Source organism: Cohnella abietis, from assembly GCF_004295585.1.
GTDB lineage: Bacteria > Bacillota > Bacilli > Paenibacillales > Paenibacillaceae > Cohnella > Cohnella abietis.
Genome location: NZ_AP019400.1, coordinates 1,106,543 through 1,337,228 on the forward strand (window position 1 = coordinate 1,106,543; position 230,686 = coordinate 1,337,228).

Consider the following 230,686-nt stretch of genomic DNA (forward strand, 5'->3'; position numbering starts at 1 on the left):
TTCTCGCTACTCATGTTATGGACGAAATTCGGCGATTGGCTGATTACATCCTGTTCCTCTATCGTGGTCGAGTTCTTGGTTTATACGAGAAGGATCGTTTAGTGGACGATTGGCGAACGATAGTCATTCAGCAGCCTGCTGCGAATTCTGGTCTTGAGCTGCTGCAGCGGACACCTGGTCTGCAGGGCTTGACTGAAGCGGGTCCTGGCGTATACCGACTTGAGGTTAATGAACCCGAGCAAGGAGAAGCATATTGTCGTTCTTGTGGGCTTCAGGTGCTGGCTGTCCAGCGTATGGAGCTAGAAGATATATTGAGCTGTTTAATTCGGAAGGAGGAAGCTAGAAGATGAATTCTCTTAAAGTAGACCACATTATTAAAAATTATGGTGAAAAAACGGCAGTAAACAGCCTTAGCTTCGACGTTTCGGAGGGTGAGATTTACGGATTGCTGGGAGCTAATGGTGCCGGCAAAACGACGACAATGCGTATGATATTGGGACTTATTTATCCGGATAAGGGTGATATTCGCTACCTTGGTAAGCCTTACAGTCATGAGCAGCTCAGTATGCTAGGTTATTTGCCCGAGGAAAGAGGCATGTATCCCAAGATTAAAGTGAGTGACCAGATCATCTATCTAGCCCAGCTGCGCGGGATGTCTCGCAAGGACGCCGACCGGAATTTAAAGGTATGGCTGGATAAGTTCCAAGTACCCGAATATTACAACAAGAAGGTTGAAGAGCTTTCTAAAGGGAATCAACAGAAAATCCAGTTTATCGCAGCCGTTATTCATAACCCACGTATTTTGATTCTTGATGAAGCGTTCAGCGGACTAGATCCGGTTAACGTGGAATTGCTGAAATCGACAGTTAAAGAGCTTCGCGATGGGGGCACTAGCATTGTGTTCTCCACTCATCGTATGGAGCACGTTGAAGAGCTTTGCCGCAATATAACAATCATGCATAAGTCTAATCCGGTGCTGCAAGGACCGATAAAGGATATTAAGAAGAAATTCCCGCAGGAGAGAGTTGTCGTTGCGGCGGATGGAGCTATTGCGGGATTGGAATCGTTAGCAGGAGTAAGACAGGTCATTCGGCATGAGCATGGTGGTTACGAGCTGAAGGTTAGCACACCGGAAGCGGGTCAACTGATCCTTCAGCATGCTTTATCACAAGGACCGATTACTCGATTCGAAGTAATGGAACCGACATTGAACGAAATCTTCATTAAGACGGTAGGTGAGAGCAATGAATAATAGCTTATGGACAGTAATGGCGTTTACAATACGCAACAAGATTCGCAGCAAATCCTTCATCATTATGACGGTTGTTTTAGCGATATTACTTATCGTGGTTGGAAATCTTCCCTACTTAATCGAAAAGCTTGGCGGCAGTGACAAGGCGACTCGTGTTGGTTACGCTGAAGGCCAGCAGCCGGAAATCGTGCAAGGGATCAAGGACTACTATAAGCTACTTCCTGAACCAGCAGTTGAGCTCGTGTCCATTGATTCAAGTGAGCAATTAAAGGCAGCTTTGGAAAAAGGGGATATTGGAGGCTTTCTCACCTTCACAGACGACTCAGCGAAAGGGTTCCCTAAAGTCACCTACAATGCGAAGAGCGCCTTCTCAGGAGGAACCTCATCCTCTTTAACTGCAGCACTTCAGTCTGTGAAGATAGATAAAATTATTAAGGATGCCGGAATGTCCGATGAACAGAAGAGGCAGCTTTCGGAGCCGATATTGCTCGATACTCAGAAGGTCAGCTTTTCGAATGAGAAGGGCAAAACAGAGGAAGAGCAAGGAATGGCTATCGGTCTGACTTATGCAATGATTATTCTACTGTTCATGGCTGTTATGATTAGCGGACAATTGATCGCTACCGAGATCACGGCCGAGAAAAGCTCTCGTGTCATGGAAATCATCGTGACGAGCGTATCTCCACTTAAGCAGATGTGGGGTAAAATAATCGGTACATTCGTTGTAGCCATCGTCCAGATTGTTGTTCTTGTTGGAGCACTCGTTGTTAATTTATTGTCGCCTCAGAATTCGGAGCCCTTAAGCAAGCTTGGTATTGATTTGAAATCTGTTGCTCCCGAACTTCTTATCTATGCGATATTATTCTATCTAGCAGGATTCTTCCTATACGCAACATTATTCGCAGCAGTTGGTTCCATCGTTAGCCGTACAGAGGATCTCGGTCAAGCTTTACTACCGGTTACAATGCTTACTCTTGTCGGTTTCTATATTGCGATGTTCGGACTCAACCAACCTGACCATATTTTAATTCAAGTGTGCCAATATATTCCGTTCTTCTCTCCATTCCTTATGTTCTTGAGAATCGGATTGGCTGAACCGGCATGGTGGGAAATTGTAATCTCCATCGGTATCCTGTTCGCTTCTATCATCGGAATCGGCTGGCTCTCCGCCAAAATCTATCGCGTAGGCGTACTCATGTACGGCAAACGCCCATCTGTTAAAGAAATTATTAAAGCTATGCGAGCTTATAAGGTTTAGAAAAAAGGTCAACTCTTGTGGGTAATGTCTATAAACGAGTTATTAAGACTTGAGATTTTTATATCATCTACCTGTGACAAACATAATGAACCAGTAGGATCAAAGCTCTTGATCTTACTGGTTTTTTTATTTTGACTGTAAAATACAGAGGTAACATAAAAGGATCTGAAGAATGAAAAAATCAAGTATATCAAAATATAGTTAAAGGAAGGAAATATTTTTTGAATTAGAATCAAGAAAGAAGCTTAATATTCGATATAGCAATCGACCATAAGAATGACTATTAAATTATTAATTATGATACTTAACGACTATTACCGAAAGTTAATGACATACAAAATCTGGTACAATATTACTAAAGTCGAGTCGTACTTGGGGGTTTTTTAGTTGAAAGTAGTTATGCCTACAGAAGCTCAGATGCAAGCACTATTATCGGGTAAATCTTCGAGCATGAACGTCAGATTGGAACTTCAGTCTCAGGAAATTCGTCTCCAAAAAGGATTTGATCGTTTAGTATGTCTTTCGGAAATAGAAATAGAACCACGCCCATGGCAAACTGATGCAGCATTGAAAGTATTGCGTGATATGCAAGGGAGCGCGATATTAGCTGACGAGGTCGGTCTAGGAAAAACAATAGAAGCAGGATTAATTATAAAAGAACTTTACACTAGAGGGCTCATTAAGTCCGTATTAATACTTGTACCTGCCCCACTTGTGGAACAATGGAAAGAAGAATTAAATGAGAAATTTAATATTGAACTTAAAGACAGCAGAGAGTTAGGATGGGAGACATCTAACTTTATTATTACATCCATTCCTGGGCTTGTGCGTTCTGAGGAAAGAAAACGAAAAATCAGTGAACGTACTTTTGATCTCCTTGTTGTGGATGAAGCACACTGTCTTAAAAATCACACTACAGCTACATACAAGTTCATTTATAGCATAAGTAAGATAAACACCTTGCTCATGTCTGCTACACCTATCCAAAACGACATTAGAGAATTATATAATCTAGTGAACATACTAAAACCAGGGTATTTAAGTAGTCGAAAATTATTTAGAGAAGAGTATATTATTAACCGTTATACACCCAAAAACATTCAAAACCTAAAAGAACTTCTTAATAATGTAATGATTAGAAATCGAAGAGCTAATACATTAGTGGAGTTACCAAGACGACATGTTTATAGCATGGAGATCGAGCTGTCTGATATCGAAAGAGAGTTTCATAATCAGGTGATAGATTTCTGTAGAAATATTTATCGTAAGTACGTCGATGGTCAAATTCCTATTGGCTGGGATAAAACGGAAATCAATTTAATTGTTCTCATTCTAATGATGCTTCTAAAGCAAAATTGCAGCAGCCCACAATCAACTTTGAGGACCCTTAAGAATCGAATGCTTCCGCGGTTATCAGGACTAGATGATCAGAAAATATGTGAAGATCTTATTGGTTTCGGTGAAAGTATCAGTGTTCCTACAAAAACATTAGAACTATTGAAAATTATAAAAGCCAATAACAATCAGGTCATCGTATATTCTGAATATCTTCCAACCATCGAAATGTTAAAGTCTGTGTTTACTGAGCAAGGTGTGACATTTACAACTTATCAGGGAGGTCTCTCCTCGAGTGAAAAGCAAATGGCTATTGAACGATTTCGTAATGGAGAATGCCAGGTTTTTATATCAACAGAATCAGGTGGACAAGGTCTCAATCTACAATTCTGTCATCGATTGATCAATTATGACCTTCCGTGGAACCCGATGAGAATCGAACAACGGATTGGAAGAGTGCATCGCTTTGGACAAGTAAATGATGTTGAGATATTTACGATGCCAACTAAAGGAACAATTGATGAGTACCTACTGTATATTCTAACCTCGAAAGTTAATTTATTCGAAATTGTCATTGGGGAGCTAGATACGATCCTCTCCTATATGAAAGTTGAAGACGATTCACTCGAAGTTAGAATAGGCAAGATCATTTTAGAATCTGCCAATGCATCCGAAATTGAACATAAACTAAGAGCGATCGGTGAAGATATGCTTAAAGCCAAACAAGAGTTGGAAGGGGATATTGATCAGACAACAAAAATATTAGATCATATCGGAGTAGGTGCCTAAATTGGAATTTTTCAAACTTGAAGATTATATAAAAGAAAGTTGTTTATTTTTGGGAATTGATGTAGTAACGATTTCCGAGCATCTGATGCATATTATGATCCCTCAACATCTTAAGAATGAGTTCTCAGGTGTTGGAGAATATCAGATAAGTTTTATTCAGACGGCAAACCCAAAGCAAACATATATTACGTTCGAATCGTTCTTCACACAGAGGTTAGCCAAATTAGTTGCTGAGCAAAATCATGGGGTAGGGCATCTGCTATTGCAGCACTCAAATGAGCGATTAGTAGATGAAATTACAACAAAATTCCCAAACTGTAAACTTGATTTAATAAATGAGGACAGTATCAAGTCGGACAAGCTGTATGTTTGGTGTAAAACAACAGTACAAGGACAATTAATAGAGGAGTACCTTAAAGGATTTCAGGTTGATATCGAGACAGGAGCAGTAATCCCTCTACTTGAAAGTTTGGAACAGATTTTACTTGAAGGTACAACTGCTCCGGTAGAAGGACTCACAAGAGAAAAACTAGATTTAGCTCTTACTAATGCATTGAATGAGGCTTCTAAAGACGCTGATCAGTTTGTTGATAAAATTAAAAAACAAACAAATAACCAACTACTAAATGAGATAAACCGGATAAATGACTATTACGATACCCTCATTGCAGATAACCAAGTTGGGGAAACATCAAAAGGAAATGAGCCCAAGACGGAAATTGATTTACTACTTAAAGAGCGTGTAGCACTAATTCATCAGCAAGAAATAAAATTCTCGATGTCAGATAGCGAAGTAATGATTGAACCTGTAGCTATATTGGTGGTAAGAAATATTGTTGAGCATGCGACTGTACGAATCAATAGCAAGGCTGGGTATACTCTTCTCAAAATTCAAGGCGATAAACCAATAAACGTTCAATGTCCAATTAGTGGTTCTACAGAAGGCCCGTTTACAATCTCTAGTGATCATGTTTTAGTTACAGAAACACATACGTTTGTATGTACGACATGCAAAAAGCTTTTTGATGATCGAAAGTTGAATAAATGCAAGGTTTGTACGGATCCCATTTGTCTTTCGTGTATGACGCTATCAAGTGTAACCAAGTTGCCATTATGTAACTCACATTATATCAATTGCAACATCTGCTTACAGGCTTGTGCTGAAGAAGACCAGCATCTTTGCACTAATTGTAACCAATTCTATTGTCGTAATTGCAATCCAGATAACCTTTGTCCTCTCTGTAAGTCCATAGCTCCTATAAGCGTAATAACACCTATAATTCAACGAGTATTAAAGGCTATTCCAACTCCAATTAAGTCAAAGAGATTCGAGTATGCTGAGAAGGGAAACCGGATTGTCCTACTGGGAAAAGGTCTTTTATTTAAAGAGTTTTTAGTCATTTATGATAAAAAAGAACATTGTATTGTGGAGATTCAAGAATTTGGAATGTTTAATAAGAAGAAATAGAGGTAGTCTAGTACTAACCTGTGAACAGATTTATGTTCAATAATACCCTAAAAGAGCTGTCCCATAAGTGAATTTTAAGATCACTTCAGGAATAGTTCACTTTGAAACGAAAAGGTGTTGGTACAAGAGGTTATTCCTGTGCCAACACCTTTCGTTTTTGATCAACTGCTGCTTGCTTGAGCAGATTATGCGTAAGCGAAAGCCAACCCACCTTTAGGCTTACCTTTGGTCCATGGTAATTAAATGTATAAAGAAACCTTGTCTCTTAAATGGTTAATCGACACTTCCATTTGACTAAAGGGAGGTTTCTTTTTGTATTCTTACTTACCGTAATCGATGATAAAAAGAGGGGAAGTATCTCCTGTAGGAGCGAAGCGTTTGTCTTTGAGATCGTGAAATCTCCTTGTTACGAGTTTACCCATTCAGATTTCACGATCTCAATCAACAACCGGAAGGAGAAACTTCCCCGCAAAAACTATAATCGATAGAAATCTCAACCCCAATCTAAATAGCTTTTTCCAACAAGAAACTGTAAAACCTCATTGGTAAGATTTGCAACATAAGTTAAGATGAAATCACAACTTAAAATGCCAGAGGTCTGGAAATATATAGTTGGGGGGATGAACATGTATAAGTTGTTGTTCGTAGATGACGAGGTCCTCGTAAGAGAAGCCATAAGATATCAAATGAACTGGGCGGAATATGGCTTCGAGTGCATAGGTGTCAGTCAGGACGGCATCGAGGCTTTAGAATTTGTTGAGAATAATAGACCCGACGTCGTGCTAACCGATATCGGCATGCCATTTATGGATGGATTAGAATTAACGAGAGAGCTAGCTGAGAGGTACCCCTCAATTAAAGTTATTATTTTAACAGGATATGACGATTTCGAATACGCACAGCAAGCGATCAAGCTGAATGCAGTTGATTATATTCTAAAGCCGGTTACACCTGAAGAAATAGGTGGAGTTCTAGGCAAGCTGAAGAGTGAACTCGACCTATCAATGAGAGAGAGACAAGATTATGAGCATTTGAAGCGTCATTTAACGGAAAGCTGGCCACTCTTAAGAGAACGGTTTTTAGAGCGGATGATGACGTCCCAAATGTCGGAAAAGGAGAAGGGCGAAGGCTGGGACTATTTCCAAATGAATTGGAAAGGCTCACATGTGGTAGAACTGGTCATGGTTGTGGAGGATTTTCTGTGGAGTCAACCAGTAACGACCTCTGACCAACAGCTCATCTGGTTTGCCGTCTATAATGTAACACAGGAAATCGTGAGCAAGCACACCGGGGCGGTTGTGTTTCGTGATCGAGACAACCGTGTATTAACGCTGTTATCCCATGCTGACCCTATCGAGTTACAAGAGGAAGCGTTACGTCTAGCTGAAGAAATTCACCAGGTCGTTACCTCGATCCTTCCAGCAAAGGTTTCAATCGGAATCGGAGATGTGGCCGAGCTGGGAAGCAACGTCTCGAACGCTCATCAAACCGCATTATGGGCGCTCGAATATCGTTTCGTCATTGGGCCGAATTCGATCATACGTTTATCCGATATGGTGCAACGGCACCGTCATGAAGTGTTTCCCATCATAACATGGGAGAGTGAATTGATTACAAAGCTGAAGACCGGAACGAAGGAAGAGATGGAGGTATGGGTTACCCGACTTTTTGCTGCTCTTCGCGATCAATTGTATCCTGGAGATGTTTGTCATATCTACCTTCAAAGGCTCGTTCTCACTCTCATGCACACGCTCTATGAAGTGAATAATAATCATGTACAATCTCCGCAGCATGCAGAAAATCCAATACAAAAAATCGCGAAATTTTCGACGCTGCTTGATACGGAGGAGTGGATGAGAAACCTTTGCGTAGAAGCCTTGTTGGAAATAAAGAGCATGAGGCAAGATTATAACCTGCTACAAATCGCTAAAGCTATCGCATTTTTTAAAGCAAATTTTAATGATCCGGAATTGTCTATTAAATCGGTAAGCAGTCATATATCGATGAGCACAAGCTACTTCAGTATGCTATTCAAGCAAAATAAAGGAAAAACCTTTATTGAATTTGTAACTCATGAGCGGATGGAGAAGGCCAAAGAGCTGCTAAATCTTACTTCGATGAAAAGCTATGAAATTGCTTACGAGGTTGGTTATAGTGATCCTCATTATTTCAGTGGAGCCTTCAAAAAGCATACAGGGGACTCTCCAACGGATTACCGTCTTAAAATGACAACAGAGAAAGCGTGATAAGGTTGAATCTATTTAATAGATTTCGAAGCTTTCGTACGAATATCGTGCTTGCTTTCGTTTTGGTTATACTGATGACGATTTTTATTATGATCGTGACCTCTTATTATTTGTCTAGAGGGTCAGTCAAGGCCAACGCGCAGGAGTATACGTTAGAGCTGGTCAAACAAGTTAATCAAAACATAAAATCATACGTCAACGGGATGAAATACATGTCGGATCTCGTGGCTAACAATCGCAGTGTTCAGCAGTATTTATCTACAGAAACCTTTGAAAGCTTGGGAGAAGAGAAGAAACAGAAGGAAACGATATCCAACTTTCTCGAGTCTATGTACATGTCGCGTTCAGACATTGCATCTATCAATGTTTTCGGCAATGATGATAGATTTATTTCGGGAAGAAAGGATTTCGAGCTAAATCCGTTTATGGATATAAAAAGCATGAAATGGTATCAGGATGCTATCACTGCAAATGGGGCAGATGTGGTATCCTCTTCGCATGTACAGCCCATCATTAAAGGACATTATCCATGGGTCGTATCGCTTAGCCGCGAACTCATCAGCCGTGATGGAACACAGAAGCTAGGCGTTTTCTTAGTCGACTTAAACTTCAATGTTTTGAGCGATATGCTGAAGGATATTAAATTAGGTGTCAGAGGATATGTGTTTATTATCGATAGTGAAGGGAAAATTGTCTATCACCCTCAGCAGCAGCTCATCTACAGTGATCTCAAAACAGAATTAATCGACAAAGTGCTCACCAACCAAAGTGACTCTTTTACGAGCAAAGAAGGCAGTAATAGCCGAATTTATTCTATACAGGACTCGGATTTTGGATGGAAAATTGTTGGCGTATCTTACGTGAACGAATTAGTCGCAAACCAGAAGAATACTCTCTTATCTTTTATCCTTTTGGGGCTTATATGTATAGTCATTGCAGTTATGGTTTCGGTATTTTTGACGCAGCGGATTAGTCAGCCCATTAAAATACTAGAAAATCATATGAAAGAAGTGGAGAAGGGCAATTTCGATATTCACGTGCCAGTATCGAGAACGATTGAACTCGGTAGGCTAGCAAGAACGTTTAATATAATGGTTAGTAAAATCAAAGAATTGATGACACAGGCAATTGCCGATCAGGAACAGAAACGGGTCAGTGAAATCAAAGCGTTGCAAGCACAAATCAATCCGCACTTTCTTTACAACACGCTTGACTCCATCATTTGGATGGCTCAAAGTAACAAAGTGAAAGAAATTACGATCATGACGTCAGCTCTGTCTAAGTTATTTCGTTCATCGATTAGTAAAGGTGAGGAACTAGTTCCAATCAGCACAGAAGTGGAGCACATTACTAACTATTTGAAAATTCAACAGATGCGTTATAGTGATAAGCTGGATTATTTAATTGAAATAAGTGACTCTCTACAGGATTACTTGTCGATAAAGCTAATTCTTCAGCCGATAGTCGAAAATGCGATTTATCATGGTATCAAGAAGAAGCGTGGCTCTGGCTGGATCAAGATTAGGTCGGAGGAAACGGAATCCGATATTTTACTAATCGTAGAAGACAACGGAATCGGCATGACTAATGAAAAATGTAAATCGTGCTTGTATCCCACGACGAAGCATACAGGCAGTCGCGGCGTAGGAATACGGAATGTACACGAGCGGCTTCAACTCTATTTCGGTACACAGTATGGACTTAGCTACACAAGTGAGATAGGAGTCGGGACCGTTGTTACGATTCGTTTTCCTAAGGTTCTGTAGCACAATACTAATGAGGTGAAGAACGATGCGGTGGACTTTCAGGCGCTTCATCTGGATATTAGTTGCGGCGCTGATGCTTGTGGCTATCATGAGCTTCTGGTTTACTCGGAACGCGAAGGATGACATGATAGAAATACGGGTCATCATCAAATCTACCGACGACTCTATCGAGTTCTGGCAAGTCATGAAGGACGGAATCAATATAGCGGCAAAAGAGTTCGGTGCTAACGTTATTGTAAGAGGCGCCAAAACAGAGTCAGACATCGATGAGCAAATCGCACTTGTTGAAGAAGCAATTGCAGAACAGCCGGACGCTATTATACTGGCTGCGAATGATTACGATCGGCTCGTTTCCGTATCGGAGAAGGTAATAAAGAGTGGAATCAAGCTATTTATTGTAGATTCGGGTATTAAAGCAGACATTGCAGAGAGCACGATCGCGACGGATAATTATAAGGCAGGAGTAAAAGCGGGAATGGAAATGAGAAAGCAGCTTGGAAACCGCCCCGCTCAAGTAGCGATTATTAAATACGTTCTTGCGTCAGCTTCTGTGAGCGATCGGGAGGACGGCGTGCGCGAGGTGCTTGGTCAAGACTCGAACATCGAAATATTCGATACCTACTACGCAAGAGGGCTTGAAGAGAATGCCTACGAACAGATGAAACTAATTATGAGTGAGCATCCTGATGTCGATGGTATCATCTGCCTGAACGAAATGGTGAGCGTAGGAGGAGGGCGAGCATTCCGGGAGTTGAACCTTAAGGATAAGGTTGTCATGATCGGATTTGACAGCCCAATTCCAGTAATCAATCTTCTGGAAGAAGATGTCATTAGGGCAACTATCGTTCAAAAGCCATTCCAGATGGGGTATTTGAGTATAAAAACAGCTGTCGATGCCATTCATGGGAAAAAGGTGCCGAAGACGATCGATACTGGCTCAGTCGTTATTACGAAACAAAACATGTACGAGGAAAAAAACCAAAAACTCTTGTTCCCATTTTACGGTAAGTAATAAACAACGGCATTCTTGGACGAGCAAATAAAGTCCTAGGCTGCCGTTTTTTATTAGGTCATCGCTAGGTATTCCGATCATATTTCTGTACTTATAACCGGGTTTTGTTCCGGTTATTTTGTTTTTTATTGGTGTTTTTTCGACTATTGCAATAGAAAATCACATGTAAGCCTAAAAACAAAGTGTGTATAGTTAAAATCATCGACAGGATACAGAAGATGGGAAGTGATAGAGCGATGCGCGAGCATGTCGTTGTCATGAAGGGGATAGAAAAGCATTTTTCCGGCGTGCATGCCCTTAATAATTGTCAATTCGATCTGCTGCCTGGTGAAGTTCATGCACTTGTGGGTGAGAATGGAGCCGGCAAATCGACGATGATGAAGATTTTGACGGGAGTGTATCAGAAGGACGGGGGCGAGATTATTCTGCGAGGGAAATCCGTCCAGCTTCCAGATACGAAAGCATCCCAAAAATTAGGAATTAGTATGATTCATCAGGAATTGAACCTGGCTCCCGATCTAACGGTTGCACAAAATATTTTTATTGGTCGCGAACCCCGGAAAGCAATCCGGATATTTCTGGATGATAAAGAGATGAATAAGCAAGCTGCTGTTCTTCTACGGCAGATGAATCTGGACATTGAGCCCACAACGCTTGTGTCGGAGTTAACCGTAGCCAAACAACAGATGGTCGAAATTGTAAAAGCGATTTCTTATGATTCGCAGGTGCTCATTATGGATGAGCCAACGGCTGCGCTAAGTGATTCGGAAATCGAAGAGTTGTTTACGGCAATCACAAAGCTTCGTTCGCAAGGTGTAGGAATCGTTTATATCTCTCACCGAATGGATGAACTAGAGCGGATAAGTGATCGAATTACAGTTATGCGGGATGGCAGTTATATCGATACGGTTATGACGGAAGAAACAACGATTGATCGAATTATCGCCTTGATGGTCGGTAGAGAAATTTACCATTCCACTAGTCCAGTGGATCACCGAAAGAATGTGGAGGTTGTATTGGAAGCGAAAGAAATAAATCGTGGAAGAGCGATCAAGGATGTTAGCTTCCAGCTTCGAAAAGGTGAAATATTAGGCATTGCGGGCTTGGTGGGTTCGGGGCGAACGGAAGTGGCAAGGGCATTGTTTGGCGCAGATGAAATCGATACGGGTGAAATATTCATTCATGGTAAGAAGGTCAAAATCACTAGCCCTCATCACGCAGTAGACCATGGGCTCGGGTATTTATCAGAAGATCGTAAAAGATACGGTTGCGTGCTCGATATGGATGTGAAGTCCAACGTAGCAGTTGCATCATATAAAAATTTCTCCCGATTTGGATGGATGTCAGATTCCCGAATTGCTCATAGAGCCGAAAAAATCGTTGATAGCCTTAAAGTTAAAACACCAAGCATTAGTCAACAATTACGTAATCTATCAGGTGGAAATCAGCAGAAGGTGATCATCGGTAAATGGCTGACCAAAAATTGTGATATTTTGATTTTCGATGAACCGACACGTGGCATAGATATTGGAGCGAAAAGTGAGATCTATAAGCTTTTAGACGGATTAGTTCATGAGGGGAAATCAATAATTGTCATCAGCTCGGAGCTCCCAGAAGTACTAAGAGTCAGCCACCGCATTCTAGTCATGTGTGAAGGGCGCATTACCGGGGATATCGTCAATGATGGCAACGTCTCGCAAGAAATGATCATGCATTATGCAACGCAAAGATTCGAAGCCGTTTAATTGGAGGAGAAATAGATGAATAGGACATTGGCAACTCAGAAAACCAAACGTTACCCAGTAGCCTTAAACTCTGGAATTTTGCAGCAGCTCCTCGCTTTTGGAAGCCTAATCATTCTGGTGTTAGTGTTCTCGTTAGCATCGGACAACTTCTTTCAGTTTTCTAATATCGTAGGCGTTCTGCTATCAACAGCAGTTGTCGGGGTACTGGCACTTGGTGCGACCTTCGTCATCATTACGGGAGGAATTGATCTTTCGGTTGGTACGGTAATGACTTTAACTGCAGTCATGACCGGTGTCAGCATTACCTATTGGGGATGGCCGGTCTGGGCCGGGCTCCTTGTTGGTTTGGCAACAGGGGCATTATGCGGTTTCGTCTCCGGAGTAGCGGTAGCGAAGATGAAAATCCCGTCTTTCATTGCAACGCTGGCGGTCATGATGATTGCAAAAGGGCTGGCGCTCGTTATTTCGGGAACCAGACCGGTATACTTTCCTACTCCTGAAAAAGGCTTCAAATATTCGGATATATCGCTCGATTCAATACTTGACAAAATTATACCTGGTTTCAAAATTCCGAATGCTGTCCTCATCTTCTTCTGTGTCGCTGTTATAGGCAGTATTGTCCTAAGCCGGACAATTATCGGTCGTTATAATTTCGCGATTGGTAGCAATGAAGAGGCAACTAGGCTTTCCGGAGTGAACGTGAATTTTTGGAAAATCGTGATTTATACGATTACCGGTTTATTTACTGCAGTAGCAGGTATTTTGATTTCCTCACGACTGAACTCTGCTCAACCAGCTCTTGGAATGGGCTACGAGTTAGAAGCAATCGCGGCAGTTGTAATTGGAGGCACATCGCTGAGTGGAGGCAAAGGTTCAATACTCGGAACGGTCATTGGGGCACTCATAATGAGTGTGTTGACTAACGGACTCCGAATTATGTCTGTCCCACAAGAATGGCAAACAGTCGTCGTAGGGTTCGTCATCTTCCTTGCCGTGTACGCCGACATTCTCAGACGCAAAAAAGCGTCCTAACTATGTTATGGTCTTCGTTCTCGAAGATTATATAAATTCAACCAATCCACTGAAGGGGAGAATTACAATGAAAAAGAGCTTTAGAAGTTGGTCTATGGCCACATTATTGTTGGCTGGAATCGTAACTGTTACTGCTTGTGGAAAAAATGCAAACGAGAACAGCAGCCCATCTCAAGAAGCAAGTAAGAAGCCAACTGCTTCGCAAGCTGCAGTGTCAGAGAAGCTGTACATTCCGATTATTTGTAAGGGCTTCCAGCATCAATTCTGGCAATCGGTTAAGATTGGGGCTGAGAAAGCAGCTTCGGAATTCGGTGCAGAAATTTCATTCGAAGGACCGGAAACAGAAGAGCAAGTCGATAAGCAATTAGAAATGTTACAGGCTGCACTAGGTAAGAAGCCTTCAGCAATCGGCTTCGCGGCTCTAGACAGCAAAGCTTCTATTCCGCTTCTGCAGCAAGCGAAAGATAAAAATATTCCGATTATCGCATTCGACTCCGGTGTGGACAGCGACATTCCAGTGACAACAGCTTCAACGGACAACAAAAAAGCTGCAGCTCTAGCAGCTGACAAGATGGCCGAATTAATTGGTGGCAAAGGCGAAATCGCCATGGTCGTCCATGACCAAACGAGCCGCACAGGTGTAGACCGTAGAGATGGATTCAAAGAGCAAATCGAATCGAAGTATCCCGAAATTAAGATTGTCGATCTTCAGTATAGCGGCGACCCGTTGAAGGCAACGGATCTTACGAAAGCCATCCTCCAGTCGCACCCGAACCTCAAAGGGATCTTCGGATCCAATGAAGGCGCGGCGATCGGCGTAGCTAACGGCGTCAAGGAATCCAATAAGACCGGTAAAATAATTGCTATCGGATTCGACTCCGGTAAAGCGCAACTAGATGCGATTCGTGGAGGCGTTCTCTCCGGTTCGATCACGCAGAACCCGATCGGCATTGGTTATGAAACTGTTAAAGCTGCTGTAGCCGCAATCAAAGGCGAAAAGGTAGAAAAGAATGTTGACACCGGCTTCTTCTGGTATGACAAAAACAATATCGATAGCGAAGAAATCAAAGCTGTTATTTACGAATAAGGTGTTGCAGGAAAGCCAGCCGGAGTAATTCCGGATGGCTTTCCTATACAAAGTAATGAAGGAGAGAATTTATTAAAAAGCATAATGAATACGCTTACTTACTTGATGAGAATCTCAGAAGGAATTCAAAATTTTGAAAAAAATTGAGGAGGAGTTCATGAATGATTCGTAATCAGAATTGGAAGACACGTGTTGCGACGTTGTCAGCAGTAGGCAGCTTGATGGCTGCATGCTTGTTTGTAGGTCCGGCAGGAGCAAGCCCAACTTCACATTCGTTCGATACGAGTGGGGGTAAGCTGAATGTTGATTATGCATCATACTTGTCAAAAAACGATCTCGTTTATAATTCGCCCGTTACTAATTCCAAAAGCGGAATGACTGTCGGCAACGGTCATGTAGGTGCTCAAGTGTGGAACACGGCAGGTGGCCTAACAATGCAACTGCAAGGTGTAGATTCTTCACAGCATGGCTGGGCTTCGGGAGGGCTAGTCAACCTATATTCCAACCCTGGCTTTGATTCCGGCTATTCAAGTTATCAGCAGCGGTTATCTTTATATGATGGTATTTCAACAACGAAGTATGACAATAATCGAACGATTACCATTATGGGCTCTCCGAACTCTGAAGTGATGGGGATCCACGTGGAAGATACGCGCACTGGCATATCAAACGTAACACTAGATTTAAGTTTGTGGGACGTTAGCACCCTTAGTAATGGCGGTGACGTGCCAGATCTAAATACTTGGAAGACGGTGACGACCTTTGTGGATCCAACCGTTGTGGGCTTTAGCCGTGGACAGACCGATGCGAGCAAATTCGGCTATACGATGGCTGCAACAGTGGAAGGAGCAAGCTTCACAACGCAATCGGTAGGGGGGAGTCAAGTTCGATTAAACATTACTCCAACCTCCAGCTACACGATTTGGATTTCTGTTGCAAGCAGGCTCAATGCACCAGGCAACGATTCAGTTACACAAGCCAAAAGCTTGCTTAACAGTGTGAAGAGCACGGGGTATGCAACGACGCTTAATAACTTTAAGAATTGGTGGCACGATTTTTGGAATAAATCTTTTGTGCAATACTCTAACGCATCGGGTGACGCCGACTATCTCGAGAACTTCTACTATTTATCTACTTACATGATTGCAGCGGGAAGCTATGCGAATTATCCGAGTCATTTTATTAACGGTACCTTCAGCGGCGTGAAGGACGACGATGCAGGCAAATGGGGATATGCCTATTGGTATTGGAACCAACGAGATCTCTATCATTCGTTCCTGGCATCAAATCATGCGGAGATCGTAAATACGTTTAACAACTTGTACGCTAGAAACTTCAGTACTCTGAAATCGTATACAATGACCCGATTTGGGATTGACGGTATTTGGCTGCCCGAGACGATGGGGTGGGACGGCAATGCAAGACATACGATAAATAGTGATTATACAAAGGAAATTATGTCAACCAGCGCAGAAGCTGCGTTAAATATGTATGCACAATATAAGTACACCAACGACGCCAGTTATTTGAGCAATACGGCGTATCCATTCCTGAGAGAAGCAGCAAAGTTTTATTCAGCTAAGCTAAGCTACAATAGCGGGACTGGCAAATACTATATGGCTTTGTCTAATTCGCACGAACAGCATTGGAACGTACCGAATGCGATTGTTGACTTAGTAGCCGTAAGAGCGCTATTCCCAGTCGCAATTCAAGTCAGTCAACAGCTCGGTCTAGACAGTACTTTACGCACACAATGGCAGAATATCGTAAATAATTTAATTGCATATCCTATAGATCCAAGTGATTCAACGAAGTATTTTCCGCATTCTCCACCCATTTCGCCAAATCGGAATAATGAAAATGTAGTCCTCGAGCTTGCTTGGCCATATTCCGTTACTGGAATTGGATATTCAGATCAGCAGATGCTCATCAATAACTATAACAGTAGACCGAATCCTTATGGGATAAACAACATTTGGGATCCAGCTCCGATTCAGGCTGCAAGATTAGGTCTTGGCGACGAATCGTATTTGGGTATGAAAATGATGATCCAACGCTATCAAGATCTTACTAACGGACGCACGATGAATACGAATGGTGAATTTGAGTATATGGGTGTGAATTTGATCGCGATGAATGAGTCATTGCTTCAAAGCTATGACGATAAGATTCGTGTTTTCCCAGGATTGCCGAGTGACGCGACGATGAATGCCAAGTTCACTTTGCTTGCAAGCGGAGGATTCTTAGTCAGTTCAGAGAAGGAAGCCGGCGAAATCAAATATGTAGGTATTAGGAGCCAATATGGCAACTCAACCACGGTCATTAATCCATGGGGCACACAGCAGGTTCAGGTTAGAAGGCTATCGGACAATACGATCATACAGACAACTAATAGCAGTCAGTTCAATATTTCGACGTCGGCGAATACGAATTACATTTTAGAAAGAACAGCTAAACCTCTTGGGAGCTACAGCTTCGTACAATTGAGCGCTACGGCAAATCAAGGGGCTAAGACAATCACGATAAACGGAGCTCAAAGGTCGCTTGGTAACGGCATAGGTACGAGTGGAGTACCTATTGGACAGACGATTACCTTTAAGGCAACTATTAATGGGAAATTCGTTTGTGCGGACTCTGCAGGCGCAAGTCCTCTTATTGCTAATGCACCTGCTGGAGGCGGCTGGGAACAGTTCGTTGTTGTTGACGCGGGAGGTGGGGCGGTCGCGTTCAGGGCAGTCAACAATATGTATGTGACGGCCTCATCTTCTGCAAGCTTGATAGCAAATTCTTCAACGATCGGAACGGCACAGAAATTTTTGTGGATTAATAATAGCGACGGTACATTCTCTCTTCGAGCTGTCGTGAATAATCAATACGTTTGTGCAGAAAACGCAGGCGTAGGAGCATTAATCGCCAATAGGGCCGCCATTGGCCCATGGGAGAAATTCCAAATGTAGTTGAAGAAATTAAAAGAGAAGCGGTTATCACGCCCACCATGGGTGCGATAACCGCTTAAGTTATTGATCGATTATTTCGAGCTGAGCTTCTCTAAGTTTACTTATATATCCGGCGGTATCGGCTTGGCCATCGGTAATTACGTAATCGATGTCACTTATCGGAGCGATTTGAACTAAATCCTTAACCCCCAGCTTACTGCTGTCCACGAGAAAATAGACAAGGTCTGCGATTTCGATCATTCGCTGCTTTACAGAGGCGTGTGCCTCGTTCGAATCACTAAAGCCTCTTTCGATGTGCAGTCCAGTGCAAGACAAAAATGCTTTATTCACGTGATATTCCTTAAGGATTCGTTCAGTAAGAGCTCCGTGAAAGGAATAGGATTTACGAAGCAAATTACCGCCAACAGTAATAAGGTTTATATTCTCGCGGTTGCTTAGCTCAAACACTACCTTCATGGAATTAGTCAGTATGGTCAACGGGATATCGGGAATGATTTTGGCCAAATAGAAGACCGACGTACTTCCATCTATCGCGATTGTGTCATGAGGTTGAATATGCTTCAACGCCATTTCGGCGATAGCAATCTTGTGCTCAACGTTGGTGAACTCTCTTTCTAAATGCGGTGTAAGTGAATGGGGCTCAGATATCGATATAGCGCCTCCATGCGTCCGTTGTAGCTTGCCTTCTTGGCTCAATAGATCAAGATCTTTCCGAATGGTCTCGTCCGAAACACCGAACAGGGGGCTTAGCTCCGCAATACGTATAATTCCGTGCTGTTTTAGCTGGAGTAATATTTTTCTTTTTCGGTCGTGAACGGACACGTGTTGCTCACCTCTAATTGGAATTTTTCTTATATTAAACGATGAAATAGCTTGGGTTTGGTTGGGTTTTTCAAAAGAATGTCCAAAGTATACAACTGTAAGATAAACGATTTATTCAAGAAAATCAACAAGTGTGGTCATATTGGTTGGGGTATATTCGTCTTTAAAGGTTAGAAACACATTGATTTTCGTGGTTTTAATTTGATTTTTCGTTGATTTATTTTACTTAAATGAAAATAATAATAGACAAATACCAATAAAACACCAATAATAAGGTGGTATAAAACCAATTAGATGGGATGATGAAGCAAATGGGCGATAGGACACCACGAAGCGAAATTGCGGGGCAAGATCCCAAATTGCATTTGGTCGTTGATAACTGTTTTGCCTCAAAGCGATGGACAAAACCTGTGGAATGGATGAGCCTATTACAATCTATGGGTATTACTCAAGTTGAAGCAAGTGCAGACAACGAATGCGATCCGCTTTACATGAGCAAGGAATACTTGGAAAAGTGGGTTAGCGAGGTTAATTCACAAAGCGAAAAAACCGGAGTAAAGGTCGCGAATATGTATTCGGGACATGGAACGTATACAACGCTTGGCTTGGCCCATCATGATAAGTCGATTCGTGATCGAATTCAGCACGAGTGGATTAAACCAATGGCGGACATCGCTGCAAGTGTGGGTGCAGGCTTAGGATTCTATTGTCATGCATTTGCCGATTCCACCCTGCAGATTCCAAGTGCTTACAGAGAGAGAGAAGAGGATTTGTATGCTAGACTAGCTGATATTTCTGTATATTGCCAAGAGGTGGGCATTCATGCACCGAGCGTCGAGCAAATGTACACGCCTCATCAAATTCCGTGGACGATCGAAGGCTCTAGGAAATTGTTGAAGGAAGTATTCAAGAGGTCAGCCGCCCCGTTCTATTTGACGCTTGATACAGGTCATCAGAGCGGTCAGCATAAATTTCGTAGGCCAGAAGCTGGGGAAATCCAACAGGCAGCAGAACGTAGCAGAAGGGAAGGCATATTAAATTCGCTTTGGGTAGGCCCTTATGCAGCCCACGAAATGTTAGTGGAGATGTGCGTATCACCGATTCAAGAGCAATCTTCTTATATAAGTCGCATCGAACAATTAATGGATGACTACCCGTATCTATTCGCTGATGCATGCGATAGCGATACATACCGGTGGCTAGAAGAGTTAGGGGCATATTCGCCTATCATTCACTTGCAGCAGACTACAGGAACTTCATCTGCCCATCAGCCTTTTACAGAAGCAAGCAACAAGAATGGAATCATTTTCGGGGAACCGTTATTAAGGGCGTTGGAGAAAGCTTACAAGAAACCTGAAGATACAGGGCTCCCGCCTAGATGTGAGGATATTTACTTAACTCTTGAAATTTTCTCTGGAACTAGCGAATCCAACAACGATGTATTGCGGAAGATGGAGGCGTCGATCAAGTACTGGCGACAATACATCCCGCGAGACGGGTTGAGGTTAAGTGAGGCGTTAGAAATTTTAGGAGAGAGATGAGGGTAATGGGATGAGTAGGCAAACGGCTGTACTCGCATTTGATCTTGGCGCGGGCAGTGGGCGTGCCTTCATTGGTGAATGGATTAAAGATGAAGGCACACCTCCGAAGCTCGAGATGCAAGAAATACATCGGTTCCCCAATCAGGCTATCCATGTGGGTGATCATTTGCATTGGGACATTCTGCGTCTACTGCATGAGGTTAAAACAGGGATTCGTTATGCTTACCATGCTGGCTATCAACCGGAATCGATTGGAATTGATACTTGGGGGGTCGACTTTGGTTTATTGGACGTGAACGGTGAATTACTAGGTAATCCTTATCACTACCGAGATCGGCAAACCGAAGGTAAGATCGAAGAAGTAACCGAGCGTATTGGAGCGGTTGAGTTATATCAGCAAACTGGACTACAGAATATGCCGTTTAATACAATCTATCAGCTCTATGCGATGAGTCAATCAAGGTCAGTGCAGCTTGGTGTCGCAAGGCATTTGCTGATGATCTCCGATCTGCTCGCGTATCTGCTGACGGGGCGTCGAGCGATTGAATATACGATGGCGACGACAACGCAATTGTTTCATCCATCTAAACGTGTATGGAATACGAGCCTTATGGACGCTCTCTCTATTCCATCCCGGTTATTCTCGGAGCCGATTCAACCCGGAGACACAATAGGTCCTTTGACGGCGAATGTCTGCGAGGAGCTAGGTGTTGCTCCCATCGATGTCATTGCAGCAGCTCATGACACGGCCTTAGCGGTAGTAGCTGTTCCGGCAGGTGACGAGCCTTTCGCTTATCTGGTGTGCGGTACTTGGAACGTGTTGGGAACGGAGCTTGCTGAGCCCTTAATAAATGCAGACACTGCGAGATTGGCATTTTCCAATGAAGGAGGAGCCTTCGGAACCATTCAGCTACTTAAAACACTCATGGGTTTATGGATCATTCAGGAATGCAAGCGCGAATGGGAGGAGGGTGGAAATGCAATCAGTTATGCAGAGCTTGCTCTTCAAGCTCGCAAAGCTCCGGCATTCGTAAGCTTTATCAATCCAGACGATCTACGATTCTATCCTCCACATGGCATGGTCGGAAGAATTCAAGCTTTCTGTCAAGAGACCGGACAGCATGTTCCTGTGAGTGAAGGCGAAGTGATGCGCTGCGTGATAGAAAGCTTGGCACTGCGATACCGATACACCCTTGAGGAATTGGAACTGGTGACAGGTTCTAGATTTGGTGGTTTACATATGGTTGGGGGTGGCATTCAGAATGAGCTGCTCTGCCAATTGACTGCAAGTGCCATCGGACGTCCCGTATGGGTAGGGCCGACCGAAGCAAGTGTAATAGGTAATATGCTCACGCAGCTTATCGCGTCGGGTAAGTGCCAGAATCTTGCTGATGCACGTAGGCTCGTTAAGGGATCTTTTCCGGTGACTGTCTATGAGCCTCAAATCGATGTGCCATGGGAAGAAGCTTACGAACGATTCATACTACTACTTGGAGAGGTGTAATTCGTGAATACAAAAGCACGCTTGAAACGGATGTTCAGCGAAGAAGGCAAATGCTTTGATGTCGCCATTGACCATGGCTTTTTTAACGAGTATTCATTCTTGTCTTCTATTGAAGATATGAAGCAGGCAGTTGAGACGGTTGTTCAAGCGAATCCAGATTGTATCCAATTAAGCGTAGGGCAGGCCAAACACCTGCAAAATATTCCAGGAAAGCTTAAGCCAGGTCTTGTCCTGCGTACAGATGCTGCGAATATTTATGGTGCACAGTTACCGAAATTTCTGTTCAGCGAAATCATCGACAATGCCATCGAGCATGCCGTTCAATTAGATGCAGTAGCCGTATGTGTTAACCTGTTGCTTTTACCCGAACAGCCAGAGCTACATCATCAATGTGTAAAAAATATAATGAAGCTTAAGAGCGATGCCGAGCGGTACGGAATGGTTCTGATGGTTGAACCACTTGTCATGTTACCGAATGAGGTCAAAGGTGGATATATGGTAGATGGGGATATCAACAAAATTATGCCACTTGTTCGTCAAGCCGTAGAGCTAGGTGCAGATGTCATTAAAGCCGACCCAAGTGACAATGTTGAAGAATATCATCGTGTAATTGAAGTGGCTTCAGGAGTACCGGTTCTCGTACGCGGGGGCGGACGTGCTTCGGATGAAGAAATTGTAAACCGTACAGCTCGTCTGATGGGACAAGGTGCTTCGGGCATTGTCTATGGACGGAATGTGATTCAGCATCCGACTCCTGGACGTATGACGAAAGCGCTCATGCAAATCGTTCATAAAGGTGCTTCAGCTGAGATGGCATTAGCAATTCTGAATAGAGAAGGTGTTTAATGTGGCTGAAGATAAGGTGAAAAATAAGGTTATCCGCTTCGGGGTCATCGGATGTGGATTGATGGGCAAGGAATTTGCTAGCGCCGTGGCGCGCTGGTGCCATCTTACCGACGTGAATTTTGAACCTCAGATTATCGCGATATGTGACGCCAATTCGGCTGCATCGGCATGGTTTGTTCGTGCTGTCCCAAGTGTGAAATACGTGTATGTCGACTATAAGGATATGCTCGCCAATACGGAGGTGGATGCGATTTATTGCGCAGTTCCGCATAATCTGCACGAGCAAATATATATAGATATTATTAGCGCAGGCAAGCATCTACTAGGCGAAAAGCCGTTCGGCATAGACAAGGAAGCGAATGAACGAATTTTACAGACGATTGCGGACCATCCGCAGGTCATTGTTCGTTGCTCATCGGAGTTTCCATTCTACCCTGGCGCGATGCACATCACGAAATGGGTTAAAGAAGGGCGGTTTGGCCGCATAATTGAGGTGGAAGCAGGCTTCTGGCATTCTAGCGATCTTGATCCGAGTAAGCCAATAAACTGGAAAAGACGGATAGCTACGAACGGCGAGTATGGTTGTATGGGGGATCTTGGGCTACATGTTTTGCACCTGCCATTAAGATTTGGGTGGCAACCGCAAAGTGTCAGGGCGCTACTCAACAAGATCGTAGAGGAACGTCCCGATGGGCAAGGGGGGATGGCACCTTGCGAAACATGGGATAACGCGATTCTTGCTTGTGATGTGCTTACGGAAACGCAGCAATTTCCAATGATCCTTTCTACGAAACGAATTGCACCCGGCCATGCCAATACATGGTTTATTCGAATACAAGGCACCGAATTTTCTGCAGAATTTACGACCAAAAATCCCAAACAGGTCGCATCTCTTCCATATGTACCCGGAGGAACTCAAGCTTGGCACGTTGCTGATGTCCCCTATCATTCGGCATATGGCACGATAACTGGGGGAATATTCGAATTCGGTTTTTCAGACTCCATTCTGCAAATGTGGGCGGCTTTCTGCGACGAGCTAGTAAATGGTAGAGAAGGAATGCTGCAGCCGTTTCAATGCGCTCTTCCGGAGGAAGCGGCTGGCAGCCATGATTTGTTTACAGCGGCGCTGGAATCGAACCGTTCGGGGGATACGATTAGGTTATATTAATTTTTCTTTACTTGACAAATAGTATTGTTTATACTGTTTATAACAGATCTCGCCCGCGCCTCTGCTTGCATGCGTAACTAGGGCGAGCCATTTTTTTATATAGGGGCAATTCACTTGAATATACCTAATAATAAATTGAAACCGGCGATAACATATGAAGATCAAGTTGAACTTTTACGAAGCCGTGGTCTTATAATTGAAGATAGTAAGAAGGCTGTAGATACTCTAAAAAGAATAAATTATTATAGGTTAACTGCGTATACATTATCTTTTAAGAGGGATAATGTTTTTTTTGAGGGTACTACATTCAATACAATTCTAAGACATTATGAGTTTGATTCGAAGCTAAGAAATATATTGATGGAAATTATCGAGCATGTGGAGATAGCATTTAGAACCCATATTGCATATCTCATTGGTCATAAATATCACCCATTAGGGTATCAAGACTATACAATTTTTAGGTCCGAAGAGCATCATAAAGATTTTATTGCGGAATTAGAAAAAGGACTTAGTTTATCGAAGGATCCCTTTGTGACTCATCACCATGAGAACAAGGAAGGCATTTTCCCAGTATGGGTTGCATTTGAAGTGTTAATGTTCTCTGGTCTTTCGAAGCTATTTAAGAATTTACAGGTTCCTGATCAGCGTGCAATTGCGCAAGAATATTATGGTGTTCATCATGAGGAGATTTCAAGCTGGCTCTACGCACTGACTGTTGTTAGGAATCGTTGCGCTCATTATAATAGATTGTTTAATCAATCACTACCGATTAAGCCGAGATTTAGGCATGTTGATAAAAAACTAGAAATACATGAAAATTCGTTGTTCGCTGTCATTTTTAATCTCAAATATTTAATTACAGATAATACTTATTGGCGTATATGGGTTATTAAGCTTGAGTCATTAATAGGAGAATATAGGGATGTAGATATACGTAGGTTAGGATTTAAAGAAGATTGGTACGCATTGATTACAGTGAAATAATCGTTGCGATAACTTTATTGTAGTTAGGTGGAAGATACCTTGGGATTCAATATTCAAGATAAATTTGTTGTTGCAATAGCTTCTAGTGCTCTATTCGATCTATCTGAATCTGATGAAGTCTTTAGGAATCTAGGAGAAGAAGGATATAGAAAGTACCAACGGGAAAATGAAACCAATACACTCGGTAAAGGAGTCGCTTTCCCCCTTATTAAGAGATTGCTTAAGGTGAATGGTTCTACTCCTGAGGACCAACCCGTTGAGGTTGTATTATTATCGAGAAATGATCCGGATACGGGATTACGAGTGTTAAAATCAATAGAATCTTACAGGCTCCCAATTAGTCGTGCTGTTTTTGTTACTGGAAATAACCCGTTTTTGTATATGGAAGCTTTTAACGCATCCCTATTTTTATCTGGAAACCCTAATGATGTTAAACAAGCCATAGAGCTTGGGCTGCCTGCAGGCTGTGTCTATCCTACAGATTTTGTAGATGATGAAGAGGATGAAGTGCTTAGATTGGCGTTCGATTTTGATGGCATTATTGCGGATGATTCAGCTGAAGTTGTCTATCAACACGGTGCAATAAAGTTATTTCATCAACATGAGAGATTAAAGGCGGGGGAGCCTTTGCCAGCGGGACCTTTGCTGAGGTTTTTCCTTGAGATTTCTAATCTGACTAAGAGGGAACTGCAGAAAAAACAGGCAGATCCAAATTACATTCCACGAATTCGTATAGCAATTGCAACAGCAAGGAACGCGCCTGCACATGAACGTGTGATTGCTACCCTTAGGAAATTGGATATTATCGTTGATGAGGCTTTTTTCCTGGGTGGTATAGATAAAAATCGAGTTTTGAAAATATTTAAGCCGCATATATTTTTTGATGATCAGGTTGGGCATATTGCAGATGTGGCAAGAATAGCTCCTTCGGTTCATGTGCCATTTGGAGTTACAAATCAGGAACCAAAGAAAACGATTAGGCTTCAGGAAAACTAGATGAAGCCAGTAATGTATTTGTTAAAGAAAGCTCGTAATTTCCCTTATAAGGAATTACGGGTTTTCTTTTTTACTCTTCTGTTTACGCATCACGTTTCAAAATATTAACCATTCCCTTTCTCTACTAGAAACAAAAGGGAATTTATTGCGTAAAAGACTAGGTGCACTGAAAAGTAATATTACGCAATGTATATATTGAGGAGATGAGCATTTCGATGTTGTTTCGCAGGTTGACTCGATCCAGTTTACTTATTCTAGCTTTCCTCATACTTTTACCGCAATCTCAATCCTTTGGCGAATCGTATCGAACTTACTTGAAGCCTTTAACCATTAAATCCACAAAGACGATCAAGCCTACATACGACGTTATTGTAGCTGGCACTGACCCGGAGGGCATTGTAGCAGCGATTTCAGCAGCACGAAACAATTTGAAGGTACTCCTTGTCGATGGTAAGAACCGTAGGAAGCTAGGCGGTCTGATGACATTAGGTTGGCTGAACACTTTGGATTTGAACAAATCACCGGTCGTGAATAAGAAATACCCGTCTCCTTATTTAAATGGGGGGATATTTCAAGAATGGTTTAACTTAATAGAAGGAACATCGTTCGACGTTGAGAGGGCGACGAATGCTTTTCATAATTTGACGCTAAGTGAACCGAACATAGATATATTGATGAACGTCAAGGTGATGCAACCAGTTGTTGCGAATAATGCCGTAACAGGAATGCGGATCGTCAAGGAGGATGGAAAAGAAATCAATGTAAATGCAGTCAGCATCATTGATGCAACACAGGACGCAGATATCGCGGCTGCCGCAGGAGCTCCTTTCACATGGGGATGGAAGGACATTGGTGAACCGAATGCGCAAATGGCCGTTACGCTCGTGTTTAAGCTCAGTGGTGTAACAGATGCGATTTGGCAAGAGCTGTCTCATAAGGTGGGTTCAGATTCGCGGAGCATATGGGGCTACAAGGAAGTTAAGAAATATCAATCGTCCAATCCTACTCGCGTCAAAATGCGAGGGCTGAACATCGGCCGGGAAGACAACGGGACGATCCTAATCAACAGCATGCAAATTTATGGTGTCAATCCATTGGATCCAGCTTCCGTTCAGGAGGGTATGCGAATCGGCGCCAAAGAAGCTCCATTGATCGTCGATTATTTGAAGAAGAATTACAAGGGCTTCAGAAAGCTGAAATATGCGGGTGTTGCTCCCGAGCTTTACATTAGGGAATCTCGTCATATAGAGGGTGAATATCGCCTCACGATGGCAGATTTAATGAATAACCGTGATCAATGGGACGCGATCGCTTATGGGTCCTACGAAGTAGATATTCAAAGTATCGCATATAACATAGGAGGTAGTGTGGTGATGCATCCTATGCAGTACGGTGTGCCATTCCGAAGTATTGTACCAAAAAAAGTGGATGGATTGCTCGTGGTTGGTCGTTCGGCAAGCTTTGATACTTTGCCGCACGGCAGTGCTCGTGTCATTCCGCTTGGAATGGCGACTGGAGAAGCCGCGGGTGTCGCGGCCAAGCTTGCGAAGGAGCGCAAGCTCACGTTCCGGCAGTTGTCCAAGTCGAAGGAAAGCATCGAGGAGCTTCAAAACAGGCTTACGAAGCAAGGAATGGATTTGCGAGTGAGGCCTTTCGAGAAGCCCGAATATATGAAGGGGTCAGCATATCCAGGATTGCTTACTGCGGTAAGCCTTTACGTAGCTACTGGCGGATATGAGAACGCTTGGAAGCTGGACGAGCCAGCGAAAAAAAAGAAGCTAGCGAATATCATAAACCGCTTAAAGAAAATGTATCCCGACAAGTTTCCGAACAAGCAATCATTTGATCATAGTACCAAAGAGGAACCGATCTCACTCGATCTGTTGACTTCTAGAATCACCGAAGTCGCGGGGATGACCCATAAAGGCGGATCGTCGACTGATTTCATGCTAAGGTCGAAATGGCTCAACAAAAAAACGCTCGACGAGATTAAGAACAAGGATCGATTGACTGTTGGAGAACTATATAAGCTAATCCGAGACTTCATGGACTACTATTTGCATGTTACATTTAAGTGAAACGGAAGATACGAAACGGTGCGATTGGTTGGAGATGTATGAATATTTCGAGCAACGAGGTCCGGAAGAAGCGCGATCGGCTGGTGATGTACGAATATTTCGAACAACGAGGTCCGGAAGAGGCACGATTGAGTGGAGATGTTCGAATATTTCGAGTAACGGGTCCGAACGAGGCACGATTGAGAGGTGTTGTTCGAATATTTCGAGCAACGAGGTCCGGAAGAGGCACGATTGAGGTGTTGTTCGAATATTTCGAGCAACGAGGTCCGGAAGAGGCGCGATTGAGAGGTGTTGTTCGAATATTTCGAGTAACGAGGTCCGGAAGAGGCACGATTGAGTGGAGATGTACGAATATTTCGAGTAACGAGGTCCGGAAGAGGCACGATTGAGGGGAGATGTACGATAATTTCGAGCAACGAGGTCCGGAAGAGGCACGATTGAGTGGAGATGTTCGAATATTTCGAGTAACTAGGTCCGGAAGAGGCACGATTGAGTGGTGTTGTTCGAATATTTCGAGCAACGAGGTCCTGACGAGGCACGAATGAGTGGTGATGTACGAAAATTTCGAGTAACGAGGTCCGGAAGAGGCACGATTGAGTGGAGATGTACTAATATTTCGAGCAACGAGGTCCGGATGAGGCACGATTGAGTGGTGTTGTTCGAATATTTCGAGCAACATGGTCCTAACGAGGCACGATTCAGAGGTATTGTTCGAATATATCGAGCAACAAAGACAAAGAAGAGGCTACCCATAAGCTCGCTTATGGGACAGCCCCCTGTCAAAATCAAATCCAATCTAGAATAACGCCAAGCTTGGCTTGCTTGGGATCCAGTATTAAATCCCACGCTTCCTTGGCTTGTTGAACAGGAAAGCGGTGCGTGATTAGTGAAGTAGTTTGCAGCCAGCCTTCTGTAATCCCCTGCAAGGTCGCATCCATGGCGTCTTGACTCCAGCCAGATGGACAGTACAAGGTAGCATTTTTGCTACGAAGCATTTGGATATCAATTTTGCCATCCTCGCCAAGAAATCCAGCAGAAACTAAATGGCAGCCGTGCTGTGCTAATGAAATCAATTCAGTTACCGTTGCAAGAGAGCCTACCGTATCAACAATAATTGAAAATTTATCAGTAACATCCTTCACAGCTTCTTGAATAGAAGATGACTTCACATTCGCTTTCTGAATCCCTTCAGGAAGCAGATCCAAGCGGTCATTATGTCTACCAAGTACAATGACTTGAGCTCCACGATGCAGTAGCGTTTGGGCTGCCCATTGCCCAACCATTCCATCTCCAATAACGATAGCGTAATCGCCTGCATTAACAGGTGGAGCCATTCCGCAGTTATAACCAACCTGAGTCAATACGAGCCCTGAATAAGCAATGGGATCAACCTCAGCTGGCAGCTTCCACACCTGGCTTTCATGGGTGACTGCAGGACTGACATGCCCGCCTGTAGAATAAAACAAATCATTAACCTTACTTATAGTAGCAAAGACTTGATCGCCAATCGTAAAGCCTTGCACATCTTTTCCCAACGAGGTGATTGTGCCAACCTTCTGATACCCTGCTACTTGAGGAAAAGGAAGCGGGTCACCATCTCTGAACGGTGTTTCCCCATCTGTTCTCTCTCCACGGAGAAAAGAGGATTCCGTACCATTGCTAATCCAAGAATGCTCGATGTCTATCATAATCTCATCATCTAGGGGAGTGGGTATGCTGACATCTTGATACGCTACCTTCAATTTTTCGGTAAAAACGACCCCTTTGCCTATCATAGCGATTCACCGGCAACGGATGCTTTCTCAAAGTCCTCTTGTGGGTAAAAATAAACCTTAATCGCTTTTTGCTCTTTAAGTAGCTGCACAGCTTCGTGATATTTAGTAAAGGAACCGTGATGGGTTTGGATGCACTCCATGTTCAAGCCCTTATTCGCCACCAAGTCGATCAACAAATCATGATCTCTTTGAACAAGTCCACGGTATTTGTAAGACTCCAGCTTAAAGCCCTTAAACCACAAATGGTCGGCGTATTTCAATTCCCCTCGCAGCACTCCAAATATAACGACATGCTCCTCTACGAAGTTAAATAGATTTTGCACGGAAGGTGCAGCACCTACACAATCGTAGCCGAGGTCGAATTTTTCATCGGTTAAATCGCTAACGAGCTTGGCTTCCGCAAGACCAAGGTCATTGATGAACTGAACACGCTCTTGGTTTAAGTCTATCCCTACTACACGCGAAGCTCCCCATAATTTAGCCATTTGTACAGCCAGAATACCTGCAGGTCCAAGCCCTGAAATAAGAATGGATTTTCCTTTCAAATCCCCAAGCTGCAGCATTCCGATCATGACGCATTTAAGCAGCTCAAAGGAGACCGCCTGCTTGTAAGAGATCGATTCAGGCAGCTTCAATAAATCCTCTTCTCTAAAGCAAACATATTGCGCATAAGCACCAGGAGCATCACCAATATGTTCAAGCGCGGCAACACGATCGCCAACTTTAAACTTACGGATTCCGCTGCCAATTGCTTTAACTACACCCGCCATCTCATGTCCAGGAAACCCGTATTGTAACGGATATTCGGGAGAAATCGAATAATCGAACATATTAAATCCACCAAGCATATTAATATCCCAGCGTGGACAAGTAGAAACAATTTGAAGCTCCACTAGTATTTCGAAGTCTTTAACATCAGGGATTGCGGTCTCGATAATGGAATACTGATCTTTTCCTACAATTTGCAATGCTTTCATATAAAAGCTCCATTCTGTAGCTGAAGTGTGGATTTCATTCCACCTTCATTGTAAAAAATATATCCTCCAAAGTATTTGTTAAATCTTACTTGGATTCGCGTAAGTAGCAGTTAATTTATACTTGTTCAGCACCTATATAGTATTTTGATTTATATAATATTTCACTCATCTACATAAATTAACTTGAAATAGGTTTACAACTGATTCGCGTTTAACTAATGTTAGGAATAAAGATGCGCAGAAAAGGGAGGTAGGATTAAATGAAGTTAAGAAATTATTGTAACGTTTATCATGATTCTACTGTTTCTGTTACACCTGAATATAAGACGGGCGGCATACACCCTACCTATGAATTACTTTTTCTCGCCTCTGGTTCTTTCCAGCTACATTGGTTAGGTGAACAATACGAGGCTTCTCCGTCTTCTTTATTTATTTTGACGCCCAATACCCCGCATGATTTAATTATCCACTCCAAAAATGCTATCTTCTGGTACATAGAATTAACAGGTGTTGAGGAAGAGCCTTATCTCTCGAAATTACAAAATATTTTATTATGGAATCGACTGCAAGCGGGAACCGATCCCCTTTTCACACTGCCCCCTCTCCTGCAGCTATGTCTTAATGAAGTTAGCCAAATGCTAGATATGAAGATTCAAGATCAGCCCTATGGCGAACAATTACTTCTACTAAATGTGCAAAAAATTCTACTGCTAGTTAGAGGGTCGCTAGAATTATACGGAAAAGATATGAAGCTGAGTAAAAGCAACAACGCACTCTCATCAGGCTATTCTTTAAGCAATGATGTCATCAAAACGCTAGCACGTTACATGGAATCCACTTACAAAAACAAAATCACCTTAAATGACTTAACACATATTAGTAATTTTCAAGCAACCTACTTAATAAAAAGATTCAAAGAGGAAACAGGCTTTACTCCGATTGATTACTTATTGGAGCTGCGTATGGAAGCAGCCAAAACTTATTTATCCACTACGGAAATGCCGATCCAAAAGGTGGCAGAAGAAACGGGATATCCTAATATCCATCATTTTAGTGGAGAGTTCAAACGTAAAACAGGCATGAGTCCAACGAATTGGCGAAAGCTGAAATAATCATTGGAATAGATAATATTCTACAAATACTTCCCGACTCTATTGAGGTAGACTGATCTTAATTTTAGTATTAGACAACTAGGGGAGTGTGCCATTTATGAGTAAACATGAATTTCCACGACTTCATCAACGGTTAAAGGATAAATCAGAAAATCCAGGAGCAAGAACGGTGTTATATGTTGCTATAGGGGATAGTGTCACCCAAGGATGTTTAGGCCCTGATGACATAGAGCATGAACAAGTCTATCATGAGCTTTTGCGCCGTCGAGTGGAAAAACATTACCCTAAAGCTAATTTTAATGTCATTAATTCAGGTGTCGGCGGGGATACAGCGGAGCAATCCAGATCACGTTGGGAGCGAGATGTCCTCTTATACAAGCCAGATTTAGTTACGATTTGCTTCGGACTCAATGATTGTCATAAGGGCGAAGCAGGAATTGAGGAATATATAACGGCTATCGGCGATCTGATTAATCGAATAAGGACAGAGACAGATGCAGAGATTCTTATCCTGACCACGATTATGATGCTAAAAACAGACAATCCCAACGTTCCAGACGTCTACAAATCGTTGGTTCCTGATTTTATCCGTGTATATGAAGAGGGTACTTTATTAAAATACAACAATGCGCTACGTAAATATGCTGCTGATAACGCTGTACCTTTGCTTGATGTACATGCCATCTGGGAGCAGATGGATCAAGCAGGCGTTGATATTCATACACGCTTGTCGAATGGAATCAATCATCCGGACATTGCCTTTCATCATCAGCTGTCTGATGAGCTTGAAGCTAGAATTTGCGACAAGCGGTAAAGTTCAGTTATAAATATTTTTTCGCTTCCCATTTTCCGTAAAATGGAATTATAATGAGGTTGTCGGGCCGACGAAATATTAGGAAAGGGGATGATCGACGTGGTAATAAATTATGAGGTGATTTCCGTTTAATACGGAAATCAGCTATGGACGGAGGAGGCCGCAAGGCCTTCTCTTATTAAAGCAATCAAGCGTAATCAAGCGTAGATTAGAGATTTTCTGTGGAGGATAATTCATCCACAGTTTTTTAGTTTTACGACCAAATACTCGAAAGGAGGCAGTGAAAAAGATGCCGCATATTTCATCTTTTGCGCTAAACGAAGTTAAGTTAAACCTGTATGAGGAGGACGTTTATCGTGATTTACAAAAATGGGAGAGATGTGCTTCCCCCTAGTTTATTAAAGGAACTTCAGAAATACGTGCAAGGTGAATTGGTCTATATCCCCAAGCCGTCTGATAGGCGGGCGAGCTGGGGAGAGGTCAGTGGAACAAGGAAGCTGCTGGCCGAGAGGAACGAAGAGATTTATCGTTTTTTCACGAGCGGATGGACGATTATGGATTTAGAGAAAAAGTACCATTTATCCGGAGAGAGCATCCGCAAGATCATCGTGAAGACGCGTTAACGATCTCATTCGTTGGATGGAGGAAAACATGTCAATTCATAGCACGCTCCCAGAGAAAATTCGGATGCAGTTTTCCGGCGATCCCATTTTCAGCGTGAAAACAGACCTGCTGTTAAGCGGCCATTTCGGGGAACAGTGGGTTACAATTACGGAGCAAGAGGTTGCGATCTGGAGCGCCGATGGCACCCTCTCTTATCGGCTCCCTGTCGGGGAGCTAAAGGAAGCGCGGGCAATGAACGGCGTCGGAGGCGGCACATTGCTTGCGGATACAGATGCAGGACCGGTAGTAATCGCGCGCTATACGGCGGCACTATCATCGTTATTCGGATTTGCCGCGAAGTTGTTAAGCGCAATGGCCAAGCAAGAAGAACGCCCGGTTGTCTCGGAGAGGGAATTTCCGCGATACTGTCCGAGTTGCAATAACCCGCTCTTGGAAGGAACTCAAACGTGTCAGATTTGTAAAAGCAAAGGAAAAGTTTTGTTCCGCATGCTGGGCTACGCAACCCCCTATAAGAGGCAAATGATTGGTGCGGCGCTGCTGCTGATTTTTACCACGATCATTGAACTCATACCGCCTTACTTAACCAAAGTCATGATCGACGATGTCCTTCAGCCGAAAAGCGCAGGATCGACGCTATTGTGGGTAGTGCTCGGTCTTGGCGCAACGGCATTGGTCATGTCGGTCATGCAAACGGTACGCGGATTGATCGGGGTATGGGTCGGTTCCAAGCTGATGGGGGATTTGCGCAACGACATATATCGTTCTTTAATGAGATTGTCGCTTGCCTTCTTTGACCGGAGACAAACCTCGCAATTCATTGGACGGGTCAATAATGATTCGGAAGCGATGCGCCAGTTTATGACGGACGGTATTATTTGGGTTAGCGGTGAGTCGCTGCGGGTCATCGCCATATTCATTATCATGTTCGGGCTCGATTGGAAGCTGACCTTATTCGCATTGATTCCTATGCCTATTTTAATTTTTACATCGTTGAAAATATGGCCCAAAATCGGGCGACGCTGGTACCAGCAGTGGAGATCTATTTTCCGATTGAATGTACTCGTAGGTGATTCGCTTCAAGGGATTCGCGTGGTTAAGGCCTTCGGTCAAGAAAAGACGGAGATGTCTCGTTACACGGAGGCGAACCGCGAGCTGGTGCGCCATAATATTCGGATAGAAGGGCTTTGGCAGTTTATGTTCCCGTTTTTTTCGCTTATTGCGGCCACGGGTACATTGCTCATTTGGTATTTCGGCGGGTTATCGGTGCTACAGGATGAAATTCAATTGGGTGTGCTAATGGCGTTGATCGCTTACTTAGGTATGCTGTTCGGTCCTTTGCAGTGGGTCAGTCAGATGATTAACTGGGCTAGCCACGCGTTGGCCGCCGCCGATCGGGTGTTCGAGATTATGGATACTCCGTCCGACGTGCCGGATTCGCAGGACCCTGTTCCGATTGGAGTGCTTAAGGGCGAAGTCGTTTTTGAAAATGTGACTTACGGTTACGAGAAGCATCACCCTGTCCTGAAGGATATTAATTTGCAGGTTAAGGCTGGAGAAATGATCGGGCTAGTCGGTCATTCAGGTGCGGGTAAGTCGACGTTCATTAATCTGATTTGCAGATTTTATGATACGGATGACGGTCGGATCAGCATGGACGGCATCGATCTGCGCAGCATAAGTCAGTCCGATCTCCGTAAGCAGATCGGCGTGGTGTTGCAGGAAACGTTCTTGTTCGATGGCACGATTGCGGAGAACATCGCTTACTCCAAGATGGATGCAACGCCGGAGGAAATGATGCGGGCGGCGAAAATCGCCAATGCCCATGATTTTATCGTTCAGTTGCCGGATGGCTATGATACCAGAGTCGGGGAACGCGGGCATCGGCTGTCGGGCGGAGAGAAGCAGCGGGTAGCGATTGCCCGCGCGATCATTCACGATCCGCGTATTCTCATCTTGGATGAAGCGACCGCATCGGTGGATACAGAGACGGAAAGGCAAATCCAAGAGGCAATCTCGCGCCTTGTTAAGGGCCGAACAACGTTTGCGATTGCGCATCGGTTGTCTACACTTCGGAATGCAGACCGGCTTGTCGTATTGGATAAGGGGAAAATCGTGGAGGTCGGAACCCACGAAGAGCTACTCGCTCAAGATGGCGGGGCATATCGTAAGCTAGTAGACGCGCAGAAAGAGCTTTCCAAGATCAAGGGGGTTGAAGGCTAATGAAAGACAGCTACGATATTCATATGATTGAGCTGGGCGAAGCCTTCTTCAGCCGAGGTCAAGGGGGCGTCTTTCAAGGCGTCGTTAAAGGAACGGCGTATGAGGAGCTAATCGTTTACCGGACGTTTCCCTTCTTATACACGACTCAGTTCATTTCGATTCGTACGGCCAAGGGCGAAGAGCTGGGCATTGTCCGCGATCTTGCTGAGCTTGACGAGGAAAGTCGGATGGAATTGGGGCATGAGCTGCAATTGCGGTATTTTCTTCCGCGGGTAACCCGGGTAGATAGCGTGAAGCAGAAATCCGATCTATGGCTATGGGAGCTGCAGACGACTCTGGGTCCGACGCGGATCGCCATGCGGAACTTGCATGAGCATATGCAGTTTCCTGGAGGAGGCCGGATCATCCTGACGGACATCTACGGCAAACGCTGCGAAATATTGGATTGGCACGCTTTAGACAGCCATAGCCGGATGCAGCTGACCGATGTTATTTAATCTAATAAATAGTAGCGGTATACCAAAAGCATATGTTGCAGTCGAATATAAGGCGATCCCGTCCATTGGATGAGGATCGTCTTTGCGCGTATCAGGGTTATTTTCCAATTAATTTGTTTCGGAGAATAAGTGGTCAACGGTGATCATATCGTAGTTCTTCTTGTATCTCCCTGGAGACAAACCAACTAGTTCCTTGAATATTTTAGTAAAATACTTTCCATTGTTGTATCCAACTAACTCGGCAATTTTCTCAATCGTATAATTGGATTCAAGCAGCAGTGCTACCGCTTTTTTTACTCTTATTTTTGTTAGGTACTGGACTACGGTTGTTCCTGTATGCTGATGGAACAGTCTAGCCAAGTGATATTTGGAAACCGATACTTGATTAGCTAAATCCTCTAATCCGGCTAGAGTTTGATAGTCACTTTCAATGAGCTGCACCGCTAGTCTAACACAAACAGGCCAATGTCCCACATTGGCCTGTTTTATTTTTGCCTCGCGATAGAGCTCGGTTATGAATTGGTAAGTAGTTCCCGCTGCTTGAAACCCATCGGTAATTCTTTTTTTGGCAATCTCCTGATATATTCTGAACAAATAACGAATGACTGGGGCATCAGCTTCTATGGTAGGTATAACGCCCATTGTCTGTTTGACAAAGGACCAGCAATCTCCTACATGATCACCATGCAGGGCGATATAAAGAAATTCCCAATGGTCACTATCCTGCGGGAAGTAGTATTCATGATCGCTTGGAACTTCAACCAGAAAGGCTTGACCGGCCTTTAATGAATATGTTTGGTCTTCCATTCGAATCATGCCTTGTCCTGAGAGTGTGTATTGGAAAATAAACATTTTATTGCTCCCTCGTTTAAGCCCGTTCCAAATAAACGATGGTGATATCACCTTCATTAGCCCAATTGAATGCAATTGTACGGGGGAATTAGGGGGATACTCCAAGAAATGACACCCATAAGAACCGAAACTGAAATCGGATTCACGATATAGCAATATAGTATACCTCCAAGCAAGATATTGAAATTGTAAAGGGATATAAGCAAATATACAATGGTTTTGTAGCGCATGGACCAACAAATAATAAGCAATAAAGTGGAGGTAATACAGAATGACACTTAAATGGGTTAATAGATTAATGCGAGAAGACCTACCATTAACGCAACGCATCGAGGCAACAAATGGGTTTCACATTGATGGTTACGAGTTTCCCTCCTTTTCGCCGCTAGGTCAAAATGAAATGTCGTCTATTAGTGAGGACGGCGTGCTTAAAGTAATTACATCTATTCAAGCAGTGGGGGACAGCTTTGTTGTTAAGCATACGATTGAAAATTTGTCCGAACAGTTAACTAAGCCGATTTATCAGATTCAACCGTTAAAGCTGATATTTAATATACCAGGAACTCAGTGGAGACATATGTATGCGAACGGGGGTACGTTCGAATTTTATTATCCTCCCAAAGCCTTTCAAATCCAGGAACACTCTCGTTCGGAAGAAACATTCCGTATAGAAAGTCATAAGGGAGGTAGATCCTCGGATTTGCATCTTCCCCTTCTTATGTCAATGGCTTCACAAGACACCAATAGCGATGGGTTGTTTTGTGGTATGGAATGGTCAGGTGGCTGGTACATAGAGCATCAAGGCTTGGTTAAGCCGAAGGAAACGGAATATTCGCTTGCCCACGTAAGTGACCAAAGCCAGCTGACAGTTGGCATTAAAGTGAATGGTATGCAGCTGCAGCCAGGGGAAATATTAAGCCTACCAGCCGTTCAGATCGGTTTTTTCTCCGGTGGGCACCGTGCAGGTACGCAGGTACTTCGCAAGCATTTGCACGAGAATGTTTGTGCGCAGTATCATAATAAACCGATGATTCCGATCGTCAGTTATGATCATTGGTTTGGTATTGATAACGAGCTGAACGAGACACTCATGAGAGAGCAAGCAAAGCGGGCTGCTGAATTGGGAGTGGAGACCTTTGTCGTTGATGCTTCATGGTTTCCGGGTGATTTTCCATATGGAGCTGGAAACTGGGAGCAGGTAGATGAGAAGAAGTTCCCTCAGGGGTTAGATCCTCTTGCCGACTACGTTAGGGAATTAGGGATGGGATTTGGGCTATGGTTTGAGCCGGAGCGAGCCTGTCAGGGATCAATACTGGTAGAACGTAATCCGGAATGGTTCATTGTTAAGGAGGAAGGTAAAAATGAGTTTCTTATGAATTTAGCTTTAAAGGATGTGCAGGACTATTTAATCGAGATGATTGGCGGATGGATTCAACGATTAAAGCTTGTCTGGATCCGTTGGGATTTCAATGTTGAGCCACAGGGGTACTGGGACAAGATAGATCCTACATTGAAATATACATTTCACTACGTGGAAGGATTATACAGAGTACTAGATACCTTAATCGAAAAATACCCAGATTTGATGATCGAGGGATGTGCAGGTGGAGGACGTAGAATCGATCTGGGTACGATCAGAAGATCTCATACCTTGTGGTTTTCTGATCATTCCAAGGACCCATGGATTTGTCGCTATATGCAGGCAAGAGCCAATCGATTCCTGCCGGGTCATTTGTTGAATAGCAGTGTGGCTGTGGGCAGAAGACAAGGGGATGCACAATTTAACGATGTTGCGGTCCTAAGCAGGATGATGGGTAAATTAGCCTTTGATGGAGACATAGCGAGTTGGTCTCCTGAATTAACGATTACGATGGAAAAATGGAGCGCACATTTTAAGAGCATTCGTCACTTGCTCGTTCAGGACTTTTATCAGCTTACATCCATTCCAACAGCTTCGGAAGACGGGGATGCTGTACAGTTTACGAGCTATTCAGGGGATGAAGCGGTAATCTTTATTTTTTCTGGTAGTGATGATATGAAGATGAGCATTCCTTTATATGGGCTTGATAGCGAGCAAAGCTATGAAATACGTTACTTATCATCAGATAAAGTAGAAGAGAAAAGCCTGTATGGTAACGGCTTAGAATGGATGAGAGAGGGACTGAAGGTTGATCTTCCGGCAAATCAAGCTAGTCTGATTCATTGTCGACTTTCGGAACGAACTTGATAGGCTAGGAAAATATAGGTGCAATGTAATGAAGAGAGACTCCGAGGCAACACTTCCTTGGGGTCTCTCAAAAATCAAAAGGCGTTGGAACAGGTATAGCCTTCCTGTCCCAATGCCTTTTCGATAGTTCCTAAGTAAAAAGGAAGTAACTAATCTTTACCGCAGTCAACGTGATGATATAATTAAGCTTTACGTTGGGGAGCAAATCATCGAGACAACCGACAATCATCCGTTCTGGGTGGAAGGTAAGGGATGGATTTTTGCTGATGAACTTCAAGTAGGAGATAAACTTCAAAAGGCTGCGGAAGCAACCTGACGATTGATAAGGTTGAGTTGTTAAGTTAGATGAACCAGTTACGGTTTACAATTTTACGGTTGCTGACTTCCGCACGTATTATGTTACTGATATTGGGATTTGGGTTCATAATACAAATGGATGTCTTCGCCCAGAAGCTAAACACCTCAAATCAGGTAAGCATGGAGTTAATTGGACAGAAGATCCAGCGACTGCTAAAAGTTTGAATAAAAATCAAGGGCAATGGAGCAAAGCAGACTTAGATTTTGCGGGTCCAAAAGTAAGCATACTAGAGGCTGGTAAAAGCGTATGGTTTGATTTACCTACTGGTTCTACTTCAATTGTGCACATGACTGATGGAACAACCGTGAAAGCGACAAAAATCTTTGCTAGAAACAATGGTACCGGTACTTTCCATGGTTACCCGGCACCGTAAAAGGAGATTGCTCTATGAATTTTAGGATACAAGCAAGTTCCCCTAGGTATAATGAAGAATTTGATAACGAGGTAGACACTTTATCAGATGCTATAGAGAGCGTGTTTCCTTTGTGGAGTGAGTCGGCAATTTTAATGTGGAATACTATTCCCATTCCTTTAAGCTATAAATACGATTTAAGTCTAATGATAGATGATATTTTAAACGTATTGGAAAAGCTAAGAATAGAAACATCAGGAGAGTTAGTTATTCATTGGGTGTCGAACACATTTGCTAACATATGGACTTTGACTTGGGATTTAGAAAAACTAAAAATAAATTCTGAGTGGGGGAGTGTAGTAGGAGGAACTGAACAATTACTGATTCTGAGTGGCCCTGTCACTATACCAAAACAATCGTTTTGTGCAGAATGGAAAAGAGTGTTACACAATATCATACAGGCATTGGTGAAATCCGGATATAAAGAAGGGATTTTACCGGGAATGAACCGTCTAACTACTGAGTACAAAGCAATCGAAAAAGAAGGTATCATCTACAACTTATAATATTGTCCTTTATAATTTAAAAGATTCTAAACCCTAGTTCAATATTTATGGAAAAAGATAAGGTTTCAATAATGTTTGAAAGCTTATACAGCAATTTTTTAGAGTACAGTAAAGTTCTCTGCATAGACTTAGCGAGTAATACATTATTGAAAGAGTGGGGAAAATAGTTTTTATTGACCTTGAGGGCGGCAATCTCAAGGTCTTTCTTTTAACCCCATCCATTGCCGAATGAATCGGGCGGCAGTCTCAAATGGGGTTGTACTTTCATCAGACCCATATGAAATTTCTTTAAATGCAGATGTACGTACGCTTTTAAGCTTTATAGTTTGAGCCGGAGCGAGCCTGTCAGGGATCAATACTGGTAGAACGCAATCCGGAATGGTTCATCGTTAAGGAGGAAAATGATATGGAAACCTACATGAAACAAAATAGTATAATATGAAGGGAAAGTTTACGATAACATCCATACAAATGGGATAGAATATCAAAAATGGTGAGACGATTTTCATGCAACCGGGACAAGAACAATAGATAAAAACTCAAGTAGGAGAGATGAATGTGGATAAAGTATACAATTTAGTCCAAAACATAAGGCATCTACCTGAAATCCATCTTGGCAAGAAATCGTTACATTTACTTCAAGCATTTCTGCATGGTTATATAGAATATCACAACGAAATAACTGGTGAATCTAATTATTTCTTTCTTCCTGAATTTCAGAAATATGTCGAACAGCGGTTTAATATTAATACGACACATAGCTGGGCATCCCTCATTACTTTCTACTCTAGCAGCGATGAAGATGCATTCAATAATTTTTATAAAATATTAGATGAATTTTTCTCCGAAAATGCGAATTAACAGGAAATTTCATGTAGAGCAACTAACGATGTTGCCGTCATAAGCAGAATGATGGGTAAGTATAATAATAATGATGAGAGACTCCGAGGCAACAATTCCTTGGGGTCTCTCTTATAATTTATTTACTCTCGACTATTAATAATTCAACTTTTGTTCAGAAAAACAATTAGAAGAAGGTGCTACCATGTTATGTTTAAATGAGAGTGATAAATTTTAGAAAAGCATAGGGAGATAACGGTATGAAAAGGGTTTGGACATGGATACTTAAGCCAATTCAATACATCAAGCGATCCTTTTATAGGAAGATGCTCCTGGCTTTTTTTGCTGTGATTGTGTTAACGGTTACATCTTTAGGTGTGAACTTCTATATTGAAACCTCCGCGAATATTAAGAAAAGTGAAATATCGAATATGGATCGTGCAACTGAGCAAGCAGTTCAAACCTTACAATTACAAATGGGAAACATTAAAAATGATGCTTGGGGTTTCTTTGGGGATGAGGAGCTTCAAATCGCGTATAGAGATATATATGAGAATTTAGAAAAGATAGAGTACTTTAGTTATAAGTTTCTATTCATGCAGAATAGCAATGCGCTAGTTCAAATTATCACGGTAAATGATAAGGAAAATATTACACGTATTAAGGTGATGGCATCGAACAACTATGTCGAAGATCGAGATCTCTTTGAAAGTGAGAAGGCGAGGCTTAATCAGATTGCGTTAAGTAATAATGGCAAGGAGTCTTGGGTACTAACCGATGTCTATGATAAACAGAAAAAACAAATGTTCCAAACGATCGCCTATACACAAGCATTAAAAGATGTATATGCAGATTTTCAGCCCGTTCTGGGCAGCATGATTATTATTCTATCATTCGATAAGCTACAAATTTGGTTGAACGATTTAAAGATTCAAGATCATGGTGAATTCTATTTGGTGAATAAGCAGGATAGCCAAATTATTCTAAGCACGGAGATGGAGAATATCGGATCTCTTTTGTTTCAAGAAGCAAATTTAATGAAATGGAATGATCATAATGATGAGCCTTATGCATACGTAACCGATCAAGGCGGGAAATCCTTGGTCTTCTATCGAAGCGTAGCCAATACAGATTGGATTCTGGTTGGGAAGGTTCCTGTTTCTGTATTATTGGAGGAAGTCAATGCTTTGGCCCAAAGAACCATCATCATTGGATTTGCTTGTTTATTGATCGCGATGCTCTTAGCGAGCTTATTATCTTCACGTGTGCTGGTACCTATCAGACGTTTGAGAGTAGGCATGAGACAGATCCAGCAGGGAAAGTATAAAGTCTCTATACCTGTGGAAACGAATGACGAGATCGGATTTTTTGTCGTTAGCTTTAACAAGATGGCGATGGAAATTGATCAACTCATTAAGAAGGTTTATGAAACGGAGTTGAATAAAAAGGATGCTGAGATCAAAGCACTACAGTCTCAAATAAATCCTCACTTTCTATACAATACATTGGGTACAATTGAAAGCTTAGCAGCCGTTCAAGGGGAGGACAAAAGCATTCAGGAAATTTGTTGTTCTCTGGCGCAAATGATGCGCTATAACGTGAACGGTGGTAGCTTCTCTACTTTTGCTGAGGAAATTCAACAGATTAAGCAATATCTTAAGATTCAGCAGATTCGTTATGGAGCTCGTTTACAGTACGAGATTGAGGTGGAGCCTGAGCTGGAATCTGTGCGGATTCCCAAGCTGTTATTTCAGCCTATTGTTGAAAATAGCATTATTCATGGTATAGAGGGCTTGCGGAGAGGGGGGCAAATCCGGATAAAAGCAGTAGCTCAGAATGAGCTGGATATTGTCATAACGGTTAAGGATAATGGTCTCGGCATGAAAGAGGAGCGACTCGAAAAGTTACAAACCGATCTTGCGGAGGTTTCGATACGTGATTTTTCATTGGACCGTGAACAACGTTCAATTGGTATCGTTAATGCCCATGAACGTCTGAAATTAATATATGGTGAAGTCTATGGTCTAACAATTGAAAGTGAGCTTAGTAAAGGGACGGAAGTTTCAATTCGGTTAATGAAAACCGTTGTCTAAGAAAGGTGAGAGTGGGATGACCCTAAAGGTTCTTATTCTAGATGATGAAATGATTCAACGTAAAGGGATCATCGTCAAGATCCAGTCCTATGCGTTACCGCTTACGATTATAGGTGAAGCGGGTGATGGTGAAGAAGGATTGGAGCTTATTAGACAGGAAATCCCCGATATTGTGATTACAGATGTGCGTATGCCTGAAATGAATGGCTTGGATTTCATTGAGAAAGTACTGGAAATAAATGCGTTGATCTCATTTGTTATTATTAGCGGGTACAGCGATTTCGAATATGCCAAGCGTGCCATTAAATATGGAATATCCGATTATCTATTAAAGCCCATTGATGAGGACGAGCTACAGCTTGTACTGAGCCAACTCATTCATAAAAAAGAATCAGTGAAAAAAAGCCAAGCGGAATTGGATAAGCTAAAACAAGATCATGAAATGAATCGGGAGAGTATTAGGAAGCAGTACTTAACTAGAATAATTCAAACAGGACAAGCATCCCTGCCTATGGAAAATAACTCGAAGCTGGTTACAGATATGGAACACAGCCACCCTTATTTTCTGGCAATCGTGCTAGAGCTAGAGCCTTTTATACTCCCCCATTATTCATTTAGGGCTGGTGAGGAGCATCTGATTTGGTTCGCAGTTGAGAATGTGATGTCAGACCAGATGAAGCTAGCAAACTATGACGGATTTATTTTCCAACATGCGATCCATCAGAATGAAATGGTCTATGTCCTTGGGATAAGTCACATCAATGAGAACATTATGATCAAGGAATGGCTTGCCAATGTTCTCTATGGTATCAACCGTTATTTGAAGCTGGATGTCACGATTGCCATTGGTAGTGTTGTGGATCAGATGAGTTTAATGCAGCAGTCGTATCAATTGGCTAAATTATCGTTACGCAATAAAATGATGCAGGGTGCCAACCAAATCTATGATTATAGCGTAATTCGTGCACAATCGAATTCGAAGCATAATGTTATAAATGATCACGAGGAACGATTGTTGTTCAAGCTGTTATCTGATGGTAATGGAGTAGGACTCATCAATTGGGTGGAGAAACGTGTGCAGTTACTCGTGGATACTCCTATGTCGACTTATGTTCATCTCGAATGGTTTTGTGTAGACATGTATTTGCTTATGAGAAAATACCTAATCGAGAAAACGAAAAATTCAGACTTATTAATTGGTGAGATGGATGATCTACAGTTCTGGCTACAAAATTTAATGAGCTGGAAGGACGCGGTTCAGCATATTAGTAATCAGCTTTCACAGATTACTATATTTATCGCGGCTAAAGAAAATCAACCAGGTAAGGACTTGATGGGTGAAATAAAGCAGTATCTGGATTCAAATCTACAATCGCCGATCTCGCTTCAATTGATAGCAGAACGTTTTTTTATAAATCCGACTTATTTTTCCAGACGGTTTAAGGAGAACTATGGTCAAAGCTACTCCGAATACTTAACAAATTTACGACTCAATAAAGCTTCAGAATGGTTAGTTGGAACGGATCTTAAGATTCAGGAAATTGCAGAATTAGTAGGTTATGAAGGAGCAGCTTACTTTAGTAATGTTTTCAAAAAAGAACGTGGTCTTTCTCCAAATGAATTCCGGCAGGAGCATCGAACTCCTAAATAAGGTTGAATTACTTATAAACGAAAGCAAAATTATTGTATTCAGCACAAAGAGCTCCCATTATACAATTCAATTGTTAATAAAATATGATTTGTGGAGGCATTTGCGTGAAATTAAAAAGTGGGGCATTTAAGTTATTAACCGTATTGCTGACTTCTGCAATTGTACTAACTGCTTGTGGATCATCCAAGAATACTCCTGCAGCAAGCAGCGGGGCAAGCGCTACAACTCCAGCCGTAGAAACAGCATCAGCAACACCGGAGCCTGCAAAGGATGTTGAAATAACGGTTTGGGATCAACCGAATGATGATGATCCGAATAAGAAGGTTCAAGAAGAAATATTCGCAGCCTTTGATGCTGAATATCCGCATATCAAGGTTAAGCGTGAGAAATTAGATGATAAATATCGCGACAAATATTTAGTAGCTATGGCAGGAGGGGTTGGTCCAGATGCTTGGCATTCAGCAGCTTTTCCTGATATTCAGAAATATATTGCTAATGGATTTGTATTAGATTTAACGGATCGTTTGGATGCATGGGCAGATAAAGATAAAATGATGGCTGCCACAATGGAAGCTGGAAAGAAAGATGGTAAGTACTATGGCTTAACTTACGATGCCTACGTAATGACATTTGCCTACAATAAGAAGCTTTTTAAGGAAGCGGGCATCGAAAAACCGCCAGCTACGTGGGATGAATTTAGAGAGGTTGCGAAGAAGCTAACCGATCCTGCTAAGGGTACTTATGGCTTTAATATTCTGGGTTTAGAGTTTGCTGATTGGTTCTTTGAATATTTCCCTTGGCAAGCAGGTGGAGATTTGACTGTGAAAAATGACGATGGAACTGCGACACTAACCTTTACTTCTGAGCCAGTCGTTCAAGCCTTACAATTCTACAAAGATTTGAAATGGACCGATAAAGTGGTGCAGAAAAATGTTGTACAAAGCTTAGTCGACAACCTAAAAGATTTCGCAGCAGGTAAAGTGGGTATGGAGATTGGTAATGTAGATTGGTTTACAGGTAACGGCATGAACATTCAAGATATTGGTTTGATGCCATTTCCAAAGGGACCGGCTGGTAAAAACCCAGGTCAAGTTGGTGGATCCTATTGGACGATAAATGCCAAAACAAGCCCAGAGAAGCAGGATGCAGCATGGACTTATATTACTTATATGGCATCCAAAGAAGTGGCTGAGAAGAAGCTACAATTCTCTGCTGATAATGGAGCATTTCCAGGTTTGCTACAAGTTCGTACAGATGTTGATGTAACTAAATTCTTTGCTAACATCCCTGCCGACCTGACAGCAGTTGTTGCAGAGACTGCCGCTGATCCCCATTTAGAATATTTCCTGAAGGAAAGACTTACCCCTTATGTAGTCGGTGCTGTTCAAAAAATACTGTTGGATGAAAAAGCAGATCCGAAAGCCGAGCTTCAAAAAGCACAAGATTTAGCTCAAAAGGAAGTTGTGGATAAGTACAACGCAGATGTTTTAAGCGCAAAATAACAATTTACCGACTTATAAATGTCGGGACTCCCGCAGAAGGATTCCCGGCATTTTTCTTTGAGATAGTATTATGAAAAATAAACGTAGGAGGCAACTATATGCTTAAAAAGACATTATTACTTTATTTAATTGTAAGCGTTATCTTTACAGGTTTTGGTACAATTCCAGGACTGAATGTTGGGATTGCTGCAGCAGATGAGTTGATCGATCGTGATGTACCAGACTGGCAGATCGGGGGTAATGCACAAGGGGACTATACTCTGGATCGGAGTACGGTTCATTCAGGTACCTATTCCTTACGTCTGAACAACCTGACTCCATACACGGACAATACGTATTATTACGCCGCTCAGTCGGTACAGGTGAAACCAAATACGACCTATGAACTCAGTGTATGGGTCAAAGCGGATAACGCTTTGATAGTATGGTTCGGGGGAGGACCTGGTTGGAATCAGCGAAATTATGTTGCATTATCGGTTGATGTACCTTTATCTTATGATTGGAAAAAGGAAACGCTACAATATACAACAGGTCAGGATGAAACCACCTTTGATTTTAGAATCAATCTTGATAGTACTGTAGAAAATGTTTGGTTCGATGATATTTCGATGGTTGAAGCAGGTACAACAAACAATGTGATCAAGAGCGGTGATTTTGAGAAGAATCGACTGCCGGACGTTACTTCCAGTCAGCAGGTGGGAGAGGTTCTGTCTGGTACGGAGTTACAACTAAACAATGCGGTAGCTGAAACGACCATATATTTTACAACGGACGGGAGTGATCCTCGAACCTCAGAAACAAGTGCAGTTTACACGCAGCCTATTTCTATTACAAAAACGACAACAATAAAAGCGTATGCGACAAAGACAGATTCGTCAGATAGTCAGGTCTCCAGCTTCGACTATTGGATTGTAGATCATGATGTACCAGAATGGGGATTCGGGGGTAATGCACAAGGGGACTATACTCTGGATCGGAGTACGGTTCATTCAGGTACCTATTCCTTACGTCTAAACAACCTGACTCCATATACGGACAATACGTATTATTACGCCGCTCAGTCGGTACAGGTGAAACCAAATACGACCTATGAACTCAGTGCATGGGTCAAAGCGGATAACGCTTTGATAGTATGGTTCGGGGGAGGGCCTGGTTGGAATCAGCGAAATTATGTTGCATTATCAGCTGATGTACCTTTATCTTATGATTGGAAAAAGGAAACGCTACAATATACAACAGGTCAGGATGAAACCACCTTTGATTTTAGAATCCATCTTGATAGTACTGTAGAAAATGTTTGGTTCGATGATATTTCGATGGTTGCAGCAGGTACAACAGTAAATGTGATTAAGAATGGAGATTTTGAGCTGAAGCCTCTACCTGATGTGACTTCTAATCAGCCGTCGGGAAAGGTTGCTCTAGGTACGGAAGTACAATTAACCAACACGGTAGCTGGAGCGGAAATTTATTATACTACGGACGGGAGCGATCCTCGAACCTCAGAAAATCCGTTGGTATATGAGGATCCGATTACGATTACAAAAACGATGACAATAAAAGCGTATGCCACAAAGGTAGATTCGCTCGATAGTCGAGTCACCAGCTTCGATTATTTGATTTTCGATAATTCGTTCATTGATCGTGATATACCAGGCTGGGAGGATATCGGGGGTCCTGCGCAAGGGGAGTATACACTGGATAAGAGTATCGTTCATGGAGGTATCTATTCATTACGTTTGAGTAACAAGTCTTCAGTTGCGCCAAATGTGTATTATGCCGTACCTCAGTTGGTAAAGGTGAAGCCAAATACAAACTATAAAATCAGTTTGTGGGCTAAAGCGGTTAACGCTTCAAATATATGGTTTGGGGGAGGTCCAGGCTGGGGTTTGCGAAAGAGTCTTGCAACGGAGCAGGAAACTTATGACTGGAAAAGGGAAGAGATTTCGTATACAACAGGTCCGGATGAAACCGAATTTGGTTTTAGAATCGCTATTGATGGTAAAACAGAATTTATTTGGCTTGACGATATCTCGATGATTGCAGCAGGTACAACGGACAATCTTATTAAGAATGGAGATTTTGAGCTGAAGTATCTACCTTATGTGACTTCCAATCAGCAGTGGGGAAAGGTACCTCAAGGTACGCAAGTACAATTAACCAACAAGGTAGCTGAAGCAAAAATTTATTATACTACGGACGGGAGCGATCCTCGAACCTCAACAAATAAGACGCTTTATGAGCAGCCCATTTCGATTACTAACTCGATGACAATCAAAGCGTATGCGACAACGTCAGATTCGCTCGAAAGTGAAGTTAGCAGCTTCGAGTATTGGATTGGAACCGGAGCGGATCCAGCAACCATTATTAACGATCCGTTGTCGTCTATGTTGGCATTAAATATGCACGGGCCTGCAAATTCGGTCAGGTTAGATCTAGCAAAAGCAGAAGGTTTTGGTTGGGTGAGAACTGATTTACATTGGGAAGATGTTGAACAAACTATAGGTAACTATAACTGGGCTTATTATGACATCATTGTCAATAGGGCTGCAGCAAGAGGTATGAGAGTATTATTTGTAGTAAGTTATGGAAATGCTATTTATCCTACTGATGTTAATACTAATAATGCGCCAAGCACTCAAGAGGCGGTTGATGGTTTTGCTAAATTTGCTAAAGCGGCTGCAGCGCATTTTAAAGGAACCGGGACCCAATTCGAGATTTACAATGAACCCGAAAATTTTGGTCCCTTAACCCCTGAACAATATGCCTCTCTTTGTGAGGCTGCCAGCGCCGCTATTCACGAGGCTGACCCGTCGGCATTTGTGGTATCCGCTGGAACTGGGATGTTTAACTATGCTTATCTAGACGAAATGCTTAAAGCAGGTCTTGGTGATATTGACGCTGTTGGGGTACACTCCTATTGGATGGACGTCTGGAATCAGGAGGGAGACCGCAACACTTATCCTGAAGCTGTCTTTGACCATACGCATAATTGGCGCGATATGTATCAAAAATATTTACCTTCCATGAACATTGCTTATATGACAGAGCAAGGTGTGAATTTGGATATTGATACCCAAGGTGATCAACACAAAAAGGCTTATTTAATCACGCGTATGTTCCTTGCGCAATGGATGGCCGGTTACAAATTCATTTGTTACTATGCTGATGGAGCTGCCGAGTGGTCGCTATTTGACAATGATGATAACGGGCAAATCCCACGTGCCAATACCGCTATTCAAAAGCTAACTGTGCTGTCAGCCAGTCATGACTTTACCGATTTTTCACTACCTGATGACAGTACCGGTTTTTATACGTTGACCTTAACAGGAAGTAGTACAGTTCAAGCGGTATGGCTAGCTAAAGGGGCATCTAATACTTATCATGTTCCACTGGGGTCAACCGCTACGGATATGTATGGGAATCCTGTCACTCTCACGAATAATGGGATCGACCTTTCGGTAAATATGACTGAGGACAGTGGTGTATATTATTTTACTTTGAACGGTCCAGCACCAACGCCGACACTGCAACCTGTTCTAACTAGCTTGAGTAATGACGATGCTTCAATCACCTACGGCGGAACTTGGTCTCCTAGTAATGGGCATGGTAGTTTCGCTGGTATTTTCAGTGGTCATTACAGTGATAAATATAAATCTTCAAACATTGCAAACAACTATTATGAGGTAAAATTTAGCGGCAACAGAGCCAAAATATTTGGCGAAAGATATGTTAATTACGGCCTGGCCGATGTGTATTTGGACGGTGAACTAAAAACAACTGTAGACCTCTTCCACAATTTTCCGCTGAGACAGACATTATATTTTGATACAGGTAGACTGGACAGCGGCGATCATACGTTGAAAATTGTCGCTAGAGGCGAAAAGGGTGGTTTTTCAAGTGATTACTATATCGGATTAGACAAGGTAGTAATATATAATGACGGTACACCAGTAACTGATAAAACAGCATTAGTAACAGCAATTAATAATGCGAATATATTAATTTCAAGCAAAACAGTGGGAACAGCGGTAGGAAATGTACCTCAAACAGCACATGACGCATTGCAGAGTGCGATCGATGCAGCTTCAGACGTGAATAATAATGCATCAGCAACACAAGCAGAAATAGATGGACAGATCACTATACTTGCATCAGCCACTACAAGCTTCAATGCCGCGATAATAAAATCGTCAAATTCAACGACAACACCAACTGATAATAGTGGTGGCGGTAATCAAGGAAATACAAATGTGGTAACTGTGGAGAACGGTAAAGCAGTAGTCAAGCTCGATAGCAAGCAAACCACGATATCTGTACCGTTAATAGAAATTGGAGACCGTCCACTTCAAGTACAGGCAGGATCGGTGATCGTTAATATTGATCAAGTCTTGCTAAGTGCCTTGAGAAAACAGGCAGGTGTTGAAGCAGGTACAACAATTGAAGTACAGATCAAGCCAGTGAGCGAAACTGGGGGCACGAATGCTTCACCTCAAGGAGCGGCTGCTCACATCAAAGTTGCAGGTCAGGTATATGAAATTAGCATCCTGTTAAAAAAATCAGACGGCAGCACAATTGAGGTTAAACAGGTAAATGGAAGCGTAGAAATTACATTACCTTATGATGCCAAGGGTGTTGATGAAGAGCTTCTTGGCATTTACTACTACAATGAGACGACCAAACAATGGGAGTATGTAGGTGGCCAATTGAACAGTAGTGCGCAAACACTAACTGTAAAGCTACAGCATTTAAGTAAATATGCCGTTCTGGAATTTAACAAGATGTTCAGCGATGTACCGGCTACACACTGGGCTGCAAGAACTTTGCAAGTATTGGCAGCTAAGCACGTTGTAAACGGTGTGAGTGACAGCTTGTTCCAACCTGAAGGGGATACGACACGAGCGGAGTTTGTAGCGCTCTTAGTTCGCGCCTTAAATCTTCCAGCATCTGAAGAGGTGAAGGTATTCAAGGATGTGAAATCAGATGAATGGTATGCAGGAAGTGTGCAGGCAACTGTGAAAGCAGGCATTGTTTCCGGTGTGAGTGTTGACCGCTTTGCTCCGAATGCTCCGATCACGCGTGCGGAGATGGCCGTGCTTATTGCGAGAGCACTTGGATTAAAGGACGACGCAAACGTCAATGCTGGGTTTGCTGATTCGGAGGATATCCCCGTATGGGCGGTGCCAGCAGCGGCAGCACTTAAGCAACTCGGTATCATTCAAGGCAAAGGGCAGAATAGGTTCGATCCGAAAGCTAATGCAACAAGAGCAGAAGCGGCTAAGCTGATTCTGGCAGTCATTAATCACTGAAATAAGAGATAAGGAAGAGGCTCCAGGGCGTAAGTCGCCTTAGGGGCCTCTTTTGCTGCACCTAAATGCAGTTGAATTACTTTTAGCTGAAAGTAAAATTATTCTATTCATCGCTATGAGGTCCTATTATACAATTTATATTAACAAATAAAGATGTCAGGGTTCCGCTAGTGGAATCCCGACATTCGACATTTATCTTCAGCAAAAGGGTGATGAAATGGAATTGATTATGGAAACGAAGCCAGAAAAAAAACAAAAGCGTAAGTTTGTTATCCGCTGGGTGCCTGTTTTATTTTTAACCCCCGCCATTATTTGTTATCTATTGTTCAAATATTATCCAACGCTAAGAATGATCCATATCAGTTTTTTTGACTATAACGTTGGAAATCCCCCTGGTAAATTTGTTGGAGTAGATAATTTTATCCAAACATTAACTTCATCTTCCTTTTGGCATGCATTTGGAATTACTCTCATGTTTGCTTTAATGTATCTTGTCTTAACCTTCTGGATCCCTATTGTCCAGGCTTTATTCCTGAACGAAATTCACCGAGGGAATGTACTATTTCGGTTCATCTATCAAATCCCCGCTATTGCACCGGGTGTTGTTACGGTATTGATATGGAAATATATGTATAATCCTGATTACGGAGTATTGAATTATTATCTAGGTAAGCTTGGATTAGGCCCCTATCTTTGGTTGAATGATCTTAATATGGTTAAATACGCCATTGTTCTACCTTCTGTTTTTGCTAGCTCGGGTATTGCTATTCTTTTATACTATTCAGCCATCCGTGCCGTTTCAACAGAAATATTGGAAGCTGCCAAAATGGATGGATCAGGTCCTTGGCGAAGAATGATTTCGATTATTTTACCTAATATTCAATATATTATCCTGATTCAGTTTATTGCTTTTTTAACAGGTGCACTGTATACATTTGATAATATTTATGTTTTCACACAAGGTGGTCCTGCTAATCAAACAATGGTGGCATCCATACTTGTATATAATGCAGCATTTAATGAATTACGCTTTGGTACAGCGAGTGCAATATCATTTTTATTATTTATCCTGACGGCGGTAATTACATTTATACAACTAAGACAATCGAGGGAATCCGATTAAGGAAGGAGGGAATGTAATGAGTAATAATAACAATCATATTAAAGAAAAAGGTCATCGTACAATGAAGCTTATCGCTTATCTGATAACGCTATTTTTTATTTTAGCGGCGTTGTTTCCATTATTTTGGATGATCTCCTCATCGATGAAGAATGAATTATCCATAACAGCAAATCCACCTAAGTGGTTGCCTTCTATTCCACAAACCATTCAAGTGACATTGGATTATACGGATCAAGCAACAGAAGATGCTGATTTTTATGAGAAGGACGCGATGAAAGCGATCTGGTTTCCTTGGAAAATGAATAGTCGCGATTTGATCGGAGCTGTTGTCATAGAGGGGGTAAAGGATGGCCGACTCCTGTATCGGGCAAAAACAGCAGGTTACTCCTTCCGGTACGCACATAAATTTATTGTTCCCTCCAGTCTCTTTAGTGGAGATGGGATGGATAATAAGCTATCAGATATTAGAAAGCAAAAGTATTCAACGTTTAAGTGGTATGGGGATGCAGGGATATCAAATGAGAAAGCAACAACAAACTCGGATTCTGAGGTTGTTCACCACTTTCAAGAGTTCTATCAGACGACTGAATTTGTGAAGGGTAAGTCGCTAAGCTTGGCGACATCTAGAAACTTTTGGAGTATATTCGACAGTTATCGGACAGTCATTCTAATGGGCCAAGCCCAATCAAGCAACGGTCCGTCCTATCTTCATTACTTTTATAATAGTGCCTTCGTTACCCTTACTTCAATTTTACTTCAGCTTGTTATAGGTTCCCTGGCAGCCTATGCTATTTCCTTTACAATTCGGAGCAAGAAGCTTCAGCTGTGGTTAACCATGTTCTTTCTAGCAACGCTTGCCGTACCTGATATTGTGCTGCTTGTCCCGCTATATTTAACCATGAACCAACTGCATTTAGTGAACTCATTATGGGGTATTATTCTACCGCATACAGCTTGGGGAATCGTTATCTTTTTATTCAAAGGATTTTTCGATCAATTGCCACGTGAGCTTATGCAAGCAGCTGAAGTGGATGGTGCATCAGATATAAGGAAGTTCGCTCAGATTGTCCTTCCGATGTCGATACCCATATTCACTGTGGTTACAGTTATGACTTTCTTACCTGTTTGGAACGAGTTTTTGTGGCCGCTAGTTATTGCGACAGGACAAGATAACTGGACAATTACGGTTGCCTTAAACTCGCTACAATCAACGACTCCAGCGAACATAGTTATGGCAGTAGGTGTTTTAAGTATGATCCCTTTGTTAATCGTATTTGCAACCTGTCAGAAATATATAGAAAAAGGCGCTTCTTTTACAGGCGTAAAAGGGTAAGGGCAAAGGTATTGTCGTAATAAACCTATAATATACCTTTCTGTTTTTTACAATAGAGTTAATTCAACGAATAGGTGGGACATGAACAATGATGACTGCTAATTGGCAAGCCAAGTGGATATGGGGAGATGGAGAGGAAAGTCCTCGTAATGAATGGAGATGCTTCCGTAGAACGTTCGACGTTCCGGCTGCATCGGAGTCTCGCCCAGGGGCTTCCTTACGAATTACGGCTGATTCACGTTATGTTCTTTACATAAATGGAACGAGACTCGGTCGGGGACCGGTTCGCTCATGGCCGTTCGAGCAATCCTATGATACTTACGAAGTCAGCCATCTAATAAAATATGGTGAAGAAAATACAATTGCTGTGCTCGTCCTACATTTCGGATTGTCGACGTTCTACTACGTTCGAGGACGGGGAGGTTTGTTAGCTGAGCTCAACGATTCGGATGGTAATGTTATCGTCGCGACTGACGAGAATTGGCTCAATTCGCGTCATCTTGGACAGCATCCACGTGCACCGCGAACATCTATTCAGCAAGGGTTCTCAGAGTATGTAGACGCTACAGCATGGGATTCATCATGGATCGAGCAAAGCTACAGTAATACGGAGGCATGGTCGAATGCAATCGTTCTTGGATCGGTTGGTATGGAGCCGTGGACAACACTAAAGCCTCGGGACATCCCTATGCTGACGGATGAAACAGTTTACCCTGTTCGCGTTGAGTCGTTGGCGAAGGTGAAATCATTCCACATAACGACAGCGCTTGATGTTCGGAATGCGTTGAATGATGGCAGTGAGGATCATGCTAATGGGATTCATTTTACTGGATTTGTTGTGACTTCGATTCGTGCCAAATATGCGGGTGCAGCAACAATAGGCTTTCTGCAGTCGGGACAATGCCTTCGAACGCTATCCCTAAACGGTGAAGAAATCCCCCTAGACCGGTTTTATGGAACAATGCCAGAGCTGTATACGGACGTTAACCTGAACGAAGGAGATAACATGCTCGTCATCGATGTGTCTGGCAACCTCCATACAGGTAAGATGGATTTGGGAGTTTATGGGGAAGCGTGCGGGGAATTACAATTCGCAGCGCCATTAGAGCAGCTGGCTGCACATTCGCAATCTACCTTTTTCCGGATTGGTCCATTCGACTCTATTATCCCAATCGATCACCAGCCCTATCGAGAGTTGGATTGGACACATCCCGTATACGTTAAATTACTTGGCGAGCTAAAGAGACCAGAGGACTTGGGGCGATACGAAGAATGGTTAAGCCCAATCGATCCGAAGTACGTGTCTGAGGTCGATGTGTTCGCACTAAGTGTTTGGCATAAAGAGAACGTGAAATTTGCGGTTCCTGCGCAGCTTCAGAACGCGATCATTCCAAATACGGATGCAGGTGTTGTGCCAGTGTTCGAAGGCTACGATACTGAAGTGCTGTTCGATCTAGGTAAGGAATATTCCGGGTATCTATCATTCGAAGTGGAAGCAGAAGCGGGAACAGTACTCGATTGGTATGGCTTCGAGTATATGTCCGGAGAATATCGTCAGGATACGTTTGACCTGGATCATACGCTTCGCTACGTATGTCATGGAGGTCGACAGGTGTATGAGACGCCTATTCGCCGTGGCTTCCGTTACTTGGCGTTGACGGTGCGCGGGGCAACAAAACCGGTGCGAATTTACGGCGTGACCTTCATTCAAAGCAACTATCCAATGGCTCAAGTCGGGCGATTCGAATGCTCTGACACGCTGTTGAATGACATTTGGGAAATTAGCCGTCATACGACAAAGCTGTGTATGGAAGACACTTTCGTCGATTGTCCAGCCTATGAACAAACATTCTGGGTAGGAGATAGTCGCAACGAAGCACTCGTAAGCAATTACGTGTATGGGGTTCAGGATATTCTAAAGCGTTGCTTACGACTCGTTCCTGGCTCCAAGCATCAATCGCCGCTCTTTGTAAACCAAGTACCGAGTGGATGGAGCAGTGTCATTCCGAACTGGACGTTCTTCTGGGCAATCGCTTGTGCTGAATATTACGAGCAGACCGGTGATGAAGCGTTCGCGGTAGAGATGTACGACTCTATTCAGTATACGATGGGGCATTATTTACTTAAGATTGATGACAGTGGCTTGTTTAATGTAAAAGGCTGGAACCTGCTAGATTGGTCGCCGATCGACCAGCCGAACGATGGTATCGTCACGCATCAGAATATGTTCTTGGTTAAAACGCTACGCGTTGCTGCACAGATGGGAATCATTGCGAAGGATGAGGAAGGCGCTGCAAAATTTGAACAAGCGGCTAACAATCTTGCAAATGCAATCAATGAGCAACTATGGGATGATGAGAAGAAGGCCTATATCGATTGCATCCATGTAGATGGTCGACGTTCTGACAGCCTAAGCATACATTCGCAGGTCGTTGCTTCACTCACGGGTGTCGTTCAGGGTGAGCGCAAGCAAATTATCGACGCTTATCTGGTTCAACCTCCTAAGGAGTTTGTGCAAATCGGCAGTCCATTTATGTCCTTCTTCTATTATGAGGCACTGGCTAAGCTTGGGGAGGTTCGTCTCATTTTGGACGATATTCGTCATCACTATGGGACGATGATCCGTCATGGTGCAACCACGTGCTGGGAGCAATATCCGAACTTCCTCGAGAATCGGGCCAATCCGGATATGCTAACGCGTAGCCACTGTCATGCGTGGTCGTCTGCTCCGGCTTATTTCTTAGGTCGTGAGGTGCTTGGTGTGAGGAGCTTGACGACGGGCTGGACTGAAGTTGAGATTGCACCTGCACCAAGTGGACTCACATGGGCGAAGGGTAGTGTTCCGCATCCGGCAGGTGGGCGAATTGATGTCTCATGGACCACTGATGAAAGTAATCAGACTATGGAGCTCAATGTGTCTTATCCGGAAGGGATAATTGCTCAAATCCGGTTGCCTGAGGGCTATACGGGCTCGATCGCAGAAACGAAGCTGGGAATCGCATAAGACTAAAAATTCAATAAAAATAAAAAAGAAACCTTCCTTACTAATGGTTGCTCAACACTTCCATTCGTTAGGGAGGTTTTTTTAAATACTTTAGTGAAATAGTGCCGATCCGTATAGCCAGCAATTTCGGGAATTTCTTTGAAACGTCCTTAAGTCCAATAATCAGCGATAGCATTCAGTTTCCATGAGCCATCCTCAAAAATAAAGTAAAATATTTGCTGCTCATTGGTGATATCCTTTCTATCATCAAGCTTTTGTTTGTAGTCGACCACGACAGACTTAATTCCTTCCGGCGGCGTAGGATGTGGTTTGACTGAAAAATCTAATTTGTCCATGCTAACAAAATACTTCTTGAAGCTATCAATCTCCCGATAGTTATCTTTAGACAGGGTCTTATAGAAAGCTTCGTGATCTCTCTCATAGAAAGCTTTCACATACAAATTTAACGTCTTTACGATTCCTAACTCGTCACCTTCATAATTACCTTCTGCAATATATTGAGGTGCAGCGGCTGTTGGATCCGCTTCTTCAGTTTCTATTGGACTCGATCCTTCAGCAATTGAATCGGGTGCATTATTTCCCTTCGAACAACCTGTAAGCACTAGAACCACTATTAAACTAAGCAAAATCATTATTTTTTTCAACTTCATTCCGCCTCCCTAATAAGTGGAAAAAAACACCTATTAATTAGACGACAGCGGGGTAAAAATGTTACGTAATTAGTCCTCTATCCCCTCGTCCTGAAGAAGCTGCTCCTTATAATCGGTCGGGGATTTGCCTGTAACAAGCTTAAATACTTTAGTGAAATAGTGCCGATCCGTATAGCCTGTGATTTCGGAAATTTCTTTGAAAGGCATATCGGGATGAATTCGCATGAGCTCCTTCGCTTTATCAATGCGAAGAGTGGTTAAATATTCGACAAAGGTTTTTCCGAGATGCTTGCGAAATAGCGTTCCTAGATGCGTGCTCGAAATTTGAAATCTATCCATGACATGAGTCATTGCGATTGCTTCGCTTAGATTAGCAGCTAAATAGTCAGTAATTTGTTCAATTAAGTGAAGCCCCTTGTTGCTGTTCGATTCATGCTCTTCAAATCGGAAGACGTTAGACAACAAGCTCCATATGTCCACTACTGCTTTCTGATAGGAGTAGGCGTAGTCGATGATTTCCTCCATCGCTTTCTCCGTAGTAATGCTGGTGAGAGGATCCAATGTGCGAAAATATTTCTCGAGCCACTGTAAAGTTTGTTTACAATTTTTGTGCAAGATGAGGTTCGGGCACGAGTGCTGTTCCCACTGCTCGAACCAATGATTAATGACCTTTTTTAATAGCTTCCAATCCTTTTTGTCGACAGCAATAACGAGCTTCTTCTCATCCGTGCTATTCAGCAGCAGGTTGGATTTCTCTTGCACGAGTGAATGTTCAAAAAGATATATATTTTTCGATTGACCAATAACAAGCTGGTGGTACAGCTCATCATGAAGCTGATGGGCAATCTGATGAAGCTGCGTTATTTCGTTGAAAATAGGGCTAACTGCCATCGAAGGTTTATTTCCGCTTCCCTCAATAATCTGTATGCATTCAGCTGCGATATTTTTAATCCTCTGATAGTCGCATTGAAATAATCCGAGAACAATAAACCCATATTTGGGGTTATTGTTTGAAACAATCCAAGCTCGTTCCTCCTTGAGCAGTAAAGGGTGCTGCGATAATTGTTGTTGTATTTCGTACTCCGTTTGAGGAGGCCGATTTTCCTTATTCAAGCTGGGTGTTTGTTTATTATAATAAAAGACATTATAAGTGGGATAGGAAAAGCATTGCTTCAAGATGGATAGCGTATTTCCCTCTATCTGCTTCTTATCGAGCAACTCATTCAGTAACTGCTGCTGGCGAACATAAGCCTCCTTGTTAATCCGTGCACTAGCTTTGTTTAATATTCCTTCAATGGCATAGCTATCAACGGGTTTGACAAGATAATCATCAACGTTGGCACGAATGGCATCCCGGGCATAATCGAAGGAAGAATAGCCACTCACAATGACAACGATGATATGCGGCCACTTTTCACAAATAAGGGAAGCAAGCTGGATTCCATTCATGGATTGCATTCTGATGTCCGTAAAGATCAAGTCCGGCTGAACCGCAGGAATGGCTTCAATGGCAAGATTAGCACTTATACATTCCGCAACGATAAGGGCTTCTTCCGATGCACTGAAGCTACTATTAACGATGACTTCTTTAAGGTGGTCAATGTAAAAGGGTTCATCATCAACAATCATAATTCTCATGGTAGTCGCCTCCTTAACATTAGCGAATAGCTGTTTGTTCATTGTTTTAAGTAACCTGTGAAACAGACATAAGCTCCGGAATCATCATTATTTCCGAAAGAAAAATGATAGTGCTCCTTAAACATAAGATGGAGTCTGGCAATTGTATTCACTAAGCCCATCCCGCCTATAGAGATCGAGCTTTCCCCAGGCTCGTTATTCTGCAATCGCTCAAGATAATCTTGAATGCGTCCATTTAAAGTTTCTAACGTTTCTGGATCAAAGCCTACACCATTATCGCGTATACAAATTTCCCATTTATTTGAGATTATTTTGCCAGAGATATGAATATCCAACTGCTTGTCGACTTCCGAGAACCCGTGCTGAATGCAGTTTTCAATCAAGGGCTGAATAAAAAGCTTAGGAATAGGAATTTCCAACAGTCGCTCAGGAATATCAAATTCATAATGAAGTCGATGCTGGTAACGAGATTTTAATAGATCTAAATAATGGTTGGCGAATTCAACTTCCTCTTTCAATGTTGTAATGGAAGATCCGGAAGAAATCGAATAGCGTAAAAACTGGGAGAGCTTTCTACTCGTATCTGATACGGCCTTCTGCTGGCCTCTGTCTGATAAGACGGTAATAACCCCTAGCATATTAAATAAAAAGTGGGGATTAATATGAGCTTGAAGAACATCAAACTTAGCTTGCATCTGTAAGGTTCGAAACTGAACAGTCTCCTCAAGGCTTTCTTGTAATCTCTGATTCAAATTCAGGAATGAACGGTTAATAATTTCGATTTCGCCCATATGGAATTTATTTTCGATAAAAGCTTGATTCGTTTCATCAAGATTAATAGAATCAATGGCCTTCTTTAATTTCTTGAGAGGATGGGTCAAAATTCTTGCGAGAATAAAGTAAACAAACACGGAAATCGCAATGAGTATAAATACACTGAATAGGATAACGTTTCGAACGAAATATAACGGTGCGTATAATTGAGATTCTGGTATGGTTAGAAAGACAGTTACTCCGGTTTTGCGAGAAGTCTGGTACATGTAGACATCATTATTCCCATGATCGTTCTTGATAGTTCCGCTCCCTACACTCGAAATACCAGTCTTAATTAAGATATCTGATAGCATTTGAGATGAAGGGGTTAATGCTTCCGGCGAAGAGGAATAAAGAACCTGACCCGCTTGTAGGATCATAACCTGCGCATTTTTCTTCGTATTCAAATCATCCAGATTCAGCATATCGGAGGCCTTAAATTGAACCTCCAAAAAACCAACAGCATGTGAATTCCAATTAATCTGTCGCAGAAACGAAAAGACAGGACCGGAATTACCCGGCAACCACCTATCCTTTTCCGAAAAATCCATAACGGTGGAACCGTTTGCAGCTTGTACCGATTTTAACCAATCATTAGATTGAATCGTATTCAGTACATCAACATCAGTCTTCTGATTTGAAAAGAAGTCTCCCTTAGACGTAAACAAGTTAATTCTGTGGATGTTTTGATAGACCGCTGCATTTAAGTAGAGAAAGTTCTGTATCGCCAATTCAGACTGTAAAATTTCAACTGAGCTCGTACTCTTGGAATAGGCTATGGACTCCAAATATTGTATCGCCGTATAGCTTGAATTGTCGCGATTGATATAAAGCTGGGTGCTTACATTGTTATTAATGGTTGAACCTACATCAAGGGTGTCGGAGTATCCGCTTACAATTTTTTCAACACTCTCTTGAATATTTGTTTCTATGTTTTTCTTAAGATAAAAATACATCGGCGTGCTGATGAGTAATACAAATAGGATCAGAACAAGTGAGTAAGTAATAAACAACCTAGTTTGTAAATTTCTAAACGATAGCATAGATGACCCCCAAAAACAGTATAGCACAATCAAAATGTCAGCCTAGCAGGTGTGAAATATTTCCCCATTCACTTTCAAATTCACCATTTACGGTTAGGAGTAAAAATCATAGCATTGATCCTGTAAGCATTTACATTACAAACTTGGAGGAATGAAAATGAGGGGCAATATCACAAAGAGAACTCTATTAATGAGTGTAATCGTTCTTACAATGATTTTACTCGCAGCTTGTGGAAATTCGAATAAAAACAGTAATTCATCGGCTAGCCCGTCTGAGAGTAGCCCTGCTGCTTCTACAGAGAATGCATCCCCGTCCGCTCCACCAGAGAAGGTTACGTTAAAAGCACTTATGCACACGAGCTGGTTAAAAGGCGGAATGGAAGCTGTATTGAAAGATGCCGCAGAAAAAGAAGGAATCACTCTTCAGATTGAAAAGCTTCCAGAAGGTGTAGATGGAGATAATCTAATCAAAACTCGTTTTGCTACGAATGACAAGCCGGATCTATTGTTCTTCTATTCAGGTATTAATGAGTCAGTAGGACTTGGAAAACCAGAGGAACAGTTCGTTCCGCAGGACGATCAACCTTGGATGGCTAACTTCGACAAGAAGGTGTGGACAGGTGTATTTGATTCTTCCGGGACTTTCTATGCAGCTCCTTACGGGGGATCTAATTTGGCTGTCATGCTGTTTAACAAAAAGGTTTTCGAAAGCTTGAATTTACAAATTCCAACGACGATGGCTGAGTTCTGGGCTGCTTCTGAAGTCATTAGTAAAGCCGGTAAAGTTCCTGTGTTCCTATCTGCCAAAGATGCTTGGACTTTGCAAATAGCAACTCATCAATCCGGTGCAGCGGAGGATCTTCTACAGGAAAAAACAGACAATATCCATACAAATAAAGGGACTGTGTCCGATTATGTTGCTCAAAGACAAGGGATCACTTTCCTTAAAGATGTTGTGGATAAGAAATATGTAAACAAAGATTTCCTATCGGATACGTACGACAATGCACAGAAAGCACTGGCAAATGGGGATGCGGCTATGTATCCAATGGCCACTTGGGTCATGACCGATATTGCAGCGAAATATCCTGACCAAACAAACGACATTGGAGCATTCCTTATTCCTTTTAATGATGGTGCCAAGGAAATTGCGGGTGTCTATCCTCCAAACGCAGTGTATGTCGTTAAAGGAAGTAAAGAAGAAGCGGCGCAAAGATTTATTAACTACTTTGAATCCATTGAGACCCAGAATATTTATTTCGGGGCAGAGGGTGGTATACCCGCAATCAAGGGGGTTACGAATACACTTCTGACACCTGCTGAGCTTGATGCACAGAAATTTGCCGAAGCAGGGAAGGCCGGTCCAATCGCTGTTAGTCCTTCCAAGGGGATTACTGCATATGCAGCTGGGGATTATCCAGCATTTCTTCAGGATTTGGTAGCAGGTGCGAAGACACCAGAGCAGGTCCAGGAAGCTATGCAGAAAGAATTAGTGAAGAACGCGAAAGCCAAGGCTGATCCGAATTTCAAATAAGGCTTACTAGAAATATTCGATTTGATAGGTGATTAAGGGAGAGAGTTTCTGAAGCAAAGAAACTCTCTCTATTATTTGGACTATCAGAAAGTATAAATTTCTATGTCTTTATACTCATCTGATAGCTCGATACAAACGTGTATAGCCGTCCTAAGGACAGCGAAGCCGTTTTACTTGGAGGGAAAGTGTATGCTGAAACGTCAATACTACAGGTATTCTATGCTAGCACCAGGATTGTGCATTTTCCTAGTCTTCTTCGCCTGGCCTGCGATTTCTAATTTTTTCTACGCTTTCACAAACCTAGATTCCACCTTTAAGTACACACGTCTTGTTGGATTTGATAACTTTATTTCTATTTTTGAAGATTCGGGTAGTTCAATAGCTTTTAAGAACACTTTTATATTTACTCTTGTAACTACAATCAGTAAAGTCGGTCTTGGATTTTTGTTAGCTAACTTTGTAAATATAAAGCTTAGAAGCACGAATTTCTTGCGTTCTGCGCTTTTTTTTCCCGTTATATTAAGTCCTATTGCTGTAGCACTGGCATTTACGGCCATTTACCATCCCAGTCGTGGATTTCTCAATGTGCTTTTGCAGAGTGTTCATCTTGACTTTCTGACGCAGCATTGGCTTACGAATAGACATATCGTCATGTACTCCATTTCTTTTGTGGAAACATGGAAGTGGACAGGATTAACCGTCATCTTGTTTCTAGCTGCTCTCCAAACAATCCCTAAGGAGCTTATCGAGGCAGCCAAAATTGATGGAGCTACAAGCTGGCAGCAGAAGAGACATATTATTTTCCCCTTGATTCTTCCTGTGGTTAATACCAACATCATCCTCTCCTTAATTGGTGGATTAAAGGTGTTTGATATCGTATATGCGCTCACAGGTGGAGGGCCGGGAGATGCCTCTAGTGTAATTAATACCATGGTATTCAAGAGTTTCTCGCAAGGAAGAAATGGGGAAGCGACTGCAGCTAGTCTGTTATTGTTTGTGTTCATTCTCATCCTTGTAACGATCACGAATAAATATCTGAATAAAGACAACAGAGGGTGAGTGCAGTGCGGAGCTGGAGAAAAATAATATTGGAAGCTGTTGCTCTATTAATCAGTTGTGTTATTGCCGTCCCGATCTATTTGGTTGTTGTAAATTCGTTTAAGACAGGGGCAGAGGCTTCGGATTTAAGGTTATCCTTACCAACGAAATGGAACATTTGGAATAACTATTCTGACGTGTTTATTAGCGCTAAGATTCCACAGGCCTTATGGAATACAACAATTTTAACTGTAGTGAGTGTCTTCTTTATCATCATTTTCTGTTCTCTGTCTGCTTATTTCATTCAGAGAAGAGATAATCGAGTGAGTAAGCTAATACAAACCATTATTATCGCGGGTTTAATATTGCCATCTTCGATTATTACCACGTATATGCTGATGTTTGATTTACATTTGGTTCGTACGTATTTAGGTGTAATTTTACTCTATATTGCTGGGAATTATGCTTTTCTAACCTATGTCTATATCGGTTTTTTTCATAGCATTCCAAGAGAACTGGATGAAGCCGCAATTATTGATGGGGTCAGACCCTATGGTTTGTTTTGGAAGATCATTTTCCCCTTATTGAAGCCAATTAGCGCCAGTGTTCTCATTATTGCCTTTATGTCGGTTTGGAATGACTTTACAACACCATTCTATTTCTTAAACACAGCAAGTCGGTTTACCTTAAGTTTGACCGTGTACTTTTTCTTCGGGCAGCATTCATCGGATTGGAATCTAGTCTTTGCAGATTTAATCATCGTTTCATTGCCGGTTATTATCTTATATCTTTTCCTACAGAGGTACATTGTTGAAGGCTTAACAGCAGGGGCTGTTAAAAGTTAACTGAAATGGAGGCGTAGCGAACTTATGAAGAGAGAAGAGTGGGTTTGGTTAAAAGGAAAGACGTTGCAGCTTGGATTCAATCCGGCGAACTATTCTTTACGATGGTTTGGAAATGAAGAACGTTCATGGATTGTTACGAATGACCTTCGTGATTTATTATTAGTTCGTTTACGAAATGCTGCAGGAGAGGCTCTAAATTTAGGAAGCTCAAGTGCAAGTAAGATTGAGGTTGAAGCTCGAAATGCCAATGGGACTCCAGAAATGACCATTCACTTTCTAGAATGGGGCGGTACTGCCTTTTCATTGAGCTTAAATATTACGATTCCCGATGAGAGTGAACTGTCTTATTGGAATGTTTCGCTGACTAATGGCACAGGTTTGGTATTGGAGTGGATTGACCTTCCGAATGTTACAGTGCCTAATGATCTGGTTGCCAAGGGCGGAGAGGCAAGGATTGTTTGGCCGGGTGTGGAAGGGGTACTGGTGGAAGATGCATCGCTTAGAGAAAATGGCTGGGTTGCATACAGGGATCCGGGATACCCCAGCAAGGGCTGGGAGGGCATTTATCCGGCAGCAGCGGGAACCCAGTTTATGGCGTACTACAAAGCAGATGGTGGACTCTATTATGGAACACATGATGCTGAGCACCACGTGAAATCCATAGAGTATATGGCAACAGATTTAGGTGTGCGACTGCAATTTCGTATTTTCCCAGGCATTGGAGCGAAAGAGAGCTATGAACTGGGCTTTCCTATTGTACTAGGTAGCTTCGCGGGTGATTGGTATGGAGCAGCAGACATTTATAGAAATTGGCTCAATACCCGTGATAATAACCGCCTGACTCGCCTTGTAGACAACAAGACTTTGCCAGAATGGTTTAATAGCTCTCCCGTTACGGTTACCTACCCTGTTCGGGGTACACATGACGTGGGCAATATGGATCCGAATCTTTATTATCCTTATGTTAATGCACTGCCTTATTTGGAAAGGCTGAAAGAGGAGTTCCAAAGTCCGATAATGGCGTTGTTGATGCATTGGGAGGGAACGGCACCTTGGGCACCGCCTTATGTATGGCCACCCTATGGTGGAGCTGATGCATTGCGAGCTTTTTCGGACAGCTTACACGAGAAGGGCATGTATTTAGGCTTGTACTGTAGTGGAACGGGCTGGACGCAGGAAAGCTTGCTAGATCCAGCATACACGATGCATCAAGAGTTTACGGAGCAGCAGCTTGAGAAAGTCATGTGTACGGCGCCTGATGGCTCACTTCCTTATTCCTTAATCTGTAACGGCTATCAGAGATGGGGCTACGATATGTGTGCCGCCCATCCTTTTACTAGTGATACGATTGTCACGGAAATTCGTAAGATATTAGCATCCGACTGTGATTATATTCAATTCTTTGATCAGAATTTGGGCGGATTATCCTATTTCTGTTACAGTCATGATCACGGACACGTTCCGGTTCCTGGAAAATGGCAGGTTGATGCTATGCTGCAGATTGGCGAACGCATTAATACAATGCTTCAGGAGGAAGCTCCTCATGTCTTATTTGGTTGTGAGACAGCGGCAGCTGAGCCGTTTATGTCACAATTTCAATTTAATGATCTGCGATATAGCATTGCTTTCTTCGCCGGGCAGCCGATTCCTATCTATCAATATCTCTATCATGAATATATTAATAATTTCATGGGCAACCAGAATAATCTGAAGGAAACGATGGATTTAACAGGCTCCCCATGGAACCTCTTATGGCGCACAGCTTATGCCTTCCACTCGGGGGACATGATGACAGTTGTGCTAGGGGACGAGGGCAAGGTGCATTGGGATTGGTGTACAGAGTGGGATGTTCCGGGACCGGATCAATCGCATATTTTACGTCTGATCAGTCAGTTGAATCCTTGGCGAACAGGTACGGGTCAGCCTTATTTGGTCTATGGGCGGATGCTTCGTTCCTTGAAGACTACCTGTGAGGGTGAGGTCGTCGATATCGTCATGAAAGCCGGACATAAACTGCGTATACCCCCTGTAATAACGAGCCGTTGGACAAGTGATGCGGGCGGGGAAGCGCAATTCTTAATCAACTATACGCCTGAAGTGCAGACAGTTACAGTTGAATTGGAAGAGTTTGCGGGCTATTCATGGACCGATTCGCACACTGCGGATGCTACAAGGCATGCTGTAACGGGTAGCGTTATTCGGCTTACCATTCAGCCATTGTCAGCAGTTATGCTCGAACGAAATCAGTAGACGGCCAAGCGTATTCTAAAAGGCTCTAAGGGGGTAATCTCGTCTTAGAGCCTCTTTGGAGTATCTCCTAGCACGAAAAAAGGGTGTGTGAATTTTTCCCCCTGTCACTGTCGAATATGCCATTTACGTTATTTGCGTAAAATCGTAGCATTAATATGTAAGCGCTTAATATATTAGGGGAGGTTTTACTTGTGAGCAACAAAAGGGTTAAGGCACTAAAAAAGAGCTTAACAGGATTTATTGTTCTACTATTACTTTTATCAAGTTTTCCGATTAGTTCATATGGAGAAACTTCAAGTGAAAATGCTATTAATGATGTTTCGGGAGAGGCAGAATCGTATTTATGGACGGAAGGAGAAAATTATGCTGCTGCACAAGGGGGGTATCACACTGCGGGTAACTTGCAGGCAAGCGGAGGAGAATATCTCTTGCTGCAAACGAACACGCCAAATACTTCAGCGACTGCGCAATATCAAGTCGATATCCCTGAGACAGGAGACTATGATATTTGGGTGTTAGCAACGGGAATGAGCCCTTGGATGTCCGCTTGGAGTTGGAAGCTAGACAGTGGTTCCTATACAGCTCCCCCCGTTGTCACGGAAAACTCAATCTTTGGCGCTGAGGGAATGCCTTTTTATTGGCATAAATTAAGTAGCACAGAGTTGACTCAAGGGCAGCATAACTTAGAATTTTTAACCAATGCTCCGCGAGTAGGGGGTGCTGGTGGTACGGATGGATTATATAATCAAGGCATAGATGCAATCACCTTCGTTCCTGTTGGTTGGGGATGGCAGCCAAATGGTTTGAACAAACCAGTAGCTCCAGCTGTTCCAGAAACTCCAGCTGCAGATGCCTACTTATGGACAGAAGGAGAAAATTATCATTCATCACAAGGAGGTTATCGTACTTCAGGTAACTTGCAGGCAAGCGAAGGCACATATCTTCTGCTGCAGACGAATAAGCCAAATACCTCAGCAACTGTGCAGTATCAAGTCACTATTCCGGAGACAGGAAGCTATGATATCTGGGTGCTAGCAACAGGAATGAGTATTTGGATGTCTTCTTGGAGCTGGAAGCTGGACGAAGGCTCTTATTTGGCTCCTCCGGTTGTAACTGAAAACGCTCTCTTCGCTGCTGAGGGCATGCCCTTCTATTGGCATAAATTAAGTAGCACAGAGTTGACTCAAGGGAAGCATAACATTGGATTTTTAACGAACACCCCGCGGCAAGGAGCCCCCGATGGTTTGTATAATCAAGGCATTGATGCAATTGCCGTAGTACCTGTCGGTTGGGGATGGAAGCCGAATGGGATAAGTAAACCGTTTAATAAGGCGGCGGTAAAATTTGAATACGTATCGGGTACGTTAGATAAAACGATTGTAAATAGAGAAGAGCAAGTAAATGTTACGGTTATTAATAAAGCCGTTGAAGAAATTAAGGGCAGCCTCAGCTTCTTCGTTGAGTTAGTATACAATGGCGAAGTGGTATCACGTGCCGCTAGAGAGTTTACTAAAAAATCGTGGGCTGCTGGTGAAGAGTATGCAGAGAGCATCCAGTTAACTGTTCCATTTAATGCTCCCAAAGGAGCGAATGAAATCCGTACGGGTATCGTCGATGTTCAATATAATAATGCTACTAATGGTGAGGGCTCTCTTAAAGTAGACAATATTAATATCGAACAAGAAGAGGAGAACACGAGTAAGCCGGAGCTAAGTGCAGCGATATTCGATCTTCAGGTGCAATCAACCCAGGGAAGTACAAGATCGTTTGAAGGTCATGCGACTTATCAATTAAATCAAGCGGTAGATTTTAATACGACTGGATATTTAAGCTTTTATCAAGGTGATGTGCTCTGGCATGTTGCCGAGCTTACTGCTTTGAATACTTCAACGCTCCAAGCTGGTGTTGCAGCCGAGGTTCAATTTTCCTTTGAGCTTCCTGTAGGTATGCCTGCTGGCAGCTATGCTGTGAAACTAGGGCTTCACAAATTGAATGCTGAGCAGGATTTGCCTAAGCAGGTCACAGTTGCAGCCGCTGTCAATCCGACAAATACAAAATACAAGCCTCTTTCTCATGGTACTTATTTAGACAGAAAGCTGGGGCAATCTCATATGTGGTATGCCAATCAATCGCATACGATGATATGGGATGGTAAGCCATTCGTACCGATTGGTGGCATGTTTACTTCAGACTATTTGCTCTTCTACTCGAAATCGGATCCTGCGGCAAATAAAGCGAATTGGGAAAAGGATGTAGAAGTTCTCCAGTATATGAAGGCACATGGGGCAATGGATATGTATATTAATACGGCTGTAATGGAGGTTCCAGCATGGGCATGGCAGCAAATGCTCGATTATTTAGAAGAGGAAGGCTTTACTTATGGTCTCCAAGTACAAGGAGCCCAGGGGCTGATGCTATCTGCTTACATGCCGAGAGCCTATGATGCAGCAGGCGTATTGAAGGTAGAGAATGTAGTGGGTAGTGGAGAAGTAACCTTAACGGTACCGACCTTTCAAATTCCCGGTTATGTGGATACGATGTCAGCTTTGTATACGGTCATAAATCCGGTAACAGGCGAAGTCATTCAATCCGGTGAAGGAGAGGTCCGCAAAGTGGATGCAGCTACGCTTGAGCTTCATGCAAATGTGAGTCTTCAAGGTACAGGTAGCACGCCCTATACGGTTTATTTTACACCTAAGGTCAAATACTCTGGTCATACTCTAAGGAATATCTGGGATGCAGGAGATTCGATTATCAATAGCATGGTAGATACGCTTAGCAAAGTCAAATTAGGTCCGAATTTCAGATTGTTTGTAGATCCTGTTACTAACGAATCAGGCATATACAATGGAGATGAAGGCTTCCTATTTGATTCGCCAATCTATTCTGTACAGTTTGTTGCATGGTTAAAGAAAAAATATCCAACATTGAATGCGCTAAATCAGGCTTGGAAAATGAGCACTCCAGTTGAATCTTATGAAGTAGCGGCGCGCCTAATCCCTATTGTCCGCGGAGAAGGTACGGCTACTTGGAACAATCAACTGTATTTGGTAGATAAAGAACATCCAGAATCCACTTATACAGCTGATGCTCATCGTGGCATTTTATGGGATGATTTTGTGGACTTCAGAGAAGGATCCTATAACGAGTATCTGATGAAATTTTCAGACGCGATTACAAGTGTCGTCGACGTACCTGTTGTGTTTAAGCATGTTGGAACACCAAGGAAATATTTTGTTAATGATAAACAGAGTGGAGGATTCGCGGGCATTGGAGGAGAGATCTATGGCGACAATGAGTATAGAGTAAGAGAAGTTTCGGGGTATACTTTTTCTCTTGTCGAACAATCGGCACAAACCTTATGGTTTCTAACGACTGAGACTCAGTTGGATGAAAATATGGATCGAAAATACTTATCTGGAGAAAAAGGTTATCCGGATAAAGAAACGATGTTTAATCATTTTGACTTACTTTTGGACACGGGTAGTAAAGGTATATATGATTTTCTATTTAATTGCGATTATTTCACTTCGTGCCAAGAGTCTTATGCTTATTATACGGCTAAGCCGGTGCAGTTCGATTGGTTAAAGGAATACAAGGATGGTATTCTTACGCCTGAATCTATTGACCATATTGAAAGCTATAAACCGGAGCCCTATTACGTTTATCCAGCAGGCGAGTCATGGTGGATGTTAAATAGACGTAATATCGTGCTAGAAGGTGACGATTATCGAGGGACAGCTGTGCTGCAAACCTTTGATAATAAATGGGTTCTCCCAACCTTTGATCCTGGTGCTTCAACGAATGTCATGGTTGTTAACTTGGAGGACGATCCAGCTACGACACTCTATGGTCCAGGTTTACTAGCTCAGGGAAGTCTGAAGGATGGCAAACGAAATATTGTTTATATGGGTTATCGTAAAAACCTTGGGGATTTGCCAGAGATTGATCAATATTTTACGAACGAATATACGGAATTAGAGGATGGAACAAAGGTACAGGTGCTTAATCCGAATGCGACGAGTACAACGAAGGTGCTGTACAGTACAACGGATGGTAAGGCTTGGGGAATAAGAGACGGGAAGCTTTGGATTATTACAGATCCGGATTGGATGATCGAAGCTACTGTCAATGTTCCCAAGAGGCAAATCAAGTATTTAAATGAATTAGACTTTTCAACAGACAGCGGCAATGGTAATGGTAATGAAAACGGGAACGGTAACGGTAATGGTCAAAGCAGTGGGAATACTGCCACAAGCGTGGTCACGGTGGAAAATGGTAAAGCAATAGCGAAGCTAGGTAAGGATCAATCTCTCTTATCGGTTCCATTCGCGTCAATTGGAGAGCTTCCATTGCAGGTACAGGCGGGCTCAGTAATCGTTAATGTTGATCGGGAATTGCTCAAGACTTGGAACAATCAGGTTGGCAATGAAGTAGGTACAGCCATTGAAGTACTGATCAAGCCAGTGAGCGAGGCTGGAGATCGTATTTCTACCCAAGGGGCAGCGACACAGATTACAATAGCAGGTCAGGTATATGAGATAAGCATAAAGCTCAAAAAAGCAGATGGAAGTGCAATTGAAATTACACAGGTAACAGGTGGAGTAGAGATAACTTTACCCTATGATGCCAATGGTGTTGATGCAGAGCTTCTTGGTATTTACTACTACAACGAAAAGACGAAGCTGTGGGAGTATGTAGGTGGGAAGGTGAACAGTCCTGCAAAGACGCTGACTGTTAAGCTTCAGCATTTGAGTAAATATGCCGTAGTGGAGTATAACAAGACATTCAGCGATATGCTGGCGACTCACTGGGCTTCTAGAATTGTGAAGGTGTTGTCTGCCAAACATATAGTGAACGGCGTGAGTGATCAATTATTCCAGCCTGCCGGTGAAACGACACGTGCAGAATTTGTATCCCTCTTGGTTCGTGCCTTGAATCTTGAAGTAACTGTGGATGAACAGATGTTCAAGGATGTGAAATTGGATGCATGGTATGCAGGAAGCGTGCAAGCAGCCTCGAAGGCAGGAATTGTTTCCGGCATTAGTGCTGATCTCTTCGCACCGAATGCTCCAATTACTCGCGCAGAGATGACAGTTCTAGTCGCAAGAGCACTTGCATTGAAGGCTGAAGCAGGCGAAATGGCCGAGTTTGCCGATTCCAAGGATATTCCTGTATGGGCGACATCTTCCGTTGTAGCACTTAAGAAAGCGGGCCTTATTGACGGGAAAGGGAACAATCTGTTCTACCCGCAGGCTAACGCGACAAGAGCGGAAGCGGCTAAGTTTATTCTTGGTGTCATGAATCATCTGTAACGTTATAGCTTGCAAGTAAGGAGTGTAGCCTTGAGGAACCTGATAGCTGGTTCTTCAAGGCTTTTATGCTTTGGCACAGCGTATTAATACGCAAGTTTACGTTCATTAAGATAGCTGATACACTGATTAAAAGAAATGATAATGTCTTTGAGGAGAGCGATACAGGTGGATCGGATGAAAGGTGCAAACAATCGGCGGATCAAAAGCATGAACCTTTCTACGGTTCTTCAATATATTCGAAATCAAGGACAGATTTCCAAAGCGGAGTTAGCGGAGAAGACCCACTTAAGCTTTACGGCAGTAACTAACATTATTGAAAAGCTGCTCTCTTACCAGGTCATCTGCACAAGTGGCTATGACGAATCGTCTGGGGGCAGGAAGCCTCTTCTGTATAAGCTTGATAAAGATCGGTTTTATTCGGTAGGTCTTCACCTAAGCCTTTCTCGGATTCATGTGGCGATATTGGATATAGAAGGAAACGTGTACGCGAAATACGAGACGAAGACGAATGGGGACGCATTGCAGACCAATGCCATTATCGCTCAGTTAATTTCCTGCATTGAAGAAGCGATCATGCAATCGAAGGTGAGTAGAAGTAAAATTCTCGGAATTGGCATGGGAATACCGGGACCTCTGAACCCATTCGAAGGAGTCGTGTTATCACCGCCCAATATGAAGGGGTTAGAGGGAGTCCATCTCAAACAAATCATTTCAGATCATTTCCAGCTGGAGACGTTTATTGAGAAAGACGCTGATTTAATCGCACTTGGGGAATTCTTGAATGGAGCAGGCCAAGGAAACCAAAATGTCTTCTATTTGGACGCGGATATAGGGATTGGTAGCGGTTTGATTGTGAATAGCAAGCTTTACCATGGATTTCCCTACGGCGCTGGCGAAGTTGGACACGGCACGATTAACATTGATGGACCTCGCTGTAATTGTGGCAATTACGGCTGCTTGGAAGCGGTCGCCTCTGGACTTGCGATTGTACGCCGGGCGGGAGAAGAAATACGTCGGGGAGCGGATGCCTCCTTCAGGGACCAATATCTCCAGGACGAGAATTCCGTTACTATATATACGATATTGGATGCTGCCAACGATGGAGACCAACTCTCTATTCAACTGCTCAGGGAATCCGCCAGATATGTCAGCATTGCCATCGGCAATGTGATTAATTTGCTCATGCCGGAAATCGTCATTATCGGTGGAACGCTTACGCATAAATACACTCCATACTTTGATCAGATTAAAGAGATGGCTCTAAGCCGTATCTTTTCTTCCTTCGCGCACAATATCCAGATTAAGAAATCGGAGCTTGAGATGTTCAGTGGTGCGATTGGTGCCGCGATGCATATATTAGAAAACTTTTTCAACAAAGATCTTGAAGAGTGGCCGGAGTCTCTTCAATTGTAGGTTAATAAAGAGTGGATAGACTCTTTATATCTACTTATTAATTTAATATTAATAAGTTTGCGTAAATGTGTTGACAACAACATATATCCACTATAATGTAATGCTTATGAGGTTAACTTATTAAATTGTTATTAAAAAGTTTTGCTTAATTGGAGATAGTGAAAGGAATGACCAGGCATGAATAATCATCTACAAGCTCTCCAAACTAAGTATCCGGAATTGCAGGAATGTCTTCCAGACATTCAACAATCCTTTAGTCTCATGGAAACCTGCTATCGGCATTATGGTAAGGTACTGGTCGCTGGGAATGGGGGAAGCGCAGCGGATAGCGAACATATTGTCGGGGAATTGATGAAAGGCTTTATGCTAACGCGTCCGGTTCCGCAATCTTTCAGGCATCATTTTACACAGCTGTTTCCAGAAGAATCTGAAGAGGTTTGTAATGGATTGCAAGGAGCCTTACCTGCCATTTCACTGGTCAGCCATAGCGCTCTTATGACGGCATACTCTAATGATGTCGATTCCGATATGGTTTTCGCACAGCAGGTGTACGGTTATGGCAAAGAAGATGATGTATTTTTGGGTCTTAGCACCTCAGGAAACTCTCGCAATATCATTCGAGCTCTTCAAATCGCTAAAGCAAAAGGAATGAAAACCGTTGGTTTAACAGGGAGCTCGGGAGGTAAGATGAAGGCGTTATGCGATGTCACGATCACAGTCCCCTACCATCAAACACCGGATGTTCAAGAGCGGCATCTTCCTATCTATCATACTTTGTGCATCATGCTTGAGGAGGTATTTTTCGGACGATGATCACCTATGCCGGAATGGATATTGGCGGAACCAAATGCGCGGTCACGATCGGTCGTTCATCGGAAAATCGCATAGAGGTCATTGATAAGGTGCACTTTCCGACTTCGCCTACGCCGGAAGAAACCATCCAACGAGTGATTGATGAATTAACGCTTTTATTTCTTAAATATCCTGAAGATAGACAACGATTAGAAGCGATTGGAATTAGCTGCGGTGGACCTCTTGATAGTCAGAATGGACTTATTCTATCTCCCCCAAACTTGCCTCATTGGGATAAAGTGGACATCATTGATCCGATCAAACGCCATTTTAACGTCCCGGTCGGGTTACAAAATGATGCCAATGCATGTGCACTCGCTGAATGGCAATGGGGTGCGGGCCAAGGAACCCGTAATATGATCTTCCTCACCTTCGGTACTGGGATGGGTGCGGGACTCATCTTGGATGGACGTTTGTATTCAGGAACGAATGATAATGCGGGCGAAGTCGGGCACATTCGTCTGGAGAAGGAAGGTCCTGTTGGATATAACAAGGTCGGTTCATTCGAGGGCTTCTGTAGCGGGGGAGGGATTGCTCGAGCTGCTCAAGCTTTAGTGAGAGCACGAATAGTCAGCGGAGGTGAGCTGCCTTCGTTCTATCCATCTTCCGAATCTATTGATAAAATCTCAACTAGAGATGTAGCAGAAGCTGCTCAACGAGGTGATCCAGCGGCACTTGGAATTTTCCATGACGTTGGACGTCATTTGGGACGCGGAATAGCTATTCTTATTGATATTATTAATCCACAGAAGCTCATAATCGGCAGTATTTTTGGAAGACAAAGACAGCTAATCGAACCCTATATGATGGAAGAGCTTCATAGAGAGGCGCTACCGAATTCCTTAGCGGTTTGTGACATCGTTCCTGCAGGTCTAGGGGAAGAAGTGGGAGATTATGCAGCTTTGTCTGTTGCCAGAGCGTTACATATCAGACAAGCATCAAATCTCAAATCTATTCAATCAGAAGGGAGTAACTAACTACAATGAATAATAATATAAAGCTTCATATGATTGGTAACGCGCATTTAGATCCGGTATGGCTCTGGCAATGGCAGGAGGGTTATGCGGAGATCAAGGCCACCTTCCGCTCGGCGTTGGATCGAATGATTGAATTTCCCGATTTTGTATTTACTTGCTCAGGTGCCGCTTACTATGAATGGGTAGAGCAGAATGCACCGGAAATGTTCGAAGAAATTCGGCAAAGGGTGCAAGAGGGACGTTGGGTAATCGTCGGGGGGTGGTGGATCCAACCGGACTGTAATCTTCCGTCGGGCGAGTCTTTCGTCCGTCACGGATTGTATAGCCAACGATACTTCCAAGAGAAGTTCAACGTTATGGCTAAGGTAGGTTACAATGTGGATTCTTTCGGACACCACAGCATGATTCCTCAAATTTTGAAAAAAAGTGGTATGGACTCTTACGTATTTATGCGTCCAGATGAGCACGAGAAGCAGATGGAACGCAGCTTATTCTGGTGGGAAAGCAAGGACGGAAGTCGTGTCATGACGTTTCGAATTCCGATTAGCTATAATAATTGGACAGCTAACGACAATGAGGATCCGACTCGCTATAAAGCGCTGAAGGTGTTTGAGCTGGCGGAGAAGCATGAACATGACCTCATGAACTTTTTTGGAGTTGGTAATCACGGAGGCGGACCTACGATCGGGAATATACAATCTATACAACGCCTGCAAGAGGAGTACCGGGCAGATCGATTTAAGATTAGCTCTCCCAATGCATATTTCGAAGAAATGGGAAAAAGAAACCTCGATCTTCCCGTTCATACGGATGACTTGCAGCATCATGCAAGCGGTTGTTACTCCGCTCATTCAGAGACGAAAGCTTTGAATCGTCAAGCGGAGCATCGTCTGCTGACAGCCGAAAAGTTCAGCGCCTTCTCTCATCTAGTAGCTGGATTCAGTTATCCGGCAACCGAGATTCTCCGTGGATGGAAGAACGTCATGTTCAATCATTTTCACGACATTATGGGTGGCTGTTCCATTAAAGAAGCCTATCAGGATTCAAGAGAAGCTTATGGTGAATCACTTAACATCGCTGCGGTCTCTCTGAATGCAGCCTTGCAGAAGATTTCATGGTCTATCGATACGATGAAGGATGAAATCCAATCGTTAAGCAAAGATGTAGATTGGCTAACTTGGGAGCAGAAGGATGCCGGGATACCTGTTGTCGTTTTTAATCCTCACTCATGGGAAGTTCATGCCCCTGTCCATGTCAATAGAATGCTCAAAGGCGTTAGCGACGATCAAGGGGAAGCTGTCGAATACCAGATTGTTCGTGCCTCACGTACGAATATCGAGGATAAATATGATACTGTTTTTATGGGGCGTATTCCAGCAATGGGTTATCGCGTATACTGGATTTATAAGGATAAGAAGCTGCCGCTTACGGCAGTTGGACAACAAGCCTTAGTCTCGGAGCCTTATGCACTGGAAAACCATTGGTATCGACTTGAGATTGAGCCCCATACCGGACATATAAAGAGACTTTATGACAAGCTAAATGGTACTGAAGTGTTGAAGGGTCAAGGTGCGGTTCCGATCGTGATCGATGAGCATCATTGCGATACTTGGTCTCATGGGGTATTCGAATTCCGAAATGAGATCGCCAAGTTCTCGGATGCACAAATCAAATTGATTGAGTCGGGTCCGATTCGTTCGATTCTGCGCGTTACGAATCGATATAACTTTTCGGTACTTCAGCAGGATTTCATTCTTTATCGGGATAAGCCGGGCATTGAAGTGAAAGTGAAGCTCGATTGGCAGGAAAAGCACAAGCTGCTCAAGCTCTCTTTTCCGGTAAATGTTAATGAACCTGAGGCTACTTATGAAATTCCCTACGGATATATTGAAAGACCCGTCAATGGAGAAGAAGAGCCGGGGCAGCAATGGCTGGACGTAACAGGCAATACAGGCGCTGATGACGCACAGCGCTACGGGCTTACGCTACTTAATGACTCGAAGTACAGCTTCGATGTTAAGGATAATGACTTAAGAATGACTGTCGTACGTAGCCCGATGTACGCTGACCATTACGGTGTTCGGGACGAGTTCGGCGAATATATGGATCAAGGTGTGCAACAATTCCGCTACGCTCTCGTTCCCCACGAAGGGGATTGGCGGAATGCCGAAGCTTTCAAAAAAGCCAATGAGCTCAATGTTCCGCCTATTCACATTATTGAAACCTATCATAAAGGCTCACTGCCTCAGATAGCCGAGGGGATTCGGGTGTCTGCCAGCAATGTTATCGTTACCGCATTCAAGAAAGCCGAAGACCTGGATGGCTATATTCTCCGCTGCTATGAAACGGACGGCAAGGATGGAGAGACGACGATCGAAATTCCGGTTCTGAACCGCAAGTGGACGATGCGCTTCGGTAAGTGCGAGATCAAGACGTTATGGATCCCCTCCGATCCAGAGCAAGCGGTTTCGGAAGTTAATATGATCGAGATGCCGGTTTAATTCGTGCTAGTTGCTTACACGATTCCAAGATTAGAGGAAAACCAAATATTGACATAATAATTTTGGAAGATCATAATAAGGGAAAATATTCGGGGAAGCACCCCGTAAAGCGGGACACGATTTGTGTTGCTTTGCGGGGTGTTTGTTTTCGATAAGGGGGCAACATTTTTAAGCTGAAGAGGCTGTGATAGATTATCTTGTATAAAGGATTTTGCTTGTTGAAGAGTCCGTTGGGGGTTGGCAAGCGGTACTAGAATATCGTGCATACCGCTCTGTCGTTCAGCTTGCATTAGAATGGATTGCCAGGCGAGAACTGCGGGTATTGACAAAGTATTAGCTGGTTTTATGTTTGGGTACAGCATATTTATACGCAAGTTTACGTTCATTAAGATAGCTGATACACTGACTAAAAGATCGTGTTTATGAGTCCTGATGAGCATGGCACCCCTAAAAGGCTTCATAATTGCTCAGATGCTTCTCATTTGCCAATATGCTTCATCGGGAGGAAGCGGCTATGTATCAATATAAGCTTTCCGATAACATCAATCCGCAAGAGAATATTAATATATTCCGTTATTCGACTTCGAGTAGCGATTACGAGCATACCCATGAGTTCTTCGAGATCGTGTTCATCGCTTCCGGGAGCGGCGTACACAACGTAGGCGGGGTGAGCTATCCGGTTGAGAGAGGGGATGTGCTGTTTATCGACTTCGATCAGATGCATGCTTTCTCATCGGATACGCAGATGACGATTGTCAATTGCCTGCTCGATCCCGTGTTTATCGGCAAGGAGCTAATGAATGCGGAGAACGCAATAGATATTTTAACACTTTCGGCTTATGTGGAGTTCAGCACGAAAGTCCGTCGTTTTGTACCTAAGGTTATCTTTAGGGGAAAAGAGCTTCTTAAGCTGATCTCGCTGTTCGAGAGCATGCTGGAAGAATTCGAGGAGAAGTCGATCGGTTATAAAACGGCGATTCAAGGGTATTTACAGGTGCTTCTCACGTATATTTTCAGAAGAATGAGGGAAGAGGGCGACGAACGGACAACCCTTCTGCCGCATAAGGTGGCTTCCGATATGCTGAGAGACTTGGAAGCGAGTTTCTTCGGTAAAATTTCGTTGAACGAGCTTGCCGCAAAGTACAGTTACAACGCCTCCTATCTCAGCCGGATCTTTAAGGCATGCTACGGTAAAAGTCCGATGGCGTTCATTCATGAGAAGCGAGTGGACGAAGCGATCCGTCTCCTCCGAGAAACCGACCTGAAGGTCGAGGAGATCGGACGTCAAGTCGGATACGGGGAGAAGAAGCAGTTTTATAAAATATTCAAACAATACACCGGCCTGACGCCGAGTCGGATGAGGGATGCGAGGAACAAAATGACCACTTTAAAGTAAAAAGGAGCTACTGCTTTTCATAAAACGACCTTCTATAATAAGGAAAACATCATTGCAGGGAAGGTCGTAGAATTAATGAAGGTGCAAAATCGCTACTATCGGATGGAACTGGACGATACGTCCGGAGCTTTGCTGGCAATGAACAAAGGAAATAAAGAATTAATCCGAACAGGCGTGAGCAGGCCGTTGTTTACGATCCGATTTCGCGACATCAGCGGTGGAATTCATGATGTCGGGGCTCATGAATCGAAAGCGGTTTCAATTTCCGCAGATGAAGGTTCTGAACGAATCGAAGTGAGCTATTCGGCGTTCGGCGAACTTCCGCTCCGCGTTTTGGTGACGATTCGCTGCCCGAAAGACTCGCCATTTACCTACTGGCGTCTAGATGCCGATCATGCGATGGATTGGATAATCGAATGGATCGATTTTCCGAATGTCGTAGTGCCGAATGACTTGACCGCAACAGGCGGGACGGGCAAGCTGGTCTGGCCGTTTAACGAAGGCGTCCTGATCGAAGATGTGGCCGTGCGCGAATCGTCCTTTCTGCACTACATTGAGCCTAATTATCCGAGCCGTGGTATCTCCGGTATTTATCCAGCTATCGTGCCGTCGCAGTTTATGGCCTACTACGATGATAGCGGCGGGCTCTATTTCGGGGCACACGATCCGGACGGACATGTGAAATGCGTCGAGTTTTACCCGGATGAAGATGGAATTCGCCTGCAGTTTCGGCTGTATCCGGGAGGTGGAGCCTATGACATGTCGTACGATATGGTGCTGGGCGTTTTTGAAGGGGACTGGCATGACGCTGCGGCGATTTATCGGGACTGGTATGAGGAGAACGCCTCTCGCGACGCGGTGCCAGTCGCCGAGAATAATCGGCTTCCCGACTGGTATTCTGACTCCCCGATTGTCGTGACCTACCCGGTACGGGGCAGGCACGATATGGACGTCATGGAGCCGAATAAGCTGTTTCCCTATTTGGAAGCGCTGCCGCATATCGAACGGCTGGCGGAAGCGTTTGGCGGCAAAATTATGGTGCTTTTGATGCACTGGGAAGGTAGCGCGCCTTGGGCGCCGCCGTATGTGTGGCCGCCGTATGGCGGCGAGGAAGCGTTCCGGTCATTAGCGGATCGGCTGCATGCATCAGGACATCTTCTCGGTGTATACTGCAGCGGCATTGGATGGACGGAGCAGAGCAACCTGATTCCGTCGTACAACCGGAAAGAGCAGTTTGACCAGGATAATCTGGCAGACGCGATGTGCCTGTCCCCAGAGGGCGATCTGCCTTATTCCGACATTTGCACCGGTCAGCGTCGCGGTTACGACTTGTGCCCGACTCATCCTTTTACAGTCGAGACGATGGTTTCCGAGGTCAGGCAAATGATCGATGGTGGCGTCGACTATATTCAAGCTTTCGACCAGAACCATGGCGGCACTTCGTATTTCTGCTACAGCAAGACGCATGGCCATCCGCCTGCTCCTGGCAAATGGCAGACTGAAGCGATGCTCGACCTGTTCCGCAAGCTGCAGGAGACAGCCGACAGCGCTGGCAAGAAGGCGCTGTTCGGATGTGAGTCCGCCTCTGCGGAGCCTTATATCCCTGAGCTGTTGTTCAACGACGCCCGGTTCAATCTCAACTATTTTATCGGGACGCCGATTCCGCTGTACGCATTTCTGTATCATCGCTACATCAACAATTTCATGGGCAATCAGGTCACTGCGCATGACGCTTTCGATTACGGGCGCTCCCCGGACAATCTGCTGTACCGGTTCGCGTATTCGTTTCATGCAGGCGATTTGTCAACGGTTGTGTTGACGGAGAACGGCGATATAACGTGGAACTGGGGGGTCGACCCCAATATTGCGCTGCCCGAGAAGGAGCCGATTTTAACGTTTATCCGAAATACGAATTCGTGGCGTACGGGAGCGGGCAAAGCTTACCTGCACCAAGGGCGCATGCTGAAGCCGTTCCCGCTGTCCGGCGTCAGTCTGCAGCGGTTTGCCATGAAGGACGGCCGCGAGCTTGCAGTGCCGGCAGTGTTGACGACACGCTGGGAAGCCGACGACGGCAGCCAGGCTCAATTGTTCGTCAATTATACCCTGGAAGAGCAGGTATTCTACGTAGAGTCAGGCGTGTGCTCCGAGAGGGAGGCTGTTTTGCTGGCGCACCCGGACGGCTCGCAGCCGCTGACGTTGCAGGCCGATGCATCGGGAACGTTACCATGTACGGTAAAGCCGCTAAGTGCTATTCTGATCAAGATTTCAGGGAAATGATCCTATGAGATGTCCGCTCTGCAAGGTACGGGCGGCACATACCGATAAACAACCGCCGTTAGCCCCTTGTTCCGGGTCTGACGGCGTTTTTCCATTAGCGAATCATCACTGATCTCAACTGCACGGATAGCGTGCTCCTTATGACAGGTAACCCGATAACATTTGTCGAATGATCCTAGAAGGCGCTATAAATGGTATCGTGCCCAAGCGATCTGAGGGTTCGATGCTGAGTAAGTTCACGAAAGAGGGACACCGAATGATGACAAAAAGGATTGCCCGATGGCTCACCACTCCTTGGAGTTGGATGCAGCGCAGCTTCAAAGCGAAGGTGATTGTGTCCTTCTTCACCATTGTGAATCTGGCATTGTTAGGCATGGGGACGTTGTACTATTATAAGACGTCCGGCGATATCGAACGGAATACGATCGATAGTCTCGAACAGTTGGTCGACCGCAGCGTTACGATTCTGGACAACCATATGGACAATATCCGTAATGAGGCATGGAGCTATTTCAGCGACAAGGACTTTCAAGTTTTCGTGAGTAATATGTCCAGTGCATATCCGGAGAAAAATAGCTATTACAAGAACAGGCTCGAGACATCTCAACGCAAATTTAACGCCATCGGCATGATCGGCGTTTACGACTTGTATGGAAATGAGTTGGCCAGCGGCCAAAGAAGCATGCTTAATGCGGCGGAGGATAACCACCGCACGAAAAACCAGAAGAAAACACTTATCGAGATGGCGTTGCAGAAGGATGGTTATCCACAATGGCTCGTTACGCACGCTACGGCGATTAATTCAGGAAACCTGAATAATACGATCAGCTTCGTGCAAGCGCTGAAGAAAATTAGCACTTATAGCCAGAAGATGGTCGGGGTGATCCAAATCGAGTTTAACGCGAGCTTGCTGAACCAATCGATACAAGATCTGAATAGCGGTGCAGGCAAGGACTTTGTGATCGTTGATCGGCAGGGAAAGATCGTATTCGCGGAAAACGAGGATGAAATTGGGAAGGAAATCGGCGATGAGCCGTGGTACCGCAGCTTGACGCTCACGGGGAAGATTGGTTATCGGAAGAGTACGATTCAAGGTGAGCGTTACGTTACACTGTACCGTAAGTTCCAACTGAACGACTGGATGCTGGTAGGCAAAATACCGTTGGACAATGTCCTCGGCGGAGTCAAGCAAGCCCGTAAATTCACGCTTGTCATCGGCGTTATAACCCTGTTCATCGCGATGATTCTCGCCTACTTTATAGCGGGCAGCATGACGAAGTCGATCCGCAAATTGCGCGAGCATATGAAGCAGGTAGAACTGGGAAATTTCAAGGTCACCGTTCCTGTCCGATCCTATGACGAGATCGGATCGCTCGGTATGAGCTTCAACCGGATGACGCGGCAAATCGATTATCTCGTGGAGAAAGAATACGAAGCCAGATTGCTGAAGAAGGAAGCGGAAATTGTCGCGCTTCAATCGCAGATCAATCCCCATTTTCTGTACAATGCTCTGGGTACGATCGATGCTCTGGCCTCCATCGAAGGGCAGGAGCAGATCAGCAGGATCAGTCAGTCTCTCGGCAGCATGTTTCGATACAGCATCAAGGGAGGGCAGGTTGCCACATTGAGCGAAGAAGTGCAGCAAGTGAAGCTGTACTTGTCTATTCAGCAGATTCGCTACGAAGACCGGGTTACGTATCAGATCGAAATTGAGCCGGGTTTGGAGGAGCAATTGTTGCCGAAGCTTGTCCTTCAACCGATTGTGGAAAATGCGATCAAACACGGAATCGAACAGATACGCGATGGAGGCTGTGTCACGATACAGGCAAGGTCTATACCGGATGGACGAATGGCGATCCGTGTCCACGACAACGGAGCAGGATGCGATGAGCGGCGCCTGGGCGAAATAAGGAATATGCTGAATAACACGGGATTCGCGTCGAGAATGGCCGATGAAGATAGAAGCTCGATTGGACTGGACAACGTAAATCGCCGTATCAGGTTGTACTATGGGGAACAAGCGGAGCTGACGTTCGACAGCTCAAAGGGAACGGGGACGGAAGTTACATTGCTTCTGCCGATTACACATGCCGGGAGGGATAGCGATGCTTAAGGTGCTTATCGTGGATGATGAACCGATCATGCGCAAGGGGATATTCAGCAAGATCGACTGGGAAGGACTGCGGCTTGAATGTGTCGGTGAAGCGAAGGACGGAACCGATGCACTTGAGCGGATCAGGGAAACGAGACCGAATATCGTGCTTACGGACATCCGCATGCCGGAAATGGATGGGCTCGACTTCATCTCCCGGGCAAAGAACTTTGATCCGGAGCTGCGATTCGTGGTCATAAGCGGATATGATGACTTCCAATATGCGCGAGAAGCAATTCGGTTTGGCGTATCCGATTACTTGTTGAAGCCGGTAACCCGCGACGAGCTGCGGAATTCGCTACTGAAAATCTGCGATGAACTGCTGGCGCAAGGGAATGAGCGCGATTTCCGCACTGTACTGCTGAAGCATTACGAAGCGAATATTACGGCACTGCGGCAGCGCAAATTAACTCGGCTATTGCAAGGAAGTGCGGACGCGGCTGCGATCGCCGATTTCCGCGTTTATTGGGACGGTCTGTCGGAATCCGGATATACGGTTGCCGTCTATCGTTTTGAACCCATCGGCTTCCCGCATATCGGGTTCAGCAGCGATGAAGAGGATTTGATCTGGTACTGCATACAGAATATTGTCGAACAATCGATGAGGGAAATGTCGCAAGGGTGTATCGTCTTCAGGCATGGAACTCTCCCCGACGAACTGATAGCCATTATCGCATGTTCCCAGCCGGGCGGCATGGCGATCCGTCAGACCCAGCACACTCTGGGCTCAATCCGCAAATATTTGCGTCTAGATGCCGTCGTCGGATTAGGTTATCCGGTGAATACGGCAGAGGAGCTTGCAGCTTCCTATGAGCAGGCCGTTACCGCAGCTCGCGGCGCCGTGCTGCACGGAACGGGCAAGGTTTATCCATATAGCTTCCTTGTGTCTCCCGATCACAAGGAACAGGGCGGTACGCCTCGCATAACCGGGGAACAGGAACGCCTTCTGTCGATTCACCTGAGAGAACGGAACGAGGCATGGGTGTGGCACTGGCTCGAACAGCGGTATGAGGAACTGTCGGCTCTTCCGGATGCGACATATATACAGTTCGAGCGGCTGTCGCTGCATATCTATTCGCTGCTTAACAACATTCTGCGAGAATTGACCGGCGACGGAGACGCGATGCTGCCGGAGACCGGCAATTTTGTTTCAAGGCTGTTATCGTTTCGTACATGGAGGGATGCGGTGGAAGCGCTTATGGAGACGTCGAGATCGGTTATGCGCATGATCTCTGAACCGAAGAGCGCAACCGGCGGCGACATCGTCGATGAAGTCAAGCGATATATCGGGGAATTCTTCAACGAGAACATTACGCTATCTTGGGTAGCGGAGAAATATTATATTCATCCGAATTATTTCTCCAAGCTGTTCAAAGTGAAGTGCGGGGAAAATTTCAACGATTATGTAACAAGGATCCGGTTGGAAAAGGCGGTTAACCTGATGGTCAACTCAGAGCTGAAGCTCTCCGAGATTGCCGAAATGGTAGGTTATGACAGTGCGCCTTATTTCAGCAATGTATTTCGTAAAGTGTACGGGATGTCGCCTTCCATGTATCGAGAAAAATTACTCATTTGACATTGCATGATCTTAATTTTGTGCAAGCCCATTGTTAAGATATTGTATTCAGCCGCGTATGTGTCTCAAGTAGAATGAAAGCGTAATGATAATAACACAGGGAGGCACTACGATGAGCAGAAAACGTATGGGATGGAGCAGGTGGGTGGCATTAACACTAGTCCTTGCCTTGTCGGCGATGATCGCGGCTTGCGGCAGCGGAACAAAGAATAACGAAGGGGCATCGGCGGGGAATTCGACTTCACCTTCGGCGGCAAACACAGAAAGCCAGCAGCCCGCCAACGATCCGCAAGTGGAAATCACCATATGGGATCAGGTGAATCCCGACGATATCGGGAAGTTGGTCGGGGAAGAGCTGCAAAAAGGCTTCGAAGAAAAGTATCCGAATATCATAGTGAAGCATGAGCTTCCTCCGAACGGAACAAACGACCGTGAGGTATTCGTGACGGCGATGGCTGGCGGCAACGGACCTGACGCTTACAGCGTAGCGTATTTTCCTGTTATCGGAGATTGGGTGAAGCAGGGGTTCGCTCTTGATCTGAGCGACTACTGGAACGGGTTGGCTGACAAAGACCAGTACTTGAAGTCGGCTATGGAAGGAGCTACGATCGATGGCAAGGTGTACGGTATTCCGAATTTCATGTACGCTACGGGATTATTGTACAATAAGAAGCTGTTTGCGGACGTAGGACTGGATCCGAATAAAGCCCCGGCGAATTGGGACGAGTTCGCCGAATATGCACAGAAGCTGACGAAGCCGGAGAAAAACCAATATGGTTATGCGCTCCTCGGCATGGATTGGGCGGATTGGTGGTTTGAATATTATGTCTGGCAAGCGGGAGGGGACTTGACCACCCGCAATGCAGACGGTACCGTTACGCTTGATTTCAGCAAAGAACCGGCTGTGAAGGCGCTCCAATATTACAAAGACTTGAAGTGGAAGTACAAGGGCGTGCAGAAGAATGTCCTGCAAGGCATTGATGAGAATAAAACGGATTTCTTCCAAGGACGAGCAGCGATGATTTTGTTCGGGTCTGACGGGTTCGCCCAGTTAGTACAGAACGGCATCGATCTGAACGATATCGGCTTCGCTCCGTTCCCGGTAGGTCCTGCAGGCAAAGCTCCTTCGCAAGTGGGAGGCCAGTATTGGATTGTTAATCCGAAAACGTCGAAAGAGAAACAAGATGCGGCATTCAAGTATGTTGAGTACATGACGTCCAAGGAAGCGCTTGAGAAGATGCTAACCTTCCAGAGTGACAATGGCATTATGCCTAACCTTCTGAGTGTGCGTAATGACGTCGATCCGTCTACATTCGTACAGAACGTTCCTGCTGGATTGGTTGCCGGTGTCCGTAAAGCAGCCGAATCGACGCAACTGGAATACTTCCTGAAGGAACGCTTGTCTCCCTATGTAGTCAAGGCAGTGCAGAAAGTTCTTGTCGATGAGAAAGCGGATCCTCTAACCGAATTAAAGGCAGTCGAGGAACTGGCGCAGCGTGAAGTAGCCGATCCGTACAACAAGGAAATCAAGGAGTAATCCCGGAAATTGGAGTTAGCAGGAGAGAATGCTATGTATTCAAGAACGAGGCATCGCAAGCTTAAAATACCGTGGGTTGCTATTCTGTTTATGACGCCGGCTGTTATCGCCTTCATTATGTTTAAGTACTATCCATTGCTCCAGGCGGTTTTCATGAGCTTCTTCGATTACAAGCTGATGGATCCGCCGGGAAAGTGGGTAGGGATTGGCAATTACATGCTATTGTTCAAGTCTTCGCTTTTTTGGACCGCGCTTCGGAATACGTTTGCTTTTGCAGGCTTGTATATTGGCCTGACATTCTGGATTCCGATCATGCAAGCGCTACTGCTCAATGAAATTCGGCGCGGCAACATGGTGCTCAGGTTCCTGTACTTAGTTCCGACGGCGATTCCGAGCGTTGCTGGCTTCGTGCTCTGGAAATGGATCTATAATCCGGATTACGGTCTCTTGAATAGTTTGCTCGGACGAATCGGTCTCGGCCCCTACGGCTGGCTGAACGATCCGTCGACGGCTAAGCTGGCAATCGTCTTTCCTGGCATGTTGGGCGGCGGAATCGCTATTCTGCTATACTTCTCGGCGTTGAGGGGCATTCCGCAAGAAATTGTCGAAGCGGCAAAGATCGACGGGGCCGGACCGTGGCAGCGGATGCGCAAGGTGATTTTTCCCGGACTTCGGTTTATTATCGGGATTCAATTTATTTCTTTCCTGTCAGGAATTTTCCTGACCTTTGATCCGATTTACGTCATGACGGGCGGCGGACCGGTGGACAGCACCCGAGTGTTAAGCATGCTCGTCTACGATAGCGCCTTTAAGGAATACCGTTTCGGTTTGGCGGGAGCCGTGTCGTTAATCATGTTCGCGATCATAGCATTGGTCACTTATGCTCAACTGAAGCTCTCCAATAGTAGCGCACAATAGAGAAGGAGGCTGAGTATTCCGATGAAGTCGGGACGTATTAGCGAGAAAGGGACCGTCAGCCTGAAGCTGACCGCATATGTTTTGACTGTGCTGTTTATCACTGCGAGTCTCATACCAATGGCGTGGATGATCAGTTCATCCATGAAGGACAGCAAATCGATCTATGCGCTGCCGCCCAAATGGATTCCCAAGAAACCGCAGATTGTGATGATTACGCTTGATGTCGGCGCTTTGGCTCAGCAGGATCAGGAGACTTTGGAAATGGAAGCCGCCAAGGCGATATGGTTCACCTGGAAGAAGTACCAGAATGAGTCGATCGGCGAAATGCGCGTCATTGGAATGATCAACGGCAAGCGCCTATTCGAGGCGGTTACTCCCTCCTACATGTTCAGTGCTGGAAGAGCGCAGATTGTACCGGCGCAAGTGTTTACCGACGCGATCATGAAGGTGAAATATCCGATTATCAAGGAAAACGGCTATACAACGTTCCAATGGTTTTCGGACGCTCCTCCTTCCGTTTCGGAAGGAGCGGAAGCTGCCAGACAGGTGCCGGTCCCTGCATCTCTTGACGTAAATTCGCCGGCCGGACAAGTGCAGGCATTCCTCCAGGATGCGAAGTTCATGAAGGCGGCCGTATTATCCGTAGATGAGAAGGGGAATTGGCTGCGTCTATTCGATAACTACACCGTGCTGTTGCTGCTCGGCAAGTTAGGCTTCAACTTCCCGCATTATATGCTAAATAGCGTGGTCGTTGTCGTAGCGTCGATTATGTTCCAATTCTTGGTCGGCGGCTTGGCTGGATATGCGATCTCCCGCCTGATGAGCGGGAAATGGGCAGCCCTCTGGACGCTATTCTTCGTCGCGACGATCATGATTCCGGAAATCGCGATTCTCGTTCCGTTGTATTTGACGATGGAGAAGCTTAATCTGATCGATACGCTGTGGGCAATTATACTGCCACATTCGGCGTGGGGCATCGTGATTTTCCTCTTCAAGGGCTTCTTTGATCAGTTGCCCGGCGAACTGCTGCAAGCGGCACGAATAGATGGATCATCCGAGATTGGTATTTATGCCAGACTTGTCATTCCTCTATCCCTACCGATCTTCACTGTCGTCGGAGTCATGACATTCATTGCGGTGTGGAACGAATTTCTCTGGCCGCTCGTTGCTGCGCGCAAGGAAGCAGTGTGGACGCTGACTGTGGCGCTGAACCGCTTCCAGGGTCTTCAGACCATAAGTACGAACGTGCTTATGTCTAGCCTGACCATCGCTACCGTTCCGATGCTGCTAGTGTTCCTGTTCTGCCAACGGCTCATCGAGCGTGGCGTCACCTGGACCGGGGTGAAGGGTTGACGTAGAACGAGTGTTCGCCTCTACGAAAGCGAGAACTCACACGATCAACAAGACCCGTTTTCAGATTAAGTTCTGGAAGCGGGTCTTGTTGTATCGGTAAAAAGTGCTGTTACAGCAAGCTGGTTACGGCAAATTAAAAAGAGCAATCGCAAGTATCACATTAATATATCGCATTCTTATTGAAAATTGCAGAAGATAGAATGAAAGCGTTAACAAAAAACAAGGAAGTAGCGGGAGGTAAGGGGATGTCATTGATGTGGAGGAAAACGAGTTTTGTATTTCTTACATTCTGTTTAATGCTGTCAGTAGATATGTTTGCACCAGAAGCAGGAATGAATTCAGCTGCGGCAGAGGGCTTGGGGAGCCAGCCGCAGAGCGAACGGCTGCTACACGGCTTTGAAGATTTATCGTCTTGGGGTGTCGACAATTCTATGTCTCTAGCCCAATCGAGCGATTCTTTTACGCAAGGGAGCTACACGGCTGAAGTAACGTATCAGATTAGTGCGGGTACGAATTCCTGGCTGAACTTCCTATGGAACCCCCAGCCGAAGCTTGATTTGTCCAATGCTAATAAGCTGCTGGTTGATGTGTATCCAACTTCACAAACTGAAGAAAGATGGAGTGAACCGCTCGTATTGAAGTTATCAGGCGTATCTCAAGACGGCTCTGGGGCCGACTACAGATACTCCATCTACGAGCAGCAGATTCCGCGGTTAAAGGCGAATGAATGGAATACAGTGGAAATTGATTTGGCTTCCATCGCAGTGCCGAAGGATCAAGTCGAGCAAATCGATTTTTACATGTATACAGGTTTTACCCAAATTGAAGGACGGACGGAAATCACTTACCGGCTGGATAACTTGAGAGTTACGCAGGATTCGGAGGGTTCGGAGGTCGAGTCTGTGACTTCAAATCTGCAGGCAGGGGTCGTAGTGTCCGGCTCGCAGGTTCAACTGGCAAGCGCTACGCCGGATGCGAGCATCTACTATACGGTGGACGGTTCCGATCCAAGAACATCGGATGCAAGAGTACCTTATAGCCAACCGATTGTAATCAACCGAACGATGAAAATGCAGGCATACGCCACCGCAGCGGGCTATCTTGACAGCCCAGTGTCCGTATGGGATTACGAGATTGGTACCGGCGAGCCTGGCGAGACGCTGTATAATTGGCAGGAATTTAGTAACGCTTCTGGCAGCGGCAAATATGCTCCCGTCTTCGCAGCGAACAGCATTACGCTCGACGGCTTGCTGAATGAATGGGACGGCTATGCTGACATTGCATTGCCAGCCGATCCGAGCCGGCAGGTCTTTCTCACCGGATGGGGCGGCAACAGTGACTTGTCTGCGCACGCCCATTTCGCTTATGACCAGGATGCCCTGTATTTGGGTATCGAGGTGAAGGACAATATACACGAAGCAGTTGCCGGTGACGCCATGTGGACGGGAGACAGTATACAGATTGCCTTCAGCCCGGATGGCAGCACCTACGGACCTGAGTATGGATTCGCCAATGTCAATGGAACTCCTCAAGTCTGGCGATGGAGTGCAGGGGCGGCCGTACTCGGTAAAGACTCGGTGCAGCTGGCAACATCGCAGGCCGGCGATGTTACGACTTATGAAGCAAAAATTCCATGGCAGGCTATTTCCGCTCAAGCCGGTCCGCCGCCGGAGGGTAAACTCCCCTTCGCTTTTCTCATCAACGACAACGACGGCAACGGCCGGCGCGGTTGGATCGAATGGACCGGGGGCATCGGCAACGGCAAGGATCCGAAACAGTTTGCCACGCTCGGTCTCGTTCCGCAAGGCGACGAATGGGGGGTGCGGCTCGAAGGAGAAACGGTGCTGAATTCCGGACAAACCGCAGCTTACTCGGTGTATGTGCCGAACTATAGCGACCACGACGTTGAAGTACATTTGACCTCATCTGCATTCGATTTGGATCGAACAGTGACCATTCCTGCAGGGACGATGTTGCGCAAACGGGTGGAAATGACGGCGACAGAGACGGGAACACGCACCTTTACCGTTATGGCAGAGGAGGCGGCAACAAGCCAAAAGAAGCAAGATTCCATAACCGTCCGGATCTACTACAGTCCAGCCGAGTTGAACGCTCGATTCGATCAACTGGCTAACCGCATGCCGGCATTGGAGCAACTGTTCGCCGATGCCGATGCGCAGCGAATCCCGACGGATTACGAACGGGTAAACGAGACGGTTCTGCGCAACTTTATTCCATACGGCAAAGACGACGTTGCTCACAGCCTTCTGGAACGGGCGGAGTACGTGGCGAGTGAACTGGAAAGCTTGTATGACGAAGCGTATACCCGGCTGCAGGGATACTTGAACGGCACTCTTGAAGCATGGAATGTGCCGCGGTATATAACAGGAACGACACGTCCGGACATCAGCAACTATTCCTTTAAGGCCGATACCTACGACTATGCCAGCGATACGACGAAGAAAGGCACCGTCTTCTTCACGGGGTATGGCCATTTCGGTCAAGCGCAGCGGGATGTTCCGCAATTCCAGGATTACGGCGCTAACGTGATTCAGATGGAGATTGGACCGGACAGTGTCATCAAATCACCGTATGCGCCACCCGAATGGGAGATCAACCGCAATGGCGGCGTGCAAGCGGAAGCGAAGGCCGATCTAACCGTTAAACGGTCGGGGGGAGCTTCACTCGTCATCACCAATAGCAGTCCTTTGACACCAAACGTGGGCCTCACCCTCTACCAGGAAGTGTCCGTTAAGCCGAACACAAGTTACACGTTGAAAGTATGGGTAAAAGGCGACAACGTCAATGATGCCTGGTTCCCGGGAGGGGTGGACTGGGCATACCGCACAGCGATTCCGAATGGTACGTACGATTGGCAGGAAGTGTCGTACGTGTATACGACAGGCGCAGACGAGACGTCGTTTGGCTTCCGCATCGGGTCGGATAGTGTAACCGGGCATCTGTGGGTTGATGATATCAGCATGACGGAGGCGGCAGGCGGGCCCAACTTGATCGCCAATCCGGGATTCGACATATCGTTGCAGAATGAGAAGGATTACCTCATAACAGATAAGGCGATCCGAAATGAAATCATTCCGGTGCTGCAAAACGCGAGCGAGCATAATGTGGCTGTCAACCTGCTGTTATCACCGCATTATTTTCCGGCTTGGGCGCTGGAAGAATGGCCGGAGTTGCAAAGCAACAACAATGGCTTTATCCGCTTCAACATCGATGCGCCGAAGGCGAAGGCAATCATAGAAGATTATTTACGTACAATCATTCCGCTGGTTAAGGATTATCCGTCGCTGCATAGCATAACTCTGTCCAACGAATCGGTCTATCAATCGGCCGCCGATCTGCAGAACTTGCCGAGATGGCATGCGTATTTATCCCAACTGTACAACGGCGACATTGTCGAGCTGAATCAGATCTACGGCACATCGTATACCTCCTTCGAGGATGTGGTGATGCCCTCCGATCTTGAGCATCTCGAACGGACGCCGCTCTTCTATGATTGGGTGATATTCAACAACGAGTTGTTCTCCGGATGGCATGAATGGATGGCGAACATTATCCATGACATTGCGCCTGATCTGCCGGTGAATGTCAAAATTATGAACGGCGATTTGAGTGGGGACTACAGTCTGACCTGGGGCGTTGATCCGGAGCAGTTCGCCAATCTAAGCCAGATTAACGGCAACGATAACTGGGGGTTATTGGAGAGTGGTGTAAAAGGCAGGCTTAACGAATTGAGGTTTTACGATTTGCAGTCCTCGCTGAAAGAGGCTCCAATATATAATTCGGAGCAGCATATTTTTGGAGACCGTGACACGAACTATGCCCCGCAGCAGGCGGAACATGCGCGTTCCTCCATTTGGCAAGGGGCCATTCATGGCGTGAGCGCATCGACGATCTGGGTCTGGGAGCGGACGTACGACACGAGTAGCGATTTTTGGGGGAGCATCTTGCAACGTCCCGACGCCGTAGCGGCAGTGGGCAAGACGAGTCTGGACCTGAATCGGTTGGCTGCCGAAGTTACGGCGTTCCAGGAAGATCAGCCCAAAGTCGCCATTCTGTACGCGACTCCGTCGACGGTGTATACCAAGCAATATGTAGATACTGTCGCACAAGCCTACGAGGCTGTGAGCTTCAGCGGGCAAAAAGTCGGATTTGTCACAGAGTCGCAGATCAAGGAAGGCAAACTGAATGATTTAGATCTCCTAATCGTTCCGCAGGCAACGCACGTTAAAGCGGAAACGTTGCAGAAAATCGAGCAATTCTCCAAGGAAGACGAAACCAACGTGGTCATTATAGACAGCGGTTCGCTTCAGTATGACGAGCACAACAAGCCGTTGTCCGCAAGCGTTCGGAACGAATTGTTCGACAAGGCGGTTACGCTGAGTAATATCACATCGGCCGAGCAACTGAGGGAATCGCTTCTGCCCTTGTTCACAGCGCTCGAGCTGGATCATGTCATGCTGATCGATACGGCAACGAATCAACCTGTCTATGATGTCGAATGGCGGAGTGTAAAAGTGGATGGCAAATGGTTGATAAACATTAATAATTATCGGATCAGTCCGAAAACCGTAAAGTTGATCATTAACGGAACACCTGTCGTTGTAGCGAAGGAATTGATTGGCGGCAACGACGTGAATGCCGGGCAGCTTGTGCTTTCGCCGTTGCAGCCGTACCTGCTCTCTGTTGCCAGTCCGGGTGGAGATGGTGGAAGCGACGGCGGTACGGGCAACGGTACAGGAAACGGTACGGGCAATGGTAGATCGAGTGCAACGAATGATGCTGTCGTACAAAAGAATGGGAAAGCGGTCGTGAATCTTCCGGATACCCGTCTTGAAGCCCAAATCTCACTCTCCGATGTTGGCGATTTGCCGCTCACGGTCAGTTGGAGCAACTTCACCGTTGATATCGATCGTAATCTGTTGGATGCACTGAAGAAACAGGTCGAAGATATCCAGGGCGCACAATTGAGAATCACCCAGAAGCCCCTGTCCGACAGCGCGGTTGCCGATGTTCCGGCTGCCGGAGGTGCGGCTCGAATCAAGCTCGCCGGTCAGCCGGTAGACGTGTCGATTGTTCTGGTCACGAAGGATGGCAAGGCGATCAACGTGGAACAGACTGCAGGAGGCGTTACCCTTACCTTCCATTATAAGAGTGGATCAGATTCAGATCTGATCGGCATTTACTATCTCAACGAGAAAACAAGGCAATGGGAATACGTCGGTGGGAAAACGGACAAAGATCAGCAGACGATTGCCACTGCGCTGCAACATTTGAGCACTTATGCCGTGCTGTCCTACGAGAAGTCATTCACGGACGTTCTGGACATCCATTGGGCAAGCCGCGCGATTCGCGTACTGGTAGCCAAACACATGGTAAACGGGATGACGGACAGCCGCTTCGACTTGGAGGGCAAGACCACGCGGGCGCAATTCACTGCTTTGCTGGTCAGGCTGTTGGATCTGAAAGCAGCGGATGGCAATACGCCGTTTGCCGATGTCGATCGCGATGCCTGGTATGCGCAGGAGATTGCCGCTGCTTATGCGGCAGGTATGGTGAACGGGAAAACCGCACATAGCTTTGCGCCGAATGAAACGATCAGCCGCGAACAGATGGCGGCAATGCTGGTCAGAGCTTACGCATTCAAGTATGGAAACTCGAGCCATTCGGGCGGCAACACCGTGACGTTCGCTGACGGAGAGCAAATTGCCGACTGGGCCAAAGCGGAAGTCGCGCAGGCGGCAGCGCTTGGACTCCTCTCCGGCAAGGGCAATCACCAATTCGATCCGAAGAGCGAGGCAACCCGGGCGGAATCGACCCAAGCGATATTCAATTGGCTAGCAACCGATCAATAAGCCGATAACGGATTGTTGGAAGGTACCGTCAGGGCGAAAGTCCTGACGGTCAGTTTTCAGTAACCGCAACGGAAGCGGAACGTGCCGGTATACCAGTTGCTCGGCGGAGCGGTTCTTAATCAGATTCGGATGTACAACGGAGTCGGAGGCATTACGGCAGACGAAGCGTACGCGAGCGCCGCAATTGTTTAACCGGATATGTGAAAAAACGACATTATTGAGGGTGTATCTAGACTAGGGATAGGCCCAAGACCAGACAGGAGACTAACATGCGACTCAACGACATTCATTTGCGGGATCCTTATGTATTGCCGGTGCGTGAGCACGGGACTTATTATTTATACGGGACGACGGGGCGGACCGCTTGGGACGGCCGACCGGAGGGTTTTGACGTCTATACGAGCAAGGATTTGACCGAATGGGAGGGACCGTACCCCGCATTCCGTCCGGACGCTTCGTTCTGGGCTGACCGCGAATATTGGGCGCCGGAGGTGCACGTCTACCGGGGAAAATATTATATGTTCGCGACCTTCAAAGCGGAAGGTCGCTGCCGGGCGGTGCAAATTCTGCGGGCCGATCATCCGCTCGGTCCGTTCGCTCCGAACGGCGAAGGGCCTGTGACGCCGGCGGATTGGGAGTGTCTGGACGGAACGCTGTACGTGGACGAGTCGGGCTTACCCTGGATGGTGTTCTGCCACGAGTGGTTGCAAGTGAAGAACGGCAAAATGTGCGCGGTTCGCCTGACGGAAGAACTGGATGCCGCCATCGGCGATCCGGTCGTTCTGTTCCGAGCGGCCGACGCGTCGTGGGTCGTGCCCGTGGAAGGAGACGATAGGTTCGTGACGGACGGACCGTTCCTCGTGCGCGAAGAGGATGGGCGGTTGCTCATGCTCTGGTCGAGCTGTGGCAAGGACGGCTACGCGATCGGAATTGCCCACTCAGACAGCGGGCAGCTTGCCGGCTCCTGGAGACAGGAACCGACGGCGCTGTTCGGAAAGGACGGAGGGCACGGCATGCTGTTCGCTGACTTCTCGGACCGGCTGCTGCTGTCCATCCATGTGCCCAACGTCCACCCGCAGGAGCGCCCAGCTTTCTTCCCCGTCCGTCAGGACGGCGACAGCTTGCTGATGGTTGACCGCTAAAGATGCTTCATGAAATAAAGTGCCGCTCATTTTCCGAAAACTCGTGATGAAACTTGAAGAATGTTCAGGAATCTTTGATTGGCGTCAAGGCGAATGAATGAATTTCCCGATTGTATATTTACTTGTGTAGGTGCTGCTTACTATGAATGGGTAGAGCATAATGCACCGGAAATGTTCGAAGAGATTCGCAGGCAGATATAAAAAACCAATTATTGACAGAGTATTTTTGATAGATCATAATAAGGGAAAATGTTCGGGGAAGCACCCCGTAAAGCGGGACACGATTCGTGTTGCTTTGCGGGGTGCTTGTTTTTGATAAGGGAGGTATGAAGGATGAGCGGCAATAAGGACGGAAAAGCGAATAAAATTAAAGAGACACACGGCACCTATTTCATTGAAGAAAGATATGAAATCATTGGAGGCGTGCGTTACGATTTTCTCTCCTCTCCGAAATATGTTCACCAGAACGTGCTTGGGAGACTCTATGTGGCGTTTCATTCTTCTTGCGCACAGGATGGGGTGATTCTGCCAGCCCCGATGGATGTCCATTTTGACGAAGAAAATATTTTGCAGCCGGACATTCTTTACATCCGCAAGGAAAACAAGGAAATAATCAGAGACGGTTGCGTGTTCGGAGTTCCCGACCTGATCGTGGAAATTTTGTCGGACAGCACGGCGCGCAGGGACAAAACGATCAAGAAAGCGACATACGAGAGATTCGGAGTCCGAGAATATTGGCTGGCCGATCCCGTTTACCGACTAGTGGATCAATTCGCGCTCGTCGAAGGCGAATACCGGCTCCTCGCGACCTGGACGGAGGAGGACAGGCTCGTTTCCTCAACCGTGCCTTGCCTAGCTATCGATCTTTCGGCCGTTTTCGAGAAAGAGGTTTAGGCGCGCGACATCGATGGCGTATATTGTTACTCCCAAATTCGGCTCAAAAGATGGCCAATCAAACGATCGTCAAGCCCCATTCGTTCATCGATTTAGCAGCGGGTGGGCGTCGAGGTCTTTATTCTAATCCCCTTCCGCGTTCGATTGCCGAGGTGGATTTTTTGCATTCGCCCATGACCAAGACTTCATTCATATTCAAGGCACCCGTACGACTTGGACGGCCTGAATTCCAGGCATTAAGACGACATTGTTCCACAAGGATTATCTATAATAATTTAATAGAATAATGTATTATAGTAAACTAAGGTAAAAAATCCCAAACTAATTTAATAACAACATTTTTAATCCGTTCCTTAATCCTACTTAATTGCGAGGTCTGACAAAAATAATGCCAAAGAGATTGATTTTATTACTAATAATGATATTTTCTATGCTAACAGGCTGTACGAATCAACCCCCAGAGAAGACCGAAGTTGTGAAGCTCAAGGTTCTTGCTTGGAATGAAAAAATCTTCAACGAAAAATACGGCAATTTCTTCCGCGCGACACATGCTAACTACGATCTCCAAGTTATCTCAATAATTGAGCACATAACAGCAGGAGAAGATTTGAATCAGGTCGTTGAAAAACTCATTGTATCGGAAAACCCTGATGTAGTGTCGCTCAACATGGATCATTATGCCTTGCTTAAAGAGCAAAATAAATTATCATCTCTTTCGTTGTTAATGAAAAAAGATAAGTTCAGTACCTCTAGCTATACATCTGCCATCCTCGACTACTTTACAGACAGCCAAGGTCAAATGTATGGATTAACACCTACATTTATTGGCACGTCATTGTATTACAACAAAAAAATGTTCAAAGAACGAGGCATCTCCTTCCCAACGGATTCTATGACCTGGGACGAGGTGTTTCAATTGGCGCAGAAATTTTCAACTTCTGTAGATTCCAACAATCAGCAGTATGGATTGTACGAAAAGCACTTCTCTAACCTTTTCTTGATGGCTCTTTATGTTGGAGAAGGTAATGGCTTGTCATTTTTTAATAACAACAAATTTTTATTTCATTCGGCTTCTTGGGAGAACGTCTTTCAGAAGGTAACGGATTGCTTCAAATCTCGGGTCTGTTATGTGAATGATCAAGCAAGCTCATCCTCCCAATCGACCATTGAATCTGCTGAGAAAATAAACTATCCGTTTCTAAAAGGAAATATAGCGATGGCTGTTAATGATTCTTCGTTGTATAGAATACTAACTTCTAATAATAAACGGTATCATGATCTCGAATGGGGCATCGTTTCTCTTCCGAGAAGCTCTGAACAACCAGATTTAAGTAATGGTGTTGAAATGTCGGAGATATTCTCGATTACAAAAAATGCAAATGTAAACGCTAGTTGGGAATTTATCAAATACGTGTGTGGAGATGATTATGCAAGATTACTACCAACCGTTAATCCGGAAGAATTGCCGGCAAGATTGCCTGCCGAATGGCAGGATGAGCGGCTTAAATCTTTCTATAATATGGAGCGCATTACGAACACTACAATTCAAACGTTGAGATCACTTCCGAGGCCAGTTATAACAACAATAGAAGAAGCTTCAGAAAAATTTATGTTGGACGTCTTGTCCGATAAAGATACTGTGTCAGAGGCTCTTAGAGTATTGGAATTAGAAATACAAACAGCGTTTGATGGAATTGAGAAGTAATTTTAGAAATACTAAAGTGCTCAATGAAACCCTCGTTTCCATGTGATGAAGTGGAACGAGGGTTATTTGCGTTATTAAGTGTAGTAGCTAGAACGCGCACGCGTAAAGTATTCTATTATCTCTTAAGACTACGATATTTCCCGGGAGGTGTCCCCAGAGAGGCGGTAAATACCCTTGTAAAATAGTGAATAGATTCAAAGCCGATTTCAATGGCAATATCTTTGAGTGATTTATTCGTATTAGCGAGGAGCTCCATTGCCAGGTGAAGGCGTTCTGATTTTAAGTATTGGACAAAGGTTTGTGTACCGTGCTCATGAAATAACCGTGAAAGCTGGCGCTCAGAGATATGAAGATAGTGGGCAACATCTTTAAGCTGAAGAGGCTGTGATAGATTATCTTGTATAAAGGATTTTGCTTGTTGAAGAATCCGCTGGGGATTAGAATGGGTTGTTTGATGCTCCGGTATGTCAGGAAATAAGAAGCTGTTAATGAGCGCGATTAGAAATCCGTTGGCAAGTGGCACTAGAATATCGTTCAGACCGTTCTGTCGTTCAGCTTGCATCAGAATGGATTGCCAGGCGAGAACTGAGGGTAACTGAGCTGCATTCCGAATAAAGAAATGATCGACATACTGTAATCGTCTAATATTTTCTAATGCGTGATCATCTGAGATGCTTTCATCCAATTCAAAGCTAATCCAAATCAAATAAAGGGAGCGCCCCTCATATATCCGATGCCACACTTGTGGACGCGATAGGAACAAGTCCCCACTCTTTAGTCTGAATTCCTGATCCCCATCAAGATACAAGCCTTCTCCACCCATAACATAACAAATCTCGAAAAAAGAATGCTTGTGCAATTGATTATCTATGTGCGTGTGGTGAGCACTCCAATTGTGAATAACATAAGATCCGCCCCCGCACTCGAGAAAAGTAACCTGATTCAAATAAGTTGCCATGGAAGAGAGATTATTGATTTTTAACATAGTTAATGTATACACCAACTTTTGATGAGATAAATTGATCATAGCATAATGTTGGCGTAAATTTGCAATAAAAATGGCGAGCAAATGTAAAGTAGTTTTCGGCGAGTAAACCTATAATAACAGGTAGGTAATCAATTTGTTATAGGGGTGAATGATTTATGATAAATCAAGCGGATGTAGATTTTTACAACGAATATGGTTATTTGCTAGTGAAGAATGTTTTCTCAACTGAGGAAGTTCAGGAGATGTTGGGCGGACTAGAGCGTATCATTCAAAAAGCAGCCAAAAGTAAATATGATAATAATGCAACCTGGCAGGGTGATTATATACCGCAAGAGGAACTAAAGAAGCTAGTGCTGAAGGGCTTCCATGATGTGCATTATCAAGAGGCGTCATTTACCAAAGCAGTTATTCATCCCAAAATGGTTGCTATACTGTCCCGCCTAATTGGCCCGAATGTACAATTGCATCACAGTAAGATGCTCGTTAAGCCACCAGAGAAGGGTGCTGCTTTTCCAATGCATCAAGACTATCCATATTTCCCGCATGATAATCACTCGATGCTCGCGGCGAGCGTTCATTTGGACGATTCAGACATTGAGAACGGTTGCTTGCGTGTCATTCCTGGCACTCATAAGCAGGGACCGCTTCCACATGTGGGAGCGCATTATTTGAATCACAAAGAGTATCCGATAGCGATGGGCACTCCATGTGAAGCTAAAGCTGGAGATGTATTGTTTTTCAACTATCTCACGATACACGGATCTGATGTGAACAAAAGTGAAAGACCGCGTCGGAACGTATTATTCCAATATAGAGATCCATCTGATCCTCCGACAAGTAAGGTACACGTTAACTGGGGACAAGGGTTGATGGTTTCTGGCGAGAACCCTATTTACCGGGAATATAAGCCTGATAGAATTCAAGATTATATGTAATTATCAACTTTCAGGAAACTAGTAATAGGGACGGGTTTAAGATTTTTAGTGGATATCACTTAAGAGGAGGGCTTCAGCTCTCCTTTTAATTGATTTTAAATACGGTTAAATGGTGGGAAATCGGGAGTTGATGAGCTTCAAGCCGCTGTGGACGGACTAAATGGAGGAAAAACGAGGTTCGGTGTGCTGCAAGCCGTTATGGGCGTACTAATTGGAGGAAAACCGGGGTTTGGTGTGCTGCAAGCCGCTGAGAACGGACTAAATGGTGGAAAACCGAGGTTCGGTGTGCTTTAAGCCGCTGGGAGCGGACTAAATGGTGGGAAACCGTGTGTTGTTGTACTGCAAGCCGCTGAGGGCGGACTAAATGGAGGAAAACCGTGTGTTGTTGTACTGCAAGCCGCTGAGGGCGGACTAAATGGAGGAAAACCGAGGTTCGGTGTGCTGCAAGCCGTTATGGGCGTACTAATTGGTGGAAAACCGAGGTTCGGTGTGCTTTAAGCCGCTGTGGACGGACTAAATGGTGGAAAACCGTGTGTTGATGAGCTGAGCCGCTGAGAACCGACTAATCTTCCCATTCAAACTGGAGTCTCGTGTTCAGTGGGGGAAACTATAACTAATTGAACCCCTTTATGTCTCAATAAAACTATACAATGTCGCGATAAACCCATAACATATCTTTCTATATTTTTTACAATAGAAGTAATTCAAATGAATAGGTGGGACACAAACAATGATGACTGCTAATTGGCAAGCCAAGTGGATATGGGGAGAAGGAGAGGAAAGCCCTCGGAATGAATGGAGATGCTTCCGTAAAACGTTCGACGTTCCGGCGGCTACCGATTCTCGCCCAGGGGCTTCCTTACGAATTACGGCTGATTCACGTTATGTTCTATATATAAATGGAACGAGACTCGGCCGAGGACCGGTTCGCTCATGGCCGTTCGAGCAATCTTATGATACTTACGAAGTCAGCCATCTTATTAAATATGGGGAAGAAAATACAATTGCTGTGCTCGTCCTACATTTCGGATTGTCGACGTTCTACTACCTTCGGGGACGGGGAGGTTTGTTAGCTGAGCTCAACGATTCGGATGGTAATGTTATCGTCGCGACTGACGACACTTGGCTCAATTCGCGTCATCTTGGACAGCATACACGTGCACCGCGGATGTCTGTTCAGCAAGGATTTTCTGAGTATGTAGACGCTACTGCATGGGATTCATCATGGGTGGAGCAAAGCTACAATAATACGGCGTCATGGTCGAATGCGATTGTTCTCGGCTCAGTCGGTATGGAGCCGTGGACAACACTAAAGCCTCGGGACATCCCTATGCTGACGGATGAAACAGTATACCCTGTTCGCGTTGAGTCGTTGGCGAAGGTGAAATCATTCCACATAACGACAGCGCTTGATGTTCGGAATGCGTTGAATGATGGCAGTGAAGAGCATGCAAATGGGATTCATTTTACTGGATTTGTTGTGACTTCGATTCGTGCCCAATGTGCGGGTGTAGCTACAATAGGCTTTCTGCAGTCGGGACAATGCCTTCGTACGCTATCCCTAAACGGTGAAGAAATCCCCCTAGACCGGTTTTATGGAACAATGCCAGAGCTTTATACGGACGTTAACCTGAACGAAGGAGATAACATGCTCGTCATCGATGTGTCTGGCAACATCCATGCAGGTAAGATGGATTTGGGAGTTTATGGGGAAGCGTGCGGGGAGTTGCAATTCGCAGCGCCATTAGAGCAGCTGGCTGCCCATTCTGAATCTACCTTTTTCCGGATCGGTCCATTCGATTCTATTATCTCAATTGACCACCAGCCCTCCCGAGAGCTTGAATGGGCACATCCCGTGTACGTTAAATTACTTGGCGAGCTTAAGAGACCAGAGGACTTGGGGCGATACGAAGAATGGTTAAGCCCAATCGACCCAAAGTATGTGTCTGAGGCCGATGTGTTCGCACTAAGTGTTTGGCGTAAAGAGAACGTAAAGTTTGCGGTTCCTGCGCAGCTTCAGAACGCAATCATTCCAAATCCGGATGCAGGTGTTGTGCCAGTGTTTGAAGGCTACGATACTGAAGTGCTGTTCGATCTAGGTAAGGAATATTCCGGGTATCTGTCATTCGAAGTGGAAGCAGAAGCGGGAACAGTACTCGATTGGTATGGCTTCGAGTATATGTCCGGAGAATATCGTCAGGATACGTTCGACCTGGATCATACGCTTCGCTACGTATGTCATGGAGGTCGACAGGTGTATGAGACGCCTATCCGCCGTGGCTTCCGCTACTTGGCGTTGACGGTGCGCGGGGCAACAAAACCGGTGCGAATTTACGGCGTGACCTTCATTCAAAGCAACTATCCCATGGCTCAAGTCGGGCGATTCGAATGCTCTGACACACTGATGAATGACATTTGGGAAATTAGCCGTCATACGACAAAGCTTTGTATGGAAGACACTTTCGTCGATTGTCCAGCGTATGAACAAACATTCTGGGTTGGAGATAGTCGCAACGAAGCGCTCGTAAGCAATTACGTGTATGGGGTTCAGGATATTCTAAAGCGTTGCTTACGACTCGTTCCTGGCTCCAAGCATCAATCGCCGCTCTTTGTAAACCAAGTACCGAGTGGATGGAGCAGTGTCATTCCGAACTGGACGTTCTTCTGGGCAATCGCTTGTGCGGAATATTACGAGCAGACTGGGGATGAAGCGTTCGCGGTAGAGATGTACGACTCTATTCAGTATACGATGGGGCATTATTTACTTAAGATTGATGACAGTGGCTTGTTTAATGTAAAAGGCTGGAACCTGCTAGATTGGTCGCCGATCGACCAGCCGAACGATGGTATCGTCACGCATCAGAATATGTTCTTGGTTAAAACGCTACGCGTTGCTGCGCAGATGGGAATCGTTGCAAAGGATAAAGAAGGCGCTGCGAAATTTGAACAAGCGGCTAACAATCTTGCTAACGCAATTAATGAGCAGCTTTGGGATGATGAAAAGAAAGCCTATATCGATTGCATTCATGTAGATGGTCGTCGTTCTGACAGCCTAAGCATACATTCGCAGGTCGTTGCTTCACTCACGGGTGTCGTTGAGGGTGAGCGCAAGCAAATTATCGACGCTTATCTGATTCAACCTCCTAAGGAGTTTGTGCAAATCGGCAGTCCATTTATGTCCTTCTTCTATTATGAGGCACTGGCTAAGCTTGGAGAGGTTCGTCTCATTTTGGACGATATTCGTCATCACTATGGAACGATGATCCGTCATGGCGCAACAACGTGCTGGGAGCAATATCCGAATTTCCTCGAGAATCGGGCTAATCCGGATATGCTAACGCGTAGCCACTGTCATGCTTGGTCGTCTGCTCCGGCTTATTTCTTAGGACGTGAGGTGCTTGGCGTGAGAAGCTTGACGACGGGCTGGACTGAAGTTGAGATCGCACCTGTACCAAGTGGACTCACATGGGCGAAGGGTAGTGTTCCGCATCCGGCAGGTGGGCGAATTGATGTCTCATGGACCACTGATGAAAGTAATCAGACTATGGAGCTCAATGTGTCTTATCCGGAAGGGGTAGTTGCTCAAATCCGGTTGCCTGAGGGCTATACGGGCTCGATCAAAGAAACGAAGCTGGGAATCGTATAAGAATGTGTAAGAGTTTCTTTCAGTAAAAGAATAATAATATCCCCTTTAAGCAGATACTCGGAAAAATCCTTATGTTGTCATGAGGAACGAGTGAGCTTGGAGGGGATTTTTTAGTTAGTCAGTATTTATAAGAAGCGAAAGCTGTTTATACTTATAGCTTAAAGGGATGTGCGCACTAGATGACGGAGTCAGTAAAAAAACCGAATAAATCGTAAGATAGAATGATTGTAAATTGCCCTCCCTTAGTTATCATTGATTAAGAGTATATCTAGCCGTGTTTCATTGTGATTCTAATTTATCCCATCATGGAGTGTGACGAATTACAATGTATAAATTAATAATTGTTGATGATGAGACTGAAGTCCGTGAAGGGCTGGAGAATTTAGATTGGACTGCTCTAGGTATTCAGCTAGTGGGTAGTTTTCGGCATGGCTTAGAAGCATTGGAATATATGATACAGGTTCCAATTGACATTGTATTATCCGATATTCGGATGCCGTTTATGGATGGACTGGAGTTATCTAATAAAATAAGCACTCAATATCCCTTTGTTAAAATTGTTATTTTATCGGGATATGATGACTTTGAATATGCGAGAGCATGCATGCGTAACGGGGTATCTGATTATTTGCTAAAACCTACTAAATTTGACGAATTAGCGATAACCTTTACGAAGGCAGTGGATTTGTTAAATCAAGAAAAGCAACATCAGGAGAAGCTATTAGTTATAGAACGCAGAGCCCATCTATCCGCTTTGAAATTAAGACGTCACTTTCTCAAAGGATTAATGTTTGAAGAGCTATCTGAAGCTGAAATTATGGAAAGTGCATCGGAAGGCGAGGTTCTCTTGAGCGAAACCGGCTATCTTGTTTCGGTTATTCAGCTTGATGCAAAGGTGAAAAATAGACAAAGCTATTTGCCTAATGAATGGAATCTCATTTTATTTGCTCTTGAGAATGTACTTTCTGAATTGTGGGATCGGGTAGGCATTAACTATCATTATGTGGACCCGATCAACGGGAATTGTTATTTGTTAAGCTGTGGCGACATCCATCTAGAGATGATTATCAAGGAGATGGAGCAATTAAATAAAAGCTTAACACGTTTTCGTGGATTGTTTCTTTCGACCCTATCTATCGGTGTCGGACAAGTAGTGGACAAAGTGATATCTGTTCCAGTTTCTAGAAGGAAAGCGGAAAAAATGCTACAAAATGAAAATGAGGGGGATAACGTCTCCTTTGTAGCTTGTTATTCTGAGGAGAATGATAATCAAGGTTCAGATATAGAGCAGGTAGGAAATGAGAAGGCTCAGGATCGAATTCAAGCTGCAAATACAGATAGTGAGATTGAATTGAACTCCAATGACAATATAGTCATTGAAAGTGCGAAGGATTATATTCACCAGAACTACATGCGTTCGATCACGTTAACGGAAGTTGCTGAGAATGTTCATGTTAGCCCCAACTATCTCAGTTTCTTATATAAGAGTGTAACTGGACAGAATTTCTCTCACTATGTAACCCAGTACCGGGTTGATCAAGCCATTAACCTTCTTAAAGACCCAAAGTATAAAATTTATGAAATAAGTGAAATGGTTGGTTACACGAATCCCGGTTACTTCTCCGAAATATTCAAACGTGTTACAGGAAAGCTTCCTAACGACTATCGCCATTAGCGCGAAGGGGCGCACATAGGGGATATTGGATGCCATAAATAAAAGGTGATTAAATCGTGCATGAGATATGGTTGAGTGGTGACAAGCTGCCATTGGTCAGAGATGTTGGAGAATACGGAGTTCCTTTTACCAATTGGGCACACCCTGATCGAATAATGGATTATCATCTCTTTCTTTTTGTACTCGAAGGACAGCTGAAGCTTTATGAGGATGAAGAGGAATATATTCTCGAAAAAGGCCAAGCATTATTCCTCAAAAAGGATATTCGTCATTGGGGGCAGCCCAATAATCATCCGGGATCGCAATGGTTTTACATTCATTTTTATGAGGACCCACGTAGCACTGCCGAACATTTGGAACGCACCCAGCTTTCACTACTTGGCAAAGGGACTAATATGGTTACTTTAGAGGCTTATCAAGCAGTCATGAAATTGCCCAAAAAGATAGATATTTCAAATGACAGTCATTTTGATCGTAAGCTGGCTGAGCTTAATAGAATTAATCGTTCCAAAGATGGTCTGCGCCATGTCTTGCTTAGCATTCATACCTTCGAGTTATTTATGTACCTGCTGCAGAAATCGGAATCCAATAAAGCCTATTCTAAGACAGATATAACTGTATTAAAAATAATCGATATTCTCGAGGCAAACAGCGAAACCAAAATCACAGGTGAACATATTACCTCCGTAATGCAGATGAATTACAATTATTTATGTGAAGTATTTAAGCACAAAACTGGGTTAAGTATTCTTGAGTACCACCTTCGTTTGAGAATTGAGAAATCTACTGAACTACTAAAAAGTGGTAGACTGAATATTTCGCAAGTAGGTGAGAAATTGGGTTTTGTTAATCCATTTTATTTTAGCAGAATGTTTAAGAAGGTAACGGGATATTCGCCAACACAATACCTAAAAAATGATTATATAAACTGAAAATACGATATGTATTCTGTGATTTCCTTCATTCAACTGAGGGCTGTCTTTTGCTAGGATTAGTTTTGTACAAAGGTTTGAAATGATAAAAAGGAGTGAATTTAACGCTTCCGTATATTCAATGAGCAAAGGGTGAGAAGCTATGTTAATCGAACATCTTCAAACGAAATTACAGTATGATAAGAATAAAGGTGATTTCTGGCCAGCAGCTTTTTACGCAAGCACAAGAGAGAGAACAGCAATCCCCCAACATCCTGGTTTTCAATTGGGTGTTGCTGGATATCCCTATGGCACAATGGAGGGGACTCTTTCGGGGTATTCTGAGTTGCCTAAGGAAATGAAGATGATTCGTCAAGAAGATACAGATGAGCATTTATTGTTTGAATATCGCCATGAAGCTATAGGTCTCACAGTAAGTGTTGATATGGAAAAGATCCCGAATGCTTCCATTTTACGCACGGTGACTACCGTTCGCAACGAAAGCGATAAACCAGTTGTATTAACTCATTTATCTTCCGGATGTTTACCGGGTATTGGGGGAGGAGGAATCCGACCTTGGTATAATAAGCATAAAATCAAAGTGCATTATGCAATGCAAACATGGAATGGTGAAGGGCAATGGCGTTGTGAAGAACTGGAGCAGTTAGGGCTTTATCCAACTTCATTGCATTATACAGGTTCATCGATCCATTTCAGTTCTGTAGGAAGCTGGAGTACAAGTCGTCATTTACCTATGTTAGTGGTTGAAGATCTTGAAACCAGTGAAGTCTGGTATGTTCAATTGGAGACTTCTAGTCTTTGGCATCTGGAAATTGGTCATCAAGGAGCAGTAAACGGCGGCGGGGTTTATATTCAGGCAGATGGAGCAAGCGAACGTTTTGGTGGCGGTTGGACTCACCAACTAATGCCTGGAGAGAGCTTTAGCTCTGTGCCTGTCGCAATGGGCTGTTGTAAAGGTGACTTTCAGAATGCAATACGTGAGTTGACTGCTTATCGACGTGGTAGCCTTAAACCTGAGAATGCTTGGGAAGGGGAATGCCCAGTTGTTTATAACGACTATATGAACACATTATGGGCAGATGCCACTATCGAGAAGCTGACTCCATTAATTGATGCTGCTGCCGAAGCAGGCTCAGAAGTATTCTGTATGGATGCTGGATGGTTTACTGGACGCGGTGTTTATTGGGCATCTAGCTTAGGTGATTGGCAGCCGAGTTTGGATCGTTTTGATGAAATAGGCCTACAAGGAATGGCTGCGTATATTCGGAATAAAGGTATGATTCCGGGACTGTGGATTGAGATGGAAGTATGCGGTAGTGATGCTAAACTTGCTAACAAACCTGATGACTGGTTTCTAATGCGCAATGGTGCACGCGTTGGTGGCGGATCGAGATGCTTTCTTGATTTCAGAAACCCGATGGTGATTGCTCATATGATGGGTGTCATCGAACGTTTGCATACAGATGGCTTTGGCTATATTAAGAATGATTATAATGCCTGTATTGGCATTGGGACGGATAACATTAGTGGTTCTGCTGCATCAGGATTATTGGAGCACACTCGTTCATTTTATAATTTTATTGATCAGGTGCGAGCTCGATTTCCGCGGCTTATCTTAGAAAATTGTGGTTCAGGTGGGATGCGACAGGATTATGGAATATTGTCCAGGTTTCATCTGCAAAGTACAAGTGACCAAGAATCCTATGGGAAATATCCGTCCATTGTCACAGGCTCTTTAGCGGCCATTCTTCCTGAGCAAGCAGGTATTTGGGCATACCCTTATCCTTTAACTCATGAAGATAAAAATGCAGAGAATCCAAACTTGATCTATGAATTAAATTATCAAAACAAAATGAGTGATGGCGAACAAACGATCTTTAATTTGGTCAATGGGATGTGCGGCAATCTTTACTTATCGGGTCATCTTAACATTGCTGATGAATTTAACAAAGCCTTAATTCAAGAAGGAGTAGCTCTTTATAAATTGGAAAGGGCCCATATTCGCAATTCTCATCCGATTTGGCCATTAGGATTTAACCCGATTGGTGATGATGATCGCTGGGCAAGTGCAGGTCTTGTATCTCCTGATGAGAAGCGAATTACTTTGGCTGTTTGGCGCTTAGATAGTGCGGATGCCTACCAAGAGCTGCCACTTGCTAGTTACTTTGCGGGAAAAGCAGCAAAGGTCCGCCAGCTTTATCCAGTAAACGATACGCAAACCAAATTTCACTTTAATGAAGTTAAAGGCAGCTTGACAGTTCATTTCCCTAAAAGGTACCAAGCACGGTTTTTTGAGATAATGATATAGATGACTGTACACGCAAACTAGCACACAAACTAGAAGAAAGTCGCGAAAGCGGCTTTTTTTGTTGCTTGCGCTTGTCGATATCAATAACCTTTCTTAATAAGCAATATTATCGAATATCGTAAAAAAACCGAAGAAATCGTTAGATAAAGGATTGTAAATAGGCCACCTCTTCCATATATTAGTTTATGAGTATTTTTGTCCTCTAGTAGGAAATAGGGAACGATTGACTATCGCCATTAACGCAAAGGGGCGCAGAATAACGATGATAAAAAGTATGAGCACACAATGGGGACTACAGTTTCGAGTTATTACGATTGCAGTGCTCTTAAGCATAATTACTCAGTTTATGTTTACGTTAATTGCATACAGAAATTCACAAGAAATCGGCGAGGATATTATACAGCGCACGCAGGATTCAGAGTTCTTAAAGATTTATCAAAGTGTAAATATGGTGATCAACGATATGTATGCGCTATCAACAAGTCTGCAAGGGGCAGATTTTGTTGATTATGTTGTTAATTATTGGGGCCTTAAGGATAGCACTGATGCAAATCAACAACGCAAGAAATTAAATGATAGATTAAATGAAATCATTATTTCAAGTTCGATTATCGATCATGTTTATTTTCTTGGTAAATACAGCTATCAAAAACAGTTTTCTAAAAAAATAGGGGACAAAGAGTGGGAAAATATCTCACTTCCGAATATTGATGAATTGGAAAATTTGGGGGTGTACTCACAGCTTATTAATGACAGCGGTGTTCTTACTTATTATAAAAAGGGGGAGTTAACAGGGAACTTGAATAAGTTAGCAACCCGTCTTCCAAGTAAGCAGTACAATGGGATTAAAAGTTTTGTAGAGGATCGTTTAGAACAGAAATTTATGATTAGCAGTGGTTCATTAGGAGTTGGAAGCGCTGAAGCCAATATTATCATAACCTTACATCCAGATTTTATTAAAAGCATCATTCCAGAAAGCCGAGATTCTGATGGATTCATTACAATGCTAGACCAAAAAGGGAATATGTTATGGACAACCGCGACAGATGCAATGTTAATCAATCAAATTACATTAGAATCTCGTAAAGTGGACTCTGGAACATTTAGTATTCCCGGTCACAGTAGCAATTACTCTAACCGGTCTAAGGAAATGAATCCTTCTAATTTTAAGTTAGTTTACACGACCCATACAATAAGTAATAGTGTTGCGGAACGGCACTTGCTGCAAAACTATGTCATTTTGTCAATTATATCGTTAATTGTTGTCGTGGTGATTACTTATTTCCTTGCGTTTTATACTTTATACCCACTAAAGGCACTATCCAACAGATTAAAGCAACAAACAAAGCTGTTCCCTCTAAAAATCATTCAAAAACAATCAATATCAAAATGGATATTTCCATCTTTGCAAATGCGAGGGAAAATGCTGCTCATATTTTACGTGACCGTGTTTATCCCCGCCATTCTATCTTCCCTATTCTACTCACAATTCATGTACAGTTATTCTGAGCAACGGCTCAGTGAAACATCTAGTAGAGGGATTCAACAAACAATAAAGGGGCTTCAATTAAAGGCGGATTCGTACGAAAAAATGATTAGTTTGCTAGCGGTGAACAGTGGTATTCAGCAGTATTATCATCGATCAGGTGTATTGCCCAGAGAACCCAAAATGCCGGAAACCTATTATTCCTTAAATCGAAAAATAGAGGATATATCCTATTATGTATTGTACAACAATCAAGGGACAGCTTTGTATTCTTCGATATTCGCCAGCAACCCCAATTTACTAAATAAATTACAGCTGGACACCCAACAGTTCAACGAGTTAACGAATCAAACTGTATTTTGGCTACCTAATTCTCTTGATATATTCAAGCGTAAGAATTTGTCATTGGTTAAAAAGGTGCCTCTTATTGAAGGAGATTCAGAGCATCAGGGCGGCAATAGAGGGTATTTACAAATATTTTTTAAAGAATCCGCTTTTGGTTCCTTTATGTTCATGAATAATGTAAATATGATATTAACCGATAAAGCTGGAGATTTATTATTTCAAACTGACATACAGAAGGAATACTACGAAAAGGTAAAAAAAACCAAAGAAGAGAAAATACTTTCAAAAACGACCACTATTACTTCAATGCCTATTCAATTAGTGGAGGATGTACACCAGACTATTCAAAGCGGTTATATGGATGAATTACAGTGGAATTTTTATATATTTCAGCCTGTTGAGGGCATAATTTCAAAAATTCGTGAAATGTCTTATCGGTATCTAGTCGTTGTCGCCGGTCTTGGTGTTCTTATTTTCGTGATTGCTTGGGTATTTGCTTATTATATCCACAAGCCAATGGAACGGCTGCGTAATCGTATGGAAAATTTTCAGCTTTGGTCCAATGATGTGAAATTATCACCAACTGCTAATGACGAAATAGGTCAATTGATAAGAAGCTATAATGAAATGGCTATTCGAATCAATCAATTGGTTACGGAAAATATGAAAGTAATGGAAGAAAATGCGAGCAACAAGCTTCGAGAACAGGAATTGATTGCATTAAAGACTAAAGCAGAGCTGTATATGCTACAGCAGCAAATTAATCCTCACTTTTTATATAACGTGCTTGAGGCGATCAATATGAGATCTGCCCGCTATGGTGCTACAGATGTAAGTACAATGGTTTCAGCTCTGGCAGATATTTTCAGATATTGCACCGATCTTGAAACCGAATTAGTCATTCTGGCTACTGAGATAGGACATGTTAAAAACTACGTAAAAATACAAGAAATTCGTTTCCGAGATCGATTTACAGTTGAATGGTTCGTGGATGAGAGAACACTAGATGCCCCAGTATTGAAATTTATTCTACAACCAATCGTAGAAAATGCTATTCAACATGGCTTTGCGGAATTAAACCGAAGGGGAATTATTCAGGTTTATATTACAATGCAGGAGAAAAGTCTAGTTATAGAGGTTAAGGATAATGGGATAGGGATAGAAAAAGAGCAGCTTAATAAGATAAAGCACTCATGGCAGCAAGGCAATCAAGGTGAATTGCCCTTATCGTTGACGGATGTTCGCAAAGGTTCAAGTGGCGTAGGTATGCGAAATGTTTATCGACGGCTCAAATTGTATTACCACAATGAATCTGAGATGGAAATCTCAAGTGAATTGATGAAAGGGACAATAGTTACCATTAGTATTCCCCACAATCCTCATAATATCTCCGAATAAATCGTAAGATTGCTTGATTGTGACGCTATTCTGGACTCCATATAATTAAGGTAGAACATGCGCATTGTTCAAGCAGGACAATAGAATAAAGGGGATATAACAAAGATGATGGGGAAAAAGACTAGTATTATATTACTTTCTTCAATGGTTGTTCTCAGCAGTGCTTTGTCTGCATGTAGCTCGAACAAGGCGACAAGTCCAAATTCGACAGACGCTACTTCTACACAGTCAGCTGATCCATCGCAATCAAAGGAAGTCGTTACCATACGGGTTCAAATGGGTGACGGTGAGTTAACTAAAGAACAAATTCAGGAATTTAATGACAGCCATCCGAACATTAAGGTGGAGCGTGTAGATGCGGATTATAACAAGCTGATGGCGATGGTGGCCGCTAACAATGCTCCTGATATTATTCGTGTAACTGGAGCTAATGAGCTTCCCTCTTACGTGCTACGAGGATTGGCATTAAATTTGACAAGTTATTTTGAAAGCAGTGAAGTTTTCAAGAAAGATGATTTACTGCCTATCGTTGATGTATTTAAATTTAACGGCACTACCCAAGGACAAGGAGACATGTATGGTGTTCCTAAGGATTGGTCGCCGGATTTCACGATCTTTTATAACAAAAAACTATTTCAAGAGGCCGGAATTCCGCTTCCAAGCGCAACAGAGCCTTTAACGTGGGATCAAATATTTGATTATGCTGGCAAGCTGACGAAAAAAGATGGCGATAAAATAACGCAGCATGGCTTTCTTAATTTTCTTGGCTATGGCGGTGCAGGTGACATAACGCCAACTCAAGAGACGTTGATTCTGCAACTGCAGCAGCAAGGCAAGTCTTTATTCGATGAACAAGGGAAGGCGAACTTCAACAGTCCTGAAGCCATCGCCATCTTAAAGCAATGGGTCGATGCTGTAAAAGCTGGCTATGGACAAAGTCCGCTAAATCCAGCCGTAGAATGGTCACCTATCTTATTCTCTGACAGTAAAGTAGGCATGATCATGGCTGGATATTTCCTCTCGAATTTTTTTAAGGAGAACGAGAAGTCGAAGGATCATCTAAGTGACTTTGCATTAATGCCTACACCAGTAATGGCTGGCGGAACCCAAATTTCTGCGACAGGTGCTGCTACAGGTGGCATTATCTACAGTAAAACGAAGCACCCGAAAGAAGCCTGGGAAGTATTTGAATGGTATTTCGGAGGTAAACCAGCGGATGACCGTGCAAAGAGCGGTAATGGATTGCCAATATTTAATTCCAAGATGGCTCTTTTGCCTCAGAATAATGATTTTGAGAAACAAAGCTATGAAGTCGTACAAAATGAGCTTAAGCATCTTCAACCATTAAAATTTAATAACTTCATTTCTGCGCAAGGTATGCAGAAGATATTCGAAAAGCTGATTGTTCCGGTCTATTTTGACAAGGACACATTGGAATCTGCTCTAGAAAAAATGAATACAGATGCGAATTTGTTAATTCAAGAGGGTAAAGAAATTGCAGGCGTTAAATAAGCAATAGTTGCCAGATGCCCGTTGGGGGCTAACATAGCTCTCAACGGTAATGGTAATGAATTAAGGAGCGTTAAAGCATGAAGCTTTTCAGATATAGTCAGAGAACGAAAGAACAATTAGAATTTTATGCTTTGATCTCGCCCTGGTTTATTGTTTTTCTATTCCTAACCTTGTTTCCACTTCTTTATGGATTGTATTTAAGCTTTACTAACTTTACCGGATTAAATATAGATACGCTTAGAAATGTAGGCTTTAACAATTATCGCAGAGTATTTGCAGATAACGATGCGGTCTATTCACTAACGCGTACTTTACTAATTACAGTAATTAATGTCCCGTTAACAACAATAATAGGGTTTATGCTTGCATTAATGTTAAATTACAAGGTTAAGGGCGTCGGGATTTATAGCTCTATTTTTTACTTACCAACGATTCTCCCAATCATGGTAACAGGCATTATTTGGCGGGTTATCTTTACTAAGGATGGTGGCATTCTTAACCAAATATTGGACTTTGTAGGCATAGCCCCGGTCAATTGGTTAGGCTACGATAATATATCGATCTCTCTACTCATTCTGCTAGCTTGGGGTAGCGGAGGCGGGTTGCTCATCTATCTTGCAGGATTAAAGGGGATTTCTCAAGAGCTGTATGAATCTGCTTCCATTGACGGAGCAAAACCGTTTCAACGCGTAATGAATATAACGGTTCCACTGATGACGCCAGTCCTTTTCTTTAATATTATTATGAGCATTATCAGCTCGTTGCAAATTTTCATTCAGCCCATTGTTTTATCTTCTAATACTACTAATTTGCTGGCAACACCTCTTCGTCCTAATTACTTATATTCAATCCATGCTTTTCAACAAATTTTTGCTTTTCAGAGATATGGGTACGGCTTGGCGATGCTTTGGCTGTTGTTTGTGGCCATTGTGCTTCTAAGCATTATTGTTTTCTATTCGAGTAAGTACTGGGTACACTATGAAGTTGATCAGGGGTAAATGAAATGATAAAACAATCTGCACTACAACCAAGCAAGCTTTCCCGGGGTCTACTTTATTTTTTTCTTCCCGTTTTAGGATTCATATTTGCTTTTCCTCTTTTGGCGCTGGCAATAAATTCTTTACAGCCGATCAATACAACGTTTGCTTTCTTTCCTACAAATTTTCGCTTTGAGAATTTCAAATCGGCGGTAGAGCTAATCCCATTCGGAAAATATCTAGTTAACTCAGTCATTATTACGGGAATTACCGTTATATTACAATCGTTCATTAGTGCTATTGTTGGATATGCATTTGCAAGAAAGAAGGCCAAAGGGAAAACGATATTGTTTTTTATCGTCATCTCTACCATTATGCTTCCAGGGATTATTGCTCAAATTCCAACCTATGTTTTGTTTAATAAATTTGGTTTATTAAATAGTTTTCTCCCTTGGGTATTGTGGGGATTGGGAGGTAATGCATTTTTTATCTTCTTGTATCGTCAATTTTTTGCGGGTATTCCCAAAGATTTGGAGGATGCTGCACGTATCGATGGCTGCTCATCTTTAAGCATTCTATTTAGGATTTTTCTTCCTATATCTATACCAGTATTAATAACAACCTCGATTATGGCGTTTAACAACAGTTGGGGCGGAGACTATCTGACACCCTATATGTTTCTGCAAGAAGACAAATATCCATTAGTTACTGCTCTGATACAGATCGGCTATGTGATGCCTGGCAATCCCGGTATTAAGCTTGATCAGATCTTATATGCTGCAGTCGTTATGTTCGTTGTACCGAGCGTTGTTATTTTCATAATCGGACAAAGATATATGGTGGATGGTTTTGTTAACTCTGGTATTAAAGGATAAGTATTTGGCTAATAGAAAGGAAGATTGTTTTGCGAATTATCGGAAAAAAATATGAGCTGCACCTGAATGAGAATACCGGATCGATTCTATCATTGATTAGTAATAACCGTGAATTTATTAAGAATGGCGATAAAGGCCGCCCTTTGTTTACGATTCGGTTTCGGGACAGAGAGGGCAAGGCAATAGATCTTACTGCATTGGATGCAAAACAATCATATTCTGGAAAATTAAGCGAAGAAATAAATTTCTACTACAAGCAGCTTGGAATCTATGAGATAGATGTCGAAGTGAAAGTCAACTGTCCGTATAACGATGCATTGATATATTGGAATTTGTCCGTCGTTAATCAGAGTGATCTAATCATCGAATGGATTGATTTCCCTGATATTGTTGTGCCGAATGATCTGACGGCAACAGGCGGTTCATCAAAGATTGTATGGCCCGCAATGGAAGGGGCATTAATTGAAGATGTGACAATTAGAGAGCAGGGCTGGTTGAAATATAAGGAAACAGGCTATCCAAGTAGAGGCTGGGAAGGCATTTATCCAGGGCCTTGTCCTACACAATTTATGGCCTATTACAATGAACAAGGCGGATTATACATTGGGGCTCATGATGAACAAGCCAATGTGAAGTCCATCGAGTTTAGGGAATATGACGATGGGGTAAGATTGCAATTTCGGTTGTTTGCTGAAGGATTTGGGCGAGGAACTTACAGGATGAATTATCCCATGGTGCTTGGTGTGTTTCAAGGAGATTGGTGTGATGCCGCAAGCCTGTATAGAGATTGGTATCAGTCATCTACTGCTCGTAAAGCACCAAAGCTTGAGCACAATCCGGATATTCCACAATGGCTGCTAGACTCGCCTGTTATCGTAACCTATCCTGTTCGAGGGACGAAGGATGTTGGGAATATGGACCCCAATGAATATTTCCCTTACAGCAATGCCATCCCTGACCTAAAGAGATTATCAAAGGCTTTTGACAGTAAAGTCATGGCATTACTTATGCATTGGGAAGGCACTGCGCCATGGGCACCACCCTATGTTTGGCCGCCATTCGGAGGAGAAGAGATATTCAAGCACTTTGTGGATCAGATGCATGAAGAAGGACATCTTGTAGGTTTATATGGTAGTGGCATTGCATGGACCAATGAAAGCTTGTTGGTTCCTGAATATAACAAACAGGCACAATTGGAAGCGGAAAATTTAAAGGAAATTATGTGTGCCCCACCTGAAGGGGAAATACCATTTTCATTGATTTGTGGCGGCGGACAACGATGGGGGTACGATATGTGCCCGACAAACGATTTTGTAACGAAAACGGTATCGAATGAAGTGAAGCATATTCTCGATAGCGGATGCGACTACATTCAATATTTCGATCAAAACCTAGGTGGCCTATCCTATTTATGTTTTAACGAAAAGCACGGTCACCCACCGGGACCTGGCAAATGGCAGAAGGAAGCTATGATTCATTTGTATCAGCATTTACGAGAATTGGTTGAGGAATCAGGTCGTAAAGTGTTGATTGGCTGTGAAGCGGCAGCGGCGGAGCCCTTCATTCCAGATTTATTGTTTAATGATATGCGATTTAACATTAATTTGTGGGTCGGAACCCCGATTCCCCTCTATCAATTTGTCTATCATGAGTATGTAAACAATTTTATGGGAAATCAGAATACGGTCGGTTCTTCTATTGACCTTAACCGGTCTCCGAACAATATCCTTTGGCGTACAGCTTACTCGTTTAACGCTGGTGATATGATGACAGTTGTTCTGAGAGAACATGGAAATATTCATTGGGATTGGGGTACAGAATGGACGGAATCCCTTCCTGATCAAGACCATATCATGAATCTCATTCACAATCTGAATGGATGGAGAACAGGCTTTGCTAAGCCTTATCTTGTATTTGGCCGTATGGAGAAACCATTGGCATTGCTGTGTGAACAAATTGAAACCATATACATGCAGGATGGACATCAGTTGAACAATCCGTCATTGTTGACAAGTTTATGGAGAAGCTCTGGCGATCAATTGGCACAGCTCATTGTGAACTACACTCCTAATCGTCAAAGTGGAGTCATTTTCTCGGAAGAACGAGCGGGAACAACGACGGATATCATAACAAGTGTTGATGGTAGCCAAATGATTCAGAAGAGATTTTCGGAGCAAGGACAATTAAGTGTTGAAGTGGAGCCATTAAGTGCAATAATGCTGATGCTTTAACAGCATATACAATAGATTTAAGGAGGCAATCATAATGGTTAAAAGATTATTAGTCATTTGCTTGATTGTAAGCGTTTTCTTTTCTGGATTTAGTACGTTTCCAGGGTTAACTGCTGGGGTTGCTGCGGCAGAGGAGTTGACGGATCATGATATACCAGACTGGGGATTCGGGGGTAGCGCGCAAGCGGACTATACACTGGACAAGAGTACGGTTCATGAAGGCAGCTATTCATTACGTCTATACAACCGGACTCCGGTTACGCCAAATGTATTCTATAACGCCTTTCAAGAGGTTCAGGTGAAGCCGAATACAACCTATGAACTCAGTGTCTGGGTCAAAGCGGATAACGCTTCGACGGTATGGTTTGGTGGAGGCCCTGGGTGGAACTTACGGAAGTATGTTGCAGACAATCAGGATACTTATAATTGGAAAAAGGAAACGATTTCTTATACAACAGGTAGTGCAGAAACAACCTTTACTTTTAGAATCGGTCTTGAAAATATTACAGATCATATTTGGTTCGACGATATTTCAATGGTTGAAGCAGGAACAACGGAAAATCTGATTCAGAATGGTGGCTTTGAAAAGAAGCGTCTACCTGATGTTACTTCCAATCAGCAAGCGGGAGAGGTTCTTGTAGGTACGGAAGTACAATTACACAGCAGGATTGCTGGAACGGAAATCTATTATACAACGGACGGGAGCGATCCACGCACCTCAGCAACAAAGCTGGTTTATGCGCAGCCTATTTCCATTACAAAAACGATGACAATAAAAGCGTATGCAACAAAGATAGATTCGCTCGATAGTCATGTAAGCAGCTTTCAATATGTGATTGGAACCGGAATTACCGGCGAGAGCATTCTGGATTTGGAATTGTACAAAAATAAGCTCGGTGAAGGAAGAAAAGCTCCAATATTGAAGGCTAACAATATACAGGTAGATGGAAATCCCGACGAATGGTCTAGCTATACAGGCATAAAGCTTCCATCCAATATTCAAAAGCAAGTCGTGCTCCCAGGGTGGGGCGGCGAAAGTGATTTGTCTGCCAATGCCAAGTTTGCTTACGATGATAATTTTTTCTATATGACTGTAAAGGTAAAGGACAATGTGCACTATTCTGTTCCAAATGAAGCCATGTGGGTTGGGGACAGTGTGCAAATCGCCTTCAGTCAGGATGGAGTATATGGTCCTGAATACGCTTTTTCATTATACGAGGGGCAGCCGCAGATTTGGAGATATGCCTCAGGCAGCGCCACTATGGATAAAAGTTCTGTAACTTATCAGGTTAAACGAATAAACGATGAGACAATTTATGAAGCCAAGCTCCCTTGGCTGGCGATATTCGACACAAAACCATCGGTAGGAGACAGTATCCCATTCACAATGCTTGTTAATGATAACGACGGCGATGGGAGAAGAGGGTGGATTGAATGGACTTCGGCCATTGGACGTGGTAAAAATCCCAATGAAATGGCGGAACTTCAGCTTGTATCGGAAGAAGATAAATGGATAGTCTCTATTGAAGGAAACAGAGGCTTTGCAGCTGACGATGAAAACCCTTTTGCGATTTATGTGCCTAATTTCAGCAATCAACCCTTGCAGGTGAAGGTAAACTCAGATTTCTTCCATCTGGTGAATCAGGATGTGGTGATTCCAGCCCAATCTGTCTGGAAAAAAGACATTTCTCTTTCGGTGCCAATGAGAGGGGATTATACGGCTGATGTTTCCGTGCTCGACGAAACAAGTGGTATTTCGAAGCGGGATGCGCTGCAGCTTAGAGTTTCTAGCAATCCAAATGAACTACTTAATCGATTAACTGTGCTAGAACAGAAGCTTCCTGCTCTAGAAAGTCTGTTATCTTCAGCTGAAGCCCAGCAGATTCCAATTGACTATGAAAAAGTAAACGTTACAGTTATCAAAAATTTCATTCAATACGGCAAAGAGGACATAGAAAATGCCTATCTCGACCGGGCATATTATTATGCTAATGAGCTTGATAAGCTGTATAACGAGGCTGAAAGTAATTTACAAGCCTACTTACAAGGAACTAAAACACCGCTGCAAGCTCCCCGTTATGTGAATGGAAGCGTGGAGATCCAAGGGAATTCCTTTATTGCCGACACGATGATCACGGGATCTAATGAAGTTGTTCGCCGGCCTGTGTTTTTCAACGGCTACCTTGGCTTCGGACAGGTGAGAAAGGATATTACTCAGTTTGCAGATTATGGAACTAATGCAATACAAATGGAGATAGGACCCAATAGTGTGATTAAATTGAAGGATAGCTTCTCCGATTGGAATATATATCTGTCAGGAGGCGTTCAAGCCAGTGCAGTGTTAGATCGTACTGTTAGTCATTCGGGGCAAGCTTCTGTGCGAATGAATAGACAATCACCAATCAGTCCGAATGTATTTATGAATATTTCGCAGACTGTTGCTGTGAAACCCAATACCCATTATGAAATGAAAGCCTGGGTAAAGGGGGAGGCTGTAACGAATACATGGTTTATGGGAGGTCCGGGATGGGTATTACGTAAGTCATTTCCTGAAGGAACTTACGACTGGACCGAAGTGACGTATTCGTATACGACCGGTGCGAATGAAACAGAATTTACGTTTATCATCCTTACTGATGATGCAATCGGAAACGCCTGGTTTGACGACATTAGTATGACCGAGCAAGGAAGTGTGGACAATTTATTAATTAATGGAGACTTTGAGCATAACAGTTTTGTAGATTTAAATAATGAGCATTATTTAGGCGATACATCAACAATTAAGAATGATGTTGTTAAAACGCTACAAAAAGCAGCAGACAATAATATTGCAGTAAATCTACTTCTTTCGCCGCATTACATGCCGTCATGGGCGCTTGAAAAGTGGCCGGAAATGAAAAGCGAAAGCGCAGGTTTTATTAAATATAATATTAGCAATCCGAATGCGAGGGCAATCATCGAAGATTATTTGCGCGTGCTTATCCCTCTAATTAAGGATTATCCATCCCTACAGAGCATCACATTAAGTAACGAGTCGGTGTACCAATCTTACAGGGACGAATACAACCTTCCAGCATGGCAGGAGTACTTGCAGGAAAACTACACAGATATTCAGCAGCTTAATAATACTTATCATACGAGTTATGTATCGTTTGCTAATGTTCCGCTGCCTGCTTCTCCAGCACATACACCATTCTTTTATGATTGGGTTAAATTTAATAACAAGCTATTTTCTGAATGGCATAAATGGATGGCGGATATTATTCATGAAATAGCACCTAATATTCCTTTGCAAGCTAAAGTAATGAACGGGGCCTTAAATGATATCGGTAATCTGACGTGGGGTGTCGATCCAGAGCAGTTTGCAGAATTTAGCCAGATTAATGGAAATGACAATGCCAACTACTATGGCGATGGACCAGCAGGGTTTTCAAATGAATTGAAGTTTTACGATTTGCAAGCTTCCTTAAAAAAAGCACCCGTGTTTAACTCTGAAACTCATGTCATTATGGATGGCGCTGAGCAATATATTCCCGTAATAGCTTCTCACGTTAAATCTGTTTTGTGGCAAGGAGCAATTCATGGGCGCGGAGGAAGTACCATATGGGTATGGGAACGGACTTACGATACAAATAGTGACTTTAAAGGAAGTATCTTACATCGACCTGATGTAGTGGCTGGCGTAGGTAAAGTGAGTCTCGATATGAATCGATTGGCAGAGGAGATCACGGCATTCCAGGATGACGAAGCAAAAGCAGCAATTCTGTATGCAATGCCTGCGATGATATATGACAGGCCTTATCCAGAAGCGATCAATCAAGTCTATGATGCGATTTCTTACAGCGGTCTAAAGGTTGGATTTGTCTCTGAGAAGCAAGCACATGAAGGTGGATTGGCTGGAATCAAAGTGCTATTCGTTCCAGAGGTGTCTCATATGAATGCAGAAACGTTAGTGAGCATTCAGCAATTTGTGGAGCGAGGGGGCAAGCTGGTCGTTACTGGAAGCAATTCCTTGAAGTTTGATGAGCATGATCGTGCTTTGTCTGGTTCTATTCGTAATCAAGTTATGAACAGCTCCAATACAACATTAATTGCGTCCAACACGCTTGCTAAGCAGATTCGTGAAACAGTGACTCCGTTATTCGCGGAGGTTGGATTAAATGAAGTGGTGTTGATTGATGCGGCGACGAACCTTCCGGTTTATGATACGGAATGGCGCTCAGTCTGGCAGAATGGCAGATTGTTAATCAATATCGATAACTATTCGTCAGTTGTGAAAAGTGTCTACGTTCAAGTCAACGGACAACGAATAGGGAATTGGAAGGACCTGATAAGCTCCACAACGGCAATTGCAGAGAATACACTTTTGTTGTCCCCGTTGGAAACCCATCTTTTATCGGTAGAACCGACTGGTATTACACTAGACTCGGAAAGCTATACGATAAAAGTCGGAGAGACGCACGATACAGTCGTTCATGCAGTATTTGAAAGTGGAGTTAATCAGCCGGTCACTACAGCTTCAAGCTATGTTTCATCTCATCCAAACATAGCGACAGTAGATATTAACGGCAAGGTTACTGCAGTGGCTAAAGGAACAGCACAGATAACCGTTACCTACCACGGGAAGCAAGCGATTATTAGTGTGAATTCCGTTAGTGATGATACAACAGAAACGCCAAATCCACCAATTAACAATATTGGTGGTAGTAATAAAGATAACATAACTAAAGTTACTCTAGAGAACGGTAAAGCAGTAGCCAAGCTCGAGAAAAATCAGACGACGGCAACCGTTCCATTAACAGAGATTGGGGACCATCCTTTCCAAGTGCAGGCAGGGGCTGTGATGGTTAATATTGATCAGGTACAGCTAAATGCTTTGAGAAATCAGGGCGGTAATGAGGCAGGTGCAACCATTGAGGTACAGCTCAAGCCAGTGATCGAAACCGGTGGCATGAGTGCTTCATCTCAAGGAACAGCGCAGATCAAATTGGCAGGTCAGGTTTACGAGATTAGTGTGAGGTTGATAAAAGCAAACGGTAGCACAATTGAGGTTAAACAGATAACAGGCAGCGTAGAAATTACATTACCGTATGATGCCAATGGTGTTGATTCAGAGCTTCTCGGTATCTACTACTACAATGAAACGACCAAACAATGGGAGTATGTAGGCGGACAATTGAACAGTAGTGCGAAGACAATGACGGTTAAGCTACAGCATCTAAGTAAATATGCAGTTCTGCAATATAGCAAAACGTTTAGTGATGTGCCGGCTACGCATTGGGCTGCAAGGACGCTGCAAATACTGGCGGCTAAGCACATTGTGAACGGTGTGAGTGATAGCCTGTTCCAGCCTGCAGGAGAAACGACACGAGCGGAATTTGTAGCACTCTTAGTTCGCGCCTTGAACCTTGAAGCCGCTGAAGATGTGAAGGCATTCAAGGATGTGAAATCAGATGCTTGGTATGCAGGAAGCGTGCAAGCAGCTGTAAAGGCGGGCATTGTTACTGGTGTTAGTGTTGATCGCTTTGCGCCGAATGCTCCGATCTCGCGTGCGGAGATGGTCGTTCTAATTGCTAGAGCGCTTGGGTTAAAGGATGATGCGAGCGTAAAGGTTGATTTTGCCGACTCGAAGGATATCCCTTTATGGGCAATTTCTTCAGTGGCAGAACTGAAGCAAATGGGCCTCATTCAAGGCAACGGACACAATAGGTTCAACCCGCAGGCCAATGCAACAAGAGCAGAAGCGGCCAAGCTGATTCTGGGTACCATTAATCAACTGAAATAAGCATGAAGGAAGGGGCTCTAGGGCTTAAATCGCCTTAGAGTCCTTTTCCTGAAATAAATAGGATCAGATTAATAGAGCATGGCATGTTCTATATTTATATTGTACAGTTGGAATAGTTTAACAACTAAATGGAGTGTGACGATGGATGTTTTGGACAGAGGAAAAGCTAGAAGCGAGAGTTAAAGAGCTAGCGTCATGGCGTTATCGGGAGGCGCAGCGTATCGAGGTGTTTCGCGCGCTAGTCGATGAGGAAGGCGAAGTCGGGGTTCGTCCTCCGGAGGGGGGCCAGTGGCGTGACATGAAACAGGGCGACCGCTGGGAAGGAAGAGATCTTTATCTCTGGCTCGATGCCAACGTTTCTATTCCAGCAGCGTGGACTAACCGCCGTGTTGTCGGTTTATTTGATTTCGGGCTTACTGGCGCGGGTAACAATTCAGGCTTTGAATCTTTACTCTATTTGAATGGTGTGCCTTACCAAGGCGTGGATTCAAACCATAAAGAGGTATTTCTGCCTGAAGGTGCAGCGGGAACGACTGTCCGGGTCCAGTTCCGACTCTGGTCAGGACTCGAAGGGGGAGGCGAACCGCAGCAGCAGGAGCATCGGCTTCACCGCGCTGAAATCGTATGGCTAGACGAAGCAACGGATCGCTTCTATTATATGTCCAAAGCTGTGCTACAGACGATAAAGGTACTAAGCTCGGGTATCGCTGAGCGGACAGATCTATTAACGGCGCTTGATCGTTCCTTCCTCAGCATCGACTGGTCCCGACCAGGCTCGGAGCGCTTTTACGAGTCGATTAGTGCAGCAGAGGACGAGCTACGTCAGGCAATTGAGGCAATACCTCGCAACAACTCATCAGTGACGGTGCGATGCATTGGGCATACACATATTGATGTTGCATGGCTATGGCGGCTAAAGCATACGCGGGAAAAGTCTGCTCGCTCGTTCAGTACGGTACTCCGACTAATGGAGCTTTTTCCCGAATATGTGTTTCTCCAGACGCAGCCACAGCTCTATGAATATTTGAAAAATGATTATCCAGACATCTATGCTGCGCTGAAGGAACGGGTGAAGGAAGGTCGCTGGGAAGCGGCCGGAGGCATGTGGCTAGAGGCGGATTGCAATCTGACAAGCGGAGAATCCATTGTTCGTCAGTTACTATATGGTACAAAGTTTCTTCGGGAGGAATTCGGCACAGAATGTACCTATTTGTGGCTGCCTGACGTATTCGGTTATAGCTGGGCGTTGCCGCAAATTCTGCGGAAAAGTGGCATTAGCACCTTTATGACGACCAAGATCAGCTGGAACCAATATAACCGGATGCCGCATGACACGTTCCAATGGCGTGGTATTGATGGCAGCAAGGTGTTAACGCATTTCATCACGACACCTGAAGACAGTGATAATTGGTGGTATACGTATAATGGAGATATCACCGCTTCAAGCGTGCAAGGCATTTGGGATAAATATCGAGACAAAGAGGTTAATCGCGAGCTGCTCCTCTCCTATGGCTACGGGGATGGCGGCGGAGGTGTTAACCGCGAGCACTTAGAGATGCGTAGACAGCTAGCTAATATGCCCGGCTTGCCGAAGGTGGAGACAGGACGCGCGGATGAATACTTCGCTAAGCTACAGCAAACGGTTGAACAATCCGATCGTTATGTACATACGTGGGACGGGGAGCTCTATCTCGAATACCATCGCGGAACGTATACGAGTCAGGCGTATAACAAGCGGATGAACCGCAAGCTGGAGCTGCTCTCACGTGATGCGGAGTGGCTGCAGGTTTGTCGTGCTGCGCTGAGTGGCGATTGGTCGAACTATCCGCAGGAACAGCTCGATGAAAGCTGGAAAACCATTTTGCGTAACCAGTTTCATGACATTATTCCAGGTTCGTCGATTCCTGAGGTGTATCATGACTCGAGAGAAGAATATGAGCAAGCGAAGGATACGCTAGAAGATTGCCGCGTACAGGCGATAACTGCACTTTCTGATAAGGGGACTTTAGGAGACGATGAATATGTCATCTGGAATGCCTCCTCTTGGTCTTACAATGGGTTAGTCGCCGTGGAGAACTGCGCGAAGGATACAGCTTGGCGGGATGCCGAGGGGCGTTTGCTAGTGTCCGAATTTGATGGTGAGCGCCATTGGGTAAAGGTACAGGATGTACCTGCATTAGGCTTCGTTACACTCCGTCGTGAAGATTCGCTGGACGTGGAAAAGCAGGAAGTATCGTCCCCCTTCTCCATTCGTGATCGCGCAATCGACACCCCCTTCTATGAGCTGGAATGGAACGAAAAGGGTCAATTAACACGTCTATACGATCGCGCTGCAGGACGAGAGGTGCTTGCTCCCGGTAATCGTGCGAACGTACTTCAGGTATTCGAGGACAAGCCGAAGATGTTTGAAGCTTGGGATATTGATATTTACTATGGCGAGAAAATGCAGGAGATCGATGGGCTCGTTTCCAGTCAGGTTGAGGTGGGGCTGCTGCGTACTGTCGTTACATTCGTCTGGTCCTATATGGATTCTTCTATTCGTCAGCGGATGATTGTCTATGCGGACAACCGCCGGATCGACTTCGAGACAGAGGTAGATTGGCAGGAGCGTCAGGAGTTACTCAAGGTAGCTTTCCCAGTCGATATTCGAACGACAGAAGCGACCTATGATATTCAGTTTGGCAACGTTAAACGACCTACACATTGGAATACAAGCTGGGATTACGCGCGCTTCGAGACAGTCGGGCACCAATGGGTGGATCTGTCGGAGCATGGCTATGGCGTAAGTCTACTGAATGATTGTAAATATGGTCATGACATCAAGGATGGGGTCATTCGATTAACGTTGATCAAGTCAGCAACCTATCCTGATCCGGGGGCTGACCAGGGTGAGCATCTGTTCACCTATGCACTCTATCCGCATGAAGGGGATTGGAGAGAAGGTCATACCGCGCAGGCGGCATGGCAGCTGAATCAGCCTGTATATGCAACTGCTGGTCGCGCTCCGACACCAAAGTTCTCGTTGTTACGGCTTGTAACAGGAGATGCGATGATCGATGCTGTTAAACGTGCAGAGGATGGCATGGGGTTAATTGTCCGTTTGCACGAGTACAAGGGCGGAAGAAGCCAGATTGCGCTCGCAAGCGATGTACCGATTCAGTCTTGGCAAGAAACAGATTTACTGGAGCGGTCTTTGGAAACTGCTGCTCAGTCTGGTCCAATCATCTTAGATCTAGCGCCTTATGAAATTAAAACGATACGGATTTCGCTGATAGATGTAGCTGTATTTAGTAGCTAGCACATTAGTTCATACGTGTGCGACAAAGCCATTGTACTCACTATTTTAGATACCTCCTGCTGTCCATGTATTTCAGGACTAGCAGGAGGTATTCTCGTTTTAGAAGCCGACTAACTCCCCGCAACTCCGCTACCCCTCCCCCACCAGCACCAAACACGCCTAATATCAGCCTACAAATAATAATATTTTTCTTATATATAAAAATAATTCTTTATATAAAATAAATGATGTGATATTTTGGGAATAGTTGATTTCATATCAAGTTGGAGGTTTGTCCGATGAGAGAGAAGAAACGTGCCGCTGAAATGAGCAATTTTATTCCTGCAGAGCAAGTCAAAGAGGGTGCTCAATAGTATGGGCGGCGTAAAAAAAAGAGTAGCGGCGATTGTGACGGAGTACCGATATAATTCCCACGCAGAGGTTATCCTCGGGCGGCTGCTGGGTGATATGGGCTATCATCCGCAGGTTGAAATTGTTTCTCTATATACGGATCAGGTGCCCGTCAATGATATGAGCAGGGAAGTGGCTGCACGCTGCGGCATTCCCATATATTCAACCATTAGAGAGACCATTCAGGCTCCGCACGGTGAGAAGCCAATCGATGGGGTCGTTATAATCGGTGAGCATGGAAACTATCCGATTAATGAGAAAGAGCAGATGATGTATCCACGCCGGCGTTTCTTCGAGGAGACAGTTGCCGCTTTGTACGGGCTCGGTTTGGTAGTTCCTATTTTCTCAGATAAGCACTTAGCGTACAACTATGACGATGCCTTGTGGATGTATAACCTCATGAAAGCTAGAGGGATTCCCTTCATGGGTGGTTCCTCGATTCCACACTGCGACCATGTCCCGGCATTCGATAGGCAGAATTTGTTTTCTCTACAAGAAATTCTAGTTGTCAGCTCGGGTGGGCTTGAAGGGTACGGCATTCATGCAATGGAGGTGCTCCAGTCGCTGGTCGAGCAGAGAGAGGGTGGAGAGAGCGGTGTTCGCTCCATTCAGCTGCTTCGAGGCACGAATGGTGAAGCATGGTCCGCAATGGATCGAGGGGAGTGGCCTGAAGAACTAATGCTGCAGGCGCTAAGTGTCATTCCCGGTTTGCCTAATGCTCCATTGAGAGAGTTGGAGCCTGAGCCAGCCCTTTTCATTATTGAATATATAGATGGTACGAAGGGTTACATTATTCAATTCAAACAGCTAGTCGAGCAGTGGAGCTTCGCATTCCGCCATGGGCAGCAGCAGGTGACAGCGGCACTATGCGACAGTGACTTAGATCGCCCTTTTGCTCATTTTGAACGGTTGACCCAAATGGTTGAACAATTTTTAATTAGCGGTCAAGAGCCTTTTCCATTAGAGCGTACATTATTGACGACGGGTATGATCTGCTTCGCAATGGATTCCTTATATGAAGGAAAGAAGCTGGATACGCCAACACTTGATATTACCTATTAATAATCAGTCCTCATGAGGGAGGGAATTCCTTTGAAGCCAAATTTGCTAGCAGCTATACCAGAGCAACATGCCAGATTTATTCAACTGCCTAATGCGGAGGGACACAACGCTGTCTGGGACTTCGTACGCTCTCCAAATGGTCGATTTTATGTTACCGTCTGCGGGGAAAATGAAAAACCACTAACGGCTTTACTGTATGAATATGAACCGAAGACGGGTGCGCTGCGTTTAATTTTTGATGTGGCGAAAATATGGATTGTCAGCTCTGAGGAAATGCCGCCTAGTAAAATACATACGAGTATTGATTTCTTACCGGACGGACGGCTCATTATGGCTACCCATAATACGGCTCCTGCACCTAATCATAAGCAATGGATGTTCGAGCAGCATTATGAGCATCCGTGGGAAGGGTATCCCGGGTCCATTCTGATGATCGTGAATCCGGACACGAATGAAGTGCAGGTCAAAGGTATTCCTGTACCACGGGAAAGTATTTATGGAGGCATGCTCGGTAACGATCCGCGATACTATTATTTTCTCGGTTATATGAGGGGACATTTCTATAGAATTGATCTGGAAACGAATGAAGTGAAGGATTATGGCAAGGTGTCCGAGTTCTCTTCCTGTCGGCTGGTGAAGGATGCTCAAGGACGGTTTTATGGAAGCTCTTACACGGGCAGCTTTTGGAGGTATGACCCTACTACGGACGAGATAGAGGATTTGAAGCTTAGCTTCCTCCCTCCAAGTGGCACGAAGCATCGCAGACAATTCATATTTGCACTCCATACGCCGAGGAATACACTTCTCTTAGTCAGTAATATGGATGGGGAAATCATCGAGCTGCACCCTGAGACACTAGAGGTTACTCGACACGGGTCTATTTTACCGGATCATGTTCCATCTATTAATGGGTATGGCATTGGTGGCTTTGCAGCAGATAAAAACTTCGTAATCTACTATGGGCTTAAGACGCATGATGAGTACTGTCCAATTCGGTTAGTTCGCTGGGATCTTCTTGGTGGTGGGAAGCCGGAAAACCTGGGGTTAATTACTTGGGGCGGGAAAGACTCTCAATATATTTGTGAAATGATTTTCGACGACGAGGGCTTGCTTCATATGGTAGATGTGTGTGGGGAGTTCTCACCGTACATTTTGACCGTTGATGTCGACAAGCTAGAGCCGCCGGGAGTTGAGGCAGCCCATGCAGCTCTGAGACCTTATGTTGAACCAGATTATAACGGCGTCGGCAAAGCGGCCTTTATGCATATTGATGCAAAGGAAGTTAGCACATTGCCTCTACACCAGCATATGGGCTGGAAGGATACAGCAGTTAGCTACGTATATGCAGCTAGCGGTAGAGTGTATACCCTTGGGGGTCAACAAAGCCTGATTTTAACTGAGTCTGAATATTCCGGGAATGATCCACTAAGGATTAGAACGATATACGAAAATGGAGCGCCATTATCCAGCATTCAAGCTCACTCTAGTAGAGCATATGTGCTAACGACGGACAATAAAATACTTCTAGTAGATCTCATAGGTGGCAGCTGTGAAGAGGCGGTTGTAGTACCGCAAGAAATTAAGCTGAAAAGGCTTCTTCACGCTGATTTAGATGAGGGTGGGCTACTGATCAGCGACAGCGAAGGTTCCATTTTCGTATATTCAGAAGGTAGCTTCCGTAAGCTTAAGCAGCTTCAAATTCAGCCAGATGAAGGTCATATTATTAAGCTGGACAGTAATAGATTGCTATTATCCGGTCAAGATGATGAGATCGTGATCTACGATATTAAGGAGGAAAGCTCCGAGGTTTTGAACGTGAAATCGGCTTCGATTAGAGGCAGAATGTTCAAGGCGACAATTACGGGGGGAGTCGTTCTATCCGACGGCACTGTTGTAGCAGGAACCTTGGACGGCATGCTGTTCTGTTTAACACCGGATCTGCAGACAAGAACTGTATATGGCAGATTTTACTCCAATGGACAGCTGCGTCACTTCATTAAGCGCTCGAATGATGAGGTGCTTGGTATTTATGGGGGCGTAAAAGAAGCGGGGCATGTGTTCCATTATTCTCGCGAGCATGGCTTCGTTGACTTGGGAAGGCCGCGTATGATCAAAGATAATGCGGAGCTGAATGGTCGCGTTTCGGAATTTGGCAATATCCATCATATCTCTGCTGTGACGTATGATAACGAGGGAGATTGTCTTTGTGTCGCCTCTGCAGAATTGTACGGCTGTGTCATTCGGTATACCGGTGTCGTATTTCCTTAATTGGAAGTGAGAGTTCATAAACAGAGCATTCGCGCAAAGGCAGGAGGGGTACAAATGAGCGGAGTGGAATTCGTTACAAAGGGTATGCGGGAAGTGGAGGAGCAGTATGATATTGTCGTTTGCGGTGGCGGACTTGCGGGATTCTCTGCTGCGGTCGCTGCAGCTCGTCATGGGGCAAAGGTATGTCTCGTGCAGGATCGTCCAGTATTTGGAGGCAATAGCTCTTCCGAAATTCGCGTACCTCCGCAAGGGGCGGCTAGTTATCATGCTTATGCTCGAGAGACAGGCATTATTTCAGAGCTTTTAATTGAGGAGCGGGCGATTAATCACGAAAGTCCGATATTCGATAACGGCTATATTAACAGTGTGTGGGACATGGTGATGTACAACATGGCAGTGACGACACCAGGTCTTACTTTCCGGTTGAATTCATCGGTTACGGATGTTGTTCTAAGTGACGAGCGAACAGTAGAAGCGGTAGTAGTGCGTGTCAACCATGCCGAAACCGAGCTACTGCTAAGAGCGCGTACCTTCATAGATTGCACGGGTGACGGTGTTGTGGCAGCGCTTGCGGGCTGTAAGTGGCGCTATGGAACAGAGGGCCAGGAAGAATTCGGTGAGCCTCATGCTCCGTTACAGGCAACTGATGCGGTAATGGGTAGCTCTATCCATTTTAAGGCCAAAAACGTGGGGTTCCCAGTGCCTTTCACTGCGCCGGATTGGGCAGTTTATTATGACAATCCTGACTTCTTCTGGAAGCGGGGCAGGGGTGTGAATCCTTACAGTGGCTTCTGGTGGATTGAATTGTCCGTGCCTTGGCATACGATTCATGACAATGAAACCTTGCGGCATGAATTAACGAGGCATGTACTCGGTATATGGGATTATATTAAAAACCGCGATCCTGTTCTCATTGATGAAGCTCAGAATTATGCGTTGGACTGGATCGGTCAAGTTCCCGGAAAGCGAGAGAGCCGCAGAATTATCGGCGAATATCTGATGACGGAGCATGATGCGCTTCAAAAGACGGAGTTCCCGGATGAGATCGCATATGGTGGCTGGTTTATCGATCTACATGAGCCGGGGGGACTACTGGCTGAATATAGCGAAAAGTCGGCTGTTGAGGAGCATGAGACACAAGATTATATGGCAAAGAGTTATGTTGGCCCGTTCGGAATTCCTTTGCGGATTTTAATTGCTAAGGATATGAACAATCTCATGATGGCAGGGCGCAATGTCAGTGTCACGCATGCTGCACTCGGTACCGTGCGAGTCATGGGTACGACCGCGATAATGGGGCAAGCAGCGGGAACGGCGGCCGCACTTGCTCTTAGAGACGGTATACATGTACGAGAGGTACCGGATAGGAACATTCGCGAGGTTCAGCAGGCATTGCTGCGAGACGGCTGCTTCTTGCCGAATGTGGTGAATGAGGACCCAGATGATTTGGCTCGCAAGGCAGCAGCGCGTGCGAGCAGCGAAGCAACACTTGCCCCAGTCGGACCTGGGCCGCAGCGGGATGATAAGAAAACGCAGGATGATGTGCTGACCAAGACGAGGGGGCAATGGATCGCCGTTGGAGCGGAGCGCATTGATTCGGTTTCCGTATGCGTCAGTAATGATTCGAATGAAGATCATGTCGTTGAGGCCCGTATTTACGTAGTAGACCATCTGTGGGATTATCGAGTGGAGGCAGGGCAGCCTTTAGCTACAACTACCCTAACGATATCACCCGGCAAGGAAATGTGGGTGGATTGGTCTGTTGATCTGAATGTGCAGGAGCTACGTGGAACTTATATTCGATTAGATGTGCTCGCGAATCCATTCATTCGGTGGCACTCAGCAGCATCAATTGAACCCGGTCATGTAAGTGCTTACGAGATCGGGGAAGGGAAGATGCGTAAGCTCGGCCCAGGGGTGATGATGAGCTTGCGGGTGGAGCCTCCACAGTGCTGTTACGAGGCAAGTAATGTGTTAAGCGGAGTAACGCGTCCTTATCGCAATACAAATCTCTGGCGGTCAGACCCGACTGAAGCTTTGCCACAATGGTTAGAGCTATGTTGGGATGAGCCAGTAGAGCTAGGGACTATAGAGCTTACCTTTCCAGGCAACTTGCTACGTGGATATACTCTAGATCCTTCGTTCTACAAGGATCCGCAGTGCCCGAAGGACATTAAGGTTGAAGCCTACGTCGAGGGACGTTGGATAGAGCTTGCGTCGTTACTAGGCAATTATCAGAGAAGACGTGTTATTACGCTGCAAACATCTGTCCTTACCGATTTATTGCGTGTGACGGTGCTTGCAACGAATGGTGACCCTTCTGCTGGAATCTATGAAATCAGATGTTATTCGAGCGTATCCGGGAAAGAAACGGATCGCGGCGAGCAATAACCTGCTTGATCCATATCTGTATCCGTAACTTTTATAGTAGTCAGGAGGAATAGCAATGAACATGCTACAGGATAAAGTCATATTGATAACAGGCTGTTTGGGCTCGCTTGGTCGCTCAGCTGTCGCTATGTTTCTAGATAGGGGGGCGACAGTTTACGGCTGCGATCGAATACCGCTGGATCCCCTTTCCGAAATCGGACAATTGCAGGAACAGTACAGTGAACAGCGTTTCATTTACAAGCAGGCGGATATGTGCGACGAGCTGGAGGTACAGGCAGTCATAGCCGATGTTGAGTATTGCTTCGGGAAGCTAAATGGCACCTATCATAATGTATATACGAGCGGGTGGAAGCCAGCAGTGGAAATGTCCCTAGAGGAATGGGACAACTGTATCCGAGGCACACTTACAAGCACATTTTTGTTAAATAAATATGCTATTCCTTTGCTCATCCGTTCTGGAGGTGGCTCTATCGTCAACACATCCTCCATTTTGGGTCAGGTTGTTAAGAAGGAATCTCTTGCTTATGGGGCGGCTAAAGCTGGTATGAATCAGATGACGCGGGTTATCGCAGCTGAATACGCGGAGCAAGGTATTCGTGCTAATGTACTTGTGCCTGGGGACTTCGATACGAAAGAATCGAATGCCCGCCAGTCGGAGCAACAGAAGGCGGCTATGAAGAACATTGCTTGGCTTGGCCGAAGTGGGAATACGGACGAAATTAACGAAGTAGCTGCATTCCTGTTATCGGATGCTTCGTCCTATGTGACGGGATCACTCTATCAAGTTGACGGGGGTTTTCACTAAATGAAAAATATAGCTTGCTCTTACGTTAAGTACGATGACCAGGTATGGGGGAGCCTGCCAACTGAATCACTGGTTGATGTGGCGACCGGCGGAAAGGTGCGCCAGAGAACTCTGCTTCAGACTTGCTGGGATTCGGAGGCTATCTATGTCCGGTTTGAATGTGAGGACGATCATACAGTTGCCGATTACTTGAACCGGGACGATCCACTCTATGATCAAGATGTCGTAGAGATTTTCCTTGATGAGGAAGGCTTGGGACAGAGGTACATCGAGCTTGAAATCAGTCCTAGGAACGTTATTTTCGATGCCATCATTCAGAATCATGGTGAGAAAATCGATGTCAACAAGGAGTGGGATGCAGAGGGCCTTGAGACAAGCGTTCATACAGAGGGAGAACTCCGTATTTACTTAATCAAGCTTCCATTTATACATTTCAAACAAACACCAGAAATAGGTACACAGTGGCGCGTGAACTTCTATCGAATCGATGATAATCGGGAGGGGCAGCGCGAATTTCAGGCATGGTCACCGACTGGCGCAATTGATTATCATATTTCGTCTAAATTCGGCACCCTCATCTTTGAAGGGTAAGGTGGTGTATACAATGAACTATATTAGTCATTCATTAACAGAGCCAGGGAGCTTCACCAGTGGAATTGAAGGTCCTGCGTGTGATAGGGAAGGCAACATCTACGCTGTTAATTTTGCTAAGTCGGCTACAATTGGCTTAGTGACCCCGCAAGGGGAGGGCAGTATATTCATTGAGCTGCCGAATGGAAGCATCGGCAACGGAATTCGTTTTAACCGGGAAGGCGATATGTTCATTGCCGATTTTGTAAATCACAATATTCTTAAGGTTGATAGAGCTACGAAGCAGCTGTCTGTGCATGGGCATGAGCCGAGCATGAATCAGCCTAATGACATTGCTATTACAAGAAATGGTGTTATATTTGCAAGCGATCCGAACTGGGATAAAGGTACGGGGAACATGTGGCGCATTGATCTTGATGGGACAGTAACGCTGCTCGAAGCGAATATGGGAACGACAAATGGTATAGAGGTAAGCCCGGACGAAACAGTGCTCTATGTTAATGAAACGGTACAGCGTACGATCTGGGCATACGATTTGAATGAGCGTGGAGAAATTAGTAATAAGCGTATCCTTATTGCATTTCCTGATCATTTGCTTGATGGGATGCGCTGCGACATGGAAGGGAATTTATATGCGACGCGCTTCGGTAAAGGGGTTATAGCCGTTATTTCTCCGCAAGGCGAGCTGCTGCGTGAGGTTAAGCTGGAAGGGACAGACTGTACGAACCTGACCTTCGGAGGACCAGAGGGCAAGCATTGTTATGTCACGGTATCAGACATTGGTAATCTGCAAGTATTTACGGTAGAGCATCCCGGACGTTGCTGGGGAATGTGGAAATAGGGGGATGAGCGAGTGAAGAAGTCATTTCTGTATCAGGAGCATACAAGAGAGCAAATTACACAGATGGCGGAGGACGGATATATGGTGGTTGTAGCGCTAGCTGCAACCGAGCAGCATGGTCCGCATCTGCCAGTATTTACAGATAGTCTAATTGGTGGGGCTGTGGCCACAGAAGCGGTAGAACAAGCGGCCAAGGCTGTTCCGGTGCTACTCTGTCCGCTCATCCCGATCGGCTGCTCTGATCATCATCTCAGGTTTGGTGGGACGCTGTCCTTCTCCTCGGCTACCTATCTGCAGATGCTTAGAGATATCGGTGAAAGTCTAGTTTCTAATGGGTTTCGTAAAATCGTATTTCTGAACGGGCATGGCGGTAACGAGCCGATGATGCATCAGACGGCTAATGATCTCGCTGTTAAACACCCCGTGTGGACAGCCTCCGCTTCGTATTGGAGCATTTCCCGTGAGGCGTTACGTGCAGTGAATGCGGATGAGGTTGGTATGGTGCCAGGGCATGCGGGTGGGTTCGAGACAGCTGCCATTATGGCTTTACGTGAGGATTTGGTTGCTAAAGAGGAATTGGCGACTGAGCATGAGGGGCGTGCATGGATAAACTCCGGACCTGCCGGCACATTCATCGGTCGACACCAGGAGCTAACCGGAGTTGATGGTTACACGGACGCACCGCATTTGGCGACGAAGGAGCGGGGCGAACGGTATTTAGAGGCAATCAATCGCAGTGTGGGGGATTGGCTCATTAAGGTGTATCATTCGATGGAACAAGGGGAAGAGAGCATAAAAGCACCTTCATGATAACGAAAGCCATACATTTAGAGTTAGCATTTAGCGAGACTAGTATAGTACGAGTAACGCCCGCAGGAGATTATCCTACGGGCGTTGTTTCCTACTCTTATTTGCGAAGCTTGGCGATAACGTCGATTTCGACGAGTAGATCAAAGTTAAGATCACAGTATATAAGCGTTCTAGCAGGATAAGGGCGTGGAATAATATCGGCATAAATACGATTGAACTGCTCATAATCCGAACGGTTCTTTAAATAGATATTTACTTTAACGATATCTTCTAGGGTTAATCCGGATTGAGATAAAATAATTGTAATGTTTTCCAGAGTCAGAATGGTCTGGCCCTCCAGATCATCAGCGGTTATTTTACCGGTGATTGGATCGGTGCCGCCCTGTCCGGATACAAATAGTAGGGAATCTGATTGGGATGAAGCAGCAAATGGAAGCTCATCCATTCCATATTTGATTTCCATAGTCAACAGTCATGTTCCTCTCCGCTGAGTTACCAACCCAGTGCTTTTCTAGTTTCTGCTGCCTTTAGATTATAAGCCTGTACTGCGGGGATACGTGTACTGAAGTCTCCACCCCTTGTAATCATTCCGCCGAGTGGCCCGTTAATGCTGTCAACGAGGGTGACAAGATCGGCAACCTTGGGATCAGCTGAGTAACAGCACATCTTGGAATTCAAACGTATAGCGTCAACGTTCTTGCCTTGCCACACCGGGACCTCTGCATAGTAATCGAACAAGCTTTGATCTTGTACCCAAGATCCGCTTCCGTTCTCTATCATCGTCTTCTGCGCTTCTATATCGAAGAGAAAGCTGATATATAAGAATGCTTCTTCCTTGTGCTTAGATGCTTTAGGAATTCCGATAGGACCAGCCTGATGGATAGTTGCTTGTTGAGCCTTACCCACTGGCATTGGCAGTACATCCCATTCAAAGGATGCATTCTTGAGTGCATCCAAGTTCCAGTCTGCGCCAAGTGTAAATAAAGAATTTCCTTGCAGGAATACTTTAACAGAGTCGCCTTGCATGCCGAGCTTCTCTTTTTCTAGATCACTTGGCCTTACATGCCACTTGGTTGTGAGCTCTTGTGACCACTTTAAGTCTGCGAGAACCGCAGGTGTATCTGCCAAGCTCTTGCTGCTATCTTCATTCATGAAACGGTAATTAGCTGAGCTTCCATTAGCCATAGACAGGATACTGGTGAATTCATCCACCAGACCGCTTATTCCCCAATCATTAGCGGCAGGATCAGTTGCTTGCTTAGCCATTTCAAGCAGATCGTCATAAGTCCAGTCGTTGCTTGGCATATCCAGGCCATATTTATGAAGCATTTCCTTATTCACAACGATCCACATCGGAATGTCGGAGTAAGGTACAACCCATTGCTTACCGCCAGTTTGGAATGCTTCAATGAATCCTTTAGCCATTGAAGTTCCTTGAATTCGAGTATCCTTCTGAATGTAAGGGGTTAGCTCCTCCAGAAGATCGCCTGACAGCCATTGGGAAAGGCCGGCATCCAAGAAGACGAGATCTGCTTTTTCTCCAGCTATTACATTGTTGACTACGGCTTTATCGATTTTCGTATTGGCTTCAATTGTTATCCAAGGGTACATCTCATGAAACTTGTCAAACAAAGCTTGGTTGGGCCCAACAAACCAGGTAAGAACGGTTAAGGTTACCGGTTCATGGTCGGAATTCGGCGTGTTGCTTGTGGACTCAGATGAGGTAGGCGACGTTGGACTTGTTGAGGAAGATTCTGAGCCTCCTGAATTGTTGCTCGAACAAGCAGCTAGAACGGGAAGTAGAGAAAGTAGAGCGATTAAACATACCAAGTAATAACGATTTTTCTTTGTCTTTCGTGCATTCATTGGCGTACACCCCTTGGATAAAAATAAAGTAGCTTAGAGCTTATCTTAAGCTCTATTTTCCAGAAAATATGAAAAGGCTGCCATGTTTAGATTTTAACACGACATTTTTTCATGTCAAGAAATATAATTCACATATAAGATTATAAAAATAATATGATCAGTAATAAATACGATGGATAATAGATGTATTTATAGGAAGAGTAATTTGTTTTCGCGAATTTTATTCGAGGAATATAGAAGTTTATGTATTTACGTGATTATATTTATTTGCTATCATATTTTCATGTACTTGAAATCTTTTCATTAAAAATGTTCGTGGGGGTAAGAGTTATGGGGAACGTAGCATTTAACCACGTGTACAAATATTACAAAGGAGAGCCTAACCCGTCAGTTAATGATTTTCACCTTGATATTGCCGACGGAGAATTTCTTATTATGGTAGGACCGTCCGGGTGCGGCAAGTCTACGACCCTGCGCATGCTCGCGGGGCTAGAGGAAATATCCGAAGGTGATATTCTAATAGACGGTAAATTAATGAACTTTGTTTCTCCGAAAAATCGGGATATCGCAATGGTGTTTCAGAATTATGCGCTATATCCAAACTTAACAGTATTTGAGAATATGGCGCTTGGCTTACAGCTTCATAAGGTAGCGAAAAGCGAAATTGAGATGCGTGTGAATCGAACGGCCAAAATGCTTGAAATCGCACATTTTTTAACGAAGAAGCCAAACCAGCTGTCCGGAGGACAGAAGCAGCGCGTTGCGCTAGGACGTGCGCTTGTTAGAGAGCCTCAAGTATTTCTAATGGATGAGCCATTATCGAATTTGGATGCCAAGCTTCGGACACAAACCCGGATGGAAATTAGCAGACTGCACAAAGAGCTGCAGACGACGATGGTGTATGTAACCCATGACCAGACAGAGGCTATGACTATGGGGACAAGAATTGTCGTCATGAAGGATGGCAAAATTCAGCAGGTTGCTCAGCCTCAGCAGCTATATGATGAGCCGCGGAATTTGTTTGTAGCAGGCTTTATCGGCACGCCACAAATGAACTTTATTAATGGCATGATCGAGTTGATGTCGGATGGTCACTATTATTTCAAAAGCAAGCGACTAGAGCTCAAGCTATCTGATAAGCATTTACCTTTTCTCCAGTCTAACAGAACGAGCTTGCGTAATGTCGTAATGGGCATCCGCCCAGAATATGTGTCCTGCGAAGCATGGGCGTTGGATCGCTATCCAGATTGGCAAGTATCTGCTCTCGTTAATATGAGAGAGCCGCTAGGCTCGAATACATACTTATATTCTAGCTTCGGTGAAGACATTTTGATTTCCCGTGCTGAAGCTCATACACCCATTCAGCCCGGCGACTCAGTCAGATTTGCCCTCAATGTAGATCACGCTCATTTCTTCGACCGCGACAGCGGACTATCACTGGCTGTGCTAGAGGAGTGATCATCATGAGACGGAAGAAAAGACGCATTATTATTACTGTCAGTGCAGTTGCGCTGCTATGCATTGGATTATGGTTTGTCTTGCGGCCAACCGGAAGTGATGATCGAACCTATTCTGTGCTTTCCGCAGAGGAAATTATAGCCGACATTCGTTCAGTAGCTTCAACAGGAAAAACTCCTCCTTCTTATGTTCAGTGGATTCGAAGTAAGGAATATGCAGCCTTTAAGCCGGTCGTAGACGTTAAGGCAACGGTGATGGCAACAGATTATTCCGCCATTTCCTCTGATGCGCAAGTGGAACGCCGTCGGGATAATGTAAAAGGAAGCGATGTCATCGATTGGAATAACACCAAAGGGTGGATCGAATGGCAGGTTGAAGTAACACAAGATGGCTTATATGAGCTCCTTGTTGACTATGCCCCTCTCAAAGGGGGCTTCTCGTCCGTTGTTCGGGGAATTCAAATTGATGGCGCTTACCCTTTCATTGACGCGGAGCGAATCGCCTTTAAGAGGCTTTGGAAGGATAGTAAATATCCGTATGATCGTAATTCAATCGGTAATGAAATTCGTCCTATTCAAGAGGAGCTGCTTCACTGGCGAGCCGACCCCGTGACTAATTTCTCGCTCTCTTCCGTACCGCTTCGCTGGGCGCTGACCTCTGGTAAGCATACCATTCGCCTTATTGGGAAAAACGAGCCTATGTCTCTTCACTCTCTTACGCTCGCAGCACCAGAGGAGATTCCAGCCTATTCGGAATACTCATCAAGACAATTAGCCAACGACACGGCTAAGAAGAACTGGTATGACATTGTTGAAGCGGAACGATTTGCCTACAAATCCTCTGTTAACATTCAACTGCAAAGTGTAGCTGAGCCTTATATTTCTCCTGACCCGAAAGGGAAAATCGTATATAACGCAATTGGAGGCACCAACTGGACGAAACCAGGGGAATCGATAGGCTGGGAGCTATCAGTGCCAGAAGATGGCTACTATGCAATCGATGTGAAATATTATCAGGGCTATAATGGTAAATCGAGTGCCTATCGGACCATTCTTATCGATGGCAAAATACCTTTTAAGGAAATGCAAAGCTACCGATTTGCTCCTAATAAAGCGTTGCAAATTACGACTCTTTCTGATGGAGAGAGCAAACCATACCTGTTTTATTTTACTAAGGGCAAGCATTTAATCGAGATGACAGTGGACACCTCGTTAATCCGCCCGGTTACGATGTCGCTGCTTGATATTAATGAACGTCTGACGGTCATTGAGAAGGACATACGTGCAATCACAGGAAACTACGGGTACGATAGCGTGCAAAATGTGGATAAAGCACGCACCTGGGATATGCGCAAATATGATCCTGATATTGAAACAAAGCTACAATCGTTGGTCGATGATTTACTTCGCACCTCTGACTATTTAAACGGGCTGAATCAAGCGGAAACAGATTCTGCCACTGCACTGGTTATCAATGCGGATCGATTGCAGCAGCTGCTAAAGCATATTAATGATATTCCGAATCGTGTTACCCAGTTCGCAACGATTAGAACTAGCATTAACAGTTGGATTCAAACGATTGAAGCCCAAGCTATTGAGCTCGATTATTTGGTTGTGCGCACCCCTGAAACCGAAACGGGACTGAAGGTGCCAGGCTCCTGGAGTAAACTACGCTACTCTACGGCCAGCTTCTTTAGGTCATTTTTCCAGAAATATGACACGAGTGAGGCTGATGATGGGAACGCACTGACGGTTTGGGTGCAAAGAGGTAAAGATTATGTAGATTTACTTGATCTCATGGCGCAGCAAGAATTTACGCTTAAAACCGGTATTAAGGTCAATATCAATCTCATACCGAATACGAATGTGCTGCTATTAGGTAATGTGGCCGGAGATCAACCCGATATCGCGCTCGGAGTTCCTCTGGAAACTCCCGTGGATTTTGCCATGCGGGGCTCTGCTGAGGATTTGAGCACTTATCCTGGCTTTGAGGATGTCTTTAAGCAGTTCAATCCAGGCTTGATGCGCTCTTACATGTACAACGATAAAGTATACGGTTTACCTGAAACACAAAACTACTACATGTTATTTTATCGAACTGATGTTTTCGAGGAGCTAAAGATCCAGCCACCGGATACATGGGATGATTTGTCGAAAATTTTGCCAACCTTGCAGGAAAATGGCCTGACCTTTAATTTCTCAAAAAAGAATTTCCACATCCCTTTCCTACAGCATGGCAGTGATTTCTATCAATCAAGCGGGATGGAGCCTAATCTGACCTCCGGGGAGGGCTTGGCTGCCTTTAAACAATGGACCGACTGGTACAGTAAATATAATTTGCCGAAGGATATTCCGTCCTTCATCCATCACTTCCGCAACGGGGACATTCCGATCGGTATTGCCGATTTCGAGCTGTACATTCAATTAACGGTCGCGGCTCCAGAAATTGAGGGAAAATGGAAAATGATACCTATTCCAGGTATTAAGCAGGCAGATGGAACGGTTGCCCGTTGGTCACATAATGAATCATTTGCTAAATTGCAGGAGCCGTCCTCCATCATGATGCTTAAGAAGAGCGATCGGAAAGATGATGCTTGGAAGTTTATTCAGTGGTGGACATCAGCAGAGGTTCAAAGCCGATACGCAAGTGACATGGAGTCTTTCGCGGGTATTGCCTATCGTTGGAACACCGCTAATTTAGCAGCTATGCAGACGATACCTTGGCCGGATGAGGATTTGGCTGCCATTAATGAACAGGATCGATGGGTCAAAAATATACCGTTTGTTCCCGGTTACTATTATTTAAGCAGAGAAATTGAATTTGCATGGAACAATGTCGTTGTTGGTCACATGCCAGCAAGAGAAGCATTAGAGAAATCGGAAATGTCCTTATCGCGGGAAATGATGCGTAAGCAGGAAGAGTTCGGAATAACATCCGAGGATCAGTTGCACATCACTCCTTATGACAAGCCGTATGAAAGGAGTACGCCGTGAAACCTGTGACTAATACGAAAAACCTAGTTAATTCGTCCTCTTTGCAAAACAGTTATAGGCAACGTATACGTTTGTTTTTGCGGGAGTGCTGGTCGACTCGACTATCCTACCTGTTCTTGGCGCCCTTCTTGCTTTGTTTTATCTGCTTCGTCATCGTTCCGGTCATTATTGCTGTGGTACTCAGCTTTACCTCTTTCAACGGCTTTGAATTTCCAAGATTTATTGGAGTCAGTAACTTTATTTACATGTTTACGCAGGATGTCGTATTTATGAAATATACGATTCCTAATACGTTGAAATTTGCAATTGTAGTAGGCCCAGGCGGATATATTCTATCCTTTATATTCGCTTGGTTGATTCACCAGCTACCGAAGAGTATTCGAGACTATTTTTCGTTGGCGCTATACGCTCCTTCTATGGTAGCGGGTGTGGCGTTAACGATGGTATGGACTGCTACGTTCAGTGGTGACAGCGTTGGTTACTTGAATAACATCTTGCTTAGTCTTGGTTTTATTGAAACTCCGCAATTGTGGCTGCAGGATCCCAAATATTTAATGACAATCATGATGATCGTTACGCTGTGGACCAGTATGGGCGTTGGCTTCCTAGCGATGCTCGGCGGATTACAGACCGTTAATACCGAGCTATATGAGGCGGGCAGAATTGATGGTATTAAAAATAATTTGCAGGAAGTTTACTATATTACCATTCCTAGTATGAAGCCACAGATGCTGTTTAGCGCGGTTATGGCCATTGTGGGTGCGATTAAAGCGGGGTCTGTGTCCAGCGGTCTTACCGGGATGACGATTACCCCACAATATGCGGGTCATGTCATCAACAATCATATTTATGATTATGCATTTCTCCGATATGAGTGGGGCTATGCCTCAGCTTTATCTGTAGTTCTGCTCTTACTGAGCTATGGAATCATGCAAATATGCTATAAGCTGTTCGGCACGAAGGAGGATGAATAAATGCTGCAGACCATTCGCAAGCAATTCGCCCTCTCTCGTATGTTTCTAATCTTGTTTCTTACGGGCATGGGTATCTTCATGTTCCTGCCCATTGTCTTTCTATTTAATAACGCATTTAAGCCGTTAAATGAGCTATTCATGTTCCCGCCAAGAATTTTAGTACAGCATCCAACGCTTTTCAATTTTGAGCAATTATTTATGCATACTGCTGCAGGTGTTGTACCATTTACACGCTATTTGTTTAATAGCTTCGTGGTAGCGCTAATAACGACATTTGCTGTAATTATTGTCAGTACGATGGCGGGCTATGTCTTGTCCAAGCATCGCTTTCACTTTAAGGCGTTTATCATGGGGGCTATTCTAATTGCGTTAATGTTCACGCCTGAAACAGTGTCCATCCCTCGGTATCTAATCGTAAGCGGATTTGGACTCAAGAACACGTATTTCGCGCATGTGCTTCCCTTTCTAGCTTCGCCAGTCGCAGTCTTTCTGATGAAGCAGTTTATTGACCAAATTCCTAATCCTTTAATTGAAGCGGCGAAGCTGGATGGGGCATCGGATATGTATATTTTCATGCGAATTATTATTCCATTAACTTCACCAGCTGTCGCTACAGCAGCTATTATTACTTTTCAAACGGTGTATATGGATGTGGAGCCTTCATCACTCTACATGTCCAAAGAAACGATGAAGACGCTCGCTTACTATGTGGAGGCCGTGTCGTCGAATATCCCAGGAGTTGCGCAAATAAGCATTGCGTCATCCATCGGGCTATTGATGTTCCTGCCAAACTTAATTATTTTCCTACTATTCCAGCGGAAAATGATCCAAACCATGCTGCATTCGGGTGTGAAATGAACGAGGGGAATGAGAGGGGGTCTTACAGATGTTCAGCCACGCCCTGAAAGGAATAGGAATCAAAGCTGTTGTCGTCTTGTGTATGCTCTGTTTGCTCTTCCCACAGTTCGCTTCCGCGCAGCTCCCTTACTATACGTGGTATAGGGATCTGAATTCTGGAATGATAGCGACTCAGCCGATCTATGTGCCAGATCGAGTAATCGACGGTAATAGTGTGGAAGGCTCGTTGTCCTCACCAAGCGATCTGTACATTGCAGACAATGATCACGTATATATTGCTGATACAGGCAACAATCGCATTGTGGAGCTAAATGAACGTGGGGAGTACATACGCAGCTTAGGTCAGGTTGAGGGACCAGGTAAGCTGGATCAACCAGAAGGTGTGTTTGTCTCAGCAGATGGAATGATCTATGTGGCAAATACGGGGGGACAGTCGATCGTTCGTTATACGGCGGAAGGTCAATTCGAGCATGAATTCAAGAAGCCTGATTCGAAGGTGCTCACAGATGATTATCACTTTCTCCCGACCAAGCTAGTAGTAGACAATCGTGGCGTTATGTACGTTGTCGTGAAAGACACCTTCCTAGGCTTGCTAAGGATGAATCCGGAAGGTAAGTTTACGGGCTTTTTCGGAGCTAACAAGGCGAAGCTGTCCTGGCTTGACCGATTTAAGAGATCGATCTTGAACGAAAAGCAGCTGTCGCAAGAGATTTCGAAGCAGCCTAATGCGATACAGAATGTGACGATAGCGCAGGATGGCTTTCTCTTAACGACAAGCTCAGGTCAAGCGAGTGACGGGCAGATTAAGAAATTAAATGCCGGCGGGTTTGATGCGTTCAATAATAAACCTCTCTGGGAGTACAGTCTCGTAGATACGGCGATTGATCGAAATGGCTTTATGTATGGACTTAATCGAGCAGACTATTCGAATATTTCGGTCTATGATCCAACGGGAGAGGTCATGTTCTATTTTGGAGCGATAGAGAAAAACGCCCGTCAGCTTGGCATTACCGATTATGCGATTAGCATCGATGTGAATAGTAACAACGAGCTATGGGTAGTGGACAATTCGTCTAATTTAATTCACGTATTTAAGCGTACTAGCTTTGGAGACACGTATATGACGGCAGCCCATTTGTATTTCGATGGGGATTACGATCAGAGCCGCATCTATTGGGAGGAAGTCATTAGCCAGAACGGCATGCTAAACATTGCTTATAATGGCCTGGGCAAGATCGCCTTGCATGATCGGGACTACAAGCTGGCTCTCGATTACTTTAAGCAATCCAATGATTCGGCAGGATATTCTGATGCCTTCTGGTATATCCGATATGAATGGATGAAGGACAACTTTTTGCTGGGTGTAGCTGTGCTGGTAGTTGGTTTGTGGGGCTTAGTATTCGGAGCACGCCGAATATCGAAGCTCATCCGCAAGCGCACATGGCCACCCAAGCTGCAGCAGTACGCAGGAGAAATAAGAGATTCCTTGTATTTGATGTTTCATCCGTACAATGGATTTTATCGCTTGAAGGATCGCAATGTTTCCTATGGTGTAATTGGTTTTATCTTATTACTGGCACTAGGTGTCCATACGTGGTCGATCTTTGCCTCAGGATTTATTGCTTACCCGTACGAGCTTGGATTTTATAATATTCCTTTATCCTTCGCCTTTAAGATTGTGCCCTGGGTGACTTGGGTTGTTGCCAATTACTTAGTAAGCGCCGTTAAAGGTGGTGAAGGCCGGTTCAGGGAAGTGCTACAAGCGAGCACCTTTGCTATCGTCCCTTACATCGTGATCACGATACCGGTCACCATTCTGACCAATTTCGTCGTACTCGAAGAGTGGATAATTATTGATTTAATTAATCAAAGCATGTGGGTATGGATCATTGTTCTCTTTTTCGTTATGACTCAGGTCATTCACAATTTTGAGTTCACTGAAGCTATTAAGAATGCAGTAATTACTCTGTTTACGATTGGGGTCATTTGGCTATTTTTCACGATTGTTTCTGGTCTTGTCTATAACTTCTATGACTTCATCATCCAGATCTACCGGGAGGTGACCTTCCATGGCTAGAAGGTTATGGCCGACAAGCCGTAAATATCGTCTGTTGCTTATCCTTGCCATTGTAATTGCCATTGTGGTAATAGCTATTCTATATACGAGAAGAGATCGGCTGCCATCCTTCAAGGAAATGGGTATCGAATATCGAACGAAGATATCCGCGCCTGTACTGGACAATGGGGAATGGCACGCAGGGAAAGTGGATGCCGAAGGCTTCGCACAAGTAGCGGACAACGGGCAGTTCACCTTACTCATCGAACCGAAGAGTAGCCAGATTGCAGTTGTTGACAAAAAGACAGGGTACTTATGGCGGAGCAATCCGTCAAAGGAGCAGCTGTCAGGCGAAACGGTGAAGGGAGCTTTGCTGGAAAATTTGCAATCTCCGTTCATTATGGAGCATGTCGTCGAGGGTCAGATTAGGCGAACTATGCTTAATACGTTAACTAAGGACATGACTGTTGCTTACACACTGATAGATAAAGTGGGCATACAGGCCACCTATACGTTCAAGAAGCAACAGCTCTCATTCGCTATTCAATACAAAATTACGAGCTCTGGTCTGGAAGTAGGTATTCCTAGCGAAGGCATTCGAGAAACAGGTGACAACTGGATTTATTCCATTAACCTGCTACCTTATTTCGGGGCGGTGCCGTCGAAGAGCGAGTCGGGATATTTGTTCGTACCAGATGGTCCTGGGGGATTGATTTACTATGATCGCGTCAGGCCTAAGGTTAGCTCTAGCTATGAGTTTCCGATCTATGGTGATGATCCGGCTCAGACTAACTATGATGAGGACATGTCTGTAATTCGTGAACAAATTGCTTATCCTGTATTCGGATTGAAGCGTGGTAACCAAGCTTTCGCAGCGATTGTGAAAGAGGGACCTTACACAGCTAAGATTAAAGCAGCAATACCTGGAACGAACTCGAATTATCATTCAATTAGCGTCAATTTCAATTATCGCGAGGAATATGGACGTAAAGTGAGCGGATTAACTCAAGAATCTGTAAAGTCCATTCGCAAAGCAAGGAGTCAAGAGGACCATCTCGTAGAATACCGTTTATTATCTGGCGACCAGTCGGATTACGTGGGGATGGCTCATTCTTATCGCGAGTATTTAGCCAGCAGTGATCAGCTTGGTCAGCAGCTGAAGGCGACAGATCATATGCCGTTGATGCTATCCATTGTCGGTGGAGGAAATAAGCCACAATTTGGTCGCAACAGCTATGAAACGGCTACTACTTTTAAGCAAGCGGAGGAAATGGTTGATGGCCTGTTGGAAGCTGGAGTGGCTCACATTAATGTGACATTTCAAGGCTGGCAAAATAGCGGTCACACCTATACAGACGAACGTTTCCCTATTGTTTCTAGCATTGGTGGCGTAGCAGGTGCCAAGGATTTCGTGCAGAGTATGCATGACAAGGGAATCAAGGTTATGCTGGACGATTATATGGCATGGAAGTCTGCAAGTCAGAGCTCCTTCTATAAGAAAACGGATGGCATTCGTGGAATAGATTCCACCAGTGTGTCTGGTCAAGGCGGTAGCTTCATTGTAAATACAATGAAGGCGGTTCGGGAGCAGAAAGGGGTAATAGATACCCTTAAAAAAATCGGTATAGACGGTATTCATTATGTCGACGGGCCAGGGAATGTGACATTCAGCGATTACAATCCGAAAGCATCACTGACTCGGAGCGATACCGTGTATTACTATCAGCAATTGCTTGATTACGTTCAACAGCAATTAGGCTCGGTAGGGATTACAAGAGGAGAGCAATACTCGTTGAAGCATGTCGATTACATCGAAGGGTTTCCTTATTCCTCAAGCCAGGATTTGATGATTGATGAGACTGTCCCTTTTTATCCGATAGCCGTTCACGGTACGGTTGCGTATACGACAGTTCCTGGTAATATGCGCGATATCTATGAGGATGAATTTCTGAAAGCTATTGAGTACGGCGCTGTGCCTTTCTTCAAGCTAACTTACTCAGAAAGCCGAGTGCTCAAGAGAACAGATTTTCAATCGATATACAGCAGTCAATATGCTATCTGGAAGGACCGCATTGTGGAAGAGTATAAGAAATTTGATCAGCTGGCCACGGTATATCATCAGAATATAACGAAGCATGAGAAGCTTGGGGAAAAAATTTATGCAACGACTTATGAAGATGGGACGAAGGTTACCGTGAACTACAATACCAAGCAATTCAGCGTCGAGGGAGGGGCAAAGAGATGATTGGAAAAACCTCTCGCCGCAAACAGATATTAATGTTCCGCTGGAAGGAATACGGTCTTGGATACTTGTTCATGCTGCCATGGATTCTTGGGTTTATCGCGTTCGTTGCGTTTCCCGTCGGCTGGTCGCTATGGAATAGCTTTAATCGCGTTTATATTACAAGCGAAGGCTTCCAATATACTTGGGTCGGGCTAGGTAACTTCAAGCGAATGCTAATCGAGAATAATGCGTATCCCATTATTCTTCTCACCTACTTGCAGGAAGTATTGTTGATTATTCCGTTAATTCTCATTTTTTCTTTCTTCGTATCCTTACTGTTGAACGAGAAGTTTCCTGGACGGGGATGGATGCGTGCGCTCTTCTTCCTGCCCGTCATATTCGCTACAGGACAAGTAATTATGGAATTGTTCGTACAGGGTGCGGGAGAGCTGCCATTCGTGTCACAGTACAATCTGGATGTCATTTTGCGCCAATATTTCAGTGCAGGTACGTCCGACATGCTGTTAGGCATTCTTAGCAAGGCGGTTATTATTCTGTGGTATTCCGGTGTACAAATCTTAATATTCATCGCCGGGTTTCAGACCATTTCCAAGTCGGTATATGAAGCAGTTAGAGTAGATGGCGCATCCCCCTGGGAAAGCTTCTGGAAAATTACCTTTCCCGGTATGCTGCCGTTCATGGGTTTGAATGCTATATATACCATTGTTGATTTGTTTACGTTTCCCTTTAATCCGGTCATGGAGATCGTCAGGAACAATATGTTCTCGCCGACAACGGGTTATGGTTATGCCAGTGCGATGGCGTGGTTGTATTTCCTTATCATATTGGTGTTGCTAGGAATTACTTTATGGCTGACATACCGGGCGACTAAAGGAAGGGGGGACGTGCGATGAAGCTGGTTGAAGCCTATAAGCAAGTGAAGCTAGATATAACGGAGACATTGGCTAATCGAAGGACGCAGAAGCTAAGAGCATTGGTGTTTGGGCAAAATGTAAAAGACGGAATAATAGCAAAGCTATTTATTATCTCGTTGTTAACCGTCATTGGATTCTTGTATGTGAAACCTATTCTGTATATGATCTCTACGAGCTTGAAGAGTGTAGCTGATATGATTGATCCGATTGTCGGCCTCATTCCGCGTGAGCTTTACTTTAACAATTATAAGGATGCATGGAAAGGCCTCAGTTATCCCGAGGCTTTTCTAGATACGATGACCATTGCCTTGTTCGGGTCCATATTTCAGGTATTTACTTGCGCGCTTACTGGTTATGCGCTTGCGCGCCTAAAATTCCCGGGGAAAAATCTATTTTTCTTCCTCATTCTTGTCGCATTCCTCATTCCACCGCAGCTAACTCTTGTCCCGCTCTACATGATCTATAGCGAGCTAGGGTGGATTAATACTCCGTTTGTATTTCTTGTTCCGGCCATTTTCGGGCAAGGCTTGCGGGGCGCTTTATTCATTATAATTTTCCGGCAATTTTTCATTTCTCAGCCGAAAGCACTTGAAGAAGCGGCGAAAATTGATGGTGCATCCGTATTTCGTTTGTTTTTTCGCATTATGATGCCTCTTGCTGGGGGAGCTTGCCTAGTCGTATTCCTGTTCTCCTTCGTTTGGTACTGGAACATGAGCTATGAAGCCGCATTGTTCTTAAGCAAGGATTTCACGCCTCTTTCTCTCCGATTAAGCTCGCTACAGATGGAGCTAATGGGTAACAAGGCGGTTAGCTTTAGCGCAGGATTAGGGCAAGACCCGATCTCTGAAGGTCCAAAAATGGCAGGAGCGTTCCTAATAATCTTTCCTCCGCTTATTATTTACCTGATTGCACAGCGCTGGTTCACAGAAGGAATTGAACGTACAGGGTTAGTTGAATAACGGCTAGCAGCGTGTACAGCTGATAGTTGCCATAACGCGTCATCGCACCTCGGGCGGGTAACTGCACGAGGTGTCGACATAGGCATTCGGTTAGACCGCTGCCTTTAGTAGCTCTCAGTGCGTTAAATGTGAGTGAAGGAGTGTTTTCGTCCAGCTAAGTAGCCCTCAGTGCGTTAAACGTGAGAGGAAGAGAATTTTCGTCTAACTAAGTAGCCCTCAGTGCGTTAAATGTGCGAGGAAGAGAATTTTCGTCTAGCTAAGTAGCCCTCAGTGCGTTAAACGTGAGAGGAAGAGAATTTTCGTCTAGCTAAGTAGCCCTCAGTGCGTTAAACGTGAGTGGAAGAGAGTTTTCGACTAGCTAAGTAGCCCTCAGTGCGTTAAATGTGAGTGGAAGAGTGTTTGCGGCTAGCTTAGTTGCTATCGTCGGCTAAACCTCTCCATTGTAAAGTAAAAGAAGCTGCCCTTAGGGGGCAGCTCCTTTTTCACAACAATTTACTTCTTAGTAGCTAATTCCATTTCGATTGCTTTGTTGAGCTCTACCTCTGCTGACTTCAGGGCTGCTGCGGAATCTAGTTGACCAGCGATGACCTTATCAAACTCAGCGGCTAGAATGGCAGTGGCGTTCAAAGTAATCAAAGGATGAATGGCAGGCTTAGGTGCGAACTTATTGTAGTAGATTGCGGCTGTGTGCTTGCCTTTAAGCTTTTCTACATCTTCACCGTATGCTTTGCGAACATCTTCGTTAAGTAGTGTAGTCGATCTACCTTGCTTGGCTGCTGCCAGTTGTGCTTCATCGGATAACAGCTCGTTTACGGCCTTCAGCGCTGCTTCCTTATTTTTAGTTGTTTCAGTGATATAGATCATTTGCGGATGGTCTTGATAACCAACACCATTATTGTCGGCAAACGTTGGAGCGGCAACCATATCCCAATTTAGAGCATCAAAGCCTTCGCGATTGATAGAGGATGAGAGAGAAATCAGCATGGCGATGTTTTTCTGCTCATAGAACTTGTTAAGCTCTAATCCCGGATTGCCAGCTTCAAAGCCTACACTGTTACCAGGGATTTTGTAAAATCTCGCATAGTTATCGAAGATGCGTTTCCAGCTTTCATTATTGACGGCTGCCTTACCGGTTGCTGCATCAATGATAGGAAGAGAGAACTCATTATTCTGTAATGTGAATGAGAAGAAGTTGCTCAGACCACGGTAGGCAACGCCATCCTTCTTGCCAGTTACTTTCTTGGCAAGATCATAGAGCTCATCCCAAGTCATACCGTCTTTCGGATAGTCTACCTTGAATTTATCAAAGATGTCCTTGTTGTAGAAGAGTACTATAGGATTTCCAGTCTCCTGTAGACCGTAAATTTTACCATCTGAATAGTTTTTCGCAGTTTGAATGGCGCTAGGATCGAATCTGCTTAGGTCGACATTACCAGCGTTAATCAGGTCAGTCAGATCGGTTTGGAGATTAAAGCCTAGTAATACACGTAAGTCAGCCTCAGATGCTCCATAATGAATGTCCGGTGTGATGCCCGATTTTTCCTTCAAGTCCGGAATGTTCAGAATACAAGAGCAGTGATACGTCAGATTGAAGTCGGGATACTTACCCTTCACCCATGAGGCAATACGAGCATCGAATGCATCCTCTGGAATTGAACCGAAGACCGTCAACTCAACTGGCTCTGGAGATGGCGTAGGCTCAGGTGTTGCAGCTGGCGTTTCAGATGCTGTTGGAGAAGGGGAAACGCTTTCAGATTCTGTTGGACTAGATGATGGAGCTGATTCTTTCTTGCTGCATGCTGATAATACAGCAGTTAACAGCAGCATAGATACGAGAAGCAGGGTGAAAATACGAGACTTGTTGTTCATTCATGTAACCTCCCTGAGATTCTGTTAAAAGGCTTATATAGTAATTAGCCGTTTCTTCAATATTGCAGAAAAATTAAGGTTCGGTATATGGAATATAGTTTGATTATAATGGATAAATAGTTAAAAAATGATTTTATGTTTGTGAAACCCGAGGAGGTATTCCAATGTATGAGTTTTTTGACCGGTTTTATCCGCATATTTTGGACGTGCAGCACGGTAAGCTTGAGCATTGGGAAACACAGGGCACCCAGCTATACAAGAAGTCTACGGGTAAGCTTTGCTTGCTTTATGTTTATGAGGGCCAAGGCATAATGGAGCTAGATGGACAGCCATACTCCCTTGCAGGAGGCAGTATTGCACAAATTCCTGTTCGGCGTAAGCTGATTATCCGCAATTCTCCTCCGGGACCTCTTCGATACTTTATGATTCAATACGATTTTAAGCTGATCAAGTGGCAAGGAGCATTGACTCGATGTGAGGAGCCGGTCGAGAAATGCTTACCCTTCGAGCTGGTCGTCCCCATGATGGATCACAGAGGGCTACGTTCAGATATGCAGCTGCTCTATCGGATTTGGTCAGGGAAGAAGGAAGGCTTCTCGGGGCAAGCCAAGCTGTTGTTCTTTAACCTACTCCTGCGTATTAGCGAGCAGCTATATGAGCGAGAGAAGGACGATTCGGCAGAACGGTCTATTATGGATTGCGTTAACTATATCAACAACCATTATCAAGAATCGCTGGAACGCGGACTATTGGCTCGTAAGGTGTCCCTATCCAGAAGCTATTTCTCCGTGCTGTTCAAGAAGTATGTCGGGTGCTCTCCGGTACAGTATATAACGAGAGTAAGGCTGGACAAAGCGATGCAATTGCTCAGGGGAAGCAATAAGTCAGTATCGGTTGTTGCCCTTGAGGTAGGCTATCATGATCCGCTATACTTCAGTCGGGTATTCGCCCGTGAGGTTGGTGTAACCCCCCGAGCCTACCGGGAAGCTTGATGTGATCAAGGGGTAGCCAGCCCTAACTCTTTTTAGATATGTGATTAGTGGCTAACGAATCGTATAGTGCTTATACTATTTATGCTTGGCCTCAATAAAGATAGGATTGGAGTAAAACCATAGATCGTGCCAAGGGTCCTCGCCTTTAGCATCCTCCTCCGGTTCCAATTCGTCCGTATTAGTGCCGCGTACTCGGATGTAGCTGTTGCTCTTAATGTCCTTCAAAGTATAGGTAATGGTGAAATAATCATCGTCTTGGGACCAGGTGCGTTCATCAAATCTTTCAACAACCTTAGAAGTAGGGCTGCTCGCTGTAGTTGGATCAGCAGCCTTGCCGGTTATTTCTCCTATAATAAGATCTACGCGTTTAACTTGGGGATTGGCTCCATTGGCATTGTTGGACAGCGGGTCGCGAAACCGGATAGTTACCGTAACGTCGGCCCCTTTGCCTGTCAGGTTCAACGTACCTCCGATTGATGCCGGTTTGGCAAGCTTCTTGAAGCTTAGCCAGGAGGATTTGACCTCACGTGCCGTAACGTCCAGCTCAGTAATAAGATCGCCGGTTACCGTGAAGATAGCCCCGTTGCGTAGCTGATCTATTACATCCTTGTAGTCCTCATGAGCCTTTACGTAAGTTTTCGAGTATTCTCCTGGCCAGAAATCAATGTTCCCTTCGGTATAATGGGTGTGGGAGTCTGAAGTGGCCGTCATCCACCAGCGCCTGCCCTCACTGAGCAGAGAATCCCATAGACCTCCTACTATGGCAACAGCAGGATCGTAGCCGCCTCTAGTTTTCGTATAGTGATAAGCGCCCCGGACACCCTTCGTGCTCTGTGAGCTGTCTTCCTGCAGAGATGCTGCTTGATGTCCTGGAGCGCCTTCGAAGCCGATCATGACACCGGGAGCCGTATCGTTCCAGCTGCGCATCTCCTTGGGAGTGTCTTGCCCCCAAGCTCCTAATTTAGGAGCTGTGCGAGAAGGATGGTTTTTGATGACAATGGGAGGCTCAGGTAGCGCTTTCATATATTCGAGAGCGGCAATCATCTTCTCCTCTGTATCTCCTGCCTTATCCTCTGGCCAAGGATCTAGCTTGGAAAACCTGCTCTCGATATCAAATAACGTTTGAGCTTCCTCGTTCGACTTTGGAATAATTAGCGTGGAGTGATCGGCTTGTGGCGTATCGAACTCCATACCGTAGAACAGAAGCATATTCGGAAAAGCTGCCCGTGTCTCAACGAGTTTAGGATAAGCCTGATCTCGGTTGACGATAGAATGGAGCGGACCGCCATGATCAGTAGTAACCAGCCATTTGAGACCAAATTTCTGTGCATTCTCTACGTGAAGACTGAGCGGATACGTACCATCACCCGTAGCAATGAAGGCAGGAGGATCTAGCTTCGTATCATAGCCCCCGCTAAATTCCGTATGTACATGGTGATCGCCTGCGAGCCATTTACGCCCATCGTCGGGGCTGTCCATAGGTTGGGAGCAAGAGGCCAATGACACGGAGAAAATCGCTATCGCTGTTGCTAACATGCCTATTGAATTACTCTTCATTGTAACAAAATGCTTCATCCTCTAACCTCCTAGTTGGTATTCATTTATTTTAACAGGATGGTTTTTTGAGTCAATAAAATAAATTTTCATATAAGAATAAAATTATGTATAATATTGTCGATAAAAGTAGGAAAAAGTAGAATACCCAGAAGACCCTAAAAGCACGAAAAAACCGTCAAAAGCACTGACGGTTTTCTTCATAAAGCTATTAATTTTGATGACCGTATACTTTGTTGCTTAATTCCTCGCAGGCGCGCTTGATCCAGTCGTGCACATTGCCCCATACTTCTCCTGTAATACGAACAACTGGGATCGATATGCTCACAGATGCGACCGCGCGTCCATCCGAATCAAGAACAGCTCCACCCACACAATGCACACCATCGACAGTTTCGCCCATGTTGTAGCCGAAGCCTTGCGTACGCACTTTATTCAATTCCTTGAGCAAATCGGAGAACGTGGAAATTGTCTTATCTGTTACTCTCTCTAGCTCTTCAGTCGGATAGAGTGCACGAAGCTCCTCCATTGAAAGATCGGCCAGCAGTACCTTTCCAGCAGCTGTAGCATGTAAAGGCAAGGTAGTTCCAACATTAGGGTTGAAACGAAGCGCATGCTTGCTTACCTTTTCCCCGATATAGAGCAGCTCGCTTCCGGCTTTAATAGCCAAGCTGATCGTCTCGTTGAGATCATCAATGATTTTCTCTGCAATCATATTGAATTCACCAGTTAAGCTGGAGCTGCGCATATACCCTGAACGAATCGTGAACAGCTTGTAGCCCATTCGAAATTGCTTGCCGGAACGGTCAGTTTCCAGATATCCTCGGTTTAGCATGTTTTGCAAAATTAAATAAGTACTGCTCGGGGGCATGTTCAAGCCCTTGGAAATTTCAGTCAGGTTATAGGATTCCTTCTCGCCAGTAAAAAGCTCAAAAATATCCAATACCCGATCCGCCGATTTAACTTTTGGCGTTTGTTGGCTCATTCCGATAACACCCTTCACAGAAAATGATTCATAAATATGAAATATACATAAATTTTACCTCACTACAGGCGACTTGTCGATACATATATAATTCCCGATTCGGAGGAACAATAACGAAAGCCTTCATTAAACGGAATTTGCTAATGGCTCCTTTAAACGATCCTTAAATTGCTTCGGAGAGCAATCATTGTAACGACGGAACATGTCATAGAAATGACCCAGATTGGAAATACCTACAGACTCAGCAACCTCTGCTATGCTCACATCGTTCGTGAGCAGCTGCTGCTCGGCTTTTTTGATTCGTTTATAGACAACAAAGTCGGTGAATGACATTCCGAGTGCTTTTTTGAAGGTTTTGATAAAGTGGGTATAACTCATATTAACCATACTGCATACCTCTGCGATGGATAGCTTCTCACTTAAGTGTTCATCTACATAATCAACAGCAGGCTGAAGTCTGTTAAGCAACCGATTGTCATTATAATTTAATCGCATTTGCGTATCATGACGGAGCAGAAGCAATAGCAAGCTCTTAATTCTGGACGAGACGGCAAGCTCGTAGCCGATCTGATTGTCATTCATCTCTCGGTAAATATCCCGAATGAGCACAGCAGCTTGATTACGTACGTCTCGATTTTCTCTAAAGATATAATTGAGAGAGCTAAGTGGTCGAATAACTTCAGAGAAATGCTGCATGCTATTTAGCGAGCTCGGATCCCAGTATTTACGTAGATCGATCTGCAGAACCATTTGACTCAAATTTCCGACTTTAGTCTGTACCGTTGTGTGTGGCTCAGAAGAGCCGAACAAGCCGATTTCGCCTTTGCTCAGTACAAGAACCTCTTCCTTGCAGAAAGCTGTCAGCTCTCCCTTAAGCACAAGAAGAAACTCGATCTCTTCGTGATAATGCCAGCCCGTATAACGTTTATGCTTCCAAGCTTCCTGCTCCACGCTTATTCGAATTCCCTCCGGGGTGCTCTGCTTGGAGTCGATCTGCCATATGCGCACGGCAAGAAAGGGGTTCTGATAGACGACTTGTTCATGACGCATCTCAGGATACATGCTTAAGCTCCTTGTATGTTGAAATAAGAAACAGGATCGCGTAACAATACTTTAACACAAACGCCAATAATGATATAGATAATGACAGAATACCGTAAAAAATAGATCAAATAGGCAATCGATTGAAGTGAATTCCTGGGCTAGAATGGAGAAGGAAATCGACACTAAGGAGAGTTAACAATGAGCCAATCAATTAATGTTACGGTTTGGAATGAACACCGTCATGAGAAAGTAAATGAAGTAGTAGCTTCCGTCTATCCACAAGGAATGCATACAGCAATTGCCGAAGGGTTGGACACTACAGGTAAAATTACGATAGCAACCTTGGATGATGAGGAGCATGGCTTATCTGAAGAGGTGCTTAACAATACCGATGTTCTTATCTGGTGGGGCCATATGGCACATGATGAGGTTCAGGATGAGATCGTGGAGAGAGTTCAACAACGTGTACTCAAGGGTATGGGGCTTATCGTGCTTCATTCCGGTCATTTTTCAAAAATATTCAAGAAGCTAATGGGAACCTCATGTGATCTGAAATGGCGCGAGGCAGATGAGAAGGAACGTATTTGGGTCGTTAACCCAGCTCATCCAATTGCGGACGGTATCGGTGAATATATCGAGCTTCCACAGGAAGAGATGTACGGCGAGCATTTTGATATCCCGCAACCAGACGAGCTAGTTATGGTTAGCTGGTTCGAGGGTGGAGAAGTATTCCGTAGCGGCTGCTGCTTTACTCGTGGTTCCGGTAAAATTTTCTACTTCCGTCCGGGGCATGAGACTTACCCGACTTATTATAATCCGCAGGTTCGCAAAGTTATTTCTAATGCAGTAAAGTGGGCAGCTCCAGTTGACCGCGAGTATCCGAAATATGGCAATGCCCAACCACTTGAGATCATTAAGGAGAAACACTAATATGCTAAAAGTTGGAGTAATCGGCACAGGCGGTATTTTTAAGTTTGCACATTTACCTGGATGGCTTTCGCACAAAGAGGTTGAAATCGTGGCGTTTTGTGATGCCTTTCGTGCCTCTGCTGAAGCAGCGGCAAAGGATTTTCCTGATGCAAAGGTTTATGACGATTATAATGAGCTGTTAGCGGATCCATCTATTGATATTGTTGGCATCGGCACTCCGAATCTGTACCATTCCGAAATCGCTATTGCGGCTTTAGAGAAGGGGAAACACGTCTTCTGCGAAAAGCCAGATGCCATTAACCCTGAAGAGGCACAGAAGATGGCAGACGTAGCTAAGTCATCGGGTAAGCTGCTTATGACGATGCGTAACAACAGATTTAGTGAAGAAGCAAAATTCGCTAAGCGTATCATTGGTCAAGGTCAGTTAGGTGACTTGTATATGGGGCGTTGCGGCTGGATTCGTCGTCGGGGAATTCCTGGACGCGGCGGCTGGTTCACGACGAAGGAGCTATCCGGAGGCGGACCGCTTATCGATCTTGGCGTACACATGATCGATATGGCGATATGGTTAAGTGGAAATCCGAAGCCTGTATCGGTAACGGGAACAACGTACCGCAAGTTCGCTGATCGTCCTGATGCTTCAGGTCAGATTCCTGCGGGTACGTTTGACGTTGAGGATTTGGCTGCAGGGTTCATCCGCTTCGACAATGGAGCATCGCTGCAAATTGAATTCAGCTGGGCTTCTAACATTGCTGAGGAGCAGAAGTTCCTGGAGTGGAGAGGGACAGAAGGCGGATTTAGCTTAATTAATGATAAGCTATCCATCTTCACAGAATCAGAAGGTACTTTAATTGATCAGAAGCCGCAATTCCCAGAAGCGAGTGTAGCTCAGCATACGGCTAATATTCATCATTTTATTGAATGCGTGCTTGGTCGTGAGACACCAATCATTACACCGGAGCATGGCGTTGATATGATTAAAATACTGTCTGCCATCTACAAATCGGCCGAAACGGGTCGGGAAGTCATTCTTTAATCTAAGCATTCCAACCTATATAACAGTAAACAGGCTATCTTCGGGTCATTTTAGACCTGAGAGATAGCCTGTTTGCTATAGCTAATTATCGCTGGGAATGCTCTCTACGATATTGTGATGGCAGTATACCTGTCCATTTCTTGAAGGTTTTCGTGAAATGCGCCTCGTCGAAATAACCAACCTCTTTAGCCACCGTCTGGATTTTGCAATCAGCTGACTGTAGCAATGCCTTTGCTTTTTCAATACGGAACTGATGTACATAATCGAGAAAATTAATTCCAAGCTCCTGCTTAAACAAAGTGGACAGGTAGGTGCTGGAGACGAATAATGCTTTGGAAACACTAGCTAAGGACAGGCCTGGCATCGCATTCTGCTCCGCGATGAGGTCTAGTGCTTGTTGGACCTTGCGCTTAGGCGTCTTGTGCGGATTAAGGGATTGCACAAGCTGGCGAATAAAACGATAGACAAAGCTTGCCAGCTCCTCAAGGGTCTCTGTCCGGTTAATGCCTTCCTCTAGATGATCCCATCCACGGAGGGGATCAGGAGAATGGGACGGCTCCAGCTCTAATTGCGCCATCTGATTAAGGAAGGACAATGTGCGTGCATTGACCTGACTTCGTGAGGGGGCATCCGTTTCTTGCAGCGTGATGAGCCACTGCTCCGTATCGTTTAACGCTTCAGCGTATAGGCCGGAGCGCAGATGCTCTAACGTCGATTGCTCCAGCTTCCATAGTGCCGCGTCACCTCCGGCATTTGAGGTGCGCTCCTCCAGATCTCGATAGAAATACGTGCTGCCTGTTCCCCTATAGAATCGTAGTTCAAGCGCTTCGATAGCTTCCCGATAGCCTTCACAAAGGTCGTTAATGCTCGGCTGGGATTGACTAATACCGATGCTTACAGACACTCGAAGGTATTCGTCCAGATTGGCGTTAAGACGGGCAAGCCCCTCCATCAGTTTAGGCTCACACCATTCAAGTAGCCCGTTAATGACGACAACGATATCACCCTGCTCCTTCACTACCTCGACTGGCTGGCGCAGTGTATGCTCAAGCGTTTCCCGCACAATGTTGGCAGCCGCAAAGCCAAGCAGCTCTGTGTCGTTCCGGTTGTAATGCAGCTTCTCAATGGTGCAGCCATCCATTCGAATGACTAGCGTTAAGATATGCTCTGATGAAATAGACAAGCCGGCCTGCTTCATCTGCTCTTGTCTGTCATCCGTTACTTGCGCAGGAGAATGCAGCCATTGGCGAATGAGCTGTGATTTAACGAGTGGCAGGCTCGTATGCAGACGTTGCTGTAGTCCCCTCAACAGATCATTCTGCTGCTGCTTCTCGGCTAACCGGGTAGCGATCTTCTCGAATACAGACCGAATTTCCCGTGGAGAGCAAGGTTTAATTAAGAAGTCAGACACACCCAACCGCAGAGCCTGTTGTGCGTACTCGAAATCCCCATAGCCCGACAACACCACACAAGCGATATCCCAGCCGCGCTCTCGAATTTCCGTAATTAATTGTAGGCCGTCCATCAACGGCATACGAATATCCGTTAGCAGCAAATCTATCGTTTCATGCTCAAGCAGGCGGAGTGCAGCCAAGCCGTTCTCAGCCTCTCCACATATTCTGATGCCGAGCGATTCCCAGTCGATTAATGTTCGTAAGCCTTCGAGGGTCGTTCTTTCATCCTCTACAATTACCATGCTTAGCATAGGCATCCTTCATCACCTCTTTGTAAAGGGTAAAATTAGAATTACACGCGTTCCCGAATCAACGACGCTCTCTATGCTCATAGACGCTTGATCACCATAGTGCAAACGAATTCGATTGCGGATATTAAGCAGAGCGAAGTTGTCTCCCATTAAGGAGTCGTTCCCTTCTTGCACAAGGTCCTTCAGCTTCGCGAGCTGAAGAGGGGGGATGCCTGCCCCGTTGTCCGTTACTTCAATAATGACTTGTTCCCCATTCAGGTAAGCTTGAACATGAATGAATCCCGTGTCGTCTGCAATTGACTCTATACCGTGTACAACAGCATTTTCCACTAGCGGCTGGATGAGCAGTTTTGGCAGAGTGAATTCTTTAAGTGCTGGGGCCGTATCCAATTCATAGGCCAGCTTATTCGGGTAACGCATTTTCTGTAGGAACAAATAATGATTAACCAACTGCAGCTCTTGGTCCAATGCAATAATATCCTTGCCATGGCTGAGGCTGATTTTGAAAATTTCGGACAAGGAGTAGATCATCTCGGCTACGGCCTGATCTCCATTCCTTTGAGCAGACCATGCGATCGTATTCAGCGTGTTATATAGAAAATGTGGATTAATCTGAGATTGAAGAACTTTAATCTCAGCTTCCTTTTGCTTTAACTCGAACGTATACACATCGTCGATGAGCTCGCGAATTCGTCGCACCATCGTATTGTATCCGACTCCGAATTGACCGATCTCATCGTGTGTTGTCAATTGCACCTGCTGAGAGAAATCACCCTTCTGGAACTTTTTCATAGAAATGAGTATTTTCTTGATAGGCTTCAGAATAACGCCTGCAACGGACCATGAGACGAATAATCCTAGCAGGATGGTGAGAAGTGCGATTGCGATTGTGAGCCATTGGATGCGATTCAATTGATTTAATAGCTTGCTGCGGGGCTGGACAACCAACACATGCCATCCGGTTAAGGAAGAGTTGATATGAGCTGACACCCACTTGGAGGAATCAATGGCACCTGATATATTATCGAGACTTTCAACGGGATTCGCAAAATAAGGCAAATCAGCTACAGAGTAGCCAATCCACTTTCCAGTGCTGTCGGATAAGATCGTACCATCGATTCCAATGACTGCGATTTCCAAATCGTTCGTACCTGTGGCATAGGATTTGCGAAAGTCTTTTTCATCCATGCCTAGAATAATAATCCCTTCGGGATTGTAGGTCATATCGCTTTTTAACACTTTGGTTAAAAGGATTTTGTTCATGTTGTCACCGTAGAACATACTCTTGGTCCGCCCAGGCACTTCCACGTTCCATGACTCAATCCGAGGGTCCTTCACAATCCGATCATAGTCGAACTTTTCCTGGTAATCCTTAAACGGTATCGCTGCCGAAAGACCTTTATTATTGAATTGGATTAAATCAAAATGAGGCGAATACAGGGTAAGAAATCGGAAATAAGGACGAGTAACCATTAAGCGGCTAATGGAATCAATGATGTCCTTTTTTACATACCCGCCACTTTCAACATCTTGGGTAAGCAGTGCTTGAATTTCCGGCGTCAGAAACAAGTAATTGGAAATATCGATTGCATCTTGAGCAATGTAGTTGAGATGATCGATCGCCTGTTTGGCTGTGCTTGTTTGTTCATTTTTCATTTTGACAACGATGTCGCTTGCCGCGATTCGGTAGGAATAATAACCCGTTACTGCAATGGTAAAAACAATGAGAGGGACGAACCACAAATTTATTTTACTTCGAACAGGCATATTTAAGTACATTTGGCGTGGGCTTCTTATCACAGTCATTCCTCATCTAATAGAAGATAGAAATAAATTCATCTTTTCAACTATAGCAAACAATGAGACAGTTAGGAGCAGGACCACAAAATTTTACAATAAAACATGAAAAATGAACAAGAGTTAAATCTGGGATGCGGGAAAAAGGTACTCAGACGAGAGGTATTATGCTAGTAGGTTAAGAAATATACAAAAGCTTCTTAAGAATGCGGCGTTACCTGCATAAGTCATTCGGATTTATACTGAAGACGTCGACAAAACAAAAAATGAGGTGGGGTTAAAAATGAAAGTCTTTAACAGAAAAAGGTTAAGCATAGGCTTGATCGCTTTGATTACTGCGGCAAGCTTATCGGCTTGCGGAAGCAACAATAATAACAATGGGGGTTCATCTAGTCCGTCTGTAGAGCCGTCCCCTAGTGTAGCCGCATCACCCGACGCTTCTCCTTCCGCTTCTCCTCCTGCAGCAGAACCAATTACTTTAACATTTTTCACGAATAACTCTGACCGCACTGTTGGGCAAGGTAAGATGGAGCAGCAGCTAATCGAGCAGTATATGAATGAAAATAAAAATATTACGATCAACATCGAAACATTGTCTCCAGATCCGCAGTACCAAGATAAAATCAAAGTATACAACGCTTCGAACAAGCTTCCTGACATTATTAGCTCTTGGGGAAATACAAGCTTTCTACAGCCATTGATTAAAAACGGTGCACTCGCTGAAATCAATCGTGATGATCTGAAGGACATGGGCTTCATTGATGCTGCTCTTGATGGCTTCAGTTCTGGTGGCAAGCTGTATGGTCTGCCAAGAAACTCGGACTTCTTCGTCATTTACTACAATAAGAAAATATTCGCTGACAACGGCATTGAAGTGCCAAAGACAGAGGCTGAAATTACGAAAGCCTTCGCTACATTAAAAGCGAAAAAAATCATTCCTCTAGCATTCGATGGGCGTGAGGCTTGGGTATCCGGAATTTGGTTTGACGCTACACTTCAGCGTGCTTCCGGCACATGGGAAACTTCCCATAAGGCTATGGATGGTACAGGTAGCTTCGACGATCCAGCTACAATTGCAGCCGCAGCATCCATGCAAAGATGGATAGATGCCGGAGCTTTCGGCACAGGCTTCTTGAACCAAGATGGCAGTGTAGCGCGTAACATGTTCGGTCAAGGTAAAGCTGCAATGTACATGATGGGCGAGTGGGATATGGGTATGGCGACAGATGAGAACTTCCCAGAAGAAGTTCGTAGCAACATGGGTGCTTTCTCCATCCCGGCTATCGAAGGCGGTAAAGGAAGCGCAAGTGATCTGACTGCATGGTTCGGCGGCGGATATTCGGTATCCAACAGCTCCGCGCACAAAGAAGAAGCGATTGCTTTCTTGAAGTGGATGTTTAAGCCTGACAACTGGGCTAAGGGCGTATGGCAGAACGGAATTACTTTCCCTGCACAGAAATACGACAGCTTCATGACTGGTAATGAAACGCCTGTTCAGAAAGATCTAAGTAATATCTTTAACCAAGCAACTTCTTATAGTGGTACAGTAGCCCAGGATAAATTCACATCGGTTACACAAAAAATCTATTACGATTCCCTGCAGCAGCTTGAAGCTAAGAAGCTAACTCCAGAAGCTTTCACTAAGGTTATTGCAGATGCGGCAGCGAAATCCGTAAAAGAAGCAGCAACAGAAAAATAATCAAATTTGACTTATGAAACTAATGGGACGGTGGATCTTTTGAATCCCCCGCCCCATGCTGTTTCAGATAGGATGATGATCATGCATAAAATCATGAGCGACCGAAGAACGATTTTCTTTCTTATTGCACCGGGAATGCTTCTGTTTGCAATGATGATTTTTATTCCTATATTGGTCAGCTTCTACTATAGTTTGACGAACTGGGATGGAGTCGGCGGATATGAATTTATCGGCTTCGGTAATTACAAAGAAATATTCAGTCACGACTCTGTTTTTGGCTATTCTCTGTTAAACTCTGTATTGCTCGGCCTTGGCCTCGTCCTTATTCAGCATCCATTCTCCATTATTATTGCGATGTTAATTCAGTATTGCGGCCGCTGGGAGAAGTTCCTTCAGGTATGTATTTTTATTCCGGCTATTATTTCGACCTTCGTAACGACAAAGCTATGGTCGAGTATTTTCGATACTCAATTTGGATTACTCAATCAGGTGCTCGATATTCTGCGGCTTTCCGATTGGAAGCAGGATTGGCTGGGTGACTCCACCTGGGCCATTATTTGTATTATCTTTGTATGTATGTGGCAAGGCTTCGGCTATGCATTCCTGTTGTATTATGCGGGAATCAAGGGTGTGCCTAAGGATTTGTATGAGGCAGCTATGCTGGATGGTGCTTCGCCAATACAACTGAATACGAGAATTGTTTTACCGTTGCTGGCTCCTGTCTTAAGAGTTAACATCGTGCTCGCTGTAGTTGCCGCTTTCAAGCAAATGGAAACCGTATATTTATTAACATCCGGCGGTCCGGCTAATAGCACCCAATTTCTATCTACCTATCTTTATTCTAAAGCGTTTCGGGAGAGCGTCTACGGTTACGGAAATGCCATTTCGGTACTTCTCGTCGTCATTTGTTTGATCGTTACGGTTATCCTAAACCGCTCCATGAGAAGGGAAGTAGGTGAATACTAAGATGGCGGTCCCAATGATTCGTAAAGAAAGCAAGAGGGAAAATGCAGTTCCCGGCATGAAGCTGTCTGGTGTCGTTAGAGTAATTTTTGTCGTATTCATGCTCTTATTAGTCGCTGTTGAACTGTTCCCACTCGTATGGCTGTTCGATTTCTCTTTATTGAAAAGCGGAGATTTCTTTGGCTCTGATATTTTGAAGTGGCCAAATCCGGCCAAATGGGACAACTATTCAAACGCATTTAAGAACGCGCATATTCCGCTGTTGTTCTGGAACAGCTTGTTTGTTTGTACGATCTCTATTGTGCTAATTGTTATTTTTTCGGTTGCTATGGGCTATGCCCTTACCCGAATGCAGTGGAAGCTGAGGAAGCCTGTTCTTGCGCTCATTATGGCGGGGATGATTATTCCGATTTACTCGACGCTGCTGCCCAATTTCATCGTGTTTAATGAGATTGGTATGTTGAATACTTATCTTGCGTTGATTTTACCTTACGTTGCATTTCAAATTCCTATTAGCATGTACATTGTGTCGGGATTCATGGAAACTATTCCGAAGGCACTTGAAGAAGCGGCCATTATGGATGGGATGAATGTGCCCGGCTTAATATTCAGAATCATTCTACCTATTCTGAAGCCTGCAATTGCTACGATCGCGGTTCTGTCGTTCCTGAGCTGCTGGAATGAATTTATTATGGCGGTTACGTACATCGATAAATCCTCTTTACGGACATTACCGTTCGCCGTCGTATATTTCATGGGGCAGTATTCCTCGAATTACGGTGCGCAATTTGCTGTTCTTGCGATGATCTCCATTCCATCGATTCTCATTTATCTGTTATTTACGGATCAGATCAATCGTGGAATCACGGCAGGTGCCGTGAAGGGGTAGTTGGTAGAGGTGGGGTGGAAATTAGCCATACATTATATGGTTAATGCTTCCAAGGTTGCTCGAATGCGAGGAATAGCCATACTTTCTATAGCTACAACCCCCGAATACTCCGAGCTACAGGTACTCGGTACTCACTGTGTATTTAACTGACGGTAGCGAGCGGGAGTCATACCCATTGCCTGCTTAAAAAGAAGATGGAATCGTTTAAGATCGTGGATACCAACCCGAGAGGAAATATCCGCGATAGTAAGGGAGCTTAACGAAGGATCGATAAGCAGCTGACAGCTGCGGTCGATCCTTTCTTTTTGCAATAGAGAGGTAAAAGAAAGCTGAGCTTTATCTAAAAGGTTACGCTGAAGCTGCCTCTCCCCGACACCGATATGTTGAGCCACGGTTGCTAGGGTTTGCTTCTCATGCAAATGATCTCGAACAAAACGATATACAGAATCTATGCGTTCCGCAATGAGATTCCCTTTATTTATTTCCGGAGTCATTGCCCGTTCCATGACGATCAGTAGCTGAAGGAGCAGCCCGGACAGCATCGTTTCGTACCCCGTCCTTTTGTGCTCAAACTCCATATACAAAGACTCGAACAAACGACCGAACTCACCAGACTTCTCTCGCATTTGTAACCAGCGGTCTGTCTCAGCATTCATGCCGCGAAAGCTATATAATCCATATTGTTCAGGTAAGATTGACGTCAGAAAGTGAAAGATTTTCTCGTCGAAAATGCAGTTTCCGATAATAAGAGGCTCTTTTGGCTTGTTGGAGGAGGGGCGAAAAATATGAGAAACGCCAAGGGGAAGGAAAAATAGGTCCCCTTGCGTAACACGAATGGTCTGATCCTCAATGTAATGAAATCCGCTACCCGCCCATACGTAACATATTTCAATGAAATCATGCTCGTGCTCCGGCAGGTCGAAATCTTCACTAACCCGATTTACATATAAGGAGAACCCGTCAGCAAAAAATTGCTCACCTTTTTCCATTAATAAATTTGGTTTCCCCATATTCCCGCCCCTCTCTCAACAAGACTAATTAAGCATTTACTTGCGTGATAACCTCGTTCTTAAATTGCTGAATCGCCAAATCCGTGTCGATCGTAAAGCCGCATTCCAAGCCTATGAAGCCGGAAAAGCCAGTGTTTTTGATGGCACGGAGTATGTTGACGTAATTTAGCTCGCCGGTTCCCGGTTGATAACGTCCTGGGTTGTCCGCGATGTGATAATGGTTAATTCGATCAATGTATCCGGTTGCATTTCGAATGACATTGCCTTCTGTAATTTGCTGATGATAAACATCGAATACGATTTTAACGTTCGGGCTATCTACCTGATCAATAACATCGATGGATTCGTCCGAGCGCTGAAGGAAGTGACCCTGATGATCGACAAGTCCGTTTAGCGGTTCTACTTCTAACACAATGCCAGCTTCTTCAAATAAAGGAGCGCAACGCTTGAGCGTCTCAACCATTGCTTGCCGTTGTTTATCGCGCGGGATGCCCTCCAGAACGTTACCGGTCTGGCTAATGACGGAGCGAATATTTAAGGCTTTGCATGCTTCGATTGTCTGGCGCACACCTTCGAGATAGGAATCACGCAAGGTTTCGTCGACTAAGCTAATAAACTTGGTACAGGTTGCGTTAATACCAACTCCAATACGCTCCTGCTCCCTTGCTGTCTTCTTCAGATCTTGCAGCTCCCACCAAGCGTAGTATTCAAGTCCATGGAAACCATGCTCTTTAACCTTTTCTAAGTGATAAATTTCATCTTTACCAGAATAAGCACCGATGCAAAGTGAATATTTCATAGGTAATTCCTCCTCTTGTTCTAGGTAAAATGTTAAAGCTGTAAGCTTGTCAGAGAGAGCCAATTCATTATACCTCCAATGGTAACGGGATGGGGATGAAATTTGCTCTTCCGTTTTGTTTATTTTCTGAAATAATAGAGGAGTAAACGTTCTAACAACATTCGAAGCAGGTGACCTCCTTGGAAATGAAATTTTGTTCGTCTTGCGGCCATGGATTAGAAGACCGTGATATTGATGGTACGATTAGAAGGGCTTGTACGCAGTGCAGCTTTGTTCATTGGGGCAGCTATAGCATCGGGGTAGGAGCACTTGTTGTAAAGGACGATAAGGTGCTGCTCGTGCGAAGAGCGCAAGAGCCAGGCAAAGGTAAATGGACGAACCCAGGTGGCTACATCGAGCAGCTGGAGCCAATCGAAGAGACAATTAGAAGGGAAGTTCTAGAGGAGAGCGGAATCGAAGCCGTTGTCCGTAGCATCGTGGCTTTACGTGATCTGCCGAAAAGTATTCATAATCTATATGTGGCTTTTTCCATGGATTATGTAAGCGGAGAACCGACCCCGGACGGCTTTGAGGTAGATGCCGCTGGTTTCTATAGTCTAGAAGAGATGGCGGAAATGAATGTTGCCACATTTACGCAGTGGCTTGTGGACGTCGCTCTGCGTGGACAGTCAGAGGGTTTAACCTTCGATACTAATCCGATTATTCCTCTTGATGGGTATGGATTGTTTCGAGTATAGAGGGCGGAATGTAGTATTGCAGAGCATATACGAGGGGACGTTTATAAAATGACAGCGAAAACACAACTGAGAATGGGTAACGGAAGCTATGATTATGAGGTTGTTGCGCAGTGGGGGAACATTCCCGATACGCATTCCCTTGGCTACACGCATGGGATTGTCACAGATGAAGCGAATAATGTATACGTTTTCCATACGGGAACGCCTTCTATTTTCAAATTCGATAGTGAGGGGAACTTTCTGAGTGCATTTGGAGAGCAAATCGGAGAAGGTGCGCATGGGTTCTATCTCCATAAAGAGCTGACAGGTGAATACTTATACACGACAGATACTTCCAAAGGGCAGATGCTAAAGTTAACGTTGGAAGGAAAAGAGGTATTGGCGCTAGGTGTTCCCCCTCTACAGAATGTGTATGATAGCGATCGTAGATATGTACCTACAGATGTTGCTGTTGCGCCTAACGGAGATATTTATATTTCGGACGGATACGGACAAAGCTGGATTCACGTCTACAACGCGGAAGGGGAGTACAAGAAATCTTGGGGCGGTAAGGGTGAAGAGCCGGGCTTGCTCAATTGTCCACATGGCATATCTGTTGATCTGCGCAGCGGCGAGCCTGAAATTTATGTTGCAGACCGGGGAAACCATCGCATACAAGTATTCACGCTCGAAGGTGAGCTTAAGAGAATTATTGATAAGGATATGGACCAGCCTTGCAGCTTTTTCTTCTTCGAGGGGAAAATGTACATTCCGGACTTGAACAGCCGAGTTTCGATATACGATCAGAATGATCGGCTTTGTGCTCATTTGGGAGAAGATCAGCAAGCTTATAAGACAGAAGGCTGGCCGAACCTAGCGAAATCCTACTACCGAGCGGATAGATTCAGCTCGCCGCACGGTTTATGCGTGGATTCGAAAGGGAATGTCTATGTAGCCGAATGGATTCACGATGGAAGATTAACCAAGCTTCGTCCAATATAGGAGTTTTAATGGCGACAGTCCCGGAGGTGTTAAGCTTATCGGGACTGTTGTTATTTGGCGGATAGGAGTCAGCGGAAACTGAATTAGCTTTCATGTTAATGCTCCTGTGAGCTTGAATTGTTGAATAAGCTCCTTCTCATGAGGAGGCAACGATCTGATGCTTTTTAGAAGACGTTTTTTCGCAAAGGCGTATACTTGGATATCATGAGAAACCAATGCCTCGATTTGTTTAATGACTTTAGGGGCTAACCCCTCTCGCGTCGGGCGATTAGGTGTTACATTCACAGAGTAAACCTGAAGCGGACCCCATCCGTACCTTTTTTTCAGCATATAGACCGACTCGTGGAACATTTCGGTTATTCCAACAATGGGATAGAAGGAATTAATTTGTTGCTTGGCTTTCTTTACAGATACAGACGAACTCCCTAGAATGCTTGCGGTTTGATAATCACGGAAAAACATTCCTACCACTTCCTCCGGTAAATCAAAGAAGTCTTCGATAGACAGGCTTAAAGCATGGCCATATAGCCAATGACTAGGCTGCCGGGCAATGTAATAGTAGTAGGATAGGATGGCTTCTACAGGATCACGCATCATTGTTGCGTATTCAAATGGTAGAACAGATGAGTGATGGAGACCGAACCAATAATGACCGAAAATACACGCCAGCCCATGATCCGGCTGCGCCAGAATAGTATCCCAGATAGTAGTGTCTGGATCCGCAACTACACCAAGCTGACAGCCATATACCTGATGCAAAATCTGATACATGCTCGATCCTGCCGTTTTAGGAATGTGGATATAGAAAAGAGTCGGTTGTATCGATTTATGGCTACCGCTCCCCATTGTAATCACATCCTTCCTTTTAGATAACGTGCTCACAGCCATTCTGCTCTTTCAGTAATTTAATAACTTTACAGGCACACTCTTCAGCTGTTTCTTGATTCGTTTTCACTATTAAATCGGGAGAAGTTGGTTCGTCGAAGCGATCAGATATTCCTGTAAACATCGGAATTTGCCCATTTATCGCTTTCTCATATAAGCCTTTTACATCTCGCTCTATGCAATTTTCAATTGGACAATCGACATACACCTCAACATACGAAGTAAGCTTCGTCCGACAATACTCTCTCATTTCCTTATAGGGAGTAATTAACGGAGCCAATACAATAAGCCCATTGCGCGCAAGAAGGTCCGCAACATAAACCGTTCGCCGGATATGTGTCATCCTATCCTCGTAAGTAAACCCTAAATCCGAGCTAAGCCATTTTCTAAGCTCGTCTCCATCCAACACGGCAATGGGAATACCAGCCGCTCTTAGCTTGCTTTCAACCATAAGGCTAATTGTTGTTTTACCTGAACCAGATAAACCAACGAACCAGCATACGATTCCAGCTTTCATTAAAACTCACCCCTCTGAAACAGAGTATGTGAATGAGCCACATAACGTATGGACAATCCTACTATTGCTAATAAATTTGCGGCTTAGAAACAAAAAAAGCCCCCCACATAGCTTCTTAAGTTAGCTAGTGGAGAGCGGTGTTTGTAACCAATTAATCTATGCGGCCATTCGTATATCTGCATGCTTAGTCAACGGCAAACCAGCAAGCTTTCTGCTATGAAGGATTCCTATTGCCATACTCGGCTCTATTTCATTTCGTTGGACTAGCTCAATCAGCGCTGCGACATTCCCCGTCTGGTACGCTGCTGCAAGTATTCTCAGGAAGGTTTTCAATCCTTCATCCTCAGGTAAAGGAAGCCGCCCTTGCTCAATATCCTCCCTCACGAGATCAAGGGCTTTGCGCGCTCGGTGAAGGGCAGCTTTAACTCCACCTTCTGTCGCTTCAAGCATAGTGGCTGTCTCTGATATGGAATAGCCGAGCACATCTCTAAGCATGAAAACAGCCCGTTGCAGAGGAGACAACCGCTTAATTAAGGAATGAAAAGCCGCTTCGAGCTCGAAGGAGCCCTGCTCAGGAGATACGACTCTCGGCTGCTGCGCTTTGACAATCCGGGTCAAGGTCGCATTTCTTCGCGTATGATCAATCCACGTATTTTTTGCAATCCGTAACAAATAGGCTTCGAGGTTGTTATGATCAGCGCTTCTGGTCGTGCTGACTGCTTTTAACCATGTATCCTGAGCCAGATCCTCTGCATCCCAGTGAGATTCTGTCAGGGATAGGCAATAACGATTAAGTGCCGTTCGCAGCTGCTCCCAGTTTCCATTCCCTAGCTTAGGCAAGGAAAGCTGCTTGTCGATCAAGGTCATTCGGCATTTCTCCTTTGCTCAGATGATATCAATAGCAATTGCCACCCTCAAGTGACAGCTAAGCCGTATATAGACAGACCCTTGCATTAGCTAGTAAACGAATAAGCAGGACGAAAGGATACGCTAATTAACAAATTTAATTGTAAGGCAAACTTAATACCTATTATAGCGTGACCTGCGTATCTTTCGAACACATCCGTTCGTTTATTGAGGCAAGTGAAAACGATATACGATAAACGATAAGATACTGGAGGTAATGAAGATGAGCAGTTATGTTCCTTATGTAGTTGAGCAAACAAACCGTGGTGAAAGATCCTATGACATTTATTCCAGGCTCCTTAAGGATCGAATTATATTTTTAGGCTCTGCAATCGATGATCAGGTGGCCAACAGCATAATTGCCCAGCTGCTATTCCTGGCGGCAGAGGATCCGGAGAAGGAAATTAGCCTTTACATCAATTCACCGGGGGGCTCTACCTCGGCGGGATTTGCCATTTATGACACTATGCAGTTTATTAAACCGCAAGTTCACACGATTTGTATGGGGCTGGCTGCTTCCTTTGGTGCGATATTACTGTTGGCTGGAGCGAAAGGGAAGCGGTTCGCACTGCCGAACAGTGAGATTATGATTCACCAGCCGCACGGAGGAGCACAAGGGCAAGCGAGCGACATTGCGATAAGCGCCAAACGAATTTTGCAGGTCAGGGAGAAAACGAATCGTATTACATCCGAGCTTACGGGGCAGCCGATTGAGAGGGTTGAGAAGGATATGGATCGTGATTACTTCATGTCCGCCCAGGAAGCATTAGAATACGGGGTTATAGACAAGGTAATCACTTCGGCAAATATAGATTTGACTTGATAAAATTCATAATCTAGATACGTTATCCAGATGTTGACAGCCTGCTATTTCCGTGATAAAGTTGAGATTACAATACCGACTAAAGTGATCGGAATTCTATATTTAGTCTACCGGAACAACGGCGACCCCTACTCCCAACCAAGGAGAGGGGTCTTTTTAATTCCGGCTGACCAGGAGGGGTAACTCAATTGGAAATTGCAGAACGGATAGGCCTTCAGTCAAATACGAAAACAAGATTACCTTATTTCAGCTTATTCAGAATCGCTTTACCCGCATTAGCATTAATAACCGCGTTGCTGCTGCATACCCTTGTCCCGAACGTGCAGCCTGTCCTGTCTACGAGAGGCTTCACAATCGTGCTCTCCGTAATACTGCTATTATTTTTGACGTGGTTTGTAGCCTCTTTATTCCGTCCGGGAGTATTTAAGTCTCTACATTATTTTTCAAATATTACGACCTTTATTATCGCCTTAATTGTCGTATGGGAGCTTCTGACGCTTAAATCCGCGACATTGCCTCTTCCGTACTTTCCTTCCCCTGTCAAAATATTAGATGCACTAATCAACGACAGGCACAAGCTGCTCATCTGTGTCTTATATTCCTTGAGATTACTCGTAATCGGCTACTTAATTGGTGCTGTTTTTGGCTTGGCAACTGGCATTCTCATGGGATGGTATAAGCACTTTCAATATTGGGTTAATCCATTTTTGCGGTTTATTGGTCCTATTCCTGCCACTGCATGGATTCCCGTCGTTTTAATTATATTTCCAAGCAGCTTTACCGCTAGTATTTTCCTTATCGCATTGGGGACATGGTTCCCTGTTACTGTAATGACCTGGTCTGGTATTGCAGGAGTGAACAAGTCATTTTTCGAGGTGGCAAGAACACTTGGGGCCAAAGAGCGCTACCTTATTCTTCGAGTGGCAGTGCCTGCTGCTTTTCCGCTTATTTTTATCGGCTTGTTCATGGGGCTGGGAACCTCATTTGTAACTTTAATCGTTGCCGAAATGCTTGGTGTTAAAGCTGGGTTAGGGTTTTATATCACATGGGCACAGGGATGGGCGGAGTATTACAAAGTATATGCGGCCCTATTCATCATGGCAGTGCTTTTCTCCACGATTATTACGGTATTATTCAAAATTCGCGATCGCATCTTAATCTGGCAGAAAGGGTTGATCAAATGGTAGCTTCAGCTGTTAAGGAGGGCGGACAGATTTCGGTCAGTGGTGTTTCTCGAGTGTTCGAGGACCAAGGAAAGGGCGGTAGTCCAATTGTAGCTTTAAGCAAGGTTGATTTGGATATTGCTCCAGGAGAATTCGTATCCCTGATTGGTCCGAGCGGATGTGGTAAATCTACCTTACTACGCCTCATTGCTGGTATTGACACACCTACTTCCGGAGAGCTGCAGCTCGATGGTGAGGCTATTGTAGATGCTCATCCTAGCAGAGGGTTAGTTTTTCAGGACCCGACTTTATTTCCTTGGAAAAATATATGGAATAACGTGGCGACTGGGCCTGAGGCTCGTGGTGTTCTGAAGGAGCAGAAGGATGAAGTAAACAAATTTATTGAGCTTGTAGGGCTTAAAGGGTTCGAAAAGGCTTACCCCCACCAGCTCTCAGGCGGTATGGCACAACGTGCAGCGCTTGCTAGAGCACTAGTTAATCATCCTAAAGTGCTGCTGCTAGACGAGCCGCTCGGAGCCTTGGATGCTTTTACGAGGATGAACCTGCAGGAGGAAATTCTTCGGATCTGGCAGGAAAGAGGCACGACAATGGTATTCGTTACCCATGATATCGATGAAGCTGTTTATTTAAGCGATCGAGTCGTTATTATGACACCGAGACCGGCACAGATTAAAGAGGTTATTTCAATTGATCTGCCTCGTCCAAGAGTTCGCAATAGTACGTCATTCTTCGAGTACCGTTCGCGAATATTGGAGTCGCTGCAGCTAGTGCCGGAAATCGCACAGCCCGAATATTCCGTATAAAGAAAAGGGATGGGATCAGCATGCTAAAGAGAAGAAACGCTATTATCTTGCTTATGTTGCTATTGGTTACGGCTGCATTGCTAAGCGGCTGTGGGGGAGCAGGGAGCAGGGTGTCTGCAGCAGGAAACTCAGGGGAAGCTCTGAGTATAAGCTTCGCTACGACACCGGAAAAGCTGCTTTCTAGTGGAAGCTCAACCTTAAGCTTGGATATTAAGGAGAAGGATAAGGCCGTTGTTGGTGCTGCTGTTATTTTTGAGATTTGGCCGAAAGGGCAAGAGCAGCATGCGCAATTAAATGCAAAATCGGAAGGTAAAGGCCAGTATTATATTAAAGGGGAATTCTCGCAGTTAGGTGATTACTACTTGCTGGCCCATGTGACTACTGCTGAAGGTGTGCATCAAATGAAAACCTTCGAGTTCAGCATCCAATAAGTAGCATAAGGAAAGGATGTTTCGAATGAAAATCATTCAAAAAGCTATTGTCACTGGATTGTTGCTAGTCGGGTTAGCTTTATGGGGCTCTGCCGTATCTGCAAGTAATACGCCTGTGCCCTCAGCTACAGCAGGAAGTGCGCTCCCCTCCTGTCATTACACACCGGAGGATGACGGTAAGCCTATTAAGATTGTGAAAACTTCAGCTGCAGCATCTACTGTAGTTCGTGTAGAGGAAGACTCTATTTCGGAGCTGAAATCTGGAGCTTGGCTTGCAGCTGGTATTGTATCTGTAGTTATCTTAGCTGGTGTCCTATTCATCTGGATTAACAGAAGACGTTCAAATAAGCTGTAGCAAAGAAAAAAGGTCCTGCTCGGTTACGAGGAGGACCCCTGAAGAAGATTTGAAGCTCTAGCTTGCAGATCATCCCACGTAAGTGCACCAAGTACACCGTCTGTAATGATCCCTTGGCTGTCGATGAATATTGTGGAAGGAATAGGGCGAATTTCATATCGTGCCGCAACCTCACCATCGGTATCGAATACGACCGGGAATGTGAAGCCATACTCTTGTGCGAACTGCTGAGCGGATTTAACGCTATCCGTTGCGGTGAGGTTTATCGCTATGATCTGTAGGCGATCACCGTATTCCTTGTTCAGCTTGACGAAGGAGGGAGCTTCATCCTTACATGGACCGCACCACGATGCCCAGAAATTAAGAATGATTGGTTTGCCTCGTAGCTTCTTTAGATCATAGATTTTTCCGTCTATATCAGCTAGTGAGAAAGACGGGGCTGTGTAACCAATTTCGGGCCTTTCAGGAATTTCGCCCTCGGATTCCTCAGTTGCTGCTAGCGAAGAATTCGCCGCTTTGCCATGCTTGCCATTCAACTGTTGGAACAGTACAACTCCCGTTAATAGAACAACGGCAGTTAGAATAAGCCAATTACGCCATCTTAGCATCGAATTCCCACTCTCTTTCATTTAAATACCAACAATTCCTATTGGTATAGATTAAATTAACGCGACTGTCACGAGATGTCAATAGAATGGATAAGTAATTTTTTCTCAAAAATGTAATTGACAGTAGCCCTTTATAGCTATATGATAATCTTATTAATCCGATGAGTTTACTGTAAATTGAATAAAAGACCTGTTGACCAGATGACTGGAGACTGATTTCCCCACAAGGGTAACTCGGTCTCTTTTTATTATTACATTAGACAATCAAAGAGGAGCTGAGAGCATTGGGAAAGAAAGAATGGAGATTTGACACCCTTCAGGTGCATGCGGGTCAGCAACCAGATCCAGTTACGGGAGCAAGAGGGGTTCCCATCTATCAAACGACCTCCTTTGTGTTTAAGAACACGGAGCATGCTCGTTCCGTTATTAACTTCGATGAGCCAGGTAATACGTATTCGCGAATTGGTAATCCGACCAATGATGTGTTGGAGCAACGGATAGCAGCATTGGAGGGGGGAGTTGGAGCGCTTGCAGTTGCATCAGGCTCGGCTGCAGTTACTTTCTCTATCTTTAATGTAGCGGGAGCGGGAGACGAGATTGTTTCGGCAAGCACTCTGTATGGCGGAACTTATAATTTGTTCGATGTTACGCTTCCGAAGCTTGGAATTACGACCCGTTTCGTCAATCCAGATGATCCGGAAAATTTCCGCCAAGCCATTAATGAGAAAACAAAAGCAATCTTTATTGAATCTATTGGAAATCCGGGCTTGAACATTCTTGATATTGAGGCAATAGCTGAGATTGCTCATGAGAACGGCATCCCTCTTATTGTAGACAATACTTTCGGTACTCCATACCTGATCCGACCGTTTGATTACGGTGCAGATATTATCGTTCATTCTGCAACCAAATATATTGGCGGACACGGTAACTCCATTGGAGGGCTAATTGTAGATAGTGGCAAGTTTGATTGGACGAATGGTAAGTTTCCCGGTTTCACAGAGCCTGACAAAAGCTATGGTGGCTTAATATACGTCGAGAAATTCGCGGAATTAGCATTTATTACTAAGGTGCGTGTCCAATATCTGAGAGATATCGGCGCTGCGATTAGTCCGTTTAACAGCTTTCTTCTACTACAGGGTCTAGAGACTCTATCTCTGAGACTGGAGAAGCACCTAGCCAATACGGCTCGTGTTGTGGAATATCTCGCTAATCATCCCGATGTAGCGTGGGTGAACTATCCGACTATTGAGGGCAACCCTTATAAAGCCTTATCGGAGAAATATTTTCCGAAGGGCCCAGGCTCAATATTCTCATTTGGCTTGAAGGGGGAGCTGGAGACGGCAAACCGTTTCATTGATAGCTTGGAGCTGTTCTCTCATCTGGCGAATGTGGCAGATGCCAAGTCGCTTGTCATTCATCCTGGAAGCACGACGCATGCGCAGCTATCGCCGGAGGAGCAGATTGAAGCTGGAGTTAAACCAGATCTCATTCGATTATCGATTGGTATCGAGGATGCTCAGGATTTAATCGACGATCTGGAGCAAGCCATTCGAAAAGCTGTGGTCACTGCAAGTGCTAGCCCAGCATGAATCGTATCGTTGGAAGGAGGCGGAGCGGGGCAAGAGTAACCGTACTTAGAGAGCGGGGAACCGCAAATTACCATTCATAGGAGGAAAAAAGAAAGCCATGAAAAACAATTTAGCCAAAAGAAAATGGGTTCTTTCCATGGTCGCTTTAACAATGGCCATTGCCGTAATGAGCGGCTGCGGAAGCAAGAACAACAATGCTAGTCCTAGCCCGTCTGCTTCTGAAAGCAACAAGGCAGCGGCGCCAACTCAAGCATCAACAGGGGAGAAGAAGATTAAGAAAGTAACGTTTGCTTACGCTGGCGGTACTTGTGAAGCTCCTATCTACACTGCGATTGAGAAAGGCTTCTTTAAAGAAGAAGGGCTTGATGTCGAGCTTGTTCAAATGGACTTCGAAACACTGAAATCGGGTATTTCATCCGGTAAAGTTGACGGTTCAGTTGGAAACTTCGCATGGTTCAAGCCGATTGAGCAAGGGCTTGATGTTAAAGTAACCGGAGGTCTCCATGCTGGATGTATCCAACTGGTTGCTCTGAAATCAAGCGGTATTACTTCTGTAAAAGACTTGAAAGGCAAAAAAATCGGCGTAGACGTCATCGGCGGCGGCCCGCAAATCACGTTATCGATTACGTTGAAGCAGAACGGGATCGAATCTACGGATATAGATTGGAGAGCTTATCCTTCTCAGCAGCTAACAACGGCAGCTGAAAAAGGTGAGATCGATGCTTTCATCGTATGGGATCCAGCTGCACAACAAGCGTTGGATACTGGCAATTATATTCGCCTTCTGAGCAATGGTCATGATGAGCCGTTCAAATCCGGCTATTGCTGCTACTCCGTAATCAGCGGTCAAGTTACTAAGAAAGATCCAGAGAAAGCAGCTGCCATTACTCGTGCATTATTGAGAGCTGCAGAATGGGTTGGAAACAATGCAGAAGAAACTGGTAAAATCGAAACAGACAAGAAATATGTTTCAGCCGATGCCGAGACCAATTCGAAGCTCCTAGCTTCTTACCACTGGAAGCCTGGTGTTATAGCGGCGAAGCAAAGCGCAGAATTCTTCATTAAAGAGCAGAAGACTCAAGGAATTCTAGATTCATCAACGGATGAGAAGGAACTTCTAGATCGTCTCTTCTTCGAAGCCATTCCGGATTTCAATGGTCATTAATAGTTAGTAGGAAAGACAGACTGAAGTGTCAGGGCCCAAGCGGCGTTGACGCTTCAGTCGTTTCCATTAAAAAGAATTAAAGGAGGATCGTTCATGTCTGCCATTATTGAACCGATTATTTACGAAAATGCCTCTCAAGAGGCTAAAGTCGAATATGAGCGTCAATACCGAATTACGGGTACGGTGACGAATACCTCTAAAACATTATTACACCACGTCCCCTCCTACCGGGTTTACGAAGAATGGTACACACTGCGCGGTGGATTGCTGAAATTTATAAGCAACCGTGCATTAGTCGTATTTGCCCACGCCATTTCCCAAGAGGGGAAAAGCGTGCTCAACACCTCGTCCTTTCGGAAATCATTAACGGATCGAGGAGAAGATCCAGATGAGCTATTTTTAGATGACGAAGAACAGGCTCTTGAATTATATGGTAGACAGCTAGTAAAAGACCCGAATAGCGTTTCTGACACACTATTTGCTCATCTCAGTCAATATTATAGTCAGACGCAAATTGTGGCACTAACCGCTTTCGCTGGCCAGACGATAGCTGTAAATGTGTTCAATAGTGCGTTGCGTATTGAATTAGATGATTATTTGCTTCACTTTTCGACGTAGCAGCCATGACGATAAAATCCTATATCTGGTTTGATCTTGGTTATACTCTGGTCTACAAGCCCCGTGAGACGGTATATCAGGCATTCCTTCGTGAGAACGGAATTGAGCGATCTCTTGAGGAAATCGAGCTTGCCTATCACCTGACGGACAAACAGTTTATGAGGGAGTACCCACGCATTCTGGGCAGCAACGATGAATATTATTTCCCGTGGTATTTGGGGGTGTTGAATTATAGAATGAAAGTAAGCTTCAGGCTGCAAGAGCAATACAAGCGGCTGGAGAACATTGAGCAAAATCAACGTTACAGGTGGCAGCTGTATCCGTTTGTTATAGATGTGCTTGAACGGCTGAAGAAGAGAGGACTTCGTATCGGGTTAATTAGCAACTGGGATCAAAGCGCTAGAGTGTTGCTGGAGGAACACGGCTTAACCTCTTATTTTGACCAGCTGGTAATCTCCTCGGAGGTAGGCTTCGAGAAGCCGTCAGCACTCATTTTTCAGCATGCCTTTAAGCTAGCAGGCGTAACCGCTCAACAATGTATTTACGTAGGTGATAACTATTACGATGATGTAGTAGGCTGCTCTCAAATAGGACTGGATACCGTTCTAATTAATCGATTCGGTAAGAGTGGATTAGAAGAAATTGATCATACGCCGATCTTGGATTCTATCGCCTCATTGCCGGAATGGCTCAATAAAAACAACTTAACGGGGGCACACCACTATGGCAATTAAGCTGAGTATTCTCGATCAAACATTGATAAACAAGGATGAGAGTCCAACAGAAGCATTTCAACACACGATCGAGCTAGCGCAAAAGGCGGATCAATGGGGCTACCATCGCTTCTGGGTTTCCGAGCATCATGACTCCGATCTGGTGGCAGGCTCGTCTCCGGAGGTGCTTATCTCTCATTTGCTTGCGAAAACGGAGCGTATACGCGTCGGCTCAGGCGGAGTCATGCTTCAGCATTATAGCCCTTATAAGGTTGCGGAGAACTTTAACGTATTGGCTTCCCTTAGCCCTTCTAGAGTAGACCTCGGCATCGGTCGTGCTCCAGGCGGATTGCCTCATTCTATTAGAGCCTTGCAGGCAGGAAAGACAGATAACGCAACACTGTCTGAGAAAATTGTTGAGCTTATTAGCTACACGCATAACCAATTGCCGCCGGAGCATCCATTGACGGGGCTGAAGGCGAGTCCTCTTCCCGCTAGTCCAGCGGATGTATATTTTCTAGGAGCAAGCCGTTCAAGCGCTGAGATAGCCGCTAGCTTGGGGCTACCCTATGTATTCGCGCAATTCATCAACAATGACGAATCAGAGGCTCTTCTTGCTTTCGAAACGTATCGTAGCGGGTTTCAGCCTGTCTATGGGGAGCGGCCTCAAGCTTTATTAACGGTTCCGGTCATTGTGGCAGATACGGATGAAGAAGCGCAGCAGCTAGCAAATGAATACCAAATTGTAAGAATACATCTGAAAAGTGGACGCGTTATTACGGTTGGAAGCGTCGAGCATGCTGAAGAGTATGGCAGGCAGGCGGATGAGGAATTTACGATTGATGCGCAGCAGGCTTATGTGGTTCACGGCTCTAAATCAAAGGTGCGTGAACAGCTCCTCGAAGCTCAGAGAAAATATGGGGTTGATGAATTTATTATTATCTCCACCGTACGCAATGCGGCTAAGAGACTCCGGTCTTATGAGCTCCTAATGGAAGCCTTCGTAGAGGCAAAAGTTGAGTCGTAAGATGTAAGATAGGTCATTAACGAAAGTAAAAAGAGCTATCTCTACAACCACGAATATGGCTGAGGGAGATAGCTCTTTTGCTCTTATAATATATCTAGTTCGGAGTATTTGTTTCATAAACTTTAGCGAATCGATTCGTAGGAACCGGTATTCCGAGGTGATCCCTTAACGTAGTTCCTTCGTAATCTTCACGGAAAATACCTTTCGCTTGTAGCAACGGAACAACTAAATCGACGAAATTCTCCAAGCCATCCGGCAAGGACGGGGCCATAAGCATGAAGCCATCAGCGCCTCCCTCATTGAACCATTTTTCTAAAGTATCCGCAATCTTAGCTGGTGTACCTACGAAATGATCGCTGCTGAAGGAGCCCGTTAGTAAGGAATAGACTTCTCTTAGATTCGGATTTTCCCGTGCGATTACTAGCTGGTGCTTCTTATAGTCCGATTTGGTTTCTTCCAGCGTATCTAAGCCGAGGTCTTTAGCCCTTGTATCCAGAGTGGCACCTGAGAAGTCGACACTCTTGAAGTAGTCAGCAAGGAATGCAATACCTGTCTCCTCAGTAATGAGTGATTCCAGGTGCTTAAGCTTCGCCTGAGCTTCTTCCTCAGTACGTCCGATAACGGGGGAAATTCCCTGTATGACATGGACTTCGTCAGGATTTCTTCCTATTGACCTAATCTTGTCTTTATAAGTTTTATAGAAGCTCTGAGCGTCCTCCAAGGTGTATTTAATAGAGAAAATAACCTCTCCGACCTTTGCTGAGAAGTTCTGTCCAGATTCTGAATTGCCAGCTTGAACGAGGACAGGGTGCCCTTGTGGAGAACGAGCGATATTAAGCGGCCCCTCGACGGAGAAAAATTGACCTTGATGATTGACGCGATGAACTTTATCCTTGTCAAAAAATTGTCCGGTTTCCTTGTTCCGTGTGAAGGCATCATCCTCCCAAGAATCCCAGAGACCCTGAACGACGTTGAGAAATTCCTCAGCGCGTTGATAGCGGAAGGTATGGTCAAGATGCTCTTGAGCGTTAAAATTGCGAGCCGTATTACCGGACAGGTCTCTCGTTGTCACGATGTTCCAGCCCACTCTGCCTTTGCTGATATGATCGGCAGACATGAATAGGCGCGCCATGTTAAAGGGTTCAATGTAAGAGGTGGAGGCTGTTGCGACAAGGCCAATCTTAGAGGAGGCACCAGCCAATGCCGAGATGAGAGTAATAGGTTCAAATCGGTTTAGGATGTTAGGGTGGGACTGCTCGTTAATAGCTAAGCTGTCCGCAAGAAAAGCAATATCGAACTTTCCCCGTTCAGCGGTTTGGACTAGCTTCTTGTAGAAATCAATATCGTTGCTCGCGTCTGGCTGCGCCTGTGGAAGCCGCCATGATGCCACGTGCATTCCTGTCCCTACCAAGTAGGCGGACAGCTTAATCTGTCTTTTCCTTGTCATGCCCAAGCTCCCTTTTATTTCATAGTAAATTAATAAGAATAGTATGATTAAAATTTACCATTTAAGTGGGCATAGGTCAAGATTCAAAACGTATTTTTGCAGCATTTTATCTTGACGTTAGTCATTGACCATGCAATAATGTACACGCGTACATTAAATGAAAATAGACAGGATGTTTAACTCTTTGACGAACCGTAAGGAAGTAGCAAAGCTTGCCGGAGTATCGGAAGCAACCGTGTCCCGTGTGTTGAATGGGGTAGGTCCCATGAAGGAATCGACCCGTAATCGGGTATTGGAAGTAGCCGCTCAGCTGAATTACAAGCTAAACGCTATTGCTTCGAATTTCGCCAGGGGGAAGAGTGGCAATCTGGGGGTTGTACTGCCTCATGTGCCTAAGGTTCATTTATTTTCCACCTATTACTTCTCGGAATTATTAAGCGGCATTGGTGAGGCTGTTCGTTCCAAGGGCTTCGGCTTGTTGCTGCTGTTCCGAGATCCGGCATCCGTCTACGACTATGTATCTTTATACCGAACACAGCGAGTCGATGCTTGTATCGTGCTTGGAGCTAGCGCTTTTCATACAGAGCAGGAGGGGATTAGTCGACTTGCGGAGGAGAGATTGCCGTTCTGCGTCATAGACCAGCAATTTAATAACCCTCTGGTTAGTATCGTTGCGGCTGATCATGAGCAAGGAAGCTACGAAGCTGTAAAACATCTGATAGACAAGGGCTGTCGCAGAATTGGATTTCTGAACGGCTCTCCGCAGTATTCCAACAGCTCGGATCGTATGCTCGGCTATCGTAAAGCATTACAGGATGCAAGTATTGACTATGATAAAACAATTATTTATGAGGGGAACTACAGCCGTACTAGTGGTAATCAGGCTGCGGATCGTGTGTATGCGGATTTGGATAAATTAGACGCGGTTTTCGTGAGCAATGATCGCATGGCGATAGGACTCATACAAGGGCTTAGGGCAAAAGGGTGCCAATTACCGAGAGATCTTAGGATCGTTGCCTATGATGATTCTGATGCAGCTAGTCTAACGGAGCCTCCGCTTACGACGGTTAAGGTGCCATTCTATGAAATGGGGCAGCTGGCAGCGGAGAAGCTGTTAAATCAGTTAGTAGGTAAGGATGATACGAGCTTCATCATTCAAGAGAAATTGCAAACGGAGCTTAAGGTGAGGCAATCTAGCGGCAGTTAAGTGAGAAGGGGACTGAATTTATGAAGAAAGCATTGATCGTATGGGGAGGCTGGGACGGACATCAGCCTCAGCAGGTGGCAGACATTTTTCGTGGACAATTGGAGCAAGAAGGCTTCGAGGTAGAAGTGTCCGATACACTTGAGGCATTCGCTGATGGGGAGAAGCTGAAGGGGCTTGACCTCATTGTGCCAGTGTGGACGATGGGGCGAATCGAGCAGGAGTGGGTTAATAATGTTTCCGCTGCAGTTCAGAGTGGGGTTGGGCTTGCTGGCTGTCATGGCGGCATGTGCGATTCCTTTCGTGAAAATACGGATTGGCAATTCATGACGGGCGGCCAATGGATCGCTCACCCGGGGAACGATAAAACAGAATATACCGTCAACATTAAATCCAGCTCAAGTGTTCTTGTAGCAGGCATTGAAGATTTTACAGTTTCTACTGAGCAATATTACCTGCATTTGGACCCAGCTAATGAAGTTCTCGCAACAACCCGTTTCCCAGTCGCTCAAGGACCGCATAGTACGAATAAAACGGTCGATATGCCTGTCGTCTGGACGAAGCGTTGGGGGCTAGGACGTGTTTATTATAATTCGCTTGGACATCAAGCGGATATTATGGAAATTCCGGTCGTTAAGGAATTGATGCGACGGGGATTCATTTGGGCTGCAGAAAGGGATGGGATACAATCATGAGTAAAGTTAAGGTTGGTATTATTGGGACAGGTAATATAAGTAGCATTTATATGCAAAATGGCTCCAAGTTCGAATCTATGGAAATCGTAGCTTGTGCAGATTTAGACGTAGATCGGGCGAAGGCTAAAGCAGCCGAGTATGGCCTTCGCGGCTGCTCCGTAGAGGAGCTTCTTGCAGATCCTGAGATCCAAATGGTCATTAACCTAACGATTCCTTTGGCACATGCTTCTGTCTGTTTGCAAGCGCTGGAGGCGGGCAAGCACGTATACGTGGAAAAACCGTTTACCGTAACCCGTGAGGAAGGCTTGCAGGTACTTGAGCTAGCACAAAGGAAAGGCTTGCTAGTTGGAAGTGCACCTGATACCTTCTTAGGAGGAGGCATTCAAACTTCCATTAAGCTGATCGAGGATAATTGGATCGGTACCCCAATTGGAGCGACTGCATTTATGGTATGCGGAGGTCACGAAAGCTGGCATCCTGCACCCGAGTTCTATTATCATAAGGGTGGAGGACCTATGTTCGACATGGGACCTTACTATTTGACCGCTCTTGTTGCCTTGTTAGGGCCGATGACCCGGGTAACGGGCTCAGCGCGTATTTCCTTTCCGGAACGGACAATAACAAGCCAGCCTAAATTTGGACAAAAGGTTAAAGTAGAGACGCCAACGCATATTGCTGGTGTTATCGATTTCGCATCAGGTCCAATCGGTACGATTTTGACTAGCTTTGACGTTAAGGGTAATTCTCTGCTGCCTCGTATTGAGGTATACGGAAGCGAAGGCACTCTTATCGTTCCTGACCCTAACGGCTTTGGAGGTCCTATTAGCCTCTGGCGCGCAGGGGCCAAAGAATGGTCTGACATTCCTCTTACTCATGGTTATAATGAAAATGCTCGTGGAGTCGGAGCAGCCGATATGGCCAAAGCGATTCAGACAGGCCGGAAGCACCGTGCGAATGGGCAGCTGGCTTACCACGTGCTTGAAGCCATGCACGGCTTTCACGATGCTTCCGATCAAGGTAAACATTACGTGATGAAGAGTACTTGTGAGAAACCTGCACCACTACCGCTAGGTTTAGCAAATTATACGCTGGATTAATGCGATAAGTTTATCTGGGAGAATGGAGCAAGACAGCAAAGTATGAACAAAAAATGGGTTTATTATCTAGGCCTAATCTTAGTCTCGATTATATGGGGGGCCAACTTCGGAGTTTCTCGTTCTGCGATGGAAACATTCGATCCTATCTTATTTTCTTTTTTACGCTTTGGATTGGCAGTACCGTTCTTTTTCTTGATTCTGAGAATAAAAGAAGGCAGCGTGGGCATGCCCTGGAGAGTCGTTCTTCAGCTCGCTTTAATTGGTCTCGTTGGCATAACGGGGCTGGAGATCGCGGTTATGTACGCCATCAAATATACAACCCTTGCGAATGCCTCCTTGTTAAACGTAGCACCTTGGCCGATTTTTGCAGCTTTATTCGCACCTTTATTCGTGAAGGAGAAGTTTACTCGCCGTCTGGCTGTCGGTGGGGTAGCCGCTATTATCGGGGTGACTTTCGTTATTCTTGGAGGGGAAGAAGGCTTGGATTTGTCCTCTGGGCATATGACAGGTAATCTATTAGCCTTCGGTGCAAGTCTAGTCGGAGCTTTGTATAATCTGTCATGTATGCCACTAATGAAAACGTATTCTTCGCTGCGGATTAGTACATGGTTTATTTTCTTTGGTAGCTTGTTTATGCTTCCCTTAACAGTAGGAAGCTGGTCCAAGGTGGACTGGAGTGGTCTGGGTACTGGGGATTATATGGCTATTGTTTATAATGTACTTGTATGCACCGTAATTGCTTTTGTTCTGTGGAATGCAAGCATGTTCAGAATCGGTGCGGCCCGTTCCAATTTCTTTCGTTACGTCGTACCGGCTACTGCAGTCGTTGCGGGACTAGTCTTCTTCGATGAAGGCATTACGATTTGGCAAATAGTAGGGACGGTCTGCATGGCAGCAGGCTTAGTCTGGATTAGCACGGAGAAAAAGCCGCCGCAAAGTGCGGTTAACAACTAGTGTAGTAACTACTAGTATAGTAACTATAGTCATGATTTGCGAAGGAGCTGACCCAAGTGTGATTATGGGCGGCTTCTTTGTTTTTTCAGCTACTAAGGAAGCCAAAAAACCTCATTCTCGGGCGAATAACGCACTGAGGGCTACTAAGGAAGCCGCAAAACCTCCTCCCCGCTCGAATAACGCACTGAGGGCTACTAAGAAAGCCACAAAAGCCCATCCCCGTGCAAATAACACACTGAGGGCTACTAAGGAAGCCGCAAAAGCCCATCCCCGTGCGAATAACGCACTGAGGGCTACTAAGGAAGCCGCAAAAGCCCGTCCCCGTGCGAATAACGCACTGAGGGCTACTAAGGAGGGAGTACTCAGGCACATTTGTTGAAATAACGCACTGAGGGCTACTAACACCGCACCCGCACCCCGCGCTCGCACTGGAACCCGAACCCGAACCCGAACCCGAACCCGAACCCGAACCCGAACCCGAACCCGAACCCGAACCCGAACCCGAACCCGAACCCGAACCCGAACCCGAACCCGAACCCGAACCCGAACTGGCACCCGCACATCACTTAACACTATTCAGGTATGCCCGTAATCGATGCAAGTACAAGCGGATAGATTGTGCAATCGCAAAAAAAGTATCTGAATGTTTTAAATACTAGTTTACAACTTGGAATAGTATGTATTATGATGATGGAGATTCTAAATTATACCAGTTTGGGGGAATGGCAAATGAAAAGCTTTAGAAGCTTTAAAGTGGCTGTTATATTATTTTCCGCAATTGCGTTGATTCTTAGTTCGGTTAACCCGGCTGTGAGCAATACGGTGGAAGCAGCTTCAAAGAAGAAAAAAATAACATTACTTAACGTCTCTTATGATCCTACACGGGAGCTGTACGAGGAATTCAACAAGCTGTTCGCGACTTACTGGCAGAAGAAGACCGGGCAGAAGGTCGAGATTAAGCAATCGCACGGTGGATCGGGTAAACAAGCCCGCTCAGTAATCGATGGACTTAAAGCAGATGTTGTTACGCTTGCTCTATCCCTGGATATTACTGAAATCCAGAATAAAGGCTTACTGGATGCTCGGTGGGAAGATAAGCTCCCTTACCATAGCTCCCCTTATACCTCAACGATTGTATTCGTAGTTCGTAAAGGCAATCCGAAGAAGATTAAGGATTGGGACGATGTTGTTAAATCCGGGGTACAGGTCATCACTCCGAATCCGAAGACAGGCGGAGCCCCGCGTTGGACTTATTTAGCGGCATGGGGATATGCGCTGAAGAATAACAAAAACAGTGAATCAGCGGCAAAAGATTTCGTGACCAAGCTTTATAAGAACGTTCCCGTTCTGGACACTGGAGCAAGAGGCTCAACAACAACGTTCGCACAACGCGGAATTGGCGATGTCTTGCTAACTTGGGAGAATGAAGCTCATTTAATTCAGAAGGAATTCGGCTACGACTATGAGATTGTTACTCCTTCGTTTAGCATATTGGCGGAGCCTTCGGTTGCAGTGGTAACTAAGAATGCCAATAAGAATGGTACAACTGAGGTAGCAAATGAATACCTCCGGTTCTTATACACGAAGGAAGGCCAAAGGCTTGTAGGGAAACACTACTACCGTCCTAATGATCCCGAAGTGCTTAAGGAATATGAGAAACAGTTCCCTAAGCTTGAACTGGTGACTATCCGTGATTTCGGTGGCTGGGCAGCCGCACAGAAAAAGCATTTTGCCGATAATGCGATATTCGACCAAATCTATAATCCTAAATGATTAAGCTTCATATGAATCAGGAGAGCGCTTCGGATTATTCCGGAGCGTTTTTCTGTATTCATTAGGCGATTGTCCCCGCCAATTCCGGAACTTTCTTGAGAAGTAGAGCGCATCGCTGAAGCCAACGGACGAGGCGACTTGATCGATCGTCATGGGAGTGGCAAGGAGTAGCTCTGCTCGATTCATACGAATTCTCATTAAATATTGCATAGGCGACAATCCGGTTGATTGTTTGAATAGCTTGCATAGATGAGTTCTGTGGTAGCCAAGCATTCCCGACAAATGCTCGATGGAGATTTGCTGAGTGTATTGGAGCGTTAGATACTGGATAGCTTGCTTCATAATAAGATCAACCGCAGTGTTGGATGGCGAATTGGCTGCTTCAAGCTTCTTGCGTGCTAGTCCAAACTGCTGGAATAATAGACGAATCCAACCACCAGCCTCTAAATTCGATAATTCAGGGAAGGTGGCAGAGTCAAAGCTACGGTGAAGTCGGTCATAATAATTACGAATACTAGGATTTAAGCTACCGCTTATGATGGGTTGCTCCGGGGAAGCGTCAAGGGCACTCATCGCAGCAGCAGCACCATACCCGACGAAGGCAACCCAAACATAATGCCAGGGGTCCAGCGCATGTGCCTGATAGGAAAATAATTCACCAGGGAAAATGATAAACGTATCTCCTGGGCCACATGGATAGCTCTTGTTGCGTATAGTGAATTCCCCTTTTCCGGATAGCACGGTGTGAATGAGATAATAGTCATGAATGGCAGGGCCCATTTTGTGAGAACGAACGGTCTGACCCTCGCCACTAAATAGAACGGAAATATCCTCATTGGAGGGAGAGGGGTTCATGTTAAGAAAATACGAATCATGATCACTGGGCATTTTGGCACCTACTCAGAAGTCTTTTCTATTACTTTATCAAATAAACTACAAATGTCCATATAGATGCTTAATCAATCCATACTTTTTTGAGTGCGCTTGCATTACATTGGGGATAGGCATTCACTTTAACATTCGGAGGTTATGAACTTGTCTAAAATTACTTTTCTAGGCGCGGGAAGCACGGTATTTGCGAAAAATGTACTTGGTGATGTAATAATGACGCCAGCTCTGCAAGGCTTTGAAATTGCGTTGTTTGATATCGATCCCGTTCGTCTGAAGGATTCAGAGAACATGCTGAATAACATCAAAAAGACAGCAGGAAGTACTTGTGTGATTAAAGCATTTTCCGATCGCAAAGAAGCACTTCGCGGCTCTAAATATGTAGTCAATGCCATCCAAGTGGGTGGTTATGATCCATGTACGATTACAGACTTTGAAATTCCGACCAAATACGGCTTAAGACAAACGATTGCGGATACCATTGGTATCGGAGGCATTTTCCGTAACCTTCGTACAATTCCGGTTATGCTTGATTTTGCCGCTGACATTCGCGAAGTATGCCCAGATGCATTGTTCCTCAACTATACGAATCCGATGGCTGTTCTTACCAACGTAATGAACACTTACGGCAATGTGCAAACGGTTGGCCTATGTCATAGCGTTCAAGCTTGTGTACCTCACATGTTCGAGCATTTGGGGATTGATACAGAAGGTGTTCAAGCTAAAATTGCCGGTATTAATCATATGGCTTGGCTGCTTGAGGTAACTAAGGATGGCGTCGATCTTTATCCGGAAATTAAGAAGCGTGCAGCCGCCAAGCAAAGCGAGAAGCATAATGATATGGTCCGGTATGAAATGATGCTTAAATTCGGTTACTACATTACGGAATCCTCCGAGCACAATGCAGAATACCATCCCTATTTCATCAAGCGGAACTATCCAGAGCTTATCGAGCGCTTTAACATTCCGTTGGATGAATATCCACGCCGTTGTGTAGAACAAATAAGCAGGTGGGGAAAAATGCGCGACGAGCTAGTGAATGATGCTAATCTAGTGCATGAACGCTCTCATGAATATGCTTCTTACATTTTTGAAGCGATGGAGACGAATGTGCCTTTCAAAATCGGAGGCAATGTTATGAATACGGGCGGCTTGATTTCAAATCTGCCTCGCGAGGCTTGTGTAGAGGTTCCTTGTCTAGTCGACCGCTCCGGTGTTAACCCAATCTATATCGGCAACCTTCCACCGCAGCTAGCTGCACTGAACCGGACGAATATTAATACGCAATTGCTTACAATAGAAGCCGCAATTACGGGTAAGAAAGAACACATCTATCACGCAGCAATGCTGGACCCACATACGGCAGCAGAGCTTTCTATTGATGATATTATTTCAATGTGCGACGAGCTCATTGAAGCTCATGGCAACTGGCTTCCTAAATTCTCGTAAGAAGCACAAGACCAATAAGCCGACACTTCCTCATCGCAGGATAGTGTCGGCTTATTTTTGTACATCGCTCGCTATTGTGTCTTGGTGGATTTGAAAGTGTGCACCTTACTCCAGCTTTTTCCCCCATCGAATGAGGTGTACATAATAGAAGCTACGGAATTCTCGGTATTAACCCACCAGATGTGGTTCGCATCCACTGCGGCAATTTGCTGCGCGCCGTAGCCTGGGAAGGCTGCTTTCAGGGAAATCCATGTTTTACCGCCATCTGTTGTTTTACCTAAGGTGTTAGGCAGATCACAGGCCGAGCATTGTCCACCCATGAATGCGGTGCTGGGGTTTACCACATACAAAGCACCAGGACTGGAGCCGGTATTATGGGGTACGTTCGTTTCTTTGTTCATTTCATAGCCAGGTGCGGGCCCAGATCCAGCTTGATTATTGGCTAAGACGGGAATCCATGATTTTCCTCCGTCTATTGTATGAAACAAGGAATAGGATGTCTGTGACATTCCGGAATCACCGATTAGCTCGACCCATGCGTCGGCTTTCCCGGTCGATCGAATAACGACTCCAGTAACAGTAGCTGTATTTGCACGCGACAGAACGGAACGCCATGTTTTGCCGCCGTCTGTCGTACGAGTAATATTGAATTTGTCCTTTCCTTCCTCCTGAGTTACCGCCCATCCATGATTACGGTCATGGAAATAGGAGTCTCCTACGAGGGATGCAGGGACAGGGAGCTTCACCCAAGTTTTGCCGCCATCGCTTGTATACGCATTTCCACTGAACGCTTCCTTTGAGGATATAAAATGGAGAAATGCCCGGTTAGGCACAATTCCTGCTTCTGTCCATTTGCTACCTCCGTTAGTGGTGTGCAGCAGCTGTAAGCCTTGTGATTTGTTGATATCAAGCGTTGCCCATGCAGTCTTATCGTTGAGGGCAAATAATTGAGTAACGATATACTTATGCTTAAGCTGGGTTTTCCAAGTCTTTCCTCCGTCGTCGGTTCTGGCAATCCAGCCTTTCCCGCCTGCCCATCCTGATTTGAAGCTGGCTAATCTAATAGCGGTTACTTCTCCTAGGGTATCCTGATTAGATGATACGGTTGGTGAGGAGGACGGAATTCCACCTGTATTGCCAATGCTCTCGAGGTTAGAGCTAGTAGCTGGAGCTTGGCTTGGAGACGAAACAGCAGAATGTGAGGCCTCAGCGCTAGTTGTCGGGATAGAGGTATTGGAACCTTTACCACACCCCGCTATAAGAGTGACTAGTAAAGCTGTGGTTAGGAGAAATGTGCTTGTTTTCAATGATGACATCAGTTCCACGCCCTCTCTTACGGAATAGACGATTCGTATGCAATCCGGGTTGCAAGGGATTCATAAGCATCGTCTATTTTAATGTACCCAATTAAAGTAAAAGGTAACTGAGAGGGGAAAACTGCAGCTTAAATTCGGCAAACATCCTTCGAGCAAGCTGGGCAGGCAGGGCATTGGCAAATTTCTTGTAGCGCTTTGAGCTTGCGAATAATGATTTTACCGTACCGGAAATCGACGATTCCTTGATCCTTAAACTCATTCAGCATTCGATTAACACTCTCGCGGGTAGCTCCAATGAAATCAGCAAGCTCGGAATGAGTAAGCTTCGTATCAATGCGTATTCCGTAAGACTCTATAACGCCATAAGAGTTGCTTAAACGGATTAAGGTAGAAGCCAATGCACCTGGTTTACCGAAGAGCAGCAAATCCCGCAGCTTAGATTGGGTGACGCGTTGAGACACAGCCATCCAATTCATGAGGCTTATAGCAAGGTCCCCGTTGTGCTGTATTAGTGTGTTTAGTGAATTCCGTGTAATTAGGCCGATTTCGGTGTTTTCGGTTACCTCTGCGGTAAAGCCGTAGGGTGATGCTTCCTGTCCACTAATGGTTTCACATATAAAATCTCCTGCTTGAAGCAGAGTAAGTATAAGCTCTTTACCGTCTGCAGTTGCTTTTCTAAGCTTTACTTTACCGCTACGAATATAGTACAGGTATTCCGTTTCATCGCCTTCCCAGAATAGGAAGCCGCCTGATGGGACGCGAAGGGAAATCATGATGCTCTCAAGCTGTTCAAATTGCCTCGGAGTGCAAAAGCTGGCAATACCCCTGCTTGCTTCTACTGGTTTACCAGCAGCCTCTACTTCAGTAGTGTTGACCGGACAATTGATACTCATAGCCGCCATCTCCCTTTAATCTGATACTCTTATCGTAACGGTATGAGGAAAATAATGTTATCGGGGAATTCGCTGAATCGTTAAGGGGAATTCCCCTATTTATTTGTGAGGAAAATCACACCTGAGGTTAAATATAGGTGTTTCCCCGAGCTTCTTTCAGGGTTTTCCCTGACTTACAAGAGTTCGCTTACTCGCTAAAATAGAACATAGATACATTCGAGTCGGGGAGGGGAACGAATTGGAAACGATTGAGGGACGTATGAATGAGATGCTCTTCCGGCTAAAGCAGGAGGTTTCCAGTGACTTCTCCTCTCTTGCAGTTATAGATCGAAGAGAACGGATAGCTCGGTGGACGTGGGCTTCCGGTAATATAAATGAACGTTATCTCAGCATTTATCCGAGACGCGGACAAGGGCTCGAGGGGGAAATTATTAAGGTTGGTCGTGGTATAGCTTGGAATAAAGCAGATTCAATGAACAGAGGGCTGAATCCCGGTTATTCCATTATGCTAGCTGAGCAATTGCTCTCGGCATTCGCGGCTCCTGTCATTGGAAGCCAGGATATACTTGGCGTATTAATGGTAGGTGACAGACGGGAACGTATTTATGGTGCGATTGACCGCGAGATCGTGGAGCGGGCGGCACAGGCTATAGCGGGTTCTATCTTGGATTTGATATGATAGAAGGATAAGGAGGCGGGATAATGATCCGAATATTGCTTGTCGATGATCATGCCGTCGTTCGCTCGGGGCTAGCTATGCTGCTGGGTGCCAAGGCAGATATGGAAGTGGTAGGGGAAGCTGCTGATGGAGAAGAGGCCATTAAGAAAGCTGAGCTGCTTGTTCCCGATGTCGTACTGATGGATTTAAGCATGCCCCACGGCAAAGATGGACTGAGCACAACGGCAGAATTAAAGAAGCGGCTGCCCGATATCGCGGTGCTTATTCTAACGATGCACGATGATGAAGAATACTTGTTTAGAGCCATTCATTTGGGCGCCTCTGGTTACTTGCTTAAGAGCTCACCGCATGAAGAGATGATTAGTGCAATTCGTCACGTTGCGGCAGGTGATGCATACTTGCATCCAACGGCAACGAAAAGATTAATGGGCGAGTACTTAGATAAGCTGAAGCATGGAAGCGATCATGGTACGTATGAATCATTATCGGAAAGAGAAAAGGAAATATTGGCGAAGGTGGCCCAGGGCTATACGAACAAGGATATCGCCGAGCAGCTAGTCATAAGCGTCAAGACTGTTGAATCTCACAAAAGCAACCTGATGGATAAGCTAAATCTCAAAACGAGGCCGGATCTCGTTAAATTTGCGATGAAGAAGGGACTGCTGAATTTTGAAGCCTAATGACAGCGGTAACTATTCGGAGTTCGGTGGTTCTTTAGAGGAAACGGTCAAGCAGCTATCGGGTCTTAAATATGCACTCGACGAGGCGTCTATTGTGGCTGTAACCGATCCGAAGGGGAAAATCCAATATGTAAACGATAGATTCTGTGATATTTCGCGGTATTCGCGGGAGGAATTACTTGGGCAGGATCATCGGATTATTAATTCAGGATTTCATGGTAAAGCCTTCATGGAGGAGCTATGGCACACAATCTCGTCAGGGAATGTGTGGCGGGGAGAAATTAAGAACCGGACTAAGGAAGGCAGCTACTATTGGGTAGATACGACGATTGTTCCTTTCTTGAACGAGGAAGGTAAGCCTTATCAGTATTTGGCCATTCGCCACGAGGTTACGGCTAGGAAGAAGGCGGAAGAGGAGCTGCAGCTGCTGCTTTCGCAAATGATGCAAATCCAAGAGGAGGAGCGCAGGCGATTCTCCCGGGATCTTCACGACGGAATTGGACAGAGCCTGTTTTCTTTGTTGATTTCTATGGATACGATTATTTCCGGTGGGGATTACGATAAGCTGGGGGCTCTAAGGGATGAGGTTGCCCACCTGATGGCAGACGTTCGGGGACTGGCTTGGGAGCTAAGACCGTCTGTTCTGGATGATCTCGGCGTTATTCCCGCTTTGCGTACTTATTTGGATACCTATTCGAAGCATTATGGAATTAAAGTCCACTTTACATCTGATTTACGTAAAAGATTGAGTATTCAAGAGGAAACCACAATATACCGCATCATTCAGGAGGCGTTAATGAATGTCGGTAAATACGCGGATGTATCCGAGGCAACAGTCTCGGTTCAGGATTGTGGTACCACTATAGAGGTATCCATACAGGACCAAGGCAAAGGCTTCTCAAGGACTGGGGGAACGAATGGAGTAGGTCTGTTCAGCATGGAAGAACGAGCAAGGGTAATTGGTGGCGAGCTGCATATCCGATCTACCCCGGGAAGTGGGACGGTCGTTTCACTGAGTATCCCTCAACCCGTAGCAGAAAGCGAATAGACGATTAGATTATTACAATTATATTTGCCCTTGAATATGTGACGCTATCAGCTTCCCGTGATGGCGTCCACTTTCGATGAAAATTTCGTTTGCTTCCCTGCCTGCAGCGATGACGCCGGCAATATAAAGTCCTGGTACATTCGTTTCCATTGTTTCCGGATGGAAGGCAGGTATCGTTGATTCCTCATTAACCTCTGCGCCAGCCTCTGTTAATAGCGTCCGTTCTGGACGAAACCCCGTTAAAGCGAGAACGAAGTCATTATCAATCTCAAATGGAGCACTGTCATCTGCGTCCAAGGGTTGAACGGTAACACTGCGCTCATTTATTTGAATGACGCGGGAAGAGAAGAGCATGCGAATTTTCCCTTTGCTAACCATGCTTTCAAATAGAGGTCTCACCCAAGGCTTAATGCTACGTGAATATTGATCTCCCCGATAGACAATCGTAATTTCTGCTCCAACTCGAAGGAGCTCCATCGCCGCGTCCACTGCGGAGTTGTTACCACCAATGATAGTCACCTTCATTCCCGTATAAGGATGAGCTTCCTGGAAAAAGTGACTTACCTTGGAAAGCTCCTCGCCAGGAATACCGAGCATGTTCGGATGATCAAAATAGCCCGTGGCGACAATGACGAAACGAGTCTCATATACGAGAACAGCTCCGAATCGATCTACAGTCTGTACCTGAAATGATCCGTCAGCTTGCGGAGTAATTGAAGTGGCGGATTCATAGGAGTTGATCCGTAATTTACTGCGCAGTGAGACATCACGATAATATTGCAATGCTTCGCGGCGAGTAGGCTTGTCATTCGGAGTGATGAACGCTATACCGCCAATTTCCAACAATTCTGACGTGCTGAAAAACTGCATATAGGTCGGATACTGATAGATGGAATGAACAACTGAGTTTTGCTCAATGATAAGGGACTGGATTCCGATAGCTTGAAGCTCAAGCGCGGCAGACAAACCACAAGGTCCGGCACCGATAATAACGACTTTCTCTGACTGTACGTTTATTTGCTCGTTCATCTGTATTCTCCATATTCTCCAGTTTAAGTTTTATCTTTATCTATAGATTTATGTTCTTATTGTAACATGTAATGGCGTTCAGACCGAAGGGGAATGAGTTGGGTGATATAGAATGAAAAAATAAAATTTTCCATCAAACTTGTGACTTAATTCACATACATGAGCTCGGTTAAGGCTCATACTGAGAATATAGAAAGCATTAGTACACAGGAATGGGAGAGATGGCAACAATGATTACGAAATTTCTTAAAGAGAATGTATGGGCTGCGGTAGTATTAACATGTGTTCGAATCTATCTTGGGTGGCAGTGGCTCGAGGCTGGTTGGCATAAATTGACGGGTAGTGAAGCTTTTACAGCAGCGGGTTTCTTGAAAAATTCGATCAATAATCCGGTTGCTGATAAAGCAACCAAGGAAGCCATTTATCCGACTTACACAGCTTTTCTTGAGCATTTCGCATTACCGAATGTGAAGCTCATTGACTTCTTAATTCCAGCCGGTGAATTTCTAGTGGGATTAGGACTAATCGTTGGGGGATTAACGGCAGCAGCAGCCTTCTTCGGCATCCTGATGAACTTCATGTTCCTGTTTGCAGGCACGGTATCGACTAATCCATGGTTACTGATGATTGGTACGATCGTCTTTATCGCTGGAGCGAATGCTGGAAAATTCGGCTTGGATTACTACTTGATTCCTTGGATACGCAAAGGCTGGAACATCGTCACCAAGCGAGGGAAGCCTACAAACAAGAAAGTCACCATCTAAAAAAGTTAATGATTACTTCATAGCGAAGGGGTTGTCCCAGAAGGTCTTAAACGATCTGAGGTGCAGCCCCTTTATTTTTTGTTTTCCTCCGGCAAAATGGACAGCACCCACTCACACCATTCAATGTTGGTACGATAGCTCATTACGCCTTTCTTGAGTAAAATATAGGAGCCAAACAACGGAGAATGATAAGGGGGAGCTTCCCCATCTGATATACCACACTTGCTCTGTATAAGGCTTATCTTTTCCTGAAAATGAAGCAATCTGGTCTGATAATAGTCAAGCCTATCATCGAATAGCTTCCGGGAGATTTCCGGGTCGACTGTAGAAATGCAATAGGCTTTCAAATTGATTTCATCCCGCATAACCGGGATGGCTGAGGGTTCAGCTAACCACTCACGAAGTGAGTCGATGCCCTTTTCCGTTATGGAATACACCTTTTTATCAGGCTTATCGGTTTGGGCGATTAATTCGAACGTCACTTGATTTTCTTTCTCCATGTTAGCGAGCAAGGGATAGATTTGACTATGCTTAGCGGGCCAGAATGGCTGGAGTTTAAGCATGAGATCGTATCCCGACAATGAATTGTGGGACAGTAAGCTCAACAGACCATACGACAGAGTATTTATTACGGAAACCTCCACTCTATATAAATTTTGACATAACAATTAAGAAGTAGTATGATTATTCTCTTCGCTCAATAGTATATGTAAATTGAGACATAAAAACAATAAAGGATGTGGTGAGGGGTACATGAGTAATACGAACAATCAACAAATACGTTTCTGGCCAATTATGGTTGCAATTTTTATTGGATCTTTCTTATGCGTTCTAGCATCAGCAACCATTAACCTTGCGCTAGAGATTTTAACTGATCACTTTCATACGACGCTCGGCACGGTTCAATGGACGATGACGGGATTTATGCTGGCTATGGGTACAACGGCGCCGATTGCTGGTTATTTAGGAGAGAGATTTAGCTATAGACGTCTTTATCTATTTTCACTTATTGGCTTTACCTTAGCCTCTGCGCTGTGCGCATTAGCTTGGAACGAACAAACGTTAATTGTTTTCCGTGTATTGCAGGGTGCATTCAGCGGACTTATTATTCCAGCTACAATGTCGATTATTTACCAAGTTATCCCTAGAGAAAAACAAGCGATGGCGATATCCTTCTGGGGATTATCGGCTATGCTAGCTCCGGCATTCGGACCGACGATTAGTGGTTGGATTTTGCAAAACTTCGATTGGCAGTGGCTATTCTTGATGAATATTCCAATCGGCTTACTCGCTATCGCGTTTGTGTTCGCTTATATTCCTTATTATCGTCTTAATGTGCCTAAGAGCTTTGACGGTATTGGTTTTGTAACTGTTGTGCTGAGCAGCTCTTCCTTACTGCTTGCACTCGGACAAGGACACGGCTGGGGCTGGGACTCTTGGAAAATCATATCATTGCTCATTTTCGGTGCGCTCAGTCTAATCGTATTTATATGGTGGGAGCTAAGAACGGAAACTCCGCTCCTGAACTTGCGGGTATTCAAGAACACTCGCTTCACTTTGAATGCCATTATAGCTAATATCATTACCATTAGTCTCTATTCAGGAACATTTTTAACGCCAATATTCTTGCAGAGAATTCAGCATGTGTCGGCTATGGACACAGGACTTATCCTCTTGCCTGCTTCGTTGGTTATGGCTTTGGCTATGCCATTCGTTGGAAGGCTGTATAATATCGTTGGTCCTCGTTGGCTCATGGCTACGGGAATCGCATTGCTAACTCTCGGCACTTTGACTTTGAGCTGGTTAAGCATAGATGTTTCCCATTCCTATATTGTATGGTGGATGATTGTGAGGAATTTGGGTATTGCGCTAGTAGTCATGCCGTCTAGTAACGCTTCCATGGAGCAGATACCTGCTGAGCTGTCAGGACACGCTTCGGCTATTTCTAACTGGACTCGTAACGTGTTTGGATCTTTCGCAATTGCAATCTTTTCGACTTTGCTTGCATCCCGTTCCATCGTTCACGCTAAAGATATGGTGATTTCTGGTGCAACGGATGAGGTGCATATCAAGATGATGTCTTTCACCATGAGTGTTAATGACGTATACGTCATTGCTACCATAATCGCGGTAGTAGCACTGCCATTAAGCTTGTTGGTTGGAAAAATAAAATATCCAGCAAGTGAAACGGGCAAAAGCAAAGCTGATTAATTAAATAAACTGCACCAATAGGGTAGCCGATAGAACCAGGGAAGTAATTCCCGGTACTATCGGCTATTATTGTGTGCTATAATCATAGACGTTTGCTTCGCAAAGCGGAGCCGCGGTTCGCAAACTCCCGCGTCAACAAAACTAGGAGGATGTTTATGTTTAATCTGGGTTGGGGCGCGATATTCGTCCTGGTCAATTTTGCGTTGTTCCTGATCTGCTACCGATTGTTTGGGAAGCAGGGGCTATATGCCTGGATCGCCGCATCGGTCATTCTCGCCAACATTCAAGTGGTGAAGACGATCGAAATGTTCGGGTTCGTTATGACACTCGGTAACACCATGTACGGCACGATCTATCTCACGACGGATTTACTGAATGAGAAGTACGGAGAGAAGGAAGCTAAGAAAGCGGTATGGTTCGGGTTCTTCTTCTTACTCATGTCCACGATTATCATGCAGATGGTACTCGTATTCCAGGATTTCGATGGTGGAATTCCAGCACAGGCTTCCTTGGAAACGATATTCGGTCTAGCACCAAGAATTGCTGCAGCGAGCTTATCTGCCTACCTTGTAAGCCAATTTCTCGACGTTAAGCTGTTCAGCAGGCTCAAGGTAAAGTTCCCCACACGAAGCCAGCTTTGGATTCGTAATAACGGAAGCACGGGAGTTAGCCAGATGGTAGATACACTTATCTTCTGCACAATTGCCTTTGCCGGTGTTTATCCATGGGATGTGTGGTGGGAAATTGCGATTACCACTTATGTACTTAAGTTTATTATCTCGGTCGCTTCGACCCCGGTTATCTATATTGCCAGAAGCTTTAAGACCAAAGAGTCAATATAACGGTTACAGCTAGCTACTGACCTTCAAAAAAACTTCCGCGAGGAAGTTTTTTTTGTTATCGTAGCAACCAGATCATGCTGGGACGCATCTTAATGTATAGGAGAGGGGGAGCCAGTCTGGATGTCGTACAAAGGTTAATAGAAAAAGATGAAACCGCGCTTCAGGAGCTAATGATGCAATATGGCGATGAGCTATTGCGAACAGCCTATTTGCTTGTTAGAGATCAGCAGACAGCGGAAGAAGCTGTCATGGATACTTTTGCGCAAGCCTATAGCAAAATTCAGCAGCTTAAAGAGCCGGCCAAGCTGAGAAGCTGGCTCCTCCGGATGGTTGTTAATCGGTGCCGTATGAAAATGCGAACATGGAGCTGGAGGAACATACTTCCTTCTGCTCATGTTGATCAGATGGTAGAGGCAACCGAGCAAAGTCCAGAAGAGCTGATGTTAGCAGAGTGGCGCCATGAATGCTTAAGTGATGCCATTCTAAAGCTTGATTATATTTACAGAGAAGCTATTACATTGTTCTACTATAACGGTTTAAATGTAGCGGAAATTTCGGAGCAAATTAAGTGTAACGAAAACACGGTAAAAGCACGGCTGTCCAGAGGACGGGCGAAGCTTAAACAGATGCTGGGGGAGGGGGATGGAGATGAAACCGGAGCAAGAGCTTATTAAGAGACAACTAGAGGAAGAGCTTGAGCTGCTGCGATTCAGCAGGGGAAGAGAGGTATTGGAGCGTACCCATCCCCGTTCATGGCGTTCTCGATTGAAAGCATTCTGGAACAAAGAAATCGAGCTACCTGTTATCCCGTTAGGAGTGGGTATAGCGCTGATAGCAACAATTGTAATGATTGCCCAGCTGGATAAGGATGAGCATAGGGGAGCGGATGCCATCTATCTTCAGAAGCGGCAATTAATTGAGATAGGCGGTAACACCTATTGGAAGGATGACTATGAGAAAGCGGTGAGCGAAGATGAAAGTAACCCTTAAAGTAAAGCATATCGTTACGGGAGGGCTCTCCATCGGGATCGTTCTATGTGTGCTATTCTTATTCGTGATCCCGAAGCTACAGGTTGTTAACGCTCAGAAAAATTACGAGCAAGGCAAAGGGAATGGGAAGGCTAATTTGCTTGCTATTATTAATCATCCTCCATCAGAGAGTAAGAAATGGGAGCTTATCCGTAAGTATATGATTCAGACGGACCCCATTTCTATTGTGCATAGTTTTAATGTCTTTGTAGGACCTAGCTCTACGATGACCCAGGGTAGCGGGAGCGAAGTTGGGAGTGAGAGCTGGACCTGGGAGGAGAAGCTACCGTATCTGGAAGCTTATTTGTCCGAAGGACCAACGGACGGACAGTTCTTGGTTTCTGCAGCAAGGCAGCTCGCATACTATTACAGTAGTGAAGGAAGGGTAGACCAAGCTCTTGCAGCAATTGCTCTGGCTGAGAAGCGAAGGGTGAATAAGAATAACAACGAGCTGAAGTTAGAGCAAGTGAAGCTCTATATAGATAACAATGAGCTCGACAAGGCAAAGCAAGTGCTGAATGAATGGAGCCATCAGCCTGTATCCCACAATGTGGACATCAATGGGGAGGCAGTGAAGCTGTGGATGAAAATTTTAATACAGGAAGGTGACCCAGATCGAGCATTAGAGAAGGTAAGTCAGGAGCTGGATGCCTTAAGGAAGACGTTAGCGGATAATAAGAAGCTGTCTCCCGAGATGGAAAATCCCGTTCCGATGGCGCTGGAGCAATTAACGTCACTTAAGGCAAATCTGGAAAATTTTATAAATCACAATGGTCATTCAACTTCGACGGTATCAGGGACGATTACTAAAAGCGACGGTACCCCAATGAAGCGTGTTGGAGTCTATCTGCGAGCGAGTAAAGATGTTAATCGTAGCGTGACGGAGGGCGAGCCCTATCAGACTCTAACTGATGCTAAGGGACACTACGAGTTCAAGGGAGTGCTTCCAGGCAGCTACCAGCTGCACTTAGGCCTTCTCTTCGAGCAAATTGACGGATGGACGTGGCCAACGACGAACTGGGATTGGATTGATGTAGGGCAAAGTCAAAGCCTATCGGAGAATGTTGTGCTGAAGCCCTTAATCACGATTCAATCGCCGATTAATAAGCAAGCTATTACCGGAGACACAATGAAATTCCAGTGGGAGCTAGTGGAAGGTGCTGCTTATTATAATCTAAATGTCAATTTACCTATGGGGAATGGTACGATGGGATCAACGCTTCAAGAGTATATCCGACATAACTATCTTGAGCTTCCCATTGAGCAGTTATATGACAAATCTACGGGAATCTCTTTTAAAGATGTAGGAGATACGCTAGTGCCTGACGAAGCGACACTGTTAGGCTTTGCTAATCCGAACAGCCAATTCAGCTGGAGCGTCGAGGCTTTCGATGAGCAGGGAAGACCAATTTCTAAGAGCAATGGTTATCGACTAAATGAGAATACAATAGGTGATTTACCTTTCTTCTACTTGAAAAGCCGTTCTCTAACGGAAGCTGACCAATTGCTGCTTGATGAAAAGGTAGACGAAGCATTGGCAGCATACAAACGATCATATAGTAGTAATAATCAGGACCGGCACAGTCTACGGATGATTATCCGGATTTACGAGGCTCAGGCGTCATCCTCACCGAAAATAAGCTCATCTGAACAGGCAATTCCTTATATTAAGGAAATGGTTAAACTAAAGTCGTCAGGAGAGTATCTCTACAGATTGTTTCACTATTATTACGAGCAGAAGGATTGGACACAGGTCAACCAATATTATAAGCTAATTTCTCAGGAAAATGAGGGGCAGGTTGATTCTTATACGAGGTCCATTTATGCGACGGCATTAATGAACCAGAGCCGGCTGAAGGAAGCCGCAGAACAATTTGATCTGGCCATGAGAGAGGACAGGAGTCATCGTTTTATCGGCAATTACTTGGCTGTAGTGCTACATGATACGAAGACGTTTGATGCTGCCATACAGCTGGCGAGCGAATATCCGGAGCGTTCCTTCGGGGAAAGCACCCCGGTATGGCTGGATTTAATCAAGGGACTTGAAAGTGAAGCTGCCACATTCGGTGTACCAGAGTATTTCAAGGAGCTTCAAGAGAAGCTGGAGCTGTATTATAACGGAGATAAGAAGTCCATAGACTCTTGGGCAGTAACGACGAAGCTAACGAGGATGAGGAATTTTATTAAGTCGTTGTTTGAAGTGAACTAGAAGGAAAGAAGAGAAGAGCCATCCGGGGAAAACTTTCGGATGGCTCTTCTGCTTGTTTATTATTTCTTCGCCGTCAACTCATCTAGCAGAGCTTGACCTTCTTTTTGCAATGCAGCCAAAGCTTGTTCTGTAGAGAGCTTTCCTGCTATAGTCGCATTCATTTGCTCGTTAGCTAGCTTGTAGAAGGGAGTGTAAAATTCCTTCGGGATAGCACTGTTCATAAAATTATTCGTATCAAGCCAGCCGCGTTGGTTATAGAAAGGCTCGTAATTAGGATCATTTCTCCACTTCGGATAGTTCTTTAAGGAGAACAATCCTTCGTCGGTGGAGGCGTAAATTTTGCCCATCTCCTCTGAATGGAAATATTGTATGGCTTTCCATGCAAGCTCAGGCTGGGCAGAAACGGTAGGGATGGCAAAGATATAATCGATACCAAACCACCCGACACGCTCTGGATCACGTATGCTGACCGGACCCGAGTATATGCCCCATTCGAAGGAAGGAGGCTTACTGTTGAGCTTTCTAAGTAGACCGTCCTGTCCGACTGTCATAGCTGTTTTTCCTTGATAGAACAAATCCATTGCCTTCTGGTCATTTTCGGTAACGTAGGTCGTTCCGTCAATCTCTTTAAGCTTCCGATTCATTGTACCTACCGATCCCATACGATAAGAATCTGCCACAAGGCTCCAAATCTTTTTCCACTCGTCGGAAGTCATTGTCATCTTCGCTGTACGGGTATTAACAAAATTCATACCTTCTGTGTCAGAAATGGTCTGAACCATATCGAATGGTGTTTTGATGTTGGATTCATAGAATCCATAGCTCCCCTTCTCTAAGCTGGCATCCTGCATGAAACGGTCGGATAGCTTAAGCACCTCGCTCCAGGTCATTCGGTCATGCGGCTCTTCAATACCGTAAGAACGAAACATCGTTTTATTATAATAGAACACAGAGGTTCGATAGCTTGGGGACAATCCGAATAGCTTGCCTTCCTCATTCCCCTTGAGTAAATCAATTACGCCCGGAACGAAAGCATTAAGATCCATGCCGTCCTTGCGGGACGCCCATTCCCCTAAGTCGCGAAGCAATTCATGATTGGCTAGCACTGGATATTGAATGCCATTTAGAATGACGAGATCGGGCTTCTCGCGTTGTAGGAAATCGGAGAACGTCTTGATCGCTTCTGGTGCTTTCATCTCATAAAGATTTAGCTCGTCCATGGGTAATACGGTAATATCCCAATCTGGAAAATGACCGCTAAAGTAGGAATGGAACATGAATTGGTACGTATCTTTGCTAATTATCGCTAATCTAAGCTGCTTTGTTCCTTCTGGCTCAACGTTCGGCTGACAGCCTGACATGAGGAGAGAGAGGAGACAAATGGCAAGTATAGGCCATCTTTTCATTAACGGTTATTCTCCTTTTCCAGCTGAAGCATCCTTGAGCGCTGTATTAGTCATATTGCTGAATTGGGACTGCAGAGCTTGCATCGCTTCCTCGATCGTACGTATTCCAGCAATGACGGAACGGAACTCGTCATTGCCTATCAGCTGCAGCCGTTGAATGAGCTCATTATTAGCTGGATTGAACGTGAGCTTAGCTTTGTTTAGAACAGAGGAGCTATTCGCCTTTAATCTATAAAATACATCTTCTCCTTGCCCGCTCGAGTCCGTAGAGGTCGGGAGCCGTGAGGAGAGCAAAGAAAAATAGTCGGTCTTGTCTTGTTTAGCTTTCTCGGGTCCTGTCATGAATTTAAGAAGTGCCCATGCTGCTTCTGCGCGGGGGGATTTCGCATTGACTGCATAGACTGTCGAAACGGAAAATTGTGTAGCTTGATCGGGGTGAGCATTGGAAACCGGTTGCGTCACGATACCCCACTGCGCATTAAATCCTATTTCCTTCTCGGCAGAAAGAATATCCTGGCGATAATAGCTCGGCTTTATTGCCATAGCGGCTCTACCCGACAGGAAAGGGTCTGCCTTGTATAGATCGGTCATCAAGATGTCTCCATTAGCTGATGCCGGTGCTCTGGCCTCACCAGAGATCCAGCCTTCCTTGTACCCTCGGACAACGTCAGCCCATACTCCGCTCCAAGCTGAAGAATCAATCGTGGCCTGCATATTAGCTGCATTTATCATGCGTAAATCTTCCGTTTCTCCGATAGCCTGAATGAGATCGAATGGCCGAGAATCCCATGCGGTTGTAAGTCCGTATATGGGCTTGCCTTCTGAGTCTTTGCCATTAAAGCGGGCTGCGAGCTGTAGAATGTCCTTCCAAGTCATTTGATCGGTTGGTAGCTGTATGTCCAGCTTATTAAACAAGCTCTTATTATAGTAAAGCGCATCTGTTTCGAAGTAGGGAGAGAGACCGTACAATGTCCCAGCTCCGGCCTCTCGAATCGTTTGAATGACAGGCTCGTGAACTTGCTTTAATGAATAATTGTCTCTGGATATCCAACTATCCAATGGTTTGATTAAGCCCTCATTAGCCAAATCATCAATTAGAAATAACGGTATCTGTACAATGTCGGGCTCATTTTCCAGAAACCATTTCTTATATTCTGCAAAATCATAGGATTCAGGAGGTTGAGGGACATCGAATTGCACCTTCGGGTGCTTAATGATGAAAGGCAGTCCAATCTGGCGCATAAAACTAGACTTGTCATAGTATTGCACATTAAGCTTAACGTCTTCCTTGTCCCATGCGGTGAACTTGGCTTGACGGCTAGCTGAATCAGCATCTTGGCTAAAATATCGCTTTATGGGATCTTGGAATAGCCAAGCAGATCCAAGCAATGTAACTGCAAGTATAGCTGCCATGATAGGCTGAAATTTACGCTTCCTTGCTTGTGGCATTCGGACACGCTCCTTAATCTTGTTCATTATATTTTCAGAGAAGCCTCCCATGCCTAAGGGAGCCTCGTCCAGTTCCTTCTCCCAGTCGGTTTGTTTTAGGTTCATGTTTATTCACTCCTCTCGGATAGAGATGCGGACATGAGACTGCCCATTGCCTGACGGGCTCGGTGAAGACGGGACTTAACTGTGCCCTCTGAGAGCTCTAACAGCTCTGCTATTTCCTTCATAGATAAGTGATGGTGGGCGAATAGCAGCAGCACTTCTCGTTGCTTACGTGGGAGATCTAGCACTAGGCTCCAAATATGATTTTTTTCCTCGCTGCTGAACCATTCATTTTCCGCAGAGCGTTGATAATCCTGCCTAAACCAAGAGGGCACTAATTGGACTCTGCGTATCCAAGCTGTTTTCAAATAATCAAGAGAAGTATTACGAGTAATGGTTAATAGCCAAGACTTGACACTTGAGCCGCCACGGAACGTATCAAGGTGCTCATATACTTTCACGAAGACATCCTGGGTAATATCATCGGCTAAGTCTCTACGTTTAGTCATGAAATAGGCGTAGTGCCACACATCTTTGCCGTAGGTCATCATTAGCTCACTGAATAGACCCGGCTTGTCCAAGCCATCGGTTATGTGTTTCAGGTAATTAAATCTCAACTTCGTTTCTCACTCCCCTCGGGAATATGACGACTTAGCTTGGATAAAGTTCCCTTTCAGAAAAAAACCCCCACAAACGGCATAGCCGGTCATGAGGTACTCATCTAATCCTTAGTTTGCAAAGCCGCCTTCGCTTCGTCCACCGCCTGTTGACCTTTGATCTCGATTTCTGTCAATGCATTATCTATGGATTTTTCACCGCGAATGACTTGATCTAGAATGGGGCCGGCAGCTTCTTGAAAAGCGTTTAAGATTTCTTGATTGATGCTCACATACGGACTAGGATCGTTAGGAATGGCCTGCAAGGTATATAGGGAAGCAAGATCATCCTTGCCGGCAATAGGCTGTATATATTCCGTAATGAGAGGAATTTCACGGTGCTTGTAGTTAGCCATTAAACGGGTATTTTCCGAATCGGTTATCATATACTTGAGCAGCTTCCAAGCCTCCTCGGGATGAGGAGAGGCAGAAGAAATGCCGAAAACCTCATTAACACTATAGTAACGGGAACGATCAGGCTGTTCAGGATTAATAGGTGGTGTAACCAGTCCCCAGTTAATAGGCTCAGTGCCCTCCATCTTTGCGAACTCCTCGTAGCTATAGGCTGACGTAAGGGTTCCAAGAGTCATAGCTGCCTGTCCTGTTAGGAATAGAGGATACCCCGCGTCATCTTCCCCGTACAAGGCTTTTGATCGGAATGCTTCTAATGTATAATTCAGAATTCTTTTCCACTCATCTGTATTGATTGTAACCTTGAGGGTTTGCGGCTGAATGTAGGACAAGCCTTCGATCCGACCTGCCTCCAACAGATACTGTAGCTCAGCCTGCTGGGAGTAATTCTTCTGAAAGCCGTACAGCGCTTTACCGTCTTTATTTTGTTTGGGGAAGCGTGAAGCTAAGGCAAAGATATCCTTCCAGCCCATCTCAGAATGAGGAGGAGTAATGCCGAATTGGCTAAATAAATCCTTATTGTAAAATAACGCCTCACCTGAGAATGTTGGAGAAACGCCATAAAGCTCACCATTATCCGCAGCAGATTTCAATAAAGTGGTCATTATTGGGGACACCTTCGTTAAATCCTGATCTTTGTCCTGCTGAAACCGGGATGCTAAGGAAAGTAAATGACCTTGTTCAATTTCCTGCCGATACTGTGAGAGCTGCTGCATGTACTGGATATCAGCATCCTGGCTCGGATTGGCTGCTTCCCAGTCATAAGGAATAACTTGAATTTGAATGTTTGGATACTTTTTCTCAAATCCATAGCCATAGTCCCGGTAAAACTTCTGAGCGGATGGGTAGCTAACCTGCAAAATGACGGTCTCTTGCGGTTTGGAGCTCTGGCAGCCTGATAAGACGGTAACGGAACCAACGATTAGGACTAGCAGGTGGATCATTTTGAAGCGCATCTTTATTCCTCCGTTGCATTAGCGGGTTCGGATTTGAGCAGCAGCTCTGCTTTCCTCTGAAGCTCGTTTAGGGCCGTATCTAATGCGATATTGGGGTTAGACAGCAACTCGTTAAGAGTAAGGGAGGCTAACTCCCGTAATGGATCGGGAAGTGCGTCTGTAGCTGAGAGCTCTGGACGCAGCCGATGGAATACAGCTCTGTGCGTACGTTCCTCTTCATTAATGCCAAGCTGACTAGATAAGGTAGAGAGTCCATTCATGTCATTATTTTGCCACTTGGCTGCACGCTCGGATAATAAGAACTGCAGTACCTCCCAAGCATCATCGGAATTAGTCGAAGTCTGAGAAATAGCATAAAACCCATTAACATTCAGAGCAGTGGAGACATCCGGCTTAGTTGGATTGACGGGCATCGTGATCAAATCCCATTGAAAACCGAGCCGGCTCTGTTCGAATTTGTTTAAATCATTGCTATGCATTGTCGTCATAGCCCGCTCTCCAGAAAGAAACGGGTTTTCGTTAATGTCATCGAAGAGGATTTTACCGCTTCTTAAGGGCTGTATTGCGGAATCCCATACGTTACGCCATTCCACATTGTTAAATGAAACGGTGCGAGAAGCTGCATTATAGAGAGGTAGATTTAGTGTTTTACCCATCTCTAGAATCCAGTCCAAGGGGGTTCTGTCGATAATGGAGAGACCTTGCGGAAAACGCTGTGCGAGAAGGTTTATGTCATTCCAGCTCATTCCGTCCGTAGGGTAGGTAACTTTATACTTATCGAATAACTCTTTGTTAAAGGCAAGGGCTCGTCCATAAAAATACGGCGGCAGTCCATATAATTTTCCGTTACCATATAGCTTCGTGAGGGCAATGACTTCGGGTACTCTATTATCCAGTGAGTAGGAGTCCTTCTTCAAATAAGGCTCTAGCTCTTTGAGCTGCCCCAGATCGATAAACGATTCAAATAAATGCGCGGGTATGTACATCAGATCGACAGGATGGGCTTTTACCCATTCCTCAATAGTCACTTTGCTACGGTATAAATCGCTCATGGGAACAATATTAACCTTCAGCTTGGGATACTCTCGTTGTAGAAGATTGGAATACGTTTTTTCGAAGCTTTCCTCGGACAAGTAACCTATGTTTAATGTAATGTTATCTTTATCAACTAACGGAGTAGGCTTGGAGTCAGTGCAACCGACTATAAGTATAGAGAAAAGACAGATGACAATTAGCAACACAATTAATTTCCTCAGATGACACACCTCTTCCAAATTCGACCTTTTCTTCATCCTACATGATGGAATAGATTAGCTGGATTAATATTTTTTAATGTAAGCCTCACCATTGGTCGAACCATTCTTGACTTTGTGGGGCTGCACTTCTAAACTTGATTCTCATAAGTGTTTACTCGTCGCATGCATCATTGCATTGGAGGAAAAGTGTTGGCTGCAGCTACTGGTCCACGATCTACGGCTTCGTCGTCCGATGCGACGAAAGCCGTTTTGCCCGTTTTGTTTGCAATTAGTTTGGTTCATATGCTAAACGATTCCATGCAGGCGGTTGTCCCGGCGCTGTACCCGGTGCTGGAGGAGTCGTTAAATTTATCCTTGGCGCAGGTTGGTTGGATTGGCTTTATGCTTAATATGACCTCATCCGTCATGCAGCCTGTCGTTGGAGCGTATTCAGATCGTCGGTCGTTACCGAGTATGCTACCGATCGGAATGGGACTGAGCATGATTGGTATGATCGGCATTGCCTTTGCTCCGCAGTTCTGGTATCTCTTGCTGGCCGTCGTATTCATTGGACTGGGGTCGGCAATTTTCCACCCTGAAGGATCGAGAGTCGTATATCTCGCAGCGGGCGGCAAACGTGGCTTTGCCCAGTCCGTCTATCAAGTAGGCGGTAATGCGGGTAGCTCCCTAGCGCCGCTTATGACGGTGTTCATCTTCGTTCCCCTTGGTCAATTCGGTGCGATATGGGGGACGCTGTTTGCGGGCTTTGCGATTGCTATTCTGCTCGGGCTGCTTCCGTGGTATAAACGAAAGCTTGCGGAATGGGCAACTGAGCGTTCACAATCAGCATCGGGAAGAGCGGGCACTACTATTGTTGAAAAAATGAGCCATCCGCGTGTCAAATTTGCTATGGGGATGCTTGTATTTCTTGTGTTCGCTCGTTCGTGGTACCATGCGGGAATAAGCAGCTTCTATCAATTTTACCTGAAGGAGCACTTTGGCTTAACGACGCAGCAAGCGCAAATTCCAGTGTTCTTGTTCCTCGCTGCTGGTGTGCTTGGTACTTATTTCGGTGGTGTGCTTGCAGATAAGTTCGGATTGAAGAACATGATCGTGTTCTCGATAGGCGGGGCGGCACCTATTGCACTGATTTTGCCGCACCTCACCTTGTTCTGGGTGTATCCAGTCATTACTTTGCTCGGATTCGTCGTATTATCTGGCTTCTCCGTCAGCGTCGTTTACGCGCAGTTCCTCATGCCCTCTAAAGTGGGAATGGCCTCGGGCTTAACGACTGGCTTAGCCTTCGGAATGGGCGCTATCGGTGCGGTCGCCCTTGGTAAAGCTGCGGACGTGTTTGGCTTATCAGATGTTATGCTGTTTTGCAGCTTCTTGCCGCTAGTCGGACTCTTCGCGCTAATGCTTCCTTCAGATCGCAGTCGAGCGAGATGAGGTCGGGGGGAAGCGGGGGCGAGTGGACCAAGCGGGATGAGGCGGGTCAAAGCAGGACCAGGCGGTTCCAGATAACTCGTGGCCCTGCGGTCTAAAGTGTAAGGAACAGGGGCAGTCTCTTAAGGTCTGAGAAGACCAAGAGACAGCCCCTGTTGACTGCTCACGCGGCTCAAAAAGTAACAATAGTGAACGCGTAGTGCTCTAACGCCCCCGCCAGCGCTCAAAAAGTAACAATAGTGAACGCCCAGTGCTCTATCGCCCCCGCCAGCCCGAAAAAAGTAACAATAGTGAACGCTCAGTTCTCTATCACCCCAGCCAGCCCGAAAAAAGTAACAATAGTGAACGCCCAGTTCTCTATCACCCCAGCCAGCCCGAAAAAAGTAACAATAGTGAACGCCCAGTTCTCTATCACCCCAGCCAGCCCGAAAAAAGTAACAATAGTGAACGCTCAGTTCTCTATCACCCCAGCCAGCCCGAAAAAAGTAACAATAGTGAACCCACAGTTCTCTATCACCCCAGCCAGCCCGAAAAAAGTAACAATAGTGAACCCACAGTTCTCTATCACCCCAGCCAGCGCTCAAAAAGTAACAATAGTGAACGCGCAGTGCTCTAACGCCCTCGCAAGGCGCAAAAAGTAACATTAGCCTAACTGCAGCTGCCGACTAAATCCCCCCCGCGATATGGGATGGGGGGATATAAAAGAGTAGTTACCGACTAAATCCCCCCAGCGGCGAGGAATGTGAGCGAGATAGGGGTAGTTACTGACTAACTAAGTCCCCTCAGCGGCGAGTAATGTGAGCGAGATAGGAATAGTTACCGACTAAATCCCCCCAGCGGCGCGGAATGTGAAAGAGAAAAGAGCAGTTACAGAGTAACTCCTCTCCAGCGACACTTACTGGAGAGGAGTTAGCACCCTATAAATCCCGTCTCAAAGCACGAAGCACATCGATGCGAGTAGCACGTTTAGCTGGACGCGAGCCGGAAAGCAAGGCTACGCCAAGCGAGATAACGCATGCAATTATCGCCAAGTAAGGTGGAATCCATGAGAAACGGAAATCGCTAGGCACTTTCTCGTTCATGAACCCTTCAATAATTAGCGGTAAGCCTGCGTTCACCGCAAATGAAATGATATAGGCGACTAGCGTCCCAATGAACGCTCCAAGCAGCCCGATTATACTGCTTTCCAGCAAGAAAATACGTCGAATCGAAGAGGGGTGAGCGCCGATTGCCTTCATAATACCAATATCCTGTGAGCGCTCAGTGACCGCCATCGTCATCGTGTTGAATATACCAATCGAAGCTATTAATACGGCAATGGTGCCGATAAATCCAAGACCAATTTTCATAATCAGGAATACCAGGTTAACCTGCTCTAGCTCATTAACAATCGAATGGCTAAAGTAGCCTTTATCGCTAATTTTCTGGACAATGCCTTTCACTCGGTTGGCACCGTCAGCGATAGCTTGTACGGAGTTATATTGGCGCGGATCCTGTAAGCCGGGAGGCTGGTTGTCCTTTGCACCTTCAACCTTATCTGAGAGCCGCATCGCACCCCATTGCGTCTGGGTAAAGTCTTCGATTACCGCCAATGTTTCTTTGCCAATATAGACCATCGTGTCCGTGTCCCATTCACGAGAAGGCTTTTTACTAACTCCGACGATAGTTACAGGGATGCTAGTGGTCTCCTCCTTACCATCCTCTGCAAGCTTCTTCACCTCAAGATTCATCGTCTTGCCAATCCACTCCTTGGCGGGAGGAGCTTCCTTCAGGTTATTGTCATCCTGCGCCTTGCGAATGTTGAAGCCAATAACGACTTCGTTCGGATTTTGCGGAAGCTTGCCTGCACTGAGATCGAAACCAGCTTTAGCTTCTGCCTCAAAATCAACATTAACAGCTCCATTGCTGTTTGCGGCAATACCTTCAACAGTGGGATTCAGCTGCTGTAAAATATAGTTGCGATAAGTGACTGTTTTGACATGTTCGACGGAACGTAAGTATTTTATTTTTTCCTCATCGATAACCTGATTAATACGGTCATTGGATCGAACTCCATGTATTTCTATAGCCGTAACCATCCGGTCGCCGACAATCTTGTCTACGATGCTCTTCTGCAAGCCAAAGCCGACGGAGGCAAGCACGATGAGAAATGAGCAGCCCATAGCCGTCGCCAATACCGTCATGAACAGCCGGGTTTTATTTTTTTTCATATTTTGCCGGACAAACCGGAGCTGATCAATGAATTTCATAGGAGTCTCCTTTCCCGTTCGGGTTCAATAAATGCCCGTCCTTCAGCGTAATCGTACGGTGCGCGATTTTGGCAACCTGCTCATCATGGGTAATCAGGATAAAAGTAGTACCGCGATCTTGGTTCAAATGCTGGATGATAGACAGGAGCTGACGCTCGTTGTCGCTATCCAAGCTCCCCGTGGGCTCGTCCGCTAGAACAATAGGGGGATTCAGAATTAAGGATCTGGCTACGGACACTCGTTGCTGTTGGCCTCCAGATAATTCTCCAGGGTAATGCCCGGCATATTCGGCTACTCCTAACTGCTCAAGCATTTCCATTACGCTCTTCTTACGCTGAGAAGCACCGATGCCCTTCAATACAAGAGGAAGCTCAGCGTTCTCGAAGGCAGTCATACTCGGAATAAGCTGAAAGCTCTGAAACATAAAGCCTAGATGCGCCAAGCGAAAATTAGCCCAATCCCCTTCACTCAAATTCGTTACAATTTGATCCGCTACACGAATTTCGCCTGATGTAGGTCTGATATACCCAGACATTAAATTAAGTAGAGTAGATTTTCCTGAGCCGCTCCGGCCAATAATCGCCACAATTTCGCGTTGCTTAACATGCAAGTCGATATTATGGAGTACGGGGACAACGCGTTCTTTCCCCTTTTTACCTATTGCGAATTGATGGTTCACTTCAGTCATTTTTATCACGAAAAATCCCTCCAATTGAAATTGATTATACTAGATAACCTTAAATAAATTGGAAAAAAATCCTGAAGAATTCCTTAAGATTACATGTGACAGATATTTAGATAATACGTGAGTACATTAATACTTCGCTCATTTACCCGATAGCTTTCAGCTTTCACTCAGCCAATCTTTATGTTCCATTAAGGCTGACCTCAGCCTATTTTCAGGGACGTTGTTAATAATGGGTATTGTAAGACGAATAGAAGTAATAGGAGGAATGAAAATGAAAAACTCAGTAAGAACGTTAGGAATTACAGCTGCGTTAGCGGTCATGATACCCTTTTCGGCCTATGCCGCAGCGACCTCTGGAAGCTCAACAAGCGAGAAGAAGGAACAATCTGCTTGGTCCGCCAAAGGTGGATTACAGGAGGAACGCGGAGGCTTCAGGAAAGATGGAGGAGTTGTCAGCCAAGAAGTACTTAATCTATTAAAGCTCGACCAGGCTGCTTTTAACGAGAAGATTAAGGCAGGCTCGACGTTAGCCCAAGTGGCCGAGGCGCAGGGAGTTTCTCGTGAAAGCCTGAAGAGTGCATTGACTGAGTCTTTTAATAAGAAGCTCGAGGAGAAGAAGAAAAGCTTTGCCGATAATCTGGACAAGATTATAGACTCTGATCTTCAAAAGGATAAGTTTGAAGGCAGGTTCGGAGGGGGCTTTCCAGGTGCGGGCCCTGATTTCACCGCGATAGCTAAGGTGCTTGGACTTACTGCCGATCAAGTAAAGCAGGGGTTAGACTCCGGCAAATCATTAGCTGATCTAGCGACAGATAAGGGCGTTGACAAGCAGAAGCTGATAGATGCGCAGAAGACGGCAATTACCAATAGCATCAAGCAAGAGGTAAAGGACGGGAAATTGACGCAGGAGCAAGCGGATAAGAAGTTGGCGGATGTGACGAAAATAGCGGAATCAATTGTTAACGGAAAAGGCTTTGGTGGAGAACAACGTCATGGCGGCGGTAAAGGACGAGGCCACGGTGGCGAGCCACGTGCATTGGAATCAGCGGAACCATCCGCATCCTCATAAGGGATAAATGAAAAGACTTGTCAGGATTCCTCTCTATGGAGATAATTCTCGACAAGTCTTTTTGCATAAATGACCTTACTTAGCAGAAATGAGTCTGATCTCGATACCTGAAGGATCTCTTACTACCCAGTAATCGTTTTGCGCAGCCAAGGGAATTTCAGCATCTTTAATTTTACCAAGTGTCCGTTCCAGCTCGGTTTGGGAAGGAAGCACAATCGTATAATAGGCTAAACCAGTTGCGTTAGCCAAAGGCTGAGGAGCTCCAATCCCTGCCCAAATATTCATACCGATGTGGTGATGGTAACCTCCGGCTGAAATAAAATAGGCGCCCATCATTTTAGATGCGTCAAATACCATATCGAATCCTAGAATATCGCAGTAGAAGACTTTAGATGGAGGAAGCTCACTTACGTGCAAGTGAAGATGCCCAAGAATGGTGCCTGCTGACAAGCCTGTCCAAGGCTTATCGCCCGCAAGCTGCAGCAGTCCCTTAATGTCAACGGGTTCAGTACCCATCATAATATTGCCTTCAGAATCTGTTTTCCATTCAGACCGCGGGCGGTCCCAATAGATCTCAATTCCATTATGGTCTGGGTCCTCAATGTAAAGAGCCTCGCTTACGAGATGATCCCCTTGCCCGATATGAATACCTGATTCAGCAAGAGTACGTAGAGACAAGCCAAGCTGCTCGCGAGTAGGTACTAGAATGGCGAAATGATATAAGCCAGTAACGGATCTTCTTGGGGGGATAGCCGCATTCGGAATTTCCTCAAGAATGAGAAAGATATTTTGCCCGTCTACTGTCAGTTCTGCACTTTTCTCTTGCAGATTGAGTATTTGGAAGCCAACAACTTCCTTATAAAATTGAACTGAGCGCTCAAGATTGCTAACCTTCAGCTTTAGCTGACCAAGGACGGTGTCCGCATGTATGGATTGAGACATTCGGCATTCCTCCGATAAAGTTATTTGGTTACTTAATGTAAGTAACTATACCAAACGAATGTATTGTTGTAAACAAAAATAGGCTACATACATACTAGGAGTATGTAACGATGGATATAAACAAAACCTGCAAGAGTCATTGAGGACCCTGCAGGTTATTGGTTAACGCTTCGTCGCTTTGGCAAAGCGTTCTTGTATGATTGAATTGCTTAGCTTCCAGGCGGATAAATCCTCTTTGACTAGTTGGGCGGATGATTTCTTGGAAGGAGCGAACAAGAGCGCGTCCTTCGGTTGATCTCCGACAGCAAGGCTGACCTTGCCATTTTTCGATACATATACACTCATGGCTGCATGCCTCCTAAGAGCATTTTAATCGTCTCAACCAAGTACGGATTTTTGTTCATTATAGCATCATTTACGCTTTCCTGATAGATCATGTACTTTCGATTGTCCCAGTCGGAATCCGAGGGGAAATGCAAAGTGAGCACGTATCTACCTTGCTTAAAGCAGCAATAAAACATTTGCTTTGCTTGGGTATAATGAACGGTGTCCTTATTCATATTGTAGGTCAATGCGACGTAAGAGCTTTGATCATCGAGTCTGAACGATCGATTCCAGACAACATCGGCGCATTTGGCTACGAACTTCATTTTATCGTTATCTTTGAGATAGAGCGTCGCCCCGATACAGGCTTTATAAGAGCCAATAACTTCGGTCATATACTGTCCATACTGGTGCTCAATCATTCCGCCAGACATTTTATTCATAATAGCTTTGAGAATGGAATCATAGTTTGGTTTATCAGATGCTTGTGCCAGCAACGACAGCTCTGATAGTAAACGGAAGGCCTCTTCAGACTGCTCTAGCCTCCGCCCATTTTCCAAAATCGAATGCTGGAGTGGAAGCAGCAGAGACCCGCGACGCAGCAAATCACTGAAATATTCCTTCCAATCGATTTTCACGCCAAGCGACAGATCATCTAAATATACATTCCTTATGGAAAGGTCATGCAGCAGAAACCAGACATAGGGATCAATATGGCTAGGAATGTTAGAGTTTTGCTTAAGAGCTGCCATAATCACTTCAGGTGACGGATGATGGTGTGACTCGTTTATGTATTGCTCCAGAAAGTCATCCAGCCACTTCTTAATCGTACCGAAGAACGTAGCTTTAACTGTAGTATCGACAAAAATAAGAATGGTTTTCCCTTTGTCATACGCTTTAATGAATTCCATGTGCGTGACGGTTCGTTGAGCATCCTTATAATAGGTGCCTCCATGATTACCAATAAAGAGTAAGAAAATATCCGATTCCTCAACCGCCTCAAGGCATTTGGCCACTGGATCTGTATGTGCAAGCCATGGACCAAGATTTTCTTCCCACATAAGAGGCTCATGTCCTAGCTCCTTTAATTCCGTGAAAACCTCTCTACGCAGACGTTTAAGTCCATCCTCATTGACGGAGCTAATAAATATCTTCGTCCTGGCCACTCGTTAACACGCCCCCGTTCTTTTTCAGCATATGATCCATTATAACCCAATAGCTGAGCAGCAGATATTCGTAATTTTTCTGTGTTGCGCTTACTACCCGTGCTTTTCCTTCTTATTATGAAGCTGCATTCATATTCTAAAGGTAGCGGATTGTAACAGATGAGGGGAGGGGCTTGAATGGCCATTAAGCCACTGGCATTGAAGCGTGGGGATACAGTAGGTATTGTAACGCTTGGAAGTCCTCTGGCAGAGGAAACCATCAATACGAGAATCGCCTATTTGCAATCAATGGGACTAAATGTTGTCGTAGGGAGATATGTTTATGCTCAAAATGGCTATTTAGCAGGCACCCCTCAGCAGCGGGCGGAAGATTTAATGAGCATGTTCGCCGATGAAAGCGTGAGGTTGATCCTTCCTTCACGCGGAGGTGTAGGTGTGGAAGGGATTTTACCTTATCTAGATTATGAATATATTCGGCGGAATCCTAAAATAATTAGTGGGTACAGCGATATTACAGTTTTGTTAAACGCTCTGACACAGCTCTCGGGCATAATTACACTTCATAGCCTTCTGCTTATTGATTTTAAACCGGAAACTCCGCCCTATAATTTCGAGCAGTTTTTTACGGCAACCTCATCAGTCACAGTACCTCGAACAATTAATAATCCACCTGGGAAAATGCTTGTGGGTAGAGTTGCAGGAAGTACCAGCGGACCTCTCATCGGTGGCAACCTAACCTCCCTCGTTGGTTCGCTAGGTACCCCGTTCGAGATTGATACTTTAGGTAAAATTATTCTAATTGAAGAAGTTCATGAGCCTGTAAATACCGTATTTCGATATATTGAACAGCTTAGGCTAGCTGGTAAATTTAGCGATTGCTCCGGCATAATTATGGGCGAATGCACAGGCTGCATAGACGCTTATGGCCAATCATATGAGGATTTAATTAACGACCATATTGTTCCGCTAGGCAAGCCGCTGATAACAGGACTAGCCTCCGGGCATGGTATCTATAAAACGGCCATTCCTATTGGCGCATTTACGAATATGAACGCTGATACCGCGACGATTACTCTCCTTGAGCCAGCTGTAAGATATTAGTTTAACTCCAATATTGATCTTTTCTTTGAAAATGCAATTAAATGGTTTACACTAAAGAGACAGCCCATAGTCTCTTTTGTATGTTTAATTGGGCTTGTATGGAAGGGGAGAAATACCATTGTCTATCGTTAGCGATATGCTGGAGTTTAATCAACAATTCGTTGAAGAGGGAAGATATCAGGAATTTTTGACAGATAAGTTCCCTGGGAAGAAAGTCGCCATATTAACCTGCATGGATACCCGATTAGTAGAGCTATTGCCCAAAGCGCTTAACTTGAAGAACGGGGATGCCAAAATAATAAAAAATGCGGGCGCAATATTAACCCAGCCTTTCGGCAGTGCCATGCGAAGCATCTTAATCGCCATTCATGAGATGGGCGTGAAAGAGGTTCTCGTAATTGGTCACCATGGCTGCGGGATGACTCAGCTCGACTCAGCATCATTGGTGGAGAAATTCAAGAAAAATGGGATATCTGACACTGTGCTTTCTACTTTGGAAAACTCCGGTATTAAGATGGAACGATTCCTAAGGGGCTTCGATAAGCCAGAAGATGGTGTAAGGCATAGCATCGACATTATTCGTAAGCATCCATTAGTACCCACATACATTCCCGTGCATGGCTTCATTATACATCCTGAAACAGGTAAGCTAGAGCTAATTTGTGATGGATATGAAGAAATGAATGCTTTACAAGGTGATGAGTCAAAATAAAGACAATTCTAATAGTAAAAAATGAGCTTCCTCAAATTTGAGGAGGCTTTTTTATGTAATCAAAAGTATAAATTTCGCAGTTATTCATATCAATAACAAAACAAGCTTGATTCATTTGGGCACAATAAGTACAAGAAGGAATTAAAGATGAGGTAACAATGGAGGTATGAAAATGAAACGGTCAATGGTTACATGGCTTGTCTTAGGCGCGCTCTTGCTTATTGTCGTACTCTCGGCAGTTAGCTCCTATAACGGGCTCGTTTCTTCGGAAACAACAGTGGATAATAAAGCTGCGCAGATAGATACTCAGCTCCAGCGTCGGGAGGATGTCATTCCGAATCTTGTGAGCACAGTCAAAGGCTATGCGGCCCATGAAGAGAAAGTATTCACAGCGATTGCCGATGCGAGAAGTAAGCTATCAGGAGCACGTACTACGGCAGAGAAGGCTGCTGCTAACACGGAGCTGGAGGGAGCGCTATCTAGATTGCTTGTTGTCGTGGAGAATTATCCGATTCTCAAGGCGGATACGCAGTTTACCAAATTAATGGACGAACTGTCCGGAACTGAAAATCGGATAGCTGTAGCTCGTCAGGACTATAACAATTCAGTGACTGCTTATAATACGAAGATCAAGAAGTTCCCAGCGGCGCTTTATTCATCTATGTTTGGTTTCGAGAAGAAGGATTTTTTCAAAGCAGCTCCGGGTGCAGAAAAAGTGCCTGAAGTGAAATTCTAACGATGGCTGGCCGATTGCTTAAAGCTGCCGCTATTTTCTGGTTATTTGGTTTATTGATCATAACAGCAATGCCGATGACTTCAGCTCAAGGGGGCTCATCTTACGGTGTATATATTCAGGATGAGGCTGGCATTATTTCGACACCAATGAAAAATGAGCTTTATAATCGGGCAGTTTGGATCCATCAGCATACGGGGACGGCACAGGTTGGTATCGTTACAGTTAAGTCATTAGGTAATCAGACGTTAGAGGATTACGCGGTTTCCAGATTTCGCAAAATGGGGCTAGGAAGTAAGGAGCGAAATGACGGGGTACTTCTGCTCTACTCGGCTTCAGACAAGCACGTGCGAATTGAAGTGGGGTATGGGCTGGAGGGACGTATACCGGATGGCAAGGCGGGGACTATACTAGATCGTTATTTTGTTCCAAATCGTGATGAAGGTAATTTAGACCTCGCATTTTCCCAAACGCAAAGTGCCATCGTCAAAGAAATTGCTGCGGAGTTTGGGGTCGACACAACTGGAATTGTGGATGAAGGCTTGCCTCCGTTAGCTGATGGGGGTGCCGGTGGATTTTTTTCTAACATGCCCGGTTATGTGAAAATACTGCTCGGTCTGGGCGTCGTGTTACTCATATTCCTTGATTTTAAGCTGACGGGTGGAGTCATTACGTTCGCTATCATAAACTCATTGGGTCGCAGGGGCGGGTCAGGTGGTGGGGGTGGTGGACGTGGCGGCGGTGGCTCTTCTGGCGGTGGCGGTGCAAGCAGATAGGAGAAGAATCTGATTGTTCAGAATTTGTTAAGTTAAGTCGTTTATTATGAGAGAAAGGCAGGTTGTATCTCATTTACCTGTTAGAGGTTCTTTTCCTCATAGGGAGGTCTTGCAAATGGCTAAAATAATGGTAGTCGACGATGCTGCTTTCTTACGTGCTATGCTTAAGGACATTCTAGTAAGTGCCGGACATGAGGTTGTATTCGAGGCCACTAATGGTCAAGAGGCCGTGGACAAATATAAAACGATACGCCCTGATTTAGTAACAATGGACATTACGATGCCTGTTATGGAGGGCGTGGAAGCTGTTAAGGAAATACGGAAGATGGATCCGAAAGCCAATATTGTAATGTGCTCTGCAATGGGACAGCGTAATTTAATTATTGACGCCATCAAAAGTGGTGCCAAGGATTTTATCATTAAGCCTTTTCATTCGAGCCGGGTAATAGAGGCTATTGATAAGGCCATAGGGCTTTAATATCTAAGCTAATGCTAGAGCAGCTACCGTGATATCATACAGAGATTATCTCATTCATAATAAATAGGGCCGAAGAACGCACACAGCGATCTTTGGCTATTTCTGTATGTCCGAATGGCAGTTTAAACCTGTTTACGCTTGCTGTTGCAGGAAAGCTTTCCTGTATCCGCTAGGTGTATTACCTACATTACGTTTAAACACATCGATGTACGAGGCTATATCTTTATAGCCTGTCATCTCGGCGATGGTACTAATTTTGAAGGCGGTGCTCCTTAACAGCTCGCAGCTTTTCTGCATACGAAGCAATTGGAGATAGCGAGTAAAGGACTGTTCGGTATGCTGCTTGAACAAGCGTTGCAGATGGCGTTCGCTCCATCGACTTATTTGGGCAAGATGGCTCAGGGAAAGATCATTTGATAAATTTTGCTCCATGTAGGTTAGCAGATGATCAAATTGAGTAAGCTTACGTGTTGAATGTGATTGCGAGTGTGACGGCAACAATTGTTGCTTCATTCTATGCACAGTAATAAGCAGTTGCAGGATAAGTGTGCAAAGATAATCAGATGAGCCGGCTCTCTGTATGGAATATTCGCGGTGAAGAAGCATAAAAAGCTTCTCAATCGAATCACCGGTGTCCAAGAGAAAATAATAGGATTCGGCTCCGTTATAAATGGAGGAAATAAATTGTTGTACATGGCTATCGGACGTAAATTCACTTAATTTGATAAGAAGCTGAAGCGGAAATACACAGTTGTAGACGATTAGCTGATGCTTGGTTTTGTCTACCGAGACAGGACGGAATATATGTGACGTTCCAATGGGGATAAAGAAAAGCTGGCCTTTGCGCACCTCATGAACTTCCTCGCCAACGTAGTGAAAACCGCTCCCTTCGGCAATGTAGGCAAATTCAATGAAGTCGTGTTTATGCATAGGAGTAGTGAAGCTTTCAGTAACTCTATTTACATATATGGGCATATCGTTATGAAAATAAATCTCGCCCTTAAGGGTTGTAATTAGTCGATTCATCCGAAGCACCCTCCAATTTTAATATTACTTTCGTATGTCCGTTTTGCCGCAATAAGATGTCCTTGGTGGCACAACACTTTACTGTGCCACCATTATATCATAGGGATAAATTAACCTTGCAAGAGAGAGGAGCTTCTTCACCTATGTTGAAGGTCATAGAACCACGTTGTGAGTATAAGAATAATCCATTAGGCATTGATGTTTTAAAGCCCCGCATTAGCTGGAAGCTTAATTCAGATCAACGATCCATCGTACAATCAGCTTACGAGATAGAAGTGGCAGATAGCCAGTTGTTTGACAATAACGTATGGAGCTCAGGGAAAGTAAATTCAGATCAATCTGTTCATGTAGAGCTAGAGGGCTTGAAGGTGGTTTCACGTAAGCGCTATCACTATCGTGTAAAAGCTTGGGATCAGCTAGGGGATAGCTCTGGGTGGTCGGAAGCTGCTTATTGGGAAACCGGAATATTGGATGCGAATGAATGGCAGGCGGAGTTTATTGGAGCGGCTCAAGCAGAGGATGGATCCAGCAAGGAACAAAGCCCGCTGCTGCGCAAGGCGTTCGAAGTAAAAGCAGGCATTAAGCAAGCTCGTATTTATGCATCAGCTCTTGGTCTTTACGAGCTGGAGCTGAACGGCAGCAGGGTAAGCGACAGCTATTTTGCACCGGGCTGGACTAGCTATAAGCATCGACTTCAGGTGCAAGCCTATGACATAACGGAGCAGCTTGTACAGGGTGAGAATGTTGTAGGTGCAATGCTAGGGAATGGTTGGTACAAAGGGTTCCTTGCATGGGAGCACCAGCACTCCGTATATGGAGATAGGCAGGCTCTGCTTTTACAAATGCACATCGTTTATGAGGATGGAACCGAACAGATCGTTCTGTCCGATGGAAGCTGGAAGACAGCAGGAAGCCCTATTCTGATGGCCGAAATCTATCACGGAGAGACTTATGATGCCAGGCTGGAGCAAACGGGATGGAGTAGCGCGAGCTTCGATGACAGTACATGGAAACCGGTAGATTCATTAAACCAGTCCTTCGACGTGCTTATCGCCCAAGAGAATGATCCTGTGAGGAAGATTGAAGAGATTAAGCCTATCTCACTAATTGTAACGCCAAATGGGGAAACCGTGCTAGATTTAGGGCAAAACATGGTCGGCTGGTTGAAATTTACGGTGCAGGGTGAAGCGGGGAGCGAGGTTGAAATTCACCACGCTGAGGTTCTGGATCGTGATGGCAACTTCTACACGGACAATATGCGTACAGCCAAACAGACCCTTCGATACATCCTTAAGGGAGGAGAGCCAGAAGCTTATGAACCACGGTTTACCTTCCAAGGATTCAGATACGTTCGGTTAATCGGTTTTAAGGAACCAATTGAGCTGGAGAACTTCACAGGAATCGTTCTGCATACCGACATGGCAACGACAGGGAGCTTTGAATGCTCTGATCCATTAGTTAACCAGCTTCAGCACAATATCGAATGGGGACTAAAGGGTAACTTTCTTGATGTCCCAACGGATTGTCCGCAAAGGGATGAACGGCTTGGCTGGACGGGAGACGCCCAGATGTTTATACGAACGGCGGCTTATATTAAGAACGTAGCTCCTTTCTTCACCAAATGGTGCCGGGACCTCGAGGCGGATCAAACGGAAGAAGGCGGCGTTCCTTTCGTCGTTCCTCATGTGCTTGAGGAAAATTCGTACTCGTCAGCTGCATGGGGCGACGCAGCGGTCATTTGTCCTTGGACCATCTATCTGTGTTATGGGGACAAGCGCATACTGGAGGAGCAATATGGAAGTATGCAAGCTTGGGTGAATTATATTCAGAGCCAAGGGGAAAACGAGTATTTGTGGAATACGGGCTTTCATTTTGGTGATTGGCTCGGGCTCGATTCTAAGCCAGATACTTACATTGGAGCAACAGATCGGGACTATATTGCGACGGCATTCTATGCGTACTCGGTGTCGTTGCTTCAGAAGTCGGCAGCTGTGCTTGGTAAAACAGAGGACGCGACGAAATATGCGGAATTGTACGAGAAGGTTGTCGCTGCATTTACGGAGGAGTTCGTAACACCTTCCGGTCGATTGTCAGTGCCGACGCAGACGGCTCAGGTGCTCGGTCTTATGTTTGGCATACTCGAAGGGCCCGCTAAGAAACGGGCAACGGCTAAGCTAATGGAGCTATTGGAAGAGAGTAAATTCCATCTGACAACTGGGTTTGTAGGTACCCCGTATTTAAACCATGCGCTTAGTAATAATGGTCAGAACGATGCTGCGTATAAGCTTCTTTTCCAACAGGATTATCCTTCATGGCTGTACCCAGTAACCAAAGGGGCAACTACGATCTGGGAGCATTGGGATGGGATTAAGGAGGATGGCAGCTTCTGGAGTAAGGATATGAACTCCTTTAACCATTATGCTTATGGTGCAATCGGCGACTGGTTATATCGTTCCGTAGCGGGAATAGATACCGATGAGCAGGCTGCTGGGTATAAGCGAATATTCATTCGTCCTCAGCCTGGTGAAGGATTGGATTGGGCAGAGGGTCGATTGGATACGATGTATGGGGAAATTCGTTCCTATTGGAAAAAGGCAGAAGGCGGAGGTATGGAGCTCGAGGTTACCGTTCCAGTAAATACTTCAGCAGAAGTTCACCTGCCTGGAGCGCTGCTGAATTCCATAAAGGAGAGCGGAATTTCCTTGGACGAGGCGAAAGGCGTAGATTTTGCAGAGCAAGCAGATGGCGCAGCCGTTGTTCGTGTCGGCTCTGGGCACTATCGCTTTAGCTGGTGATGTAATTAATATAGATTAATGCTAAGTGGCTGTTCCACAGGTGAAGGTTGGTCCATGATATATTAAATGTACAAAGAAACCTCTCTTTATTAAATGGTTGCTCGACACTTCCATTTTGCCAAAGAGAGGTTTCTTGTATTTTTACTGACCTTAATCGATAAGAAAAAGAGGGGAAGTATCTCCTGTAGGAGCGTAGCGTGTGCCTTTGAGATCGTGAAATCTCCTTTTATGTTTTACCCATTCAGATTTCACGATCTCAACCAGCACCCGCAAGGAGATACTTCCCCGCAAAAACTATGATCGATAGACATAACAAGAGCTGCCCAAAAGTTACCTATGGAACAGCCCTTCGATATTTAGAAACAATCGAAACGAAAAAACCCAATTTATGTTAAAATGAACAAAAAAGGATGTATCGGCACATTACTTATCTCCTTCGTACATATACCCCTAATTGGAGACTAATGAAATGGATATCAGTCTTGCAAGGGCGAACGAGTCATTCAGAGAATAACTAATATTGGCTAATATCTCACTTCTTTATTTAATATCGTCCCCTTGTTCCTCTTGGTTGCCAGATTTAAGATATAGGCACATAGATTAATGGTAGGAGAGGGGATAACTTTTTGCAAACGATAGTGGTCACCGGCGGAAGCGGAAAGTTGGGAGTATGGGTCATTAAAGAGTTTGTTTTACAAGGCTTTCGAGTCGTGTCCTTGGACGAGAAATGGTCGGATAAACTAAACTGCAAGCAAATTAATGTTAATTTAACTGATCTCGGTCAAGTTGTTGGTGCGCTTAATGGAGCAGATGCTGTTATTCATTTGGCAGCCATTCCGGCTCCCTTAGGCTACACGAATGATTATATATTTGGGAATAACGTCAGAGCGACCTATAATGTGCTTGAAGCTGCATCCATTCTTGGCATCAAGAAGGTAATAATAGGATCCAGTGAATCTGCTTACGGCTTTTGCTGGGCGCCTAAACCCTTCTCACCCAACTATGTGCCTGTCGATGAGGAGCATCCGTCTTTGCCTCAGGAATGCTATGGCCTGTCCAAAATTGTCGGCGAGCAAACAGGAGAGATGTTTTATCGTCGTACGGGCATGCAGGTTTTCTCCATGAGATTCTCCATGATTATTAAGCCTCAGGATTATTCGCTTTCTTCTATCAGCAAGCCAGAACAGTACGTGCGTATTTTGTGGAGCTATATCGATATTAGAGATGCAGCCTCAGCATGTATAGCCGCGCTTCACAGTAATGCGGAAGGACACCACACATTAAACATCACAAGCGACGATACGTTAAGTGATTGGCCAACTGAACAGTTATTATCAAAATTCTATCCTGACGTTAAGGATCACCGCCTAAATTTTTCGGATAGAGAGGCTATCGTAAGCAATAAACTCGCCAAGAGCATCCTAGACTGGAACCCGATTTATTCTTGGGATCAGATTAAATAAAGCCTATAAAGTTTAAGATTACCCCCGTGCAATCTTAAACTGGATTCGGTTATCATTGAGCCTGTAAGCGATTTCTTTTGTTGTAAAGTCTAAAGGTTGGATAACCCAGGACGGCAGGAGGATGATGGCTATGCTGCGCGTGCTTATCGTGGACGACGAGTTCGAAATTCGTGAGGGCTTGCGTAAACGCATTCCTTGGAGTGAATACGGAATAGACGAAGTATTCGCTGCCGATGACGGGGACACAGCAATCACAATCGCTCTCGAGAAGAAACCAGATCTTATCGTTACGGATATTAAGATGAGCAGAATGTCGGGGCTTGAGTTTCTTGGCTCGCTTTATCGCATTGATGATTATCCTTGGAAGGCCGTCGTTATTAGTGGTTATGATGATTTTGAGCTAGTAAAGCAAGCTATGCAGCTTGGAGCAATGGATTATATTCTTAAACCGATTAATACGGAAGAGCTGGGACGTATTGTTCGCAAAGCGACCGACCAGATTCTACGCGAGAGATTGGATAAGCACAATCAAGTGCAGCTCAGAAACCAAAATCAGCTAGCCGTACCGAAATTACGAGAAGAATTACTTCGTGAAATTATAGAGCATGAATTTGATCCTTATCGTGAGACACGTATTTCTCATCGGTTACAGGCTCTAAAGCTGGATTGGATGACGCATCAGTCCATCCAGCTTATGATCGTTGAGGTGGATGATCTTAAGGCTATTACGAATGAACGAGGGTACGTGAATGAGAAGGAGCTTGTTCTTTTCGGAATCGGCAACGTCGTGAGTCAAACTCTGGCTGAGGAATTTCCTTATCCATTCGCTATCTTTAACGATTCCCATTTCCGGTGGGTCGCCGTTTTAAGCTGCAGGCATCAAGAGCAGCTCGCCTTAATCAAATCGTTGGCCCAGATTAGCCTGCGGAGAATTAATGAATTTGTAAAGGTGAAAGCAAGCATTGGCATAAGCTCAAACCCGCGGGAATTAAACCATATTCATGAGATGTTTCTGGAAACAGGAGAGCTGCTGGATCAGAAGGTCGTTTATGGAGGAAATCGAATATTTACGGAGCATGGCTTCGAGCTCTATGGGGAACGGATAGAGCTTTCTCTTCAGGAGCCGAATGAGGTGCTGGATCTCGTAAAGTATGGCTCGGACGAGGATGTAACAGCAGCGATGGATAAGTTCGTTGAGATGGTTCAAGCTTGGGGACTTTGCAGCCTGAAGGATATTCAGCAGCAAACCTTCAAGTGGCTGATGGGGATATTCCGGGGTGCCGCGTCAGCAGGCTGGCCTAATCGAGTGTGGGAACGGAATCCGATCTCTATCTGGGAGCAGCTAGAGCAATTCGATAATTTGCAATCACTTAGAGTAAAGGTGGAAGGCTATTTGCTTGCAATGGCTGCGGATTTTCGTAAAATGACATCATCTCCGAGTCAGATTGTGCTAGAGGCGGAGAAGATTATTCGTAAGCGGTATGCGGATAACCTGTCATTGCAGATCGTAGCTGATGAGGTTCATGTGACTCCAGTGTGGCTAAGTAAGCTTTTTAAGAAGGAAAAGAGGATGACCTTTCTCGAATTTCTAACCGATGTACGAATAGTAAAAGCGAAGGATATGCTAGGGGACGTCCGTTACAAAATCTATCAAATATCTTATCAGGTTGGATACAAGGATCCTGTTCACTTTACTAAGCTCTTTAAGAAGCAGTCCGGGCTTACACCTAAGGAGTTCCGGAAGCAGAGGGGAATCGTAGATGATTAAGGCTTTTTCCTTTAGACTAGCATCTTCCTTTCGTAACAGAATGATTCTTATATTTTTTGCTATAACCATCGTTCCCTTTATTATTTTTGCGTACTACTCTTATATGAAATCCATTGAAGGGATTAAGAACGCGAACGCGACCTTCTCTATGAGCTACGTGCAGCAGGCTAAGCTGAACTTCGAAACTTATTTAGGGCAGCTTAATGACCAGATTAACGAAGTCGTTGGTAATAAGAATGTGCAGGAATGGCTGGAGCGCAAGCCCCGCAATGGAGAAGAGGAAGAAGTTTTTGCGGTAAAAATGCTGGGATTAGTATACATGATGAAGCCACAGATTGATGCTTTGCGAGTCCGGGTCTACCCACTTGAGCCTTCTCTCTATCCGACCTACATGAACACCTTAGGGTTGTCACCGCAAACAGGCCAAGAGGAGTGGTTCCGTAAGGCGAAGTCTAGCATTGTGCCTACCTGGCACTTATCTATGCCCAAAAAAGGTCTCTATGGGAGACCTTTGCTTTCGTATGTTAAGAGATTTACAGGACTCTATGACCGAGAGCCTCGGGGGCTGGTTGTAACTGATTTGGCGGAAGATCATCTTCGGAGGTTTTTCTCCCCGTCTGAAAGTATGCCTGGGCAGAAATTCCTTATTGTAGGAGCGGACGGGAAAGTCTTGTTTGACTCGTTCGATAACGAATGGACAGGGACAAGTATTCCCTCTAAGAAATTTTTGCAAATACGCGAAGCTTCTACTAGAGGTGCGGAGACTCTAGAAATGGATGGCAAGGATATGTTGATTACTTACGTGAAAATGGACAGCGAGCCTTGGTCGATCGTTAGCTTAACTCCGCTAAATGCGTTGACACATCCTATGAAGGAAATGAATCAGCTTCTTGTTCTTTTCCTAGTCATCTATCTCATTTGCTCTGTGGTTGTGGTCATCTATATTACGCTTAGTTTCACCCATCCAGTTGTTAGGCTGGTTCGCCTCATGAGAAAGCTAGAAGAGGGAGAATTTGAATACAAGGTGCCGTATTCCGCCCGTAAGGATGAGATAGGCTGGCTCTATCGCGGGTTCGGGAGCATGACTAAGAAAATTGAAGGATTAATTGAACAAACTACGAGATCGGAGAGAAACAAAAAGGAGCTAGAGTTTCAGGTGCTAAGTCATCAGATTAATCCGCATTTCCTATACAATACTCTGGAGTCCATTCGGTGGAAGGCCGAGAACCATGGACGTTCGGATATTGGTGAGATGGTGTCGGCACTAGGCAACCTGCTCAGGCTGAGCTTGAACCAAGGAAAGGACATTACAACGGTAGGCCGTGAGGTAGAGCAGGTAAAGGCTTACGTGCAGATTGAGCAGGCTCGCATGGGAATGCCGCTTAGGGTGCTTTACTTTTTTGATGAGGATGTGCTTGCTCTGCCTTTCATGAGGCTGTTGCTGCAGCCTTTAGTAGAGAATGCTATTCAGCATAGTATTCGAGATAATTTTGAGAAAGGAAAGGTTATCTTATCTGGTTATATTGAGGATCAGGATATTGTCATTGAAATTACGGATAACGGCAAAGGAATTCCTCAGACGGTCCTCACACAGCTCGACTCCGAGATGGAAAACGGGAAAGGAAGCCGGCGGCAAGGAGTCGGTCTTAGGAATGTGAATGAAAGACTTAAGCTCTATTTCGGTAATCATTACAAGCTTCATATCGAAACAGGAGAAGGAATGGGTACGAAAATCACGATTAGGCACCCGGTATTGGATTCTCTTCGAGAGGAAGAGGCAGGGGGAATTCAGGAGGCTTAATTAATCGTTCTACGACAAAAGCAAACACCGCCGTCCTTAGGATGACGGTGTTTGCTTTTACTCATTTAATTCTGAAAGCCAACGGTTACGATTTGATACCCAGCAATGGGAGCCGATTCTATCACTTCGCTACTACTTTTGTCCTCTAGTATGTTGCTTACGTAAGCCTTACTATCCTTTGCTGACACTATCCTTATCTCACTTGGAGTGCCAGTCACGTTATACCACCTAGCCATCCAGTCTCCTCGCTCTTCATTTGTCTTCAGATTGGAGAACAGAACGCCTTCGCCCTCCCACCGTAGAAACTCGTAACGAGGCGGCAGAACACCTACATGAATGCCGGTTTGGCAAGGGGTCACGGGGACAGCGAATCGGTGTGCTTCCCGGTAAGCTTCGGCTCGATCGTGACCGCGGTGTGGAATGAGTGTCCACTCTGCGGAATGTGTCCCAAGACATTGTGCTTCTGGTGTCGGGAATACACCCCAGTCTCC

171 protein-coding genes (2 of these 171 cut by a window edge) are annotated in these 230,686 nt (G+C 44.7%); 130 read left to right on the forward strand and 41 right to left on the reverse strand.

Features of this window, described 5'->3' with window-relative positions; all coding sequences use genetic code 11:
- The 12 genes from KCTCHS21_RS04550 to KCTCHS21_RS04605 all read left to right on the forward strand — a co-directional run.
- A protein-coding gene (locus KCTCHS21_RS04550) for an ABC transporter ATP-binding protein (protein ID WP_130605375.1) crosses the window boundary here: on the forward strand, positions 1-350 show its 3' portion. Its footprint begins 571 nt before the window's first position; only the last 350 of its 921 coding nucleotides appear in the window; its start codon lies beyond the left edge, outside the window; it ends in the stop codon at positions 348-350.
- A complete protein-coding gene (locus KCTCHS21_RS04555) occupies positions 347-1,252 on the forward strand; it encodes an ABC transporter ATP-binding protein (protein WP_130605377.1) in 906 nt (301 codons plus the stop codon). The genes KCTCHS21_RS04550 and KCTCHS21_RS04555 overlap by 4 nt, the downstream gene beginning before the upstream one ends.
- On the forward strand, positions 1,245-2,510 hold the full coding sequence (locus KCTCHS21_RS04560) for an ABC transporter permease (protein ID WP_130605379.1): 1,266 nt from the start codon (positions 1,245-1,247) through the stop codon (positions 2,508-2,510). Before KCTCHS21_RS04555 ends, KCTCHS21_RS04560 begins: the two co-directional genes overlap by 8 nt.
- A 387-nt stretch (positions 2,511-2,897) precedes the next feature.
- Positions 2,898-4,634 (forward strand): DEAD/DEAH box helicase, encoded by a 1,737-nt coding sequence (locus KCTCHS21_RS04565; RefSeq protein WP_130605381.1) that lies wholly within the window; start codon positions 2,898-2,900, stop codon positions 4,632-4,634.
- 1 nt (position 4,635) lies between these two features.
- Positions 4,636-6,102 (forward strand): hypothetical protein, encoded by a 1,467-nt coding sequence (locus KCTCHS21_RS04570; protein WP_130605383.1) that lies wholly within the window; start codon positions 4,636-4,638, stop codon positions 6,100-6,102.
- Between the two features lie 626 nt (positions 6,103-6,728).
- Positions 6,729-8,348 (forward strand): response regulator, encoded by a 1,620-nt coding sequence (locus KCTCHS21_RS04575; protein WP_162309264.1) that lies wholly within the window; start codon positions 6,729-6,731, stop codon positions 8,346-8,348.
- Complete coding sequence (locus KCTCHS21_RS04580) at positions 8,345-10,114, forward strand: sensor histidine kinase (RefSeq protein WP_232058072.1); 1,770 nt, start codon at positions 8,345-8,347, stop codon at positions 10,112-10,114. Before KCTCHS21_RS04575 ends, KCTCHS21_RS04580 begins: the two co-directional genes overlap by 4 nt.
- A 25-nt stretch (positions 10,115-10,139) precedes the next feature.
- A complete protein-coding gene (locus KCTCHS21_RS04585) occupies positions 10,140-11,126 on the forward strand; it encodes a substrate-binding domain-containing protein (RefSeq protein ID WP_130605387.1) in 987 nt (328 codons plus the stop codon).
- 236 nt (positions 11,127-11,362) lie between these two features.
- Complete coding sequence (locus KCTCHS21_RS04590) at positions 11,363-12,871, forward strand: sugar ABC transporter ATP-binding protein (protein ID WP_130616350.1); 1,509 nt, start codon at positions 11,363-11,365, stop codon at positions 12,869-12,871.
- A gap of 27 nt (positions 12,872-12,898) precedes the next feature.
- The gene (locus tag KCTCHS21_RS04595) at positions 12,899-13,903 is read left to right on the forward strand and encodes an ABC transporter permease (RefSeq protein ID WP_408621792.1); all 1,005 of its coding nucleotides are present in this window, start codon (positions 12,899-12,901) and stop codon (positions 13,901-13,903) included.
- A 67-nt stretch (positions 13,904-13,970) separates the two neighbouring features.
- Positions 13,971-14,990: an ABC transporter substrate-binding protein gene (locus tag KCTCHS21_RS04600; RefSeq protein WP_130605391.1), complete on the forward strand. Its 1,020-nt coding sequence runs from the start codon at positions 13,971-13,973 to the stop codon at positions 14,988-14,990.
- Between the two features lie 161 nt (positions 14,991-15,151).
- Positions 15,152-17,947: a glycosyl hydrolase family 95 catalytic domain-containing protein gene (locus KCTCHS21_RS04605; protein ID WP_197726503.1), complete on the forward strand. Its 2,796-nt coding sequence runs from the start codon at positions 15,152-15,154 to the stop codon at positions 17,945-17,947.
- A 60-nt stretch (positions 17,948-18,007) separates the two neighbouring features.
- Here KCTCHS21_RS04605 and KCTCHS21_RS04610 read toward each other — a convergent pair whose 3' ends face one another.
- Complete coding sequence (locus tag KCTCHS21_RS04610) at positions 18,008-18,769, reverse strand: DeoR/GlpR family DNA-binding transcription regulator (protein ID WP_130605393.1); 762 nt, start codon at positions 18,767-18,769, stop codon at positions 18,008-18,010.
- 299 nt (positions 18,770-19,068) lie between these two features.
- Between KCTCHS21_RS04610 and KCTCHS21_RS04615 the strand changes: the two genes are divergently transcribed.
- The 8 genes from KCTCHS21_RS04615 (at position 19,069) to KCTCHS21_RS04650 (ending at position 28,278) form a co-directional block, all read left to right on the forward strand.
- On the forward strand, positions 19,069-20,310 hold the full coding sequence (locus KCTCHS21_RS04615) for a TIM barrel protein (RefSeq protein ID WP_162309265.1): 1,242 nt from the start codon (positions 19,069-19,071) through the stop codon (positions 20,308-20,310).
- Positions 20,311-20,320: 10 nt separating this feature from the next.
- Positions 20,321-21,814, forward strand: a complete 1,494-nt coding sequence (locus tag KCTCHS21_RS04620) for a rhamnulokinase (RefSeq protein ID WP_130605396.1) — start codon at positions 20,321-20,323, stop codon at positions 21,812-21,814.
- Positions 21,815-21,817: 3 nt separating this feature from the next.
- Entirely contained in the window at positions 21,818-22,660 is an 843-nt protein-coding gene (locus KCTCHS21_RS04625) for a class I fructose-bisphosphate aldolase (RefSeq protein WP_232058073.1), read from the forward strand.
- Position 22,661: 1 nt separating this feature from the next.
- Positions 22,662-23,828 (forward strand): Gfo/Idh/MocA family protein, encoded by a 1,167-nt coding sequence (locus KCTCHS21_RS04630; protein WP_232058074.1) that lies wholly within the window; start codon positions 22,662-22,664, stop codon positions 23,826-23,828.
- 114 nt (positions 23,829-23,942) lie between these two features.
- Positions 23,943-24,815 (forward strand): Abi family protein, encoded by an 873-nt coding sequence (locus KCTCHS21_RS04635; protein ID WP_157993948.1) that lies wholly within the window; start codon positions 23,943-23,945, stop codon positions 24,813-24,815.
- Positions 24,816-24,854: 39 nt separating this feature from the next.
- Positions 24,855-25,811, forward strand: coding sequence for a 5'-nucleotidase (locus tag KCTCHS21_RS04640; RefSeq protein ID WP_130605399.1), 957 nt, complete (start codon positions 24,855-24,857; stop codon positions 25,809-25,811).
- 230 nt (positions 25,812-26,041) lie between these two features.
- Positions 26,042-27,889 (forward strand): FAD-dependent oxidoreductase, encoded by a 1,848-nt coding sequence (locus KCTCHS21_RS04645; RefSeq protein ID WP_232058075.1) that lies wholly within the window; start codon positions 26,042-26,044, stop codon positions 27,887-27,889.
- Between the two features lie 38 nt (positions 27,890-27,927).
- Positions 27,928-28,278: a hypothetical protein gene (locus tag KCTCHS21_RS04650; RefSeq protein WP_130605403.1), complete on the forward strand. Its 351-nt coding sequence runs from the start codon at positions 27,928-27,930 to the stop codon at positions 28,276-28,278.
- Positions 28,279-28,674: 396 nt separating this feature from the next.
- Here KCTCHS21_RS04650 and KCTCHS21_RS04655 read toward each other — a convergent pair whose 3' ends face one another.
- On the reverse strand, positions 28,675-29,664 hold the full coding sequence (locus KCTCHS21_RS04655; RefSeq protein WP_130605405.1) for a zinc-binding dehydrogenase: 990 nt from the start codon (positions 29,662-29,664) through the stop codon (positions 28,675-28,677).
- A complete protein-coding gene (locus KCTCHS21_RS04660) occupies positions 29,661-30,641 on the reverse strand; it encodes a zinc-dependent alcohol dehydrogenase (RefSeq protein ID WP_130605407.1) in 981 nt (326 codons plus the stop codon). Before KCTCHS21_RS04660 ends, KCTCHS21_RS04655 begins: the two co-directional genes overlap by 4 nt.
- Before the next feature lie 260 nt (positions 30,642-30,901).
- Between KCTCHS21_RS04660 and KCTCHS21_RS04665 the strand changes: the two genes are divergently transcribed.
- The 5 genes from KCTCHS21_RS04665 (at position 30,902) to KCTCHS21_RS04685 (ending at position 35,908) form a co-directional block, all read left to right on the forward strand.
- Positions 30,902-31,753, forward strand: coding sequence for an AraC family transcriptional regulator (locus KCTCHS21_RS04665; protein WP_130605409.1), 852 nt, complete (start codon positions 30,902-30,904; stop codon positions 31,751-31,753).
- A 97-nt stretch (positions 31,754-31,850) separates the two neighbouring features.
- Positions 31,851-32,567, forward strand: coding sequence for an SGNH/GDSL hydrolase family protein (locus KCTCHS21_RS04670; RefSeq protein ID WP_130605411.1), 717 nt, complete (start codon positions 31,851-31,853; stop codon positions 32,565-32,567).
- Positions 32,568-32,923: 356 nt separating this feature from the next.
- A complete protein-coding gene (locus tag KCTCHS21_RS04675; protein ID WP_130605413.1) occupies positions 32,924-33,190 on the forward strand; it encodes a CD3324 family protein in 267 nt (88 codons plus the stop codon).
- A 28-nt stretch (positions 33,191-33,218) separates the two neighbouring features.
- Positions 33,219-35,411: an ABC transporter ATP-binding protein gene (locus KCTCHS21_RS04680; RefSeq protein WP_130605415.1), complete on the forward strand. Its 2,193-nt coding sequence runs from the start codon at positions 33,219-33,221 to the stop codon at positions 35,409-35,411.
- Positions 35,411-35,908: a DUF1854 domain-containing protein gene (locus KCTCHS21_RS04685; protein ID WP_130605417.1), complete on the forward strand. Its 498-nt coding sequence runs from the start codon at positions 35,411-35,413 to the stop codon at positions 35,906-35,908. Before KCTCHS21_RS04680 ends, KCTCHS21_RS04685 begins: the two co-directional genes overlap by 1 nt.
- A 108-nt stretch (positions 35,909-36,016) precedes the next feature.
- Here the strand turns inward: KCTCHS21_RS04685 and KCTCHS21_RS04690 are convergent, their stop codons facing one another.
- The gene (locus tag KCTCHS21_RS04690; protein WP_130605419.1) at positions 36,017-37,090 is read right to left on the reverse strand and encodes a helix-turn-helix transcriptional regulator; all 1,074 of its coding nucleotides are present in this window, start codon (positions 37,088-37,090) and stop codon (positions 36,017-36,019) included.
- On the opposite strand from KCTCHS21_RS04690, the gene KCTCHS21_RS04695 reads away from it, so the two are divergent.
- From KCTCHS21_RS04695 to KCTCHS21_RS04745, 12 genes are all read left to right on the forward strand, one after another.
- On the forward strand, positions 37,032-38,987 hold the full coding sequence (locus tag KCTCHS21_RS04695) for a glycoside hydrolase family 36 protein (protein WP_130605421.1): 1,956 nt from the start codon (positions 37,032-37,034) through the stop codon (positions 38,985-38,987). The two genes, KCTCHS21_RS04690 and KCTCHS21_RS04695, sit on opposite strands and share 59 nt — an antisense overlap.
- A 181-nt stretch (positions 38,988-39,168) precedes the next feature.
- Positions 39,169-39,303 carry a polymorphic toxin-type HINT domain-containing protein gene (locus KCTCHS21_RS31635; protein WP_269472762.1) on the forward strand — a complete coding sequence of 45 codons (135 nt, stop codon included), beginning with the start codon at positions 39,169-39,171 and terminating at the stop codon, positions 39,301-39,303.
- A 202-nt stretch (positions 39,304-39,505) separates the two neighbouring features.
- The gene (locus KCTCHS21_RS31065; protein WP_162309229.1) at positions 39,506-39,718 is read left to right on the forward strand and encodes a hypothetical protein; all 213 of its coding nucleotides are present in this window, start codon (positions 39,506-39,508) and stop codon (positions 39,716-39,718) included.
- A gap of 14 nt (positions 39,719-39,732) precedes the next feature.
- Positions 39,733-40,263 carry a hypothetical protein gene (locus KCTCHS21_RS04705; RefSeq protein ID WP_130605423.1) on the forward strand — a complete coding sequence of 177 codons (531 nt, stop codon included), beginning with the start codon at positions 39,733-39,735 and terminating at the stop codon, positions 40,261-40,263.
- A gap of 558 nt (positions 40,264-40,821) precedes the next feature.
- On the forward strand, positions 40,822-41,124 hold the full coding sequence (locus KCTCHS21_RS04710; protein ID WP_130605425.1) for a hypothetical protein: 303 nt from the start codon (positions 40,822-40,824) through the stop codon (positions 41,122-41,124).
- A gap of 239 nt (positions 41,125-41,363) precedes the next feature.
- Positions 41,364-43,196 (forward strand): sensor histidine kinase, encoded by a 1,833-nt coding sequence (locus KCTCHS21_RS04715; protein WP_130605427.1) that lies wholly within the window; start codon positions 41,364-41,366, stop codon positions 43,194-43,196.
- A complete protein-coding gene (locus KCTCHS21_RS04720; protein ID WP_162309267.1) occupies positions 43,189-44,847 on the forward strand; it encodes a response regulator transcription factor in 1,659 nt (552 codons plus the stop codon). The genes KCTCHS21_RS04715 and KCTCHS21_RS04720 overlap by 8 nt, the downstream gene beginning before the upstream one ends.
- A gap of 104 nt (positions 44,848-44,951) precedes the next feature.
- Positions 44,952-46,349 (forward strand): extracellular solute-binding protein, encoded by a 1,398-nt coding sequence (locus KCTCHS21_RS04725; RefSeq protein ID WP_157993949.1) that lies wholly within the window; start codon positions 44,952-44,954, stop codon positions 46,347-46,349.
- A gap of 98 nt (positions 46,350-46,447) precedes the next feature.
- Positions 46,448-51,655 (forward strand): FN3 associated domain-containing protein, encoded by a 5,208-nt coding sequence (locus KCTCHS21_RS04730; RefSeq protein ID WP_130605433.1) that lies wholly within the window; start codon positions 46,448-46,450, stop codon positions 51,653-51,655.
- 217 nt (positions 51,656-51,872) lie between these two features.
- Complete coding sequence (locus KCTCHS21_RS04735) at positions 51,873-52,778, forward strand: carbohydrate ABC transporter permease (RefSeq protein ID WP_232058076.1); 906 nt, start codon at positions 51,873-51,875, stop codon at positions 52,776-52,778.
- A 16-nt stretch (positions 52,779-52,794) separates the two neighbouring features.
- The gene (locus KCTCHS21_RS04740; RefSeq protein WP_130605435.1) at positions 52,795-54,111 is read left to right on the forward strand and encodes a carbohydrate ABC transporter permease; all 1,317 of its coding nucleotides are present in this window, start codon (positions 52,795-52,797) and stop codon (positions 54,109-54,111) included.
- Between the two features lie 88 nt (positions 54,112-54,199).
- The gene (locus KCTCHS21_RS04745; RefSeq protein ID WP_232058077.1) at positions 54,200-57,115 is read left to right on the forward strand and encodes a family 78 glycoside hydrolase catalytic domain; all 2,916 of its coding nucleotides are present in this window, start codon (positions 54,200-54,202) and stop codon (positions 57,113-57,115) included.
- Between the two features lie 149 nt (positions 57,116-57,264).
- Here KCTCHS21_RS04745 and KCTCHS21_RS04750 read toward each other — a convergent pair whose 3' ends face one another.
- The 3 genes from KCTCHS21_RS04750 to KCTCHS21_RS04760 form a co-directional block, all read right to left on the reverse strand.
- Positions 57,265-57,759 (reverse strand): hypothetical protein, encoded by a 495-nt coding sequence (locus tag KCTCHS21_RS04750; RefSeq protein ID WP_130605437.1) that lies wholly within the window; start codon positions 57,757-57,759, stop codon positions 57,265-57,267.
- Between the two features lie 75 nt (positions 57,760-57,834).
- Complete coding sequence (locus KCTCHS21_RS04755; protein WP_162309268.1) at positions 57,835-59,403, reverse strand: response regulator; 1,569 nt, start codon at positions 59,401-59,403, stop codon at positions 57,835-57,837.
- 38 nt (positions 59,404-59,441) lie between these two features.
- Positions 59,442-61,259 (reverse strand): sensor histidine kinase, encoded by a 1,818-nt coding sequence (locus KCTCHS21_RS04760; RefSeq protein WP_130605442.1) that lies wholly within the window; start codon positions 61,257-61,259, stop codon positions 59,442-59,444.
- A 157-nt stretch (positions 61,260-61,416) separates the two neighbouring features.
- Between KCTCHS21_RS04760 and KCTCHS21_RS04765 the strand changes: the two genes are divergently transcribed.
- The 20 genes from KCTCHS21_RS04765 (at position 61,417) to KCTCHS21_RS04860 (ending at position 98,807) form a co-directional block, all read left to right on the forward strand.
- On the forward strand, positions 61,417-62,793 hold the full coding sequence (locus KCTCHS21_RS04765; RefSeq protein WP_157993950.1) for an ABC transporter substrate-binding protein: 1,377 nt from the start codon (positions 61,417-61,419) through the stop codon (positions 62,791-62,793).
- 189 nt (positions 62,794-62,982) lie between these two features.
- Entirely contained in the window at positions 62,983-63,852 is an 870-nt protein-coding gene (locus KCTCHS21_RS04770; RefSeq protein ID WP_157993951.1) for a carbohydrate ABC transporter permease, read from the forward strand.
- A gap of 29 nt (positions 63,853-63,881) precedes the next feature.
- Positions 63,882-64,676 (forward strand): carbohydrate ABC transporter permease, encoded by a 795-nt coding sequence (locus tag KCTCHS21_RS04775; protein WP_157993952.1) that lies wholly within the window; start codon positions 63,882-63,884, stop codon positions 64,674-64,676.
- A 24-nt stretch (positions 64,677-64,700) separates the two neighbouring features.
- Positions 64,701-66,926, forward strand: coding sequence for a DUF6259 domain-containing protein (locus tag KCTCHS21_RS04780; protein WP_130605450.1), 2,226 nt, complete (start codon positions 64,701-64,703; stop codon positions 66,924-66,926).
- A 191-nt stretch (positions 66,927-67,117) separates the two neighbouring features.
- Positions 67,118-72,241: an S-layer homology domain-containing protein gene (locus tag KCTCHS21_RS04785; protein WP_130605452.1), complete on the forward strand. Its 5,124-nt coding sequence runs from the start codon at positions 67,118-67,120 to the stop codon at positions 72,239-72,241.
- A gap of 174 nt (positions 72,242-72,415) precedes the next feature.
- Positions 72,416-73,654 carry an ROK family transcriptional regulator gene (locus KCTCHS21_RS04790; protein WP_232058209.1) on the forward strand — a complete coding sequence of 413 codons (1,239 nt, stop codon included), beginning with the start codon at positions 72,416-72,418 and terminating at the stop codon, positions 73,652-73,654.
- Between the two features lie 177 nt (positions 73,655-73,831).
- Positions 73,832-74,467, forward strand: coding sequence for a D-sedoheptulose-7-phosphate isomerase (locus tag KCTCHS21_RS04795; protein ID WP_130605456.1), 636 nt, complete (start codon positions 73,832-73,834; stop codon positions 74,465-74,467).
- The gene (locus KCTCHS21_RS04800) at positions 74,464-75,483 is read left to right on the forward strand and encodes an ROK family protein (RefSeq protein ID WP_130605458.1); all 1,020 of its coding nucleotides are present in this window, start codon (positions 74,464-74,466) and stop codon (positions 75,481-75,483) included. Before KCTCHS21_RS04795 ends, KCTCHS21_RS04800 begins: the two co-directional genes overlap by 4 nt.
- A 5-nt stretch (positions 75,484-75,488) precedes the next feature.
- The gene (locus KCTCHS21_RS04805; protein WP_130605460.1) at positions 75,489-77,984 is read left to right on the forward strand and encodes an alpha-mannosidase; all 2,496 of its coding nucleotides are present in this window, start codon (positions 75,489-75,491) and stop codon (positions 77,982-77,984) included.
- Between the two features lie 514 nt (positions 77,985-78,498).
- A complete protein-coding gene (locus KCTCHS21_RS04810) occupies positions 78,499-79,380 on the forward strand; it encodes an AraC family transcriptional regulator (protein WP_162309270.1) in 882 nt (293 codons plus the stop codon).
- A gap of 75 nt (positions 79,381-79,455) precedes the next feature.
- Positions 79,456-81,657 carry a DUF6259 domain-containing protein gene (locus tag KCTCHS21_RS04815; RefSeq protein WP_130605464.1) on the forward strand — a complete coding sequence of 734 codons (2,202 nt, stop codon included), beginning with the start codon at positions 79,456-79,458 and terminating at the stop codon, positions 81,655-81,657.
- 256 nt (positions 81,658-81,913) lie between these two features.
- On the forward strand, positions 81,914-83,770 hold the full coding sequence (locus KCTCHS21_RS04820) for a cache domain-containing sensor histidine kinase (RefSeq protein WP_162309271.1): 1,857 nt from the start codon (positions 81,914-81,916) through the stop codon (positions 83,768-83,770).
- Positions 83,763-85,385, forward strand: a complete 1,623-nt coding sequence (locus KCTCHS21_RS04825; RefSeq protein WP_162309272.1) for a response regulator — start codon at positions 83,763-83,765, stop codon at positions 85,383-85,385. Before KCTCHS21_RS04820 ends, KCTCHS21_RS04825 begins: the two co-directional genes overlap by 8 nt.
- A gap of 112 nt (positions 85,386-85,497) precedes the next feature.
- A complete protein-coding gene (locus tag KCTCHS21_RS04830) occupies positions 85,498-86,922 on the forward strand; it encodes an extracellular solute-binding protein (protein WP_232058078.1) in 1,425 nt (474 codons plus the stop codon).
- 33 nt (positions 86,923-86,955) lie between these two features.
- Positions 86,956-87,840, forward strand: coding sequence for a carbohydrate ABC transporter permease (locus KCTCHS21_RS04835; RefSeq protein ID WP_130605470.1), 885 nt, complete (start codon positions 86,956-86,958; stop codon positions 87,838-87,840).
- Positions 87,841-87,861: 21 nt separating this feature from the next.
- The gene (locus tag KCTCHS21_RS04840) at positions 87,862-89,193 is read left to right on the forward strand and encodes a carbohydrate ABC transporter permease (protein WP_130605472.1); all 1,332 of its coding nucleotides are present in this window, start codon (positions 87,862-87,864) and stop codon (positions 89,191-89,193) included.
- Between the two features lie 245 nt (positions 89,194-89,438).
- Positions 89,439-95,066, forward strand: coding sequence for an S-layer homology domain-containing protein (locus tag KCTCHS21_RS04845; protein ID WP_162309273.1), 5,628 nt, complete (start codon positions 89,439-89,441; stop codon positions 95,064-95,066).
- Positions 95,067-95,335: 269 nt separating this feature from the next.
- A complete protein-coding gene (locus tag KCTCHS21_RS04850) occupies positions 95,336-96,208 on the forward strand; it encodes a glycoside hydrolase family 43 protein (RefSeq protein WP_130605476.1) in 873 nt (290 codons plus the stop codon).
- A 333-nt stretch (positions 96,209-96,541) separates the two neighbouring features.
- Positions 96,542-97,102, forward strand: coding sequence for a Uma2 family endonuclease (locus KCTCHS21_RS04855; protein ID WP_130605478.1), 561 nt, complete (start codon positions 96,542-96,544; stop codon positions 97,100-97,102).
- 418 nt (positions 97,103-97,520) lie between these two features.
- Positions 97,521-98,807 (forward strand): ABC transporter substrate-binding protein, encoded by a 1,287-nt coding sequence (locus KCTCHS21_RS04860; protein WP_162309274.1) that lies wholly within the window; start codon positions 97,521-97,523, stop codon positions 98,805-98,807.
- Positions 98,808-98,922: 115 nt separating this feature from the next.
- On the opposite strand, the gene KCTCHS21_RS04865 is transcribed toward KCTCHS21_RS04860, so the two are convergent.
- Positions 98,923-99,792: an AraC family transcriptional regulator gene (locus KCTCHS21_RS04865; protein ID WP_162309275.1), complete on the reverse strand. Its 870-nt coding sequence runs from the start codon at positions 99,790-99,792 to the stop codon at positions 98,923-98,925.
- A gap of 158 nt (positions 99,793-99,950) precedes the next feature.
- On the opposite strand from KCTCHS21_RS04865, the gene KCTCHS21_RS04870 reads away from it, so the two are divergent.
- From KCTCHS21_RS04870 to KCTCHS21_RS04960, 20 genes are all read left to right on the forward strand, one after another.
- Entirely contained in the window at positions 99,951-100,730 is a 780-nt protein-coding gene (locus tag KCTCHS21_RS04870; protein ID WP_130605484.1) for a phytanoyl-CoA dioxygenase family protein, read from the forward strand.
- A 147-nt stretch (positions 100,731-100,877) separates the two neighbouring features.
- The gene (locus tag KCTCHS21_RS30810) at positions 100,878-101,024 is read left to right on the forward strand and encodes a hypothetical protein (RefSeq protein ID WP_157993953.1); all 147 of its coding nucleotides are present in this window, start codon (positions 100,878-100,880) and stop codon (positions 101,022-101,024) included.
- 436 nt (positions 101,025-101,460) lie between these two features.
- Complete coding sequence (locus KCTCHS21_RS04875; protein WP_232058079.1) at positions 101,461-104,376, forward strand: family 78 glycoside hydrolase catalytic domain; 2,916 nt, start codon at positions 101,461-101,463, stop codon at positions 104,374-104,376.
- A 325-nt stretch (positions 104,377-104,701) separates the two neighbouring features.
- Positions 104,702-106,051 (forward strand): response regulator transcription factor, encoded by a 1,350-nt coding sequence (locus KCTCHS21_RS04880; RefSeq protein WP_130605486.1) that lies wholly within the window; start codon positions 104,702-104,704, stop codon positions 106,049-106,051.
- A 56-nt stretch (positions 106,052-106,107) separates the two neighbouring features.
- Positions 106,108-106,983, forward strand: a complete 876-nt coding sequence (locus KCTCHS21_RS04885; protein ID WP_130605488.1) for a helix-turn-helix domain-containing protein — start codon at positions 106,108-106,110, stop codon at positions 106,981-106,983.
- 142 nt (positions 106,984-107,125) lie between these two features.
- Entirely contained in the window at positions 107,126-109,291 is a 2,166-nt protein-coding gene (locus KCTCHS21_RS04890; protein WP_130605490.1) for a glycoside hydrolase family 36 protein, read from the forward strand.
- Positions 109,292-109,553: 262 nt separating this feature from the next.
- Entirely contained in the window at positions 109,554-112,520 is a 2,967-nt protein-coding gene (locus KCTCHS21_RS04895; RefSeq protein ID WP_130605492.1) for a sensor histidine kinase, read from the forward strand.
- Positions 112,521-112,625: 105 nt separating this feature from the next.
- On the forward strand, positions 112,626-114,032 hold the full coding sequence (locus KCTCHS21_RS04900) for an extracellular solute-binding protein (RefSeq protein WP_130605494.1): 1,407 nt from the start codon (positions 112,626-112,628) through the stop codon (positions 114,030-114,032).
- 77 nt (positions 114,033-114,109) lie between these two features.
- Positions 114,110-115,030: a carbohydrate ABC transporter permease gene (locus tag KCTCHS21_RS04905; RefSeq protein ID WP_130605496.1), complete on the forward strand. Its 921-nt coding sequence runs from the start codon at positions 114,110-114,112 to the stop codon at positions 115,028-115,030.
- A gap of 5 nt (positions 115,031-115,035) precedes the next feature.
- Positions 115,036-115,884 carry a carbohydrate ABC transporter permease gene (locus KCTCHS21_RS04910; RefSeq protein WP_130605498.1) on the forward strand — a complete coding sequence of 283 codons (849 nt, stop codon included), beginning with the start codon at positions 115,036-115,038 and terminating at the stop codon, positions 115,882-115,884.
- A 29-nt stretch (positions 115,885-115,913) separates the two neighbouring features.
- On the forward strand, positions 115,914-118,115 hold the full coding sequence (locus tag KCTCHS21_RS04915; protein WP_130605500.1) for a DUF6259 domain-containing protein: 2,202 nt from the start codon (positions 115,914-115,916) through the stop codon (positions 118,113-118,115).
- Between the two features lie 34 nt (positions 118,116-118,149).
- Entirely contained in the window at positions 118,150-123,900 is a 5,751-nt protein-coding gene (locus KCTCHS21_RS04920; protein ID WP_130605502.1) for an S-layer homology domain-containing protein, read from the forward strand.
- Positions 123,901-124,045: 145 nt separating this feature from the next.
- Positions 124,046-127,198: an alpha-mannosidase gene (locus KCTCHS21_RS04925; protein WP_130605504.1), complete on the forward strand. Its 3,153-nt coding sequence runs from the start codon at positions 124,046-124,048 to the stop codon at positions 127,196-127,198.
- A gap of 354 nt (positions 127,199-127,552) precedes the next feature.
- Complete coding sequence (locus KCTCHS21_RS04930; RefSeq protein WP_130605506.1) at positions 127,553-128,650, forward strand: hypothetical protein; 1,098 nt, start codon at positions 127,553-127,555, stop codon at positions 128,648-128,650.
- A 30-nt stretch (positions 128,651-128,680) separates the two neighbouring features.
- Positions 128,681-130,918: an NHL repeat-containing protein gene (locus tag KCTCHS21_RS04935; RefSeq protein WP_130605508.1), complete on the forward strand. Its 2,238-nt coding sequence runs from the start codon at positions 128,681-128,683 to the stop codon at positions 130,916-130,918.
- A 54-nt stretch (positions 130,919-130,972) separates the two neighbouring features.
- Positions 130,973-133,309: an FAD-dependent oxidoreductase gene (locus KCTCHS21_RS04940; RefSeq protein ID WP_232058080.1), complete on the forward strand. Its 2,337-nt coding sequence runs from the start codon at positions 130,973-130,975 to the stop codon at positions 133,307-133,309.
- A 55-nt stretch (positions 133,310-133,364) separates the two neighbouring features.
- A complete protein-coding gene (locus KCTCHS21_RS04945; RefSeq protein WP_232058081.1) occupies positions 133,365-134,114 on the forward strand; it encodes an SDR family NAD(P)-dependent oxidoreductase in 750 nt (249 codons plus the stop codon).
- Entirely contained in the window at positions 134,115-134,705 is a 591-nt protein-coding gene (locus KCTCHS21_RS04950; RefSeq protein WP_130605512.1) for a carbohydrate-binding family 9-like protein, read from the forward strand.
- Between the two features lie 13 nt (positions 134,706-134,718).
- A complete protein-coding gene (locus KCTCHS21_RS04955) occupies positions 134,719-135,546 on the forward strand; it encodes an SMP-30/gluconolactonase/LRE family protein (protein ID WP_130605514.1) in 828 nt (275 codons plus the stop codon).
- A gap of 12 nt (positions 135,547-135,558) precedes the next feature.
- Positions 135,559-136,356, forward strand: coding sequence for a creatininase family protein (locus KCTCHS21_RS04960; protein ID WP_232058082.1), 798 nt, complete (start codon positions 135,559-135,561; stop codon positions 136,354-136,356).
- A 97-nt stretch (positions 136,357-136,453) separates the two neighbouring features.
- On the opposite strand, the gene KCTCHS21_RS04965 is transcribed toward KCTCHS21_RS04960, so the two are convergent.
- Together KCTCHS21_RS04965 and KCTCHS21_RS04970 are read right to left on the reverse strand one after the other, a co-directional pair.
- Positions 136,454-136,819, reverse strand: coding sequence for a RidA family protein (locus tag KCTCHS21_RS04965; protein WP_232058083.1), 366 nt, complete (start codon positions 136,817-136,819; stop codon positions 136,454-136,456).
- A gap of 29 nt (positions 136,820-136,848) precedes the next feature.
- Positions 136,849-138,222 carry an extracellular solute-binding protein gene (locus KCTCHS21_RS04970; protein ID WP_130605518.1) on the reverse strand — a complete coding sequence of 458 codons (1,374 nt, stop codon included), beginning with the start codon at positions 138,220-138,222 and terminating at the stop codon, positions 136,849-136,851.
- A 330-nt stretch (positions 138,223-138,552) separates the two neighbouring features.
- On the opposite strand from KCTCHS21_RS04970, the gene KCTCHS21_RS04975 reads away from it, so the two are divergent.
- From KCTCHS21_RS04975 to KCTCHS21_RS05010, 8 genes are read left to right on the forward strand one after another with little or no spacing between them, the layout of a single operon-like run.
- Complete coding sequence (locus KCTCHS21_RS04975) at positions 138,553-139,680, forward strand: ABC transporter ATP-binding protein (protein ID WP_130605520.1); 1,128 nt, start codon at positions 138,553-138,555, stop codon at positions 139,678-139,680.
- A 5-nt stretch (positions 139,681-139,685) separates the two neighbouring features.
- Complete coding sequence (locus KCTCHS21_RS04980; RefSeq protein WP_130605522.1) at positions 139,686-142,673, forward strand: extracellular solute-binding protein; 2,988 nt, start codon at positions 139,686-139,688, stop codon at positions 142,671-142,673.
- Positions 142,670-143,647 (forward strand): carbohydrate ABC transporter permease, encoded by a 978-nt coding sequence (locus tag KCTCHS21_RS04985; protein WP_232058084.1) that lies wholly within the window; start codon positions 142,670-142,672, stop codon positions 143,645-143,647. The genes KCTCHS21_RS04980 and KCTCHS21_RS04985 overlap by 4 nt, the downstream gene beginning before the upstream one ends.
- Positions 143,648-144,505, forward strand: a complete 858-nt coding sequence (locus tag KCTCHS21_RS04990; RefSeq protein WP_130605524.1) for a carbohydrate ABC transporter permease — start codon at positions 143,648-143,650, stop codon at positions 144,503-144,505.
- A gap of 28 nt (positions 144,506-144,533) precedes the next feature.
- Positions 144,534-146,582, forward strand: a complete 2,049-nt coding sequence (locus tag KCTCHS21_RS04995; RefSeq protein WP_130605526.1) for a YIP1 family protein — start codon at positions 144,534-144,536, stop codon at positions 146,580-146,582.
- A complete protein-coding gene (locus tag KCTCHS21_RS05000) occupies positions 146,575-148,806 on the forward strand; it encodes a DUF5696 domain-containing protein (RefSeq protein ID WP_130605528.1) in 2,232 nt (743 codons plus the stop codon). Before KCTCHS21_RS04995 ends, KCTCHS21_RS05000 begins: the two co-directional genes overlap by 8 nt.
- Entirely contained in the window at positions 148,803-149,699 is an 897-nt protein-coding gene (locus tag KCTCHS21_RS05005) for a carbohydrate ABC transporter permease (RefSeq protein ID WP_130605530.1), read from the forward strand. Before KCTCHS21_RS05000 ends, KCTCHS21_RS05005 begins: the two co-directional genes overlap by 4 nt.
- Entirely contained in the window at positions 149,696-150,679 is a 984-nt protein-coding gene (locus KCTCHS21_RS05010; RefSeq protein WP_130605532.1) for a carbohydrate ABC transporter permease, read from the forward strand. Before KCTCHS21_RS05005 ends, KCTCHS21_RS05010 begins: the two co-directional genes overlap by 4 nt.
- 492 nt (positions 150,680-151,171) lie before the next feature.
- Here KCTCHS21_RS05010 and KCTCHS21_RS05015 read toward each other — a convergent pair whose 3' ends face one another.
- Positions 151,172-152,548: an ABC transporter substrate-binding protein gene (locus tag KCTCHS21_RS05015; protein ID WP_130605534.1), complete on the reverse strand. Its 1,377-nt coding sequence runs from the start codon at positions 152,546-152,548 to the stop codon at positions 151,172-151,174.
- Positions 152,549-152,712: 164 nt separating this feature from the next.
- Here KCTCHS21_RS05015 and KCTCHS21_RS05020 point away from each other — a divergent pair, with 164 nt between their 5' ends.
- The gene (locus KCTCHS21_RS05020; RefSeq protein WP_130605536.1) at positions 152,713-153,540 is read left to right on the forward strand and encodes an AraC family transcriptional regulator; all 828 of its coding nucleotides are present in this window, start codon (positions 152,713-152,715) and stop codon (positions 153,538-153,540) included.
- Between the two features lie 75 nt (positions 153,541-153,615).
- Here KCTCHS21_RS05020 and KCTCHS21_RS05025 read toward each other — a convergent pair whose 3' ends face one another.
- From KCTCHS21_RS05025 to KCTCHS21_RS05035, 3 genes are all read right to left on the reverse strand, one after another.
- Complete coding sequence (locus KCTCHS21_RS05025; RefSeq protein ID WP_232058085.1) at positions 153,616-155,115, reverse strand: CehA/McbA family metallohydrolase domain-containing protein; 1,500 nt, start codon at positions 155,113-155,115, stop codon at positions 153,616-153,618.
- Positions 155,116-155,305: 190 nt separating this feature from the next.
- Entirely contained in the window at positions 155,306-156,079 is a 774-nt protein-coding gene (locus KCTCHS21_RS05030; protein WP_232058086.1) for an IclR family transcriptional regulator, read from the reverse strand.
- A 126-nt stretch (positions 156,080-156,205) separates the two neighbouring features.
- Entirely contained in the window at positions 156,206-157,141 is a 936-nt protein-coding gene (locus tag KCTCHS21_RS05035) for an AraC family transcriptional regulator (protein ID WP_130605538.1), read from the reverse strand.
- A 180-nt stretch (positions 157,142-157,321) separates the two neighbouring features.
- Here KCTCHS21_RS05035 and KCTCHS21_RS05040 point away from each other — a divergent pair, with 180 nt between their 5' ends.
- On the forward strand, positions 157,322-158,053 hold the full coding sequence (locus tag KCTCHS21_RS05040; RefSeq protein ID WP_130605540.1) for a ThuA domain-containing protein: 732 nt from the start codon (positions 157,322-157,324) through the stop codon (positions 158,051-158,053).
- Between the two features lies 1 nt (position 158,054).
- Complete coding sequence (locus KCTCHS21_RS05045; protein ID WP_130605542.1) at positions 158,055-159,089, forward strand: Gfo/Idh/MocA family protein; 1,035 nt, start codon at positions 158,055-158,057, stop codon at positions 159,087-159,089.
- A gap of 85 nt (positions 159,090-159,174) precedes the next feature.
- Here KCTCHS21_RS05045 and KCTCHS21_RS05050 read toward each other — a convergent pair whose 3' ends face one another.
- Together KCTCHS21_RS05050 and KCTCHS21_RS05055 are read right to left on the reverse strand one after the other, a co-directional pair.
- Positions 159,175-160,800 (reverse strand): response regulator transcription factor, encoded by a 1,626-nt coding sequence (locus KCTCHS21_RS05050; RefSeq protein ID WP_130605544.1) that lies wholly within the window; start codon positions 160,798-160,800, stop codon positions 159,175-159,177.
- Between the two features lie 6 nt (positions 160,801-160,806).
- Positions 160,807-162,594, reverse strand: coding sequence for a sensor histidine kinase (locus KCTCHS21_RS05055; RefSeq protein ID WP_162309276.1), 1,788 nt, complete (start codon positions 162,592-162,594; stop codon positions 160,807-160,809).
- Between the two features lie 280 nt (positions 162,595-162,874).
- Here KCTCHS21_RS05055 and KCTCHS21_RS05060 point away from each other — a divergent pair, with 280 nt between their 5' ends.
- From KCTCHS21_RS05060 to KCTCHS21_RS05070, 3 genes are all read left to right on the forward strand, one after another.
- Positions 162,875-164,290, forward strand: coding sequence for an ABC transporter substrate-binding protein (locus tag KCTCHS21_RS05060; protein WP_130605548.1), 1,416 nt, complete (start codon positions 162,875-162,877; stop codon positions 164,288-164,290).
- Between the two features lie 81 nt (positions 164,291-164,371).
- Complete coding sequence (locus KCTCHS21_RS05065; protein WP_130605550.1) at positions 164,372-165,256, forward strand: carbohydrate ABC transporter permease; 885 nt, start codon at positions 164,372-164,374, stop codon at positions 165,254-165,256.
- The gene (locus tag KCTCHS21_RS05070; protein ID WP_232058087.1) at positions 165,246-166,142 is read left to right on the forward strand and encodes a carbohydrate ABC transporter permease; all 897 of its coding nucleotides are present in this window, start codon (positions 165,246-165,248) and stop codon (positions 166,140-166,142) included. The genes KCTCHS21_RS05065 and KCTCHS21_RS05070 overlap by 11 nt, the downstream gene beginning before the upstream one ends.
- 131 nt (positions 166,143-166,273) lie before the next feature.
- Here KCTCHS21_RS05070 and KCTCHS21_RS05075 read toward each other — a convergent pair whose 3' ends face one another.
- Together KCTCHS21_RS05075 and KCTCHS21_RS05080 are read right to left on the reverse strand one after the other, a co-directional pair.
- The gene (locus KCTCHS21_RS05075) at positions 166,274-167,152 is read right to left on the reverse strand and encodes an AraC family transcriptional regulator (protein WP_130605552.1); all 879 of its coding nucleotides are present in this window, start codon (positions 167,150-167,152) and stop codon (positions 166,274-166,276) included.
- A 28-nt stretch (positions 167,153-167,180) separates the two neighbouring features.
- Positions 167,181-167,951, reverse strand: coding sequence for a TIM barrel protein (locus KCTCHS21_RS05080; RefSeq protein ID WP_130605554.1), 771 nt, complete (start codon positions 167,949-167,951; stop codon positions 167,181-167,183).
- Positions 167,952-168,130: 179 nt separating this feature from the next.
- Between KCTCHS21_RS05080 and KCTCHS21_RS05085 the strand changes: the two genes are divergently transcribed.
- Together KCTCHS21_RS05085 and KCTCHS21_RS05090 are read left to right on the forward strand one after the other, a co-directional pair.
- Entirely contained in the window at positions 168,131-168,688 is a 558-nt protein-coding gene (locus tag KCTCHS21_RS05085) for an NUDIX hydrolase (protein WP_130605556.1), read from the forward strand.
- 48 nt (positions 168,689-168,736) lie between these two features.
- Positions 168,737-169,669: an NHL repeat-containing protein gene (locus KCTCHS21_RS05090; protein WP_130605558.1), complete on the forward strand. Its 933-nt coding sequence runs from the start codon at positions 168,737-168,739 to the stop codon at positions 169,667-169,669.
- 90 nt (positions 169,670-169,759) lie between these two features.
- Here the strand turns inward: KCTCHS21_RS05090 and KCTCHS21_RS05095 are convergent, their stop codons facing one another.
- The 3 genes from KCTCHS21_RS05095 to KCTCHS21_RS05105 form a co-directional block, all read right to left on the reverse strand.
- Positions 169,760-170,557, reverse strand: a complete 798-nt coding sequence (locus KCTCHS21_RS05095; RefSeq protein WP_130605560.1) for a sulfotransferase family 2 domain-containing protein — start codon at positions 170,555-170,557, stop codon at positions 169,760-169,762.
- On the reverse strand, positions 170,535-171,071 hold the full coding sequence (cysC, locus tag KCTCHS21_RS05100; protein ID WP_130605562.1) for an adenylyl-sulfate kinase: 537 nt from the start codon (positions 171,069-171,071) through the stop codon (positions 170,535-170,537). Before cysC ends, KCTCHS21_RS05095 begins: the two co-directional genes overlap by 23 nt.
- A gap of 156 nt (positions 171,072-171,227) precedes the next feature.
- Complete coding sequence (locus tag KCTCHS21_RS05105; RefSeq protein ID WP_130605564.1) at positions 171,228-171,938, reverse strand: RNA polymerase sigma factor; 711 nt, start codon at positions 171,936-171,938, stop codon at positions 171,228-171,230.
- 262 nt (positions 171,939-172,200) lie between these two features.
- Between KCTCHS21_RS05105 and clpP the strand changes: the two genes are divergently transcribed.
- The 5 genes from clpP (at position 172,201) to KCTCHS21_RS05130 (ending at position 175,573) form a co-directional block, all read left to right on the forward strand.
- The gene (clpP, locus tag KCTCHS21_RS05110) at positions 172,201-172,800 is read left to right on the forward strand and encodes an ATP-dependent Clp endopeptidase proteolytic subunit ClpP (protein WP_130605565.1); all 600 of its coding nucleotides are present in this window, start codon (positions 172,201-172,203) and stop codon (positions 172,798-172,800) included.
- 188 nt (positions 172,801-172,988) lie between these two features.
- On the forward strand, positions 172,989-173,987 hold the full coding sequence (locus KCTCHS21_RS05115) for an ABC transporter permease (RefSeq protein ID WP_130605567.1): 999 nt from the start codon (positions 172,989-172,991) through the stop codon (positions 173,985-173,987).
- Positions 173,981-174,787 (forward strand): ABC transporter ATP-binding protein, encoded by an 807-nt coding sequence (locus tag KCTCHS21_RS05120; RefSeq protein WP_130605569.1) that lies wholly within the window; start codon positions 173,981-173,983, stop codon positions 174,785-174,787. Before KCTCHS21_RS05115 ends, KCTCHS21_RS05120 begins: the two co-directional genes overlap by 7 nt.
- A gap of 20 nt (positions 174,788-174,807) precedes the next feature.
- Complete coding sequence (locus KCTCHS21_RS05125; protein WP_130605571.1) at positions 174,808-175,218, forward strand: FixH family protein; 411 nt, start codon at positions 174,808-174,810, stop codon at positions 175,216-175,218.
- Positions 175,219-175,243: 25 nt separating this feature from the next.
- Positions 175,244-175,573, forward strand: a complete 330-nt coding sequence (locus KCTCHS21_RS05130; protein ID WP_130605573.1) for a hypothetical protein — start codon at positions 175,244-175,246, stop codon at positions 175,571-175,573.
- Positions 175,574-175,596: 23 nt separating this feature from the next.
- Here the strand turns inward: KCTCHS21_RS05130 and KCTCHS21_RS05135 are convergent, their stop codons facing one another.
- Complete coding sequence (locus tag KCTCHS21_RS05135) at positions 175,597-176,181, reverse strand: TlpA family protein disulfide reductase (protein ID WP_157993955.1); 585 nt, start codon at positions 176,179-176,181, stop codon at positions 175,597-175,599.
- 284 nt (positions 176,182-176,465) lie between these two features.
- Between KCTCHS21_RS05135 and KCTCHS21_RS05140 the strand changes: the two genes are divergently transcribed.
- From KCTCHS21_RS05140 to KCTCHS21_RS05160, 5 genes are all read left to right on the forward strand, one after another.
- The gene (locus tag KCTCHS21_RS05140; protein WP_130605577.1) at positions 176,466-177,773 is read left to right on the forward strand and encodes an O-acetylhomoserine aminocarboxypropyltransferase/cysteine synthase family protein; all 1,308 of its coding nucleotides are present in this window, start codon (positions 176,466-176,468) and stop codon (positions 177,771-177,773) included.
- Positions 177,774-177,870: 97 nt separating this feature from the next.
- Positions 177,871-178,938 (forward strand): ABC transporter substrate-binding protein, encoded by a 1,068-nt coding sequence (locus tag KCTCHS21_RS05145; protein WP_130605579.1) that lies wholly within the window; start codon positions 177,871-177,873, stop codon positions 178,936-178,938.
- A 93-nt stretch (positions 178,939-179,031) separates the two neighbouring features.
- Entirely contained in the window at positions 179,032-179,556 is a 525-nt protein-coding gene (locus KCTCHS21_RS05150) for a carboxymuconolactone decarboxylase family protein (RefSeq protein WP_130605581.1), read from the forward strand.
- A gap of 5 nt (positions 179,557-179,561) precedes the next feature.
- A complete protein-coding gene (locus tag KCTCHS21_RS05155) occupies positions 179,562-180,290 on the forward strand; it encodes an HAD family hydrolase (RefSeq protein WP_130605583.1) in 729 nt (242 codons plus the stop codon).
- On the forward strand, positions 180,280-181,296 hold the full coding sequence (locus KCTCHS21_RS05160) for an LLM class flavin-dependent oxidoreductase (protein ID WP_130605585.1): 1,017 nt from the start codon (positions 180,280-180,282) through the stop codon (positions 181,294-181,296). Before KCTCHS21_RS05155 ends, KCTCHS21_RS05160 begins: the two co-directional genes overlap by 11 nt.
- A 94-nt stretch (positions 181,297-181,390) precedes the next feature.
- Here the strand turns inward: KCTCHS21_RS05160 and KCTCHS21_RS05165 are convergent, their stop codons facing one another.
- Positions 181,391-182,743, reverse strand: a complete 1,353-nt coding sequence (locus KCTCHS21_RS05165) for an LLM class flavin-dependent oxidoreductase (protein WP_130605587.1) — start codon at positions 182,741-182,743, stop codon at positions 181,391-181,393.
- Between the two features lie 172 nt (positions 182,744-182,915).
- On the opposite strand from KCTCHS21_RS05165, the gene KCTCHS21_RS05170 reads away from it, so the two are divergent.
- The 4 genes from KCTCHS21_RS05170 to KCTCHS21_RS05185 are packed head-to-tail and all read left to right on the forward strand — an operon-like array spanning position 182,916 to position 186,693.
- Positions 182,916-183,950, forward strand: a complete 1,035-nt coding sequence (locus KCTCHS21_RS05170) for a LacI family DNA-binding transcriptional regulator (RefSeq protein ID WP_130616363.1) — start codon at positions 182,916-182,918, stop codon at positions 183,948-183,950.
- 20 nt (positions 183,951-183,970) lie between these two features.
- The gene (locus KCTCHS21_RS05175) at positions 183,971-184,642 is read left to right on the forward strand and encodes a ThuA domain-containing protein (RefSeq protein ID WP_130605589.1); all 672 of its coding nucleotides are present in this window, start codon (positions 183,971-183,973) and stop codon (positions 184,640-184,642) included.
- Complete coding sequence (locus tag KCTCHS21_RS05180) at positions 184,639-185,739, forward strand: Gfo/Idh/MocA family protein (RefSeq protein ID WP_179952658.1); 1,101 nt, start codon at positions 184,639-184,641, stop codon at positions 185,737-185,739. The genes KCTCHS21_RS05175 and KCTCHS21_RS05180 overlap by 4 nt, the downstream gene beginning before the upstream one ends.
- 42 nt (positions 185,740-185,781) lie before the next feature.
- On the forward strand, positions 185,782-186,693 hold the full coding sequence (locus tag KCTCHS21_RS05185; protein ID WP_130605591.1) for a DMT family transporter: 912 nt from the start codon (positions 185,782-185,784) through the stop codon (positions 186,691-186,693).
- 398 nt (positions 186,694-187,091) lie between these two features.
- Here KCTCHS21_RS05185 and KCTCHS21_RS31455 read toward each other — a convergent pair whose 3' ends face one another.
- The gene (locus KCTCHS21_RS31455) at positions 187,092-187,256 is read right to left on the reverse strand and encodes a hypothetical protein (protein ID WP_179952659.1); all 165 of its coding nucleotides are present in this window, start codon (positions 187,254-187,256) and stop codon (positions 187,092-187,094) included.
- Positions 187,257-187,407: 151 nt separating this feature from the next.
- Between KCTCHS21_RS31455 and KCTCHS21_RS05195 the strand changes: the two genes are divergently transcribed.
- Positions 187,408-188,466, forward strand: a complete 1,059-nt coding sequence (locus KCTCHS21_RS05195) for a sulfate ABC transporter substrate-binding protein (protein WP_408621760.1) — start codon at positions 187,408-187,410, stop codon at positions 188,464-188,466.
- Here KCTCHS21_RS05195 and KCTCHS21_RS05200 read toward each other — a convergent pair whose 3' ends face one another.
- Complete coding sequence (locus KCTCHS21_RS05200) at positions 188,467-189,354, reverse strand: AraC family transcriptional regulator (protein WP_130605595.1); 888 nt, start codon at positions 189,352-189,354, stop codon at positions 188,467-188,469.
- A gap of 147 nt (positions 189,355-189,501) precedes the next feature.
- On the opposite strand from KCTCHS21_RS05200, the gene melA reads away from it, so the two are divergent.
- Positions 189,502-190,803 (forward strand): alpha-glucosidase/alpha-galactosidase, encoded by a 1,302-nt coding sequence (gene melA / locus KCTCHS21_RS05205; protein WP_130605597.1) that lies wholly within the window; start codon positions 189,502-189,504, stop codon positions 190,801-190,803.
- 71 nt (positions 190,804-190,874) lie between these two features.
- On the opposite strand, the gene KCTCHS21_RS05210 is transcribed toward melA, so the two are convergent.
- Positions 190,875-192,119, reverse strand: coding sequence for a WD40/YVTN/BNR-like repeat-containing protein (locus KCTCHS21_RS05210; RefSeq protein WP_130605599.1), 1,245 nt, complete (start codon positions 192,117-192,119; stop codon positions 190,875-190,877).
- 128 nt (positions 192,120-192,247) lie between these two features.
- Positions 192,248-193,012, reverse strand: coding sequence for a Crp/Fnr family transcriptional regulator (locus KCTCHS21_RS05215; RefSeq protein WP_162309277.1), 765 nt, complete (start codon positions 193,010-193,012; stop codon positions 192,248-192,250).
- Positions 193,013-193,250: 238 nt separating this feature from the next.
- Here KCTCHS21_RS05215 and KCTCHS21_RS05220 point away from each other — a divergent pair, with 238 nt between their 5' ends.
- Genes KCTCHS21_RS05220 through KCTCHS21_RS05230 form a run of 3 tightly spaced genes read left to right on the forward strand, consistent with a single transcriptional unit; the run spans position 193,251 to position 195,419 of the window.
- The gene (locus KCTCHS21_RS05220) at positions 193,251-193,691 is read left to right on the forward strand and encodes a GAF domain-containing protein (protein WP_130605603.1); all 441 of its coding nucleotides are present in this window, start codon (positions 193,251-193,253) and stop codon (positions 193,689-193,691) included.
- 23 nt (positions 193,692-193,714) lie between these two features.
- Positions 193,715-194,371, forward strand: coding sequence for a response regulator (locus KCTCHS21_RS05225; protein WP_130605605.1), 657 nt, complete (start codon positions 193,715-193,717; stop codon positions 194,369-194,371).
- Positions 194,361-195,419: a sensor histidine kinase gene (locus tag KCTCHS21_RS05230; protein ID WP_232058088.1), complete on the forward strand. Its 1,059-nt coding sequence runs from the start codon at positions 194,361-194,363 to the stop codon at positions 195,417-195,419. The genes KCTCHS21_RS05225 and KCTCHS21_RS05230 overlap by 11 nt, the downstream gene beginning before the upstream one ends.
- Positions 195,420-195,437: 18 nt before the next feature.
- Here KCTCHS21_RS05230 and KCTCHS21_RS05235 read toward each other — a convergent pair whose 3' ends face one another.
- Positions 195,438-196,448: a YpdA family putative bacillithiol disulfide reductase gene (locus KCTCHS21_RS05235; protein WP_130605609.1), complete on the reverse strand. Its 1,011-nt coding sequence runs from the start codon at positions 196,446-196,448 to the stop codon at positions 195,438-195,440.
- A 230-nt stretch (positions 196,449-196,678) separates the two neighbouring features.
- On the opposite strand from KCTCHS21_RS05235, the gene KCTCHS21_RS05240 reads away from it, so the two are divergent.
- Positions 196,679-197,212: a TQO small subunit DoxD gene (locus KCTCHS21_RS05240; protein WP_130605611.1), complete on the forward strand. Its 534-nt coding sequence runs from the start codon at positions 196,679-196,681 to the stop codon at positions 197,210-197,212.
- A 71-nt stretch (positions 197,213-197,283) separates the two neighbouring features.
- Here the strand turns inward: KCTCHS21_RS05240 and KCTCHS21_RS05245 are convergent, their stop codons facing one another.
- A complete protein-coding gene (locus KCTCHS21_RS05245; RefSeq protein ID WP_232058089.1) occupies positions 197,284-197,817 on the reverse strand; it encodes a PadR family transcriptional regulator in 534 nt (177 codons plus the stop codon).
- Positions 197,818-197,965: 148 nt separating this feature from the next.
- Between KCTCHS21_RS05245 and KCTCHS21_RS05250 the strand changes: the two genes are divergently transcribed.
- The 5 genes from KCTCHS21_RS05250 (at position 197,966) to KCTCHS21_RS05270 (ending at position 203,503) form a co-directional block, all read left to right on the forward strand.
- Positions 197,966-199,423, forward strand: a complete 1,458-nt coding sequence (locus tag KCTCHS21_RS05250; RefSeq protein ID WP_130605613.1) for a DHA2 family efflux MFS transporter permease subunit — start codon at positions 197,966-197,968, stop codon at positions 199,421-199,423.
- A gap of 155 nt (positions 199,424-199,578) precedes the next feature.
- Positions 199,579-200,265 carry a queuosine precursor transporter gene (locus tag KCTCHS21_RS05255; RefSeq protein ID WP_130605615.1) on the forward strand — a complete coding sequence of 229 codons (687 nt, stop codon included), beginning with the start codon at positions 199,579-199,581 and terminating at the stop codon, positions 200,263-200,265.
- A 74-nt stretch (positions 200,266-200,339) separates the two neighbouring features.
- Complete coding sequence (locus tag KCTCHS21_RS05260) at positions 200,340-200,939, forward strand: sigma-70 family RNA polymerase sigma factor (protein ID WP_232058090.1); 600 nt, start codon at positions 200,340-200,342, stop codon at positions 200,937-200,939.
- A complete protein-coding gene (locus KCTCHS21_RS05265; RefSeq protein WP_130605617.1) occupies positions 200,914-201,255 on the forward strand; it encodes a hypothetical protein in 342 nt (113 codons plus the stop codon). The genes KCTCHS21_RS05260 and KCTCHS21_RS05265 overlap by 26 nt, the downstream gene beginning before the upstream one ends.
- Entirely contained in the window at positions 201,239-203,503 is a 2,265-nt protein-coding gene (locus KCTCHS21_RS05270) for a carboxypeptidase-like regulatory domain-containing protein (protein ID WP_130605619.1), read from the forward strand. Before KCTCHS21_RS05265 ends, KCTCHS21_RS05270 begins: the two co-directional genes overlap by 17 nt.
- A gap of 59 nt (positions 203,504-203,562) precedes the next feature.
- Here the strand turns inward: KCTCHS21_RS05270 and KCTCHS21_RS05275 are convergent, their stop codons facing one another.
- The 5 genes from KCTCHS21_RS05275 to KCTCHS21_RS05295 form a co-directional block, all read right to left on the reverse strand.
- Positions 203,563-204,909, reverse strand: a complete 1,347-nt coding sequence (locus KCTCHS21_RS05275; protein WP_130605621.1) for an ABC transporter substrate-binding protein — start codon at positions 204,907-204,909, stop codon at positions 203,563-203,565.
- A 6-nt stretch (positions 204,910-204,915) separates the two neighbouring features.
- Entirely contained in the window at positions 204,916-206,463 is a 1,548-nt protein-coding gene (locus KCTCHS21_RS05280) for an ABC transporter substrate-binding protein (RefSeq protein ID WP_130605623.1), read from the reverse strand.
- Positions 206,464-206,465: 2 nt separating this feature from the next.
- Positions 206,466-207,017, reverse strand: coding sequence for an RNA polymerase sigma factor (locus KCTCHS21_RS05285; protein ID WP_232058091.1), 552 nt, complete (start codon positions 207,015-207,017; stop codon positions 206,466-206,468).
- A gap of 104 nt (positions 207,018-207,121) precedes the next feature.
- A complete protein-coding gene (locus tag KCTCHS21_RS05290) occupies positions 207,122-208,423 on the reverse strand; it encodes an extracellular solute-binding protein (RefSeq protein ID WP_130605625.1) in 1,302 nt (433 codons plus the stop codon).
- Between the two features lie 2 nt (positions 208,424-208,425).
- Positions 208,426-209,715, reverse strand: coding sequence for an ABC transporter substrate-binding protein (locus KCTCHS21_RS05295; protein ID WP_130605628.1), 1,290 nt, complete (start codon positions 209,713-209,715; stop codon positions 208,426-208,428).
- A gap of 153 nt (positions 209,716-209,868) precedes the next feature.
- Between KCTCHS21_RS05295 and KCTCHS21_RS05300 the strand changes: the two genes are divergently transcribed.
- Positions 209,869-211,107, forward strand: coding sequence for an MFS transporter (locus KCTCHS21_RS05300; RefSeq protein ID WP_408621762.1), 1,239 nt, complete (start codon positions 209,869-209,871; stop codon positions 211,105-211,107).
- Between the two features lie 236 nt (positions 211,108-211,343).
- On the forward strand, positions 211,344-211,745 hold the full coding sequence (locus KCTCHS21_RS05305) for a hypothetical protein (protein ID WP_130605632.1): 402 nt from the start codon (positions 211,344-211,346) through the stop codon (positions 211,743-211,745).
- 276 nt (positions 211,746-212,021) lie between these two features.
- On the opposite strand, the gene KCTCHS21_RS05310 is transcribed toward KCTCHS21_RS05305, so the two are convergent.
- Both KCTCHS21_RS05310 and KCTCHS21_RS05315 read right to left on the reverse strand, forming a co-directional pair.
- Complete coding sequence (locus KCTCHS21_RS05310) at positions 212,022-213,353, reverse strand: ABC transporter permease (protein WP_130605634.1); 1,332 nt, start codon at positions 213,351-213,353, stop codon at positions 212,022-212,024.
- On the reverse strand, positions 213,340-214,050 hold the full coding sequence (locus tag KCTCHS21_RS05315; RefSeq protein WP_130605636.1) for an ABC transporter ATP-binding protein: 711 nt from the start codon (positions 214,048-214,050) through the stop codon (positions 213,340-213,342). The genes KCTCHS21_RS05310 and KCTCHS21_RS05315 overlap by 14 nt, the downstream gene beginning before the upstream one ends.
- A gap of 262 nt (positions 214,051-214,312) precedes the next feature.
- On the opposite strand from KCTCHS21_RS05315, the gene KCTCHS21_RS05320 reads away from it, so the two are divergent.
- A complete protein-coding gene (locus tag KCTCHS21_RS05320; RefSeq protein ID WP_130605638.1) occupies positions 214,313-215,110 on the forward strand; it encodes a hypothetical protein in 798 nt (265 codons plus the stop codon).
- Between the two features lie 75 nt (positions 215,111-215,185).
- Here KCTCHS21_RS05320 and KCTCHS21_RS05325 read toward each other — a convergent pair whose 3' ends face one another.
- The 3 genes from KCTCHS21_RS05325 to KCTCHS21_RS05335 all read right to left on the reverse strand — a co-directional run bounded on the left by KCTCHS21_RS05325 (position 215,186) and on the right by KCTCHS21_RS05335 (position 217,542).
- Complete coding sequence (locus tag KCTCHS21_RS05325) at positions 215,186-216,052, reverse strand: VOC family protein (RefSeq protein ID WP_130605640.1); 867 nt, start codon at positions 216,050-216,052, stop codon at positions 215,186-215,188.
- A gap of 162 nt (positions 216,053-216,214) precedes the next feature.
- Complete coding sequence (locus tag KCTCHS21_RS05330) at positions 216,215-216,397, reverse strand: hypothetical protein (protein WP_130605642.1); 183 nt, start codon at positions 216,395-216,397, stop codon at positions 216,215-216,217.
- The gene (locus KCTCHS21_RS05335) at positions 216,394-217,542 is read right to left on the reverse strand and encodes a DUF4062 domain-containing protein (protein ID WP_130605644.1); all 1,149 of its coding nucleotides are present in this window, start codon (positions 217,540-217,542) and stop codon (positions 216,394-216,396) included. Before KCTCHS21_RS05335 ends, KCTCHS21_RS05330 begins: the two co-directional genes overlap by 4 nt.
- Positions 217,543-217,719: 177 nt before the next feature.
- Here KCTCHS21_RS05335 and KCTCHS21_RS05340 point away from each other — a divergent pair, with 177 nt between their 5' ends.
- From KCTCHS21_RS05340 to KCTCHS21_RS05360, 5 genes are all read left to right on the forward strand, one after another.
- Positions 217,720-218,643, forward strand: coding sequence for a S66 peptidase family protein (locus KCTCHS21_RS05340; protein ID WP_130605646.1), 924 nt, complete (start codon positions 217,720-217,722; stop codon positions 218,641-218,643).
- A 118-nt stretch (positions 218,644-218,761) separates the two neighbouring features.
- Positions 218,762-219,355, forward strand: coding sequence for a beta-class carbonic anhydrase (locus KCTCHS21_RS05345; protein WP_130605648.1), 594 nt, complete (start codon positions 218,762-218,764; stop codon positions 219,353-219,355).
- A 172-nt stretch (positions 219,356-219,527) separates the two neighbouring features.
- Positions 219,528-220,091 carry a LemA family protein gene (locus KCTCHS21_RS05350; protein WP_130605650.1) on the forward strand — a complete coding sequence of 188 codons (564 nt, stop codon included), beginning with the start codon at positions 219,528-219,530 and terminating at the stop codon, positions 220,089-220,091.
- Positions 220,092-220,093: 2 nt separating this feature from the next.
- Entirely contained in the window at positions 220,094-220,864 is a 771-nt protein-coding gene (locus tag KCTCHS21_RS05355; RefSeq protein WP_130605652.1) for a TPM domain-containing protein, read from the forward strand.
- 115 nt (positions 220,865-220,979) lie between these two features.
- Positions 220,980-221,342: a response regulator gene (locus tag KCTCHS21_RS05360; protein ID WP_130605654.1), complete on the forward strand. Its 363-nt coding sequence runs from the start codon at positions 220,980-220,982 to the stop codon at positions 221,340-221,342.
- A gap of 132 nt (positions 221,343-221,474) precedes the next feature.
- Here KCTCHS21_RS05360 and KCTCHS21_RS05365 read toward each other — a convergent pair whose 3' ends face one another.
- Positions 221,475-222,368: an AraC family transcriptional regulator gene (locus KCTCHS21_RS05365; protein ID WP_130605656.1), complete on the reverse strand. Its 894-nt coding sequence runs from the start codon at positions 222,366-222,368 to the stop codon at positions 221,475-221,477.
- Between the two features lie 143 nt (positions 222,369-222,511).
- Between KCTCHS21_RS05365 and KCTCHS21_RS05370 the strand changes: the two genes are divergently transcribed.
- The 4 genes from KCTCHS21_RS05370 to KCTCHS21_RS05385 all read left to right on the forward strand — a co-directional run bounded on the left by KCTCHS21_RS05370 (position 222,512) and on the right by KCTCHS21_RS05385 (position 230,195).
- On the forward strand, positions 222,512-225,163 hold the full coding sequence (locus tag KCTCHS21_RS05370) for a glycoside hydrolase family 78 protein (RefSeq protein WP_130605658.1): 2,652 nt from the start codon (positions 222,512-222,514) through the stop codon (positions 225,161-225,163).
- Positions 225,164-225,789: 626 nt separating this feature from the next.
- Complete coding sequence (locus KCTCHS21_RS05375) at positions 225,790-226,626, forward strand: NAD-dependent epimerase/dehydratase family protein (RefSeq protein ID WP_130605660.1); 837 nt, start codon at positions 225,790-225,792, stop codon at positions 226,624-226,626.
- A gap of 130 nt (positions 226,627-226,756) precedes the next feature.
- Positions 226,757-228,394, forward strand: coding sequence for a response regulator (locus KCTCHS21_RS05380; RefSeq protein ID WP_130605662.1), 1,638 nt, complete (start codon positions 226,757-226,759; stop codon positions 228,392-228,394).
- Positions 228,387-230,195: a cache domain-containing sensor histidine kinase gene (locus KCTCHS21_RS05385; RefSeq protein WP_130605664.1), complete on the forward strand. Its 1,809-nt coding sequence runs from the start codon at positions 228,387-228,389 to the stop codon at positions 230,193-230,195. The genes KCTCHS21_RS05380 and KCTCHS21_RS05385 overlap by 8 nt, the downstream gene beginning before the upstream one ends.
- Before the next feature lie 65 nt (positions 230,196-230,260).
- Here the strand turns inward: KCTCHS21_RS05385 and KCTCHS21_RS05390 are convergent, their stop codons facing one another.
- A protein-coding gene (locus KCTCHS21_RS05390; protein ID WP_130605666.1) for an alpha-mannosidase crosses the window boundary here: on the reverse strand, positions 230,261-230,686 show its final stretch. The gene runs 2,298 nt beyond the window's last position; the window shows 426 of its 2,724 coding nt (coding positions 2,299-2,724); its start codon lies off the right edge, out of view; the stop codon is at positions 230,261-230,263.

Bases quoted from the DNA above. Each gene is read 5' to 3' on its own strand.
- KCTCHS21_RS04555 (WP_130605377.1), top strand. From the start codon at position 347: ATGAATTCTCTTAAAGTAGACCACATTATTAAAAATTATGGTGAAAAA.
- KCTCHS21_RS04560 (WP_130605379.1), top strand. From the start codon at position 1,245: ATGAATAATAGCTTATGGACAGTAATGGCGTTTACAATACGCAACAAG.
- KCTCHS21_RS04575 (WP_162309264.1), top strand. From the start codon at position 6,729: ATGTATAAGTTGTTGTTCGTAGATGACGAGGTCCTCGTAAGAGAAGCC.
- KCTCHS21_RS04585 (WP_130605387.1), top strand. From the start codon at position 10,140: ATGCGGTGGACTTTCAGGCGCTTCATCTGGATATTAGTTGCGGCGCTG.
- KCTCHS21_RS04590 (WP_130616350.1), top strand. From the start codon at position 11,363: ATGCGCGAGCATGTCGTTGTCATGAAGGGGATAGAAAAGCATTTTTCC.
- KCTCHS21_RS04600 (WP_130605391.1), top strand. From the start codon at position 13,971: ATGAAAAAGAGCTTTAGAAGTTGGTCTATGGCCACATTATTGTTGGCT.
- KCTCHS21_RS04605 (WP_197726503.1), top strand. From the start codon at position 15,152: ATGATTCGTAATCAGAATTGGAAGACACGTGTTGCGACGTTGTCAGCA.
- KCTCHS21_RS04615 (WP_162309265.1), top strand. From the start codon at position 19,069: ATGATGAAGCAAATGGGCGATAGGACACCACGAAGCGAAATTGCGGGG.
- KCTCHS21_RS04620 (WP_130605396.1), top strand. From the start codon at position 20,321: ATGAGTAGGCAAACGGCTGTACTCGCATTTGATCTTGGCGCGGGCAGT.
- KCTCHS21_RS04650 (WP_130605403.1), top strand. From the start codon at position 27,928: ATGAATATTTCGAGCAACGAGGTCCGGAAGAAGCGCGATCGGCTGGTG.
- KCTCHS21_RS04655 (WP_130605405.1), bottom strand. From the start codon at position 29,664: ATGATAGGCAAAGGGGTCGTTTTTACCGAAAAATTGAAGGTAGCGTAT.
- KCTCHS21_RS04660 (WP_130605407.1), bottom strand. From the start codon at position 30,641: ATGAAAGCATTGCAAATTGTAGGAAAAGATCAGTATTCCATTATCGAG.
- KCTCHS21_RS04665 (WP_130605409.1), top strand. From the start codon at position 30,902: ATGAAGTTAAGAAATTATTGTAACGTTTATCATGATTCTACTGTTTCT.
- KCTCHS21_RS04670 (WP_130605411.1), top strand. From the start codon at position 31,851: ATGAGTAAACATGAATTTCCACGACTTCATCAACGGTTAAAGGATAAA.
- KCTCHS21_RS04680 (WP_130605415.1), top strand. From the start codon at position 33,219: ATGTCAATTCATAGCACGCTCCCAGAGAAAATTCGGATGCAGTTTTCC.
- KCTCHS21_RS04685 (WP_130605417.1), top strand. From the start codon at position 35,411: ATGAAAGACAGCTACGATATTCATATGATTGAGCTGGGCGAAGCCTTC.
- KCTCHS21_RS04695 (WP_130605421.1), top strand. From the start codon at position 37,032: ATGACACTTAAATGGGTTAATAGATTAATGCGAGAAGACCTACCATTA.
- KCTCHS21_RS04690 (WP_130605419.1), bottom strand. From the start codon at position 37,090: ATGCGTTGCGTTAATGGTAGGTCTTCTCGCATTAATCTATTAACCCAT.
- KCTCHS21_RS04705 (WP_130605423.1), top strand. From the start codon at position 39,733: ATGAATTTTAGGATACAAGCAAGTTCCCCTAGGTATAATGAAGAATTT.
- KCTCHS21_RS04715 (WP_130605427.1), top strand. From the start codon at position 41,364: ATGAAAAGGGTTTGGACATGGATACTTAAGCCAATTCAATACATCAAG.
- KCTCHS21_RS04730 (WP_130605433.1), top strand. From the start codon at position 46,448: ATGCTTAAAAAGACATTATTACTTTATTTAATTGTAAGCGTTATCTTT.
- KCTCHS21_RS04735 (WP_232058076.1), top strand. From the start codon at position 51,873: ATGGAATTGATTATGGAAACGAAGCCAGAAAAAAAACAAAAGCGTAAG.
- KCTCHS21_RS04740 (WP_130605435.1), top strand. From the start codon at position 52,795: ATGAGTAATAATAACAATCATATTAAAGAAAAAGGTCATCGTACAATG.
- KCTCHS21_RS04745 (WP_232058077.1), top strand. From the start codon at position 54,200: ATGATGACTGCTAATTGGCAAGCCAAGTGGATATGGGGAGATGGAGAG.
- KCTCHS21_RS04755 (WP_162309268.1), bottom strand. From the start codon at position 59,403: ATGAGAATTATGATTGTTGATGATGAACCCTTTTACATTGACCACCTT.
- KCTCHS21_RS04760 (WP_130605442.1), bottom strand. From the start codon at position 61,259: ATGCTATCGTTTAGAAATTTACAAACTAGGTTGTTTATTACTTACTCA.
- KCTCHS21_RS04765 (WP_157993950.1), top strand. From the start codon at position 61,417: ATGAGGGGCAATATCACAAAGAGAACTCTATTAATGAGTGTAATCGTT.
- KCTCHS21_RS04770 (WP_157993951.1), top strand. From the start codon at position 62,983: ATGCTGAAACGTCAATACTACAGGTATTCTATGCTAGCACCAGGATTG.
- KCTCHS21_RS04780 (WP_130605450.1), top strand. From the start codon at position 64,701: ATGAAGAGAGAAGAGTGGGTTTGGTTAAAAGGAAAGACGTTGCAGCTT.
- KCTCHS21_RS04790 (WP_232058209.1), top strand. From the start codon at position 72,416: ATGAAAGGTGCAAACAATCGGCGGATCAAAAGCATGAACCTTTCTACG.
- KCTCHS21_RS04795 (WP_130605456.1), top strand. From the start codon at position 73,832: ATGAATAATCATCTACAAGCTCTCCAAACTAAGTATCCGGAATTGCAG.
- KCTCHS21_RS04800 (WP_130605458.1), top strand. From the start codon at position 74,464: ATGATCACCTATGCCGGAATGGATATTGGCGGAACCAAATGCGCGGTC.
- KCTCHS21_RS04805 (WP_130605460.1), top strand. From the start codon at position 75,489: ATGAATAATAATATAAAGCTTCATATGATTGGTAACGCGCATTTAGAT.
- KCTCHS21_RS04810 (WP_162309270.1), top strand. From the start codon at position 78,499: ATGTATCAATATAAGCTTTCCGATAACATCAATCCGCAAGAGAATATT.
- KCTCHS21_RS04815 (WP_130605464.1), top strand. From the start codon at position 79,456: ATGAAGGTGCAAAATCGCTACTATCGGATGGAACTGGACGATACGTCC.
- KCTCHS21_RS04820 (WP_162309271.1), top strand. From the start codon at position 81,914: ATGATGACAAAAAGGATTGCCCGATGGCTCACCACTCCTTGGAGTTGG.
- KCTCHS21_RS04825 (WP_162309272.1), top strand. From the start codon at position 83,763: ATGCTTAAGGTGCTTATCGTGGATGATGAACCGATCATGCGCAAGGGG.
- KCTCHS21_RS04830 (WP_232058078.1), top strand. From the start codon at position 85,498: ATGAGCAGAAAACGTATGGGATGGAGCAGGTGGGTGGCATTAACACTA.
- KCTCHS21_RS04835 (WP_130605470.1), top strand. From the start codon at position 86,956: ATGTATTCAAGAACGAGGCATCGCAAGCTTAAAATACCGTGGGTTGCT.
- KCTCHS21_RS04840 (WP_130605472.1), top strand. From the start codon at position 87,862: ATGAAGTCGGGACGTATTAGCGAGAAAGGGACCGTCAGCCTGAAGCTG.
- KCTCHS21_RS04845 (WP_162309273.1), top strand. From the start codon at position 89,439: ATGTCATTGATGTGGAGGAAAACGAGTTTTGTATTTCTTACATTCTGT.
- KCTCHS21_RS04850 (WP_130605476.1), top strand. From the start codon at position 95,336: ATGCGACTCAACGACATTCATTTGCGGGATCCTTATGTATTGCCGGTG.
- KCTCHS21_RS04855 (WP_130605478.1), top strand. From the start codon at position 96,542: ATGAGCGGCAATAAGGACGGAAAAGCGAATAAAATTAAAGAGACACAC.
- KCTCHS21_RS04860 (WP_162309274.1), top strand. From the start codon at position 97,521: ATGATATTTTCTATGCTAACAGGCTGTACGAATCAACCCCCAGAGAAG.
- KCTCHS21_RS04865 (WP_162309275.1), bottom strand. From the start codon at position 99,792: ATGTTAAAAATCAATAATCTCTCTTCCATGGCAACTTATTTGAATCAG.
- KCTCHS21_RS04870 (WP_130605484.1), top strand. From the start codon at position 99,951: ATGATAAATCAAGCGGATGTAGATTTTTACAACGAATATGGTTATTTG.
- KCTCHS21_RS04875 (WP_232058079.1), top strand. From the start codon at position 101,461: ATGATGACTGCTAATTGGCAAGCCAAGTGGATATGGGGAGAAGGAGAG.
- KCTCHS21_RS04880 (WP_130605486.1), top strand. From the start codon at position 104,702: ATGTATAAATTAATAATTGTTGATGATGAGACTGAAGTCCGTGAAGGG.
- KCTCHS21_RS04890 (WP_130605490.1), top strand. From the start codon at position 107,126: ATGTTAATCGAACATCTTCAAACGAAATTACAGTATGATAAGAATAAA.
- KCTCHS21_RS04895 (WP_130605492.1), top strand. From the start codon at position 109,554: ATGATAAAAAGTATGAGCACACAATGGGGACTACAGTTTCGAGTTATT.
- KCTCHS21_RS04900 (WP_130605494.1), top strand. From the start codon at position 112,626: ATGATGGGGAAAAAGACTAGTATTATATTACTTTCTTCAATGGTTGTT.
- KCTCHS21_RS04905 (WP_130605496.1), top strand. From the start codon at position 114,110: ATGAAGCTTTTCAGATATAGTCAGAGAACGAAAGAACAATTAGAATTT.
- KCTCHS21_RS04910 (WP_130605498.1), top strand. From the start codon at position 115,036: ATGATAAAACAATCTGCACTACAACCAAGCAAGCTTTCCCGGGGTCTA.
- KCTCHS21_RS04920 (WP_130605502.1), top strand. From the start codon at position 118,150: ATGGTTAAAAGATTATTAGTCATTTGCTTGATTGTAAGCGTTTTCTTT.
- KCTCHS21_RS04925 (WP_130605504.1), top strand. From the start codon at position 124,046: ATGTTTTGGACAGAGGAAAAGCTAGAAGCGAGAGTTAAAGAGCTAGCG.
- KCTCHS21_RS04930 (WP_130605506.1), top strand. From the start codon at position 127,553: ATGGGCGGCGTAAAAAAAAGAGTAGCGGCGATTGTGACGGAGTACCGA.
- KCTCHS21_RS04940 (WP_232058080.1), top strand. From the start codon at position 130,973: ATGAGCGGAGTGGAATTCGTTACAAAGGGTATGCGGGAAGTGGAGGAG.
- KCTCHS21_RS04945 (WP_232058081.1), top strand. From the start codon at position 133,365: ATGAACATGCTACAGGATAAAGTCATATTGATAACAGGCTGTTTGGGC.
- KCTCHS21_RS04950 (WP_130605512.1), top strand. From the start codon at position 134,115: ATGAAAAATATAGCTTGCTCTTACGTTAAGTACGATGACCAGGTATGG.
- KCTCHS21_RS04955 (WP_130605514.1), top strand. From the start codon at position 134,719: ATGAACTATATTAGTCATTCATTAACAGAGCCAGGGAGCTTCACCAGT.
- KCTCHS21_RS04965 (WP_232058083.1), bottom strand. From the start codon at position 136,819: ATGGAAATCAAATATGGAATGGATGAGCTTCCATTTGCTGCTTCATCC.
- KCTCHS21_RS04970 (WP_130605518.1), bottom strand. From the start codon at position 138,222: ATGAATGCACGAAAGACAAAGAAAAATCGTTATTACTTGGTATGTTTA.
- KCTCHS21_RS04975 (WP_130605520.1), top strand. From the start codon at position 138,553: ATGGGGAACGTAGCATTTAACCACGTGTACAAATATTACAAAGGAGAG.
- KCTCHS21_RS04980 (WP_130605522.1), top strand. From the start codon at position 139,686: ATGAGACGGAAGAAAAGACGCATTATTATTACTGTCAGTGCAGTTGCG.
- KCTCHS21_RS04990 (WP_130605524.1), top strand. From the start codon at position 143,648: ATGCTGCAGACCATTCGCAAGCAATTCGCCCTCTCTCGTATGTTTCTA.
- KCTCHS21_RS04995 (WP_130605526.1), top strand. From the start codon at position 144,534: ATGTTCAGCCACGCCCTGAAAGGAATAGGAATCAAAGCTGTTGTCGTC.
- KCTCHS21_RS05000 (WP_130605528.1), top strand. From the start codon at position 146,575: ATGGCTAGAAGGTTATGGCCGACAAGCCGTAAATATCGTCTGTTGCTT.
- KCTCHS21_RS05005 (WP_130605530.1), top strand. From the start codon at position 148,803: ATGATTGGAAAAACCTCTCGCCGCAAACAGATATTAATGTTCCGCTGG.
- KCTCHS21_RS05010 (WP_130605532.1), top strand. From the start codon at position 149,696: ATGAAGCTGGTTGAAGCCTATAAGCAAGTGAAGCTAGATATAACGGAG.
- KCTCHS21_RS05015 (WP_130605534.1), bottom strand. From the start codon at position 152,548: ATGAACAACAAGTCTCGTATTTTCACCCTGCTTCTCGTATCTATGCTG.
- KCTCHS21_RS05020 (WP_130605536.1), top strand. From the start codon at position 152,713: ATGTATGAGTTTTTTGACCGGTTTTATCCGCATATTTTGGACGTGCAG.
- KCTCHS21_RS05025 (WP_232058085.1), bottom strand. From the start codon at position 155,115: ATGAAGCATTTTGTTACAATGAAGAGTAATTCAATAGGCATGTTAGCA.
- KCTCHS21_RS05030 (WP_232058086.1), bottom strand. From the start codon at position 156,079: ATGAGCCAACAAACGCCAAAAGTTAAATCGGCGGATCGGGTATTGGAT.
- KCTCHS21_RS05035 (WP_130605538.1), bottom strand. From the start codon at position 157,141: ATGTATCCTGAGATGCGTCATGAACAAGTCGTCTATCAGAACCCCTTT.
- KCTCHS21_RS05040 (WP_130605540.1), top strand. From the start codon at position 157,322: ATGAGCCAATCAATTAATGTTACGGTTTGGAATGAACACCGTCATGAG.
- KCTCHS21_RS05045 (WP_130605542.1), top strand. From the start codon at position 158,055: ATGCTAAAAGTTGGAGTAATCGGCACAGGCGGTATTTTTAAGTTTGCA.
- KCTCHS21_RS05050 (WP_130605544.1), bottom strand. From the start codon at position 160,800: ATGCCTATGCTAAGCATGGTAATTGTAGAGGATGAAAGAACGACCCTC.
- KCTCHS21_RS05060 (WP_130605548.1), top strand. From the start codon at position 162,875: ATGAAAGTCTTTAACAGAAAAAGGTTAAGCATAGGCTTGATCGCTTTG.
- KCTCHS21_RS05065 (WP_130605550.1), top strand. From the start codon at position 164,372: ATGCATAAAATCATGAGCGACCGAAGAACGATTTTCTTTCTTATTGCA.
- KCTCHS21_RS05075 (WP_130605552.1), bottom strand. From the start codon at position 167,152: ATGGGGAAACCAAATTTATTAATGGAAAAAGGTGAGCAATTTTTTGCT.
- KCTCHS21_RS05080 (WP_130605554.1), bottom strand. From the start codon at position 167,951: ATGAAATATTCACTTTGCATCGGTGCTTATTCTGGTAAAGATGAAATT.
- KCTCHS21_RS05090 (WP_130605558.1), top strand. From the start codon at position 168,737: ATGACAGCGAAAACACAACTGAGAATGGGTAACGGAAGCTATGATTAT.
- KCTCHS21_RS05095 (WP_130605560.1), bottom strand. From the start codon at position 170,557: ATGGCTGTGAGCACGTTATCTAAAAGGAAGGATGTGATTACAATGGGG.
- cysC (WP_130605562.1), bottom strand. From the start codon at position 171,071: ATGAAAGCTGGAATCGTATGCTGGTTCGTTGGTTTATCTGGTTCAGGT.
- KCTCHS21_RS05105 (WP_130605564.1), bottom strand. From the start codon at position 171,938: ATGACCTTGATCGACAAGCAGCTTTCCTTGCCTAAGCTAGGGAATGGA.
- clpP (WP_130605565.1), top strand. From the start codon at position 172,201: ATGAGCAGTTATGTTCCTTATGTAGTTGAGCAAACAAACCGTGGTGAA.
- KCTCHS21_RS05120 (WP_130605569.1), top strand. From the start codon at position 173,981: ATGGTAGCTTCAGCTGTTAAGGAGGGCGGACAGATTTCGGTCAGTGGT.
- KCTCHS21_RS05125 (WP_130605571.1), top strand. From the start codon at position 174,808: ATGCTAAAGAGAAGAAACGCTATTATCTTGCTTATGTTGCTATTGGTT.
- KCTCHS21_RS05130 (WP_130605573.1), top strand. From the start codon at position 175,244: ATGAAAATCATTCAAAAAGCTATTGTCACTGGATTGTTGCTAGTCGGG.
- KCTCHS21_RS05135 (WP_157993955.1), bottom strand. From the start codon at position 176,181: ATGCTAAGATGGCGTAATTGGCTTATTCTAACTGCCGTTGTTCTATTA.
- KCTCHS21_RS05145 (WP_130605579.1), top strand. From the start codon at position 177,871: ATGAAAAACAATTTAGCCAAAAGAAAATGGGTTCTTTCCATGGTCGCT.
- KCTCHS21_RS05150 (WP_130605581.1), top strand. From the start codon at position 179,032: ATGTCTGCCATTATTGAACCGATTATTTACGAAAATGCCTCTCAAGAG.
- KCTCHS21_RS05155 (WP_130605583.1), top strand. From the start codon at position 179,562: ATGACGATAAAATCCTATATCTGGTTTGATCTTGGTTATACTCTGGTC.
- KCTCHS21_RS05160 (WP_130605585.1), top strand. From the start codon at position 180,280: ATGGCAATTAAGCTGAGTATTCTCGATCAAACATTGATAAACAAGGAT.
- KCTCHS21_RS05165 (WP_130605587.1), bottom strand. From the start codon at position 182,743: ATGACAAGGAAAAGACAGATTAAGCTGTCCGCCTACTTGGTAGGGACA.
- KCTCHS21_RS05170 (WP_130616363.1), top strand. From the start codon at position 182,916: ATGTTTAACTCTTTGACGAACCGTAAGGAAGTAGCAAAGCTTGCCGGA.
- KCTCHS21_RS05175 (WP_130605589.1), top strand. From the start codon at position 183,971: ATGAAGAAAGCATTGATCGTATGGGGAGGCTGGGACGGACATCAGCCT.
- KCTCHS21_RS05180 (WP_179952658.1), top strand. From the start codon at position 184,639: ATGAGTAAAGTTAAGGTTGGTATTATTGGGACAGGTAATATAAGTAGC.
- KCTCHS21_RS05185 (WP_130605591.1), top strand. From the start codon at position 185,782: ATGAACAAAAAATGGGTTTATTATCTAGGCCTAATCTTAGTCTCGATT.
- KCTCHS21_RS31455 (WP_179952659.1), bottom strand. From the start codon at position 187,256: ATGTGCGGGTGCCAGTTCGGGTTCGGGTTCGGGTTCGGGTTCGGGTTC.
- KCTCHS21_RS05200 (WP_130605595.1), bottom strand. From the start codon at position 189,354: ATGCCCAGTGATCATGATTCGTATTTTCTTAACATGAACCCCTCTCCC.
- KCTCHS21_RS05210 (WP_130605599.1), bottom strand. From the start codon at position 192,119: ATGTCATCATTGAAAACAAGCACATTTCTCCTAACCACAGCTTTACTA.
- KCTCHS21_RS05215 (WP_162309277.1), bottom strand. From the start codon at position 193,012: ATGAGTATCAATTGTCCGGTCAACACTACTGAAGTAGAGGCTGCTGGT.
- KCTCHS21_RS05225 (WP_130605605.1), top strand. From the start codon at position 193,715: ATGATCCGAATATTGCTTGTCGATGATCATGCCGTCGTTCGCTCGGGG.
- KCTCHS21_RS05235 (WP_130605609.1), bottom strand. From the start codon at position 196,448: ATGAACGAGCAAATAAACGTACAGTCAGAGAAAGTCGTTATTATCGGT.
- KCTCHS21_RS05240 (WP_130605611.1), top strand. From the start codon at position 196,679: ATGATTACGAAATTTCTTAAAGAGAATGTATGGGCTGCGGTAGTATTA.
- KCTCHS21_RS05250 (WP_130605613.1), top strand. From the start codon at position 197,966: ATGAGTAATACGAACAATCAACAAATACGTTTCTGGCCAATTATGGTT.
- KCTCHS21_RS05255 (WP_130605615.1), top strand. From the start codon at position 199,579: ATGTTTAATCTGGGTTGGGGCGCGATATTCGTCCTGGTCAATTTTGCG.
- KCTCHS21_RS05260 (WP_232058090.1), top strand. From the start codon at position 200,340: ATGCTGGGACGCATCTTAATGTATAGGAGAGGGGGAGCCAGTCTGGAT.
- KCTCHS21_RS05265 (WP_130605617.1), top strand. From the start codon at position 200,914: ATGAAACCGGAGCAAGAGCTTATTAAGAGACAACTAGAGGAAGAGCTT.
- KCTCHS21_RS05270 (WP_130605619.1), top strand. From the start codon at position 201,239: ATGAAAGTAACCCTTAAAGTAAAGCATATCGTTACGGGAGGGCTCTCC.
- KCTCHS21_RS05275 (WP_130605621.1), bottom strand. From the start codon at position 204,909: ATGAAAAGATGGCCTATACTTGCCATTTGTCTCCTCTCTCTCCTCATG.
- KCTCHS21_RS05280 (WP_130605623.1), bottom strand. From the start codon at position 206,463: ATGAACCTAAAACAAACCGACTGGGAGAAGGAACTGGACGAGGCTCCC.
- KCTCHS21_RS05290 (WP_130605625.1), bottom strand. From the start codon at position 208,423: ATGCGCTTCAAAATGATCCACCTGCTAGTCCTAATCGTTGGTTCCGTT.
- KCTCHS21_RS05295 (WP_130605628.1), bottom strand. From the start codon at position 209,715: ATGAAGAAAAGGTCGAATTTGGAAGAGGTGTGTCATCTGAGGAAATTA.
- KCTCHS21_RS05310 (WP_130605634.1), bottom strand. From the start codon at position 213,353: ATGAAATTCATTGATCAGCTCCGGTTTGTCCGGCAAAATATGAAAAAA.
- KCTCHS21_RS05320 (WP_130605638.1), top strand. From the start codon at position 214,313: ATGAAAAACTCAGTAAGAACGTTAGGAATTACAGCTGCGTTAGCGGTC.
- KCTCHS21_RS05325 (WP_130605640.1), bottom strand. From the start codon at position 216,052: ATGTCTCAATCCATACATGCGGACACCGTCCTTGGTCAGCTAAAGCTG.
- KCTCHS21_RS05330 (WP_130605642.1), bottom strand. From the start codon at position 216,397: ATGAGTGTATATGTATCGAAAAATGGCAAGGTCAGCCTTGCTGTCGGA.
- KCTCHS21_RS05340 (WP_130605646.1), top strand. From the start codon at position 217,720: ATGGCCATTAAGCCACTGGCATTGAAGCGTGGGGATACAGTAGGTATT.
- KCTCHS21_RS05350 (WP_130605650.1), top strand. From the start codon at position 219,528: ATGAAACGGTCAATGGTTACATGGCTTGTCTTAGGCGCGCTCTTGCTT.
- KCTCHS21_RS05355 (WP_130605652.1), top strand. From the start codon at position 220,094: ATGGCTGGCCGATTGCTTAAAGCTGCCGCTATTTTCTGGTTATTTGGT.
- KCTCHS21_RS05360 (WP_130605654.1), top strand. From the start codon at position 220,980: ATGGCTAAAATAATGGTAGTCGACGATGCTGCTTTCTTACGTGCTATG.
- KCTCHS21_RS05365 (WP_130605656.1), bottom strand. From the start codon at position 222,368: ATGAATCGACTAATTACAACCCTTAAGGGCGAGATTTATTTTCATAAC.
- KCTCHS21_RS05370 (WP_130605658.1), top strand. From the start codon at position 222,512: ATGTTGAAGGTCATAGAACCACGTTGTGAGTATAAGAATAATCCATTA.
- KCTCHS21_RS05380 (WP_130605662.1), top strand. From the start codon at position 226,757: ATGCTGCGCGTGCTTATCGTGGACGACGAGTTCGAAATTCGTGAGGGC.
- KCTCHS21_RS05385 (WP_130605664.1), top strand. From the start codon at position 228,387: ATGATTAAGGCTTTTTCCTTTAGACTAGCATCTTCCTTTCGTAACAGA.